Source organism: Shewanella glacialipiscicola, from assembly GCF_023283485.1.
Taxonomy (GTDB): Bacteria; Pseudomonadota; Gammaproteobacteria; order Enterobacterales; family Shewanellaceae; genus Shewanella; species Shewanella glacialipiscicola.
The window spans coordinates 1-230,686 of record NZ_JAKILU010000002.1; the positions used below are offsets into that span (position 1 = coordinate 1).

A 230,686-nucleotide genomic window follows, 5' to 3' on the forward strand; every position below is an offset into this window, starting at 1 on the left:
CAGGTCGCTTAGCTCAGCTGGGAGAGCACCTCCCTTACAAGGAGGGGGTCACTGGTTCGAGCCCAGTAGCGACCACCATAATTCTGCAATACACAAGCTTTACCCCCAGGTCGCTTAGCTCAGCTGGGAGAGCACCTCCCTTACAAGGAGGGGGTCACTGGTTCGAGCCCAGTAGCGACCACCATAATTCTGCAATATACAAGCTTTACCCCCCAGGTCGCTTAGCTCAGCTGGGAGAGCACCTCCCTTACAAGGAGGGGGTCACTGGTTCGAGCCCAGTAGCGACCACCATATTTATTCCCTATTAAACTTTACCCATATTCTTATTCAACTATGCTTGTTCTCAATCAGCTAGTGGTCAATTTTACTATTCGGCATTTAATCATCTTCTAAATACCGAGTTCAATCGATACTCAGCCTGACTTCATTTTGCTTTTAGCATTGTTTGGAGATCAATATTATGGCCAGCGTCAGTCAATCAGCTTCTCTTACCAATATTGCCGCTTATTTAAAGCATACCCACGCCTGTGATGAACAAACCGCCCTAAAAGAAGCACAAGAAGTGATGCATAATCTCGTCAACATGCGCCAAAAGGGCTTTATTACTGGCTGGTATTTTGACGAGCAAGGCCATTTAGCACTTTTACCTAGCGATGCCATCCTTAAACGTATCCTTTAAGTGACATGTCTTATAGCAATCACATTAAATATCTAATCAGTTCAGAGCCTCACAGGTATTTCAATCCGAGGCGCATTGACGTAGAAATGGTTATTCCCTTTTAAGTCAATGCAGCACGGGAGTGAGATGCCTGTGTGGCTCCCGAAGGGTGGCTGATGTTAACTGCATGGCGAAGCACTTTATACTGCGTTTAATGCTTTCGACAGAGCACCACTATCCTTTCAAGCCTTCGCCTTGTCTAAAGCGCGTTGAACTCACGCTAAATGAACAGATATTTAATACGATTGATATAACCGCTGAGTTAACGATAGTCACGATTAGCTTACCCATTGTCAGCAGTATTATTTCCTTACCTTACAGTCACAACTCCCAGCCTCAGCCCGCGCTTAAGTATGATTTAGCAGCATATTTTGATCTATAAATAACAAACTTTGCTTAATTAGTCGCCACTTTAAAGCGCTATAGAGTAATGACAAACATTTCATTTGGGTGGTAATCCACCCAAATGCATTAACATTGTGAGCGAGATCTCACCCACCAAACTAAATGTGTGACGCGCATCAAATCAACTACACTTTTGCAACCAAACACTTACAGTTTTTAGTGTAAGTTGGCGTAGTATTTGCCTTTAGTAAGACAGACCTCAGGGAAATCAAGGCTGTATTCCTACTCAAACTTGGTAACAAACCAACCAAGACTGAGGACCAATCCTAACAATAGAAAAAGGAACTCAAGATGACATTGAATCAACACACTGAATTTACCCGTCCACTTAAAACCCTCGTTAAAATGCTCGCCGTTGCTTCGGTATTCGCCACCAGTTTTAACGTGTTTGCCGCACCGGTTGAAATTAAGTTTTCGCATGTTGTTGCAGAAAATACCCCTAAAGGCCAAATGGCACTTAAATTTAAAGAACTCGTGGAACAACGTTTACCAGGTGAGTACACAGTCAATGTATTCCCTAACTCGCAGTTATTTGGCGATAACAATGAGTTAGCAGCATTACTGTTAAATGACGTGCAATTTGTCGCGCCTTCACTGTCTAAGTTCGAACGTTATACTAAACGTTTACAAGTATTTGACTTACCATTTCTATTCAATGACATGGATGCGGTTAATCGCTTTCAACAAGGTGAAGCGGGTCAAACACTTCTAAACTCCATGACACGCAAAGGTATCGTGGGATTAGGTTATTTACACAATGGTATGAAACAATTCTCTGCCAACACGCCACTTAAAAATCCTTCTGATGCGAAAGGCTTAAAGTTTCGCGTAATGGCATCGGATGTTCTGGCTGCTCAGTTTGCGGCTATCGACGCCATTCCGGTAAAAAAGCCCTTCTCTGAAGTATTTACCCTGTTGCAAACCCGCGCTATCGATGGTCAAGAAAACACTTGGTCAAATACTTATTCACAAAAATTCTATGAAGTACAAAGCCAAATTACTGAAAGTAATCACGGCGTGCTCGATTATATGGTCGTGACCTCTGATACTTTCTGGAAAGGTTTACCTGCTGATAAACGTAAGATCATCAAAGAAGCCTTAGATGAATCTATCGCACTAGGTAACAAGATTGCCGGAGAAAAAGATGATCAAGATAAGCAGTTAATTCTTGATTCTAAACGTTCACAATTAGTGACGCTATCTCAAGCTGATCGCCAAAAGTGGATTGATGTCATGAAGCCAGTTTGGACTAAGTTTGAAGACGAAATCGGTAAAGATGTGATTGAGGCTGCTGTAGCTGCAAATAAATAATAATAAAAATGCCGCTTAAGTTCATTTGAGTTTAAGCGGCTATTTCAGTGAGGGAGTTATGACTGTGATATCACGAATATTTGGTTATTTTGAAGAAGGTGTGCTGAATCTACTGATCACCTTGATGACATTGTTAGTATTTTCGGAAGTAGTCGCACGATTTTTCTTCAATACGGGTTTTCTGTGGATCCAAGAACTCACGTTAACCCTTTGCGGTTGGTTTGTGCTGTTTGGTATGTCCTATGGCGTAAAAGTCGGCGCGCACATTGGGGTGGACGCCTTTGTTAAAAACTTAGCACCTCGCGCCAAAAAGATAACCGCTTTAATTACCGCCTCTGTCTGTATCATTTATTGCGGACTGTTTTTAAAAGGTAGTTGGGATTATTTAAGCCAGATGTACCAAATTGGTGTGCCGATGGAAGATATTAATCTCCCTCAGTTTTTCTTAAAAAATATCGACCCTGAATTTGCTTGGGATGTATTAAAAATTGATGTAGAAGATGGTGCGGTTCCCATTTGGTTATCTCAAAGCATCTTGATTATCGGATTCTTAATGTTGACGTGGCGTTTCGTCGAACTTTTTATAGGTATTTTACGCAACCAAATATCAGGCCTCCAATTTGCAGATGAAGCGAAAGAAAGTATGCATTTAATTGATGAAAGCGTGAAACAAACCAATACCACTATTATCTCTGGCGAAAAGGAGATTAAATAATGGCTATTGCGACCCTATTCACCGCCCTATTCGTGTGTATGTTTCTCGGGATGCCCATCGCTATAGCGTTAGGTTTTTCCAGCATGCTCACCATATTATTTTTTTCTAATGACTCTTTAGCCTCTGTTGCGCTGAAATTGTATGAGTCTTCATCAGAGCATTACACTTTACTCGCTATCCCCTTTTTCATTTTATCATCGGCCTTTTTATCAACCGGTGGCGTCGCGCGGCGGATTATTGATTTTGCGATGGACAGTATCGGACATGTCCGCGGTGGCTTAGCTATGGCCTCTGTCATGGCATGTATGCTGTTTGCTGCGGTTTCTGGCTCATCACCTGCTACTGTTGCGGCTATCGGTTCTATCGTGATTGTGGGCATGGTTAAAGCGGGGTACCCAGAGAAGTTTGCCGCAGGGGTTATCACCACCTCGGGCACACTCGGTATCTTAATCCCGCCGTCAATTGTTATGTTGGTATATGCGGCGGCGACAGAAGTATCGGCGGCGAGAATGTTTATGGCAGGTTTAATCCCAGGCTTAATGATGGGATTGATACTGATGATTGTTATCTACATCGTTGCACGTTTCAAAAACTTACCTTCACGCCCTTTTCCGGGCTTTAAAAAACTGGGGATTTCAAGTATCAAAGCTTTGGGTGGATTAGCACTCATCCTTATTGTATTAGGCTCTATCTATGGCGGCGTTGCTAGCCCAACCGAGGCATCGGCCGTAGCCTGTGTGTATGCTTACTTTATTGCGGTATTTGGTTATCGTGATATCGGCCCCTTAAAAGATGTAGCTTGGCGTAATGAAGGTGAAAATATCGCCAAAGCGACTGCGCGCAATTTAGGTTATATGGTATTAGGGTTAATAAAAACCCCCGTTAACAAAGACATCCGCAACGTTGTACGTGATGGTGCCAAGGTTAGTATCATGCTGTTGTTTATCATCGCTAACGCGATGTTGTTCGCACATGTACTCACAACGGAACGTATCCCACATATCATTGCTGAGTATATTGTTAGCATGGGTTTACCCGCTTGGGGATTCCTGATCATCGTTAACTTACTGCTGCTTGCTGCCGGCAACTTTATGGAACCCTCGGCGATTGTGCTTATTATGGCGCCGATCCTCTTCCCTATCGCAACTCAATTAGGCATAGATCCTATTCACTTAGGTATTATCATGGTGGTTAACATGGAGATAGGTATGCTCACGCCGCCGGTGGGGCTTAACCTCTTTGTGACTGCGGGTATCACCGGGCATAGTATTGGCTGGGTGATTAAGTCAGTACTGCCGTGGTTAGTGGTGATGTTGGCTTTCTTAATCCTTATCACTTACGTGCCACAAATTTCACTTTTCTTACCTGAATGGTTAGATTCAATGCGTGGTTATTAGCCTACCGTTCAAGGTTATGACATTAGCCCTTGATTACCGCTAATTTTTAAGCGAGCCTAACCAGGCTCGCTTTCTTTTTATAGCAAACCGTATCCGATATTAATGCCCGTGTTTTACCAGGATAGACACCATGTTACCCATGACCCCTAAGGCCAAAAAACGCCTATTTTTGACTATAGTCCTGCTGGTAGGCTTATTTTTAACGCTAAAACTGACCTATTGGGTACATTTACATCAGGGTAAAATTGATATTCAAGCTCAATCAGAAAAACAACTGAAGGAGTTAGTCAGTTTTCTTGATGGCTCATTATCGCGCTACGAAAGCATTCCCCACGTGTTATCTACCAATCCTATGCTAGCCAATGTACTGAACGATCCACAGAACTCTAATAAGGTCCAAGAACTCAATTTATATCTGGAAGAAATTCAACATGTCACTGAAGCATCGGATATTTATCTTATCGATGAGCGAGGGGTCGCGATTGCCGCCAGTAACTGGCAACAGAGTTTCTCCTTTATCGGTAAAAACTATTCCTTTAGACCCTATTACAGCGATGCAATTTCAGGCAATTTAGGCCGTTATTATGCCGTGGGTACCAGCTCTGATAAGCGCGGATTTTACTTTTCTTATCCAATTTATCAGCAAGGTGGTAAAGAGATACTCGGCGCGATAATCGTTAAAGTGGATATAAGTGGTATCGAGCAGCAAAGCACGAGTATTGCTATCGCAGGCCAATATCAATTCCTTATCAGCGATCCCGAAGATATTGTGTTTATCTCTAGCGTCGATGAATGGCGTTTAAAATCTCTGACGCCATTGACCGAAATAAAACAGCGCACTCTGGATACATCCAAGCGTTACGCTGCGCGCCCGATTGGCGAGCTATTAATGAAACCACCCTATGAGAGTGGTCGTCAGGCGATGATTTACCAACTGCAAACGGGTAAAGAGCATGAACAATATATGGATAATCACCAAAAAATGTCTAAAGCCGGTTGGCAAGTGCATATATTCGCGCCGATTAATCCGCTGATGACCTCTCTACCTGCACTTATGCTACTCAGTGCCAGTATTTACCTGTTACTGGCACTGAGTATCTTATTTAGCGCCGAACGCCGCCGTAACTTACACCGAATGCAATTGGCGCAGAGCCTATTAGAGCAAAGAGTTGAAGAACGCACTCAAGACCTGCAGCAAGCCAACCATCAACTCAAAGACACTCAAGACGAACTGATCCAAGCGGCAAAACTCACTGTAATAGGCAGTTTAGCCGCCAGCATTAACCATGAACTAAACCAACCTCTCGCTGCTATTCGCAGTTATGCCCAGAATACTCAAACTTTCCTAGCCCGTAATATGCAAGATAAAGCCCTCGATAATATCAAGATAATTATTGAGCTGACCGATAGACTGGCCGATATTGTGGGACAATTTAAAAGCTTTACTCGCAAAAGCCAAGGTACAGATAGCGCCACCGATATTGGCCGTTGCCTTAAACAAGCACTGACCATAGTTCAGCCAGCCATAGACAAGCAAGGCGTTGAATTAGACGTGCAGTTACCCAGCGGTAATGATCAAGTGTGGGGCGATAAAGTCAGACTACAACAAGTATTTGTCAACATTATGAGTAACGCGGTTGTCGCGATGCAACAATCGGTAAAACGCCAATTAATCATTCGTGTAACTGGCAAAGATAAATTCTGCATCAGCATTCAAGACACTGGTCCTGGCGTGCGTGAAAGCCAAATCGAAAAAATATTTGAGCCCTATTTTACCACCAGTGAACGTCACGGCCTTGGCTTGGGTTTATCGATTTCACAACGTATTATCGAATCAATGCAAGGCCAGATTAACGTAGCTAATGCCGAAGATGGCGGCGCCATTTTCCAGATCATTTTACCTATTTATTTGCTCGAGGAACGTTAGTCTCATGAGTGTGCTCAATTCAATCCAAGATTATTCTGTTCTCATCGTTGACGATGAGCCGCACATAGGCACAGTTCTAGTTCAACTGTTTGAACTAGAAGGCATTAAAGCGATTGCGACTACAGAGCCTAAAGGTATCGCTAAGCTTTTGCATAAAGATTGGGCCGGCATGGTGATATCAGATGTCAACATGCCGCACTTAGACGGCATCAATTTAATGCAGCAAATCCGTCTACAAGACCCTGATCTACCCGTAGTACTACTGACTGGCTTTGGCGATATCGCCATGGCGGTCAATGCGTTAAAGCAAGGCGCCTACGACTTTCTTGAAAAACCCTTTAATAATGAACATATTCTCGACGTAGTCAAACGCGCCCTAGATAAACGTAGCTTAACCTTAGAAAACCGTAAGCTCAAAAAGGATCTCGAGAGCCAGAGCGTGCCGGGGCCACGGATTTTAGGCAACAGTGTCGGCATTAACCGCATGCGTCATATTATTACTCAAGTGATAGACACCCCAGCCGACGTGTTAATTGAAGGCGAAACGGGCACAGGTAAAGAGCTCGTCGCCCGCTATTTACACGACCACAGCAGCCGTAACCAAGCTAACTTTGTTGCTATCAACTGTGGGGCTATTCCCGAAAACCTGATTGAAAGTGAACTTTTTGGCGCTGAAGCCGGCGCCTTTACCGGCGTAGACAAGATGCGCATTGGTAAGTTTGAATATGCCAATGGCGGCACGTTATTTTTAGATGAGATTGAAAGTACGCCACTGTCGTTGCAAATAAAACTACTACGAGTGCTTGAGGATCGTAAAGTTGAACGCTTAGGTTCAAATAAAAGCATCAGCCTCGACATACGCGTGATAGCAGCCACAAAAGTAGATTTAAAAAGCCTGTGTGATACGGGTGAATTTCGTCAGGATTTATTGTATCGCTTAAATCTAGTGACTGTGCCTATTCCACCATTAAGAGATCGCCGTGAAGACATTCCTTTGTTATTCCTGCATTTTGCCCGTGTTGCGTCAGCGCGCTATCACAAAGCGCTCATCGCCTTAAATGCCGAACAAAATGCCATACTCACCTCCCACGATTGGCCGGGAAATGTACGTGAGTTACGTAACCTAGCAGAACGCTTTGTGCTATTAGGCGGAGAAGCGGCCTTTGCCGGTACGTTGGGCAATACGCCCAGTTTGCACTCCAGCATGTCCTTACTTCAAAGAGTCGAGTTTTTTGAGCGCGTATTAATTGAAGAAGCGCTCAGTCATAACAAGGGCAGTATTAAGCTGACGATGGAACAACTTGAACTACCGCGTAAAACCCTCTACGACAAAATGCGAAAATACGATTTAGACCGCAAGCAATACATTAATTCAGATGATTAAGCTGAGCCGTATTTATAGTGTTATGTGTAATCTCCATAATAACGTTACAGTACAGGGGGATTAATCAGTTATTCACTGATTCTGATTGAAGAGTTAACAGATAGTATGACAATCAATGCTTTTTACGTGTAAAGGTAGGTTTTAAAAACGCGTATCAACTCGGCTCTGCGATGGCTAAATACACCATCGGAATGAGCCATAAATCTACAATGAACACTTTGTATTCGGAGGCAAAATTGAAAAAACTATTATTAGTCATCAGTGTCTTTTTACTGAGCGGTTGCTTAGGTATGCCCAAATATGTTGAACCCGTAAATAATTTTGAGCTGAATCGATATTTGGGTAAATGGTACGAGATAGCACGATTAGATCATTCATTTGAAAGAGGATTAAGCCAAGTTAGCGCCGAATATAGCCTAAAAGATGATGGTGGCGTGATGGTGATTAACCGTGGTTTTTCAACCGAAAAAAATGCATGGAAAGAAGCCGAAGGTAAAGCCTATTTTGTTAATGGCGATACTGAAGGCTATTTAAAAGTCTCCTTCTTTGGGCCATTTTATGGCTCCTATGTGGTCTTCGAATTAGATCATGAAAACTACCAATATGCTTTTATATCGGGGCCTGACACAGATTATTTGTGGTTACTGGCAAGAACACCGACTGTGCCAGCAGAAGTACTGCAAAAGTTTGTTGATATGTCAAAAGCGCGCGGTTTTAATACTGACGACTTAATTTACGTACAACAAAAATAATGCTAACCCATAACGAGAATTAAGCAGAGAACAGAGACAAAAACGCCGCAATTTATTGCGGCGTTTTTAGATTAGCAGCGCTTAATATCGCAGACTAATCAATCTTATAATTCAATCCCTTTACTGGCAAGGAACTCATCGTAACTGCCTCTGAAATCATTCACGCCTTTGTGAGTCACTTCAAGAATACGGTTCGCCAGTGACGATACAAATGCACGGTCATGACTCACGAAAATCAATGTGCCTTCGTACATTTCCAGCGCGTTGTTCAATGACTCAATCGATTCCATATCCATATGGTTGGTCGGTTCATCGAGTACCAGAATGTTGGCTTTTTGCATGATGAGCTTACCAAATAACATGCGGCCCTTCTCACCACCCGATAACACTTTGACTGACTTTTTAATGTCGTCAGATCCAAACAACATACGGCCTAAAATAGCGCGTACTGATTGGTCATCATCTTCAGGTTTACGCCATTGGCTCATCCACTCGAACAGAGTCATATCGTTTGCGAAATCAGACTCATGGTCCTGCGCATAATAACCAATGTTAGCGTTTTCAGACCATTGAATCGTACCGCTATCCTGTGGAATATCATGGATCAAGGTTCGTAACAGCGTTGTTTTACCCACACCGTTTTCACCCAATACCGCAATGCGCTCACCCACTTCAACAATCAAGTTTAAGTCTTTGAACAGTGGCGTATCGTAGCCTTTAGTTAATTGCTCAACCACTAAGGCATTACGGAATAATTTCTTTTCTTGCTCAAAACGAATGAACGGGTTCACACGGCTAGAGGCTTTAATATCATCTAACTTAATTTTGTCGATTTGACGGGCACGTGATGTAGCCTGTTTCGCCTTAGATGCGTTCGCAGAGAAGCGCGCTACGAAGGTTTGCAGCTCAGAAATCTGGGCTTTTTTCTTGGCATTATCAGACAATAAACGCTCGCGAGCTTGAGTTGCCGCCTGCATATATTCGTCGTAGTTACCAGGATAAACGCGCAGCTCGCCGTAATCTAAGTCAGCCATATGAGTACAGACTGAGTTTAAGAAATATCTATCGTGCGAAATGATTACCATAGTGCTATTACGTTGATTCAGCATGTCCTGTAACCAACGAATAGTGTCGATGTCCAAGTTGTTGGTAGGTTCGTCAAGTAGCAGCACATCAGGATCAGAGAACAACGCCTGCGCTAACAATACTCGTAGTTTCAAACCTGGAGCGATTTCTGACATCAAACCAAAATGGGTTTCGATACTAATACCCACACCCAGCAGCAATTCGCCCGCACGAGATTCGGCGGTATAACCGTCCATCTCAGCAAAGTCCATCTCAAGATTAGCCACGGTAATACCGTCTTCTTCACTCATTTCAGGTAAAGAATAAATACGGTCACGCTCTTGCTTAACCTTCCACAGTTCGCGGTGGCCCATGATCACAGTATCAATTAGGTTGAATTCTTCATAACCAAACTGGTTCTGGCTTAATTTACCCAGACGCTCATTGACATCTAACGAGACGTTACCGCTGCTAGGGTCTAGATCACCACACAGGATCTTCATGAAGGTCGATTTACCACAGCCATTTGCGCCGATAAGACCGTAACGGTTACCTCCGCCAAATTTAACTGAGATGTTTTCAAACAGTGGCTTAGCGCCGAACTGCATGGTGATATTTGCTGTTGTGATCAAAATGAACTTCCAAATCGAGTAATGTTGGCCTAGCCAGCTGGCGCCGCTCTAAATAAGCATAAACCTAATAACGCTATGCCGAAGGGGTAAAAATAAACGTGGCACTATAGCAGTTTGGGCTAAATTATCAACTACCAAGGCAGTATTAGCCTTTAACGCCAATACTGCCATTGCCGCTTAACATCGATGTTAAGCAACTAAACACACTTAATCAATTAGCTTAATTTTCAATAAGTTAGATCGACTTACCTAGGGTAACACTCAGGCTGGCATCGATTGGCATCGATTGGCATCGATTGGCATCGAGAATATCTCCAACGCCAAGACTGAACTTTAATAGCCCGATTATAACTTCTGCCGTCTTAAACGATTAGCGTTAGTCACGACGGTTAACGAAGACAACGCCATAGCCGCCCCCGCAATCACGGGGCTTAACAGCATACCAGTTAACGGATAAAGCACACCTGCGGCAATGGGAATGCCTAAACTGTTATACACAAAGGCGCCAAATAGGTTCTGTTTGATATTGGTAATAGTTGCCCGAGACAGCGCCAATATGTGAGCAATCACGATTAACTGTGGTGATAATAAGGTCATATCCGCACTTTCAATCGCCACCTCAGTGCCCGATCCCATCGCGATGCCCACATCGGCGCTCATTAAAGCTGGCGCGTCGTTAATGCCATCACCTACCATAGCAACCACATGCCCTTGCTTTTGCAAATCCTTCACATGCTGTTGTTTTTGCTCGGGTAGTACGCTGGCGATCACTTCACTGATACCGACTTGGTTTGCTACGGCTTGTGCTGTTTGTGGGTTATCACCGGTCAATAACACCACGCGAATACCACTTTGCAGCATAGCTGCAATCGCCGCTTTAGCATCGGGTTTAATCGGATCGGCCAGTGCGATAGTGGCCACTAACGTACCTGCCCTTGCAACGTAAATGGGGGTTTTGCCTTGGTTAGCAAAACTCAAGGTTGCTTGCGGGTCTAACGCACTGCCATCAGGATTAACAATGTCCAATTCCGTCATCAAGGCAAGATTACCAATAGCAAAGTGAACACTATCAACTTCGCCGGTAATGCCTTTACCTTGATGGTTAATAAAACTTTGGGTATCCGGTAATTGCGATAGCGATTCCTTGGCATAATTGACAATAGCACTGGCCAATGGGTGCTCTGAATGTTGTTCAAGACTAGCAATCGCACCGAGTAATTGCGTTTTTTCCGCATTATCTAGTGTTTGAACTAAGGTAAAATCCGTCACTTGCGGTTTGCCTAACGTCACGGTGCCTGTTTTATCAAGCACAACGCAATCGACCTTACTTGCTGTTTGCAGCGCCTCACCATTTTTGACTAATACACCCATTTGAGCTGCGCGGCCAACGGCCACCATAATCGACATGGGTGTTGCCAGTCCAAGCGCACAAGGACAAGCAATAATCAGCACACTAGTCAACACCACTAGCGCATGACTCAAGGCGGGCGCTGGACCAACAAAATACCAAATCGCGGCAGCAACAACAGCGATGATAACGACTGTTGGCACAAATACGGCTGAAATTTTATCAGCCAACCGACCTATGGGTAACTTAGAGGTTTGCGCCTGTTGTACCAGCGCAATAATTTTGGCAAGCCTAGTATCCTGCTGGCCAGCTGTTACTCGATAAACCAAGCTACCGTTGCCATTTACTGTACCTGCACTTAAGCTATCTCCGCGATTTTTAAGCACGGGAATAGGCTCGCCCGTCAACATGGCTTCATCTAATAGGGATTGCCCAGTTTCAACAACGCCATCGAGCGCCACTCTATCCCCAGGACGTAAGCGCAACTTATCGCCAAGTTTAAGCTGACTTATTTCAACCTGTTCATCGCCTTTGTCGCTGATACGGATAGCCGTAGTCGATTGTAATCCGAGTAATCTCTGTACTGCCTCGCTCGTTTTGCCGCGCGCTTTGAGCTCAAATCCGTGGCCTAAGTTAATTAATCCTAAAATCATCACGCTGGCTTCAAAATACACATGGCGAGTCTCCATCGGAAAAGCACTGGGCATAATCACCACCAGCATAGAATACGCCCATGCCGTAGTGGTACCGAGCACGATTAGGGTGTCCATATTAGTCGTTTTGGCTTTGAGTGCCCGCCACATACCTTGATAAAAATGCCCACCCGTCGTCACCAGTAAAGCCAACGTTACCAGTCCCATTATGCCCCAGCCAAGTTGCATACTCGGGCTATTGATCATCATTTCACCGCCCAGTAACCCCCATAACATCATAGGCATACCAACCGCGAGCGCCGCTATCGCTTGGCGCATTCGCAACCGATACTCAGCGGCATCTGCGATGCGTTTTTCTTCGGCGGCGGCCTTAGCATCAACCACCACCTGTGCGGGAAATCCCGCATTAGCCATCACAGCTAACGCGGTATCAACATTCATGTTGCCGTCTACCGTCACTTGTTTATCCGCGAGGTTAACGCGCGCCTCGACGCCCTCTTGAGCGACAAGTGCTTTTTCAATTTTAGCAACGCAGCCTGCACAATTCATATTGGCAACATAGAGCCTGATCTGAGCCATAAAATATTCCTTAGTTGAACTTTTACGCGATAGGCTTAAGATAAAGTCTCCCATTAATGGAGAGTCAAGCATCAATTGATTGAATGTGACAACAGTAACCATTTACCCTCAAAAAGATAAGTAAAACGCGGCGTTAACCCATACTAGCGCTTATCGTCGTGGTCATAGTCGTTGTTGTAGTCAAAGCCGAGGTGAAAATGAAGATAGGTAAAGTGGCAAAACAAACGGGCTTAAGCGTTAAGAGTATCCGTTATTATCATGATATTGGCTTAGTCTGCGCCGAGCGAAATCAGGCGGGTTATCGGGTTTATCGCCATTCAGATATTGAGGCTCTTAAGTTTGTGCACCAGTGCCGCGACTTAGGTTTTAGTTTAGAGGATTGCAAATCATTGCTGGGTCTTAAGGGTAACGAAAGTCGTAATGCAGAGGATGTAAAACAGCTTACCCGCACTCACCTTGCCTATGTCGAGCAGCAAATTAGTAAGTTGCAGCAACTTAGGGCGCAATTACAACATATGGTGACCCAATGCCAAGGTGGCGAACAACCCCACTGCGCCATTATTGATAGCCTAAGTCATACGCCCCAAAAGGAAAAGAGCCTACAAGATACAACCTCTTCGTGTTGCCATAAAAGCCCCGCAGAATAACAACGGCCAGTATCAACCACTGCAATTCTGGGTTATTGATGACTGGCACTGCTTGGCTTTAACGCCGCGGCATTATCAAGCAACAAGCTAGGCAATGTACCCGCAGGCGTAAAATGAAACACTTGTCCATAAAATGCCAGTTCAGTGTCTAAACTCGCCGCTTTATGTTCGGGTATCCAGCCATCATGCGTCTGGTCTTCATAACTGATATAGGCTGTCGGCACCCCTTTGGCTTTTAAGGCGGTATAAATCTGTTGCGATTGCTGTGACGGCACAATTTGCCCTCTTAAACCTTGAATAATAAGCAAAGGTTCGTTTAATCCCTCAAGATGATAAAACGGCGATCGCTCTCGATAACGCGCTTTATTCTCAGCATAGGGACCAATGAGTTGATCTAAATAGCCCGTCTCAAACTTATGTGTGTTATTGGCAAGCTGCTCAAAATCACTGATACCCGCGTAACTCACGCCCGCTTGAAAAACATCGTAAAAAGCTAAAGATGACATGACCGTTAGTCCCCCAGCACTAATGCCGCGAATCGCTAACTTTTGCGCATCGACCCAACCTTTAGTAACCACATATTGAGCCGCATTGACGACATCTTCCACGTCGGCTTGGCCCCATTGCCCATAGAGACTTTGACGATAGGCACGGCCAAAACCACTACTCCCACGAAAATTAACGTCAAGTACCGCAAAACCACGGCTGGTCCAAAACTGGATATCACTACGATAAGCCAGACTCGCGCGCGCAGTCGGGCCGCCGTGCAACATCACAATTAATGGCGGTCGAGTGTCATGGGGGGCGATATAATTGGGGTTAACGGGCTCATAAAAATAACCGTAGGCTTGTTGATGCTTACCGGTTTCAAAGGTGATAGTTTTTGCCCGTGAAATATAATGAGGATCAAGCTTGGCTAAGTTAGGGCTATAAACCAACTCAGTGCCGCGGCCTATCACTTTATAAATCCCCTTTTCTGGAGTGGCCTTAGCGCCAATAAAATAAACGCCACCTTCTCCCCTTATCACTTGGGTTATTTCACCAAAGTCAACGGCCAAAGATTCAATCAAACCAGAATCCAAATACAAGCGAATTAACGCCGCCTGACTCCCTAACATATAGCTGGCAATAATTGTGTTTTCGGATTCAAAGGCATAGTTATGATTACCTAAATACCAATCAGCCACAGCAAACTCAGCACTTTTACTCAGTACAGGGGATAGGGTGTTTTTCGGCGTAACACGATAGATGTTCCACCAATCACTCATATCCGAGACGACATAGAGTTGCCCATCAGGACTGAACAGTGGTTGAGATACAGAAGAATCTGTCGGCGTATTTATCTTACGAATATTATTTAACTGACCTTTACGATCGAGATCACCAAGCCAGAGAACGCTGTTATCCCATGGCATGTAGGGATGTTCCCATGTGATCCATGCAAGCTTCGAGTTATCGGGCGAAATAGCAGGCGCTGAGATAAAATCATGCCCCGAGACAAGGGTGTCACCTTCTTCGGCAAAATTGAGGTTAATCGTCACTAAACTGGCTTTAGGTTCGCCCGCTTGGCGATGATCTTCGCGCACACAGATAATCCGCGACCCCTTAGGATAAGCAACACAGTCGGCATGGCGGGTGCCATTTGGGGTTAACGGTAATGACGGTTGATTAGGCGCAAAGCGATAAAATAATTGATCGTCCGCTTTAGTGACAAATAAACTCTGGCCAATGCCTAAAAAGGCAGCTCCGCCATATTCGTGCACTGTGGATTTAACGTTAAAATTCGGTGGTACCACCTCAATAATATCACCCTGCTGATCAAGCTTCTTAATGCCAACTTGCCCCTGCTTTTCGCCATTAGACTCGGCAAAATACAGCGTGCCTGCCACGCTTTGTAATTCAATCACGCTATCGGACTGTTGAAATACATTCGCCGCCAATAAAGGAGAAACCCAGCTACCATAGGGGGCAGTAATCCGCGTACCATTATCACTCGGGCGTGGCACCTGCTCGTTCGAAGGCTCGCATGCACTCAAACATAACAAGCCAGCCAAGAGGTATAAATATTGATATAACCCCATTGTTTCTCTCCAATGTTTGCTTACTGCGCAAACTGAAACAAAAATATGAATGTGCAACACAGATTATTTTTTAAATGGATTTTTACATTTTTTTAAAAACCAATGCACGACTTGTGCTTGCTGCGTCTGAGTCAAACCAAAATAAATGCATATCCAAGGTGAGAGCAGGAAAAACCAAGGAATAACCGCAACAGAACGACCGCTGAAAAGCAGAAAAAAGAACCCACAATAGATCACTATCAGCCCTAAAACACCGACAATCAGCATCATGCGTTGCGTTATCTTCTCAAGCCAGAGGGCTTTATGCTGCCAAGACATGCGGATGTTAAGCTCCATTACATACAATAAACCGGTTTATTGTATGGTGTGAAAAGTGGATGGCGATTGTTTAAGGTTAACCAGTAAATGTCAACTCTAACAACAGGGAACAACCCGCTGTGATAGCCGCGATTATCTTTGCTTTACACATAAAAAACCGAGCTTAAGCTCGGTTTTCTTCATCTCGATGACACATATATCATCAATATACTTACAGGCGGATGCCGCCATCAATTTCAAATATACGACCATTCACATAATCGTTTTCAATAATAAAACGCACGGTTGAAGCGATTTCTTCAGCATGGCCAAGACGGCCAACGGGGATTAACGTTTCTAAACGCTCTAACGCTTCGGGTTTCATCGCAGCGGTCATTTCGGTTGCAATCACGCCTGGCGCAACTGCGGCACTACGAATATTGTGACGTGCCAGCTCTTTTGCCCAGCCAACCGACATAGCCGCAACGCCCGCTTTAGAGGCAGCATAGTTTGATTGCCCCATGTTACCCGCTTTAGCTAGACTAGAGATGTTAACAATCACCCCTGCTTGGCCAGATTCAATCATGGCAGCGGCGGCTTCACGACCACACAAGAAACTGCCCGTCAAATTAACATTGATAACCGATTGGAACTGCTCCAGTGACATACGGTCAGTGACTTTGCCGTCTTTGGCTTTGACTAACATACCATCACGTAAAATTCCGGCATTATTGACCAGTACGTTAACTTGACCAAAATCTTCTAAAATATAGGCGAACCCTGCAACCACATCTTCTTCATCAGTAATATCTAAGGCATAACCTTGGACTTCGGTGTCTGAACCTAGCTCAGCACAAGCTCGCTCGAGTTTTTCTTGATCCACATCGATAAGTGCTATTTTAGCGCCTGCCTGTGCAAAGTTTTGTGCCATTGCTAGGCCTAAACCACCCGCGCCGCCAGTAATGACGACAACCTTATCTTTTAAATCCATCTGGTTATCCCTTGTTCTAATGTTTATTTTTTAAGTGGTGCAAATTGTTCAAAAATACTGGAAAAATCTCGACGACCATTGCCTTGTCTTGCATGATTAACATACAAGCTACGGGCTAAAGCGCCCATTGGCGTACTGGAATTGCTCAGTAATGCCGCTTCTTGCGATAGACCAAGATCTTTAACCATCAAATCTACCATAAAGCCGCCCTCATAGCCCTTAGAAGAAGGTACGGTTTCCATCACGCCTGGGCAGGGATTGTACTTATCTAACGTCCAATTACCACCACTACTGACCTTCATTATGTCTGATAACACTTTAGGATCTAGACCATGATCAACGCCCATTTGCAACGCTTCAGACGTGCCAACCATCAACACGGATAACAGCATGTTATTGCAAATTTTAGCGACTTGCCCCGCACCCGCACCGCCGGCATGGAATATGTTCATTCCCATGGCTTTTAATACGGGCTGTGCGCGCTCAAACGCCGCATCGGAGCCGCCACAAATAAAGGTTAAACTGCCAGCAGCGGCACCTGCTGTGCCGCCAGAAACTGGCGCATCCATAAATTCGATACCACTTTTTGCCGCCTCTGCCGCGACTAATTGCGCACTTTGCGCATCGATGGTCGAGCAATCGATCAGTAAAGTATCGCCAGCAACCACGTCGAGCAAACCTTTGTCTGAACCATTACCTAAATATAAGTTTTTCACATGCTTACCCGCAGGCAACATAGTAATCACTACGCTTGCGCCCGCTGCTGCACCGCAAGCGGTACTCGATACAAAAGCCCCTTGATCAGCAAGACTTTTCATCGCTTCGGGGACTAAATCGAATACGCGAACTGTCATGCCCGCTTTTAATAAATTGGCAGCCATTGGGCTACCCATATTGCCAAGACCGATAAATGCGACTGTACTCATGCTGACACTCCTGTGTGCTGTTCTTTTTATATGGTGATAATGTTGTCACTACCACAGAGTAAAACGCGCATGACTGAGTTTAATTTGTATAAACCCAGCCATTAAACCAATTCAACACTTAGCTTAATTGATTAAAGGGATGCGCCTCGCCCCACGGGGACGTTAATATTTGCTCAATAATGGCCGTAGGCACTGAGTTAACATCCTTAAAGCGCCACTGGGGTTGCTTGTCTTTATCGATCAACAATGCCCGCACGCCTTCACAGAAATCACCGTGAGCACACACATTGACGCTGGCGGTTAATTCCCATTTAAAACATTGGGCTAGACTTAACTTAGTACCAAGTTGTGCTTGGCTATAAACCAAATGCCAACTAATAGGACTGCCCGCAAGGAAAGTATCTCTCGCCTTTAGTAACCAAGCATCATTAGACACCAGAGTCGACATACGCGTGGCGATATCCGTTAAGCTGCCCGCCATGAGTCTATCGATAATGTCTTGGCTGCCAGCCAGTATGCTATCGCCCTTAGGAATATCAACTTGGTTAGACAACTCATTGATCATGCTGTCTAAACGTTGATGATTGAGCGCTGGTATATCGCTCCAATCTAAGGTGGCCATAGCATCAAACATCAGTTCTTTGTCATCACGATTCAAATAATGATCCGCAAGGCCAACATAACAGGCATCAGCTGCTTTCATTTGATAGGCGGTGAGCCCTAAAAATAGCCCCATTTTACCTGGCATGCGGTTAAGAAAATAACTGCCGCCGACATCGGGGTAAAGCCCAATGGAGACTTCAGGCATAGCAATGCGCGATGTTTCAGTGACGACTCTGTGGCTGCCACCCGCCATCAAACCGAGCCCGCCGCCCATGACAATGCCGTCGCCCCACACCAACACAGGCTTGCCAAAGGTATGCAGTAGATAATCGAGACGATATTCCTCTTCGAAGAAAACCTTTGCCTCCTCAGTCACTTGCCCCTTCGCGGCAATGGATGCATGGTATAAAGCACGCACATCACCCCCAGCACAAAATGCCTTATCACCGCTGCCATCTAACACGATACAAGCGATAAGCGAATCTTTCTTCCAAAGATTAAGCTGCGCCGTCATAGCGCGCACCATGTCTAAATCTAAAGCGTTGAGGGACTTTTCCACATTGAGCGTAACCACCCCAACCAACTTGCCAGAAGCGGTGGCTAAGGTTTGGAACACCACGTTTTGCATGGTCGTGGCCTGATGTGCGGCACTTTTTAATGCGTTATCTACTACATTAGTCATTAGCGGTTCTTCCAATCAGCTTTACGTTTACCCAAAAACGCGTTTACGCCTTCGGCCTGATCTTCGGTATCAAACAACCCGACAAATAATTCACGTTCAAGCGGCAGCGCTTGGTTGCGCACCATATTACGACCGGCTTGAATGAGTGTCTTACACGCTGCTACGCTGCTTGGGCTTTGATTAGCCACTTTAGCGGCTAACGCTATCGCAGTATTAAGTGCCTCGCCCGTTTCAACCACTTCTTCGACTAAACGTAAACCCAATGCTTTGGTCGCATCAATACGCTCACCGCATAAAATCATCCGCTTAGCCCAACCTTCACCGACTAATGCGGTCAAATTTTGGGTCCCGCCCGCACAGGGTAATAAGCCGACAGTTGCCTCAGGCAATGCCATTACAGCTTGGGTCTCAGCGATACGAATATCGCAAGCTAATGCCACTTCTAAGCCACCACCCATGGCGTAACCATTAATGGCCGCAATCGACACACCGCGAAATTGGCTTAAGGTTTCAAAGGCTTCACCAAAATGCTTAGCCATCGCCGCGGCATTGTCTTTATTACCGTCGCTAAATAGCTTTAAGTCCGCACCAGCAGAAAAGAACTTTTGTCCCTGGCCGGTTAACACTAAGGCATAAATGTCTTTATTGGCATTGAGCGCCAGCACTTTGGCTTTAAGCGCCTGTAAACTCTCGGCGGTCCAAGTGTTTGCCGGTGGATTATTCATCGTCAGTATGGCCGTATGACCTTCGATGCGTTCAACTAAATATTCCATTTCTATAGACTCCTTTTATGTTATCGCCTACCGGTAATCCACGCATCTTGCGAGCTGATTTACAGGATTTGTCCTGCATTTTCATCGAGTAAACGACGAGCGATAATCAAGCGCATAATTTCGTTGGTGCCTTCTAAAATCTGGTGTACACGCACATCACGGAAATGACGTTCTAGCGGGTACTCCCTTATATAACCATATCCGCCGTGAATTTGCAGCGCTGCATCGCAAACCTGAAAACCCACATCGGTGGCAAAACGTTTCGCCATGGCGCAATAAGCCGTGGCTTCTGGATCGCCACTATCTAATTTAAAAGCGGCAAGACGTACAATTTGGCGCGCAGCAACTAATTCAGTGGCCATATCGGCGAGCTTAAATTGTAAGGCTTGAAAAGCCGCCAACGGCTTACCAAATTGCTGGCGCTCATTCATATATTGGGTGGCACGCTCAAGTGCTGCTTGCGCCGTGCCCACTGAACAGGTCGCGATATTGATGCGACCACCATCTAAGCCTTTCATTGCAAAGGTAAAACCTTGGCCTTCTTCGCCAAGTAAGTTTTCCACCGGTACGCGCACGTTTTCAAAGGTAATTTGACGCGTGGGCTGGGCATTCCAACCCATTTTATCTTCCGCTTTACCATAAATAACGCCAGCGGCGTCGGCTGGAATAGCAATGGCAGAGATTCCCTTTGGCCCCGCTTGTCCTGTGCGGCACATCACCACGAGTAACTCTGTGGCGCCTGCTCCAGAGATAAACACTTTAGAGCCCGAAATCACATATTCATCACCGTCACGCACAGCTTTAGTTTGTAATGAGGCGGCGTCCGATCCCGCCCCCGGCTCAGTTAAGCAATAGGACGCTAACATTTGCCCTGTAGTTAACGGCTCAGACCATGTCTGACGCAGGGTTTCAGTCCCCCAAGTCGTCACCATCCAAGTGGCCATATTGTGAATGGTTAACATGGCAGTCGTCGCCGTGCAGCCTTTGGCGAGCTCTTCAAAAATAATCGACGCATCGAGGCGCGATAATCCCATACCGCCTTCAGATTCAGGCGAATAGAGCGAGCAAAAACCGAGTTCGCCGGCTTTTTGGATCACATCTTTCGGAAAATGATGTTCTTCATCCCATTTGGCTGCAAACGGGGTTAACTCTTCTGCGGCAAACTGGCGCGCAAGTTCAGCAAATTGACGTTGGTCATCGTTGAAATTAAAATCCATTTGGTTCTCCTATGACTCTGTGGCCACTTATTTTATTTAATAGACTGGCGCCTTAAGGGCGCCGTCTAGTCAGTAAGATAGTTAAATAAACAACCGCTAATGTAATGTTTCTACATCTATTTTTAACGTAAGTTAATACTCATATTGGGTGCGGTAGCGATGGCAATATCAGACTCAAACCAACGAGAGGTAATGGTCTTAGTCTCAGTATAAAAACGCACCGCTTGCTTACCATAAGCATGTTGATCGCCATAGAAACTGCCCTTCCAACCGGTAAATGAGAAGAAGGGTAATGGCACTGGAATCGGCACGTTAATCCCCACTTGGCCTACTTCCACTTCATGCTGATATTTACGCGCCGCTGCGCCGCTAGCAGTAAAAATAGAGGTGCCGTTACCGTAGGGGCTAGCATTAACCAGCTCAATGGCTTCATCTAAAGAGTCCGATTCCATACAACATAATACTGGGCCGAAGATTTCTTCTTTGTAGATGCTCATGTCGGTCGTGACTTTAATGAACATGGTTGGGCCAACCCAGTTCCCCTCTTCATAGCCTTTAACCGTAAAATGACTGCCGTCAAGCACGCACTCTGCCCCTTCTTCTTTACCTTGAGCAATCAGCTTAAGCACACGCGCTTTGGCAGCTGGGCTAATAACAGGACCATAGCCAGCTTCTTTGTCGTCCCATAAACCTGGGCGAACCTTAGCTAACGCATCTTTAAGTTCTGGGATCCACTCTTTAGCCACACCCACAAATATCGCTACCGATAGCGCCATACAACGCTGACCCGCCGCGCCCACAGAAGCACCAACTAAATTGTTGATCACTTGCTGTTTGTTGGCATCAGGCATAATAACGCAGTGGTTTTTTGCGCCAGCAAACGCCTGTACACGTTTTAAGTTATCGGTACCGGTTTTATAAATATATTGCCCAACAGCGACTGAACCGACGAAAGAAATGGCTTTAATGGCTGGGTCGGCAAGTAGAATATCAACCGCCGTTTTGTCGCCATGCACTAACTGTAATACGCCCTTAGGCGCACCTGCTTCAACAAACAGCTCAACTAAACGCTGCGGCGTCATTGGATCTTGCTCTGACGGTTTTAAAATAAAGGTATTACCGCAGGCAATCGCTAATGGGAACATCCATAACGGGATCATTGCAGGGAAGTTAAACGGTGTAATACCCGCACACACGCCCAGCGGTTGAGTGTAGCTGTAGGTATCAATTGAGCGCGCGACGTTTTCAACGGTTTCGCCCATCAATAATGACGCTACGTTACAAGCGTGCTCTACCACTTCAATACCGCGCCACACATCGCCCTTAGCATCTTCAAAGGTTTTACCGGTTTCCTTTGCAAGAATGGTCGCCAGCTCATCGTGGTGTTCTTTTAATAAATGCTGATAACGCAACATGACTCGCGCACGCTCAGACACAGGCACTTCTTTCCAGGTTTTAAATGCCGCTTTAGCACTAGCAATAGCCGCATGGACTTCTGCAGTCGTGGCCGCATTGATTACTGCGATAGGCTGATTATTCGCCGGATTAGTCACAGTAATCTGTGATGTACCCGTACCATGGGTAAACTCACCGTCAATGTAATGCTTTACTTGTATGGTCATGTTGCAATCCTTTCTTTGTAGAGTGATGAGCTGGCGGTGCGATATTATGATTATCCTCAAGGGAAGTGATTGCCCTTGCCAGCCGTCTTGTTGATTTATCTAAAACTAAACCGATAACTTATATTTCGATGGCCATCGCAGTTGCTTCGCCGCCGCCAATACATAACGAAGCCACACCACGCTTAAGGCCGCGGGCTTTTAATGCATAGATTAAGGTCACCAGCAAACGTGAGCCCGAGCAACCAATCGGATGACCTAAAGCGCAGGCGCCGCCATTAACGTTAACTTTTGCGTTATCTAAACCTAATTCAGATACGGCAAGCATAGTCACCATGGCGAAGGCTTCGTTAATTTCGAATAAATCGACGTCATCCTTTGACCAGCCGACATTAGCCAGTAATGTTGTCATTGCGCCAACGGGCGCAGTGGTAAAGAGTGCAGGCTCTTGAGCGTGGGTGGTATGGCCTTTAATGGTGGCTAACACAGTTAAACCTAAACGCTCAGCTTCGCCGCGCGAGGTCAACATAAGCGCCGCCGCGCCGTCGGAAATTGAACTAGAGTTTGCTGCGGTAATAGTGCCATCTTTAGTAAAAGCTGGGCGTAACGTAGGGATTTTTTCAAGACGGGCATTACCGGGCTGCTCGTCGGTATCAATTGTCACATCACCACGACGATCACTGATGGTGACTGGCGAAATTTCGGTTTTAAAGGCTCCAGAGTTAATAGCGGCATTAGCTTTCTCTAACGAACTGAGGGCAAAAGCGTCCATCTGCTCACGGGTAATGCCAAATTCATCGGCGGTTTTCTGGGCAAAGGTGCCCATAGCACCACCGGTGTAGGCATCTTCTAACCCATCTAAAAACATATGGTCAAGCACTTTACCATGGCCCATACGCATGCCGCCGCGGGCTTTATCCAGCAAATACGGCGCTTGGCTCATGCTCTCCATGCCACCAGCAATCACCACTTTTGCGCTGCCTGCTTTAATCAAATCATGAGCTAACATCACCGTTTTCATGCCTGAACCACAGACTTTATTCACTGTTGTTGCGCCAACAGACAAAGGCAAACCTGCGCCTAAAGTCGCTTGACGCGCGGGTGCTTGGCCCAAACCTGCGGGTAATACGCAGCCCATCAAGACCTCATCAACATGTTCACCCGCCAATTGCGTATCTGCTAACAAGCCTTTAATAGCAGTCGCGGCTAATATGGGGGATGCAACGGATGATAAACTACCTTGAAACCCACCCATTGGGGTGCGTTTTGCGGCAACGATAACGATATCTTGATTTAACTGTTCAGTACTCATTGAAACTCCAACCGATAATGCCAAGCACATCAAAACATGCCCATAGCGAATAAAAAAATCACAATAAAACCACTCTGACGTTTACGCTAACGTAAAGCAAGTATTCCTTGGTCTAATGTGCAGATTTTATCAGGTGAAAATGTCAGTAAGAATTTACAGTAAAGTGGGATTAAGAATAAGAAAGGACAAGTATCGATAAAGTAATAATAATGGCGACTTAGCTAAAAAAGTATTCGCAGTAATGGCTAATCCGTTTGAACTAAAACAGGGTGAAAACTCAACATAAATGGCAAAAAACTATCAAATCCACCCGCCTTTATGCAACAGAGCTAACCTTACTTAGCCGTATGACTTCCAGTAGAGACATCTAGGCTCACATTGTTACTTATCGCCCTCCAAGCACATAATGTGTGCGAACTATCAAGAAAAAGACTAATGCGTTTTACCACCCAACAAGCTCGAGTGGACAGACCAATTAAAGCTTTGATAGAACGATTTGGTAGTTATCGATAAAATCACTATGTTCAACCACATTATTAACATTTTTATCGACCCATTCACATATATCCACAGAGCACAAAGTGGGATACCTTAACTCAGTACTGACATTTAAGAATATAAAATTCAAACGACTGTTCCTATTAGTTAATAATGCCAAATGCTCTACTCGTATACTCACCATCCAGATAACCCTAATTAAAAATAGGAAGGAAAGACATGCTAAATAAGATGACGCTCAAGACACAGTTTATCGGGGTCATCGCGATCCCCTGCATTGCCCTTATCTTAATCAGCTTAACTGCCATCCAAGGCTTGTCTGGTATGCAAGACCAAACTAAAAAACTCGCTGAAAACACTAGTGCACCATTACGCTCAATGGCAGAAGTCGCTTCCCGTATTCCTCGTATGCGAGTGGGCATTGATATCATTATCTTGCAACAAATACCGACAATGAAAGATGAAAAAGGCGTATTAACGCGAGTCCAAGAAACCCGTGCTGAGGATATTCCAGAAATGGAGGCGGCATTAAAATCAGCACGTGACGCACAAGTGAACCCGATCACCTATGCCGAAGTGCAAAAGTTGATCGACATCTTTGAGAAAGTCAAAAGCAACGAACTCATCCCCATGCTTTTGGCAATGGAACAAGGTGACGTCGTAAAATCGCAAGAAATTTATCGCAACCAATTCGCCGCTAGCTATAACGTTATGAGAAAAAACACCAATGCCATTCTTGATTCATTACTTGAGCAGGGTAATACAAGCTTTGTTGACAGCCAGCAAAACTATCAAGATACACGTATGGAAATGTTTACCGTATTAACAATCGCTTTAATCATTTCCATTTTTCTAGGCTTTATTATGCTGCGCCGCTTACGACTTCGCGTGGCAGTTTTACAACAACATATTTCTTCTGCCAGTGACAAACTGGATTTACACAATATGCTCGAGTTAAAAGGACACGACGAACTCAGCGATATTGCTCTACATTTTAATCAGTTTGTTCTTAAGATACGCAGCGCTATTGAAGCCGTGGCAGACAACTCACGCCAACTCGCCCATACTGCTAATGATGTTGCCAGCAAAGCTAAAGCAACCCATAGAAATTGTATTAATGAGCGCGATCGCACCACCCAAATAGCAACAGCTATTCATGAGATGGGTACCACGGTAGAAAACATTGCTGGCAACGCAACTCAAGCTGCCAATGCCGCTAAAGAAGCCGATAATCAAGCGAATAACGGCGCTGCTGTAGTAGCAAAAGCTCGTCAAGGTGTTAGCTCGTTATCAACTGAAATTCAACAAATTAGCACTGATATTACTTCACTTGCGACGCAAACAAATTCCATCGGCAGTATCTTAGATACCATACGCAGTATTTCCGAACAGACTAACTTGTTAGCACTCAATGCAGCAATTGAAGCCGCACGCGCGGGTGAGACTGGTCGAGGTTTTGCCGTTGTGGCTGATGAGGTTAGAAACCTTGCAAGCCGCTCAGCAGCATCAACCAATGAAATTCAAGTTATGATTAATAAGCTACAAGAACAATCATCCAAAACCGTGATCGCAATTAAACGGGGTCATGAACAAAGCAACCTTGTGGTAAAGCAGGCGGATGATGCAAATGATTCGTTAGCGCTCATTACCTCGCATATTGGCCAAATCAGCGATATGAACATTCAGGTGGCCACTGCGACCGAAGAGCAATCTATGGTTGTAACGGAAATAAGTCGTAATGTGGAGGATATAAATCAGTTAACAAGCGAAACATCAGAAATTGCCGATGAGCTAACGGCATCTAGTGCAAACTTACAAAAGCTATCAGTTCACTTAGATAAATTGGTAACACAATTTAAGTTATAAGATTAACCAATAGCAATAAACCACAACAAGCTGAGTGCATTAGCCACGAGGGAGGACTAAAGCACTCAGCGCAATAGCCTGACAAACTTAATCTGATGCATGATTATTTAACGCGATTCCCACGGGGTCATCGCCGTCATATCATTTAAGTCATAAGGGGTTAACTGGTAGACGTAATAGTTAAGCCAATTACTCACCAGTAAACTGCCGTGGCTATGCCAACGAGCAATCGCCTCAGCTTCAGGATTGTCATTGCGATAATAGTTTTGTGGTACATCGGGATTTAAGTTTTGGGCTAAGTCTCGATGATACTCATCATTTAACGTCGATTTTTGATACTCAGGATGACCCATCACAAACAAGTTGCGGTTATTACGGCTTAATACTAAATAAGCCCCCGCCTCATCGGACTCGGCTAATACTTGCAGCTGCGGATGTTGTTTAATGTCTTCAAGATTCATTTCAGCAAAACGGGAATGGGGCGCAAAAAACTCGTCATCAAAACCGCGTAACAAAGGAAAATGCTGACAAGTACGACGATGTACAAATACGCCAGAACGCTTTTGTGGCAAAATTTGTCGATTTAAACCATAGAGATGATACAAACCCGCATGGGCTGCCCAGCATAAAAATAGCACTGAGGTGACATGCTCTTGCGACCAGTCAATAATTTCACGTATATGATCCCAGTAGACCACGTCTTCAAAATCAATTTGCCCCAGCGGCGCGCCCGTAATGATCAACCCGTCATAGTTTTTGTGGCGCACGTCTTCAAAATCACGATAAAAGGTATTCATATGATCAATAGAAGTATGTTTGGACTCTTTATCATGAATACGCAGTAAATCAACATCGACTTGCAGTGGCGTATTTCCCAGTAAACGCAATAACTGGGTTTCGGTCTCGATTTTGTTCGGCATCAAGTTCAACATCAGCACCTTCATCGGTCTGATATCTTGATTCGCCGCCCGAGTTTCGGACATCACAAAAATATTTTCGGACTCTAATACCTCTGCCGCGGGCAGATGGTCTGGAATTCTAACCGGCATACAGCGCCTCTTCTGTTCGTAAATATCAACGGATTCGGCGCGTATGTCAGCTCACCTTTAGTGAGCTAATTAATCACCGACTTTTTCCAGCAGTATGGTCATAGGTTCAGTGGCGTTGAGGTCAATAGGATAAGCGTGAGTGTTAATAAACAATAACTTATCACCGAGCATTATCCGTGCACCTATAGCATAACTGTGACCAGGTTGAAATTGATCACTGCCCATCGCAAAACTAAATGGCGCGGGAATCGCAGCCCCTTGTTGCACACGTTCAGCCATCACTATGGCTGGCACATCCATTTTTGAAACATCAAGCAGTTGCACTATGACCTTGGCATCAGCAGGCAGTGCAATGCGTTCGCGATATAAGGCCTGCCCCTTAATCTCAACGATAGCATTGGGCGTTGCACAACCAGATAACACCCCCATGACGGCCATTAATACTAAGGCTGTTAATCTCAGCGCGCTTAAACGCAATCCTGTGTTCATTTTATTTCTCCTAATCATACATAAAGACTTCTAGATGTCCATACGCCCAAGCTATAAATCTTGTCTTGGCGCGTATATCTTTCTATCATAAGCCACCATTTCGTTGTCGAAAAAACTATGACTCAAGCAACTGCAATCATTGTGGGAGCTAGCTCACAATTAAGTCGTGAACTTGCAAAGCAATTGGCAGATCAACAGGTTGAATTAGCCTTATTCGCCCAAGATCCAGAATCACTGCACGATTTTGCCCTATCCTTGCCAACAAAAGTACAAGTATTTGCACTTCAAATTGAACAGCCTCAAGCGATTATTAATCAACTTGAATCCGTCTGGCAAAATCTTGGCGGCGCGCACTTAGTCTTAGTCAATACTGGCCTCAATAGCTACGATCCTGAGCTACCTTGGTTACCAGAGCAAGATATTATCGATGTCAATGTGCGAGGCTTTGCCGCTATCTGTAATACGGCATTTAGACTATTTCGCGAACAAGGTTATGGACAACTGGCGGCAATAAACTCGATAGCGGGTCTACGTGGTGGGCCAAGCGTGGCTTATCATGCCTCAAAAGCCTTTGGGCAGAATTATCTTGAGGGTCTAAGCATGCATGCACAGCGCCTCAAGTTACCGATTACCATTACCGATATTCAACTCGGTTTACTCGATAAAGCCGCTATGCAGCAAAGTGCAATGTGGCTTGCGCCATTACCACAGGTCGCAGCGCAAATTATCAAGGCGATGAAACAAGGTAAACGCCGCGTTTATGTGACTAAACGCTGGCGCCTCGTTGCTTGGCTTACCGTGTTATTACCCGAGTTTATCTACAACACGCGCCACTGGAAGGCTAAAAAACCAAAATAGTAAGCCGACATAGTAACGGATCAAAATATCGTGTTAAAAGTGCAAAACGAAAAAGGAGCCCAAGGCTCCTTTTTTACGCTTATCTACTCAATAGATTAGAAAGTGTAACCTACGCTTACCATATACACCCAAGGGTCGATATCGGTTTCAATCTTCACTGGAGCTTCTGCTAAATTAAACTTCACGTCAGTACTAATTTGCATATACCACACTGATGCGTTAACTAACCAGTTTTTACTTAATTGATAATCTAAGCCAACCTGCCCAGCAACCCCCCAAGAATTACTCAAGCTAAGATCCGTTAAGGCGCCGTTTAAGTCATTGGTGAATTCACTATCATAAAAGTTAGTGTAATTAACACCAACGCCAATGTAAGGGCGTAGAGCAGATTGAGCATCACCAAAATAGTACTGAGCCACTAATGTAGGAGGCAGTTGCTTAGTGTCAGCAATTTTACCTACGCCTTTTAAAGAAACATCATGGCTAAAAGGCGTTGCCGCTAATAACTCTATGCCTAGGTTATCAGTCAGCATATAGCCGAAGTTGAGCCCTAATTGAGTATTGTTGTTAATAATAAATTCACCGTTTCCAGCGACATCTTGGCTCGACTCATTCGGTGCCACCACAGCAACCCCCGCACGAACAATAATATCGCCCGCTTGGTGAGCCGATACCGAAGCTGAAAAACCAATAGCGAGAAGAGAGGCAGCGACTACAGCAGATACAGTATTTTTACGCATCATCATACTCCATGTATATAACATAAATGATTGTTTGTGATTACATCCATAACGATTTGAGCTCACACTGCCAGAGAAATGACGTGGTTTTATTGATCCAAATCAAATGCGCGCACCAATACCTACTTAGGAGTATTCTCAGCGGGATACCGATCACAAAACCTAAACATTTATCGACAATACTCCTTTAATTATCGTGAGTTAGCGCATATATGCACAAATACAAATGTACATCTTTAGTTGTAGTTCGCTTAAGTGCCGTTAACATTTCAGCTACGTGCGTTCGCAGAATATTGCGCCAATTGGCAGTGGGGTTTAGCGGATAGTTAACGAGTAGAGCGGTGAGAGAGCCAGGTTAGATAACGACAGCGTAGGTTACGCTATTGGTAGGTTATGCTATCGAAAGTTAACTCATTAGTTTGAGTAAAGGATATTGACGTAACCAGCCCTTTGCAGACACTCTTTGCTCAAATATCAGTAAGCTACGTCGAGGGTTTGCACGCAAGGTAAGATTAAACAGTGCATAAAGACCAAAAGGTGCCACCAATTCATAAGATGTTGCACACTGGCTGTGTAAGGACTGCTCAGCAGTAACCTGAGTATTTTTGTCGTACTCGCCAACATCAGAGACACAAATACCAATAGCGGTTTCGAACTCAGGCCAATAGGTCATAGCATCGGCACAGGAAGTATAAGCAGGGTCTTGATTTTTTAAGTGCATACGTGCTTGATTTTTCACCGACCAAGGTAAATCGGGCGCCAATTGTTTAAGGTAAGCTTCAATCGCAGCATCTCGCTCAGGGCGAATATCTAAGGGGCAAAAATAAATCAGATCAATATCGTTAAGCGGGCTCAACTCAAATCCGTGCAAACGATCCCATACCAAATTACGCACAAATCCAGCCGCAATACACCACTGTGGTATGGAATATTGTTTAGCGCACCGTTGAACAATATCAAGCGCCCTCACCCGCTCGTTGTCTTGGCTTATCCACTCCAGTAATCGTGAACGTAACTCAAGCTCTGTTTTTGTTAAAGATGCCAAGTTCACATCAGAATGACTCTGCTCCACCTTAACTGCCCTGCCATAAGTACTCAAATACGTTAAATAGCATCTGCTTGGCGCTCTGGCGCGGCATCGGCAAAGGCATCAAGCTGATTACATTCAGCCCATACGCGCATAATATTGGGGTAAGGCGTTACGTCCACATTAAAACGCTGGGCGTTATATACCTGCGGCACTAAACACAAGTCGGCTAATGTCACGGTATTGCCAAAGCTGTAACGGCCGCTATGTCTGGCTAATAGGACTTCTAAGGCCGCAAAGCCACTCGTTACCCAGTGCTGATACCAAGTATTTTTAGCCGCCTCATCAATACTTAGTGTTTGGGTTAGATATTGTAATACTCGCAGGTTATTTAACGGATGAATTTCACAGGCTATGGTTAGTGCCATTGCGCGCACATGAGCACGCTCAAGCGCTGAAGCGGGCAATAATGGCGCTTGAGGATAGATTTCATCAAGATATTCAATAATGGCTAAAGATTGCGACAATGCCTCAGTATCTAGCTCATCGTCCACCACTAATGTTGGCACTAATTCTAGGGGATTAAGGTCAATATATGGCGCTTGGTGTTGCTCACCGCCATCACGTACCAGATGTACTGAGAACTGCTCGGCTGAAATGCCCTTAAGATTGAGCGCAATGCGAACACGATATGCAGCACTTGAGCGCCAATAACCATACAGTTTCATATTTTTATCTCCTTATCCATTGAACTTGCCAGCCAAACCATTTTATCAATAAACCTTGATATTTAAAGCTGGTTTGGCGATACATTAACGGGGCCATTTAGCCCCGTTAATGTTAATCGATACTGGCAATAATCAATGCCGCGTTAAGCTTTATATTCAACCACTTTTTGATCGATGCAACCAAAAATCGTGACATCGTTATCATCCAGCATTTCGATACGCACAGTGTCACCAAAACGCATGAATGGCGTCGTAGCTTTACCGTCAGCAATCACTTCTAACATGCGTTTTTCCGCTAAACAGCTCGAACCCGCGCTACGGTCATAATTAGAAATGGTGCCAGAACCAATAATTGCGCCAGCGCTCAATGGGCGAGTTTTGGCAACATGTGCAACGAGTTGACTGAAATTAAACGTCATATCAACGCCCGCATTAGGACGGCCAAATAACTCACCGTTTAAGTAGGTGATTAACGGTAAATGCACTTTAGAATCTTCCCAGCGTGCGCCTAATTCATCGGGCGTTATCGCCACAGGTGAAAAACTGCTCGATGGCTTAGATTGGAAGAAACCAAAACCTTTCGCTAGCTCTCCCGGGATTAAATTACGCAGTGAGACATCATTCACGAGCATCAACAACTTAATATGTTGAGCCGCATCATCACTAGTCACGCCCATAGGGACATCATCGGTAATTACCGCGATTTCAGACTCGAAATCGATACCCCAGTCTTCATTGGCCATTTCAATATCGGCTTTAGGGGCGATAAAACTATCGGAGCCCCCTTGGTACACTAAAGGATCTGTCCAGAAGGTTTCTGGCATTTCAGCGCCGCGAGCTTTACGCACTAACTCAACGTGGTTTACATAGGCGCTACCATCAGCCCATTGATAAGCACGAGGTAATGGCGATAAACACTTAGCTTCATCAAAAGCTTGGGCATTATCAAACATACCTTCATTCAGCGCATCGTATAGTTCTTGTAATTGTGGCTTGAGTAAATCCCAACCATCGAGTAATTGCTGCATGGTGTGGGCAATGGCAGGCACGGCAACCGTTTTAGTCAGGTCACGACTCACTAACATTAACTGACCATCTCGGCGACCATTGTTATAACTTGCAAGTTTCATATTGGCTCCAGTACTTTTTTAGCTAGGCGTACAATTTTGGACTATGGGAAAACGCACTGCGCCACCCAACTTAAATTCGACGATTATCATTGACTCATGCTGAACGTTTTGGGCTAACAAAATGTCCGTAATTGTTTACGCTAACGTATTTGCTGCGCGTAGAAATACCCGATACCAGCGAAGATTCCTATAGCGTGAACAAAATCACATCCAAATCAATTATTTTACATTTTGTAAACTAATGATTACGCTTATAAACGCCTTACCATTTTTCAATAGCTAGCCAACTGATATGCCTAAAAAGTCAGCTGTTTAGTGGAACGATACGCTTACATTCAGCGATTAAATCACATCACTAACGACGTTTAGCTATCTGGTATTCACGCAGTTTATTGGCAATTGCGGTATGCGACACACCGAGCTTTTTAGCCAACTGGCGAGTACTTGGATACGCAGGATACAAACGACGTAACAAGTTACCCTCAAACTGCTTCATTGCATCATCGAGATTACCTTCAAACTCATCATCGAAATAACCAAACCCTTCGGCATAAGAGGGAAGTTTTAGCTGCTCTACCGTCAATTCTGCCGAACCATCCCACATAGATACCGCTCTGAATACGGCATTTTTTAACTGGCGCACATTACCCGGCCAAGCATAAGTGAGTAAATGTTCACGGCACTGGGCTGAAATCCGCCTAACTGGACTCGATAATTGCTGGCTGTAATGTTCGAGGAACATTTCAGTCAATGGAATGATATCAATTTTACGCTCACGTAATGAGGGGATGTGGTAACTCAGCACATGGATGCGATAGTACAAATCTTCCCTAAACTCACCGGTTTGGCATAGCTCAGCGAGATTTTTTTGGGTCGAGCAGATAATACGCACATCTGCACGCACTTCGTCATCGCCACCTATGCGTCTGAAGCTGCCGTCTTGCAGTAAACGTAATAACTTAACTTGGGCAGCCTTTGACATTTCGGCCACTTCATCGAGGAATATCGTCCCCCCTTTGGCCTCTTCAAAAAAGCCGCGTTTGATCACTTTACCTTGGCTGACATAACCAAATAATTCTTCTTCGGCGGCGCTGTCAGGTAAAGCCGCACAGTTAATAGCGATAAAGGGTTTTTCACGGCGCATGCTGGCATCGTGGCTGGCTCTGGCCATGAGCTCTTTGCCAGTACCGGTTTCACCGGTGATCAATAAAGGCGCATCAAGCTGAGCCATCCGCTGCGCTTGCTTAAGCACCTCTTTCATTTTGTCACTGCTAGCTAATACATTCTCAAAGCCAGTCGTTTGATTCTGCAACGCATTGAACTGTTTACCGACTCGTGCGGGAGATTTGAGCGACACCACTGCCCCCACTAAAATGCTTTTTTCATCCTCATCGGGCAGATAAATGGGTAGCATTTCAGCCAAATATTCATTGGGACCAATTTGTACTCGTGCCGCTTGCGGTAACACTTGGCCTTCACTCAACCAACGACTGAAATTAAAGCCTTGTACCCAATGGTTGAGCGATTCTTCGAGCACCTCATGCTCGCCCATACCGATATTGAGCAAGGCAGACTCGTTAACAATACGAATACGGCCTTTGGCATCAATGGAGAACACGGAATCGGGTAAGGTTTTTAACAAGGTCTTGAGCGCGTAATGCTCTTGCTCTGAGGGCATAAACGAAACCGTGCGCACATCATGCACACTTTCCACCTTACGAATTTGCGGCATTAACGCACTTAAGGTTTCAAAGCCAATTTCGGCAAATTGTAGGTATAAAAAACCCTGATTACTGGCATCAATGGCAATTAAATTAATACCATACTGTTCTAACACAACTAATATATCTTTCGCTAAACCCACGCGATCTTGACAGCTGACTTCCAAGCGCATAATGACTGATATTCCCATTTTTTGATTCGAATTTTGGGGAGAAACCGTGCAGAGCTATTTTTTACGCTCGCCAATAGAACGCATATCGGCTTAGAAAACCAGCTTTACGCAAACGTAAGCGGCAAATTAATAGCAGGGCGTGTATACGTTAAAAGGTTAAATCAAAAGTGGCAAGTCTAGTTTACAGTACGAGCGGAGTTGGAATAACTAAATCAGCGACAAAAAACACTTAACGAGCTGATTTAGTTATTTAAAAAAATTAATCAAATAACTGGTCCGTCTTGGCGGCCATGATGAAATCGTTCTTATGTAACCCTTTTATTGAGTGTGACCACCAAGTTACCGTCACTTTGCCCCACTCAGTAAAAATACCTGGATGATGAAATTCGGCTTCAGCCAAATCTGCCAGCTTATTGGTAAACACCATCGCCAGTTTAAAGTTTTTAAACTTATAGACTCGTTCAAGTTGCATTACGCCATCACGCACTTGTACGCCCCAATCTGGGATCATACGCACCAGCTCTGCCAACTCTTCATCGGTCACTTTAGGTGCATCGGCTTGGCACGCTTCACATTTCATATTCGATAACGCTGTCATACATACTCCTATTGGCAACATCAATAAGGTCAATCCGTTGCACTTTATGCATTACTGATTGAGTGACTCAATCATAAAAAATGAACTCAGTTCACTATATCGGCACTAAGTCACTATCTGGCTAACTCACAGGCTGACTCACTATCTCGCTCACTTTAACTTTTGGTAGATACTTAGGGGTAAACAAACCCAATTGGCGCGCCTTAGTCACATAACTCATGATATCCATTTTGGCGATTTCATCTAGCATATCAATATGTTCAATAACATAATAAATCGGCTGCATGATATCGATACGGTAAGGAGTTCGTAGCACGTCGAGTAAATCAAACGGTTGACGTTCTGCTACTGCACTTTCCATTGCATATAAGGTTTCACCGGGTGAACTTAAAATACCCCCACCATAAATACACAAAGGGCCGTCTTTAGGTTGTAGTAAACCAAATTCAACCGTAAACCAATACAAGCGAGCCAAAAATACCCGATCCTCTTTACTGGCATGCAAACCTAACTGGCCATACATATGCGAGAAATTGGCAAATGAAGGATTGGTCAATAAAGGGCAATGACCAAAAATTTCGTGAAAAATATCGGGCTCTTGTAGATAGTCAAACTCTTCCTTACGGCGAATAAACGTTGCCACAGGAAACTCTTTATTAGCGAGTAATTCAAAAAAACGGCCAAAGGAAATCAGTGCAGGCACCGCTGCGGTTTTCCACCCCGTCGTTACTTGCAGTACTGCATCAATTTCAGCAAGTTGCGGAATACGATCCTTAGGCATAGCTAACGCATCAAGTCCTTGCAGGTATTCCTTGCAAGCTCGTCCTGGGAGATTCACCGCTTGACGGGCGTACAATTGGCTCCATATGTCATGCTCTGCTTGTGGGTATTGAATAAACCCTGTCTCATCGGCTGTGTGAGCGATGTACGCTGTTCCTTTAGTCATAGTCTTCACTTCAGGCTAACTGTTATGACTCCATAGTGATCTAAGCCTTGAATTTTGTTAACTCCCTCACACTTTATTCTTGACCCGCCATTGTGATAAAAACGTAAAGCAAGTATTACAAAATAATTAAAAGTGCACTAAAAACACATATCTCCAATGATGTATTAGATTCACTATGCTAACGTTGCTACAACCCTGCATAAATTTACCGTTAAAATACCGAAATACTCTGATATTTCAGTGTTTGTAAATAGCTTTTCTGTGCAGGTCATTTACAATATTGGCTATTAATCGTATCTCTTTGACCTAAAAGGTTCGCAATGACACAACATCAAATCCGTAAAGCTGTTATTCCTGTCGCAGGCCTTGGCACTCGTATGCTTCCAGCGACTAAAGCCATTCCAAAAGAAATGTTACCTGTTGTTGATAAGCCATTGATCCAGTATGTAGTAAGCGAAGCCATTGCCGCTGGAATTAAAGAAATTGTACTGGTGACTCATGCCAGTAAAAACTCTATCGAAAACCATTTCGATACCAGTTTTGAATTAGAAGCCCAACTTGAACGCCGCGTTAAGCGTCAGTTACTCGAAGCGGTACAATCTATTTGCCCTAAAGATGTCACCATCATCAGCGTACGCCAGTCGCAAGCTAAAGGTTTAGGTCATGCAATTTTATGTGCTAAATCTGTCGTTGGTGACGCGCCATTTGCCGTATTACTACCTGATGTGATTATCGATGAGTCGAGCTGCAATTTACGCACTGATAACTTAGCGGCCATGGTTGCCCTGTTCGATCAAACCCAAGTGGGTCAAATCATGGTTGAAGGCGTGCCACATAATGTTGTCAACCAATATGGTATTGCCGATGTGAATGGCCATGATTTACAACCAGGTGAGTCCGAGCCATTAGCCGAGCTCGTTGAAAAACCAGCTGTAGATGAAGCACCGTCAAATTTGGCCGTTGTAGGCCGTTATGTGTTACCCGCCAGCATTTGGCCACTACTGGCAAAAACACCAGCCGGCGCCGGTGATGAAATTCAATTAACCGATGCTATTGCCATGTTGATGAAGCAAGAAACCGTGAATGCTTATTATATGGAAGGTAAGAGTCACGATTGCGGTAATAAGCAAGGCTACATGCGTGCCAACGTAGAATATGCTCTGCGCCATAGCGAAATTGGTGAAGACTTTGCACAATATTTAAAAACCGTTGTAAAGGGAATGAAGTAATGACGATTTTAGTGACTGGTGGGGCGGGTTATATTGGTACCCACACTGTGGTAGAACTTCTTCATGCGGGTAATGACGTGATTGTATTGGATAACTTGTCTAATTCAAGCATAGAAGCCTTACACAGAGTCGAGCGGATCACAGGCAAAGCAGTCACGTTCTACCAAGGCGATATTCTCAATAAGGCTTTATTACAAAAAGTATTTAGCGACCATGCAATTGATTCGGTTATCCACTTTGCCGGATTAAAAGCTGTGGGTGAATCAGTTGCTAAACCACTCAAGTATTATGAGAATAACGTCACTGGTACCCTTATTCTCTGCCAAGTGATGGCAGAGAATAAAGTGAAAAATCTCGTTTTCAGTTCATCGGCTACCGTGTATGGCGATCCTGCAAGTTTACCTATCACCGAAGACTTCCCAACGGGGGCAACCAATCCCTATGGTCAGTCTAAGTTAATGGTTGAGCATATTCTTGCGGATGTACACAATGCCGATCCGAGCTGGAATATCGCTCGTTTACGCTATTTTAATCCCGTTGGTGCCCATGCCAGTGGTTTAATCGGCGAAGACCCTAACGATATCCCGAATAATTTAATGCCGTTTATTGCCCAAGTTGCCGTAGGTAAACGTACCGCTTTAAGTGTGTTTGGTAATGATTATCCGACTCACGACGGTACGGGTGTGCGTGACTATATCCATGTAGTCGATTTAGCCAATGGTCATTTAAAAGCACTCGCCAAACTAGCGACAAAACCCGGTTTAGTAACATATAACCTAGGCACGGGCAAAGGTTATAGCGTGTTAGATATGGTCAAAGCTTTTGAAAAAGTCTGTAATCGCACTATTGCTTACCAGATTGCGCCACGTCGTCCCGGTGATATTGCCGCTTGTTACGCCGACCCAACCCATGCAAGGGAAGATTTAGGCTGGCAAGCCACGCATACCTTAGAGGATATGGCCAAGAGTAGTTGGCATTGGCAGTCGACTAACCCCACAGGTTATAGCGACTAATTCTATTAATGGCTTGTTGAAATATCTCACCAAGCCATTTTCTTTATCTCTTAGCCTACGAATACCGCTTGAAATGACCTACATTTTCACGGAGCAACATGACTCAAAGTATTAATCACAGTCGTCGCAGCCTCTTTAGTCGTCGTAAAAGTAACGCGATAAGGCCACCTTGGGTACGTGAGGATATCGAATTTACCGATATGTGTACTCGCTGCTCGGCTTGTATTACGGCCTGTGAAACCAAGATTATTATTAAAGGCGATGCTGGCTTTCCAGAAGTGTCCTTCACTAACAATGAATGTACTTTTTGTACTCTGTGCGCCAAAAGCTGTCCTGAGAACATTTTTGATTTAACCCAACCCGCTTGGCATTATAAAGCCTATGTGCAAGAGACTTGTTTAACAAACCATGGGATCTGGTGCCAAAGTTGTAAGGATGCCTGCGAGCCCCGAGCCATCAACTTTGTATTCAGCATTGGCCAAGCCCCTAGCCCTCATATTGATGTTGATTTATGTAACGGTTGCGGTGCCTGTGTCGCGCCTTGCCCTAGCCAAGCCATACATATAAAACTACCCACTGAATAAACCAATAATCCTACGGATGAGTAAACGGTTACTGGGCTAGTTATCTATTATCGGCTACTATCGCGCGCCGATTGAACAGAGTTAATTTATGATGACCTTTATTAAAAAACTGTTTTCCCCAACTCAAAAAAGTACCTCGTTGAGTTTTATTTCCCGTGGCACAAAACTCACCGGTAATATCGAATTAACCGGGGATATACTTATTGGTGGCGATATACAAGGTCAACTTCTATCCCAAGCCAATGTCAGCATAGAGCAAGGCGGTACGATTCATGGCGAAGTAAAGTGTCAAGAATGTATTGTTGATGGATATTTTAAAGGTAGACTCATTTGTGAGCGTTTAGTGATCCAACGTAATGGCGTTGTCAATGGTGAAGTCGCTAGTACTTCAATGCAAATACTTGAAGGCGGCCAATTCATCGGTATGCGGATTAAAGAAGATGCGCCCACTATTTATTCCCATGCAATAGGCCATACTCCTGCGATAGACTCACGTAACCTGCCGCTGACACAAAACGATGTGATTGAATCTCGCTAAATCTTTATGGGTACATCATTAATATATGCTCGCGATGCAAAGTGAGCATTTTTTAACGTTCATTGTGACCGCAAGCATGACTCACACTCCCAAGATTTGACCCTATTACTTCCCCTCTCCCAATTAAAGCCGTTAACAAATTGTTATCTTGCTAAGAAAGATCACAGTTTATCTGCAAAAGTCGTGTTAATTTACTACCAAATTATCATCTTATTTGACACCAGTTCATTCAATGTAAGCTAAAAGTCATCAAGGCAAATTTGTATGCCTAAAAGCGACCTATGAGTAACAAACTTAACGCAGATAAAAAGACAGACGCCCTGTAGCCGCCCGCGACCAGTAATGACAATATGTAAACCTATACAAGGCAAAATACAAAATGAGTAATTTGTTATTAAAACAAATCTGTGAGCTCGATGTTTTTACCTTGCTTGTTTTTAAAAGTATTTTCGATACTGGGCATGCAAATAGCGCAGCTAAAGCACTGAATGTTTCTGCGCCAAAAATTAGCCGCTGTCTCAATGCATTACGTTTTACCTTTAACGATGAACTGTTCTACCGTCGTCAACAGGGACTCAAACCAACCCCATTAGCAGAAAGCCTATATGTTGCTATTTGCCAGTTTACTGAATCAGTTTATCACCTCGAACAATCTGCAACACAAATACAAAATGCGGCAACTCACAGTGACTTACCCTTACACATCGCTGCCAGTAATGGACTACTAAGCTTTTTAGCGCTGCAATTAAGTTCACCCGAAATAGCCCAAAAGTTAGGGAACATATATCTACATAAGTGGCAAGAAAATAGCGCTGAGTTGATCCATGCAGGTGTACTAGATTTTGGTATTACCTTAGACAATGCTGAAAACAAAGAATTAAGCTACACCAAACTTGGCTCAGTTAATGGCGTTTATATTGTAGCGGATAAACAACATCCTCTCTGGCAGATTGAGACCAATATTACCTTAGAGCATATTTGTCGCTATCCATTTTTATTTCAAGAACTCAAAGGTTTCAACAGTAAAATTGACCCCTTAGAGTTATTTTGTCAGCGCCAAGGAATTTTACTACCTGCAGTAGATAAAGTAATCGATAGGGAGGAATGGTATGCACATTTATTAACGATGAAGAGCATCGCTTTTTGCTCCACCATTGATATGCACACAGTAAAACATATGCCTGGACTGCATCTTGAGCGTCTTAGTGACACAGAGCTTAATAGACTCCACGATACTATGATGGCACCACATTATTACCTCATTCAAAAGAAAGCCGTTCATCGGCGATATAGCCAAAGTCAATGTGATCTCGTCGTGTGCTCCTTACTTGCCACGCTAGATACGACGCATCCAGTTGAGAAATAAGCTTAAACCTTACCGTAAGGCAATGCTATTTGGTCGATTTCGTACTCAAAACCTTAACACTATGACTTCACTATAATTTAGATAAAAGCTGTTTAAACCTCGTTTATTTAACTTAACCGAAAATGAATTTCCACTCAGCGCTTAAGTTCAAACATAACAATTGTGACGTTGGTCATGAAAATTGAGCCCAATTTAAATATGTAAAATAGCAAAATTCAAATTTTGCTATTGCCATCTGCGACGGTTAAATCATCGTTCACATAATAGATACAAACTTATAAATACCCCTTTATAAGTAGGTGGATCCTCCTATATTGATGGCACTGCACACGCAGTCTTTATAGATAGAAAAAGGACGCGATGATGAAAAACTATAATAAATCTCTACTAGCACTGGCTTTGGTCAGTTGCTTAAGTCTTACCGCCTGCGGGGACGGAAGTGATGGTGAAAATGGCACACCAGGAACACCGGGTACGCCCGGCACACCTGGAGCTCCTGGAATACCAGGAACCCCTGCGGGATCCTTTGCAACAACAGCGCAATCCATCACAGATCTTTCATTCACTTTAAGCCCCGCCGACATTAAAGTAACCAGCAGTGAAGGTTTTAGTATTAAATTTATGCTTACCGGTAAAAATGCAAATAAAGATGTCCCCTTCACCGGACTAAACAAGATTGCTATTTATTCATTAACGGCTAATGAAAATACTTCAGGAACTGGCGCACCTATTCAATGGCAAAATAATGTCACTGCAAATGCGGCAGGTAGTTCATTTACTTGTACTTTAGATGGCCTTGACGCGACTAAAAATGCTTGTACGTTAACCGAAGATATTGCAACACCAGGCACTTATACTGCAACTTGGACACATGAAGGCGCTGCACCCATTATCAATCCAAATGATAATCCCAATGCAGTACACAGAATATTTTTACGGGCTTATAACATCGCAGATAGCACTGGTGTCGTCCTATCTGACAAGATTTTATCAGTGCCCGTTGATTTTATTCCAGCCACTGACGAACTGGCGACATCAGGTAAAGATACCGTGAGTGATGCAGCCTGTGAAAAATGTCACGGTGAAGCGAATGGTCATATCGCCAATATTTCTGCGCACCATAACTACCAAGGTGTTAAAAACTGTGTCACCTGCCATAACCCAGATCAACTACCAAACGATGCTGATTTAGCTGCAGGTTTAATATTTGACTTTGCGCCCATGATTCACAGGATCCACTCAGGTGCAGAAAACGCAGCAAACTTTGATGTTAGTAATAAAACAGCGAAAGAATGGAGCGAGATTGGCTTTCCATCTGCGCTGAAAGAATGTACCTCTTGCCACACGACAGACCAACCAAGCTATAACACCATTTATGCTCAAGCTTGTGTAGGCTGTCATATGACAGTCAACTTTGCGACTGGTGAAAACCACTCAGAATTTGCCCTAGCCCAAGCCGATGATACTCAATGTAACTCTTGCCACGGCAGCGGAAACCTGTCACCTGCTGTGGTTCACAGCGTGGGTAAACGTGCAGAGTATGCATCTTTATTTAAAATTGATTTTACCAGCGCCACAACAGTGCCTTCTGCAACGCTGGGCATGAAAACACTTACCATAAAAGCCAACGTCAGTTTAAATGGTGCGCCAATTGCTGATGGCACATCACTAACAACTTACGATGTAACCAGTAATCCTACGGCTATGTTCGTCACTAACGGCCTGCTGATTGGTAATGTAACTGCTGATGGCACTGTGTACTCATGGGGATTTACTCAACCTACAATCAGCATAAAACTAAATAACGGTACGCTTGCTGGCGGCGTGCTAACTATTGTAAAAGATATTCCTGATGCACAAGCGACGGGCACTATCTATCTAGGTTCAGAAGCTAATTTCTGTGCTAAAGCAGGTAAAGTGGTTAGTTGTAATACTGCGGGGATAGAGTTTGGTCCAACGAGCCCTATCGGTAATGATGCAGCAGTTAAATTCTATAGCCTTGATAGTAGCGCAGTCACTAAAGCACGCATGACAGATCCCACTCGCATCACTGTCGAAGAAGCCAAATGTAATGCTTGCCATGGCACTTTAGATTACGCCAAAGGTCCAAAACACGGTACTTATACCTTTGACCAATGTATGCACTGCCATAATGACACCACGGGTGGTTCTTATCATCCAGCTACAGGTTACAAAGGTGAGGACGGTGTTTTAGTTAGCGATCCTAACGTTACGTTTAAAAATAGAGACTTATTCACTGTGTCTCACCGTTTCCACAGCGGTAATTTTGGTGAAGTAGAAGGGATTTTCCGCGATGCGACAGGTGGCTTGGTTGGTTATCCCGCGCCAGAAACAGATTGTGCGATTTGTCATAAAGACAATGCTAAACTGTTTGCATCTGACGGTGGTTTAGCCTCAGAGAAGCGTTCAATAAAAGTAGGTAACTACTACATTAGCCCAGTAGCTGAATCATGTCGTAGCTGCCACGCTCATTCTGATGCAGCGGCTGTCGCTCACTTTAGAAGTAACGGTGCTGTGGTTGAGGCAGATGCAATGACAGATCCTAACCTACCAGTAGAATCTTGCGCGACCTGTCATGCTGAAGGTAAAACTTATGGCGTAGATAAGGTACACGCAGAGGTAGCACACTAGTACCTTAGGGCTGCCCTGCACAGCCCCAATTTCATCTCTGCAACTCATTGGGGACCCTTGGTCCCCTTTTTTATTGTCGATAAATTTCAGATGAATATTCAAATCAGTGCGGTAAAAGCTTAGTCTGCTAAGCGATGGTATTGCGCAATACGTTGCCTAAGCAACGTGATAAAGTCCTTCGGTTCTCTATCTAAACTGTCTTGGGGAATATACAAGTGATAGCCCAAGCGCGTATCTAACATCACGCAGCGATGACCAAACATCGCCAACACGCCGCGATAACGATCACCTTCTATCACTAATGGACCAAACTCTGCGCCAAGGTAAGTTTCCAAGGTTGCTAAGTCTGCATCTTGCGAGGCAGCAGTCACTAGCAAAGGCCGTTGCTCGGTTAATAAGCCCGTCGCTAGACGCAGGGAAATATTATCGAGAATAGGATTTAAGTGCTTCAGTTTAATGCCTAAATAGGATAACTCTATCGTATCTAAGCCATTGGTCACCCGCGGAATATCGACCCGCTGAATATTATCCCAACCGATGGATACTTTGCCACGACGATGAAAATAGGTCAGCCCTTTATCATCTAATGCTAAGGTTGTTTCTGGCTCATAAACTTTGGCTAAACCAAGAATTAATGCAATAGCGCCAAAACTAAAAAAAACTAATCCCACAGCAAACAAGGCTGGCATTGAGATAAATAGCCAAAACCCCAGCACAAGGCCGACTCCCCCCAACCAAGTTAAGGTTAAACCATTTCGTTTTGATAAAGGCCGTACTGACACCACTTCGGACTCAATTGTCATTATTATTCCTGTTAACACTTAATATATTCATAGCCAAGTTCGCAAACTATCACCTTTAACTTAACGTTTTTAACCATAACCACAAACGGCCAATGTATTCGTGAATCGCTCGCTGAGATGCCACTAAATTATCAGCGGTTAACCGCCAGCCAAAATCAGCCCGCCCAATAAAATCCGTTGGCGCGGCATCAGCATATAAACCTTTAGCAGCGAAAATAGTCATTGCCCTTGGCATATGCGTCGCCGAGGTGACTAAACGAAAAGAGACTTGGCCTAACGTCGATTGCAAATATTGCGCTTCTTCTAGGGTATCTCGCGCCAGTGGAAATTGGATGATTCGATGTTTATCCACACCCAACTCAATCGCAGCATTCGCCATCATTTCAGCATGGGAAACATGGGTAAGTTCGCCGCCCCAACCGCTAACAATCAATTGACATTCTTGACCTAAGTTAAGTTGCCGTATCCCTTCCGTAAGCCTTGCAAGCGCCACAGTCGATAAAGATTGCACCGCTGTCGCGCCTTTAATATCAGAATGTGCCGAGCCTAATACCATCACAACACAAGGACCTGTAATGGCGGTAGAATTGATAGGGTAAACAGATTCTAATGGCCGCACTAAGGTATTGACACTTAGTTGACTGCTTAAAAAAACCAACAGCAAGAAGGCGCACGTAACTAAGTATTTCGCCATACTCCGGCGGCGCCATACTAAAAAAGAAAGCAGTAAAAGCAATAGGATAAAGGGAATAGGCATCATCCCCTGTGAAACAACTTTCTTAACCCAAAACATGATGTTCATGCCAAGCAACCCAAAAGAGCGCAATCATAGCATCAAAATACGGCGAAACGCATCGCAGATAATATTAGCCCAGCGTTTCGCTGGGCTAATATTTACAAAACGCATAGGCCATTAAGCGTTGATTTCAAAGCCTAATAAGCTCACTCAATCAGTACAGATATCCAAGCGAAGATTACTTTTCCCACAACCAAGCTGCACCACGTACACCCGATGAACAACCGTAAAGATTTTGCACCACAGGTGTATGGCACTCACGCCCCAAGACATAATGGGCCAGTAATGCCGGTAATCTTGGGTAAATTGCCGCAACATTCGACATACCGCCACCCAGCACTATCGCATCGGGATCAAGCAGGTTGATCACATGGGCGAGTGAGCGGGCAAGCCTATCGATATAACGATCAAACGCAGCGAGTGCAATAGCATCGTCCCCATCGACTAATAACATAATATCGACACCTGATTTTGCAGCAGCGCGCAATGTACCTGATGCTGCCAACGCCGCATTGTAATCACGCACAAAGCCAGTACCTGAGATAAAAGTCTCGATACAATCAGGGTTACCACAAAAACAACGAGTGGTATTAAATTCTTTCTTCGTCATCCAAGGCAGAGGATTATGGCCCCATTCACCGCCGATACCATTACCACCGCCGTGCACTTTGCCGTTAATTGCCACGCCAGCGCCGCAACCAGTACCGATAATCACGCCAAATACCACAGATTTACCTGCAGCAGCACCATCCATCGCCTCTGATACCGCAAAACAGTTTGCATCATTGGCAACCCGCACTTCGCGTTGCAACATTTCACCTAAATGCACGTTGAGTGGATGGCCATTAATCCACGTTGAGTTAGCATTTTTGACTAAACCTGAATAGGGCGATATCACACCAGGAATGCCCACGCCAACAGTGCCTTTTTCGCCAAGAGTCGCTTCCGCTTCCTTAACTAAATCAACCACGGCAGCAAGTGTGCCTCGATAGTCGCGCGGCGTAGTCACACGTTTGCGAAATAGCTCATTGCCTTCATCACTCAGTGCGACTAATTCTATTTTTGTTCCACCTAAATCGACGCCTATTCGCATCATGAATTACCACTCCAATGTTTAGTACGCCATTTAGATCAATAAGCATCGATGCTAGGTTGTTGTTTTACCCAACCTGGGGCTGTGGCAATAAAATAAGGGTTTAAAATGTCAGATTTTTGGTTATAAGTTAATGGTTCACCTGAGTCATAACAGACGACTGTGCCACCAGCACTTTCGAGCACAGCTTGCGCCGCTGCGGTATCCCACTCGCTGGTAGGGCCAAGCCTTGGATATAAATCTGCACTGCCCTCAGCCAACATACAAAACTTAAGCGAGCTACCTATGCTTAAGATGTCATGCTCGCCAAACTGTTGTAAATATTGCGCCATATCTGGGCTTAAGTGAGAGCGACTACCAACAATAATCGGTATTTCTCGTGGTGTTTTTGCGCCTAATAAGGGACTTTCTTGGCCTGCTTGTTGACGCCATGCACCTAAATGCTTAGCGCCGTAATAATACGTATCGAGCACAGGCGCATATACTACACCCGCGACAGCAACCCCTTGATGAATAAGCGCAATATTGACGGTGAACTCGCCATTGCGCTTAATAAATTCTTTAGTGCCATCTAAAGGGTCAATCAACCAATAGGTGTGCCATTGACGGCGCACGTCCCACGCAATATCCGCCGCTTCCTCAGACATAATAGGAATACCAACAAACTGCTGCGCCAATGCCGCCACTATCACATGATGCGCGGCTAAATCGGCGGCGGTCACAGGGCTATCGTCTGCCTTATGGCTCACTGAAAAATCATCTTGCCCGTAAACAGTCATAATGGCATCACCGGCCGCTTTAGCGATTGCCACCACTTGCAGCAGATCTTGTTTCGTCAATGTCTGCGCTGTTGTCGTGTTATCTGTCACTCGGATTTCCTTAATGCATTAAATATCTTGGTATTATGCCATTGTCATCGAAACAGAATTAAGAACAAATTCATCATACATCAAGTAAAATAGACTAAGACTTACGTTTTAAACCACTGCGCGCAAAGCCACTGATAAGCAAAGTAGTTACGATACTCAGGCAAGTCATCGGTGCACAGAAGAGCCTTGAGCCTAACTGCATTCGTATTCACCACCTATGTTTTCATGTAGCGAGTCTACATCAATGCTATAAATCTCATCGTTATCAAGATAACTGCCGCAGCATCTGATTCAGTTGCTGATGCCAATCTTGCCACTCAATGTTATCAGGCATTGAGGGCATAGCATTAGTTACTAAAGTGGACTGTAATTTATCACTATTTAACACGCTATAACTCGGCCTTTTTGCCACATTCACGCCACGCGTAAATGCTTGCTTAGCATAGTCTGCGCTAGAAATAGGCTGGATAACCACTGGCTGATTTAACAGATTGAGCGCTAAGGCTTGTTGCTGAATTTCAACGGCAAACTCATGCCAACTGCATTGGCCCTTTGCACTGTAATGAAATAGTCCCGAGCACTGCGCAACCACTAATTGCCACATCACCCGCGCGAGGGCATCACTCCATGTTGGGCAACCAATTTGATCGTCAATCACCTGTAAACTAGGTTGAGTTTGCATTAATTTCAGCATGGTTTTGACAAAATTATGCCCACCTTGACCGTAGAGCCATGAGGTACGCACAACCGTGGCACGCTCCCCCAAAACAGCGAATACCTTTTGTTCGCCGAGTAACTTACTCTTACCGTATTCAGATAACGGCGTTAGTTCATCAAATTCAACGAAGGGAGATGGTAAATAATGTAGTTTGGCTGCGGGTTCAATAACGCCTTCACTCACATTCTCAACACTATGGCCAATATCGTAAGCAGCATTGCCACCAAACACATAATCACTCGACACATGCAGTAAGCGCGCGCCCGATAATACACATTGCTGCGCCAGTAACTCGGGGCCGAGCTCATTCACGCGATGGGCTTTAACGATATCGTTTTCAGCCGCATCAACCGCGTTATAGGCAGCACAGTTGATCACCCAATTAGGTCGATATTGAACAAATACCGCGGCAATATTAACGGCATTGGTGATATCTAATTGGCTGTGGCTTAACGCATAAAGCTTAAATGGCACACCGGTGTTTGAGACTAGATGACCCATTTCGGCAGCAACTCGCAGTAACGCTTGCGCCAGCTGACTATTAGCGCCTGTAATTAATACAACCTCAGGGAAGTTAGCTTCTATGATGGTCGATGTTCCACATTGGGCTGGTGTCGTTTTAGTTATTTGCGCCATCGCCAATATCATCATCGTCATTAAATAAGGCGATTAAGTCGCTAACGGTTTCATGACCACGCGCGGCTAAAAATGCCAATAATGCCGAGGGACTACGATTGAGTAACCGTGATGGCGGATAAGCCACTTCATCGATAATCGCTTGCGCGCGCGTAAAACCGCCCAAACTAAAGGCCACATGGGAATCAGAACCCATGACTAAAATCGTACCAAACTCCTTAGCAGCCTGAGCAATGGCAGTGCAATTAGCTTCACTGCCTTTACGGGAGACTTCAAAGGAAGAATTATTGATTTCAAGCGCAACACCATATTCGGCCGCAGCGCGGGCAACGGCTTCAATATCAATCGGATAAGCTGGGTTCCCTGGGTGGGTAATGATATCAACATTGCCACTTTTAATGGCATTAATCATAGCTTTGGTGTGAGTAGCCTTATCTGACGGTGGATAAACTGGCTCATGAAATCCCGCGAGCACAATATCCAGCTGCTTTAAATAATCACCAAAGAAATCAATCTCGCCATCGATATTTTTAATATTGGCTTCAATACCCCGCAAAATGCCGACACCATCGACCATACGCGGCAATACTCGTAAATTAACAAAATGCCAAAAATGCGGCGCATCGGCCATATCGGGTCCATGGTCAGTATTGGCAAATAGGCGAATACCCTTCTGCTTTGCCACAGCGATATAGTCATGAATCGTGCTATAAGCGTGACTTGAAGCCACGGTATGAGTATGAGTGTCGACTTGGTACTGCATAGTTCACCTCAGTCAAATGATGCAATCAATTAAGAAATAGCCATTAATTAGCTAAAAAGCGATAACAGTTCATCGGCACTACCTTGCCATGTGCCCTTACCTTTACCTTCAAGAATACTGTCTGCCAAACTTTGCTTATGCTGTTGCATTTCTTGAATTTTCTCTTCTACTGTGCCTTCGGCAATCAACTTATACACAAACACAGACTTATCTTGGCCAATACGATGGGCCCTGTCTGTCGCCTGTTTCTCTACAGCTGGATTCCACCAAGGATCATAATGGATAACTGTATCTGCTGCCGTGAGGTTTAACCCAGTACCACCGGCTTTTAAGCTAATTAAAAACACAGGTGTATCACCCTCTTGAAACTTATCAATTTGCGCTTGGCGTAAGCGGGTTTGTCCGGTGAGCTTACTGTAATTAAGCCCTAAGTCTACCAGCTCGGCTTCAATCAAGGACAACATGCTAGTGAACTGACTAAAGATCAAAATCTTACGCCCTTCTTGTACCATCTCGGGTAAGTTCTGCTTAAGCCAATCTAACTTCGCATTACTCTTTACTTTCTGCGCTTGCTCTAACTTCACTAAACGCGGATCGCAGCAAGCTTGGCGCAATTTAAGTAAGGCGTCGAGAAATTCGATATGACTGCTACCAACGCCTTGAGTAGCAAATAAATCCCGTAGTTTTTTCTCCATCGCCAATCGAATACTCTCATAGAGATTCCGCTGATCTTTCTCTAACGCTAAGGTCTGGAATATTTCAGTTTTAGGCGGTAATTCACCGAGCACTTCATCTTTAGTCCGGCGCAGCACAAAAGGCGCAATACGTTGACTCAACATTTGCGCTTGTTCCATATCACCGTAACGCTCAATTTTATGCCTGAAAGACTTGTTAAAAAAGGCATTCGTGCCAAGTAATCCTGGCAAGCTAAAATCCAGTAACGATTTAAGTTCTCCGAGGTGATTTTCAAGCGGAGTGCCCGACAAGCACAATCTAAACGGCGCTTTAAGATCTTTAATCACTTGAGTCACTTTCGCCTGCGCATTTTTTATCTGCTGCGCTTCATCAAGTACAATATGCTCGAACACATACCCTTGATAATATTCACTATCCCGCACAATTAGCGGATAGGTCGTCACCACAATATCAAACTCACCTAAGCGTTCGAGTAAAGGCTTACGCAAGGCGCCATGAATGACGACAAGCTTTAACGAAGGCGCAAATTTTACCGCTTCTTTCGCCCAGTTACCCACTAAGCTAGTAGGACAAATAATCAGACTCGGCGCACTACTCGCCTCCGCAGGAGCTAATTCCCGCTGCTTGAGTAAAAAGGCCAAGGTTTGAATGGTTTTACCCAGTCCCATATCATCGGCTAGAATACCGCCAAGCTGATATTCCTTTAAAAAACAAAGCCAATTTAACCCTTGTTGTTGATACTGACGTAGCTCAGCATTGAGGCTACCTGGCACGGTGACGTCCACCACGCCGTTAAAACTGTCGAGCTTAGCCGCTAAACTGCGTACTCGCTCGCCATTGAGTAAACGAATGTCACTGTCGGCAAAATCATTTAATAAATGGGCGCGATATTTAGGCAAAGACACGCTATTGCCTTTGTTGCCATCAAATAGCTCTAAGATAATGCTAATCAGCGGCTTAATTGCACTCGCTTTAACTTTTAACCAATCGCCATTAGGGCTTGGCAATAATAATTCAGTATCGTCAGCAGGCTCACCATACTGCTTAAGCCAAGTGGCAATTAACGGCAGCATTGGCACTATTTGGCCATCAATATCAGCATTAAGTGATAGGGAAAACCAACCCGCCTCAGTATCTTCCAGCTCAATCGCCAGCGGAGTATCAATGACATTTAAATTAAAATTGGCGGCAAAATGCACTTGGTAGCCCAAGGTTTCTAATTTCGGGATTTCCTGTTGAATAAACTGCAACCAAGCGTCTATCGTTTCAGGCAGTGAACCTAACCCCCAAATGCTGACATAGCTGCCGCTATTAGGCATAAAAGAAGGAGCTAGCTCGACAAAATCCAATGTCATCAAACGATTAATGACATCCCTTTCTGCCGCTAACTGGCGCGTAACTTGATAGGTTTTGCCTTGCTGAGTGACTAAAGATAACGGCTCGATTGGATATTGACCGCCAAGCACCACGTCTTGATAAACAAACTCCAGCAGCACCAATGGCTGCGCCATGGCAAACTCGGGTAAATCTTGCGAGGTGACTGTCAACCTAACTTGCAGTGGCTCCGTTAGTTCAACAAAATCGATAGCCAGTGGTGTGGGTACCGTTTTGGGTGAAAAATGTTTAATTAGCCTATGACTCACCAACTCAATTTGTGAACTTGGCACTGGTGGCATCTGGCTGAGTAATAACATTTTTTCAACACTGATTTCGGTCTCTAATGCTCCCACCGTAAAATAATCTAAATCAATATAACTTGGCGGCTCAATAGGAATCAGCTCCCAATTATCTTTATTGGGTAGCGAGAGCTGCATTTGTTTATGTTCAACATCTTTATCAAGCCAAATAAATTCAGGTTTTATCGGCGCACCACGGGTGAGCGGTAAGCGGCTATCTTCCCAAAAACATCGCTCAGACAGCAGCATTTTATCCAGCGCCATAGCGCCTAACTGGGCTTTTAGGTACAAACGCGAGGCGCCGTGGCGGCGGGTAGACATAATAAGGTTGATGATCAGTACGTCTTCGGCGCCAATCCAAGCCGGCATATAGTATTGCACGTCCGATAACGCGATTTTTGAGCCCTTGTTATAGCCGCCTTTCTTTGCCAACTTGCCTTTTCTTAACTCAAGATAAACCCCATTATCGTCTTTAGATAATACGTACAGCACGCGGTCATCATAAAGTAAATCGACGTTAGATAATGTAAGGTCATCACTTTCATCCAGTAGATGTAACCACTGGGCGATACGTTGATCTTCGACCGTTTTATCACTGAGCAAACTATAAAGGACTGCGGCAAGATGCTTACAATGCCCCGTAGCCGGACATGAACAGAAGCCATTCATAATGAGCTTATGGTTGACACTCACCAGACGAATATCTTGCCGATAAGGCTGGGACTCAGCCCCTATTACACGACCTTCAATATGACGAAAATCAGCATTTGCTTTGGCGCTTAATACCCGCCTTTTCATCACGTAATCACGGGCGCGCATTAAGGTTGGCGACGTGAATAATGACTCAATACTGTCTCGAGTCAGTTGAATAGGATCTTGGGGAGACAAGCGATTCATCTAAAAACCTTGAAACTAAAAATATCAAATACAGGCAATAACAGCCATTGCCCTGCGACATTTATCAATGAGTTGTATGGGATTGTATTGAAAGCCTTAACCGAAAGCCAGAATGATAGCCACGATAAACCACCCAACCATGGCGACAAGATCCGTTATAAACAGACTTGAAGCCATGGCATAGACATTAACTATCGTAAAGTCGTTGAAGAATTGAGTTTTTAGCTTTAGTGATTACGCTTTAGCTTTTATATCCACGACTTTAGCCGTAGCACTTTTTGTATCCACAATATAGCGTTCAACTAATGTTTCTAAAATATCCAAAGGTACGGCACCATTTTTAAGTACCACATCATGGAAATCCTTAAGATCGAATTGAGTACCTAAGGCTAACTTGGCTTTTTCGCGCAGTTCAAGGATCTTCATCATTCCGACTTTATAAGCGGTCGCTTGACCTGGCATCACAATGTAACGCTCAATTTCTGCGGTAACATCACGATCGGACATACCAGTGTTTTTCTTCATATAGTCAATCGCCTGCTCCCGAGTCCAACGGCTATGGTGAATGCCTGTATCAACCACTAGGCGCACAGCACGGAACAACTCAGCCTGCAGACGACCAATATTATCAAAGGAGTTCTGTTGAAAACCGAGCTCCCACGCCAAACGTTCGCTATATAAAGCCCAGCCTTCAATATATGCCGTAAAAGGCGCCATCTTACGAATAAGTGGCATACCCTCTAACTCCATAGCGACTACAATTTGAAAATGATGCCCAGGGATCCCCTCATGGTAAGCTAAAGTGCGCATACCGTATTTAGGCGTGGCTTTGATGTCATATAAGTTGGCGTAGAAACGCCCAGGACGACTGCCATCAATCGCAGGCTGCTGATAATAGGCTCCTGGAGCCGTTTTCTCTTTAAATTCAGGAATACGCACTACTTCCATACCCGCTTGTGGTCGAATACGAAAGGCATCACCTAATCCTGCATTCACTTCATCAAGAATATGTTGATAATCAACAAGGATTTGCGCTCTGCCCGCATCGCTATCCTCGTAATAAAATTTAGGATCGGCGGCTAAGGTTTCAATTGCGACTGAGAAACCTTGGCTCACATCGTAACCTTCTTCGGCTAAAATAGTCATAATTTCAGTCTGAATACGGTCCACCTCAGCCAGCCCTTTAGTATGGATTTCATCAGCCGTGTAATTGGTGGTCGTAAAGAACTTTAGCAATTGCTCATAGGCAAGGTCGCCATTAGGCAGTGCCCAATAACCATCATCCGTCCCCGCTTTGGCTTGTAACTGGGTAAAGTAATCAATAAATAATTGATACGCAGGATGCACGTAAGCAGTAATGTCCGCTTCCGCTGCTGCCAATAAACGCACTTGTTCATCGGCACTGATATCCGTACCAGCCAATTTGGTTTTGAATGAACTGTATAGAATATTGTCTTGAATCGGCGTCACGACAAAATCATTCATCTCGGTCAGTACCCGCTCAATCACGAACTTAGGTGGAATAATCCCTTTAGCTTCACGGATTTTTAAGCCTTCAAGGGTCTGTGCAAACTTAAGTTTCACCTTTTGTAAACGCGACAGATAGTTTTCTGCATCGCCCACAGAATGGACTTGGTGCTGAGCCTGCATAAAGCTTGGATAACCGTTCTGCACACCAAACAACTGATTCAGCGGATAGTTATGGTAACGATACGGCTCTGAGACCAATGCGAAATCGGCAAGATATAAGGCAATATCCTTGGAGATACGTGGATTTTCATCTAAATCCGCATCGGAATAGCTCAATAAGGTTTCACGTAGATCTCGCACTTGCGCGAAAGTCTTATCCATCGCCTCTGGACTATCATCATCCAACTCGGCGTTATGGCCTGTAATCCCTACCGATTCTAAGAAACCCAATGAGGTTAAGGTCTCAGGGCTTTCGAAAGCCATCTTGACCACACTTCTGTCTAAAAATGCCCGAAAGAAAAACGGCTTTTTCGCAAACCATTCATGGGCGGCCAGCGCCGCTAATAACAGCACTAAGACTAAGCTGCCAAATCCAATCCATTTTAGTACTATCTTCAACGTTACTCTCCATTCGTTATCATATTGAATCTAAAAAGCTGCATGCAGGACTCAATATTCAGCATATTGTTATATGTGGCAAGAATATCACCCACACAAAAAAGCAACAATTTAATAACGTAACGAATCATGACTAAAATGAATAAGCTTATCTAATGTAAACGAACCAGCCTATAAGCGGCGTATTAAGCACTAGATGTAAACTTCAGATAAATCGAGGTCGATACACCAAAATAATTTCAGACCCTGAAATGTTGAAATAGTGAGATTAATCTATTGAATAATAAGAACTATAGTATTAAAAAACATCAACTCCACTCTAAACGTCCATCATATATTGAGAAGATATTTGAAAATAAAACTATACAAACTCCTAGAGTGTGTTAATCTTCAATCCGGCCTGTGATTCAGACCTATTTATAAGCAATATTATGTATTTGAAAACCTTCGCTACGCCTGTAATATTTTTTTTGCTGTCATGAAGCTTTCCACTCATAACTTATCATCAATGTAAATAATTCTATTTCTGGCTAACATACCGCATAATTGCGAATTATTTGTTTGAAAAATTTTGGAGACATTCATGTCTAAAACTACTGGTGTAGTTAAATGGTTTAACGAAGATAAAGGTTTTGGTTTTATTTCTCCTGACAATGGTGGCGCTGACGCATTCGTTCATTTCCGCGCAATCGTTTCAGAAGGCTTTAAAACTCTTGCTGAAGGTCAAAAGGTTTCTTTTGATATCGAACAAGGCCAAAAAGGTCCTCAAGCTGCGAACGTAGTTATTCTGTAATTAGACTTTGTCTAATTTAAGTTAACGAGTTCCAGACAAAAATGCCGACTTATGTCGGCATTTTTATATCTGTTATTTGGCTTATTTTCATCTGCTATTAAAAATATTCTATTGATTAGCTTTACCCATTACATGTGAACGCCAGCTTCCTCTAACCGCCCCAAATTCCCCTACTATCTGTAAAATACTGTTTGAGCTATTCTACTTCGGCTGCATTACTGCGCATTGTCTTTAACTCTAGCTTTAATGTACCCACAACATACTGTTATCAGTATCTGAGTAAGAGCATCAGCACGCTCACAACCATTTCATTACGTGTCAAAAAGTAATCTTTTTATCGATTACACAACTTACAAACATCATCAATGTGCTCTCACCTATAAATCAGTGACAATTAGCTGTGGCTAAAACATCATTCAAAGCAAGGCTCAAATCCCATTAGGGAAGCGGATTACATATCGTCCACTGCCAAGGATTTATTTGAAAAGTAATATGCTTATTGCGCTCGGCAACGTCTGTCAAAATACTGCCATGTCAAAATATAACTCGTGATTCAAAATAGAGTGGAGCCTTAACTTAATGACTATCAAGGACTAATTACAATTGCAAGTATTACGGCACAATACTTGCTTACAATAGCCTAAAGGTATACCCCACTGACACTAACGGGAGTGATGATAATGGATTTTGGTCTAGCGACTGAGCTATATCCTGATGAATATCGCTATCAAATAGCGAATTATAGTTCCAATAATAACCCATTGGACTTAATACAAGTGATCCAACAACTGCACGCCAGTTTAGATCCAAGGACAGTTTTTGCCTGCTATGGCAATGTACTAGGACAACACTTGCCGATCCAAGGTGTGCGCTTAACCTATGGTCAATACAAATTAAGCTGCGGCAAACGTTATGGTATTACTGTTAAGCGCCAGCTCATTCTTGCAGGCCAGACGCTGCATATTCAGTATCAATTACTGACACCGCTCACACCGTCACAAACCTCAGATTTGCAAGAAATTGAACCGCTGTTATTGCAACCATTGTTAAATGCCATGCAATATCAGGAGATGTCGACGCAAGCCATGTTTGATTCGTTAACTGGTTTAGGTAATCGCCACTACTACAGTAAAAGTTTGACGAAAGCGATTGCAAGAGCTCATAGAAAACAAGGCTCTGCTGCAATCATAGTGCTAGATCTGGATAACTTTAAGCAACTTAATGATAAATTCGGCCATAAGTGTGGCGACTATATTCTAAAGGAGTTTGGCGATATTATTCAGGCGACAATTCGTAATACAGACCAAGCATTCCGTATTGGCGGAGACGAGTTTGTCATTATTGTGCAAGGGGATATTCATGCAACTAGCTTACTGTGTGAACGGATTATTGTGGCAATCAATCAACATCCTAGCTTCAATCAATTTGAGGTCAGTTGTAGCTTAGGTGCAGCAGAATCACACGATACCATTGAGGCAGAACAGCTTTATGAACTCGCTGATAAAGCACTGTATCAAGCCAAAGCAGCAGGACGCAATTGCTATAAACTTAGTCTAAATCAACTCGTTTAAGACGCGCAGGGATGCCAAATGAGATGCGAAAACTTACTCGCAGCGCGTAACAGTAAAGCTTTATATCAAACTGACGCGCTGTTATTCACCTTTTAACTCGCTGTACACCACCAGTAACAATTCTGCTTAAACCTATATTTCCCTATCTACCAGCAAGCCAAGTCCATTTGACTCTACACTAAAATTCTTTTCGACCCATAGCCCAATCGCCATCACAAGCTCCTCACCATAAAATACGAAGCCTATCTTTTCACGCACCCAAGGCGGAACGGCAAACTCTTGCCACAGTTTCTTTAATTCACGGCCTTTATCACGTGAATGGGGATGGCAACGAAACTGCCCCGCAAGTTGATAGCGCACGCTGACCACTTCATCTGGTAGAGGTAACCGAGCTCTAGGCCCTTGCTTTGTGATACTGAGCCTAATGCTATCACCACAATTCCCTCCCTTTGGTGTCACAACTAACTCTGCGCGCTCCATTTGCAATAGCAGCGCGAGAAGATCGTCAGCAAGCGTCCAATTCAATTGCGCATTGTGGTACATGTGTCTCTGGAACTTGAATAAATACACTTGATTGGCAAAACGGCGGATTTCACACTCGCCCACACGCAGATGTACTTTAGCATCATCCTTTGCAGTAAGAAGCTGAACGATAATCTGATTAAGTTGCACCTTTGAGGGCAAAGCAAAACCTTGGGATTGGATAAAACCGCGTAAAAGTAACGCTTGCCAGTCCACTGATTGCTCGGCAAAGCCATCAAGTTTAAATACGGTTTCTTGATGGTAAGGAGCCAGAGTTAACCACATAGGTAAACGTTCACTCACCTGCAAATCCAGCGTAGCCTGTTGCTCGGCGCACAATGCCGCAGTGCGGCTTGCGGTCGTCGCAATACTCGGCCAGCGCGCTTTTAAGCGCGGAATAATCTCTAAACGTAAAAAATTACGATCGAACTTATCATCTTGATTACTTTCATCTTCGATATGCACTAAACCTTGCTGCTTGGCGTAGGCTTCAATGTGCTTGCGACTGATATCTAACAAAGGTCGCAACTGCTTGCCCAGCGCTAACGCTTGCACTTGTCCCATGGCCGCTAAACCTTTAGGGCCCTGCCCACGTTTGAGCGCTAATAAGATAGTTTCGAGCTGATCGTCTTCGTGATGGGCAGTCAACAACACATCATTTTCAGTTAAATGCCGCTCAATGGCTTGATAACGCACTTTACGCGCCTCGGCTTCAAGACTTAATCTTGGCCCACGATTAACCATTACCCGTTCAACCGTCACAGGTAAGCCGTAATGCAGCCCACGCGCAATACAATGCTGCGCCCAAGCCTCTGCGTTATCGCTTAGGCCGTGGTGCACATACACGAGCTGATAATTAAACTCAGGATGTTGCTGTGCAAACTGACTTAAACCATAGGCTAAAACTTCAGAATCTACCCCGCCACTGTAAGCCAGTACTAACTTGCAGTTAGGCGCTAAAGATTGCGCTGTCAAAAAGGCGCTTATGTGCGCGCCAAGATCAACCGCTAATAATGGATCATCAAACTGAGTCGACATAGGTTAACTTCATCTGTAGTACTTAAGGCATCTGCCCGCATTAGAATAATATTCTTACCTTGTTTGGCCCAAGGAGCGATTCAAGCGACAGCATCAAGTCATCGGTCGGATTCACTCGCCAAGCATCGGCGAGCCTAAATTGACCTTTGGCTTGGGCTTGAGTGTAGTTTATCACCACAGGCACGGCGCCGTTACGCCACGGGCTTAAGGCTTGCTCGAAGGTATCTAATGCTGATGGTGTTAACTCACTGCCATCCATATCGATTTCTAGCGCCTTAGCAAAGTGGCTGCGCGCCTCACTGATATCAATAATATTACGCGCCGTCATACGATTACCGCCGGCGAAATCATCAAAACTCACCTCTCCTTCACAAATCAGGATACGGTCTTTTTCTAGCAGATGATTAAACTTCTCGAACGCTTCGGTAAATAACATAATTTCAAGGCGCGCGCTTTTATCATCAAGCGTCAACAGCCCCATTTTAGAACCACGCTTGGTCAGCATAACTCGCGTTGCCACCACTAACCCTGCCGCTTTAGCCGTTTTACCCCGCTCGGTAGGATGCACGTCTTTCAAACGGCCAGAGGTGTAATGCTTAAGTTCTTTTAAATATTGATTGATCGGATGACCCGTCAAATACAAACCTAAGGTTTCACGTTCACCTTCAAGCCAAATTTTATCAGGCCAAGGTGTACATTCAACAAATTGTTGCTTACTGTCTTCTGGTTCGCTATTGAGTAAACCAAACATATCGTGCTGACCAATTGCCTCGGCTTTCGCATGCTGATCGGCGGCGCGAATCGCTTCGGGCAAGGTTGCCATCATAGAGGCGCGGTGCGGCCCAAGGGAGTCTAAGGCTCCGGCGCAGATCAGCTTTTCAATCACACGTTTGTTAAGTTTTTTCAAATCGATGCGGGCACAAAAATCGAATAAATCGACAAAGGGGCCGTCTTTACGCGCCTCTAAAATCGATTCAACGGGACCTTCACCCACACCTTTAATGGCACCAATGCCATAAACAATACGCAGATCATCATCGACGGTGAATTTAAATAAGCCTTTGTTCACATCTGGCGGAATTAACGGTAAACCCATACGTTCACATTCATCGACCAAGGTGACAATTTTATCGGTATTGTCCATATCGGCCGACATTACCGCCGCCATAAACTGCGAGGGATAATGAGTTTTAAGCCATAAGGTCTGATAAGAAACCAGCGCATAAGCAGCGGAGTGAGATTTGTTAAAACCGTAACCAGCAAACTTTTCAACTAAGTCGAAGATTTTCATCGACAAGTCGCCGTCGACGCCGTTATTGATCGCACCTTCTTTGAAGGTGCCACGCTGCTTAGCCATTTCTTCGGGCTTTTTCTTACCCATAGCGCGGCGAAGCATATCAGCACCGCCAAGGGTATAACCCGACAGCACCTGCGCTATCTGCATCACCTGCTCTTGATACAGAATAATGCCGTAGGTCGGTGATAACAGCTCTTTAAGTGACTCGTGTTGGTACTCAGCATCGGGGTAAGAGACTTTCTCGCGGCCATGTTTACGTTCGATAAAGTTATCAACCATGCCCGATTGCAAAGGCCCTGGACGAAATAGTGCTACGAGCGCAATCATGTCTTCGAAACAGTCAGGCTGTAAACGCTTAATCAAATCCTTCATACCGCGAGATTCGAGCTGAAATACTGCAGTGGTTTCATATTTCTGTAACAGACGAAAACACGCCTGATCGGTTAATGAAATCGCTTCGATACGCACCGGTGGCCGACCGTTCTTCACTTCGACTTTATTCACCATCTCCAGTGCCCAGTCGATAATCGTCAGGGTTCTTAATCCCAAGAAGTCGAACTTAACCAAGCCAGCAGTTTCAACGTCGTTTTTATCGAATTGAGTGACGGGGTTTTTGCCTTCTGCATCGCAATAAAGCGGCGCAAAATCGGTAATTTTAGTCGGGGCAATCACCACGCCACCGGCGTGTTTACCCGCGTTACGCGTTACGCCCTCAAGCTTACGACACATATCGATAAGATCTTTTACATCTTCATCGCCATCATAAGATTCTTGCAGCGCCGGTTCGACCTCAAAGGCTTTGGCCAGTGTCATCCCAGGTTCAGGGGGAATTAATTTTGAAATCCGGTCAACAAAACCATAAGGGTGCCCGAGCACACGGCCCACGTCGCGGATAACCGCTTTTGCCGCCATAGTACCAAAAGTGATGATTTGCGATACCGCTTCACGGCCGTATAACTCGGCCACGTGGTCAATCACTTCATCGCGTCTATCCATGCAAAAATCGACGTCAAAATCGGGCATTGATACCCGCTCTGGGTTGAGAAATCGCTCGAACAGCAAATCAAATTCAAGAGGATCTAAGTCAGTGATTTTAAGCGCATAAGCCACGAGTGAGCCAGCGCCCGAGCCACGGCCAGGCCCAACAGGGATGCCGTTATCTTTACCCCATTGGATGAACTCCATTACGATCAAGAAATAACCGGGGAACCCCATCTGGTTAATCACTTTGAGTTCAATGTCGAGACGCTCATCGTACTCACCCCGTTTTTCGGCGCGTATCTGCGGATCTGGGAATAAAAACTCAAGCCGATCTTCAAGGCCCCTTCTCGAACAGTCGACCAGAAAGTCTTCGATTGACATATCGCCCGTTGGAAAATTAGGCAAAAAATACTCGTATAAACGGATCGTTACGTTGCAACGCTTAGCGATTTCGACACTGTTCGCCAGCGCCACAGGAATGTCGGCAAATAGCGCGCACATTTCCTCTTCACTACGTAAGTACTGCTGTTCACTGTATTTTTTAGGACGACGTGGATCGGCAAGGGTAAAACCATCGTGGATTGCTACGCGGATTTCATGGGCGTCAAAATCTTCAGATTTAAGGAACACTACCTGATTGGTCGCTACCACAGGGATGCCTTTCTCCTGCGCTAAGATCACAGCCATGTGCAGATAGCGCTCTTCATCGGGGCGACCGGTACGGATAAGTTCAAGGAAATAGCGATCAGCAAAATGAGTCTGATAAAACGCGCATAAAGATTCGACTTGCGTGCTATTCCCCTTGAGGAGCGCCTTACCCAGATCGCCCTCTTTGGCGCCTGATAACAGCAAAATGCCTTCGTTATAAGTAAGTAACCACTCTTGGTCGATCACCACACGCCCAGCCACTTGGCCACGCAAATAGGCCTGACTGATAATTTGGGTCAGATTCTGATAACCGACATTGTTCATCGCAATAATGGTCAAGGCGCATAATTCGCCTTCGAATCCGGGCACTTGCATCCAAAAATCGGCGCCGATAATCGGTTTGATTCCCGCACCATGGCAACCACTGTAAAACTTAACCAAACCACAAAAGTTGTTTTGGTCGGTCAAGGCGACAGCAGCCATTCCCTGCGCTTCTACCTGCGCCAAAATAGGCTTGACCTTGGCCACGCCATCGGTCATGGAGTAATCACTGTGGACACGCAGATGTACAAAACGAGGATCGGACATAATTAGGATTATCTTTGAATAGCAGGTTAACGATAACTAAAAAGCAGACTAACAAAGTCACGCAGCCAGAGCCAGTGACTTTGTTTGATAACAGAGCCTATCGCGTTAAAAGCACACGTTAGCGATCTAATATTGCCTTAACGGGTTTAAAACTTTTACGATATTGCTCAAACACGCCATGTTCAGCAATAGCCTCAAAATGCGCCTTGGTCGGGTACCCTTTATGCTTAGCAAAACCATATTGTGGGTAAGCGGCGTCAAGCACGTCCATCTCGCGATCCCGCGTCACTTTGGCGATGATTGAAGCCGCGCTAATACTAGCAATTAAGCCATCACCTTTAATAATGCTGTGACTAATGAGTCCTGCGCCATTATGGGCCAAAAATACAGGGCTGCGATTACCATCAACAAGCACAAGCTCAGGCGCAATATTGAGCCCTGCGACTGCGCGCTGCATCGCCAGCATGGTGGCGTGTAGAATATTAAGTTCATCGATTTCAGCAGGACTGGCGCGCCCCACGTGATAACACAGCGCTTTAGTACAAATCTCATCAAATAAGACCTCGCGGCGCTTCTCAGTGAGTTTTTTCGAATCATTAAGTCCAATAATGGGCTTGCAAGGATCTAAAATCACCGCGGCAGTGACGACATCACCAACTAAAGGGCCACGGCCGACTTCATCCACACCGGCAATTAATCCGGTTGAAAAGGCGAATAAATCGGCTTCAGTTAAACTTTTAAAGGTTGCCACTAATTAAGCTCCTGAGATTTAGCCGCGAGCTTTACCTCAACCAATGCCATCACAGCCTCTGCGGCTTTTAAGCTTGCATCACGGCGTAACACTTGATGCAGGGCATCAAACTCGGCTTTAAGCGGCGCAAAATCGCGATTTAACTCAAGGGTGACCGCTGCGGCAATGTTCTCTGGGGTGCAATCTTCTTGAATGAGCTCAGGGACGAGATCTTTTCCTGCCAGCAAATTCGGTAACGAGAAACGATCCACCTGCATCATACGTTTAGCAATCGCATAAGTTATCGGGCTTACGCGATAAGCCACCACCATAGGACGTTTGACCAGCATAGCCTCTAAAGTCGCAGTGCCAGAGGCCAATAAAATTCCATCGGCGGCGGCCATGACTTCACGCGATTGACCTTCAATCATGTGGATTTCGAGATCCGGTGCAAAATCCTTCAGCGCTTGTTCAAATTGCTCACGACGTTTTTGATTCACCAGCGGCGTCACAAAACGTATATCAGGAAAATTTTGTTTTATGAGTAACGCTGCTTTTACAAAAGGTTCTGCCAATTGCTTTAACTCACCGCCGCGGGAACCGGGTAGTATCGCTAAATATTCAGCATCGGCATCGAGCCCAAGCAATGCACGGGCTGCGGCTTTATCGCTTTGCAATGGAATATCATCAGCTAAGGTGTGACCGACAAAGGTACATGGCACCTGATGTTGATCGTAAAAAGCTTTTTCGAAGGGCAATAGCGACAACACCATATTAGTGGCCTTGGCGATTTTGAAGATCCGTTTTGGGCGCCATGCCCACACTGATGGGCTCACATAATGAACCGTCTTAATGCCGCGCGCTTTCAGCTTAAGCTCTAAACCAATATTAAAATCTGGCGCATCTATACCAATAAAACAATCGGGCTTAAGCGCCGTGATGTGTTTAATTAGGGAGGCACGTACTTTTAATAAACGAGGTAAGCGGGCTAACACTTCAACAATTCCCATTACCGCGAGTTCTTCCATCGCGAACAGGGATTCGAAGCCAAGAGCTTCCATACGCGGGCCACCAATGCCAACAAAACGCGCATCGGGGTGTATCTTTTGCAGCGCCGCCATTAAACCAGCGCCTAAAATATCGCCCGAGAGTTCTCCGGCAACCATGGCAAACACTAATGGAGTTTTATTGCTCATAAACCAATCATGTCTCATGAATGAATGACATTGGATGACGGGGCAAACAACCGCTAAAACGCATCATTCCAAGCCATACTGATGTAAATTAATGATTAAGCTATTGATGGTTGAATGTACAAGGACATTGCTATCAACCAAGTCTACCCACCCAATAGGCTTAAGCCAATAATACAAAAGGGCATAAAAATGCCCTTTTTTTGTCATGTCATCATGTTAGCGAATAATGCCGCGACTCGATGACTTTACAAATTCAAGGAACAAGTTAACTTGCTCGTCTTTCTGTGCATCTTCCGCTAGTGCTTCAATTGCTTCTTCAACCGTTAAGCTGCTGCGGTATAAGGTTTTATAAGCGCGACGCACCGCCAGTTGGCTCTCTTTAGAAAAACCACGACGCTTCATACCTTCACTGTTTAAACCGCGTGGAATTGTCGGTTGACCCGCGGCCATCACAAAGGGAGGCACATCTTGCAGCACTAAAGAACAACCTGCAGTAAACGCATGAGCACCAATATGCACAAACTGGTGAACCCCAGTCATGCCACCTAAAATCGCCCAGTCACCCACATGTACGTGGCCTGCGATAGAAGCATTATTCGCCATGATCACATTGTCGCCGACCACACAGTCATGGGCGATATGCACATAGTTCATAAACAGATTATTCGACCCGATACGAGTCTCACTGTTATCTTGTACTGTACCGCGGTGAATAGTCACATGCTCACGGATAACGTTATTGTCACCCATGATCAGTCGTGTAGGTTCGCCAGCGTACTTTTTGTCTTGGCACTCTTCGCCTACTGAGGCGAATTGGAAAATACGATTACCTTTGCCGATAATCGTTGGACCTTTAATAACCACATGCGAACTCAACCAACAGTCATCACCAATTTCAACGCCTGCACCGATATAGGTCCAAGGGCCGATCGTGACATTGTTGCCAATTTTTGCATCGGGATGCACAAACGCTAATGTATCTATCACTGACTAATCTCTCTGCGGGCGCACATAATTTCAGCGGAACAAACTAATTCACCATCCACTTTGGCTTCACCGTAGAAAACGCCAATCCCGCGACGTTCTTTGATCATTTTCACTTCAAAATGAATTTGATCGCCAGGTTCAACCACGCGTCTAAAACGTGCATTGTCGATACCCGCAAAATAGTACAACACACCCGGAGGGGGTACATCATCACTCATGGTTTTAAACGCAAGTAAACCCGTTGCTTGCGCCATCGCTTCTAAAATAAGCACACCGGGCATTACCGGCTGTACGGGGAAGTGTCCCTGAAAAAACGGCTCATTTATTGAAACATTTTTGATTGCTTGCAGACTTACACCTGGGGTGTAATCCAGCACACGATCAATCAATAGAAATGGATATCTATGGGGCAGATACTGAAGAATTTCTTTAATATCCATAGTGTTCATTTGATTAGACACGAACCGAGTTCCTCAAATTGCTTTGGAGCAATTAATCTGGTGTTTTTAAATTTTTTTCCAACGTTTTAACACGCTGGAACAGTTCATCTAACTGACGGAAACGAACTGTATTTTTACGCCAAAGCTTATTGTCCATTGCTACAGTGGCAGAAGAGTATAAACCGGGTTCACGCATAGTACTGGTAATATTGGTACCACCAGAAACGTGCACGCCATCGGCAATGCTCAAATGACCGGCTATGGCACTACTGCCACCAATAATACAATATTTACCTATGGTGACACTGCCTGCAACCGTAGTACTACCTGCGATTGCGGTATTTTCGCCAATAATAACGTTATGGGCAATTTGCACTAGGTTATCAATGATCACACCATTGTGAATCTCTGTATGACCTAAAGCACCACGATCTACCGCTGAATTAGCACCTATTTCAACCCGATCGCCGATACGAACGCCGCCTGTCTGCGGAATTTTAACCCATTGACCACGTTCATTGGCATAACCAAAACCATCTGAGCCTAATACAGCCCCAGAATGGATAATACAATCTTGTCCTAGCTGCACATCATGGTAGACAGTGACATTAGCCCATAAACGTGTTTTAGAACCGATAATCACGTCTTGACCGACTACGCAGCCCGCGCCAATTTGCACATTTTCACCAAGAATCACATTAGCACCAATCACAGCATTCGCACCAATAGCAACGCCTTCACCGACATGGGCTGACGAGTCAATTTGTGCTGATGCATGAATACCCTCCGCCGCGTTAGGTGTGGTATCTAAATATTGGGCTACACGGGCAAAAGCCACATAGGGATCTTTTACAATTAACGCAGTACCTTGGAAATCCTGCGCATCTTTAGCTGACAATAACACCACTCCCGCTTGAGTCATCTCAAGCTGAGAGCGATATTTACTGTTGGCTAAAAAAGAGATTTGATCCGGCTTGGCATGTTCCAAAGTCGCTACGCTATTAAAAAACAACGTTTCGTCACCTTGAATATCACCATCAAGTAGCAGACTTAGCTCTTTTAAAGTCACACTTTTCATCTATTACTTGCCTTTGCTTAAGGCTTCAACCACTTTGCTACTGATGTCAGCGTTAGACTTGACATAAATAACAGCACCACGTTGCAATACCAAATCATATTGGTCTTTTTCAGCGATAATGTTGATGGCTTTCTGAACCTTTTCTAACAGTTTATTTTGCTCTTCACCCTGGCGATGACGTAAATCTTCGTCCAATGCTTTGCCTTTTAACTGATACTCTGATTTTAGCGATTCCATTTTACGAACCAGTTCCGTTTTTTGCGCATCATTCATCAATGCACCGTCACGTTGCTGCTTCTCCATGAGAGAACGCATTTCTTCTTGCATTTTCTGCACACTAGCCATGCGATCGCCAAACTCTTTCTTCAGAGATTGAGAGATCTGTTCACGTTGTGGAAGCTGTTCAAACACAGCGCCCATATCCACTACAGCAATTTTCTCAGCATGTGCCACTAATGGCGCGCCTAGCAAAATTAACGTCATCAGCGCGCGATTTACCATCTTTTTCAAAATAAACTCCTTGTTACCTTGTTATTATCAGCAAAACCTGCCGAGTGTATGCTTTTTAAAAAGTTTTGCCAATATTGAAAGAGAAGATCTCTGTCTGATCGCCTTCATATTCTTTAAGCGGCCAGGCTAAGCTAAATACCATAGGTCCCATGGGCGACAGCCACTGCACACTTAAGCCCCACGATGCACGCAGACGCTCAGGATCACTGTAGTCCTGCAACTTAGCAAACTCCTCAGCCGGCAGGGTTTGATACTGTTCGAAATCAAACTCGGTATCCCAAACGTTACCCGCATCTAAGAAGACACTCGTTCGCACAGAATTCGAGTAAGCTTCATCCAAGAATGGGGTCGGTACTATTAACTCCATGCTCGCAGTTGCAATCGCGTTACCACCAATAGAACGGCCAGAATTCACGCTAATACTATTAGGATCGCCCGGTAAGCTACAACCATCGCCTGATGGATCCGGTGCACATGGCTCACTACCTCGATAGAGATAGAATGAACGCGGTCCCACAGAGTTAGACTTAAAACCACGCAGTGAGCTACTACCACCTGAGTAATAGTTTTCCCAGAAAGGCAGTATTTGATCGTTATCATTATACTGGCCATAACCATTTGCATAACCTAAACGACCACGGGCTAAGAGTACAAAGCTATGACTACGGTTAACTGGGAAATAGTAGTTAGTATCAAAGTCTGTCTTAAAGTATTGTAAATCCGATCCTGGCACTGTCATCTTGCCATTCAAACGCTGTGATGAGCCGTCTGTTGGGAAAGTGCCCCGGTTTAACGTGCTACGAGACCAGCCTAAACTCAGTTCAAAGTTATCGAAACTTAAATCAGAATCCGGATCATCCGCGCGATAAATATTATAAAAACGCAGTGCTTGCTCATAGGCTGAGATTTCAGAAATCGTGTTATGACGATACCCTATGCCACCGTTGATACGGTTATATTCGTTAATCGGGAAACCTGAGTTTAATGCCACACCGTAAGAACTATTTTTATAGCGCTCTAAGTTAGCTTCATTGGCATCAAACTCACTCCAATAAACGCTCCCGCCTAAACTGACGCCATCTTTTGTCCAGTAAGGATCGGTATAAGACAAGTTAACGTTTTTAGAGTACTTGTTAGTACTCATGCTAATGCCCGCTTGATTACCCGTACCTAAGAAGTTGCTCTGCTGTACACCAAACTGCAAACTCAGCCCTGACTCAGTACCATAACCCACGCCGGCGTTAAAGGAACCCGATGGTTGTTCTTTCACTTTAACGGCGATATCAACTAAATCGTCCGTACCTGGTACTTGAATGGTTTCGGTATCAACGGTTTCGAAAAAGCCTAAACGGTTTAATCGTGCTTTAGATTGCTCAACTTGTGCTGAGTTTAACCAAGCCCCTTCCATTTGACGCAATTCGCGGCGCATCACTTCATCTTTAGTAACCGTATTACCAGTAAAGTTAATCGCGCGAACATAAACACGCTTACCAGGCTTAATATTGATGTTTAAAGTGACTTCTTTAGTCTTATCATCAATTTCAGGGTAAGTTTTAACTTCAGGATAAGCATAACCAAAACGGCCTAAATATTTACTGTACATTTCTTCGGTGAATGTGACATCCCCACCGTTATACATATCGCCGGTTTTGATCGGCAGAATTGATTGCATCAACTCTTCACGGCCCATCAAATCACCAGTCAGGTTGACGGCTTTAACTTTATATTTATCACCTTCATTCACATTAATGGTGATATAGAGACCTTTACGATCGGGTGTCATCGCTACTTGAGTCGAGGTGACTTCAAAGCGAATATAACCTTTATTCTGGTAATGGGTTTTGATGGTTTCAAGATCAGCCTGCAGCTTTTGCTTCTGATAACGACGCTCACCAAACAGATCCCACCAAGCCACATAATCTTTAAGCTCTAACATGCCTATCAGCTCGGCATCGGTGAACTCTTTATTACCCACAATGTTAATTTGGCGAATTTCAGCCGCTAAACCTTCGGTAAACTTAAATTTAAGCTCAACCCGATTACGGGGTAAATTAATGACTTGCGCTTCCACTTTAGCGCCGTATTTACCCACGCCGTAGTAGAAATCCTGCAGACCCTTTTCGATACCGGTCAGCATAGTGCGATCGAGCGACTCACCGACTTTAACGCCAGAACCGTCCAGACTTTCCTGTAACTGTTCGTCTTTAATGTCTTTGTTGCCTTCAAACGTCACTGCGCTAATAGTGGGACGTTCAGTGACTTTCACCACTAACACGCCACCATCTCGGCTCACAGTCACATTTTCAAAGTTAGTCGATGCATACAAGCTTTTAATCGCTTGTTGAACCCTTAACTGGTCAACAGTGTCACCTACTTTTACTGGTAAGCTTAATAGGGCAGCACCGAGTGCAACTCGCTGCAAACCTTCAACTTGGATGTCGGTCACTTCAAACGGTTGGAAAGTATCAGCCAACACAGTCCCTGAAAACGACGCACCGACGAATAACATCGAGGCAAAAAGTTTATTCAATCTCATAGAGCACTTCTAATTATTAGTCTGTCCTTGCTCAGAGTCGGGCAAAATCATTGAAAAGCGCAATGCTCATCAACATCAGCAATATTGCTGCCCCAAATCTGAATCCTATTTCCTGCACCTTTTCAGGTACAGGTTTACCAGTTATTACTTCAATAAAGTAATACAGCAAGTGTCCCCCATCGAGCACAGGTAAAGGCAGCAAATTAATGATACCTAAATTGACGCTGATGAGCGCGAGGAACCCGAGAAAATAGACCAAGCCATAGTTTGCACTACTGCCCGCACCCTGTGCGATTGAAATAGGTCCACTCAGGTTTTTCACCGACACATCGCCGGTAAATAATTTGCCAATCATCTTAAAGCTCACAGCAACAAGTTGCCATGTTTTATCCGCTGCGATGCCGAAAGAATCAATTGGTCCATATTCAAGTTGTAAACGCATATTTTCTGGCCATTGTGCTTGTATTGGGCTAACCCCAAGCACACCAATTTCTTGACCATCTACACCTTTACTGCTTAACGGTGTCACTGTCAGGTTAAATTGTTCACCATTACGGAGCACAGTTAAACTCACAGGCACATTGGCAGAATGTTGAATAATGTCAACAAAAGCCTGCCAATCGGTATAATTTTCATCATTTATCGCCACTAAGGTATCGCCCACTTTTAGCTCGCTATTTGCAGCAGCGCTGTCAGGGCTAATTGCCGCAACAGTAGGGACGATTTCGGGACGATATATGCCTAAACCTAAAGCCGTGATTGGGGATTGTTTTTCAGGATCAAAATGCCAATTACGTGTATCTAATTGGTAGGTTTTATCGCTGGAATCAAGCCCCTGCAAGCCGTTCAAAGGCGTCAGAGATACACTCAAGCTTTCATCACCAATATGCCCGACTAAGGCTAAATTGACTTCTTCCCAGTTGCGCACAGCCTGACCTGAAATCGCCGTAATTCGCATCGGCTCAGTCACTTGAATTTGCGCAGCAGCAGTCCCTGGTGTGGTCGATGTAATAACAGGCTTTAGTGATGGCACACCAATTAAATACATGAAATATAAAGCAACAATAGCAAATATAAAATTAGCTATTGGGCCAGCCGCTACAATAGCAATGCGTTGCCATACTGTTTTACGATTAAATGCTTGGTGTTTTAATTCCTCGGGAACCTCTTCAACACGCTCATCAAGCATTTTAACGTAGCCACCCAGCGGGATCATGGCTAACACATATTCGGTACCGTCTTTGCCAACTCGACGCCAAATTGCCTTACCAAAGCCAATGGAGAAACGTTCAACTTTAACGCCGCAACGACGTGCTACGTAGAAATGGCCATACTCGTGGGCAGTGATTAGCAAACCTAATGCAACGATGAAAGAACCCAAGTTCCATAAAAAATCTAACATCCCACTCCCTACATCATTGATTAAATCACTCAGCTATAGCTAAGTTATGCTTATTAAGGTCTCACGCGCATAAATGCGAGTTTGAGCGTCTAGCGCTAAAATATCATCTATGGTCGCCATTGGCCGTTTAGGCACTGTCATCAAACAGGCTTCATTCACTTTGGCAATTTGAGTAAAACCTATTTGTCCCAGTAGAAATGCTTCAACTGCTATTTCGTTGGCCGCATTTAACACGGTTGTTGCCTCTTGGCCTTGGGCGCAAGCCTCCATGGCCAATGCTAAACAGGGAAAACGATTATAGTCAGGTTCACAAAAGCTTAACTGTCCGACTTTGAAAAAATCTAAAGGTTCAACACCAGAGTGAATTCTTTGCGGATAAGCCATGCAATGGGCAATAGGTGTACGCATATCGGGGTTGCCCATCTGCGCAATGACTGAGCCATCACGGTATTGCACCATAGAATGGATAACGCTTTGCGGATGGATAACCACTTTAAGCTGTTCAGCCCCTGTGTTAAACAACCAGCGCGCTTCAATAAACTCTAAACCCTTATTCATCATAGTGGCCGAATCGACAGATATTTTAGGTCCCATAGACCAATTAGGATGTTTACACGCTTGAGCTGGCGTCATCGCCTCCAGCATTGCAAGTTCTGAACGTAAAAACGGACCACCTGAGCCCGTTAATAAAATATGTGAAATACCTGCTGCAGTTAAGTCACAGCGGCCTAAATTGGCCTGCACTTCTTGGGGTAAACATTGAAAAATCGCATTATGTTCACTGTCCACAGGCAAGAGTACGGCGCCAGAACGCTTAGTTGCCTCGATGAATAGCTCACCGGACATCACCAAGGCTTCTTTGTTGGCCAATAATACCCGCTTGCCCGCCTTAACCGCTTCAAGGGTTGGCACTAAACCTGCTGCGCCTACAATAGCCGCCATCACAGTATCCACTTCAGCAGCAGTCACTAAGCCAAGTAAATCATTAATGCCTGTGGTGACCTGGATATTAAGCATCGCAGGTAAAACGGTGCGCAACTGCTTTGCAGCCGCCTCATCCATCATATGTGCCACTTTCGGCCGATGTGCCACGCACAAAGCGAGCATCTTATCCACGCTAGTATTGGCAACTAATCCATAGACACGATACGCCAATGGATTAACCGAAATCACGCTTAGGGTACTGGCACCAATAGAACCAGTAGCCCCCAATATCACCATACTTTGCATAGCGTTACATCCAAAATGCAATATAGACCAAGGTAAACACCGGTAAGGCTGCTGTCAGGCTGTCGATGCGGTCGAGTACGCCGCCGTGACCGGGTAAAATAGTGCCAGAATCTTTAATGCCACCTGCACGTTTAAACATACTCTCAGATAAATCACCCAGTGCAGATACTAAGGCAACAAATAAAGTTACTGCGACTACTAAGCCTAACTCTTGCTCTGGTGAATAATGCATCACCCCCGCAACCACTAGCATAGTCGTCACTAGACCACCGAGTAATCCCTCAAGGGTCTTTGCGGGGCTCACTGCAGGCATTAGCTTAGTCTTGCCCATAGCTTTACCAACAAAATAAGCCCCCGTATCTGCGGCCCATACAATCAACATCACTAGCAATACTAAAACGGGGCCGTAATAGGGTGAAGCTTGCGAACTAATCGATTTGAGTGCTATCAGGGCGACAAAACAAGGTATTAACGTTAACTGGCCAAACATCGACTTAAACATCGGGTTGTTTTGCCAAAACGCCGCGCTTTTAGGGTAAGTAAACACCAAGAATAACGAGACTGCCCACCACAATGCACCAATGTAGAGTATCGCCAGATAGATAGGATGTAACTGATTGCTCAACCAAACCGCATCAATAGGAACAATGAGATTGATAGCGATCAACAGAATACCAATCGTACAGGTGAAGCTCCACTGAGTGACGTCACACTGATTATCGATAATTCTTCCCCATTCTTTTGCAGCAATGAGAAATACGGCAACTAATGCCCAAGCAAAATAATTGGCAGGGAGGATAAATATCGCCCCTAAAACTAATGGTATTAACCAAATTGCTGTTATTATTCGTTGTTTTAGCAAAAAAAATCCCTCATGCGATTTTACAATGCGCGCATTTCATCAATCTGACTTCCAGTCAAACCAAAGCGACGCTGACGACTTGCAAAAATGGCAATCGCCTCATGAAAAGCCTGTTCATCAAAATCAGGCCAAAGGGTGTCGGTAAACACCAATTCAGCATAAGCAGCTTGCCACAGCACAAAATTGCTAATGCGGCAGTCACCACCCGTGCGGATCATTAAATCAACTTCACTCTGATTTTGCATGCATAAATGTGCACTTAGGGCTTCTTCGGTGAACTGACTGCTGTTCATTTCACCAATTTCGACCTTTTTTGCTAACTTTTGTGCGGCTTGAAGTATGTCCCAACGGCCACCATAGTTAGCCGCAACATTCAAAACTAAGCCAGTATTAGCTGATGTTCTCTCTTGAGCGGTAGCAATTTGCTTCTGTAAACGAGCAGAAAATCGGCTGATATCACCAATAATATTGAGCTTAACTTGGTTATTATGCAGCAACTTAATTTCGCGCTGCAGCACGGTAAAAAATAACTCCATCAGCAAGCTGACTTCTTTATCGGGTCTACGCCAATTCTCGCTAGAAAATGCAAATAAGGTTAGCGATTCAATGCCTAATTGGCTTGCAGTACTCACGGCTCGTCTTACAGCCTTTACCCCCGCCTTGTGCCCCATGACGCGTGGTTTACCTTGGAGTTGTGCCCAACGCCCATTGCCATCCATGATAATGGCAACGTGTTTAGGTAACGACTGGCTCACGATTTCGGGTAGTTGTCCAGGCAAGGTTGTTTGAGCGCATAAATCGCTCTCATTTAACCTAGGGTAAGGATCAAGTTCCACTGTGGATGACATTTAATACAGCCCTTTAAAATAGACAAACGCCGTGTAGTATACCCCTACACGGCGCATCAACTCTAGCTTATCGAATTTGAGATTAGACTTCCATCAACTCAATTTCTTTGGCCGCTAAAATATCATCAATCTTTTTAATATGAGCATCGGTGAACTTTTGTACTTCTTCTTCACTACGGCGAACATCATCTTCAGTACAAGCTTTAGCTTTCTCAAGTTTTTTCACTTCAGAGATAGCATCACGACGCACGTTACGAATGGCAACACGACCGTTTTCAGCTTCGTTACGTACCACTTTAATGAAATCTTTACGACGCTCTTCAGTCAACGAGGGCAATGGAATACGTAAAGTGGCCCCTGCAGACATAGGGTTCAAGCCTAAATCTGAGCTCATAATCGCTTTTTCAACGGCTTGGATAGCGCTACGGTCAAACACTGTTACTGATAGCGTACGAGAATCTTCAATACCTACGTTTGCCACTTGATTTAGCGGTGTCATAGTACCGTAGTAAGACACTTGAATTGAATCAAGTAGGCTTGGATGGGCACGACCTGTACGCACTTTTGCCATTTGATTCTTAGTCGCGTCTACACATTTACCCATGCGCTCTTGCGCATCTTTCTTAATGTTCTCAATCACGTTAAATGTCCTTCTTGGTCATTAAATAACTTTTTTCGCTCTGATCAACGTACCTTCTTCTTCACCCATGATAACGCGGCGTAGTGCACCAGGTTTATTCATGTTGAAGACTAATATAGGCATGTCATGATCACGCGCCATCGTAAAGGCCGCTAAGTCCATTACTTTTAATTCTTTTTCCAGAATTTCTGCATAAGTGACTTCGTCATACTTAATTGCATCTGGGTTTTTCATTGGGTCTTCAGAGTATACACCATCTACTTTTGTGCCTTTCAGCACAACTTCAGCTTCAATTTCAATGCCGCGTAAACAGGCCGCTGAATCAGTGGTGCAAAATGGATTACCCGTTCCGGCAGCAAAAATAACCACTCTGCCAGATTTTAGCAAGCTTATCGCTTCAGCCCAATTGTAATCGTCACACACACCCTTTAATGGGATAGCTGACATCAGACGAGCATTAACATAGGCACGGTGTAAGGCGTCACGCATGGCTAAGCCGTTCATCACCGTTGCCAGCATACCCATGTGATCGCCCACCACACGGTTCATACCCGCTTTTGCCAGGCCTTCACCGCGAAACAGATTACCACCACCAATAACCACGCCCACCTGAATACCCAGTTCAACCAGCTCTTTCACTTCCTGAGCCATGCGATCTAACACTTTAGGGTCGATGCCGAAGCCTTCGTCGCCCATCAGCGCTTCGCCACTTAATTTGAGAAGAATGCGTCTAAATGCGGGTTTTGGATTGGTGCTCATAATTTTTATCCTGGTATAACAAGACCGCAGCTATTGCCGCGGTCTTGGGGTATTTAGCGTAGGCTATTAAGCCTTTTTAGAAGCAGCGATTTGAGCAGCAACTTCAGCTGCGAAATCTTCTTCTTTTTTCTCAATACCTTCACCGACTTCTAAACGAACGAAGTTAGTGATTGTAGCGCCTTTCTCTTTCAAGAATTCGCCAACAGTTTTCTTTGGTTCCATGATGTAAGCTTGGCCAGTAAGAGAAATCTCACCAGTAAACTTCTTCATACGACCAGCAACCATCTTTTCAGCGATCTCAGCAGATTTGCCTTCGTTCATTGAAATTTCGATTTGCAGAGCTCGTTCTCTTGCAACTAAATCTGCAGGAACGTCTTCTGGATTAACGAATTCAGGCTTAGAAGCCGCAACGTGCATTGCGATATGCTTTAAGATTTCTTCGTCAGCATTACCAGCAACAACAACACCAATACGCTCACCGTGGCGGTAAGAAGAAAGGTTTGCACCATCGATATATTCAACACGACGAATGTTGATGTTTTCACCGATTTTAGTCACTAATGCAACACGAGCATCTTCAAACTGTGCTTTTAGGTCTTCGATAGTCACTTTAGACGCTGCAGCAACATCTAATACTGCATTAGCAAAACCTAAGAAGTTTGAATCTTTAGCTACGAAATCTGTTTGGCAGTTCACTTCTAACAGTGCAGCGAAACCTTCGCCATTCTTGATTAGAATTGTACCGTCAGCAGCGATATTACCCGCCTTTTTAGCAGCCTTGGCAGCACCAGATTTACGCATGTTGTCAATTGCTAACTCCATGTCGCCGTCAGTTTCTGTCAGTGCGTTTTTACAATCCATCATGCCTGCGCCAGTACGCTCGCGCAGTTCTTTAACTTGGGCAGCAGTAATTGCCATTGTTAAATCCTCTATAAAAAAATCGACTAATTTGCAGATATAAAACAGGGGCACAATGGCCCCTGTTAACCAATCAAAAATCTTGGTTAATAAGGGTGATGATAATCATCGCGCCTTATTATTATTCGGCTTCTACGAAACCGTCTTGCTCAGCTTGAACAGCCAAATCTTGACCACGGCCAGCTTTCGCAGCAGCAGCAACAGAAGAAGTGTACAGACGGATAGCACGCATAGCGTCGTCGTTACCAGGAACGATGTAATTAACACCATCTGGCGCAGAGTTAGTATCAACAACTGCAACAACAGGGATACCCAGGTTGTTAGCTTCTTTAATCGCGATATGCTCATGGTCAGCACCGATGACGAATAATACGTCTGGCAGGCCGCCCATGTTCTTAATACCACCTAAAGATTTTTCTAGCTTTTCAAGCTCACGAGTACGCATCAGCGCTTCTTTCTTGGTCAGCTTGTCGAAAGTACCGTCTACTGACTGTACTTCCAGCTCTTTCAGACGTTTGATTGACTGACGAACTGTTTTCCAGTTAGTCAGCATACCGCCTAACCAACGGTGATCAACATAAAACTGATCACAAGACAAAGCAGATTCTTTGATCGCTTCGCCAGCAGCACGTTTAGTACCAACGAATAATACCTTACCTTTCTTTGAAGCTACGTTGCTGATGAAAGCAAGGGCTTCATTGAACATTGGCACTGTATGCTCAAGGTTGATGATGTGAACACCGTTGCGAGCACCGAAAATGAATGGCTTCATTTTTGGGTTCCAGTAACGGGTTTGGTGACCAAAGTGGACACCGGCCTGAAGCATATCGCGCATTGAAACTGTAGTCATTTCTATTACCTTAAAATTTAGGGGGTTAGACCTCCACGCACCCCATGTCTTCGACCCCTTATATAACCACTTAGGGCACCCCGAAGAATGTGTCGATACGTGTGTGATTTAGTATTTAGACAAATTGCCATGTATAATGGCCGCAATATTTAGTCTTGCTACCATCCAAACTGAGCATAAAGCTGGCGAGGACAATCCATCAAGACTTAAACATAACGGCGCGCTTTATACCATAAATAGCTCTAAAGCACAAATTTTTGCGTTAGATTGCGACGCCACCGAACATTTAAGACAGAAGAGAAAACGCAATGAGTATCGTCATTAAGACAGCTGAAGAAATTGAGAAAATGCGGGCTGCGGGTAAACTGGCTGCCGACGTATTGGAAATGATCGCCCCTTATGTAAAACCTGGCGTAACCACCAACGAACTCAATGATATTTGCGCTCAATATACGCAAGAACAAGGCGCCATTTCTGCGCCACTTAATTACCATGGATTTCCTAAATCTATCTGCACTTCGATCAATAATGTTATTTGCCACGGTATTCCCAACGATAATCCGCCATTGAAAGAAGGCGATATTCTTAATATCGATATCACTGTCATTAAAGACGGTTACCACGGCGACACCTCAAAAATGTTTCTTATTGGTGAAGTCAGTCCAAAAGATAAGCGTTTATGTCGTATTGCCCAAGAAAGTCTGTACTTAGCAATTCGTAAGGTTCGTCCGGGCCTAAAACTGGGCGAAATTGGCAATACTATCGAAAAATTCATCAAAGCCAGTAAAACAGGCCTTGAGAAATACTCTATCGTGCAAGATTATTGTGGCCACGGTATTGGATCGGGGTTTCATGAAGAACCGCAGGTCATGCATTATCGCAATGGTGATAACACGATTTTACGTCCTGGCATGTGTTTCACCATTGAACCAATGATCAATGCGGGTCGGCACACCACCATACTCGATCGTGAGGATAAGTGGACGGTAACAACCTCTGATGGTAAAAACTCTGCCCAGTGGGAACACACTTTACTGGTAACAGACAAAGGCGTTGAAGTGCTCACACTGCGTAATGAAGAAGATTTTCCACGAATTATCAACCATTAATATATGGCAATAACAAGGGACTAAATGAACACAGCGCTACTGGCTAAACAAGCACTTATCGAACAAAACCAAGCCTTGCTCGCCCGTTTTCAAGCAAAGGCTCCAATTGTTGAACTGGTCTTGCAGCGCTGTCAGTTTGTCGACTCCCTTGTGAAGCACGTTTGGGCCCAACTTGGGCTCAATAGATTTGATATCGCGCTTATTGCTGTTGGAGGATATGGCCGCGGCGAATTACACCCTCATTCAGATATCGATTTACTCTTCCTTTACGATAACAGCTTATGTGCAGATGCTGAAAATGCCCTCAGTCAATTCATCGCCTTTTTATGGGATGCTAATCTTGAGATTGGCCACAGTGTTCGCACCTTAGAAGACACGCTTAGTTTAGGACGAATTGATGTCACCATCGCCACTAACTTACTCGAAGCCCGCTTTTTAACTGGTACTGAATCCCTGTTTGATAGGCTTTATGATGCCATTCGTCAAGGTGACTTTTGGACATCGAGTGATTTTTTTATCGCTAAACGTGATGAGCAAAATGCCCGCCATGCCAGAGCGAGTGCCTTCGACCTTGAGCCCAATATCAAAAGTTGCCCTGGTGGCCTGCGGGATATCCAAACGATAGCTTGGGTCGCTATGCGCCATTTTGGTGCCGCGCGTTTAGAAGAGTTAGTGCAATACGACTTTTTAGAACCTGCTGAATTAGAAGAGCTGCTCGAATGCCAGTCTTTTTTATGGACCCTGCGTTTTGCCCTGCACATGACAGCAGGACGCGATGAAAATCGCCTACTGTTTGATGTACAACGCCAAGTAGCCGAGCTCATGGGTTACCAAGATGCGACTCAGCTTGCCGTCGAACAAATGATGAAACGCTACTATCGCACGGTTCGCCGAGTGATGGAGCTGAACGAAATGCTGTTACAGCTATTTAAGCGCGCCACATTAGGCCAAACAAAAGCACTCGAAATCCAATCAATAGACAAACACTACCAACGCCGCGGCACCTTTATTGAAGCCTTAAGCGATGATGTATTCGATAGCAGTGAAGAAATAATTAGACTGTTTTTATTGGTGGCTAAAAACTCCAATATCAAAAGTATTTATGCGCCAACGCTACGTTCGCTACGCCGTGCTAGACGCGCCCAAACACAGGCATTACAGGAAAACCCACTTTGCCGCCAAGCCTTTATGGAAATTTTGCGTCATCCTCGCGGCATTGTAGCCTTATCCTTAATGCATAAACACGGCGTGTTATCGGCCTATTTACCCGCATGGCGCAATATCGAAGGTCAAATGCAGTTTGACCTATTTCATGCCTATACCGTCGATGAACATACTCACAGATTACTGCTCAATATTGAACGGTTTTCTCAAGCGGAACAAAAAGAGGAGTTTCCCTTAGGTTCTGTGCTTATTAATCAATTACCGAAAAAAGGATTACTGGTTTTAGGCGCTATTTTCCACGATATCGCCAAAGGCCGCGGGGGGGATCATAGTAAGCTGGGCAGCGTTGATGCCCTCGCCTTTTGTAAACTCCATGGCTTGAACGATCACGATGGCCGCTTAGTCGCTTGGTTAGTTGAAAACCATCTGGTGATGTCAATTACCGCCCAGCGCCGTGATATTTCTGATCCCGATGTGGTTGCCGACTTTGCTAGCAAAGTGCGCGATGCCGTACATCTAAGTTATTTATACTGCTTAACCGTAGCCGATATCTGCGCCACCAACGAAAAGACCTGGAATAGCTGGAAAGGCTCGCTACTACGGGATTTATATTTTTCTACCCAAAGAGTACTCGCTCGCGGTAAAGAAAAGCCAGTCGATATTCGGGCGCGCGTGCGCGAATCCCAAGCCAAGGTTAAAAAAGAATTACTGCGCCGTGGGCTTAAAGAAAAAGATCTGGATATTTTATGGCACCGTTTCAAAGCCGACTATTTTTTACGCTACCAGCCAAATCAACTGGCTTGGCACGCTGAAGCGATTCTAAAACACAAACAACTCGACGAGCCTTTAGTACTCGTTTCGAAACATGCCACACGCGGCGGTACAGAATTATTTGTTTATTGCCAAGATAGACCTAAATTATTCGCGACTGTGATGGCGGTACTCGACAATAAAAATATTACTGTCCATGATGCCAATATCATGACCTCTAAAGATAATTATGCGCTCGATACCTTTGTGATCTTAGAGCAAAATGGCGAGCCAGTTAGCCAGTTATCGCGTATTCAAAGTGTTCGAAAAGCCCTCGAAAAAGCGCTGGCGAGTGATAGTCCAAAACTGCCACGTTTTAGAAAACTATCACGTAAGATGAAACCGTTTCACGTTCCGACGCAAGTAAGTTTTCTTAAAAGCAGCCGTCAGGGCACCAGTATGATGGAGCTTATAGCTTTAGATAGCCCAGGATTACTGGCTAAAGTCGGTGATATCTTTTACCGTTGCAATACAATATTGCTCGCGGCCAAGATCACCACCATTGGTGAACGTGCCGAAGATTTTTTTATGCTGCAGACCAATGAAGGTTTACAGCTCAATGAACATCAAGAAAACACTCTCAGGGAAGCGTTGATCAATGCCCTGAATGTAAAAAATATCGAATCCGTTAATTAACGAAACCAGTGGGAGAAATAAATGGAGGCTTTACGCCAACGTATTGAAGCAGCGTTTGAAGCGCGCGCCGATATCACACCAAGCACAGTCGATGCCAGCATTCGCAGCGATGTGCAAAATGTTATCAATATGCTCGACAGAGGAGAAGTACGTGTTGCCGAAAAAATCGACGGCCAATGGCATGTACATCAATGGCTAAAGAAAGCCGTGTTACTGTCGTTCCGTATTTTTGACAACGTGGTCATTGATGGCGCTGAAACCAAATACTTCGATAAAGTGCCATTAAAATTTGCCGAATATGACGAAGCACGCTTCAAAGCCGAAGCCATTCGTGTAGTCCCTTCTGCTACCGTGCGTAAAGGCTCGTTTATCGGTAAAAATACCGTGCTGATGCCATCTTATGTGAACTTAGGCGCCTATGTTGATGAAGGCACTATGGTTGATACATGGGCGACTGTCGGTTCGTGCGCACAAATTGGTAAGAACGTACATTTATCCGGTGGTGTTGGCATTGGTGGTGTATTAGAGCCATTACAAGCTGGCCCAACGATTATCGAAGATAACTGCTTTATCGGCGCACGCTCTGAGATTGTTGAAGGCGTTGTGGTTGAAGAAGGATCAGTGATTTCAATGGGCGTGTATATTGGCCAAAGTACGCGTATTTATGATCGCGAAACGGGTGAAGTCCATTACGGCCGCGTCCCCGCGGGCTCTGTCGTTGTGTCGGGCAACCTGCCGTCGGCCTGTGGTAAGTATAGCCTTTATGCTGCCATTATTGTTAAAAAAGTGGATGCAAAAACACGCAGTAAAGTAGGTATTAACGAGTTACTACGTATCGTTGACTAATGATTGAACTGCTCGCGCTTAACTTATTATAAATTTAAGTGTAAATGCCAAGATTTTGTCTTGGCATTTTTTATTTACCGCTTTAAAACACAACGGTCTTATTACCGTATACAACCACTTGTTCATTCAATACTAATTGCAGTGCTTTACTCAAGACGCTTTTTTCCACATCGCGCCCTGCTCGCGCCATTTCTAAGGCGCTGTAGCTGTGATCGACGGGGATGACATCTTGTTTAATAATGGGGCCTTCATCGAGGCAGTTATTGACAAAATGCGCTGTCGCGCCAATGATTTTCACCCCACGTTCCCAAGCTTGGCGATAAGGCGCTGCGCCGATAAAGGCGGGTAAGAAGGAATGGTGAATATTGATAATTCGATTGGGATATTGCGCCACAAAATCAGGGGTTAACACCCGCATGTATTTAGCCAACACCAGATAATCGGGTTCGTATTGAGAGACCGCAGCTAACAAGGCTTGCTCATGTTGAATTCTATCTAAGCCTTCATGACTGACCAGATGGAAGGGAATATTAAATTTTTCGGTTAATTCGCGTAATGCATCATGGTTACCCACCACAGCGGCAATCTCGACACTCAGGCCGCCGTAATAGGCTTTCATTAACAAATCACCCAAACAGTGAGCTTCTTTTGTCACCAATACTACAATGCGTTTTTTGCCCGCGCTGACTAAGTTCATATGATTTTTCGTAGGCAGCACTTGTCGTAAATCCTGCAATAACTGTTCGCTGTTAAAAATGCCTTCTAATTCAGTACGCATAAAAAAGCGCCCCTGAGCATTATCGACAAACTCGCTATTTTTGATGATATTAAGCTTATGGTTAAAACAAACACTGGTGATTTTGGCAATTAAGCCTTGGGCATCGGCACAATCTGTCAGTAAGATTTTACGGGCTATGGTTGGCGGAGTATGAGTGCGAGTTTCAGTCATTTGTTGCAAAGTTAGATCTCCTATATTGTCCCTAGTTTGAGTTTGCCATAGCAACCCATGCTGAACAGCATAAAAATTCTATAATGCGGAAATAAAAATGATATTTCAGAAGCTTGAATCAATAAAATGTAAAATTTAAATGATTAATTCTGTGAAAGTATAATTCTTGCGGCGTGTATCACTCTCCTAACGACGCGTATCTAAATAACGCTGTAATACTTTACGCAGTGTTTCAGCCTTAGTGCCATACACCACCTGCACACCTTTACCCATGACAATCACGCCCTTAGCACCCAACTGGCTTAAACGCACTTTATTGACTAGCTCAGGCTTGTGTACGCTCAAACGCAAACGAGTCAAACAGGCATTCAGCTCTACAATATTGTCTCGTCCGCCGAGCGCCGCGATAATCGCCCGTAAACTTTCTTTAGGTCCATTATGATGAGGATGCTCAAGTCGGCCGGGAGTTTTCAAGTTAAAAGCTAAAATACTTATTCTAAACAATAGGTAATATATAATTGCAGTTAAGGGGCCAAGAAAAATAAACCAGCTAGTATTACGGGATAGTGGGAATAACAGCGTAAAGTCTACCAGACCTTGGGAGAATACGATGCTGTGGTGAATATCCAGCATAATACAGACAAAATAAGCCAGCCCAGTGAGCAAGGCGTGCATGATAAATAAAATTGGCGCCACAAACATAAAAGCAAATTCGATAGGCTCGGTCACCCCAGTTAACCAACTTGCCGCCCCCGCTGATAGCATAATACCGGCGACGCGATTACGTTCCGATTTATCAGCGCAGCGCCACATCGCCAATGCCGCAGCCGGTAAACCCCACATTTTAATCAGATAACCACCGGCTAAATTTCCCGCCTGCGGATCGCCCGCTAAATAGCGCGCCACCTCACCACGAACGACTTCATGCCCTAATAACTGATATTGGCCCACTTCTAAGTAAAAAGGTGCATTCCAAATATGGTGTAATCCAAGGGGGATAAGTAAACGCTCCAGCGCGCCATAGATGCCAAAAGCAATGGCCGGTTTTTGATAAACCGCCCAGTCAGATACGCGTTCAATCAAAAATGCGAGTGGCGGCCACACGTGAGCGAGTACATAACCAAGCCCCATCGCTAAGGGAATAATCAGCAAAGATGCGCTGCGACGCCCCTCAAAAAAAGAGAAAATCGCTGGTAAGCGAATGTATTGGCTCCAGCGCACCGCAAAGCAAGTAATACCGCCGAGTAACATGCCGCCTGCAATCCCAGTATCTAAGGTATCCATTCCCAATAAAGGTTGGGTTGGTAGCCGATATAAATCAGCCAGTGCGGCTAACGTCGCCGTCATCACGCCATAACCAAACACCGCCGTAAAGGCGGCAATACCTTGATCGCGGCAAAAACCAATAGCAACAGCCACGGCAAATAACATCGGCATGATGGCGAAAATGAGTTTGCCCACCGCTAACATCAATACTGTCAGCTCTTCGGGCATAAAGGGAATAGGGCTAACCGTTAAGCCAAGCATAACCCCTGCGGCGGGTAAAATGGCAATAGGAATGAGCAGCGCTTGACTTAGGCGCTGGGCAAATTTAAACCATTGCTGAGTGACGAATCTTCCTAAGCGGCGAGCTCGGATTTGACGACTTGATTCCAGCGCTCTAGCCATTTTATTGCTTCAACCTCAGGTTCCATGGTGTCACAGGCATCAATTTCAAATAACTCCACTAACGGTTTAGCGCCAAGTTCAGTCAAAAGCGCATCAACAGATTTACCCGCGCCGCAAAAAGTCTCATAACCTGAATCGCCCAGTGCTATCACGCTATATTTAAGCGCCGGTAAATAGGGCGAGTGAGTTTTAAGATTATGATACCAAGGTTGAATATCCTCGGGTAAATCTCCTTGGCCGGTCGTTGACGTAATCACGATTAACAATTCATCCTGCGGAGGAATGAAGTTTACGACCGCATCGGGTTGCCATAATGTCACATCATAACCGAGGATTTGCAGCTCTTTCTCTAGGGTTTCTGCAGTAAATTGTGCGCTTCCGTACACAGTGCCAAACACCAGATTCACCTTTTTCATGATACACTCCACATTCTATTGCAAACCTTAATAGGCTGACCTTACGTTATTGTTGAGTCTATGGGCAAGCTACTAAGGCGTAATTTTTTTATAAATCAAGTCATTGAGCATGAGGAAATATCTGATGCGACAGTCTGCCCGACAAAAACACCTCAAACAACACTACAAAACGATCCAAACTCGACGTAAAAATTACTTTCACTCCGTCCAGCAAAACCTCACTTCGCCACTCGCGCCTACCTCTGGATTCTCAACCTTAGCCGTAATGATGCAAAAACTGCGTCCACAAACAGCACAAACACCACAACACCTCGACCTACTCGCGTCAGACTCGTTTTGATAGGCAGCTATTATTGATTCAAGCGTTCTGATTCGATTGCTTTAGTGTCAATAACACAGCCAAGCGAAGACTATTTATGTCATCCACTTCACTTGGCTGACTGTCTATTATGTCGAGACGGTCTCAGCTAAGGTTACCAGTTAAGCATATCCGGCAGTCGTCTCATCGGCGGCGATTAACAACTCAGCCTGTTGACTCAAGGTCATCTCGTCCCAACCTAACTCGGCAAACACGGTTTCCCACTGAGCTTCAAGCTCAGTTTCTATACTGAGCCGAGTTTGAGTGACTGGATGCGTAAAGCTGAGTTTTTTCGCGATAAGCCATAGGCGATTGATACCAAAGTGCTCACGGAAAAACGCATTTTGCTTACCATCACCATGGGTGGTATCACCGACTATGGGGTGACGTAAATGCGCCATATGTCTTCTTAGCTGATGCTTACGCCCCGTTTTAGGGCTCAAGCGTACCAGTGCGAATCGACTGGTAAGATAACGGCCTGACGAATAAGGGATCTCAGTGTTAAGAAGTGGCTCATAAGCCGTCACTGCTTCCTGCGCTGCTTTGTTAGGATCGGCATTCTTATCACCCAGCTCATCCAACTCAACCTTAAGCGCATAATCTAAAATACCGCTCTCATGCATATTACCGCGCACTAAGGCCAGATATTGCTTTTCAACCGTATGGGCAGCAAATTGCTCACACAGTGTATTGGCCACTTCACTACTCTTGGCAAACAAGAGCACACCAGATGTCGGCCTGTCGAGACGATGAACAGGGAACACATGACAGCCGACTAAGTCGCGGGTAAGTTGCATGGCAAAAAATCGTTCACGCCGCGCTAAATAACTGCGATGAACCAATAAACCTGCGGGTTTATGAATTGCCACTAAGTGCTCATCTTCATAGAGAATTTCAATCTTAGGCGCTTGCTCTTCTGAATCATCCGCTTGAGATGTATTCAGTGCATTTTCAGGCGTTTCAAGCCACATATCATCTTGATTCATTTAACAACATATCCAATTCATTCAATACGCCAATCAGGTTTTGCCGCAAAGGCATATTCTGCCAAACATGTTCAGCCATAGGGGCTATCGCAATTTGCGTCGGCAAAGGAGCCGCGGTGTCAATTAAGTTTCGCATTCTAGGCAACAGCACAAACTGCAGCCACTGTTCAAGGGGCATAAGATCGCAAGCAAAAGGTGCCGTGCTTGCCATCGCATCAGCTGAAGGCGCTAGCTCAGACCACAACTCGGCCTCTTTTAGTGCTTGGGCAATCTGATCCAATTTAACTTGGGTTTGGCCGTATAACATAGCGTTCAGATCCATTCTTACATTAGCCACTGTGATTCAGGAACTTGCCACAATCCACAGGCCGAATAAGTCGATTAAAGAGTGGCAATCATACCATCCAGACTCGCTTCCCCCTATAATGGCGCCAATTTATTGAGCCTCTTTGATTGATATGGCAGCCAAATGACTGAAATAACCACTTTAAGCCAATTTTTAACCACCGCGAAAACCCAGTTCCAAGTGTATGATCTTGGCCGTAGGGTGCAGCATATTGATATGCTCGCGTTTCACCAAATAGAGTCTCTAGCTACCCCTTATCCCTATCCCATTCAAGGGCATGCGCAATTCGCGATTGTCTTTTGGGATACAAGCCAGCAACACTTTATTTGGTTTCTAAAACTGGCGTTAGATGAACAAGGATTATTGTCGCCGGCACCGCGTTCACAATTTATCGAAATGATATTAGCCGCATTAGGGCAAGATCCCACTCAGCCACTCAGTGATGAGCAACAAGAGCGACTCGCGAATAATCCGTTTAACTTCAAGCCGAGTCAGGAAAAACTCGCCGTATTTAATGCCCTTGTTCGTAAACAGCTCGGCCAGCGCGCATCGTCGCAATACGAATTTGCGCTGCAATACCTATCAGGCCAAGTTGCGCCAACGCAATGGCAACATATTGGGATGCAAGGTATCGCCGATGTGTGCGCGAGAGTAAATGAATTAGATCATGAACAGCACTTGGTATCGAGTTTTGATGCGAGTGCAATCGAAGTACAAATCGCACTATGCCAATGCCTTGAACATTTAAAAGTCAGCGACACGCTTGCCAATAAAATTCTCACCAAACTGCAAGACGCAGCCCCAGAGCATCAAGCCTATTTTCTTCGGGCTCTGGCCTCTAGCACCAAACACAGTCAACAGGCCTTCGAACATCTTCATCGCCAATCTTATTTAGATGCTAACGCTTTAATAAGCATTGCCGGGCGTAGCTGGTCGATATTAAAACACGATTCAAGTCGCAGAGTTTACTTAGAAGCTCTTGCCCTGCAGCCCCAAGCCTTCTTTAATCAGGTCTTTGCTGATATTGTGGCTATTCCTAGTTTACGCAATCAATTACTAGGCGAATTAAGAAATCCCAATCGTAGTGTTCAACTATCACAAGCCATAGGTGGTTTGTTTAAGGCAACTAGCAAATGATGTCAGATCTTCTGTTAATTATTGGTCTCGTCGTAATTGCCGCATTCTTCTGGCAATTACGCCAAATGGCAGAATTAAGCCGTGTTTTTGCTGAAAAAGAATGTTGGCGCCAAAAGGTACAGTTATTAGCGATAGCAATGGAAACTGCGCGTCCGAGCGTTGGCGGTACGACGGGTATTTGTTGGAAAGCGAAATATTTATTTGAATTCAGCACGGATGGCATTAACCAATACCGTGGTCATATTTGGATGCAAGGCAAGAAAATTCAAAAAATAGAATGGCCTATATTCCCTGAGCCTGAATGGCATGAAGCGCCCACGTCGCAGGGTAAATTTGGCGGTTGCGGTACACAAAGTGGCTGTAGTTCTGGCAAGTGTCATTAAGTTTTATCGACTATGATCCCCAAATAAACTGCCTACCATAATAGCGAGCAATCAGTCATTATCTGGTGCTAAAATAACTCGCTGTAAAAAATTCAAAAAGAAAGGGCGCAGCCATAAAAGCCACGCCCTTCTATTTCTCTGTTAAGCTGTCCCGCTATTTTTGTGCTCCCTGCACCATCCATGCGTCAATCTGCGTCCTGCTTCATCCCTGCTCAATCCTTGAGATCCTTGTACTCATGTACTTCCCTATCTCTTGGTCATCCAATCACAAGCTTGCTCTTTCCTAAGCGGTTCCATCATCCATGAAGCGGGTATTGTATTGCATCCATTCGATTGCACTCCATGTGCCATTACCATCCGGTGCAATGTGTCTATCAATCCTTGATAGACTACCTTCCTTGATTATTGATGCTCTTTCATCCTGAAAGGCCAACATCCCTATCATTCCTTAAGTCACATTCCTTTGTCACTGCTCAATCATCCTTTACGCCAACATCCTGTTGCTCGTCATTCCTTGTACGGGATTGATTTTACGCTAATCACGAAAGTACTCATTAAGGATTACTTAAAGATATTAAAGGAAATATTGAAATTAACAGTGAGGAAGTGAGTTAACCATTTGATAAAAATGAATATAACAATTTAAAAATGTTATTGCCAATCTAAAGACTTACAAATGACTTACGTAATTGTGAGAGATATCTCACAAAGATAATGGCAATTGAATCCATGACACTCATAGCACTCACTTTATTCTTCTGAGGATATCCCATAGACACTCAGCCAACGTTTATCCATAAAAATTAAATGCTTGCGACAAATATTTAACGAGCACCGAGAGGGAGGAATATAAAACAACATGAAATAAAGTGAGTATGAAATGCATTGCAGCAAAAACTCATACTGCAGATTAAAGTTTACATTTGTGCGAGGGGTTATAACAGTGCGAAACTACATGAATTATAATAATTCGCCAAAGAAAAGGGCGCAACAAAAGTGCGCCCCATTTATTCTCTGTAAGCCTTCCTGCCCTATTGTGCTCCCTGCACCATCCATGCGTCTGCTTGCGTCCAGCATCATCCCTGTCATCCTTTTTTGTCCCTGTGTATCTAACTTGCGCGAGATAACACTCAATCCTTTGACCTGTAAATCCGTTTACAGAGCCGGTCACTTCCTATGACGTTTCCCTATTACATCCTGCAAAATTGGCCTTCCATAGATGAGTACAAGCTGTTCACCCTTATACCCTATCCTTGGACTCGACACATCCTGTATCGAGCTCATGCTTAATCCCTAAGCGTGTCCCTTTTCATCCTGATAATCATCATCCTGACAATATGACTTTCTATCCCTAATAATCCTTGAAAAGCAATCTAGCTTTTCATTAGCCTATCCTAGGCAGATGATAGTTATCCTACTATCATCGATTTCAACCATGAAATCTGAATAATTTTTTGCGTCTTGCGTCCCTTTAGCCTATTTCGCTGTCCTTGCTATCCATTCGTCTTGCTATGTGTGTATTTTACGTTAACTCCCAGATATTTGTCCGCCCCAAAGAACACACGACTAAATCGCAATGTATGAAAAGGAGAGTTGCGAGCATTTAACTAATTGATTTTATTTTACATTAACATCAAGAGCATAAAAAACAATCAGCAACAAAGCATGATGTCCTACAGTCTTTGTAAGCGATCTCTCACACGGGCATGGGCATCTTACTTAACATCGTTTTTTCTACTTAAAAATACGACGAGTCATTTGAGCAAACATTACCCAATCTGCCATCAAGCTATAAAATGGATATTGAAATGTTGCAGGGCGGTTTTTCTCAAATACCCAGTGTCCCACCCAGGCAAAACCATAGCCCACGAATGGAATAAACCAACATAACCACCACGCTTGTGTGAATATCGCAATGGTTAGCAGTGATAAGACTAAACCACTACCCGCAAAGTGTAATTGTCGACAAATGGGGGTTTGGTGCTGAGATAAATAAAAGGGGTAGAAATCGGCGAAGCTACGATATGAATGAACTGAACGGCTCGAATTACGCATATTGTTGGCCTACATAAAATAATAACTGCCCATCGATACAGCCAATACTCAATTCACCCAAAGATACAAAATCATGCTGAGTAAAGAGTTGTAGATGGCTCTCATGAGCGACAAACACCCCAATACCTTCTACATCTGGTTGCTCATCACACCAACTCACTACCGCTTGAACTAAGCGATGCCCGAGTCCTTTGTGCTGCTCATTAGGTACCAGTGCAATAAACTGCAAAATACCACACCGATCATTCGGTAATAACTCAATAATACTCGACTCTTTTTTTATTAAAGCTTGGGTCGATTTCCACCCTGCACCTAACAACATCTTTAAACGCCAATGCCAATAACGTCCTTCTCCTAACGGTATTTTCTGGGTAATGACACAGGCTAAACCAATGAGTCTTTCGCCGTCAAACAAGCCAATGAGTGCTTGTTTTTGTTGCCATAAGGTATTGAGTTCTTCACGGATCGCCGCGCGCAACTTTTGCTCATAAGCCGCTTTATCTGAGGTAAACAGTGAGTCAATAAAAAAGGGGTCATCGTGATAAGCGTTATAAAGAATAGAAGCAGCAATACGTAAATCTTCCGCAGTCAAATAGACTGCTCGATAGGTTTCCAAGGTCTGATTATCCATTCTGAGTTTTCCTTGAATGAGCTCACACTTTTTATGAGTAACCATTAATTTATCAAGGAAACGACAAAGTGCAAATTTTAATCATAGATTGCATTTTTCAATCAGACGCTTACTCTAAACACAGGCACTATAACTGAAAAGGAAATAATGATGGACACTACTCAAGTCGACTTAAGCCACTTATTCGAACAACTCGGTTTAGACAGTAGCGATGAAGCTATAGCGCAGTTTATTGAAACCCACGAGATTGATGATCACATTCATCTAAATCAAGCCCCCTTTTGGACCTCCGCCCAAAAGAGTTTTCTAACTGAAGCCCTAGAAGCAGATGCTCAATGGACGCCACTCATTGAAAAGTTAGACACTCAGCTTCGTAAATCATAAGGTCACTCGATTATAGTTGACGCTAAGCTGCGTCCCAAAAACCACTAAGACATTATTCCAAAAAATCATTGGCATGTATTAATCCTTAGTGGTTTTCCTTAATGATTAGGGTACTGAGCGCAATAACACAGCATTGAAATCTCTTTAATTAGTCTCTTCCTGTTGCTCACCTTATTAAAGGTAGCCCCCGCCAACATTGACCGCACAACCACTAGGACCTAAGCTTGCGCGCTAAGTAAAAAACACTAGCAATAATTGAATGACTCGATTGATAACTCATCGGATAACATCTTATATAATGAAGATTGAATCGGGTTTGCGCCTTATCAAAACCGAGTTAAGCGCGACATAAATGCCCGAAATAATGACATGATTTTTTAGGTCATTATTTAAGAAGTGATATTAAAGTTGATTAAAAATATTCAACAATTTAAGGAGTTTTGCTAATGATGAGTCCTATTGACCAAGTATTAGCGGCAGCACGTTCGCTCGAAGCCAGCGGAAAAAATCCCAGCCTAGCTTTAATTAAAACCCGTTTAGGTAGCCGCTTACCTTTGCCGATATTGATACAAGGCTTACAACAATTTAAATTAATGCCTAAGGCGGAGCGAGAACGTTTAACCGAGTTGCAAGCAACGCCCCGGACAGAAGAAGCACCTATAACTCACGACGCCATAACTCTTGTTACACTTTCTGAGCGCCTATTGACGCAACAAACATATTTTGACCGCTATGCCGAACAGCAAACAGCAGAAATAGTGCAACTAAAAAATGAGTTACTCAAACTTCAACAACGCATCAACCTACTAGAATCCCAAGGGAAAACAGCTTAATGTTTGTCACTGAACTGCGCTTCGAATGTTTCGCCGACACGACTATTTCTGCAGCCGAAAAAGCCATTAATCAACTTCTCGAAGCCTATCGAGCCAACGGTCAAATCTTAGGACGAGAATTTGCGGTCGCCTTTAATGACGGTGAATTTAGAGTGCGTTTGTTAATGCCAGAAAAGGGCAGTTTAGCGCACAAATACCACAGCCCTTGGGTCAAAAAAGCGTTAACAGAATTAACTGAAGCCAAGCTACTGGCCCCGCGGGAAAAGTTTATCGGTCAGGACATCAACTCTGAGGTCAGCAATACCCAAACCCCAAGCTGGCAGTTGCTCTACACCAGTTTTGTGCATATGTGCTCGCCACTGCGCAGTGGCGATAATCTATTGCCCATTCCCTTGTACCAAATTCCCGCCACCTTTAATGGCGATCATAAACGCATTATTCGTTGGCAGAGTGAATGGCAAGCCTGTGACGAGCTACAAATGGCGGCGGCTACAAAAGCTGAATTTGCCGCATTAGAGGAATTATCGAGTCCAGAGAGTGATTTATTTCGTCGGGGTTGGGATTTACGCGGTCGTATCGAATATCTCACGAAAATCCCGACCTATTACTATTTATATCGCGTTGGTGGCCAAGATCTTGCCTCTGAAATAACACGGGCTTGCCCACGTTGTCACAGTCAAGATTGGAAACTTGATGAACCACTGTTAGATATGTTTCACTTTCGCTGCGAGCCTTGTCGCATAGTGTCAAATCTGTCTTGGGATCATCAATAGCATCATAGTATCTCGCAGTAGAACTCAATCTAAGATAAGCCGCACTTAGTTTGAGCTCACTCTGATAAGTGAGCGTCGCTCACGCCAGCTAGCGTTTACCCATCAAGTTTTGCCACATAAGTTTGAAGCGAGCGAAAATACCGGGATGCTCTAATGCCGGCATAGGTAATTCTTCATGCTTTACTGGCGGTGCTATCCGTGGCGATAACGCCTCGATAAATTCAGCTAAACTTGCCGATAATTGCTGCAAAGGTAACTCACCAGGTAGCTCTATCCACACACTGCCGTCATTGTTATCGATAGTGAGCATTTTATCGCCATCATCTAACAGGCCAATAAACCAAGTGGGTGGCTGCTTGAGCTTTTTTTTCATCATCAGATGGCCAATCAGGTTTTGCTGCAGACAATAAAAATCGTTTTCATTCCATACTTGCAGCAACTCACCCGTACCCCATTTTGAGTCAAATAAGAGTGGTGCAGAGAAATATTGACCATAAAAGTGATTGATTTCTGGCCATAAAGTTAATTCTAGCGCATGCTCAACATTGGCGAAACTCCCTTCGACCTCGCGTTTAACCGGCTGCCAAAAAACCGCCTGTTCTAGTTCGGGTTGAAATTCGCCCTGAATACACACAGAAGGTTCACCCTGCGGGTAATAACGCGGTAGTTCACTTAAGCTCGTTAAGTAAGCTTTATGATAGTTTTGCAAAAATTTATCGAGTGCAGGCAGACAAGACACTTAAGCACAATCCAATTTCAGGTATAATGTATGCCTATTTTGACATGGAAACAGTATTGATGACACAGAATCACGATCCCTATAGTGATGCGCAAGCGCTTGTTGGCCTGACGTTAGGTAAAGCCACAGACTATCAAGCTGAATATGACGCGTCGCTGCTACAAGGGGTTCCACGCTCACTAAACCGTAACGCTATAGCACTCACAGAGAGGCTACCATTTCATGGTGCCGATATCTGGACGGGTTATGAACTATCTTGGTTAAATGCCAAAGGTAAGCCTATGGTGGCCATAGTAGAAGTGTATTTGAGCTATGAAAGCCTGAACCTGATTGAGTCAAAATCGTTTAAACTGTATCTCAATAGCTTTAATCAAACCAAGTTTGATAACATAGATTCACTGCAAAAAAACTTAATACAGGACCTAAGCCAATGCGCCCAAGGCGATGTTAATATTAAGATTATCGAGCCAAAAAACTTCGCTACTCAGCGCATCATCGAGTTACCAGGCACTTGTATTGACGATCTCGATATTGCAGTTAGTGATTATACTTTTAATCCTGATTATTTAGAAAACAGTACCGATGAAAAACAAATTGTTGCAGAAACGCTCAATTCCAATTTGCTAAAATCGAACTGCTTAATTACTTCGCAACCCGATTGGGGCAGCGTGATGATCCGCTATCAAGGGCCTAAAATCGATCGCGAGAAGCTACTGCGCTATTTGATTTCTTTTCGCCAGCATAACGAGTTTCACGAGCAGTGTGTCGAGCGGATTTTTGTCGATCTCAAACGTTTTTGTCATTGCGCCAAACTCACTGTTTATGCGCGCTACACTCGCCGTGGTGGTTTAGACATAAACCCGTATCGTAGCGATTTTGAGCAACCAGGTGAAAATCACCGGCTTGCAAGACAGTAAATCAAGATAATATCAAAGGTTTACAGTAAGACGGCTCGCTAAATAAAAGCCTAAAAAGCCCTGAATTATCAGGGCTTTTTATTGCGTCAACATATTAACAAACCGTTACAACCCCAAATTTGCGACGCGATTCAACAACCAAATAGCGCTTCAACATAGGTTTATTTATCGAGAAAGATCATTCGTACTTATAGGCACTATCTTAAAGGCGATTTGTTGACTGGAATAGAAATTTAATTTACTGAGGTGGACGTTGGCTCTGTAGTTTTGCACTCAAGCAATAATTGCTGAAAATGTGCCCCTAAGTCTTGCTTGGCAAATTGTTCACTCGCAAGCGCCATTTGCTTAAGACTTTGTAATGCTTGATCTAACCCCTGCTGCTCAATCAAGCTCTTTGCGTAAACAGCTGCATCGGCGCCTTTTTGCAGAAGACTTGCGAGCTTTTCAAAACTCACGTCCTGCTCCATCACTTTCTGTAAATCACCTAACAGTTCAGCTACCTTAGCCGATTCCACTAGCGAGCCTTCAACATTAACTAATTTTCCAAGCGGATCCTGCACAAGCTTTTGCGTCACGCAGGCTGAAACTGTGCCTGCCGCAGCGCTTTGTGCCACAACATCTAATCCATTAGCACGAATTTGTTCAACCACTTGCTGCAATTGTGGATCTTTAGCTAACCAAGCCTGCTCTAATTGTTGTTTTTCGTCGCTACCAAAATAGCCACAGCCAGACAGCAAAACCAGCATAGTAGCCGATAACACGCAGTTAACCCGTTTCATGGTGAGCCTCATTTATTCCATTCCAATGCAAAATATTATGGGCGTGACTATACCCAGCAATGTTTAACCGAAGATGAATAAAACAGGCTAAAAAATAGATAAAGACAGAAAGAATCATGGCTAAACGGGCTAGTACAACTTAGCGGTTTACGCAGTTTTTATGCGAATAAAGCTCATGATTTACGCGCTGACGATTAAGCTCTCAATACTGCTTAGTTGCGCCGTTAACTTCACCGCAATAGCAACATTACTAGCATGGGCTAAGCTCACTGCAAAACGGTATTCGTCGGTCAAACGCCCAAAATATGTCTGCCAATATAGGACGTCAGTATCGGGGCTTTTTAGTGAGATATTAGGATAAACGCTGAGCATAGGCGCTATCCCACAGGACTGTCTCACTTCGGCATTTTGACATGAAAGCTGAAGTGATGCGGCAGCTAATTGCTTAAATGGCTTAAGCTCAAAGGCAAAAGATTTAAGCGACTGCGCTAGACCTAGACCAGTGGCCTTAATATAGGATTCCTTTAATGCCCATAAATCGAAAAAGCGCTGCCGCTGGCTCGCTTCATCAGCTAACGCTAGCAATGCTGTGGTTTCTTGAGATGAAAAATAGTGATTTAAAATGGGATAAATATCCGTCTTTGGCCGCGATCTTTCAATATCAACGCCGAATAAAGCTGACTCAAGGCCATGAAACTGAGCTACACCAATCAACAGCCAATCGCCGCTATGGCTTAAATTAAACTCAAGCCCCGTTTGTTGGCGTAATTGCGCCGTTAAGCTTGGCTTTCCCTTAGCACTATATTCAAAACACCATTCTTTGGGTGATAAATCCGCATAGCAAGATAATACGGCTCGCAGCGCTGCTCTCACCTGCAATCCCTTCCCTTGCGCTTTTGGGGCGCGATAACGCGCCACCTTAGTGCGCTCATCATCACTTAACCAAGACTGGGCCAGCACGGTATGCAGCGATGACATCTCGCTAAACGGAATAAAAAATAGATCTACATTTACACTGCGTTCGCCCTTGCCCAATGTTTGAGCATCAGATACGGCAGGGTTAGGCTTTTCAGTATTTTGCGGCTGGTGCTCGGTCATATTTTGGCTTTGGGGAGCACACACTGCAGCGTTATGATCTGGATTCATTCTTCATCTTATATAGTGTTAACGACGTTTTAGAGTCACTTTAAATCGTATGATATTTTAATTGCATAATAAATCGTCGCACGATAGCGAAATTATCAGATTAAGGGTTAGAAAATCTAGCGATAACATCAAATTCGTCACCAATAAGACCTAAGCAGCTTAAGCCAGTAGGGGCTATTTTACCCTGTAAACTCAAAAAAACGGTTTTCATCTACATTACAAATATTACGTTAAATTTATCAAAGGATTAAAAGCTAAAAACCACAAACCAACATCTAACTGACCGCACAAAAAACAGGCTCAGCTCACAAAAGCCTACAATTCGCAGTCCCACATGATTGTATCGAACCCAAACCTCAGGTAACCTGCTTTCCCATTAAATGACACTGATGATAAGTGCTGAGCTGACAACAAGCGCCACCCTTTTCATAAAGACTGACTGTGGTAACTTCGTAAAAATCGCTTACCAGTCCCAATAGATTATGTCGGATGATAATTATTATTAATGGCAACTCACGACGCTCAATCTAAAACGCCGTCTTACGCTCCAAAGAGTACAACTCAAGCGGCGAAAAAAGGCAGTACACCTCGGCATCGCAACGCCACCACTACGCCAGAAATGCGGCTTTTTATTCAGCAATCGGATTTAAGCGTGAGCCAGCTGGCAAAGATTTTAAATATCACCGAAGCTACCGTCCGTAAGTGGCGTAAACGCGAATCCATCAGCAACAGTTCAAACACTCCTCACCATCTCAATACCACACTCACGCCGATGGAAGAATATGTGGTGGTAGGACTGCGTTACCAGTTAAGGCTGACCTTAGATAGATTACTCAGCGTCACTCAAACTTATATTAACCCCAATGTGTCGCGCTCTGGTCTTGCCCGTTGCTTAAAGCGTTATGGCATATCGCGACTCGATGAATTTGAAGCCCCACAAGTACCCGAACGCTATTTTAATCAATTGCCTGTGACTCAAGGCAGCGATATCCAAACCTATACGGTCAATCCAGAAACCTTGGCCAAGGCGCTGGCACTGCCCAGTACCGACGGCGATACTGTGGTACAAGTGGTGTCACTCACCATACCGCCGCACCTTACTGAGCAAACCCCAAGCTCTGTGCTATTAGGCATAGACACGGCAAGTGATTGGATTTATCTCGATATTTATCAAGACAGTAATACCCAAGCGACCAATAGATATATCGCCTATGTCCTTAGACATGGGCCGTTTCATTTACGAAAGTTGCTCGTTCGCAACTATCACACCTTCTTAGCCCGTTTTCCCGGTGCCCATGGCACGCCAAAGACAAGCGCGGCTGGATCCCAAAACAAGGTCACCGTATCCAGGTCGACCCGTGGAGACTCTTTATGAGCCATACCCCTTCTGTACCTAATTCTGCAACTGAGTCAAAAAAAGATAAACGGCTCAACAAACGTTTGAAAGATATGCCCGTTGCCATCGTCGGCATGGCTAGTATCTTTGCCAACTCGCGCTATTTAAATAAATTTTGGGATTTGATCAGCGAAAAAATCGATGCCATTACTGACATCCCTGACACCCATTGGCGCGCCGAAGATTATTACGATGCCGATAAAAGTAAAGCCGACAAAAGCTACTGTAAACGCGGTGGTTTTTTGCCTGAAGTCGACTTTAATCCAATGGAGTTCGGTCTGCCGCCCAATATTCTTGAACTGACAGATACCTCGCAGCTGCTGTCGCTAATTGTTGCTAAAGAAGTGCTTGCCGATGCCAATCTGCCCACCGATTATGATCGCGATCGTATCGGTATCACGCTAGGCGTAGGCGGTGGTCAAAAAATCAGTCAGAGCTTAAACTCGCGCCTGCAATATCCAGTATTGAAAAAAGTATTCAAAAGCAGCGGCCTGAGCGATGAAGACAGCGAAATGCTGATCAAAAAATTCCAAGATCAATATATTCACTGGGAAGAAAACTCTTTCCCAGGGTCCTTAGGTAACGTGATTGCGGGCCGTATTGCCAACCGTTTTGATTTTGGCGGCATGAACTGTGTGGTTGATGCTGCCTGCGCGGGCTCGCTTGCCGCTATGCGTATGGCGTTAACAGAGCTGACCGAAGGTCGCAGCGACATGATGATTACTGGTGGCGTCTGTACCGACAACTCGCCATCCATGTACATGAGCTTCTCAAAAACACCTGCCTTCACCACCAATGAAACCATTCAACCCTTTGATATCGATTCAAAAGGCATGATGATCGGCGAAGGTATCGGTATGGTCGCGCTTAAGCGCCTTGAAGATGCCGAGCGCGATGGCGACCGTATTTATGCGGTTATCAAAGGCGTTGGCGCATCATCGGACGGTAAGTTTAAGAGTATTTATGCGCCGCGCCCCGAAGGCCAAGCTAAAGCATTGGAGCGTGCTTACGACGACGCGGGTTTTGCACCTCACAGCATAGGCTTAATTGAAGCCCACGGCACAGGCACCGCCGCAGGTGATGTGGCTGAATTTAATGGTTTAAAATCGGTCTTTGCCCAAGGCAACGACACCAATCAACATATCGCGTTAGGTTCAGTAAAATCCCAAGTCGGGCACACAAAATCAACGGCGGGTACTGCGGGAGTTATCAAAGCGGCGCTAGCACTGCACCACAAGGTATTGCCTGCGACCATTAACGTCAGTAAGCCCAATCCAAAGCTGAATATCGAAAGCTCGCCATTCTATTTAAATACCGAAACGCGCCCATGGTTTCAGCGCGCCGATGCAACGCCGCGCCGCGCTGGCGTGAGCTCCTTTGGCTTTGGCGGTACTAACTTTCATTTAGTGTTAGAAGAATACAAACCTGAGCACAGCTCAGGCGATAAATACCGTCAGCGCAGTGTGCCGCAAACGCTATTGTTTGCCGCCGCCAATAAAACCGCACTGCTTAGCGAGTTAAAGGCGGCGTTGAGCCAAAGTAACAACGCAGGCAAAAGTGATAACACCCACCTGCGCCATATCGCTCTGCAGTATCCGCTGCGCGTATTGGCAAACAATGATGCCCGTTTAGGTTTTGTGGCTAAGGATATCGCTCAGCTACAAGCTCAATTGAATCAATCGATTGCGCATTTAGAAAGCGGGCACCTAGAAACCAGTGCAAGCGAGGCGTGGCAGTTACCTTCTGGTATCAACTACCGCTCTCATGCCTTAGTGGCTCAGAATGAATCAAAGAAAGTGGCCGCCCTTTTTGCCGGTCAAGGTTCACAGTACCTGAACATGGGCCGCGAACTCGCCTGCCATTTCCCCGAAATGCGCCAACAAGTGATGGCCAGCGATAAGGTATTTGCTCACCACGACCAAACGCCGTTATCGAGCATCCTGTACCCCATTCCAGCATTCGATACTGATGCTATTAAAGCCCAAGAAGCAGCGCTGACCAATACCCTGTTCGCCCAAAGCGCCATAGGCGCGCTTTCAATGGCGCAATATTCGCTATTAACTCAAGCGGGGTTCGCCCCCGATATGGTGGCAGGTCACAGCTTTGGTGAACTGTCAGCGCTGTGCGCGGCAGGCGTGATTTCGAGTGTTGATTATGTCGAACTGGCCTTCGCCCGTGGGCACGCCATGGCGCAAAAACCGAGCGATACCGCGAGTAAAGCAGCAGACACTGGAACCATGTACGCCATTATTCTTAAGCAAAAGAATGATATCGATGCACTCAATAGCTGTTTAGCCCAGTTTGATGGCGTTAAAATTGCCAACTACAACGCGCCAACACAATTAGTCATCGCAGGTGGCACAGAACAAACTCAGCTGGCCGCGAAAGCCATTAGCGAACTGGGCTTTAAAGCCATTGCCCTGCCTGTCTCTGGCGCGTTCCATACCCCATTGGTTGGACACGCACAAAAGCCATTTGCCAAAGCGATTGATAAAGCTAAATTCAGCGCACCTTCAATCGCACTTTATGCCAACGGCACGGGTCAATTACACCCAACCGATGGCAAAGCGATTAAAGCAGAATTTAAGCAACACATGCTGCAATCGGTTCGTTTTAGCGAGCAACTACAAGCCATGTATGACGCTGGCGCCCGTGTGTTTGTTGAGTTTGGCCCTAAGAACATATTGCAAAAGTTAGTTGAAAATACCTTAGGTGAACACTTAAATGAGCTTTGCCTTGTCAGCATGAACCCGAATCCTAAGGGCGACAGTGACAGTCAATTACGCTTAGCCGCAGTTCAATTAGCCGTAGCCGGTGTGGCGTTAACTGAGATTGACCCCTATCAAGCCGTCACATCACAAGAGATTGGCGAACGTGAAGCACCATCAGCAATGAACATTAAACTCACTGCCACTAACCATATTAGTGCTGCGACCAAAGCGAAGATGGCTAAATCCCTCGCCACAGGCAGCGTGACTAGCCAAGTGCAATATGTGGATCGCATCGTTGAAACAATTCTCGAAAAAGAAGTCGAAAAAATTGTTGAGAAAGAAGTCGTCGTTGAAAAAATCGTAGAGAAGGTTGTTGAAGTGGAAGCTATTAAAGTGGAAAAAATATCTCAGGGCATCGCGCAAGGCTTAAACAATAACGCACAACAAGCGTCTGCACCGTTAAGCTTAAGCACATCAAGCGTCAGCGGCGATGCGTTAACGGCATTTTTCAGCGCACAATCGCAAGCGGCGCAGTTACATCAACAGTTTTTAGCTATCCCGCAGCAATATGGCGATACTTTCACGACACTGATGACAGCACAAGCCCAAATGGCGAGCCAAGGCATTGCCATTCCAGAAAGCCTGCAACGCTCGATGGAAATGTTCCACCAGCATCAAGCGCAAACTCTGCAAAGCCATAGCGATTTTATGCAGCTACAAAGCAGTAGCAGCCAAGCGGCCTTGGCGATGTTAAACAATGCGCCGATTAACTTTACCCCTGCGGTTGCTCAGCCACGTCCTGTCGCACCAGCTCAAACGGTTCCAACGCCTGTTGCTGCAACGACAGTGGCACACAATGGAGCACCAGTAGCTACTCAGGCTGTACTGACGAGACCAGCGGTTAGCACACCTGTTGCGCCTGTTGCGCAAACAGCTCCTGTTGCTTATGCTCCTGCTGCGCCTGCGGTGACAGTACAAGTTGCACCAGTTTTAGTTGCACCTGCGGCGCCAGCAACGAGCAGTTTAAGTGCAGCCTTAGTACAACAAACTATGATGGCTGTGGTGGCCGATAAAACAGGCTACCCCACTGAAATGCTGGAACTTGGCATGGATATGGAAGCCGATCTTGGTATCGATTCCATAAAGCGCGTTGAAATCTTAGGCACAGTGCAAGACGAACTGCCGAGCTTACCTGAACTCAGCCCAGAAGATCTGGCCGAATGTCGTACCTTAGGTGAAATAGTTGACTACATGAACAGCAAGCTAGTTGCAGTTGGCTCGGTTTCAGCTACAACAGTAGCGCAAGTCACTGTTATCGCGACAACAGATAACGGTTTAAGCGCTGCCTTAGTGCAACAAACCATGATGGCTGTAGTCGCTGACAAGACGGGCTACCCCACTGAAATGCTCGAACTCAGCATGGATATGGAAGCCGATCTTGGTATCGATTCCATCAAGCGCGTTGAAATCTTAGGCACAGTGCAAGACGAACTGCCGAGCTTACCTGAGCTGAATCCTGAAGATCTCGCCGAATGTCGCACCTTAGGTGAAATCGTTGACTACATGAACAGCAAACTAGTTGCAGCTGGCTCGGTTTCATCTACAACAGCAGCGCAAGTCACTGTTACCGCGACAACAAATAACGGCTTAAGTGCTGCACTTGTCCAACAAACCATGATGGCTGTGGTGGCTGACAAGACAGGCTATCCCACTGAAATGCTCGAACTCTCTATGGATATGGAAGCCGATCTTGGTATCGACTCCATCAAGCGCGTTGAAATTTTAGGCACAGTGCAAGATGAGCTACCGAGCTTACCTGAGCTGAATCCTGAAGATCTGGCTGAGTGTCGCACCTTAGGCGAAATCGTTGGCTATATGAATAGCAAATTACCCGCAACGGTCTCTGTTGTAGTTTCTCCAACAGCACCAACGACTCCTGCTGCAAACGGCTTAAGCGCTGCCTTAGTGCAACAAACCATGATGGCTGTGGTTGCCGACAAGACAGGCTACCCCACTGAAATGTTAGAACTCTCCATGGATATGGAAGCCGATCTTGGTATCGATTCCATTAAGCGCGTGGAGATTTTAGGCACAGTTCAAGATGAGCTACCGGGCTTACCTGAGCTGAATCCTGAAGATCTGGCTGAATGTCGTACCTTGGGTGAAATCGTTGGCTATATGCAAAGTAAGCTAGGCCAGAATACTACGGCAAATGTGGTAAACGTCGCTGTCGCGGCTGAGCCAGTTATCGATTTGCCACCCCATGACTTACCACCCCATAGCGAGGTGGTGCTAAAAAAGTTGCCAGCGGCGGCTGAGCTAACGCAAAAAGCAGCGCAACTATCAGCACAACAAACTCTGACACGCGTTTTTGCTAAAGATGCCTGCATTATCATTAGCGATGATGGTCACAATGCTGGCGTACTTGCCGAGAAATTGCATGCTCAAGGTCTAACGGTTGCGGTTGTGCGCTCGCCAGAAAGCCTTGTAGCCAGTGCATCACCGCTCAATAGCCACATTGCCAGCTTCACATTAGCGGCGATTGACGATGCCAGCATCAGCGCAGTGATTAATGAGATCAAACGCTTAGGTACGGTTGCAGGCTTTATTCATCTGCAACCACAACATAAAACTTCAGCCAATGCGAAAGGTTTAGTGTTGTCCAGTGCCGCCAAAGCATCGGTCGAGCAAGCATTCTTGTTCGCCAAACACTCACAACCGCTTTTAACAGCAGCAACTGCCAATAGTGGCAGCAGCTTTATCAGCGTCAGTCGTATCGACGGTGGTTTTGGTTATCTTAACCATAATCTGATAGCTAACAGCGAGTTAAACCAAGCTGCATTAGCAGGTCTAACTAAAACCTTGAGCCACGAGTGGCCAAGCGTGCATTGCCGTGCCTTAGATATCGCGCCAGCACTTGATGCCAAGCAACTGGCCAATGCGGTGATCGCTGAGCTATTTGCAACCGATAAGCTATTAGAAGTTGGCATCTGTGAGGATCTGACACGCGTAACCTTAGTTGCAGGTAAGGCTGATACCCGCCACGGCGCAGCTAACTTGACGAGTGCAGATAAAATTCTAGTTACTGGCGGCGCAAAAGGTGTGACTTTTGAATGTGCCTTAAGTCTCGCAAAACGCTGTAAGGCGCACTTTATCCTTGCCGGCAGAAGCAGCCAACAAGCTATTCCCACTTGGGCACAGGGTAAAAATAACAGTGAACTTAAAGCCGCTGCTATTGCCCACATCCAAAGCCTAGGCGAGAAACCTACGCCAAAACAAGTGGATGCTTTAGTCTGGCCAGTTCAAAGCAGCCTGGAGATTGCATCTGCATTGCAAGCCTTTACTGCCGTAGGCGCCAGCGCAGAGTACTTAAGCCTCGATGTTAATAATCCAGACGCGATCGCCAGCACTATCGTGCCTATCACTGAGTTATCACCTATAACTGGCATCATCCATGGTGCGGGCATACTCGCCGATAAACACATCCAAGACAAAACCTTAGATGAGTTAGCACGGGTTTATGGCACTAAAGTCACTGGTATTAGCAATCTACTTACAGCACTGGATTTAGATAAAGTAAAACTGATCGCCCTGTTCTCTTCGGCGGCGGGATTTTACGGTAATAGCGGCCAGAGCGATTACGCTATGTCCAACGACATACTCAACAAAGCCGCACTACAACTGGCACAGCAACTACCAAACGCTAAAGTGATGAGCTTCGATTGGGGGCCGTGGGACGGCGGTATGGTGAATCCAGCGCTGAAAAAGATGTTTATCGATCGCGGTGTTTATGTGATCCCGCTAAAGGCGGGTGCTGAGTTATTTGCCAGCCAATTACTGAGCAACACAGGCGCACAATTACTGGTCGGTACGGACATGCAAGGCAGCGCGCCCCATGACGACACGCCTAACGAAGTGCAAGAAACTGAAGGTAGCAATCTAAAAAAGCCTGAAGCGGATCTGACCACTGACTCGTCGGGTCCGCATGCTTTGACCGACATGCTAAAACTAGGCACGGTAAAACTACAGCGCACACTGGACCCTAAGGCAATGATCTTTATTGAAGATCACTGCATTAATGGTAATCCCGTATTACCCACTGTGTGCGCGATTCAGTGGATGCGTGAAGCCGCCTTTGATGTGCTCAAGCAGCCGGTCAAAGTGCAAAGCTACAAGCTGTTGAAGGGCATTATTTTCGACACTGCCGTGTTACAAAATGGAGCGTTAGAAAGTGCAGCCCCCACCACGTTAGAACTTGAGCTTGCACCGATTGCGTTAACGGATAAAGCCGCGAAAGATACCGATGAGTGCTTGAATAGACAATTCAGTGCCTTAATCAGCTTTGAAGGTCGTCCGCAATATCAGGCCATCCTAGTCGTTGATGATACAGCGATTGATGATTTAGCCACTGACAGCAAAGCAAAAGCTTTCGACGCACAAAGTTTGATGGGACTTTCTGCCATTGCAACCGCGAGCAGCCTTTACAGCGACGGTACGCTTTTCCACGGCCCAAGACTGCAAGGTATTGAGTCTGTGGTGAAGTTTGACGATGCGAGCTTAGTCGCCAAGGTGAGTCTACCCCATGTAGCGTTAGCAGACTGCGGGAGTTTTGTGCCTAATCTCACGTCTAAAGGCTCGCAAGCCTTTGCAGAAGATTTGCTGCTGCAGGCGATGCTGGTATGGGCGAGACTCAAATATGGCGCGGCGAGTTTGCCATCAAGCATTGGTGAGTTTATCTCCCATGCGCCGTTTGCCTTTGGCGATAAAGGGTATCTAGTGCTCGAAGTAGTGAAACACTCTGGCCGCGCCCTTGAAGCCCATATCGCGCTATATCATCAAGATGGCCGCTTAAGCTGTGAGATGAACAACGCCAAAGTCACCGTCAGCAAAAGCCTTAACAATGCATTTTTAGCCAATAAAGTTGTAGTGGCAAAAAACGTAGAGGCAAAGGTCGGGTGAACTTAGCCAACACACACAGCAACCAAGCTGATATGACGATAAAAAAGCTTGCCAAGCCACTGCGTATTGCAGTGTTGCTTGGCGATACGGCCAATCTTGCAGCTCACTCCGTATCCAAATCCCCCGCCGCCAAATTAAGTAGCACTAAGCTAGCGCAAACTGGCGCTAAGCTAGAACAGCTTGAGCGGTTAGAAATTTGTGCGGCCGATATCGCCCAGTCGACATTACATGAACCAACATCAGTCACCGCATTATTAAGTCACACGATTAGCGCTATTGAACAAGGCAAGCTAATTGAACTTAAATTCGATGATGGCAATCAGCCGCAGTCTTTATATTTGCTCGATGGTTTACGCGCCGCCAAACTGCGCCTACACGCACATGCGTTTATAGCTGGCTTTGCCGCTGGCAGTGGGATAACAAGCGTTGCCGATGAGGCGTTAACGATAGCAAAACGTAGCCCAGCGCAAACTGTTCAACATCAAATCATCATTGACTCGCTGAACGAGGCCTTTATTGCACTACGCCAAGGCGTGATGGCCTTAGCGGCACGAACACAAGCGCCGCTAAAAGGTAAAGACGATACACATCATCAAGCTGGCTATTGGTTTAGCGGCCAACACCAAGCGCGGGTTTTATGTCTGAATTTAATAACAAAAAGTTTAATGACCAAAACTCTCAATCAAGCAGATATTTGCCAAAGTGTTGTACTGACCCAAGGCACACAACTATTAGCACCCAAGGCACTTGTCGATACAAGTAGGCTTTTTGTGCCGATAAGTGGTGACAATATTGATAATCTCATCGCGCAAGTATTGCAGATAGATAACACACTAAAAAATGGCACGGACTATCATGCTGAACAGCTCAAACCTTGGTTTGAACGCTATGATGCCAACGCGCCACTGGCGTTAGTCTTGATGGCGGCATCGATTGATGACCTAAAACTTGAAGCCAAAGCCATGCTTGGCGCGCTTGAAAATGATGCTGTTCATCATGGTCAACCCTTTAAGACACCAGCGGGTAGTTGTTTTAGCGCTAGGCCGCTAGGGGATGCGGGACTGACCTTTGTTTATCCTGGCGTTGGCACCGTTTACGCCAATATGTTCAATAACTTGCATGAATATTTCCCCGCGCTGTATCACCAGCTAGAACGAGAAGGCGATTTAAGCGCCATGCTGCAATCACCGCAGATTTATGCGGCAGATGTAAAAACTGCGGCTGGCATGAGCCTAAGTCAACAAGCGATTAGCGGCGTGGGCGCCAGTTACCTATTCACCAAGTTGTTAACCCAAGCCTTTAATATTAAACCAAAAATGGCGCTCGGTTACTCCATGGGCGAAGCGGCAATGTGGGCAAGCCTTGATGTGTGGCAAACGCCCCACGGAATGATTACCGCCACTGAAAATAGCGATATTTTCAACCATGCGATTTCTGGTGAGCTAACCGCTGTCCGCCGAGCATGGCAGCTTGCAGATAATGAAGCCATAGTGTGGAACAGCTTTGTAGTGCGCGCTGATAGCAACGAAATCAAGGCATTATTGCCAGAGTTTCCTCGCGCCTACTTAGCCATCACTCAAGGTGATACTATTGTCATTGCTGGCTGCGAGGCAAGCTGTAAAGCCCTACTTGCCAAATTAGGTAAGCGCGGGATTGCCGCCAATCGCGTCACGGCAATGCATACCGCGCCTGCCATGTTAGTCCATGGACAAGTACAAGATTTCTATACTCAAGCACTAAACGCCGATGCCGAGTATTCGCCGATCCGCTTTATTAGCGCAGCGCAAACTGCGCCAGTAATCGTGGATAGCCACAGCATTGGCCGCGCGATTGCCGATACCTTTTGCTCGCCACTCGACTTTAGTGCACTCATTCAAAATGCCACTGAGCAAGGCGCAAGGCTATTTGTTGAAGTGGGCGCCGATAGGCAAACCAGTACACTCATCGATAAAATTAGCCACGCACACGCAAGCCAAAGCACTGCGAACGCGGCGACAGCCGCCATTGCTTGCAATGCCAAGGGTGCTGATGCGATTACCAGCTTACTCAAGTGTTTAGCTCAGCTGATAAGCCACAGAGTACCGCTTTCACTGGCGCCGCTCATGCAGCCATTAAGTGCTAATGCAGCCCCTTTATCATCAGCAGTATCACCAGAAGGAGAACCCCTGTGAGTTCTCAGCATTCCTCGACTATTGATAAAACTACCGAGCCTATGATTGCATCAAAAAGTGCGTCAAAAATTGCGATTGTCGGTCTCGCGACTCAATATCCTGACGCAGATAATCCCCAAACCTTCTGGCAAAATCTGCTGGATAAAAAAGACTCACGCACCCAAATCAGTCGCGAAAAGCTCAATGCTAATCCCGCCGATTATCAAGGTGTGCAGGGTCAGTCAGACCGTTTTTACTGTGATAAAGGCGGCTACATCCAACACTTTGAGTTTGATGCCAAGGGTTATCAACTGCCTGAGTCTGCCTTTGACGGTTTAGATGAAAGCTTTTTATGGGCACTCGATTGCAGTCGTAAAGCCCTTCAAGACGCAGGAATTGCCCCAAGCGATGCCGTACTGGCGCGCACAGGTATCGTGATGGGAACCTTGTCGTTCCCCACCGCCCGCTCCAATGAATTATTTTTGCCGCTGTATCATCAAACCGTTGAAAAGGCGCTGCAAAACAAACTGAACCAAAGCGCTTTTCAACTGGCTGACTTTAACCAAGCTCATGCGGGTAAAGAGTTCAACGTCGAGCCAGCATTAAACGTCGCCAATGGCGCCGTTGCCCACACAGCCTCAAAGCTGGTCAGCGATGCACTCGGTTTAGGTGGCACTCAGTTAAGTCTGGACGCCGCCTGCGCTAGCTCAGTTTATGCGCTCAAACTCGCCTGCGATTACCTGACCACAGGCAAGGCCGATATGATGCTTGCTGGCGCAGTGTCGGGCGCGGACCCTTTCTTTATCAACATGGGATTCTCAATTTTCCATGCCTATCCAGATCACGGCATCTCGGCGCCCTTTGATAGTAACAGCAAGGGTTTATTCGCCGGCGAAGGCGCTGGGGTTTTAGTGTTAAAACGTTTAGACGATGCGCAGCGCGATGGTGATAACATCTATGCCGTCGTTAGCGGCATTGGTTTGTCGAACGATGGTAAAGGCCAGTTTGTATTAAGCCCCAACAGCAAAGGCCAAGTGCAAGCCTTCGAGCGCGCCTATAGTGCGGCAAATACTCAGCCTGCCAATATCGAAGTGATTGAATGCCATGCCACAGGCACACCGCTTGGCGATAAGGTCGAACTTGCCTCGATGGAGCGTTTTTTTGAGGACAAACTCGCGGGCTCTGCTGTGCCGCTTATCGGTTCGGCAAAATCCAACTTAGGCCATTTACTCACCGCCGCGGGCATGCCGGGGATCATGAAGATGATTTTTGCCATGCGCTCGGGTCGACTGCCGCCAAGTATTAACTTATCAGCGCCGATATCCTCACCTAAGGGCTTATTTAGCGCTAAAAATTTACCGACAGAATTGCATGTTTGGCCAGATAAAGCCGGCAATGACCGCCGCCACGCCGGTGTTTCCGTGTTTGGTTTTGGCGGCTGTAACGCGCATTTGTTGCTGGAATCCTATGCTGCCAATACAAACAAAAAGAATGAACAACCTGCAGCCACTGTAAGTTACCAGCACACGCCATTAAATATCATTGGTTTAGCATCGCACTTCGGCCCTTTATCCTCCATTAATGCACTGGGTAACACCATAAGCGCAAAGCAACATGCCTTTATCCCGCTGCCCGCTAAACGCTGGAAAGGCTTAGATAAACATCCTGAGATCTTAGCTAACTTTGGCTTACCTGCTGTACCACAGGGCGCGTATATCGACCAGTTCGATTTTGACTTCCTGCGCTTTAAAGTGCCGCCCAATGAAGACGATCGCTTGATCTCCCAGCAATTGCTGTTGATCAAAGTGGCCGATGAAGCGATTCGTGATGCCAACTTAAAACCCGGCGGCAAGGTTGCCGTATTAGTGGCAATGGAAACCGAGCTTGAATTACACCAATTCCGTGGCCGCGTTAATCTGCACACCCAACTGGCAGACAGCCTTAAAAAACAAGGGATAACACTCACACAAGCTGAGTATGTTGCCCTTGAAAAAATCGCTATGGATAGCGTGCTCGATGCAGCCAAACTGAACCAATACACCAGTTTTATTGGCAACATCATGGCGTCACGCATCGCATCCCTTTGGGACTTTAACGGCCCCGCCTTTACTATTTCGGCAGCCGAACTTTCAGTCGCCCGTTGTATCGATGTGGCCGAAAACCTCTTGTCCCAAGAGTCCTTAGATGCCGTGGTGATTGCCGCCGTCGATTTAAGTGGCAGCCTTGAGCAAGTGATCCTCAAAAACGCCGTATCGCCAGTGGCATTTACTGCAACTGATACTGGTTGGAAAGTCGGTGAGGGTGCTGGCGCGTTAGTGCTCACTACAACACAATCAAGTGCAGCCCAATCAAGCACTGCCGCTGACAATACCCAAAGTAATAGCAACAGTTATGGTCACATCAGCGGTCAAGTGTTTGGCGCTATGTGTGATATGCAAGGTAACAACACAGCGCGCATTTGCAATGACTTGTTAACCCAAACTAAGGTGAATAGCAGCCAAATTAGTTTGATTGAAACCAGTGTTGCAGTTGAGCAACTTGCCGATTCAGAGGCGCTCAATACGCAGCTGCCGAGTGTAAATCAGCGCAGCCAAGCCGCCGATACTGTGGGACATTGCTTTGCCGCGGCGGGTATGGCGAGTATGTTGAGCGCGCTGTTACAGCTTAAAAACCATGTTCCCCAGCATCAACCAATGCAGCACGCACTCGTTGCCACGTTTAGCCAAGGTAAATGCTCGCAGTTATTGCTCAGCCAAAGTGCCACGCAAGCGCACAGTTTGCAGCAAAGGCTTGAACAAGACTTAACGCTTTCTGAGCAAAAACACTTAATTAAACAAGTGACACTCGGTGGCCGCGATATCTATCAGCATATCCTAGATACGCCGTTGGCGGACATAGATGCAATACAGCAAAAAGCCCAAGCCATCACTGCATTGCCAACGCGCAGCCAGCGCAAGCATTTGGTCCAAATAGCTAACCAAGGCACTCAGGGCTTTGCCACACGCAGCCAAACTACTGAACAACAAAAAGAGACATTAAGCAGCATGCCAATTAATGCCCTAAGCACGCCCAATAACAACGCCGCTCAAGCAGAGCTAAAAGACGCTGCATTTTTAAGAAACCAGCAACTTGCCAGTGAAGCACATTTAGCCTTTTTACACAGCCGAGCTGAAGGCTTAAAACTGGCCGATGTTTTGATGAAAGCCCAGATTGCCAGCGAGTTAGCCACCCATGGCCAAACTACGACAGTGCAACAGCAAGCCATCGTTCCTGCGTATGCATCGGCTCATACACCAGAGCTAGCCGCTGTTGTTAACTCAGAAGCAAACCCAGCTGCGTCTAATCCAAACCATGCACTCTATCCCAATCATGCAAAAGTGCCGCAGTACACACCGCCAACACCGATAAGCAAGCCTTGTATTTGGGATTATGCGGATTTAGTTGAATACGCCGAAGGTGATATCGCTAAAGTATTTGGCCAAGATTACGCCATTATCGACAGCTACGCCCGCCGCGTACGCCTGCCAACCACCGACTATTTACTGGTATCTCGGGTGACAAAATTAAACGCCCAGATGAACCAATATCAGCCTTGCACTATGACCACCGAATACGACATTCCTGTCGATGCACCGTATTTAATTGATGGCCAAATCCCGTGGGCTGTGGCGGTTGAATCAGGCCAATGTGACTTGATGTTAATCAGCTATTTAGGTATCGATTTTGAGAATAAGGGCGAGCGCGTTTACCGCCTACTCGATTGCACCCTGACCTTCCTTGGCGACTTACCGCGCGGCGGCGACACCCTGCGCTACGATATTTCTATCAATCACTTTGCCCGCAATGGCGATACCCTACTGTTTTTCTTCTCCTACGAATGTTTCGTGGGTGATAAATTAATTCTTAAGATGGATGGTGGCTGTGCGGGCTTCTTTACTGACAAAGAGCTAGCCGACGGCAAAGGCGTTATTCACACTGAAGCTGAAATCAAAGCTCGCAACCTTGCATTGAACAATCCGAATAAGCCGCGCTTTAATCCGCTGCTTAACTGCGCGCAAAACCAATTTGATTACAACCAAATCCATAAATTGCTCAGTGCCGATATCGGCGGCTGTTTTGGCGGCGCGCACGCAGCGCATCAAGCGCAATATGGTTTGCAGCCATCCTTAAGTTTTGCATCCGAAAAATTCCTGATGATTGAACAAGTCAGCAATCTTGAGGTGCATGGCGGCGCGTGGGGCTTAGGTGCAGTACAAGGTCATAAGCAGCTCGAAGCTGATCATTGGTATTTCCCGTGTCATTTTAAGGGTGACCAAGTGATGGCGGGGTCATTAATGGCCGAAGGCTGTGGGCAATTACTGCAATTTTTTATGCTGCATATTGGGATGCACGCCAGTACAGAAGAAGGGGGCGTCAAAAACGGTCGTTTCCAGCCGCTCGAAAACGCGTCGCAAAAAGTGCGCTGTCGTGGTCAAGTGTTGCCGCAATCTGGCCTACTCACCTATCGTATGGAAGTTACTGAAATAGGCATGAGCCCGCGCCCTTACGCTAAGGCGAATATCGATATTCTGCTTAATGGCAAAGTGGTGGTGGATTTCCAAAACCTTGGGGTGATGATCAAAGATGAAGCCGAATGCACCCGCTACCCTGCGGATAATACCGTCAGCACAGTTAACAATGCATCGCTTGCTTGGACAACGCCAGCATCATTAGCCGCGCCGCTGATGCAGCAGCGACCTGATTTAACCGCGCCAAGTAATAAAGGCGTAGTACCACTTAAGCATGTGCCAGCACCGATTGCGCCAGCAGGTTCTAAGTACGCCAACCGCGTGCCAGATAGCCTGCCATTTACGCCGTACCACATGTTCGAATTTGCCACGGGCGATATCGAAAACTGCTTCGGCCCCGATTTCAACATCTATCGCGGCTTTATTCCACCGCGCACGCCTTGCGGCGATTTACAGCTCACTACCCGCGTAATTGCGATTGACGGTAAACGTGGCGAGCTGAAAAAGCCATCATCTTGTGTTGCCGAATACGAAGTACCCGCAAATGCTTGGTATTACGATAAAAACAGCCATCCAAGCGTGATGCCCTATTCTGTGCTGATGGAAATATCACTGCAGCCAAATGGCTTTATCTCAGGCTATATGGGCACCACCTTGGGTTTTCCCGGTCAAGAGCTGTTTTTCCGTAACTTGGACGGTAGCGGTAAGCTGCTGCGCCATGTGGATTTACGCGGCAAAACCATAGTGAACGACTCACGTCTATTATCGACTGTGATTGCTGGCAGCAACATTATCCAGAATTTCAGCTTCGAGTTAAGCTGCGATGACGAGCCTTTCTACCAAGGTAAAGCGGTATTTGGTTACTTCAAGGGCGATGCGCTGAAAAACCAACTCGGCATAGACAACGGCAAGCTCACACAGCCTTGGCATGTGCAAAATGGCATAGCCGCCGATAGCCAAATCAATCTGTTAGATAAACAGCATCGCAGTTTTAACGCGCCAGAAGGTCAGCCGCATTACCGTTTAGCCGGCGGTCAGCTTAACTTTATCGACAAAGCCGAAATCGTGAAAGCGGGTGGTAAAGCGGGCCTTGGCTATTTATACGCCGAGCGCACGATTGACCCGAGTGATTGGTTCTTCCAATTCCACTTCCATCAAGATCCGGTAATGCCAGGCTCATTAGGGGTTGAAGCGATTATCGAGCTGATGCAAACCTATGCGATTGACCAAGACCTTGGTGCGGGCTTTAAGAGCCCTAAATTTGGCCAAATTTTATCAGATATCAAATGGAAGTATCGCGGCCAAATTAATCCATTAAACAAACAGATGTCGCTGGATATACATATTACCAGCGTGACAGACGATAATGGCAAACGCATCATTATGGGCGATGCCAACTTGAGTAAAGATGGCCTGCGAATTTATGAAGTTAAAGATATCGCCATCTGTATTGAAGAAGCTTAATGCGTTAAATTCTATTTATTGAATCACTTAAAATAATCCTGCCGCTGCGTTGGCTTTACACCCGAACTTTTACCCAGGTAAAACAACGTAGCGGCAATAAAAACGAGACCCAAGATGACTAGCCATACTCTAGATCAATTCAATAACAATAATGAAAAACTCAGCCCTTGGCCGTGGCAAGTCAACGATGCAGTGCTGAGCTTTGATATCGACTCATTAGGTAAAAAACTCAAAGATTTAACCCAAGCCTGCTACTTAGTTAATCACAGCGAAAAAGGCTTAGGCATTGCGCAAACGGCCGAAGTGACCACCAGTGACAGCCAAGCGCCATTTGGCTCACACCCTGTTAGTGCCTTTGCCCCTGCCCTTGGCACCCAAAGTTTAGGTGACAGTAATTTTCGCCGCGTTCACGGCGTTAAATACGCTTACTACGCCGGTGCTATGGCTAACGGGATTGCTTCGGAAGAACTGGTTATTGCGCTGGGTCAAACGGGCATTTTATGCTCCTTTGGCGCCGCCGGGTTAATTCCATCGCGCGTTGAAGCAGCCATTACCCGCATTCAAGCAGCGCTGCCCAATGGCCCTTACGCATTTAACTTAATTCACAGCCCAAGCGAGCCGGCATTAGAGCGCGGTAGTGTTGAGCTGTTTTTAAAACATAAAGTACGCACGGTCGAAGCCTCAGCATTTTTAGGCTTAACGCCGCAGATCGTCTATTACCGCGCAGCGGGCTTGAGCCGTGATGCGCACGGCGAGATTGTTATTGGTAATAAAGTCATCGCAAAAATAAGCCGCACTGAAGTCGCAACTAAGTTTATGGAGCCGGCGCCTGCCAAAATTCTGCAGCAATTAGTGAGTGACGGTCTTATCAGCCAAGATCAAATGGCGATGGCATTACTTGTGCCTATGGCAGACGACATCACCGCCGAAGCCGACTCAGGCGGTCATACCGACAATCGTCCATTGGTCACGCTATTGCCGACCATTTTGGCGCTTAAAGATGAAATACAAGCTAAGTATCAATATAAAACGCCCATCCGTGTGGGTGCTGGTGGCGGCGTTGGTACACCCGATGCGGCATTAGCCACCTTCAACATGGGCGCGGCGTTTATCGTCACAGGTTCAATCAACCAAGCTTGCATTGAAGCGGGCGCGAGCGAACACACGCGTAAGTTACTCGCCACTACCGAAATGGCCGATGTCACTATGGCGCCAGCGGCGGATATGTTCGAAATGGGCGTGAAATTACAAGTGGTTAAGCGCGGGACCTTATTCCCGATGCGCGCCAATAAATTATACGAAATCTACACCCGTTACGATTCAATAGAAGCCATCCCTGCGGACGAGCGTAAAAAGCTTGAAGAGCAAGTGTTCCGCGCATCACTCGATGATATTTGGACAGGCACTGTCGCCCACTTTAATGAGCGCGATCCTAAGCAAATTGAACGTGCGCTGGATAATCCAAAACGCAAAATGGCGCTGATTTTCCGTTGGTATTTAGGTTTATCGAGCCGCTGGTCAAATGTTGGTGAAATCGGCCGCGAGATGGATTACCAAATTTGGGCAGGCCCGGCGCTCGGTGCATTTAACGCGTGGGCTAAAGGCAGTTATTTAGATGACTATAAAGCCCGTAACGCGGTGGATTTAGCCAAACATTTAATGGTGGGCGCGGCGTATCAAGCGCGCATAAACCTATTGCAGTCCCAAGGGGTAAGTATTCCTGTGACGCTACAGCGCTGGAAACCACTGAATCGTTTTTAAGCGCTAGCAGTAAGCGTCTTTAAAGCCGATGCTTATCAGTGTCGGCTTTTTTAATGGGCTGTCTTTTAAAATAAATTGTGCATGATGCACTTTTTGGACATTTTACGACTGAAACTCTTACCGAAGATTAGGTAAAAATTGCCTACTACATCACTACCAGCGCCAATCTGCAGCAACACGTGAATATTAATAACAACTAAAAATCAAAAACTTAATAGATATTTATAAAGTTGGCACTAAGATAGCAATATAACTATTACCATTAACCAGTAGCCATTAACCTTCAGATGATACCAAAGATCAGATGCAGGATTAATACAAGGGCAAGGAGGTTTATATGTTAGGTTGGACATTGATATTTCTAATTGTTGCACTGATTGCAGGTGTATTTGGATTTACCGGTATTGCGGGCGCCGCAGCGGGGATCGCAAAAATTATTTTCTTTTTGTTTATTGTATTACTGGTGATTTCATTGCTGATCAACGCCTTTAAAGGTAAAGGGCCGCGACTTTAATTTTAATTTTTAGAAAGGAGATAGATATGAAACCATTTACCCTGATGAGCACCGCAGCACTAACCTTATTCCTCGCTTTAGGTTTATCAGCCTGTAGTGATAACAATGCCGAAAGTGCTGGTGAGAAAATTGATGACGCGATTACCGATACAGGTAATGCCATCGAAGATGCCTGTGAAGATATTAAAGAAGGCGTTAATGCTAAAGATAAAAAGTGCTAATAGCCGTTAAGTTTAGGGTGGCAATGGATAAATCCATTGCCACCCTTTTTGATCTACTTGAACTGCAATAATTTACCTACATAACGGATACCAATAACCTTGGAGGAGACCTATGCTAGCCAACATTCACATTAAGTATTTCTACTTTGCGGGTGCTGTGATATTGGCCAGCTTAGCGATTATAGGTAGCTCCCCCTTATTGACGTTTATATGTGCTTGGATAAGTTTGTCATTATTTTTAGTCGGATCAGCATACTGGTTTAATCTGGCGAACATTTTTAGAAAGCGTCAAGATGGCACAATTCCTTGGTATATTCGCTGGGGTTTTATTCCCTTTTTACTGGGTAGTCATTTCTATAACTACTGGGCCAGAAAATATGATTCTGTGCCATCAATACAAAAAATTGACGAGCAACTTTACCTCGGTAGCAGGTTAGTCCCTGCCGATCTTGCCAACATAAAAGCCAATGGGATCACAGCAATTCTTGATGTTACTGCTGAATTTGATGCGCTGGACTGGTCACAATTTGAAGATCATATCGAGTATTTAAATATTCCCATCCTCGACCATAGTGTGCCAACGAGTGCCCAGATCAATCAAGCGGTTAACTGGTTACATCGCCAAGTTAGAGCTCAAAAAAACGTGCTTATTCATTGTGCTATGGGCCGTGGCCGCTCAGTATTAGTTCTGGCAGCCTATCTGGTTTGCCAAGATAAACACCAAAGTTTCCCAAAGGTTTTGCAACGCATAAAACAAGCTCGAAAAACGGCGGGATTAAATAAATGGCAATTAAGAGCCGTTGAAAAAATGTACCACCAAAAACAAATTAACATTCATAAAGTGGTATGGATTATCGCTAACCCTGTCTCGGGTGGCGGAAAATGGCAAGAATATAACGAACAAATTCAAAGTGAGCTTAAGGCATATTTTGATGTTCATTTAGCGTTAACAACAGAGGATGTTTCAGCCAACACCCTCACCAAACAAGCCCGTGGTGCTGGCGCTGATATTATTATCGCCTGCGGAGGTGATGGCACTGTCACTGAGGTTGCCTCAGAAATTGTCGATACCGATATCGCATTGGGCATAATACCTTTAGGTACGACTAACGCCTTAAGTCACGCTCTATTTGGCTTAAGCAGTAAACTGATCCCAGTATCTCAAGCCTTGGATAACATTATCCAAGGCCATTACCAAGCCATAGATACCGCCCGCTGCAATGGACAGTTAGTGTTATTACTTGTGGGTATCGGCTTTGAGCAACAAATGATTGAATCAGCGAGCCGTGAGCGTAAAAATGCCCTAGGGCAACTCGCCTATCTCGATGGGTTATGGCGCGCGGTCAATGCCAATAATGCGCTGACTATCCAGCTGAGTTTAGATGATGCAGAGCCGCTAAATATCACCACCCATAGCCTTGTTGTTGCTAATGCGGCGCCCTTCACTAGCGTACTCGCGCAGGGGGATGGCGAGCCAAATATGACAGATGGCTTGCTTGATATTACCTGGTTAAATTCGGCGGATGACCCTAGTGATAAACTCTTGAGCCTGGCAGAGCTGATGATGGCCGGATGGATAAAAGAAGACCGTTCTGAGACACATAAAAAAGCAGCCATAACCGAGCAGTCTCTGCAAACTCGCAGCAGTAAAGTTAACCACGCCCATGCAAAAAAAGTGCGTATTAGCTGTCAACCAAAGTGTAAGTACGTAATTGATGGCGAACTATTTGAGCCAGACGACATATATATTGAAGTCCAGCCCACATCGCTTAAGGTTTTTATTCCCTATCAAGAACCGGCTATAGAAACTGAATCGTTTTTATAATGAATGTTTAAATCAATTAACTGACATAAAGCCAAGATCACCACTGGCGTAAAACATAAGTATTCAATATCTAATAATCTCGGCGTAATGGTGCTAAGCCACTCAATGTTAGGCTCTAAACACATCTCTATTAGCACTCAAAAACTGGGGTTATAACGATGTAATCGTAAGCGTAGATGGCGCCGCGACCTGCTCAAAAATGATGTCGCAGGCAGCCAAATGCCCACTACTGTTTAAACCATGAAATATGACCACATTTAGCACAACTGACATGTGCTGCGCTCCGATTTGCCCAATCAAACTTAAAAAACGTAGCCAATGCCGTATTTAACTGAGCCCGGCCTAACCAAAATAAATCATGATGACACACCAGACAGCGAAATGGCCGGCCCAAAACGTCAACCGTTTGAGGCTCCTTTTTCTTAAAAAACATTATTTATTCCTCAATTAATACCCGATTACAACCCACATAGCGTCTTTGTAAATTTTATTAGACCAGTAAAACTCACATTCTTAACAGCCTAAATTTACCAGCTTGTTATCCGTTTTGGGATATCAGATGCGCCGCGAGAAAAATATGGCTCAACTTTTTAAGCTAACTATTTAAGGCGGTAATGTTTAAGTAATAACTGTAATTTTTCGATTTGCACTACATAAAATCATCAAAATATTGCAGTTTAATGTGAGTGATGATAGCTATTCTACCGTGGGCTCATCTGACTCAACTTGCTGCTCATATTTGCTGAGTTTGTTATAAAGAGTTTTAACACTGATACCAAGTTGTTCTGCTGTATCGGTTTTATTACCTTGCGTTGTTTCCAGTGCTTGATAAATAGCAATCCTTTCTAAGTCATCTAAACGCATTCCTTGGGGGATCACCACGTGTTCGACTTCAAGGCTATTTGTCTCGCTTGCGGTGGTTAATTGCAAATGACTGGGGAGAATCTCTTGATCCGCCAAAATATACGCCCGCTCAATGGCATGCTTTAACTCACGCACATTGCCACACCAAGGGTGAGCACTAATAAGTTGAATACTCGCGTCAGTGAAATATTTACTTTGTTTTTCCGCCACATTACGGTAAGCCAGAAAATGCCGTGCCAGCCCGATGATATCATCGCCACGCTCCCGTAGGGGAGGCACTCGAATAGGGAACTGAGCTAAGCGAAAGTATAAATCTTCTCGAAACAACCCTTCTTCTATCGCCGCAATAGGATCGCGGTTTGTAGCTGCTACAATACGCACATTGGCTAATTGCACTTTGGCGCCGCCCACAGGACGATATTCACTGTTTTCAAGCACTCGCAGCAACTTGACTTGATGCTCAATGGGCATTTCAGTGACCTCATCAAGAAATAGCGTTCCTCCTTCTGCTTGCTCAAACACTCCCTTGTGATCACGGTTAGCACCGGTAAAAGCCCCTTTTACATGGCCAAACAACTCACTGTCCACTAATTCGGGACTCAGAGCTCCGCAGTTAATAGCAATAAAAGGCTCATTCACCCGTGGGCTGGCAAGATGGATGGTATTGGCAACCAGTTCTTTACCTACACCACTTTCTCCGATAATCAGCACATTACTGTCAGTCACTGAAACTCGGCGAATAGTACGATAAAGTTTATGCATAGCGCTCGAAGAGCCAACCAGTACACCGTATTGGTCCAATTCACTCGAAAAAGGTCGTGGGCGGTGAGCGGAGGTCGACACTAAATACTGCCCAAATTCAGCTAAGGTATCGCTAATTAATCCCATATCGTAGGGCTGTCGAAAATGGTAACCCGCGCACTGGGACATTAATTTATCAAGATGCGGATTAGGTTGCCCATCAGACAGAAAGATAAACTCGATATGCGTCATCGCGGCACTTTCTATTAAGCTCAAATAATCTTCATGGCTCAGGCGGGGTAACTCTATAATTGCTACATCAATACGATTCGACTCAAGTTGTGCTAGCCAAGATATATCATCAACACTGCGTAATTTATTAAACTCTTTTGCTCCATCTAGTTGGATTAAGGTTTGCTCACTGCCAATGTCATGCAGATGATAAAAAAGTGTGGGTCGAGTCATGCGAGTTTCACTCCCTGTGTATAGATAGCAACTGTATGTTAACCGTGAACTTTTAACAATAAGAGCGGTAATAGTTTCCTAGTCAAAAGCGTTAATTTAGTGTGGATAAAAAATATCAGTCTAAAAATCAGCCTCTTAAAATAACACTAAAAAAGAGAACAAAAAATGCATGGTAGCTGAACAACACTGAATTATTTACTAGCATGTTAGCTACACGCATTAAGGAGGCACATTATGAAGTCTAATGTTGTGCAACATCAGACCGATATCAACGCAGACATCATGTTAATTGATGAGATTGTGGCATCTAGCCAGCATAGCTTGAGGTTTTACACTCACGCTATAACCGTGATTGACGACTACAATCTGAAACGTATTTTTTCAATGCAGATAAATATCTACCAGAGAATATTGGCACTACTGGCTCCACCACAACGGCGCATTATGCTCTCAAATACAGCACACCTAGCCTTGCCAGAGTACGGGGGACATACACAGCATACGACTTACGTACAGGCACAAATCTTACTGCAACAAGATTGTTGGCATAAGGGCGTCGCCCACTTAATTGAACTTGAACAATGCAGGTTAGTACAACTAAAACATGCCGTTAAACAAGTCTATCAACCTCATATTGCCCAAAAGCTTGCCGATAGTGCCGCTTGGCTACAAAGCAGTTGTGATGAAATGATCTCTTTTTGCCGACGTTAACATTCGAGTTCGCCTTAGACCATACCGCACACAAAGTGCGGTTTTTTTATTGCTTAAGGTTTATATTTCACTGACGCTCACGCTCACACAGCTGAAAAACTGCGATGCAACAATTACATTAAGTCGGTAAAAAAGACCGAAAAGAATAGAAACAAAATAAACTTAATATCCGTAAAAAATAAAAAAACAACATTAAAATCAGTAAATTATAATAACTGGCACGATTCGAGCATTATCTTTATTCAAGAAAACAACGGAGGATATTCTTATGAAAACCACAACTGTAGCAGCATCAATAATCGCGACCTTACTTGTCGGTTCAATCAGCTTAAATGTCGTCGCTCAAGACTGGAAAGATGGGGCTAAAGATGCATGGATCGATGGTAAAGCCGAAACCACTTTATTACTTAACACCAACCTGAATTCCTTTGACATCAATACCGATGTGAAAGACGGTAAGGTAACACTAACAGGTAAAGTAGAAAGTAGCGTAGATAAAGCACTTGCAACTGAGTTGATTAAAAGCTTAGATGGCGTGAAAGATGTTGATAACCAACTCACAGTGATGAATGAGAAAGAAGGTACGAGTGAAGTTGTCGCCACTTTAACCGATTCTAAAGTTGCTACCGTCATCAAAACTCGCTTACTATTTTCAACCGATGTTTCTGGCACCCAGATCGATGTTGATGTAGCCAAAGGCGTTGTTACTTTAAAAGGTGAAGTTGCGAGCGATGCTGAACGTCAGTTAGCACTTAAAATCGCTGAAAATACCGACGATGTGAAAAAGGTCGTTGATAAGATTAAAGTGGTTAAAAAAGCCTCTTAGATCTCGCCAATACTCTCAATTTTAACTGTACGTTAATGTAGATTCTTTTTTAGAGTACCCCATAAAAAAGAGTCATAAAAAACCAGCTTAGGCTGGTTTTTTTATGCTTACCCCACACATACTCTTAGTTAACCTACTCACCTTAAAGAATTTTATCTCACAAATACAAAAGCATACGTTCAAACGTCACGCGACTAATAATCATAACATCTAATCGTAGCTGGGCGGTATAATCAAAGATAGCCAAGCACTGAGTTAGTATATGCCGGTTTCACTCACATTCACCGCCAAGGTTTTCACAATTTCAGGGCTGGCTGACATAGGTTGATTTGGCGCCCGATCCCGGTAGGTGACTAACAGTTTATAGGGTGCTTCGAAAGGATAGATAGGTTCAATACTCTCAATTTCAATTCTATCGCCAAGCATCACACTGTTTAAATGTTTCAGGCTTTTGTATTCGTAATCAAGATTAAAAAATCCAAGATACCAAAATGCTCCCGAGCCTTGGGTTGTAACTATAAATGGGGCAACAAAAGGCATAATCTGCACTGTAGGATCGTCTTGAATTGGAGCGCTACTCTGGGTATCTGGCTCAAGGGCCGGATCAAAATTAAGCGGTGTGATACGCAAATAATCGAGTAACACTCGACCTTTTACCTCACCATCTTGATAATCTCCTATAGCAAAATCTATCTGATTAATCTTAATAAAATGGGTCAATTCAACAGGCTTAGCACTTTCAGGCAAAATAACGTTAAAAGAATTAACTGTCTGTAGGTTAAAGAGTTTTGACATCACTTCCGATGCATTGGCAACCGATTCACTCTCAACAAATGTTGCCGATTCAACGTCTCCCGCTTGCGGTTTTATGGGTTGCTCCGCCATAGCCTCATTAGCAACGTTGTCATCGAACATCACCTGCTCTTCTTCAATCTCACCATAAAGATCATCACTGGTCAGATTAAAACGGTAAATACCCGCAGCGAGTATGATCAATATCACTAAGGTTGCAGTTATGGTTAATTTTGAAAACATACTTATTTTATCTCCCCCAATCACGCACTTGGTGCGCTATGTTTTAGACACTGATAAACATCAAATCAATGCTGGTGCAGTATTACAGATACTGGACTAAAACGGTGCGGGGAAAAATCAAAAAAGTAAAAAATATTTTATATTTTGGTTAGACTGAGTTCACTTATGTACTTGGAATGACCAAGAAATTAAAACATGAGTAAAAGTACTGGGAGGCGTACTGATATTGGTCTTTTCAATAAAGAGCCAACTCAGGCTATAATCCCTCAAATTGGCGATATATCTTGCCTGACTAATTTGCTCTTATTCACTTAGCCTTAATAATGGATTTCTCTGCCGATGACAACTGCTTCTACCAGTCCTTTTGCCGTATTAAACCAATCCACTGCAAGCTCATTTAATGAGCAGAAAAATCTTATTAAAAGAGTATTCAAGGGTAAGCCAGTACAATGTCCTAGCTGCAAACAAATACTAAAAGTGATATTGCCTGAGCAGGCAAAAATAGAACAAATGGCAGGCATCTATTGTGCTAAAGGTTGCACTGATATTGAACTTGATATGGAAGCCGTCGCAGGACTCTAACTATCCTAGTCATTCGGCTTCATTTAAATTTTTTATCAAACACTTAACCATTGCCATTCGAGTAAAGGTTCAGCACTGAGTTGCAAGCCACGGTATAGCTTGACGTGAAATACACTATTAGTTGGAATGATCCCCACGCCCTTGGGTGTGCCAGTCATAACAATGTCACCTTCATCTAAACTCATAAACGTTTGTAGCTCGGACATTATGCTCTGGGGCTTATAAATCATTAAATCGATACTCCCCTCTTGAACCTGTTTATCGTTGATGCTTAAACTAAAATACAGCGCAGCCTCGACATCATCAATCGCTACAAATGGGCTAAATAATGCGGCACCGTCGAAGGCCTTTGCCCGTTCCCACGGTAAGCCTTTTGCTTTTAATTGAGTTTGTAAATCACGTTTGGTGAGATCTAAACCAACAGCAATGCTACTAAAACGTCCCTGTTGAAACATAAAACACAGCTCAGTTTCATAATGCAGAGTTTCGCCTTGATGCTTAGCAAGCAGTACGGTCGAAATTGCCGAGTTGGGCTTTAGAAATACCACCATGTCGTCAGTTATTTCATTGCCTAACTCATGAATATGGTCGACATAGTTACGTCCAATACAGATAATTTTTGTGGGTACTACGGCATTTTCACCTAACACGACTGATTTCATCTTTTATCTTCTCGTTGTCTAATCAAGCATATTCCATTAAAAATTCATCGAGTTGTTCGTTGGCAATTTCAATTTCATCACCTTCAAACTGGGCAATATGGAACATACCCTCACCTTCATTAGTCACAGGGATATTACTGATCCCAATAATAATGCCATCGGTAGGCGCACGAATCGCCACACTGTCACCACCGTGAGGGCTAACGATATGGGCAATGATATATCCCTTAGTGACCCGTTGGCCGAGCTTAAGCTTCATATTCACTAAACCGTCGGACTCACTACGTACCCAATAACTGCGGATAGCGCTAACACTTGAGCCCTTGTTGCTCACCCGCCCCTTTTGCATGCCTAAACTGCGCATCACGTTAAGCACACCTTTTAGGCCAGACTTTATTGATAACTCACTAAAACGCAGCGCTTCGCCTGCCTCGTATAAAATACAAGGGATGCCTTGTTGATTCGCATAGCCGCGCATAGATACACCGCGCGCCTTTGAGTGCATGATCAACGGCGCACCAAAGGCATTTGCCATCGCGAGCATGGTTTCGTTATTTGTATCGCAGCGAATTTGCGGCAAGTTATCCCGATGGATGGCGCCGGTATGTAAATCAATTACATGGGTTGCATGGACTAATAGTTGAGTCGCAAATAAATTCGCTAAACGGCTGGCTAGCGCCCCTTTGCTGGAACCAGGAAAGCAACGATTAAGATCGCGCCGATCGGGTAAATAACGAGATTGTTGAATAAAACCAAACACATTAACTATTGGCACCACAATTAACGTGCCCGTTAAATTTTTAGGGTTGACTCTGGCTAATAGTCGGCGGCAAATTTCGATACCATTAAGCTCATCCCCATGAATAGCGGCGCACACCAGTAACGTAGGGCCAGGTTTAGTCCCGTGAAACACTTCTACATGGATATCAAGTTGCGTATCGGTATATAACTTTGCAGCGGGTAGTTTGATCCCTAACTGGGTTCCTGCGGTGACTCGGTTTCCTGCTAACTCAAAAGCTTCTCGTCTTTTTACCATGGCGACTCCCTTGTACTATCAAATGTTATCCCGCTGCACACATTGGCACGCCCCATCAGGGGGCGAACTGTATTTTAAGACATAACATTATGAATTTGATTATTTTCTATACTTTGTAGAGTGTGTGATAATAAATAAACTGATTTAAGTACCGTAAAATAAACGTTTTATTGCGGCTCAAATTGATTCAACCAGGTTTTTAATATCTGCAATAGAATAGGTCTATCCTCAGTAGAAACGCCCGTTAACAGTGTACTTTGACATTGAATGTGATGCGGCAATGCCTTATCGATAAGCGCCTTACCTTCAGCAGTTAACGAGACATGTACGGCGCGGCGATCTTCCTTACTGTGCGCCCGTTCAATCAGCCCCTTATTTTCGAGTCTGTCTAAACGGCTCGTCATAGCACCAGAACTTAGCATCATGCTCTGATAAAGCTGTGAAGGCGAGAGTGTAAACCACTCACCCGAACGCCTTAAAGTGGCAAGCACATCGAACTCGCCTTGTCCCAAACCAAATTCAGCATGGCATTGCAGTAACATCGCCTCAATATATTTCGTTAGCCGGGCAATACGACCCAGCGCCGCCATAGGAATCAAATCCTCTACCACTCCTTGTTGTTGCCATTGATTAACAATTCGGTCAAGGCCATCTTGTTGATTGATTGTCGTGGTGGAGTCAATTTCTGCTGGACTGGTGTTAGCCATCTTAATGTTTGATGTCATCGGTTTTGCTGCCATAAGTTTATCTCTACATAAAGATTCTTTACATATTAGACATTTTCCCGCAAAATTAAAATATCTTTATATAGAGATACATTTAAAAGAGATTCTTTTGCGTTGTTTATCCCTTAAACCCATCGAGGATAACAACCTAAGCAGCGCAACACTCGCATTCTAATACAGTGCACACCTATAGACTTTTCGTAAACTAATATCCGTTTTTGTTGGAGAAAACCATGTCGTCACCCCAGACAGAGAAAGCGAATTTATTGCTTCTCGGATTCGCGTTCATTCTTATCGGTCTAAATTTACGCCCCATTCTCGCCTCCGTCGGGCCTTTGCTGCCCAGCATACAAGAGGATATCAGCTTAAGTTTTACCTTAGCCTCTATGCTAACATTGCTGCCCGTACTCGCCATGGGACTGGGCTGTTTTGCAGGCTTTAGTATCGCTAAACGGTTAGGATTCAATACCGTGATGACGGGATCATTACTCCTGTTGATCCTTGCCACTGCGATGCGATTCTGGGCGATAGATGCCAATTGGCTAATATGCTCGGCATTACTGGCTGGGGTCGGCATCGCCCTTATTCAGACCATAATGCCCGCCATGATCAAACTCAATTTCGGTGAACGAGTGCCCTTAATGATGGGGCTTTATATTACGGCCATTATGGGCGGCGCCGCTGTAGCCGCCAGCAGTGCGCCTTTTATCGGGATGAACTTAGGTTGGCGTGCGGGATTAGGTCATTGGACTTGGCTAGGCATTCTGGCACTCGCACTATGGCTTATTGTTAAGCACAAAGCCGCATTACCGAGTCAAACTGAAAAACAAGCTGTGCAGCTTAGCTTTTGGCGTTTTCGTCGCAGCTGGTTATTAGCGATTTTTTTTGCTTTAGGCACAAGCTGTTATGTCTGTGTGCTGGCATGGTTAGCCCCCTACGCAGTCGAGCTAGGTTATAGCCAAACTCAATCAGGATTAGTGTTAGGTTTTTTAACCAGCATGGAAGTGATCGCGGGCTTAGTGTTTCCTTGGCTAGCGAGTAAGTCAACGGACAGACGCGCCATCATAGCCCTACTGTGCTTACTGCAACTCATCGGCTTTATGGGCCTTGCACTCGCCCCTCAAGTGTCACTATTTTTATGGGCGGGACTCGCTGGATTAGGCATAGGCGGGATTTTTCCACTCGGATTAATTGTGACTATGGATCATCAACATAATCCGATGTTAGCGGGTAAGTTAACAGCCTTCGTGCAGGGTGTGGGATATACCATAGCGGCTATCTCGCCTTGGATTGCTGGATTGATCCGCGATCATTTCAATAGCTTTAATAGTGCTTGGTTATTACTTGGTGGCTTAAGTGTGATTGCATGGATATTATCTTGGCAATTTAATCCGCAGGGTTATGTACGCCAATACCAAGCCACGCGCTGCGTATCTTAAGCCTCACATTTAAAATAAAAAAACCGCCATATCGATTAACGAGCATGGCGGTTTTTTATTGTGTGCGGCTCGATAAATCGAGCCCACACTAGGTACAACTTAAACAACTTAAGATTTTTTAACAAAACACGTCAGAATAACAATCCGAGTACCGTTAACACGGCCTTCAATATGCTCTGGATTATTTGTCAATGCAATGTTACGCACCGCAGTGCCTCGCTTAGCCACAAAACTGGTGCCTTTAACGTTTAAATCTTTGATAATCACCACAGTATCGCCGGCGTTGATCACGGCGCCATTACTGTCTAAGGTTGGTGTTGTATCATCACCCGTTGCGGCCACTTCAGCATCGCCCCACGCTTTTACATCATCTTCAAGATACAACATATCCAGTAAATCTTGCGCCCAACCTTCACCATTTAAGCGCTTAAGCATACGATATGACATCACTTGAACTGCTGGTACAGGACTCCACATGCTGTCGTTCAAACAACGCCAGTGGTTCATGTCCATAGTATCCGCTGCCGCAATTTGGCTACTGCAAGTTTCACAAATCATGATCTCATTCTCATAGCCATCTGAAGCCGGCAGATCATAAATAGAGAGTTCAAGCTCGCTACCACACAGTTCACACTTGCCGCCACAGCGGGTTAACAATTCGTTTTCAGTCATTTTTCTATCATTCATGCCAAGTAAAACATGGATTATGCCATAAATAGACTTTAGGCGGCAGATGACACGGCGAGATAACCTTATTTTTTATAAGTTTTCCACACAGATCCCATTACGTTACTTTTATTTATACTCAAAACTCATAGGTTAAACTCAAACGAATGTCGCCACGTAGTAAAAATAACCGTCGGGTTCGCATTATCTTACTTGCAACTCATATGTTAATAATAGATTTAAAAAACTCAGTAAAGCATAGGGTTAACTAAGTTGAAGTGAGAATTTATTGAAGAATTGACAGTGGTAAAATACTTATTTAATAAAAACAGATCATTTTTAAGGTATTATTTTCGCTCAGCACAAACTTATTGAGTTCAGAACAATCTGTTTCACTTGCATTAAAAAGGTTCACCAATAATGGCCACTCTCACAACTATAATCCCCTTTGCCACTGGTGCAACGTTCAGTGCCACGAGCCTGCAATTTTTAAATCAACTGGCGCAAAACAACTCGCGCGACTGGTTTAAAGCCCACCAAGCAGAATACGAAGAGACTGTGCGAACGCCTGCGCTACAGTTTATCGAGCAAATGCAGCCGAGTATTCTCGCCCTCTCACCTAGACTGACTGCGGTGCCGAAAAAAGTCGGTGGAAGTCTGATGCGCCCACAGCGAGACAGTCGTTTCAGTAAAGATAAAACGCCCTATAAAACCAATGTCGGTATTCAATTTCGGCATTTTCAGGCCAAAGACGTGCATGCGCCAGGGCTATATGTGCACATTGCCGAAGAAGGCTGTTTTATTGCTGCGGGGATTTGGCACCCAGAATCGAAAGCCTTAAATGCCATTCGAACCTGTATCGATGAGAATCCCAATGGCTATAAAAAGGCGCTACAAACCTTGCAGAGTCATGGGTTTAACATGGATGGTGACAGTTTGATTAGACCGCCAAAGGGATTTGATAAAAATCACCCTATGCTGGCAGAACTAAAACGCAAAGATTTTATCGCCATAAAAAATATCGTTTTTGAAGACCTCTGCCGCCCAGATGCAGCCTGCTTTTGTGCCGAGCAATTTGCGCACTGTACTCAATTGATGGCCTATTTATGTTTTGCGCTGGACTTAGACTTCTAAAAACAGATTTATCAAAGCAAAATGGCCTAGGTTTTTACCTAGGCCATTCAAACAACGTCTTTTACCGTTAAAAGGCCTTTGCACTTAAAGTGTGTAAATAACCCTGCAATACTGCAAACCCATTATCTAACAGCTCATATTCGCCCGCCTTACCTAGCACTCTAATGCCCTGTAATTGCAGCACTAAAAATGCGGCAACCTGATGTGGTTGTACATGGATTAATAGCTCGCCCCGCGCTTGGCAGTCCTGTAACACTTGGGTGAATGAAGTCTGTAATCGGCAAAATAATCGCTGACATTCCTGTAGCACACCCTCGTCATCGAGGCTCTTTTCTAGCACGGCATTTTGCATAAAGCAGCCGTACTTTTGTTCTCGCTGCAGGGCAATAAAACGGGCTAAATAAGCTTCTATTTCGGCCAAACCCGCTTTTTCATGCAGCAAAGTATCTAAGGCACCAAAGGAATAGTTATCGAGGTAGAAGCTAAGGCACTCGCGATACAGATTCTGCTTATCACCAAAACTGTTATAGAGGCTAAATCGATTGATGCCTAAATGGCCGACGAGATCGGAAATCGAAGTTTCGGCAAAGCCCTGTTGCCAAAAAAGCTCCATCGCTAGTATGAGTTTTTCCTGACGATCAAAATTACAACTTCGTGCCATAAGCCTAAGACCTAATCTGTTGAGCATGCGCTAACAATCAGCTTTACCACTTAATTATCTTTACCACACTCCACTTTACTGAAGAAAGTTGAGAGGTAAAACATTCTTGACTGATCGTTTAGATATGGCGTAAATTCTATCCTAACCGATCGTTCCGTTAAAGCCTTATATGTTCAAATAGAGCATAAAGCATGGATAAAAACTACAGGACTTTAGATGAAACTCTACGAATTAGCTCAGTCTCCCAGCGCGCGCCGCGTCAGTATTTTTCTTGCTGAAAAAGGCATAGAAGTGCCAAGAGTGAATGTCGATATCCGCGGTGGGGAAAATTTAAGTGTCGAATTTAAAGCCAAAAGTTTAAATGGCCGTATTCCGCTGCTCGAACTCGATGATGGCAGCTACCTGTGCGAATCTGTTGCTATTTGTCGCTATTTAGAAGAAACCCATCCAAGTGTTAACTCACTGTTTGGTAATACACCACTTGAACGCGCTAAAGTAGAAATGTGGCAACGTATCATAGAGTTGCAAGGCTTAACCGCTGGGTTTCAAGCCTTTCGTAATTTAAGCGGTGTCTATAAAGACCGAGAGACCTGTGTCGAGGCTTGGGGCGAAGAATCACGCATAAGGGTCATTGACTTCCTGCCGACCTTAGACCAACAATTGAGCAAGTCAGCCTTTGTTGCTGGAGATGAATTCAGCATTGCCGACATTTCTGCTTACGTTTTTATCAGCTTTATTAAGAATTTAGACATTGAAGTCACCGATAGCTTACCGCATCTTAAGGCTTGGTTTATCACGGTGGCGCAGCGTCCTGCCATAGTATCGCTAACCCCTAAAAAATAGCGACACTAATACCGTATTCATCGGCAGATATGTGAGTAGCTATAAGCGTTATAATCTAAAGGAATAATCATGATCGATTTATACACCGCCGCGACCCCTAACGGTTTTAAAATTTCCATCGCACTGGAAGAAATGGGGCTTGAGTATCGCGTTCATAAATTAGATTTCAGTAGTAATGAGCAAAAACAGCCTGAGTTTATTGCCATTAATCCTAATGGCCGAATTCCCGCCATTATCGACCGCGACAACGAAGATTTTGTGGTATTCGAATCGGGTGCAATTCTGCTGTATCTCGCCGAAAAGACGGGTAAACTCCTGCCTGCCGAACCGAAAAAACGCTCACAGGTGATTCAATGGTTAATGTTTCAAATGAGCGGCGTCGGCCCCATGATGGGACAGGCAAACGTATTCTTTCGATATTTTCCTGAAAAAATCCCCGCAGCCATTAACCGCTATCAAAAAGAAGGTCGACGTTTATTCGAGGTTATGAATACTCAACTAGCTACAAATCAATACCTTGCTGGTGACGAATACACGATTGCCGACATCGCAACTTGGCCTTGGGTACGTATCCACGAGTGGAGCGGTATCAATATGGACGGGCTGACACATTTGCAACGTTGGTTAGATGAGTTAGCGCTCAGACCTGCTTGCCAAAAAGGCATAATCACGCCGCCACCGGTAGAGATGAGTGATGAAGAACGGGCTAAGCAAATCCAGAAGATGGTAACGAAATAATCATCTGCAAAGCGATAATTGAACGAGTCGCCTGCAAGTAACCGTTAAATACTGAATACATTATGAGCCTCACGGACTCAACCATAAAAGCCCCGCAGACTTAGGCTCATTCGGGGCTTTTTTACTGCCTGTTATCGGGCAAAACTGCTACACTCTGCGCCACTTATTTTTCACCTCTGTTGCCACTATATGCCTTTGATATGGCTTGGCTACAGAGAGCATTATTCAGGCTAAATTTATGGGTAATCCAAGCAGCTTTTCATCCAACAAGGCATCCAGCTCAAACACATCGTCAGTGTTAAATGTTCAGGCGAACACCCCTGCGCAAAAACGTGCACTCAGTTACGCCAGTACAATAAAGCAATTATTCGATGAAATTCAAAGTAGTAAAATGCCCGCCGATCGCATTCTGGCCAACTATTTTAGAGAACATAAAAAACACGGCTCAAAGGATCGTAAAATCATCCGTGAATCCTTGTTTAGTCTGTTCCGCTGGTGGGGATGGTTTCAGCGATTAGGTGATCAGCAAGAATCTGCCGTTTATTTTGCCAGCCTAAGCGCCAGTGCCCTATTAGAAGCACATGCTTGGCAAGATATCGCCAGTGCTTGGCATGAGTTATCGCAATCGACTATCGATTATCAACAAGCTCAAGCGCTTGCTGTTGAGAGTCTTGACGATAAACTGGCACTGATACAGTATTTATTCCCCGCGACTGAGTTTAAACCACAGGATTTGTTACCCGACTGGTTCTGGCAAGTGTGCCCTGTTGATGCGGCGCAGCAAACGCAATTAATTGCCGCTATGTCTAGTCGCCCACCGATTTGGGGACGCGCGCAAGGGATCACTAGCCAAGAAGCGGCGACACAACTACAAGCGCTCGGCATAGACGCAAGTTATGGTCATTGCTTTAGCGATACCATCAATCTTGGCAGCAAGAGCATGAATCTTAATGAAATAGCCCTGTATAAAGACGGTAACATTGAGATCCAAGATTTGGCCTCACAGGTCATAGGACAAATTTGCGCACCAGAACTCGATGCCCATTGGTGGGATGCCTGTAGCGGTGCTGGCGGAAAAACCCTGCAATTGCGCTCTTTGATGCTAGCTAAAGCTACTGATAAGCAAACGCCATCTACGGGCAGCATCATATCATCCGATATTCGCTCCAATGCCCTAGAAGAACTCACCAAACGAGCTCAAAGAGCCCATTTTAACGGCATTAGCGTGGCCCGTTGGAAAAGTGATGCCTTGCCCGTACCTACGGCTCATTTCGACGGTGTATTAGTCGATGCACCGTGCAGTTGCACAGGCACTTGGCGACGTAATCCCGATATGCGTTGGTTAGATGGTGTTGAGTCTGTGGCCGATAAAGCTGCGTTACAGCTCGATATTTTAAGCCGCAGTAGCCGCGCAGTTAAGGCCGGCGGCATACTCGTTTACGCCACTTGCTCCTTGTCGCCCATCGAAAATCAAGATGTGGTGACGGCGTTTTTACAGCAACATCCAGAGTTCACGCTCACGCTGATACGCCACCCTTTTAGCGGTGAACAAACAGAAATGCTGACCGTGTGGCCCTTTGAGGCCAACAGTGATGGCATGTTCGTCGTACGTATGCAGCGCAGCAAGTCACACTAACTCATTATTTTGTATCAAAACTTGGCGCACTTAGTTCTGGGCGCCAACTTCAACTGCCTAATATGATTTACGATGATAATAAAATTTATCCCTTTATTATCATAAAGATAAACCACGCATCCCGAGTTAAAATCTCAAATAGCTCCATTTCAGTGACAAGATATCGCTCTTGGGCAAAACTTTTCACCATCAATGATGAAATATTTCGCTTTAGCTTCATCTCACCTTTGGGTAAAAAGATCGGGTGCTGCGAATGGCACAGATATTTTTGGAATTTTGACCATGTCACACTCTTATGAATTTGACGACGATGATGCGCCATGGGGCGATAACGTCAAAGGTAAACAAAAGAACAAACGTGTAAAACAACGCCGTAGAGATACAAAGCGTAGTTATTCGGACGATACAGAGGTGAATGTTTATCAGAATAAAACCAAATAACGTGTTTTTAACGAGTTTGCCTACACAAATTTGTACTTTATGAAAGTTGACCAAATCTGAGCAAGTTGCAGCCATTGCAACTTGCTAATTTATTTTAAAAACTCCTCCCCCCTGCTTTATAGTTCATCAAAATCATCCATCGAATAGTGTCAGATAAATCATCAGTTCTAAGCCAAAAATCAAGCAGAAGCAGCTTTGTAGCAATATAAGACCCATCCTAAACTCAGATAACGTTCTCAACTCGAGCAAGATATCATTGTTGACTTAATACCAATCACATTAAATATCTAATCAGTTCAGAGCCTCACAGGTATTTCAATCCGAGGCGCATTGACGCAGAAATGGTTATTCCCTTTTAAGTCAATGCAACACGGGAGTGGGATGCTTGTGAGGCTCCCCAAGGGCGGCTGATTTAACTGCATGGCAAAGCGCTTTATACTGCGTTTAAGGCTTTTGGCAGAGCACCACTATGCCTTCAAGCCTTCGCCTTATCTAAAGCGATTTGAACTCCCGCTGAATGAACAGATATTTAATACGATTGGTATAACACAGCTCATAATATCAACTAATAAAAAAGTCGGCAAAGGTTGCCCTTAGCCGACTTTTACTAGCAATAAATCATCACTTAAAAGCGGTATTTACCACCAATATAAGCACCATCTTCAAAGGTAAAATCGCGAGCGTGATCGTATTCAAAAGCTATTTTGCGATAACCGACATACAGCGCCATATTTGGCGTTACACGATATTGTACTTTTGAATCCAGCTCGTAGTGGCCATCAACGTCACCAAAGGACAAAACAGAAGGTGCATAATAAGCCGCAGCATGTAAAGAAATCTTTGGTCCCATAGCTAGCACATAGCGACCGCCAACCGATAACGCACTACCATTGGGCGCATAATCAGCCCAAAGTTGGCTTAACTGTGCGCCCACTTCAAAGTGATGCACACCCGAATCGTGGGTCATATGCATTGCACCTTGAGCAATATGGCCGCTCTCATCTCCGTAGATATAACTTAAAACCGCATTCGTATCTTTGTTTAGTTGCAGTTCTAATTCTGTATAAACAACATCATTGTTCAACCCAAGATTAAATTCTGAAGCATTCACTTGCAGCGCCGCTGCACTCAATAATAAGACACTTGCTACTTTGAACTTAGCCATAAAAACACCTCGATAATGACTGTGGGATAATAAGCGCGGATCATACCGAATAAATAGATAAAAACAGCCTTTTTACGATTAAACACTGAAAAATAGAAATAACTCATGAATAAAACACAAATGCGAAACAATTCCACCACACAAAAGAGACTAAGACTTTTCAGCTACCAAACATTCCTTCACAGGAATGCGATCGCCAACCAAAGACTGCATCACCTCACTCGCATCAATATCCTCTGTTAGGGCTAAGAAATACCACCCCACGGTATTACCCGTACCGCGAATACTTAAATAATTACGCCAAAATTGAAAACCTGCTTTTAATAAATTTGCTTTACTTGCAGCGTTTTCGGCGCGAATAGTCGCATATAAGATAGCAATACCCAGCGTCTGTGCCACTTCGATACGCTTTTGGGTGAGCCCTTGCGCAATTCCCCGCCGCCTATGGTGGCGTGATACCACCAAATAACCTAATTCACCGACCATACCCTCGCCCGCTTTAATCGCCGCACACCCAACAATCTCTCCCACAACCGTTTTTGCTAAGATAACAGCGCGAGATTTATAAAAATCATTATGGTTAAGGGGATGGGCATTATCATCGCGGTTATCGATTAACTGTGCAGCTAAAGCTAACTCAGCGGGCACATTACTGATCACAAAATTAATTTTGCTCATAAGCTGACTCAAATCAAACCGTGGTAGACCCGAATGAGTCACTCACTCGGTATCCGTTTATCGTGCTGGTACCACTGATAAATCTCGTAATTTTAGAGATACAGTAACGTCGCCATCCCTAAGAAAGTAAAAAAACCAATTACATCGGTCACAGTCGTTAATATCACCGATCCTGACAGCGCCGCATCTTGATTAAACTTCTGTAGCACCATAGGCACCACAACGCCCGCTATCGCAGCAACGGCCATATTAATAAGAATCGCACTGCCTATCACAATGCCGATAGTCACTTCATTGAACCACCAGCCTGCAACTAATCCAATAACGACCGCCCACAACAGCCCATTAACGATACCAATGCCCAATTCGTTCTTCATCAATGAAAAGAGGTTACCCGCTGATATCTGTCCCATGGCCATACCGCGGATCATCAGCGTCAACGACTGACTGCCTGCGATGCCGCCCATAGATGCCACTATCGGCATCAATACTGCTAGAGCAACAACTTGAGATAATACATTTTCAAATAAACCTATGGTCGCGGAGGCGAGAAAAGCCGTCAGCAAGTTTATTCCCAGCCATACCGCACGGCGCTGAGCGCCTTTCATAATAGGGGCAAACAAGTCGTCGGATTCGTCCATACCTGCCGTTGCCATCAATTGCGCCTCATAGTGCTCGCGCACTAATGCTGTTGCCGTACGCAGAGTCACGCGGCCAATCAGTTCGCCTGATTCATCGATAATAGGCAATTCAATTTCGCGGCTATGCTCTATCGCTTCAGCAGCTTCAAGTAAGCTCGTGTCGGCAGATAAAGCGCGACTGTCACCAGCTAATAACGAAATCAATAACTTATCGGGATTATGTTTAAAAATATCATAACGACGCACGGTACCTTGATACCTGTCTTTATCATCGACGATAAACAAATTATCGTTACAATCGAGTTCTATACGGCGAAAAAAACGCTGTGCTTGAGCCACACTGGCTTTATCACTGAGCACCAACATCTGGTGATCGGTATAACGACCGATTTCATTTTCAGAATATTTATCATATAACTCAAATCGTTGGCGCTGACGCTCACCCATCTGCGCCAAAGCACGATCTGTAAAACTCTCAGGAAGATAGTCACTCCATTCAATCAAGTCCTCTGGACTGAGCTGCGCGAATAGCAAATCCACTTCTTCACTAGGCATCCGCTTTAGGATCCCCATGCGAGGATCTGCACGCATTAAGCTCAATACCGTTACGCGATCGGCAAACTCAATTTGTTGCCATCGATCATAACGTTCATCTAATGGCAAGGATTCAAGGGCGAGAGCAATAGTTCCTGGCTCTGAATCATTTAAGATATCATTGAAAACTTCAGCTTGGTCTTCACCTTCTGCTTCAGTGAGTTGCTGAACAACTTGCCCCACATCGGTTGGCATATTAGTTTCATATTCGGCCTCATGTTCTGTCACACAGATGCCCTTATATTTAGCTACAAAATTATCGTAACTATATTGATAGTGAAGTAAATTAGCAAACGCACAAATAAATTGTGCGCGATTATTTTGTGTATATTTATGTTTAAGTTTATGCTAGTTATTGGGATTTAATGGAGGTGAACATGACGAAAAATATATACAGCCAATTAGCAATAGATATCCAAGGCAACACAGTCAGCTTAGACCAGTATCAGGACAAAGTGCTTTTGATCGTTAACACGGCAAGTGAGTGTGGATTTACACCGCAATACAAAGGATTAGAAACGCTATACCAACAATACAAAGATAAAGGTTTTGTTATTTTGGGCTTTCCTTGTAATCAATTCGGTGCTCAAGAAAAAGCCGATGAACAGGGTATTCAAGCGTTCTGCGAGCTCAACTTTGGCGTGACGTTTCCACTATTTTCCAAGATAGAGGTCAATGGAGAGCATACCCATCCCCTTTATCAATATCTTAAAAAAGCCGCCCCCGGTGTATTAGGTACTGAAGGCATAAAATGGAATTTCACTAAATTCTTAATTAATCGTCAGGGGGAAGCAATCGAACGCTTTGCCTCAACCACAAAACCAGAAGCGCTCGAAAGTAAAATCGTCGCACTATTAAAATAATTGATTAGTTATCCATCTGAAATTATTAAACTTATTAATTTTTAAATTTATTTTCATTTTTTATGGAACTTAACCGTACACGCGCCCTCAAATATATTGAACAGTGAATGTCTTTTTCATGTTCATCATCTCCCTGGAGCTTCTAGCGCGGCTCCCTTGACCTAGAAATAGGTCACTAGGCAACCATTTGGTTGCCTTTTTTTATCTCTACGTTTAATTGTAAAATAAATGTACTTCATCGTTATGGAATATAAATTTTGTAAAAAGATGATATTTTTTCTGTTCTAAAGGAACTTAATCAAAAACCATGACTCTGAGTATATGTAAGGATTAACGGATAAGATTAAATGCACATTGAACTATGGAATTGTTTATCGTTTCATTATTTCAAATGACACAGTTTCTGTTTTATCGCATTTTATCTAATGAGTTAATCGTTCATCATCATCTCCCTTTTGGGACACAATAGAAAACACGCTAGCGCACTGAATTCTATTTGTATCCCGCACTGATTCTCTTGTGGCAACCATTGGTTGCCATTTTTTTACTCAAAATTCTGTAACTATCAACTCTGAAAATAGGTTAAAAAAACCTTACGAAAACCTATCCTGCTGATTTATAAATTAAAAACATAAAAATCTATATATAGCGTTAAAGGTTTAAAAACACGCTTTTAAACATTTTTATCTTTTTTCGCTGATATTGGTGAACTTAATTAAAAACCATGACTCTCAGTATAAGTAAGGGTTAACAGATAATATTTAAATGCACATTGAGCCATAGGATTGTTTATCGTTTCATGATTTAAACTGACACAGTTTCTGTTTTATCGCATTTTGTCTAATTTGTTGATCATTCATCATCATCTCCCTTTTGGGACGCAATAGAAAACACGCTAGCGCACTGAATTCTATTTGTATTCCGTACTGATTTACTTATGGCAACCATTGGTTGCCATTTTTTTACTTATTTTTTCTCAGTTCATTTTTACTCAGTTTTTATATTTAATGCTTTGTCGAGTTGCACTTGAATCGACGGGTGATATGTCGCGCGGGCTTTAGCATAAATGTCATCTAATTCTTTATGGTATCCAGCAATTTGCAGTTCTGCATAAAGAGGCCGCACAAATTTACCTCGCCCGATGTGAGTCAAAAAAGCACCTAAGGTCGGTAATACTGGATCATAGTGATTACGAATCGCTAACCTAAACCAATCACAGGCTATTTCGGCATTACTTGATTGAGTGAAATGAAAAGTATCGTCCAGATCCATCAATTGTATTTGGCTGATGACTTCAGGTAATTGGCTCAGAAAATATTGCCAATGATGTACGCGCCACCCCTTAACCATTAAGCGATTCGCAACAGTGCCTTGCAAAAACAGCGAAAGCGCATCATCCACTTTGTCTAAACTCGATGAAGTCGGCGCACAATAATCCTTGGGTAAACCTGCACCATAAACCCAAGTTAGTAATTCAGCTTCAGTGATTTTATCTGGGTGTAATTGCACTAAGGTTTGCTGTGCATATTCAACAAACATCTCCGTCGTAATCGCCTGAAAAGCAAAATGCTTCACGTAGTTGAATAAGAATTTATCGAACTCTACTCGTCCGAGTCTGCGCTCTAAATCATGGACGAACATCGATGCTTTATCGTAAGTAAAACGATTGAAAGCTAAGTTAGGATCGTCCAGTTGCACATTGGCAGGCAAGGTTTGCTTATCCTTAGGCAAAGATGCCATTTCCTCTTTTAAACGACCAAACTCAAGTACCCACTCAAGTTCAGCCTGCTCTTTGCCATAAACGGCCTCGACGATACGATTAGTAAAATAGGTGGTAAAACCCTCATTTAACCAAAGATCACGCCAAGTCGCATTGCTTACTAAATTTCCCGTCCACGAATGCGCTAGCTCATGGGCGACGGTGGACACTAAACTCTTATCACCCGCGATAAGTGTTGGCGTTAAAAATGCTAAACGGGGATTTTCCATACCACCAAACGGAAAACTCGGTGGTAAAATAATCATGTCATAGCGACCCCACGCGTAAGGGCCAAGTAATGATTCGGCGACCTCAAGCATATGTTCAGTATCTTCAAACTCCGCAACTGCAGCGCTGAGCATGTTTGGTTCGGTATATACGCCGCACCTTGGGCCTACGGCTTTGAAGGCGATATCACCCACCGCCAACGCCATTAAATGAGTAGGAATTGGCAGTTCCATCTCAAAATAAAACTCACCATCCAGTGGCGTTTGAGGGGAGTTCATCGCGCTCATGACAGCCCGCATTCCTTTAGGCACTTGCACCTTAGCATCGAAAGTAATACGTGCCTTAGGCGTATCTTGCAAAGGGATCCAACTGCGGGCATTTATGGGTTGAGACTGGCTAAAAAGATAAGGTAAACGTTTCCCTGCAGTTTGTTCGGGCATTAACCACTGTAACCCTTGGGCTGCGGAAGAGGTTTGATAGTGAATACACACTTTTTCGCAATCTGGCTTTCGCAAATTGATACACAGTTTTTGCCCTAAAATAGGGTTCACTTCACTAAACATATAATCAAGCGGTTCACCATTAACGGCTGTGACAGAAAGTACAGTCAAATCTCGGCTATCAAGCCACAATTCAGTCACATTATGTTCAAGGTATTTTAAAGACAACGTCGCATAACCAGAAAGACACTGCACGTCAAAATCGACCATTAAGTCCAAAGATACATGGGTGACTTGCACTTGCTTCGTGTTGGCAAAAGAATGGTAATCTCGGGTTAAATCTAAGTTGGGGCTATTGGTTAATCTGCCTTTAGCTCGGTTGTTTAGCTTTAACTGACTGTTTGTTGATTGGACCACTGTCGCCTCGATAACTAAGTTCTGAATTGCAGCGCCAACTTGTTATGACGCAGCCTTTAATGATTGATGATTGGATCCCATTATCAACGGCAAATTTACTCAGAAGCAAATAACAAACACGCTTTCTATGCCGTTATCGACATGTTGAGGCGACTTTTTTGTAACCATTCGTATGCTAATGCGATTGCTAAGCTGTGTTCTATTTTTAACCCATGGGATCTGCATTCGCAACCGTCACGGTCACAGTTAACGCCATAAATATGCGCAACTGGGCTAAGCATGTATTCGAGCATATTTTAAAAAATAAATTTATTTAAAATATTTCGCAGTTTCGCTGAACTAATTTAATCATCTTGAGTCTGATATTGTGAACCGAATTTTTGCAATGATTGTTTGTGTTCATCATCATTCTCCTTTAGATGGTTTCTAGCGCGACCATCCCAAGATTCCGATTTGGAATTTACAGCAACCTATTTAGGTTGCTTTTTTTATGCCTTTATCTCAGCGTATTGCTGTTTAATGATTGAAGCTTATTCGCGGTAAAAAAACTAAAATGCCAGCACGCTTAACTTAGATAAAATATTTTACTTATCATTAAAACAAAAAAGGATCTCCGAGGAGATCCTTAATTATCAAGCGCTTTAGTTTACAAACTGATACCGACTTGTTCTAAATCTTTAGCAACTACGCTCTTAGGTACGGTCACATAACCATCTTTCTCAACCACTTGCTGACCTTGCTTCGACAAAACATAACGTAGAAATTCTTTTTCCATTGGCGCTAAGTCTTTGTTTGGTTGCTTGTTCACATACACATATAAGTAACGTGATAGTGGATAAGTACCATTAGCTGCATTTTCAGCTGTTGCTTCAATAAACTCGTTACCTTTTTTGGCAATCGCAACCGCTTTAACACCGGCCGTTTTGTAACCGATTCCAGAGTAACCAATGGCATTCAAAGATTGAGATACTGATTGCACCACAGAGGCTGAACCTGGCTGTTCATTCACGTTCGCTTTAAAGTCCCCCTTACACAGGGCGTGCTCTTTAAAATAACCGTAAGTTCCAGAGACCGAGTTGCGACCGTAAAGCTGAACGTCTTTCGCAGACCAGTTACCGTCTAAGCCTAAATCACCCCAACGTTGGATATCGCTGCTACCACACTTATGCGTAGATGAAAAAATACCATCAACTTGCTCAAGATTTAAGCCTTTGATTGGATTGTCTTTGTGTACGAAAACAGCTAAAGCATCGATAGCAACACGAATAGCAGTAGGTTTATAGCCATAATGTTTTTCAAACGCTTCTATTTCATTAGGCTTCATCTTACGGCTCATTGGGCCAAATTGTGAGGTGCCTTCAGTTAATGCCGGTGGCGCCGTGGAAGAACCTGCCGCCTGAATTTGAATATTCACGTTAGGATAAATATGCTTAAACTCTTCAGCCCACAGTGTCATCATGTTGGCTAAGGTATCTGAGCCTACCGATGATAAATTGCCTGACACACCACTGGCTTTTTCATACGTTGGTAAAGATGCATCTACCGATGCTATCGCAGTGGCAGAGAATACACCCGCGGCTGTAAGGGTCATTGCGCCGACAAGTTTTTTCAGTTTCATTATGTGCTCCAGTAATAAGCTAACTAATTTGTAACTTAAGTTTCTTCAGACGCAGCCAGTATCAATCGCTACAATGACAATTCTATGTCCGTGATGTGACACTTAGATGACAATGTAATCTTTTTCGCTTTTTCCTGTCATTTGTTGAACATAATGTCTAAAAAAAAACAGACTCTAATGGTCTGTTCCTATTGTTAATATTGATAATATAAAACTAGATTTTTATTTTTTACGTTCGATAAGATGCTGCGGGATCACAAAACTAAAAATACTACCCTTACCTACTTCGCTCTGGATATTAAGCTCACTATGGTGGTGACTCAGTGCATGTTTAACTATCGCCAATCCTAAACCACTGCCGCCCGTTTGCCTTGAACGCGCACTGTCTACCCGATAAAACCGCTCAGTTAATCGTCCTGTGTGCTGCGCAGCAATACCTTCACCGGTATCGGTGACACTAAAGAGCCCTCCAGTTGCAACACTGCGCCACTGCACGGTGATTTTACCGCCGGGTTCTGTGTAACGAATTGCATTAGAAATCAAATTAGAACAAGCGCTTCTCAGTTGTAATTCATTCCCATGGGGATTAAGACCCGGCTCACAATAGAAATTGAGCTCGTATCTGTCTTGTGCTAATGCTTTTGCTTCCTCCTTAAGTACCTCGATTAACTGATTCATATTAACCGTATTCTCAAGGTTAATATCCGCTGCATCTTCAATCCGCGATAGTACTAAAAGCTGTTCAACCATTGATTGCATACGCTTTGTTTGCTGCTGCATTAATATCAACGGCTTAATATTCAGTGAATCGGCCTCTTCCATGCTCTGCATCATTTCGAGGTAACCCTGCAGCACAGTCAGCGGCGTTTTCAGCTCATGTGACACATTGGCGACAAACTCTTTACGCATGCCTTCAAGCTGACGTATACGGGTAATATCCCGCGCAATGAGCAGTAATTGCCTATCACCATAAGCCATAATACGAATTTCGAGTAACCGCCTTTCAGACACAGGCGAGGGCAACTCCAGTGGCTCTTGGTATTGTGCAGTTTTAATATAAGCGGAAAAGTCAGGATGACGGATCAAGTTATCAATACGCTGACCATTATCCTGTGGCCAAACAAAGCCGAGAATAAGTTGCGCTAACTTATTGCACCATAAAATATTATGCTCTGAGTCGAGCACTACAGCGGCATCTGGCAGGGCTTCTGCACCTTGGCGAAATCGCGCCAGTAATGTCGCGAGTTGACCAACTCGTCGACGATTTTTCCCCTGAAGGCGATAAATGCCGTTAAACACCCCTTCCCAACTCCCATTGCCCTGCGGCGGTGTGAGTTTTCTATCTTGCCATAACCAAAAGTTAAGCCGAGATAGCTGCCGATAATGCCAGATAATTAATCCTAGCATGCCAATAATAAGTATCCAGAGGGGCTTACCTATCAATAAACCTATAAACGCACAAAGCAGTAAAAACACAGCTAAGCGCGTAAACAACCGGTACCCAGAATAAGCATTAGACATAAATAAACCCAAACATCTTATCTAAATAAGAGGAGCACAAGATAGCTTAAAAGCTAACTTGCACCTATCACTTATTTGGTACTAGATGCGCGTAGAAAAACGATAACCAGCACCACGAACGGTCTGGATCAAGCGGTCATGTCCGTATTCTTCAACAGCTTTGCGCAGCCGTCTAATATGCACATCCACGGTTCTGTCTTCAACATACACGTTAGTGCCCCATACATTATCGAGTAATTGTTCGCGGCTGTAGACACGTTCAGGGTGGGTCATAAAAAAGTGTAATAAACGAAATTCTGTTGGGCCCATATCTAACACAGCCTCCCCCACACTCACCCTGTGGCTCACAGGATCAAGCATCAATCCTTGCACATCAATGGTGTCTTCTAAACGAGTCGGTGCACTGCGCCGCAATACCGCTTTAATACGGGCAACCAGTTCTTTAGGGGAAAAAGGTTTAGTAATGTAGTCATCAGCACCAACTTCAAGGCCTTTGACTTTATCTTCCTCTTCACCACGAGCGGTCAGCATAATGATCGGGATTTGGCGCGTAAACTCATCTTGCTTTAAACGTTTCGCCAGTTGAATACCACTGCCACCGGGGAACATCCAATCTAATAAAATCAAATCAGGGTAAGGCTCCTTTAGTAGTGCAATAGCCGAATCAAAATCTTCTGCGGCAGAGGTGGTAAACCCATGCTGCTCCATTACAAAAGTCAGCATCTCACGGATCGCTAACTCGTCTTCAACTATCAATATCCTTGCAGTCATAAGTGATTTTCTGTCAGTGAATGTCAACACAGCTATTATTCGTCATTTTTATTACAGATTTATGAATAAGTGCACGATTAAAGTCGTTTAGTCGTAATAATTGTCACAATAAGTTTATATAACGGTTTGTTTATAGCAATAAAAAAGGAGGCTGCATGCCTCCTAAATTGAGTTTTAATGCTGGATTTAGAATTTGTGCTCTAAGCCAACACCGATATATTTATCATCATCGTTAGACGCCTCTAACGAGCGGTTCGTGTAGAAAGCGAATAGTTTAGTTGGCTTACCTAAGCTGTAATCGGCACCTACCGACCATGAGTCACCAAGGTCTTCCATATCTTGGAACTGAGCTTTTAAAGTAACCACATCGATATCATAGGCTGCGCTTAATAGATAACCGTTAGCACTTTCTGCTGTGACTTCAACTGGCATCGATGTTACTGAATCATATTTATAGGTTTGTTCTTGTTGCTGGTACATACCCCCCAGTTTAATACCGGCTAACTTAGCTTGTAAGCTGGCACGAACAATCTCATATCCAGAAACATCTGAGTCATAGGCAAGAGATGCATAAACGGGTGTTTTCTTCAGTTTCGCATCACCATACATGGCCGCCACACTAAAACCATCTTGAGCAAATTGACCTTTTACATCATTGCCTTCAGCAACATAGGTAACGCCGAAGACAAAATCACCAAAGGAAGGCGTAAGGTAAGTCGCCGTTTGAGCAGCGCGAACTTCCCCCTTGAACAGCTTACCTAAGTCACCTGAAAGGTCGTTAAACTGATCGACATCACCTTGAGAAATTTTCAACAAGGTATCATTACGACCCACTGAGAAGGAACCAAAGGCGCCTTTCAAACCAACAAATTGGTTACGTGCAGTGAAGTTATCGCTTGATGCTGCCCCCGTATCAACTTGATATTCCACTGTGTAGAAAGCTTCTAGCGAGCTAGACAGCGCAAAATCACCCTTCACACCAAAACGAGAAGCATTACTTTGAATCGTTGTTGTAGCATCACCTTTCTCATCATTTGATTGAGCAGTGACATTCAACTTACCATAAACAGTAAGTGGCTCAGCGGCATAAGCTGAAGCCAGAGTTGCAGAGGCTAGCGCAGAAGCAAGTAGAGTTTTACTAAAAACGTTCATCATTTAATCCTTTGGACGTTATGTTCGTCTTGGTTATTGGTTTGGAACGACCGAAAGTGTGCAATGAATGTGTTTCAGTTTTATTTCAATTGTGACGGTTTAGTTTGCAAGATAAAAAAGCTGACGCGAAACTTGGCAGAGAATCCAGTAAAAATGCAGGCTGCAGCTGAAGCCCCCTTTATATTACAGTTTGATGAATTCTGATCTGCCGCTAAAAGTTAGCTGTCGAACACAGGTTTACCCCGTCCAAACTATGCCGTAAACTGCCTCTTTAATTTTCAATGAGCGCCTCTTATGTGGTTTAAAAATCTTACTCTTTATCGTTTCAATAAACCTTTTGCCGTCGAAACCGAAGCGCTAGAAACCGCGTTGGCCGATTTCACTTTTTCGCCATGTTCAAGCCAAGATGTCAGTAAATTTGGTTTTTCTAACGCGTTAGGTAAAAAAGGCAGTTCTTTAGTGCATAGCGCTGGCAATCGTCATCTAATTTGTGTGACGAAAGAAGAGAAAATTCTTCCTGGCCAAGTCATCAAAGAAGCCTTAGAAGAAAAAGTTGCGCTCATTGAAGATGAAGAAAATCGCAAACTGGCGAAAAAAGAAAAAGATGCGATGAAAGATGAAATCATCACTAGCCTACTGCCACGTGCTTTCTCGCGCCGTAGCCAAACCCACGCCTTGATTTTGCCAGAATTAGAAATGATCCTCGTTGACAGCTCAAGTGCCACTAAGGCTGAAGAGTTATTAGCGTTATTGCGTAAAGCACTGGGAAGTTTACCTGTGATCCCATTGAGCTTTAAAGCGCCAGTTGAAGCCAATTTAACTGAATGGCTAAAGTTAGGTAGCGCGCCGTTACCCTTTGAAATGCAAGATGAAGCTGAACTTAAATCCGAAGCTGATGAAGGTGGAATTGTACGTTTTAAGCAGCAAGATTTAAAAGAAGACGAAGTATTAGCTCACCTAGCAACAGGCAAGCAAGTACATAAGTTAGCGCTGCATTTTGGTCAATCGATTGCACTATTATTGCAATCGGATGCCAGCGTGAAGCGCCTTAAATTCTCTGAAGAATTTAGAGCTGGGAACGATGAAGTCGGCACTGACGATCCTATGGCCCGTTTAGATGCTGATTTTGCCTTAATGGGCAGCGAGTTAGTCGCCTTGATGCATGCACTCGTGGCCGCCCTTGGTGGACTCGAAGACGCACAAGTTTAAGCAAAACTCGTTAAGCAGACGAGATCTGCAACTCGCTTATTAGACTGAACCGTACAAGATAAGAAAAGGCGCCCCCATCAAAATAATGGTTGCGCCTTTTTTATGACGATTTTACTTTAGGTGGCTTTAAGACAAAGGCATTTAGATGCTAAATATGAAGTCCTAACCACATTAAGCTTTAGTCGCTAACTCGCCTTTATTATCAAATGGCCAATCAATGCCTAACCAAGCCTTAAAGAAGGCTTTTTGCTGCTTTGTGGCTTTAGCTTCCCCTTTTAGCACCAGTGCACCGCTTTGCTGGTTGCTCAGAGTGAGCTTAACTTGTTTGATTTTATCGTTACTAAACAATGTCACTTCAATGCTATCGCCAGCCTTAAAATCGTTGATGCGCTTATCAAAACCTGATGCCGTCACCTTAAGGCCATTGATGGCTAATACTTCATCACCTGCAACGATACCCGCTTGCCATGCAGGGCCATTACGTAGCACTTGATCTAGTACTAAAGATCCATGAATGCTGCTTAACGTCATGCCCGCAAAGGCTTCAGCTTTTGAATCTTTGCCATAGGACATCACTAACCCTGCCTGCGATAACAGCGCCGGGAAATCTAAACTCATTGGGCTATTTACGTGTGCCTGCCACCAAGGCGCATAATCTTTGCCGGATAAATCCTTGAGGATATGCTGCACATCGCTAACACCATAGCCCTTTGGCACACTGTGTTCTTGATATAAACGGCGATGCACATCGCGGTATGAATACTTAAGTGTTGTATCTTGTAGCAGCGAGAAATCTAACGCTAAAGAAGTTAAGTAACCCTCAGAATAGATATTCACACTGTGGTTAATGGCATAATCGCCGCCCGTGCGACTCCACTCTCCAGCACTTGCCTCGGCTACAGATTGGGTTTCGCGCCCTGGATTGAGTTGGTTTTTTTCAACACGTGTAGCTAAGTCTTCGAGGAACTCTTTAGGCGTCATCACCCCTGCACGTAGCAGTAGCTGGCCTTGGAAATAGCTAGTGGAGCCCTCAGCCATCCACAATAATTCGGTCATATTTTCATGCTGATAATCGTAAGGCACGAGCCCCGCAGGACGATACGCTTTCACGTTCCAAGTATGAATAAACTCATGGGATGCTGTACCGATAAAGCGCAGGTAATCTTTGCGCTCACGGAAACTAAAACGCGGTAATTGGATAACAGTAGAGTTTATATGTTCTGTCGCGCCACTGGCGCCACTCGTTGCATGCATCATATACATGTAACGATCAAAAGGATAATCATCCCAAATCACCTTGGCTTGACCGCTTAAGGCGGTTAAATCCTTAACGATTTTTTCGACGTCATAATTCCCCTCCCCCCAAAACACCAATTCATAGTTTTTACCATTAGCACTAAATTGTTTATGGGTACTCACACCAGTTTCAATCGGGGAGTCGATCAACACACCATAATTAGGGGCAATAAAGGAATGAGCGGCCTTACCCGATGACATCCCAGAGTAACTTTGCCAAGTTTCAGGCACATTTAATTGAACGGAAATGGGCTCCGCGCGAAATTGCGGGCTATACATAAATACGCCACTGGCATCTAAAAAAGCGTGGCTCGCATCTATATGGCGCACTCTTTGGCCTAATTCATTGGCATGCAATTGATAACTAATGGTCACGCGGGTTGGCTGCTTGAGCGCAACTTGCCACTCTCCACTTGTCGTGCGTTTCCAAGGCAGTTCATCGCCTTGGCTGTCTTTAGCGCTAAATAAACGCACACCATCGGCCAAAGGCAATACTTGATATTTGCCCGTGCGCCACACTGGCAGGTTAACCGTAAAATCGGTGGTATTCACTTCAGGAAAAGTCACACTGACTTGGGCAATATGATGCTCGGGTTTAACGAGCTCGATTTGATATTTCACATCGGCCAAGACTTGACCTGAAAATAACGCACTTAATATCAATATAGATAATCTGCTAGCTTCCACTCTTGCTTCCTTCTGTTATTATGCTTCTTATAATTTTCCCAAGTATAACAAGTCGATGTAGCATCCTCATTAGGCGCTAACAAAAGCTAACAAAATAAGCTCCTTGACTTGAGGAATGAGGAACCACGGCTCAAATGCAAAAACTCACGGTTATTTTATTGACTTTATTACTGTCGCTTTCATTTAGCGTACAAAGCAGAGATTTTGAAGCTGATGAAGTTGAGTTAAGGGAAACACCACAGCAAATGTATGACGTGCTGAGCCAATCGATTTCCTTTCCCATTATTTTTCAAAACCGTGAGCAATTTGAACGTGTAGCCAAAGAACAAGGCTATAGTACAGCCGATTTTGAGCATATATTGTATTTACTGGCTCGATTAAATATGGAGCATAACGTCAAAACCAACGGCGGTATAAAAGACGCCAAAAACATCATTGAATTGCTAACAAAAGCAGCACAATCGCCCTATGAACAAGCTGCCGTGGCAATGTTATATGGTCGCTACCTTGGCCGTGCGGAACAAAAATATCAAGAAGCAATCGGTCAATACAACCAAGCTCTGACCCGTATTAACGATAGTTATGACGTTAATACACTAATTTTAAAACACAATATTTACGAACACTTAGGTGCATTACATTTATTAATCCGCCAAGAAGTGCCCGCCTTGATGCATTTTCATACTTACCGCGACATTGCTTACAAGCTCAGAAACGATTACTTAATCGCTGCGGCTGAAGCAAGGCTTGGGTTTTATTACCATTTTAATCAGCAACTGACTAAATCATTACAGCATTATAGTGAGGCGGTTCGTATTTCAAACAGCGCTAACTATCCGTTGATGAAAACCCATCTTCAACTGCAGCTATCAAAGGTATATCGCGATTTAGAGCAGTGGGATGAAGCTCTTAAAAATGCCCACGAAGCCGCAGCAGGCTTTAAAAAAATGGGTAATGATACTTATCTTTCAAGCTGTATGACCGTCATCGCTATAGTCTATGGTAAGCAAGGTGATTGGAATAAAGCGATCGATTATTACCTTAATGCTCAGCAATTAGATGCCAAACGCGGTAACTATATCGCTCAAGGGCTCAACTTCCATAATCTAGGGCAAGCTTATTCAAATATTAATGACAATGTTAACGCCCTTAAATATTTACTGATGGCTAACCAAATATTCAAAGAAAAACAAAGTTATCACTATCTGGTTTATAACGAACTGCTCATTGGCGAAATCGCGCAAAGCAATCAAGATTGGCCACTGATGATGAACCATGCGAAGGCCGCATTAGCCTTAGCCGTCGATATAAAACTCATCGATGAACAAAAGTCTGCATTGACGCTTATCGCCTTCGCAGCTCAAAAGCTGGGTGAGTTAACGCAAACTATCGACGCCCAAAACCGTATTATTGAGTTAGGTAAAACAGTCGATGAAGCAGATAAAGACACTCCCGCACCGGCCTCAGCCCTTGCGGAGCAGCAACTCAAACTTGAGCTCAACATGCTGCAAGGAAAGCTGACGCTGGCAGAAAAAGAAAGCAGTAACATCAAGATGTTACTGCTAATAAGTAGTATTGTCATTGGTATTTTATTGGTCGTCATTGGCTTTACACTACATCATAGACGCAAGATTACGGCTAAAAACACAGCGTTAACTCAATTAACTTTGCAAGACCCTTTTACGCATCATTTAGGCTATACGGCGTTATTGGCCCATTTGAGCCATCATCAAGAACCCACTGCAGCATTAGGATTAATTGCTTTTCCCACACTGCTCACGACCGATTTAGACTATGGTCAATACTTTAGTAATACCGTGACCGTACAATTTACCAAACTATTAGCTGAAGCATTAGATACTCCGGTTTATGTGATTCGCCAAGGCGTATTTGCCATTAGGTTCAAGCAAGCGATAGAGCCCATGCAAGTGATTGAGCAAATACGGCATACACTTGATCAACAGCAAATAAAGCAACCTTTGCGCCTAGGTTTTGCACATTTACCCTTTTTGGCCAAATCAGAAATCAAAATGGCGGCTAAGCTAAAATTTGAAGCGGTACAAATGGCTCTCGCATGTGCTTGCAGTTTAGAAGGAGATAATGACTATTATGTCGCCTTCAGAGCGCTCGATTTTGTACCTTTGAGCTTATTTGCTAATCCGCTATTTTTACACCTTGAAAAAGGTATCGAACGGGGCTTAATAAGATTAGAAACCAACGGGACTAAAGAGGATATTCGCTGGCCTTGCTGGGAAAACAACCAAAACCGACAATTACTGGAAAATATTTGATCAATATCAGTAATTAATCACAGAGTCATCGTTAAATCGCATTTGCACTCTACGCCTCGTGTTATAATATTAGTAGCATATGAGTTAACCGCTAATCTCAAGACAAAGGATCGTCATGTTTTTTAGCCTTATAGAGTTAGGACAATACTCAGGATGAAGGATTCAGGCGCTACGGTTTCACAACTTGCTTTGCTGCAACAGAAACTTCATTCGGCAAAACTTGCCCTTGATGAAGTGAATGAAGATAGACATGCAAAGTTACAAATACTACTGCAATTTATTGGTCACTTAAGTCTCGCCTGCAAAGGGCAAAATCTTGAGCTGGATAATAAACTTGCCAAACTTCGTCATAACTTAAATACGTTTGAACGAGTCGATGAGGCGTTACCTGAATTAGTGGATGTCGAACGTCTGTTAAAAGGCCAATACTATCATGCCATGATACAACTCGAAGAGAGTCGGTCATGTTTGGCTCGTGTTATCCGTCAGCTTCAACGCGTTAATTCGGCCCCCGAACAGCTCAAAAAAGAAATTAAATACTTCAAGCAAGATCTAGATAAGCCTTTTCATACACTGTGGGAATATATTCCTAAAGTTAAACAGATTATTGGTTTCTACGAAACGATATTACAACAACAATTTGGTGAGTCTGAACAACTTGATGTGCAGCCAAAACACCGGCAGCTAGCCCATGAGCTAGCACAAATGATTTCAGAAATAGAGTTTCGCAAAGATCAGCGTGAACAAGTATTAGTGATTAAAGAAATACTTGCCTCTGAAATTGAAATTGATACTTTACTCGATGCATACCACACCATTTTAGCTTTGTTACTCGATAACATTGCCCGTGAAAAGTCAGCATCACAAGAGTTTTTATTTGCACTCAATGATGCGTTAGCGGCAGTACGTGAAGTGGTCAGTGATTCCTATAATCGCAATCAACGTAGCTTCCAACTCAAAACACAACTTAATCGGGAGATTAACACCTACGTCGATAACGTCGGTGAATTCATTATTGAGTCTAACGATATCGTTGCACTGAAAGCCCAGCTGACAACTCAGTTGGTTTCTATCCGTTCAACATTGTCCCGTAAAGAAGCCTTAGAACAAAGAGATCAAGCACTGTTACTTAAATCAATGGAGACCATGCGTAAAGAGCTCAATGAATTAAGTTATGAGGCAAACACCTATAAAGAGCGTTTATTCGAACAACAGAAACTTAATTTGCTCGATAGCTTAACTCAATTGCCTAACCGTGCTGCCTTAGAAGAACGCATGGACATGGAATATCGTAACTATCAGCGCCATAAAACACCGTTATGGGTAGCGATTGCTGATATAGACCATTTTAAAGCCATTAATGACAGCTTTGGTCATAGCACAGGTGATAAAACCCTGCAGGTCATTGCGATGGCATTAAAAAACTCACTACGTAACACTGAGTTTGTGGCTCGTTATGGCGGTGAAGAGTTTGTACTCCTCTTGCCTGATGTCGCTCCAGCTGATATTGCTCAACTTTTAAACAGAGTGCGTGAAAAAGTAAAAAATATACCATTTAAATTTAAGAATCAGAGAATTACGGTTACAGTGTCTATAGGTGCTGCACAAGTGATAGGAAGCGAGCTTATACATGAGACCTTCGAACGTGCCGATGCAGCGCTCTATAAAGCAAAACACGAAAGCAGAGACAGGGTTGTGATTGACGTATAATTAAGCCTCACTATACGTTTTCCCTTATCACTCCTGTCAACACGAAGGAGTGGTAAATGATAGTAAAAGTCAGCCCTAAAGGCAGTATGGATCAGCTTTCACAACTGGAAGTAGATCGACTCAAAAAAAGTGCCCAAAGCCCGTTATACCAGCTATATCGCAGCTGCTCATTAGCGGTACTTGCCGCAGGTTTAAAAACAGATAACTCTAAAGCCCTGTTTGAGCAATATCACGATTTCGACATCCATGTATTACAACGAGAACGCGGTGTTAAATTAGAGCTAGTTAATCCCCCCGAACAAGCCTTTGTTGATGGCCAAATTATCACCGGCATTCAAGAGCATCTTTTCTCTGTCTTACGCGACATCCTTTATATTAGCGATAGATATAGCGCACTAGAGCACATCAACCTAACCAATGCTCACCACATTACTAATGTAGTTTTCGATATTCTGCGAAACGCACGTGCCATTGCCCCCATGAAAGATCCCAATGTGGTCGTCTGTTGGGGCGGACACAGTATTAATGCCATCGAATATCAATACACCCGTGAAGTAGGTTATCAGCTTGGTTTAAGGGAACTCGACATTTGTACCGGCTGCGGCCCCGGTGCGATGGAGGGCCCAATGAAAGGTGCGGCAATTGGCCATGCTAAGCAACGGATTAAAAATGCGCGTTATATTGGTTTGACTGAACCAAGTATCATTGCCGCTGAGCCCCCCAATCAAATCGTCAATGAACTGGTGATTTTACCCGATATCGAAAAACGCCTTGAAGCCTTTGTACGCTTAGGCCACGGTATTATTATTTTCCCCGGTGGCGCTGGCACGGCTGAAGAATTACTCTATATATTGGGTATTTTACTAAATGAAGATAATCAAGACACTCCGTATCCACTGATACTCACCGGCCCCTTAGAAAGTGCCGATTACTTCATTAAAATTGATGAGTTTATCGGCTCAATCTTAGGCTCTGAGGCGCAGAAGAAGTACCAAATCATTATAGACAATCCCACTGAAGTGGCGCGGTTGATGAAAAAAGGTATGGAGCAAGTCAAAGCTTATCGCCGCTCAACCGGCGATGCTTATCAATATCAGTGGGCATTAAAAATTGAGGCAGAATTTCAATTGCCTTTCATCCCAAGTCATCAAGTGATGGCAAATTTAGACTTACACTTTCAAACCGATAAAGCAAAACTTGCAGCCAATCTTCGAAAAGCGTTTTCGGGTATAGTGGCGGGTAACGTTAAATCGGACACCATCAAACAGATTGAGCACGATGGCCCTTTCCAATTGAAAGGCGATCCGAAACTCATGGACATGATGGATAAACTCTTGAGTGCATTTGTACAACAACAAAGAATGAAACTTCCCGGCAGTGCCTATGTTCCTTGTTACCAGATAGTCAAATAAGCCGTAAAATACACCATTGAATAAACAATAAAATAAAGTCGCGAGTGAAATAAGCACATCACCATGAACAAGTTTTTAATCATCGATGCTCTCAACTTGGTTCGCCGCATCTATGCGGCGATCCCAGATGACACTGATATGCAAAGTTTGACGGAACGCGTAAGTCTGGCGTGCTCTAAACTGCTGCGAGTCCATCGCCCAACGCATGTGGCTATGGTGTGGGACGGTGATGAAATCTCCTGGCGCAAACAACTTTACCCCGATTATAAGAAAGGCCGAAAACCTATGCCTGAACCGTTGGCAATGGGTTTAGCGGCGCTGCAAGCGCACTTAAGTGCGTTAAATATAGGCTCAATTTATGCCGCTGCTGAAGCCGATGATGTGATTGCAACACTGGCAATAAAAATGGCTAAAGCCCAAGGTGAAGCGATTATTGTGTCCACCGATAAAGGTTTTAGCCAACTCAACCATCGCCATATCACTCAGTGGGATCATTTTAATCAGCAATACCTTGATATTGCCGCGCTTGAGCGCAAGTTTGGTGTCGAACGTAGTCAGTTTCTAGATTTAATGGCGCTCGCAGGTGATAGTGGTAATAAAATTCCTGGGATTGCCGGTATTGGCCCTAAATCTGCAGCCGAATTATTGAAAACCTTCAGAACTCTACCCACGTTGTTTTCATCATTATCAAACTTAGGCGCTAAGCAGGCGAAAAAACTCGCCGAAGGAAAAGAGATGGCTAGACTGAGCTATAAGTTAGCGCAACTACAAACGGACTTACCGCTTAGTATTAATTTAAAAGATTTTCGTGTTATTCATTCCCCGCCTGAAAACCCCAACAATTAGGACTAGACTTCTGTTAACTCAGTTACAACAACGCATCTACCTAAGAACAGTAACAACGTATTTTATGGACTAGCTTAAATCACTCATCGAATGAGATAAGGAAATAACGATAAAATGAAATCAAAAATATCGGTCATTATCGGTAGTATTTTTGCCGCTTATGTTGCCTTTGTTGCTGTAGTTGTACTGGTTTATGAACCGACACCCGATGATATGAATTGGGAAGACAGACAGGTTTACAACAGCCAAAAAATGAGCGATTTAACTCTAGGACAAGATATTATCTCAGTAAAAAAATTGCTGGGTAAAGCCGAATTTTCCGAGGCAAAAGCATTAAAAGAAACTAAGTTACAGATAATGTTTTATCGCACCCATCATGACAAATCAGATGGAGTGACGACAAAAGAAGAATGCACCCCACTCATTTTTGAAAATGATAAATTAATCGCTTGGGGCCAAGATACCTATAAGCAATATTTTGATGTGGGCACAGACACGACGCTCAGCTCACCCCACAACATCTTAACTAACGAATAAACACAGCGAATAAAAACATAAAAACGCCACCGAATAGGTGGCGTTTTTGTATTCACAATCGAGAAGTCACTTAGTGGTGATGTAGTAACTCACTTATAAACTCGATAAATGTCAGCGGGCAGCTTATTCATCATCGGTTTTGTACTCGACGTAAGCTTCACCTTTACTGAGCCATGCGGGTGCAGGTGTCCCCTTCAGATAATGGTCAAAATACTGCATCATACGAATGCTGTAATCGAGTTTATTAGGGTATTTTTTCAAATGATGTGGCTCGTCCTCGTATTGTAAGAACACCACATCTTTACCCGCGCGGCGCATGGCTAAGTACATTTCAACACCTTGTTCCCAAGGCACAGCATCGTCTTTATCACCAAACATAATCATTAAAGGCGTTTGAATACGGTCAGCGTAAAATACCGGTGAGTTTTCAATGTATTTCTGCAGTGCAGCAAACAAACTGGCACCAATACGACTCTGGCCTGTTTCGTACTGGAACTGACGCGCCACTCCCGTACCATGGCGAATACCGCTATAGGCGCTGGTCATATTAGCCACAGGAGCACCGGCTACTGCTGCCTTAAACATCTTAGTTTGGGTAATGGCAAACGCTGTTTGGTAACCACTCCAAGAATGACCTTGCAAGCCAATGGCATCGGGATCGGCAACGCCCATATCAATGAGCTTTTGCACGCCAGATGTCAGCGCTTGTACTGAACTTGCCCCAGGGTAGCCAATCTCAAAACGGATATCAGGCAGGAATACCGCATAACCATTATTGATATACCAAGCAAAATTAGGTCGGTGGTTGATGTTCATTTGCGGAAACGCATGCAGTCTATCGGTCATAAAGCGATAGTAATAAACCAATACAGGAACGCGCTTATCCGCTTGATAATTAGTCGGCTTAATCAGCACACCATCTAACGGCTTACCATCGCCATTGGTCCAGTGAACTAACTCAGCTTGGCTCCAATTAAACGCTTGGCGCTGCTTATCTAAATCAGTCTGCTTAACTGCATTTTGCGGCGCGCTATAACTGGCCGTATATAAATCGGGGAATAAATCAAAACGTTCCTTAGAAAACACTATCGTATCTGCATCGTGACTGCGGCCTAATACAGTCAGCTTATATTCGCCTTGCATCAGTGTCTTAATGCCCGCCTCGCCCAATCTTGCTTGGTAAAACCCATCAGCTTTGGTTTTATCACTATAACCATGAAGTAAAATGGTTGCGTTGTAGGCAAGCTCTGTCGGCTCGTCGGGCTTATCGACTAAGCCCTCAAGCCGATATTGGATTTTATGAGCGCGACCTTTGCCCTCAGTTAAGGTAAAACCGGCTTTAGATTCGGTATTAAATTGCCAAACGTCATATTTGTCATAAACCAATATCCCGGTGTCATCCTTAAGCCAAGGACCAAACCCGTATCCCGGCGCGCTAGAAGGATAATCGTGATCTTCATCGGCAAAACTGACCTTTAAAGATCTGGTTAAGTTGGAACGTTGCGCCTGTTCAATATCATAAAGATACACATTACCCTGCTGATAATAGACCACATACTTACCATTACCCGATAAGCTTGGCTCAGCATCACTTGGCTGCTGGGTCAAAAATGGCACCTTGAGGCCAGTATTAATATCAACCAGATAATAGTCTTGATAAAACCCCGCCCAGGTTGCCATCTTGCGATAGGGCAAATCGGAACTGGCCAACATAAAACGCTTGTGCTGTGAAATCGTCACATCCGGCACGGTTTTATCACCAAGTTGCACTAGGTTATTGGAGCCTAAATGCAATACCGCAAGATAGCTGCGCTTTTGCTCGTCTTCATATTGCTTGATTTCATGGGGTTTAATACGTGGGTCATCACCATGCCACACCTTAAGTCCACGCTGCGCGGTAACAATATCAGCATCGAATAAATCTTTTTCTTCGGTGATTTTCTGCAAACTCAGCTGCTGACTCACCTCTGGCACACGGCCGAAGAACAGCCGCTCACTGTCCAATGAAAAGCTTAAATGAGTATAACGATTGAGCTTCCATTCGGGCGACTCTGGAGTTTTATTGATTTTGCCCGATGATAAATCGACTAAGGATAACTGATAGCGGCGACCATGGGGCAACTCACTATCTTTACCTTGAGTAAACGCCAGCCAACGGCCATTTTTAGCCAATGCCAAAGCCCCAACCTGTTGGCTAGGTGAGTCAAAGACAACTGTTTTTTTATTGGTATTTAAATCGACTAACTGCAACTGATGTTGCTTATTGGCAATATCATTTACCGCTAATGCCAGCCTGCGGTTACCTTTATCAAATACATAACCGGTAACCTGCTCAATATCGATTTGCTGAGTTTGATTTTCTAAGCTGAGCAAAGTAAAACGACGACCTTGGTCAAACTTATCCACCTTTGGCTTCGCCGGTTTTGCTATGCTTGCAGTGCCGACCTCGACTAATGTTTCTATGGCTTTGGATTCTGCCTCTTTTTTGGACTCGTCATCGGCTTCAAACCAAATAGCCAGATGTTTACCTTCGTCACTAAAGGTAAACTCTTGCACGCGCTCAAAGCGAGTTTGTGTGCCCGTCTGGGTATCAAGTAATACCATGGCAGATTTAAGCTTTTTCTTCGCTTTAGCATCACTCGTTTCAAGCGTGAGTAAACTCGGTTTGACCGCCACAGCAACATAACGACCATCATGACTCACTTGCGGATCTGAGCCACCAGCAACTTGATAGGCTAGTTGCGACAAGATATTTTTTACAATGACATGGCTATTGCCACGATCAGGCGATGACTCAACCGCGATAACCTGTCCTTTATCTGAAATAACCGGTTTACCGAGGGATTCAAAATGCATAATGTCAGTTAAGGTAAGCGGCTTAGTACTATTTTCCGCTAGTACTGGCGGCAATATCCCGATAGACAATAGCATCGCAGATGTAATAGATATTAACTTCAATGTCTTCCTCTTTTATATATTTGTTAGACTAAAGTAGACTTTTTAACCATTGGGTTTCCATCATGGTGAGAAGCTCATCTTTTTACAAGTTATACCATATAAAAAATCGTGATATTACTCACTATTCCCTGTGAAGTTTGATCAAAGGTGGGTAAAATAATGCGCAGAAAAAATACCCATTTCATAGTCCTGTCATCCAGTTAACCTGGGGCAGACAATTGCAGTAACCACGAACCGTGGAAGGACTTCTCCATGTCAAAAAGAACGATAACCGTAATTCCAGGTGATGGAATTGGCCCAAGTATCATTGATTCAGCCTTACAAATTCTTGATAAAGTAGGCTGTGATTTTGAATATGAATTTGCTGATGCCGGCCTTACAGCACTTGAAAAACAAGGTGAGTTACTGCCGCAGCGCACGCTGGATCTGATTGAAAAAAACCGCATAACACTAAAAGGTCCGCTAACAACGCCTGTGGGTGAAGGTTTTACTTCAATCAACGTCACTTTGCGTAAAAAATTCGGTCTCTATGCTAACGTGCGCCCAGTGTTATCTTTCAAAGGCACCAAGGCTCGTTACGAAAATATCGATATCATCACAGTCCGTGAAAACACCGAAGGCATGTATTCAGGTTTCGGTCAAAAAGTGTCTGAAGATGGATTAACGGCTGAAGCGACCAGTGTTATTACGCGTCAAGGTGCTGAGCAAATCGCCACTTTCGCTTATGAGCTGGCTCGTAAAGAAAACCGTAAAAAAGTCACTATCGTTCATAAAGCTAACATCATGAAGTCAACCTCAGGTTTGTTTCTGAAAGTGGCCCGTGAAGTGAGCCTACGTTACCCTGACATCAAAACAGAAGAAATGATTGTCGATGCAACGTGTATGAAGTTAGTCATGAATCCAGAAAACTTCGATGTGATCGTCACAACTAACCTGTTTGGTGACATTTTATCGGATCTGTGTGCAGGTTTAGTCGGCGGTTTAGGCATGGCACCCGGTGCAAACATTGGCCGTGACGCAGCAATTTTTGAAGCCGTTCACGGTAGTGCACCTGATATTGCTGGCAAAAATTTGGCAAACCCAACCTCAGTCATTTTAGCGTCTATCCAAATGTTGGAATACTTAGGCATGGCTGACAAAGCAGAGCAAATCCGTAAAGCCGTATCGGCAGTGATTGCAGAAGGTGACCGTACAACTCACGATTTAGGTGGTACACACGGCACGACTGATTTCACTCAAGCGGTACTTGAGCGTCTGTAATAATGTCTAGTGCGTTACAGACTAATCTATAACGCGCCTGTTCAATCTTAAGCTTCGGTTTAAAACTCAGATGAACAGATACTAAAAAGCCCCAAAGTTTCCTTTGGGGCTTTTTGTTATGTCACTTTTTAAACCTGCGTCAATTTAGTGCAAGATAATCGCAGGGGTTAATTCCACGCAGTATTTGGACGCAGCCATAAATGCACAGTCACTTCATCTCGGTCATGGTAAAGATGCTTACACTGTACTTTAAAATCGGTAACACCATTTTCTTTTAAAATAGTCTGCATAGTTTCAAGAATCGCAATGACTTCTTTATAACGACTCTTCATCGGTAATTTAAGGTTAAATATGGCTTCCTTAAACCAGCCATTAATCGCCCATGCTTCAATCAACTCGGCTACGCGCGCGGGCTTTTCAACCATGTCGCACACTAACCAATAGATATTTTTGCGCTGTGGCTCAAAACGAAAACCGTCCTCACGGAAATGTTTCACCTGCCCCGTTTGCATTAACTTCTCATCCATAGGGCCATTATCTACCGCAGAGACAAACATACCGCGACGCACAAGTTGATAAGTCCAACCGCCAGGACACGCGCCTAAATCGACTGAGTTCATACCACTGCGAATTCGCTCTTCTTGCTCTTCTTTGGGCACAAACTGACCAAAGGCCTCATCAAGCTTTAAGCTAGAACGGCTCGGTGCATCTGCCGCCATTCTTAGGCGTGGAATACCCATAAAATGGGGAGAGCTATTATTACTATAAGAATATCCCACATAAGCACGACCCGGCCCCACAAAACACACATGGATAATTGGACGTTTTGGATTTTCTTGGGCGAGCAAACTGCCTGCCTTTTTCAAATGTTGGCGTAACGGTACGGTGAACTTACGACAAAAGGCCGATAACTCTTTGGCCTCGTTAGTGTCTGGCGTTTCAACGCGTAATTCACCCGCTTTACTGACATCGCTTAAGGCGGCAACGATTGGCGTCACTCTGTCATTTTCTGGCAAATCGACTAATAAATCGCTGGCGGCAAACATTTGGCGAGCAAAAATTAATGAAGCGAGTGGTAATTGCTTAACTAACGCCTCAGCTGCATCGTCTTCAAAGCCTTGGAATACCACATAAGCGTCATTATTGTTCGCTTTAACAAAGCCGCCCACATTAAGCTCTGCGGCGCGTTGCTGAATTTCTGCCGCGCATTCTTTTTCAAAGCCAGCACGGCAAAATAAAAATAGGTTTTTCATGGGGGATCCCTGAGAAATCCAAGCCAAAGTTCTGGCTGACTATCAATTTGGGCGCCAGTATAGCAATTTAACTAAAAAAATGCCCTATTTGCCGTCAATGCAAACAGGGCGTAGGTATCTTACCGATTAAAACGTTTAAGCTAATTTTCAAGCTTTAAAACGGGATTTATTATTTTGTATTAAGATTCATGACCATCCACCACTTTATGACGCCATACCGCCGCAGCAAATAACAACCAACCGAGTAGAAAACACCCGCCACCAATTGGAGTAATGGGCCCAAGCCATTTAGTGCCGATAAGTGCCAATCCATATAACGAACCAGAAAATAGCATAATACCCACAATAAATAGGTATGCCGCCCAGTCCAACAAACGTGACGTCAACCATTGGCCCGAAAACGCGACCATAACCAAGGCAAAAGTATGATAGAAATGATATTGCACACCTAAGTTAAACACTTCAATTAAGTCTGGTGGTGCTACAGCCTTAAGGCCATGGGCACCAAAAGCGCCTAAAGCAACCGCTAAAAATCCGCTCATGGCGGCAAGTAATAATAAACCTTTACGCATTTAACACTCCTGCTGAAATAGACTTAATTCATTCAATATTTATGCAAGCAACATTCTGCTCACCAATGAAATCACTCGATAAATCAATGGCACGTGCAAGATTAGCGGCTTCTGTAGTACCTGACGACTTTCTTGGGACAAAACTATGATCACCATCAGTTAACCAAGCGAGTTTAATCTCGGGTTTCAACGGCCAGTTCGGTATTTGCTCTTTGCCACCAAACTTATCCCGCTCGCCCTGCACGACTAATACAGGAACTTGGCATTCATTCAACGGCTCCAACCTAGGATCGCCGCCTTTAAGCGGTACAAAGGGATAACCTAAACAAATCACTCTATCGATATGCGCGGCTAATACAGGATCACACGCTAATAGCGCCGCCATGCGTCCGCCCATAGATTTCCCCATCAGTATCACACGCTCAACTGCTGGCAATGATTGAGCAATATCGAGCATCTGTGTCAAACAAGTGAGTAATTTAGGTGTACGGTCCGGTGGACGTCTTTTACCGTCAACAGCATTCGTCTGCATATAGGGAAAATTAAAGCGCATGACTTGAAAACCCTTAGCTACAAGCCCCGCCGACATCGCCTGCATAAAATCTGAGTCCATGTTAGCCCCTGCGCCATGGGCAAATAAAATCAAGCTACTTGCAGGCAGCCCGTCTACGATATAACTGGGCTTATCCGGGCAACAACTCACTACGTGACTCCTCGGCAAACATATCTAACATCCATTCACGAAACGCCACTACTTTACCCAGCTCAGCATGGTTTTGATGGCAAACTAAGTAGTATGCATCCTTACTCACCAATACTTCTTCAAATGGACACACAAGTCGCCCCGCTTTAATATCGGGACGTGCCAGTACGCTATAGCCTAATGCCACACCTTGACCATGGGCTGCGGCCTGTAATACCAAAGATGAATGACTGAATATCGGCCCCTGGTTCACATTAATATCAGTAATCCCACACTGCCGAAACCATGCCTGCCAATCGTGACGGTTCATGTCATGTAAGAGTGTGTGATATTTCAAATCGCTCGGTTGTGATAGTGGCTTTGTACCATTGAGTAACATGGGTGAACACACTGGAATAAGCACTTCGTTTCTGAGCTTATCAGCGCGCAGACCAGGCCAACTGCCTAAACCATAATAGATGGCGACATCGACGTCGTCCGTTAAAGAACTCGACTCACTATCGACCGCTTTAATGCGTACATCAATATCAGGATTTTTTTCACTGAACTTGGCTAAACGAGGCACTAACCACTGGATAGCGAAACTCGGTGACATACTCACAGTGAGCGAGCCTACAGCACTGCGGGCTAATAGTCGGTCAGTGGCATCGGCGAGTTGAATAAAGACATCTTTGATGTCAAGAAAGTAACTCTGCCCTTCTTCGGTTAATAATAAAGAACGGTTTTTTCGGCGAAATAATTTTAATCCGAGGAAATCTTCTAATGCCTTAATTTGATGACTTACCGCAGCTTGGGTAACGAACAATTCTTCCGCCGCTCGGGTAAAACTCAAGTGCCGCGCCGCGGCTTCAAATGCTTTAACCGCGTTCAGCGGTGGTAATCGTCTTGACATCGTGATCTCTATCTCATTTTTTAATTAGTTTTTCTAATCCTTATTGTTACATTTAATTGTTTGTAAAGGCCAGCTATTTTGGTTAAATTTTGTGCCAGAGAAACACACGTTAGACAATCTCGAATCGGTGATGGGAATGTCTGACAAGGTCATTTTGTCAGCCCGGAGGCGACTATGTTCAATGTAAAATCGGCGTTTGCGTTAGTCTTTATCTCAGCACTCAGTTTTAATGCCAATGCTAATGTGCTCGTTGATGAAATCGTCATCGATACTAGCGACTTACAAACAAGTATTACTGCAGACTTAAGTGCCGCGATGGATAAAATGCATCAAGAACTACTGCAAGAAGCCACCCTGTTGATTGCTGAAGATGATGCGATTCCCACCCCGCAAGTTGTTAAAGCCGACTAGTTGATAACAAATTTCAGGTTATTTTATAAAAGTGACCCAAAGAAAAACCGCATTAATATGCGGTTTTTTATTTTTTGTGTTTAATCGGACTAAAAGCCTACTGCTACGGTTCATTCTCCGCACAATAAGCTCATCTACACAGTTTTATGGGCGATATACTTTCACGTTGCTGTAACCTTGCTCAATTAAATACAGCGCCTGCAATTTACTCATCACCCCGCGCTCACAATACAATAAATAAGTCTTTTGCTTATCGAGATCGGCAAACTGAGTCGCTAATTTGAAGAAAGGAATTTGTTTGATCTCTACCCCTTCAATTTGCAACGGCTTACGCTCTTCTTCTTCGGGAGCGCGAATATCAATAACCACTTCATTAGCATCAATACTGGCAACCGTTTCAGTCTCAGTTATCTGAGTATCCATTTGTTCAGCTATTTCCCTGATATCGATAGTGACAGATTGAGCGATGATTTGATCAATCAAGTCCTCTGAGAATTTTTTCTCTTCCGCTTCGACTTTAGCGAGTACCGCCTTCACCGTAGGCTTTTGCGAAATAACGCCGCAGTATTCAGGCATCGATTTAGCAAAGTCTTCAGTACCAATTCGGCGACTCTCATTAATAATATCTTGCTTATCCATGGCTATCAGCGGACGTAAAATTAACAGCTCTGTACAACGGTCAATCACGTTAAGGTTGGTTAACGTCTGGCTAGACACTTGGCCTAAGCTCTCACCGGTCACCAGTGCTTGAATGCCCATACGTTCAGCAATACGCGCCGCAGTGCGCATCATCATACGCTTAAGCACAACACCCATTTGACCGTTATCAATACGCTCTAAAATCTGTTCTACAACAGGTTCAAAAGGGATTGAAATGAATTTAACTTTATGCGATTCACCGTAGGTTTTCCATAAATGGTAGGCAACTTGCTTAACACCAATTTCATGCTGAGCGCCGCCCAAATTAAAGAAGCAGTAATGGGTACGAGCGCCTTTTTTGATAAATTGATAGCTAGAGACCCCTGAATCAAAACCACCCGAAATCAATGACAATACATCTTCCTGTGTCGCCATTGGGAAACCGCCTAAGCCTTCAATACGCTTAGTGACCATGTACAGATTATCGCGGTCAATTTCGAGGTTAACGGTAATATCTGGATTTTTTAAACGCACGCCAACAGCATCAGTAAACTGATTTAAGCCGCCACCAACATAACGCTCAACCTCAATCGACTTAAAATCATGATCGCCAGAACGTTTCACTCGCACGCAAAAAGTTTTGCCCGCAAGTTGGTCGCGATAAACTGGTAAAACTTGCTGATAAATATCATCCACAGATTCAAAGCTGTATTCATCAACTTGCACAACGTGTGCAATACCCGGAATACATGCCAGACGCTCACCAAAGGCTTGGGCTAACTCAGGTTTGTCCTTAGGTACCATTACCATAATGCGATCCCATTGACGTTGGACCTTAGCGTCTTCATCAACTTTTTTCAGCACATTACGAATATTGGTTTCGAGCATTTTGGTGAAGCGCATACGAACCGGTTTGCTCTTCATCATGATTTCTGGATACAGCTTTACAATAAACTTCATGGGATTTCCGCGGGCAATTTTTAAACAGTAAAATTGGCTAAAATAATAATCGGAGGATTATATACCCAAACGACCTAAAAATGCGAGTTTCAGCATGCTTACATCGTCGCAATTTAAGACATTTTCGAGCCTAAAACTGAGCCGGATTTAAGTCGATTTAAGCACTGAAAACTCTCCAAAATTAACATTCTATTGCAATAGGATAAACTGAATTCCACTTTATTTTGGCCCTAAAAATCGTCGCCAAAAGATAAAAACACCTATTTTGCGCATAAAAAAAGCCGCGATATTATCGCGGCTTTAGCACAAACGTAAATAGGTATATTAGCGGTTACTTTCCTATTTGGATTTCTTCCGATTCTTTCGCCTTACCTTGCTCAATGGCAATTTCAACCCTACGGTTACGGGCACGATCATCCGGTGAATCGTTTGGCACTATCGGGTTGTTCGAGGCCATACCTACGACTTTCATTCGTTTCGAATCAAAACCTTTAACCTGCAATAACTCATGGGCTACGGCGACCGCACGTTTACTGGATAAATCCCAGTTAGAGCTATAGAGCTCATCGCTAATTTGCATATCATCAGTGTAACCTGAGACAGTAATAATCCCTGGCACATCTTTTAAAAGCTCACCCACAGATCGTACTACGGGTTTAAAGCGAGGTTGCAAAAAACCTGATCCCGAGGCAAACGAGCCCTTTTCACGGATACGGATAATAATCTGCTGACCTAAAGACTCAATTTCAATCGAACCATCGATAATTTCTTTATTGAGCTCTAGTGCCATTCTTTTAACTTGCTCGTTGATCTTGTCCTGCGCAGCGGTTGCTTCAGCTTCAACCGCCTTGGCAATATCTTGCGTCGTAGCACTTGCCTCACCACCGCGCTGAGAACCATCTTGTTGTTGTGAGCCACCAGAACTATCGTCTTCACCCGCTTTATAATCCAGCACAGGCTCAGTCATTTCGTTGGTTTGCTGATTGATAATCTCAATCGGCGTGGGATCAGGACGGCCGGGTCTAAACTCTAATGCAATAACCGAAGTTCCTTTCGGTATGTCTTTCAGTTCAACTTTATTTTGTACGCCAAAAGCATATTTCATCGAGCCCGCGATCTGCTTAAACTTCATCACGTCCATTTCAGAGAATGACAATAACAAGACGAAGAAACACATCAACAACGACATCAAGTCGGCAAATGTTGCCAACCAGGCCGGTGCTCCTGGCGGTGGACAGTTGCACTTAGCCATGGGCTACTCTCCGTCCGTTGTATCGATTTTACGATTTTTTTCAGCTAAATAATTTTTTAAGAAACCTTCAATTACGCGGGGGTTTTGTCCATCTTGGATAGCAAGTACGGCATCCATAATCAAATTACGATTAAGCATCTCTTCCCCCATTCGCAGCGATAATTTATCTGCAACCGGAATAGCGACCATATTTGCCATCATGGAACCGTATAATGTGGTTAACAGCGCAACCGCCATAGAGGGGCCAATCGATTTCGGATCCGACATATTAGACAGCATGGCAACAAGACCTACGAGCGTACCTATCATCCCCATTGCTGGGCCAACATCACCAATAGCTCTAAATATGGCAACCCCAGTGCGATGACGCTCTTCGGTCAGGGAAATATCTTTCTCTAATGCTGCACGGACGACTTCGCCATCGTGACCATCAACAAGCATATCGACGGCTTTTTGCATAAAACTATTGGTAATTTGTGCTTCTTCTAAGGCTAAAAAGCCACCTTTACGTGCCGCATCGGCCATGGTGACGGCTTGCTCAATTAAATCTTCAGGTTTATCAATCTTAAATATGAAGGCTTTCGCTGCGATTTTTACTGCACCCAAAAATTGCTTAAGATTAAACTTCATCATAACGACGAAGAAAGACCCACCAAACACAATAAGGATCGAGGGCACATCAACGAAAATCATTAAACCGCCACTGGTCACCATAGCGCCGAGAATAAAAACAAAGGCACCCACTATTCCAATTATTGTTGCTAAATCCACGACGGCTCCTCAATTTTTGTCATAAACAACATCATACTTACTCCGAGTAAGCAATGGCACTCAGATAACCAACTGAGTTAAAGAATCCGACTAAGCCCACGTGCGAGCCTTGTGTATCGAGTTCAAAATTACGATACAAATGATGATACTATTGTCAGTTATCGGACATACACTAAGCAAGTTTAGCGACTATTTATATTTTCTGGAAAAAATTCAGTTACAAAGCGTGCTATTGAGCAAATATTTATGGTCTGAATTTGACCCTCGTGTCGCCCTGATATACCTTGTGTCCGCTAAATTAAAGGAAATATACACGTGGCTAAAAAACCCGAAAATCTCAGTTTCGAAGAATCCCTTGGTGAGCTAGAGCGCATCGTCGCCGATTTAGAGCAAGGCGATATCTCACTCGATGATGCATTAAAACAATTTGAACGTGGCATTAGTCTGGTTCGAAACAGTCAAGCTAAACTCGAACAAGCTCAACAAAAAGTGGCCATCTTATTGAAGCCAGATGAAAATGCGCCGCTGTCTTCCTATGCCGTCGAGGGCGAATAAGCATGTTAACCTGTGCTATTCAAGAATATCAACAACGCGTTGATCATCAATTAAAACAGCGCCTTAGTATGCTTGAAGATATTGCGCCACAATTAAAAGCCGCCATGGCCTATGGGGCTTTATTGGGCGGAAAACGCATTCGTCCATTTCTGGTTTACAGTATCGGTCGCATGTTTAGTGTCGAGCTCGAGAAATTAGATGCGTGCGCGGCTGCGATTGAATGTATCCATGCTTATTCACTTATTCATGACGATTTACCCGCCATGGATAATGATGAGCTGCGCCGTGGTCAGCCCACAGTGCATATCGCTTTTGATGAAGCGACCGCTATTTTAGCAGGAGATGCGCTGCAAACCTTAGCATTTGAAATTATTACTGAAGCCGTGCCTGGCATCAGTAATGAACAACATATTGCTATGGTCAGAGTATTAGCTAAAGCTTCCGGTTATCGCGGTATGTGCGGTGGTCAAGCAATAGACTTAGCCTCGACCAATAAAAATATTGATATTAACGAGCTCACTAAGCTACACAATATGAAAACCGGTGCACTTATTAGCTGCGCCGTTGAGTTAGCTTTAATTGCCGCTAACGCACCTAAAGCTCACTATACTGCTATGATGGATTTTGCCCACGCCATCGGGCTCGCCTTCCAAGTACAAGACGATATTCTCGACATCATAGCCACTACCGAAGAGCTAGGTAAACCGCAAGGCTCTGATACAGAATCAAATAAGAGTACTTTTCCACAACTACTTGGACTACAAGGTGCACAAGACACCGCAAAAAAACTGGTCCAAGAGGCACTATCAGTGCTGGCTAAATTGCCCTACAATAGTCAGTTAATTGCAGATTTCGCCCGCTATATCATTGAGCGAAGAATATAATAAGAGTCGAAGTATCTCGCTATGAGTTTGGACATTTCTCAGTTTCCCGTGTTGGCACAGGCCAACACCCCTAATGAACTCCGCCAACTTCCTCAGGCACTTTTACCACAAGTAGCCGATGAATTACGTGAGTTCCTTCTTAAGTCTGTTGGCATGTCCAGCGGACATTTTGCCTCTGGCCTTGGCACGGTAGAGCTTACCGTTGCATTGCACTATGTCTACAATACTCCTTTTGACCGTTTGATTTGGGATGTTGGCCATCAAGCCTATCCGCATAAAATCCTCACGGGTCGTCGCGATAAGATGCAGACCATTCGGCAAAAAGATGGTCTACATCCTTTCCCATGGCGCGAAGAAAGTGAGTACGACACTTTCAGTGTTGGCCATTCAGGTACCTCAATCAGCGCAGCACTGGCGATGGCCATTATCGCTGAAAAAGAGCAAGCAGGTCGTAAGGTCGTTGCCGTAATCGGTGATGGAGCGATGACCGGTGGTATGGTGTTTGAGGCCATGAACCACGCAGGCGACTTACATAATGACATGCTTGTTGTTTTGAATGACAACGAAATGTCGATTTCTGAAAATGTCGGTGCGCTTAATAATCATTTAGCACAACTGATGTCAGGCCGGTTCTACACCACTTTGCGCGAAGGCGGCAAGAAAGTGTTGAAAGGCATGCCCGTCATCAAAGAAATGGCTAAGCGTACTGAAGAACACCTTAAAGGTATGGTGGTTCCAGGCACTTTATTTGAAGAGTTAGGTTTCAATTATATTGGCCCAATTGATGGCCACGATGTTGATGCTCTGGTCGAGACCATGCGCAATATGCGTAATCTTAAAGGTCCACAGGTGTTACACATCATGACTAAGAAAGGTCGTGGTTATGAACCGGCAGAAAAAGACCCAATCGGTTGGCATGCAGTGCCTAAGTTTGATCCTACACAGTTTAAAAAACCGGCCACAAAACCCGGTTTACCGACCTTTTCGCAAGTGTTTGGTAAATGGTTATGCGACATCGCCGAGCAAGATGAAAAAGTATTAGCGATTACCCCAGCCATGCGCGAAGGTTCGGGCATGGTGGAGTTTTCCCAACGCTTCCCGAAACAATATTTTGATGCCGCGATAGCCGAACAACACGCCGTAACCCTAGCGGCGGGTTTTGCCTGCGAAGGTTACAAACCGGTAGTGGCAATTTACTCCACATTTTTGCAACGCGCCTACGATCAGCTGATTCACGATGTAGCACTGCAACAATTACCGGTATTATTTGCCATTGATCGCGGCGGTATTGTCGGTGCGGATGGGCCAACCCATCAAGGCGCATTTGATTTAAGCTTTATGCGCTGCATACCAAACATGGTCATTATGGCGCCTTCGGACGAAAATGAATGTCGCCAAATGCTCTATACCGGTTATTGCTATAACGCTGGCCCAAGTGCAGTGCGCTACCCTAGAGGCTGTGCAACAGGTGAAACTCAGGTCGAAGCCATGACAGCCTTACCGATAGGTAAAGGCATAGTGAAACGTGTTGGTCAACGCGTTGCCATTCTCAACTTTGGTACGACTTTAGCTTCAACATTAACTGCAGCTGAAAGCTTAAATGCAACTGTGGTCGACATGCGCTTTGTAAAACCACTTGATGTTGAACTGGTTAAAGAAATGGCTCAAAGCCATGACGTACTGGTGACTGTGGAAGAAAACGCAATTATGGGCGGTGCTGGTTCTGGCGTCCTTGAATTACTACAGAAGTTAAGAATACCTAAGTCTGTACTGCAAATCGGTTTACCTGATGAGTTTATTAAGCACGGCTCACCAGAGGAGGTCACCCACGACTTACAACTGGATGCAGAAGGCATATTGGCGCAAATTAATACCTATTTAGCACAATAAGCTATTGAGCTTTAGAGGCGCTATTTTGTAGGTAGTTATTTTTTAAGATAGCATTTTGTAAGGTGCTAGTTTGTAAAACATTAGCTACTCTCATAATATTTCGACCATAAAAAAGGACTGCTATTGCAGTCCTTTTTTTGTTGCTGTCTTTATAACAGCTGCCGAGCCAATAAAGCTTAAGCTTGGATATCTATCGTTGCGCTTTCTTGGTTAGGGCCACCCTGTGACACCATCACCATCGCTGGGCGCAGTAAGCGACTGTTCAGCTCATAACCCTTTTGCATCACCAACATCACAGTGTTAGCAGGGAATTCAGCGCTTGGCTGCATGCCAATCGCTTGATGTTGATCTGGGTTAAATGACTCACCTTGTGGGTCAATTTGCTTAACACCAAATTTAGCCACCGCGGTAAGCAAGCTTTTTTGAGTTAACTCAACGCCTTGATAAATCGCTTTCGTCGCGTCATCTTCTGGGTTTGTACCCATTAAAGCGCGTTCCATATTATCAAGTACTGGCAAAAGTTCACCCGCGAACTTTTCCAAGGCAAACTTATTCGCTTTTTCCACATCCATTGCAGCACGACGACGAATATTATCGACCTCGGCGGCGGCGCGGATCACTGAATCCTTCTGTTCTTCAACTTTCGCCAAAGCTTCAGCGAGTAACTGTTCTAGCTCTTCAATGCGGAAATTTGCCTGGGTAAGCTCATCGATAAGACTTGCCTCTGTGGTAGATACTTCAGACTCTACACCCTCTTGGATCAGATCCTGTTCTACTTTAATCGATTCGTTGCTCATTTTCACTCCAGCTAAAAATGCTTTGTTTCTGAAATACTCTGGGCATATTATGGGGATCAATTTTGATGTTTCAAGGCCTAAGGGCAGATCTAGCATAAATATGACCACAAAGTTTCACACTATCGGCCTAATCGGCAAACCTCATCATCAAGGGACTAACCAAACCTTAAAACGTCTGCACTATTGGCTGACAATGCAAGGCTTTGAAGTATTAGTTGAAGAGCGTGTTGCAGCCGAATTAGGACCCAGCATAGAGGCCTTCGATTTACTCGAAATTGGTGCGCGCTGCGACTTAGCCATCGTCGTCGGTGGAGACGGTAATATGCTCGGTGCTGCAAGGGTATTAGCCCGTTTCGACTTAGGCGTCATTGGCGTCAACCGCGGTAATTTGGGCTTTTTAACTGATTTACCTCCCGACACCTTCGAAGAAGCTCTTGCCAAAGTACTCGACGGTGAGTTCGATACCGAGCATAGGTTCTTACTTGAAGCTGAGGTGTATCGCAACGGAGAGCTTAAAGCGAGTAATACTGCAGTGAATGAAGCAGTACTCCATCCGGGTAAAATTGCTCACATGATTGAATTTGAAGTCTATATTGACGATCAATTCATGTACAGCCAACGTGCTGATGGCATGATAGTGTCAACGCCAACAGGCTCAACAGCCTATGCACTTTCTGCAGGAGGCGCGATTCTTACGCCTAATCTACAAGCTCTGATCTTGGTGCCTATGTTTCCACACACATTATCTTGTCGTCCGATTGTGGTTGATGCTTGCAGCACCATTAAGATGGTAGTTTCACCTGAGAATGGTGAAAACCTAGAGGTCAGTTGCGATGGCCACGTCCATTTAGCCGTATTACCCGGTGATGAAATCATAGTGCGGCGTAGTTCTGAACGTTTACGACTTATTCACCCTAAAGGTCATAATTACTTTCATGTATTACGCACTAAATTAGGTTGGGGCAGCAAATTATTTTAAGTCAGTATCATGTTATCGATACCCTTCTAAAAGAGACATACCGTCTCTTTTTTTATTAATATAAATCCTTCCCTCTACCGCATTCAAATATTCAATTCTCATTAGCAACAATATGACTCTATCGCCCTAGGTTTGATTTAGTGCTAAACATATTCTTGATAGGATTTAGTGACTCGTTAAAAAGCTAAAAAAACTTAATTAACGGTAATTTAATTTCAAATTGATATAAAACCAATTAAGTGACACTCATCACAATAAAATAGCACTCACTGAATAGGAGATCTGAGTCACATAATAAAAACAACCAACAAAACCAATAAATAACATTAAAAACAAATCATTACCAATAACTGCATTAGGGTTTTATATTTAAATATCTTTAAAAAAGCGACACGCATCACATGTTTAATGTGTAATTAAAACACCAAAAACTACTCATTAATGAAATAAGCTGATCGGTTTATTGCATTTTTAACTTAAGACGGGTGTTGCAAGTCAGTTTTTATAACGAAAATCATTGTAATTAAAAATAGATATAACCAAAGTTAACATGCGCCACCTCATCTAAGTGATTAGGCTCACATATAGCAACATCTATTGAGTGAAGTACCCCGCAGCACGGTAAATTAGCATTTCATATAGCGGTGAAAATGATCTAGATCATATTAGTAAAACTCACAATAACGTTTAGTACACAACACAGAATGTCGAGACCATAAGAACTTGCAATATTAATTGCTGTTTTATAGGTCAGGGAAATCGACATCAAAGCTGATGAAAATTCTAATATTAATAATAAGACAGACCACTTGATGAAGAGGCAAGCATGACAATACTTCAACTCCTCGCCAGCTTGACGCCGGTAATCAGCGTAATGCTATTTTTAGTGTTACTCAGAATGCCCGCATCAAAGGCGATGCCCATTTCAATGCTAGTCACTGCGCTCGCCGCCGTGTTTATCTGGCAAATGGATACCACATTACTGGCGGCATCGGTCCTTGAAGGGCTGCTATCTGCTATTACTCCACTCACCATTATTTTTGGCGCAGTGTTCTTACTTAACACCCTGAAATATTCAGGGGCAATGGATACTATCCGCGCAGGCTTTACTAACATCAGTGCCGATGCCCGTGTACAAGTCATCATCATTTGTTGGTTATTTGGTGCCTTTATTGAAGGCAGTGCCGGCTTTGGTACTCCAGCCGCTATTGGTGCGCCGCTGTTAGTATTATTAGGTGTTCCCCCTATTGCCGCAGCTGTGGTCGCGCTAATTGCCGATTCGGCGAGCGTGTCCTTTGGCGCGATTGGTCTACCCGTACTCTTTGGTATGGAACAAGGTTTAATGCAAGGCGGCGTAAGTATGGCCTCTGCGCAAATTGCTGAGCATGGCGGCACCTACGCTGACTTCGCGCAGTTTATTGCTATGCACATGATCACTATAGACTTAATCACAGGCTCGTTAATCCCATTGGTGATGGTCACTATGTTAACCGGCTTTTTTGGTCGCAATAAATCCTTTAAAGAAGGCTTAGCGATTTGGAAGTTTGCGATTTTTGCAGGCCTTGCTTTTACCGTCCCCGCTTGGATTATCAACTATATTGCTGGCCCAGAATTCCCCTCGGTTATCGGTTCTTTAGTCGGTATGGCAATGGTGATCCCTGTGGCACGTAAAGGTTATTTACTGCCTAAAACCCCTTGGAATGATTTTGCCGAGAATGATGCCCAAGAAGGTGTAAAAATTGAAACAACCGTCCGTTTTTCACAAATAGCCGCTTGGACGCCTTATATCATTATGGCGGCGCTGCTGGTGTTATCACGCACAGTTGCACCGTTAAAAGCATGGTTATCGGGCTTTAACATCAGTTGGACAGGTCTAATGGGCACTGAACTTAAGGCCAGCTTTGCCACTTTATACGCACCCGGCATTTTCTTCATTGTCGTGTGTATCTTAGGTTTCTTCCTGTTCAGAATGAAAAGCCCTGCGATAAAACAAACGATTGGTGTGTCATGTAAATCCATGTTACCCACCATTATTTCACTCGGCGCGTCAGTGCCTATGGTAAAAATCTTCTTAAACTCTGGTGTCAATGGAGCAGGCTTAGCCTCAATGCCAGTTGCATTAGCCGACATGCTGGCGCACTCAATGGGTTCTGTGTGGGCTTGGATGTCGCCTATTGTTGGTATTTTCGGCGCCTTTCTATCGGGTTCTGCGACCTTCTCCAATATGATGTTCTCAGGCCTGCAATACAGTGTGGCCGATAATATCGGCATGAATCACGCATTAGTGCTAGCCCTACAGGGCATAGGTGCCAACGCAGGCAACATGATGTGTGTAATGAACGTAGTTGCGGCCGCAACGGTCGTAGGTATGGCAGGACGAGAGTCTGAGATTATTCGTAAGACAATGCCCGTTGCCATTGGTTATGCATTATTGGCAGGTACGATAGCCACACTATGGGGTGGCTTCTAAGCCCACTGAAATCCAAGGCCGCTTCGGCGGCTTTGGTCATTTATTGCGTTAAGAGAGTAGCCTTATGTCCATTAATTATAACGCTGTATATCAAGACCTCATTAAACAGCTCGGTGAGTCTGCCGTATCCAATGATCCTGTGCGCCGTTTTGCTTGGTCTACCGATGCGAGTTATTTTCGCATTGTGCCTGAAATCGTAGTACATGCAGATAACCTTACACAAGTAAAACATACCCTTGCCGTTGCCCGCGCCTACAAGGTACCAGTTACCTTTCGCGCAGCAGGCACCAGTTTATCGGGCCAAGCCATTGGTGAAGGCATTTTGCTGATGTTAGGCCACGACGGCTTTAGAACCATTGAAGTGAGCGCCGACAGTCAAAAAATCACCCTAGGCGCAGCGGTGATTGGCGCAGATGCCAACGCTGTATTGCGGCCACTGGACAAAAAAATTGGCCCTGACCCTGCCACATTAGCCTCGGCAATGGTGGGCGGTATCGTGTCAAACAACGCCTCTGGTATGTGCTGCGGCACAGCGCAAAACAGTTATCAAACTATCGCCTCGGCTAAGTTACTGTTTGCCGATGGTACTGAATTAAATACTGGTTGCGATAAATCCAAAGCGGCATTTGCTAAATCCCACGGCGAATTATTAGATTCATTGACCGCATTAGCCAAACTCACTCGCAGTAATGACGTCCTTACGCAGCGCATTCGTAAAAAATACTCCATCAAAAACACCACAGGTTACAGCATCAACTCTTTGGTTGATTTCGAAGAGCCATTTGAGCTCATCAACCACTTGATTGTGGGCGCCGAAGGCACCTTAGCCTTTGTTGAAGAAGTCACTTACCACACAGTCGATGAAGCCAAGTTTAAAGCCTCCGCCATGGCAGTATTCTTTAATATGGTCGATGCCGCCAGCGCTATTCCACCAATTATTGGTCACAGTGTTGCCGCCGCCGAATTACTTGACTGGGCATCCATCCAAGCCGTTACCGGTAAAAAAAGCATGCCAGATTGGCTCAGCACATTGCCAGAAGGCGCAGCCATTTTGCTGATTGAATCCCGCGCCAATGATGCACAAACATTAGAAAGTTATACCCAAGATGTGATTGCTAAACTCGCACATCTTAAAACTGAACGCCCTATTACCTTCAGTAGCGATGCCAGTGTTTACAGCAAATACTGGGCAATGCGCTCAGGTTTGTTCCCCATTATTGGCGGCGAGCGCCCTAAGGGCAGCTCAGTTATTATTGAAGACGTCGCCTTTAACGTTGAGCATTTAGCCGAAGCGGCGGCAGATTTAACCCAACTGTTCCATAAACACGGCTATCCTGAAGGCGTCATTTATGGCCATGCCTTAGCGGGTAACTTCCACTTTATCATCACGCCGACTTTTGCCTCACAAACCGATATCGACCGTTTCCAAGGCTTTATGCAAGATGTCGCTGAAATGGTGATCCATAAATACGACGGTTCGATGAAAGCCGAACACGGCACCGGCCGCGCGGTAGCGCCCTTTGTTGAAATGGAATGGGGCGCCGATGCCTACACCTTGATGAAACGCATCAAGCATATTTTTGACCCACAAGGCTTGCTCAACCCCGGCGTTATCTTGAACGATGACAGCACAGTGCATGTAAAAAACATTAAGCCCTGCCCTGTGGTTGATGATTTTATCGATAAGTGTATTGAATGTGGATTTTGTGAAAAAACCTGTCCAACATCGGCACTTAACTTCTCACCACGCCAACGTATTGCCACCTTGCGTGAAATCGAGCGCTTAGAGCAGTCCGGTGATAAAGCCGCAGCAGCCGAAATGCGCGCCGCCGCTAAATACGATGTAGTTGATACCTGCGCCGCGTGTCAGCTTTGTACCATTGCCTGTCCAGTGGATAACAGCATGGGCCAATTGGTACGTAAACTGCGCACGCCGTACATCAGCACCACTGAACAAAAAGTATTAGATTTCCAAGCCAAACACTTTGGCGCAGTTAACCAGGTTATCAGTTCAGGTTTTGACATGCTCGGCGTGATCCACAAGATCACCGGCGATGGCATCACCCATGCATTAATGAAAACCGGCCGTTTGATTTCTAAAGAAGTGCCGTATTGGAACCCAGATTTCCCGAAAGGCGGCAAGCTGCCAACACCATCACCGGCAAAAGTAGGCCAAGAAACGGTGGTCTACTTCCCTGCCTGTGGCGGCAGAACTTTTGGCCCAACGCCAAAAGACCCTGATAACCGCACTTTGCCAGAAGTAGTCGTTACGCTGCTGGAACGCGCGGGTTATAACGTGATTACCCCTGAGAAAACCCGCGATTTATGTTGCGGCCAGATGTGGGAATCTAAGGGCGATTTTAAAAACGCCGATGCCAAACGCCAAGAGCTTATCGATGCGGTGAGCAAGATGACCCATGGTGGCAAGCTGCCCGTAGTGGTCGATGCCTTGTCTTGCACCTACCGCACTTTGTCGGGTAATCCCAAAGTACAAATTATCGACTTAGTTGAATTTATGCACGACAACTTACTGACTAAGCTCAACATTAGCAAAAAAGTTAATGTGGCTCTGCACTTAGGTTGTAGCGCACGCAAGATGAAACTTGAGCCTAAGATGCAAGCAATCGCCGATGCTTGTTCAGCGCAAGTGCTAAAACCTGCGGGAATTGACTGCTGCGGTTACGCGGGTGAAAAAGGTTTGTATAAGCCTGAAATCAACGCCAGCGCACTGCGTAATATCAAAAAACTGATCCCGGTCGAGATTAAAGAAGGCTATTACGCCAACCGTATGTGTGAAGTCGGCCTCACTCAGCACAGTGGTATTTCCTATCGCCACTTAGCTTATCTGCTCGAAGAGTGCAGCCGCTAATGTAGGGTAACAACCGCTTAAACGAGGCAATGTTTTGCCTCGTTTAAGCATATCAGCGCGTTATTCTCATTTATTGACAATTAGATTTTTTAATAAATAAAATCTAGAGAATAATTACTTTTTAGTAAACATAATCAATAGATTAAAATATTCTCATTTATGAGAATATCAACAAGATCATTTACTAAATTAGTGCTACTTATTCTGTTAAGAACAGCCTATATTGGATTAACCACCTTATAATCTGTATGGACTTTAGGTCATGCAGCAAGGCAATGTCGTTCACTAATAAGAAAGAGAAAACACCATGAAAATCGCCCTTTTCATCCCGTGTCTAGTCAATCAAATGATGCCTGAGGTTGCCATTGCCACCTTAGAGCTATTAGAAAAACTCGGACACCAAGTGATTCTACCTGCGGGTCAAACCTGTTGTGGTCAGCCAATGACCAACTCAGGTTGCTTTGATGCCGCCCGCAGTACCACCCTTAAATTACTTAACGCTTTTAAGGGCGTAGAATGCGACGCCATTGTTTGCCCTGCCGCCTCTTGTTTAGTGGCTGCCAAAGAAAACTTCCACGAGTTTGATAGCAGCCCAGAAGCACAAGCTGTGATCAACAAACTCTATGAGCTTACTGAGTTTTTACACGATATCGCGCCAATCCCCGCCTTTACCAAGCCCTTCGCGCACAAAATCAGCCTGCAACTGAGTTGCCATGGCATACGCATGTTGAACCTCGCCACCCCAAGTGAGCAAATGGGGCCAAGATTCAACAAAGTCGAAGCCGTATTAGCAAATATTGGCGGCATAGACATAGTCTATCCCGACCGCCGTGACGAATGCTGTGGCTTTGGTGGCACCTTCGCCGTGGACGAAGGCGCAGTGTCAGCCAAAATGGGTAAGGACAAAGCCCAAGCCCACGCCGCAACGGGTGCCGAATATGTGGTGGGTTTTGATCCATCATGTTTATTACACCTCGATGGCATGATCCGCAAACAGCAGTTGCCGATTGAAACTCGCCACATAGCCCAAGTGCTGAACGCTACACTCTAGGAGACTCATCATGGCTTACAATCATAATCACGAAGCGAGTCAGGGCTCACAAAACCATGCCCATAAAGCCGATATTTTTTGCCGCGACGAAACCCGTGTCGACTGGCATTCAAAAGCCCTGTGGATGCTCAGAGAAAAACGTGACCGCGCCGCAGGTAGCATTCCAGAATGGGAACAACTGCGTCAGTTAGGCTCAGAAATAAAACTCCACACGTTAACCCATCTTGCCCAATATCTTGAAACCTTTGAACAAAACTGTATCGCTAACAGCATACAAGTCCATTGGGCTAAAGATGGCGCCGAGCATAATCGCATCGTTCACGAGATTTTAGCCCGCCATAAAGTGAAAAAGCTGGTCAAGTCTAAGTCTATGTTGACCGAGGAATGCCATCTCAATCCGTACTTAGAGCAACGCGGTATTGAGGTCATAGATACCGACTTAGGTGAGCGGATTATTCAGCTCGCCAAAATGCCACCATCACACATAGTCGTGCCCGCTATTCACATGAAAAAGGAAGAAGTCGGCGAGCTTTTCCACGAATTATTAGGCACTAAAGCGGGCGAGTCCGACCCCTTATATTTAACCCGCGCCGCCCGCGCGCATTTGCGTGAAAAGTTCCTTACCGCCGATGCAGCCATGACAGGCGTGAACATGGCGATTGCCGATAAAGGCGCCGTTGTGGTCTGCACTAACGAAGGCAACGCCGACATGGGCGCTAACCTGCCTAAGTTGCAGCTGCATTCAATGGGTATCGACAAAGTGGTGCCAGATGTCGATAGCGCAGCTGTTTTGCTACGCACACTGGCGCGCAACGCCACAGGCCAACCCGTCACCACTTATAGCGCCTTTTATCGTGGCCCACAGCCTGAAGGCGAGATGCACATTATTATCGTCGACAATGGCCGCACTGAGATGCTCAAGGATAAAATCCTTGCAGAATCATTGAAGTGTATCCGTTGTGGTGGTTGTCTCAATACCTGCCCTGTGTATCGTCGCTCTGGCGGTTACAGCTACAACTACACCATTCCGGGCCCAATTGGCATCGCCGTAGGCGCTAAGATTGATGACACAAACTCGATTGCTTGGGCCTGTACCTTGTGCGGTAGCTGTACTTATATCTGCCCAACTAAGGTGCCGCTCGATAAAATTATTTTCCACCACAGACGCCTTAAGGCCGAAGCCGGAAAACTCCCCTATGGCAAAAACAGTTACATGCCATTAGTGGGTAAATTTATGGCAAGCGAAACCATGCTGAACTGCTCTATGAGTGTGGCAAGAACCGCGCTGCGCATTCTGCCGGGTAGTCTGTTAAAACCCTTTAGCGGTGCATGGGGAAAATACCGTGAACTGCCCGTTGCCCCAAACTCCAGCTTCGAAGCTTGGTTTAAGAAACACAGGAGCCTATAAGATGTCTAGTAAACTTGAAATTCTCAATGCGCTCAAACTGTCGGCCTTAACAAATCATCCAATGCCAAGCATAGATGTGGCGCCAAGGGGTGACAATCTCATCGGCCAGTTCGAGACCAACCTCAACACTGTCGCGGGTACGCTACATAAAGAAGGTGGCTTAATCGCCCTGCAAGCCAAAGTCGATGAACTTATCGCTCAAGGGTTACAGGTGATCTCTTTAGTTGATGGCGTAACAGCAAACCGCGAAGTGCCACCCACAGCCCATGAGCTAAAAGATATAGATTATGCGGTGATCCCAGGTGACATTGGCGTTGCCGAAAACGGCGCCATTTGGGTAAATAATAAAAATTTAGGCCACAGAGTCACGCCGTTTATCTGTGAAAACCTGATTTTAGCTTTGCCAGCCAATAAAATTGTGCCGAATATGCATCAAGCAGCAAAAGAAATTACCTTAGATGTCGGTGAGTTCGGGGTGTTTATCGCGGGTCCATCAAAAACCGCCGATATCGAACAAGCCCTCGTCGTTGGTGCCCACGGCGCCTGCAGCTTGAACGTGTATTTGCTCTAATGCCTCGCCTGAAAGCCATGATGTAAAGTAACCAAGAAAACACAAAGGTTACGAGATAATCGAAACACAAAAGCCGCCTTCATTGGCGGCTTTCTTATTGAGACTGTAGCGTATCGATAATTTGTTTCGGTTAGGTTACTCACACAGGCTTGCCATGGCATTCACTCGACGACTCGCAGCCAGTCCATCCGTGGATGCTCGATCGTCCCGTTAATCACCTTGGATCGCCTTTTTGACACTAGTATAGCCCGTCGGTTTGAAGGAGATGCACAACACGCTTTTGGACAAATCCTTGTTAAATTGTTAGCTCTAATTTGAGAGTTTCGGATAAAAACTTCTATGGAATAACGCCCTGTTAAGGCGGGAGCAACGGATTAGCACTAAACACAAACACAATAACCGTAAACACCAAGGCTCAATGGGACTGGAAACGCCACGCGTTGACAATCCCATTGAGCCGTTTGTCATGTTCGTAGCTAACGTCTTGCCTCTAATTTTTTAACCAATGTATGCGCAACACGATAAACATCTGATAAGTAATGAACTTCACAAATTTTTACATATTCACGACCATCGTAATCACGACAAACCCTTGGTGCCAATTCAACCTCAAAAGAATTAGCTAAAGTCATTGCAGTATCAACTAAGATCTGTGGATGCTCGTAAGCATTAACCGTCCCGAAATCTTCACCAACTGTAGCTGTCATAATTTCATATGACATTTCCTCACCCAAAATACGCAACACAACTTGGCCTTGGTATACTACAACATACTTTTCTACTGCTTCTAAGCAGCTTTTATCTGATTTTCTAATGTCAAAAATTGCTTGCTTCATCTGTAAAAAACCGAAAGTAAAAAATCTGGCCATCCATTTTAGATCAACAACATAATGCACTTTTAGTTTGTCTACAACTTGTACGAGCTAAAATGGCTTAAATTACAGTCACCAAAAGTTGAAGGGCTAAAGCTGAGGCATAAAAATGAGTTAACTCATTAAAAAATTGGTATTTAAGACATGTTAATCCACCCAATAAAACAAATGGGCAGTGATTAGTTTGGTTAAGCAGGATTACAGTTAGTTACTGTGAAAGTGCTGACAGCTTGCCGCAAAGTGCCGTCGTCGCTTTTCTAAATATTCGCAGTAATCAGTAAGTTCTTGCAGCGTACCCACTGGGCCATGAAATAGCTTACCAAACTCAGTAGTGAGCTTGAGCCAATTGCCATGGGGGATACTTATTATTAAATCAAAAGACGGCGAGTCACTGGGCAATAATGACAATGAATGCTGCAAAATTCAGTTAACTTGCTTTAGGCAATTTCAATTTAAAGTGGCAGCGTAAAGAAGCTTACGCTGCCACTCAAGTTTGATGTTTTAAGACGTTACTCGAGCAGTATTGCTTGATTCAAGCTTTATCTATTTGTGCGCCAGACTAAGCACGCAGTAATAGATCCACTCACAAACACCACCAAGTTCTAGCTCGATAAACTACATAAAGGCTTTGGTGAAGGCTTCCTTCGACTGGCGAATATAGTTACGGGCACTTTGGGCGTGTTGTTCCCATACAGAGCGATCGCTTGGGTCGGTGAACGGGTTTTGCTCAGTGGCAATCGAGCGTTCAAACTTATCATAGAAAGTTAGCATGGCCGAGGTGATCTGGTTAAAACGCTCCTTGTATTCTTGAAATTCATCAATCTTCTCAGTGGTTTTAATCATGTATTGCACTAACTCAGCATTGCTATTTGACGCCAATAACGCTTCGGCTTTCGCGCTGATATTGGCACTCGCCTCGGCAATCACCTGCGCGCGAGTTTGCTCGTCTTTACTCATGACTTTGCTGTAATTTTCAGGCGTACGAGCAATGCTGGCATGTTGTAAATAACTGCGTAAGTGTTTATCAAGATCGCGGCGAAACGCATCTAAACTCTTCTGCATGTTAACTAAGTCATTATCTAGCGCGGTGACTAATTGCAGCTCTTTTTCAATTTCAGACATAAAACGTTCGGCTTGCTGATAAATTTTCAGACCATTTTCTTCAGCAAATTTTCGATCGCTGCGACTCAAATCGCCATTGTCATAGTTAGAACGATCAAACGTCGCTGCTACAAATGACTTAAAAGGTTCAGCAAAAGCGGAATAAGCACCGGCACTGACCACGTTTAAGGTGGCCGTGGCTAAGTCACCAAAGGGTTTAACCATAGAACCTAAACGCGCCTGCTGGATAGGTGATGCCACCCGTTTAGTGTCGGTCAATACCGACCTAAAGGTGCTATATCCCATAGGGTTAGACATCTTATTGCGCTCAGATGTCGCGAGCACAAAGGTGATACTGGAATAAATCGCATTCGAGTATTCAAGGTATTGTCTTTGGCTTTCAAGCTGGGCGGCGTAGTTTTTACCTAAGGTGCGGAACGACTCCGACTGCACGTCGTAGTTTTTGTCTTGTTTGAGTTTATCTAAAATCCCACCGATAATTTTCTGCTCATTTTTTTGCAGCGCCATATCGAGGCGAATTTTGTCTAAGCTCAAATCGTCCAGACTGATGGGGCCATTAATGGCCTCAATGTCGAGGCGAATATACTGACGGCTGGGGTCGTCAATAGAGACGCGGTGCGCCAAATACTCATTTGCACCCGGTGTGATATCAATTAAGGCAACATGCTGCCACTGGGCATCAAGTTTTAATACGGGTGAAGTTAATACATTGATTCGATACTGGGTTTGAGTATTTTGGGTTTTTACCCAAAACTCCAATAGCCCCGCTTCGGAAATAGGATACTTACTGACGATACTGCTATTGCCTTCGGCGCACAGCAGCGCACTTTCACCACTGTGTGGTTCAGCGCCTTCAAATTGACAACCCATGATCCACGACCAAGGTTGAGATAAACGATTGCCTTCAAAGTCGCTGGCAAACACTAACTCATTCTCTTTGGCGCTGGCATTCACAGTGGTTAACACGCCAAGCAACAGCATTGAAATGACTGCAGTGGTGCGCATAATAGCCTCATAAGACATAAATTACTAAAATTAACGAGCGAGTCATTCGGCTCAATACCCAGTTATATCAACAGTCAAGCTAACCCAAGGTTATCTGCGAACCCAGCTCCTTTACTAAGGCTATTGCCTCGAAAAGCCAGCACGCTTGAATGAGTTATTTTTGATAGCTGATTAAACCAGCGAAATGTACCAGAGGCCAACATCCCACGCTAGCGCTAAGTCGTGTTTGGCGTAAAAGATAAATATTTAGCCGTTAGCGCCAAGTATTAATGCAGCCGCGCTTCAACTCGTTTCATGGCGTAAAACATCCATATCGTCAAAATAGTGCTACAAGTTGCGAGCGACATCCACACCCCGACCACGCCAAATGCCCAAGCAAAACAGTAGATGATAACAGCAATCAAAATAAGCTTAGCGCCCGTGAGCATAGAGGCTTGTTTTGAACAATTAATCGCTTGAAAGAAACTCGCACCGACTAAAATCAAGCCTTCCATTGGTAAGCCCCAGAAATACCAGTGCATGCCTTCAATCGCCACCGGCGTTAGGTTAGGGTTATCGCCAGCAAACAAATACACTAACCACTCAGGACGAGAATAAATCAGTGCTAAGCCTAAAGCAGCGGTGAGCAGCGTCATACCAAAGGCAATATTGCGCGCTTGTTTAACCCTGTCAAAACGCCCTGCCCCAGCGTTAAAGCTATAAATAGGTTGAGTGCCAAGGGCTATACCCTCAAAAATCAAATAGAAAAACGCCTCGGTATAACTCACCACGCCATAAGCTGCTACGTGTAAGGGGCCGCCAACCCATAAAAAAGCCATGTTGTGCAGGGTTAAGACTATCGATAGATAAAGGTTCATCAACAAGCTCGGTAAACCCACGCGGGCAATGTTGATGCAATTGTCGAATTTGAGTTTCATCTGCTCAAGATTGATTTTAAGCCGAGTGCGAGGGCCGAAAAAATGCTGCAAACATAACAGCCCAGTCACTGCCTGCGACAGCATAGTCGCAATCGCGGCGCCTGCTAAACCAAAGGGAAAAACCACAATAAACAGCCAATCTAACAGAGTGTTTAATACCCCGCCCAAAATCAGCACCCAAGTCACCATGGAGGGGCGGCCGTCATTACGCAGTAGTGTGGTAAAGGTCATTGAAATAATCGGGAAATGACACAGGGCGAAATACCAGAATAGGTATTGGTTAGCATTTTCGAGTATTTCACCTTGCGCCCCGAGGACAATTAAAATATCCCGCGAGAATATCCCCCCCACAAGGGCAAAAAAGCCTCCCGCCAATAAACATAAACTAAAGGCATTACCAATGAGTTTACGGGCTTTAGCGATATTACCTTGACCAAGATTGATTGATACTAATGCCGCGCTGCCCATGCCTATCATAGCGCCAATGGCATACAGGATAGCGCCGACAGGATAAGCTAACATCATCCCCGCAAGGCCCGTTTCACCTAGATAGTGCCCAACGAAAATACCATCAATCGTCACATACACGCCTGTCACCAACATAGAGGCAATGGTGGGTATGGTATAGCGCCAAAAAAGCTTAGTAATCGGCTCCTCAAGCAAACTCATATCCGCTGGAGCATGATTAGATGTTGTTGCTGTCATTCGTATTTCTCACAAAATAAAAGGCAAGGGCCACAGAAAAATGATCGGGCGAACAAAAATGCGGCAGAGGATTGTACCTAAATCCACTCGGAACACAAAGCCCGTTAAGTCGAAAAATGAGCCGTAAAGACTAATTATCACAATGGGTTAAGTGAAAATAGCGCCGTTGCAGCCAAGCTCACAAGCCAAACACAGTTTAATAACAGATACGGGATAACTCATCATTTTTTGCTACTTTTTTGGTGTTTAAAGCTAAATTAGGTAAAGTATCAACCCAAGCATACCCATTCTTGCATTTTTGCGAGATAAAACGATTAATACGTTAACTTTAATCAGTTGATTAATAATGGGTTAATACAAAATAACACCTATAAAAACAATAAGGGAAGGACATGAGCCAAAATAGTCCAAATGCAGACAATGATCTGCAAGAAGTTAAACAACTCGGTATGTGGGCCTCGATTACCAGCCTAGGGTATATTTTTTGGCTGGTCGGCGGTATGGAACTCGTTGAACGTATCGCCTACTACGGCGTTAAGGCCAGCGCAGGGCTTTATGCAAAAGCACCCGAATCTGCAGGCGGCTTAGGGATTAGCCTAAGTGACTACGGCATCATTATTTCTCTTTGGGCCATAATGCAAACTTTTGTCCCAGTGTTTACCGGTGGTATGTCTGATCGCGTCGGCTACAAAGAAACCATTTTTGGCTCCACCATTATTAAAATATTGGGCTATTTAGTCATGGCATTTTTCCCTAGTTTTTGGGGTTTTCTTGTCGGAGCCTTGCTACTTGCCATCGGCACCGGAATATTTAAGCCGGGTATTCAAGGCACACTAGTGCTGTCTACCCAACGAAATAACACTTCAATGGCGTGGGGAATTTTTTACCAAGTCGTTAATATTGGCGGTTTTCTCGGGCCATTAGTCGCCGTGCATATGCGCCAACTGTCTTGGGACAATGTGTTCTTTGCCTGCGCCGCGATTATCTCACTCAACTTTTTATTTTTACTAACCTACACTGAGCCTGGCAAAGCTGAAAGGTTAGCGCGCAATAAACAAATTCAATCGGGTGAAGTCAAGCAAGAAGCCCTATGGCGCGATGCTTGGCATGAACTTAAAAAGCCAATAGTGATTTACTATATGTTGGTATTTGCAGGCTTTTGGTTTTTATTCAACGCATTATTTGATGTACTGCCAATTCATATTTCTGAATGGGTTGATACCAGCGTAATCGTTACTACCCTCTTTGGCAGTGAAGGCACCAGTAACGGTATTCTGCAATTTTGGCTTGGGCTAAATAACGATGGTACTAAGGTGATGCCCGAAGGCATGCTTAATCTTAATGCCGGCCTTATCATGACAAGTTGCTTTATTGTTGCGGCGCTCACAGCCAAATATCGTATTACTACTGCCATGCTTATTGGCTGTTTACTGAGTATTTTGGCGTTTGTGTTTATTGGCGCTTTCCATACAGCTTGGTTTATTGTGCTCGCGATTGCGATGTTCTCTCTTGGCGAGATGATGATCAGCCCCAAGAAAAATGAGTTCATGGGTAATATTGCGCCTAAAGGTAAAAAAGCCATGTATTTAGGATTTGTGATGTTACCCCAAGGCATAGGTTGGGGCTTAGAAGGCTACTTTGGCCCTAAGTTATATGAGATTTATGCATCGAAGGAGCTGTTTTCGCGGGATTTATTATTAGAGCGCGGTATGAATGCCATTGATGTAAGCGCTATTCCTCAAGGTGAAGCTTTTACTACGCTGGTGAGTTTCACGGGGGAAAGCGCCGAACAACTCACCCAATTTTTGTATCATAGCCATAATATCGGCATGGCGTGGTATATCATTGCCGCCATAGGGACTATCTCAGCAGTCGGGATTTACCTTTATGGTAAGTGGTTACTCACACTGCAAAAAGCCCAGCGAGCAGCCTAATAAATTTACCGTTGAAAAGCGCTAATATCAGACTAAAAGTGCGTATTTTTATACTCACTTTTAGTCTTGATTCACTATAAACTTTAGCGTTATAAATTTAGCATTTCAGGGGTAAATTGTTCAGGTGAGATCAATAAGCCTAAACTGTCGATTTGGGCGTTTAAACGATTCAAATCCTGGGTCAACGCAGGCAAGGTCAATGTGTTATCATCAAGTAAATATACTTGCCTTAAACTAGTATAATAAAACAGCAACGTAATCAACGCATTGACATCATTTTGCGCCGCAGCAGCTTTAATCTTTACCAACTTACGATAAATACGATTATGTAACTGCTTTAATCGCCAAACGTAATAAATCTCGCGAAAAAAAGGCCGCTCCTTAAAGTGATGCAACACAGCGCCACACAAGCCCACACTTAAGATCACCCCCAAAAGATTTAAATGAAAGTTACCCGTCGGCTCGCCCGGTACGGGGGTCGCTCCAAAAATGGCAATCAATGCAGACCCAAATGCCAATGAAAGCCCCACCAAACTGAGCACTAAAATCACAATCAATAAATTCATGTTCTTACGATATCGGGTTTTATCTATTTCTTGCAGCTTCATTACATTACGCTCGAATAGCCCGCCCTGAGTAGGCGTGTTAATAATTAATCGCAAATCATACCCGAATCGTCTTTATTCGGCCTTAATTGATTGAAACGAATCGTATACACATATGTTTAAACTGGCTTACTTGAACGTTTATTGAGTAACTAGTTAAATAAGCATTAGTTAAGGCAAGCCATAAGTTGCTGTTCTATCTCGTCCCAATCAACGTCGTTCACGGTAATGATTTCTAATCTAGAATCTAGCGTATCATCCAGTTCAACCACACTTAGCTCATGGTCAATCCAATTAAACCCTGCAATACCATCTGACGTGATCATCACCGCTTTTAATCTGAGCAGCGCGTGCCCCATATTAGATGACTGGGACTGCCGTTGAATAAAAGCAATCAGCTTTTCAAAATCAAACTCTAATGTCGGCTCAAATACCCAACCACAGCTAAAGCAACCCTCGCCGCGATTCTGCTTGCGTACCATGCCGCGCTTATCAAAAGCTAAACTAGTCTCCATTGCCCCATCAGCAAACAAACCCAATTCACTTAAATGTGAGCCACCAGTTCGCAGCAAGCTAGGCGTGGTTATCGCAAGATTACCCAGCTTAGGTTTCACGCCAGTAGGCCCACTCGCGTTGAGCGAAACACGCCGCGGCTGGTTAAGATAATCGAGCAAAGCGTGAGGTAAAGGCTGCTGGTTTGTATGGCTAACCACGGGAATATCGGCGCGTTCGATATGGCTTAAATAAGTCTGTAACTCATAGAGTAACTTGGTGTTTTCAGCATCATACAAATCGGATTTCGTGGCGATAATCACATCAGCTACTTGCAGTTGTTGAATAAAATTAGCGTGTTCGCGATAGCGAGGATCATGAATTTTGCGCGCATCCACTAAACATAGGGTGCTGCGTAGTGAAATCACATTCTGATAATGAGCAGCACTCAATACTTTAATAATTTCATTGGGATGGCCAAGCCCCGTAGGCTCAATCAGTAAACGGTCTGGTTTCGCTTTGGCAATCAATTGATTGATAGCGACTTGCGTCGGTACGCCTGCAGCACAACACATACAGCCACCGGCCACCTCACGAATTTGTATGCCATTATCGGAGGAGTTCAGTAACCCCGCATCAATGCCAACCTCACCAAACTCATTCACCAGCACAGCCCAAATCTCATCCGCGGGTTTAGTCGCCAGCAATTGTTTAATCAAAGAGGTTTTACCTACGCCTAAAAAACCTGTGATGATATTGGTGGGAATCGCTTTGATAATCATAAGGAAACTCGCTCGAATAGAAAGCTTGGCGCTCGAGTGTAGAAGTATTGGCTTTGAAGCTCAACAAAAAGCGCATCGATTAGGATGCGCTTTTTAGTGACAACATATGATTCAGCACACTTAACACTCGGCTTAAAGGCGCTATCGATTTATTGATAGCCAAGCTTATTTAATGTTAATAGTGCTTATTTGGCTTTATTAGACCGACCGCCAAAACCAGACTTATTGCTCACTAAATTCGACTTAGGTTTAGTGGCGTTAAAAGGTTTGCCTGAGCCAGAAGCTGGCTTAGCGCGGCTAGAATATTTATCGTCGCCCGCTTTGCTATCCTGCGCTTTACCTTTAGCGTACTTCCCCTGACGAGACTGACCAATGGTGCGATCCTGCGGTGCTTTATGGCTCCACTTTCCAATTGGTTTAATTGGCGCGGCGGGCACGTCACGATAACGGGCAGGCAAAGGCGTGCCTTCTTCATAACCGGGTTGTACCGATACGGGCAGCTTTTGCTCTATCAAGGCTTCAATTTCAGCAAGCATCTCATCGTCAGCAGGCGCTACAAATGAAATGGCGCGCCCCGTTAATCCCGCGCGGCCAGTACGGCCAATACGGTGGATATAATCTTCGGCAAGGAACGGCAGTTCAAGGTTAATAACCATAGGTAACGCTTGAATATCTAACCCACGAGCGGCCACATCGGTTGCCACCAGCACGCGTAATTTACCGGTTTTAAATTCTTCCAATACCCGATTACGTGAGCCTTGGGTTTTATCACCGTGGAATACACCAGCTGCTATGCCATCAAGCTTTAATTCTTGTAATAAATGCTCGGCGCTTTCTTTAGTGCTGGCAAATACCAGCACTTGGCGCCAATTGTTACGACCAACCAGTTCAGACAATAACTCGGCTTTGCGACGTTTATCAACACGATACACTTCTTGTACTACGGTGGATGCTGTCGTAGTGTCAGCCACATTGACCCATTGAGGTTCGTTTAGCATTTTCTCAGCCAGTAATTTGACCGCATCGCTATAAGTGGCTGAAAACAACATGGTTTGATGCTGCGCTGCAATTAAACGTTTCACTTTTTCAATATCGCGCACAAAACCCATGTCTAACATGCGGTCGGCTTCATCGATCACTAAGGTCGTGACACTTGATAAATCTAACTGGAATTGGCCGATAATGTCGAATAAACGACCTGGGGTTGCCACCAGAATATCAACGCCCTGCTCTACCCCTTTACGCTGGGGGTTCATATTGGCGCCGCCATAAACCGCGAGGGTTTTCAGTGGCAGAAACTGGCTGTATTTTTGGATATTTTCACAGACTTGAATCGCAAGCTCGCGAGTTGGCGTCATCACCAAAGCACGTAAAATGGGTTTGTTATTGCTGTCATTGGCTAAAGATTCAGCCGCCAGCTTTTCAAGTACAGGCAGAGCAAAGGAAGCTGTTTTACCAGTACCCGTTTGGGCACAGGCCATAATGTCTTTACCTTCAAAGGCAAGCGGGATCACTTTCTCTTGCACTTGAGTGAGTTGCTGATAGCCGCACTCAGTTATCGCATTCAAAATAGGGGAAGATAAACCGAGTGTTTCAAATTTCATAGGGACTCTTTAGCTAAGTAGTAAAACTTTGATGCGAGGTAACAATGCCCCAACGCGGGGCCGCGGAGTCTAGCAAAATCCGCGGCGTTTTTATAGGCAATTATCGTCTTAGGCTTAATATCGCATCCGACATCGGCAATCAAAGATCCGAAATAACAGAGCGGCTCTGCAGATATTGTTGAGTAAATTCGCTCGCGGGTATCGGCCTAGAGAACAAATAACCTTGGCCATAGTCGCAACCCGCCGCTAATAGCACTTGGCGCTGTGCTTCGGTTTCAACACCCTCGGCTATCACCTTAATTCCCAACTTGTGGGCCATGACAATAATCGCTTCACACAGTATTTGATCGTTTTCATCAGTATCAATATTACGGGTAAAGGATTGATCAATCTTAAGATAATCAATATCAAACTTTTTCAAATACGCTAGCGATGAATAACCCGTACCAAAATCGTCCAATGACACTTGCACACCCGCATCGCGATAGGCCAGTAGCTTTTCGGTGACTCCCATACTGGCATCCAATAACAGACCTTCGGTGATTTCAACGCACACGCCTGCTCCCGTAATATTGAGCTCTTGTAATAATTTCAGCCAATCATTGAGCTGCGTGCCCTCATCGCGAAATTGAATCGGCGATTTGTTCACACTAATTTGAATATCGACGCCTAAATCATGGCGCCAAGCGGCGCTTTGGCGCGCCGCTTGTTCAAACACCCATTTACCTATTTCAATAATTAATCCCGTATCTTCCGCTACTGGAATAAATTCAGATGGCGGCACCGCACCACGCTCGCGATGGTGCCAGCGGATCAAGGCTTCAGCCTTAGTCACTTCACCGCTTGCGAGTGCAACGATGGGTTGATAATGCAGTTCAAATTCTTTATTGGCGACGGCTTGACGTAAATCTTGAATCAAGCGCATGCGGTATTTGGCATATTCCTGCATTGATGGGGTGAAATAATTGAAACGATTACGTCCTTGCTCCTTCGCCGCATACATAGCTTGATCGGCATGCTTGAGCAGCCCTTCAATACTGTTGGAATCATCTGGGTATAAAGTAATACCAATACTGACACTAATAAATGCAGTTTCTTCCCCTAACACATAGGGCTCAGCAATGCGGCGTAGAATATTTTCCGCAATGCGCTCAATACCATAATGATCATTCATCGCACTTAGTACTATCGTAAATTCGTCGCCACCAAGACGTGCCACCACATCGGTGTCGCGGACACAGGATTTCAACCGATTAGCGGTTTCTATCAATAGCAAATCACCCATGGCATGGCCTAGCGTGTCATTCACTTCTTTAAAGAAATCTAAGTCTAAAAATAGCAAAGCAAAATGGTTACGATTGCGGTCTGAATGCTTAATTTCGCTACTTAAATATTCCAACAACATACGTCGATTCGGTAAGCCTGTCAGTGTGTCGTAGTTGGCCTGCTTCCAAATTAAATGTTCATTTTGCTTCTTATCGGTAATATCAGAGAACAAGGCGACACGTCGGTAAGGCTTACCTTCTTTATCATTAATCGTATTAATGGTGAGCCAAATAACATATTCCTCGCCACTCTTACGTCGCTGCAACACCTCGCCTTGCCACTGGCCGCTGTCACGGATTTCATGATTCATTTGAGTATAAAAATCACGGCTATTAAGGTCGCAATACAGTAACCGAATATGCTGGCCCAGTACTTCGGCGGCACAATGACCTGTCATCTCGCTAAAAGCGGCGTTTACGGTAATGATCAGACCTTTTTCATCAAGAACACTCATGGCTTCGGAGCTATTGTCATATACCAGTGCCGATAGCTTTAAGGATTCTTCAAGCAACTTTGCATCTGTCACATCAGAATAAGTGCCACACATCCGCAAAGCGTTGTTATGCGAGTCACGGCTCACCACTTTGCCCGTATCTAAAATCCAACGTACATTACGGTTAAGGGTATTAAGCCGATATTCCATCCTGTGTTGCGCTGTTTCACCGCGAATATGTGCTTCGATAGAATGTAAAACCTTAGGCCTATCTTCGGCGACGATGGCATCTATCCATTGACGGCTGTTGGCGTTGAGTATGTCAGTGTCGCAGCCCAAAATATCGGCGCTACGGGTATTACGTTGAATACGATCGTTACGAATATCCCAATCCCATACCCCAAGCTCACTGCTGCTTAACACCAACTCCAGTTGCTCGCGGCTCGCAAGCACTTCTTGATCGGCTAAGGTTTGCGCCGTGATATCTAAAAAGCCTGCAATCACTAACAATACTTGATGGTCGGCTCGCTTACAGGAAACGGTCATATGGGTATAAACACATGAACCGTCTTTGCTGATAAAACGTTTCCCCATCTCGTAGCTGTCAATTTGCCCGTTGAGCATCAACTCAAATTTAAGTAAATCAGCTTCTAAATCATCGTGATGAGTAATGGCAGACCAAGTCATCCGCAGTAATTCATCTTCAGAGTATTTAAACATTTGACATAAACGGGGGTTCACTTTTATCCATTGCTGGTCGACACCCGTTATCGCAATACCAATATTGCCGATGTTGAATTGACTGCGAAAAAGAAAATCATCTTGCAGGCGAATTTGCTCATCACGTTCTAATTCATAACGCCGCGATAATAATCGGCTCAACAACCAAGTGGTGATGGGGAATAGGGTCAATACAGGTAAAGTGATTTTACTAAGTATGGCTAAAGCGGTTTCACTGGGTAAAAAGAAGAAAAACCACAACAACATCACGATATGAACGGTGTAGGCAAAGAGAAAAACTTCAAAACCTGAAATATTAGCTAATTTAGACTTACTGTATTGGCGCCATAGTATTCCAATGACGCCGGATGACACTATGGTAGCAATACCGAGCCACATCGCAGTGCCACCAATACTGATGCGATACAGTACTGTTATCACCATGGCAACAAAGGTCGGAACACCGCCAAAAAAAAGGCCTGAGATACACAAAATAACCGAGCGTGTATCAAACACAAAGCCAGGTTGATATACCCAAGGTGTACTCATCACTGTGATGCCAATGCCGCCAATAAGCAGCCCTATCACAATGCGCCACAGTAAATAATGCTGTCGCTGGTGTTTTTTAGGGATCGCGTCATACAAAAATACCAATGCCAGCATTAAAGCTGCATTTTGTACCAACGGAAAGATAATATCTTTATCCATAACCTAGAGAGCGACTCCAAAAAATAAATGGGCTAATACTATTTTAATATTTTACTGGTTTAATATTTCACTGGATAGTGTAGCAGAATCACTTATAAATCATGCGTTAATTCTATTATTTACCTCACAATTTACTGCAGCGTTAATCATATTTAATCTCACTATACCCCCACGGCTCGAACTTGTTTTAATAAGAAACCTTGAATGACTAAAGCGGCGCAGCCATCAATCAAGATGATCATTAACCTATAGCGTTAAATGGCATAAGAAAGCCATTTTCATCTCCATAAGGGCAAAGTCTGCACTCTCACTTAATAGCGCCTCATCTCATCACGAACGCAGATTGATGCAACACTTTGTATCAATGGTGTTTTTATCTTGAATAATAGCTTACTCCTCTGTCACCATCTAAAAACAAACAAAATAAAAACATACCAGCAACATTGGAATTCTGTCGATATTGCTGATGTACGAACAAGTTGATGCTAGCAGCCCACATTGTAAAAAATGACCAAAATAAATGAATAAGGATATGAGATGAACAAGTTTACCGGATTACTACTCACAGCTAGTTTAAGTCTAGGACTGCTAGGTTGTGATGGCAGCATTGACGACAATATCGACCCAGTCCCCCCCAAACCGTCACCGACGCCACCAGCATTATCTGCTGATGTGTGTTATTTGATGAAAACAACGAAGGGCGATATCACCCTCGCGATTGACTTAACGAATATGCCAATTACTGGCAAAAATTTTAAACAATATGTTGATAAGTCTTTCTATAACGGCACGCTATTCCATAGAACAGTCAACAACTTTATGATCCAAGGCGGCGGTTTTACGACTGGCCTTAAAAGTAAACCCACCAGTGCTTCAATTAAAAATGAAGCCGCTGTGGGCATTAGCAATAAACGCGGCACTATCGCAATGGCAAGGAGTGAAGCGCCAGATACTGCAGCGTCGCAGTTCTATATCAACGTGTTAGATAATCCCCAATTGGATGCATCCGCTGATAAGTTTGGTTATGCCGTATTTGGCAAAGTAGTGGATGGCATGGATGTCGCCGATCAGATAAGCATAGTAAAAACAACCACGATTGACGGTTTCAGAGATACACCGGTGCAAGAAATTTTGATTAACTCAGTGACTGAAACAAGCTGCCCTGCGGCCTAAAAGCGATACGATAAAATCAAAAAAGCACTGAGAATTCAGTGCTTTTTTATTTTAGTATTTTTATCTTTAAAAATTTATCTCAGAATAAATCTGAAATTTACTCATCGCCTTGGATTTTGCCAACCAACAGCATAGGCGCTGCATCAATCTTATCGGCGTCCATCATAGTCGCGATACGCTCAACGGCCGAGAGCAATTGACTCTGTTCCCACTGTTCAAGATTTTGATAACGTTTAATAAAATGCTCTTGCAATGGTTTGGGGGAGTCTTGTAACAATGCCCGTCCCGCATCACTCAAATACAAATGCACCTTACGTTTATCGGTTTCGCTACGTTTACGGATCACTAAACCCCGCCCCTCAAGACGATCAATAATGGTCGTTACCGTCGCAGGGCTCAGCGTAATTTCTTCCGCCACTGTTTTCGCTAATGGCGCATCCAATTGGGCAATTTTTTGCATCACCATCAATTGCGGCCCAGTTAAACCTGAATGTTTATTCAGTTGGCGAGAATGAATGTCGATAGCGCGTATGACGCGGCGCAGCGAAATGAGCAGTTGTTCGTACTTTTCCATAATGTCCCATCCAAGTAGTCCAGTGCACCTTACCAGAAAGTGCAGCTGAACTCACCCACAGGAAGGACTTTTGTAGCAAAAGTCCCTTCAGTTACAACATGAATTGACGCGATACCGACAGCACTAATCGCTCGTCACTGGTATCTAAGTTCATACTGGTATCTTCAGCGGCAAGGCTGAAATTAAAGCCGCTCCAATCAGTCATATAAGCAATGCGATAATGATTAAAGGATTTACCGCCGTCCCATGACCATTTATCTTCATCAAGTGAAGTTGAGCGATCAACACTAAAGCGAATATCATGCCCCTCTGCAACACTAATAGTGTGGCCGAGCAACATCGTATAATGCCCGCCGCCTAAACCAAAGTAATCCCACGTGTAGGTTAACTTAGCTTCAGAGTGACCCAAGGAAGTATCGTAGCCCAGCTTGCTATATAGCTCTGGGTAGTTGTATTCGTCAGAGAACGAATCGCCATGGTAAGTATAATAGGCCAGCCCCACATCAAGGTTTAGTTGTTCATTAAGTTGATAAAATTTACCCGCATAAGCATCTAGCTCTAACCAAGTGTCATCATCACCACCAAAATCGACGTTAGAGGTAAAACTCCCCACATACCATCCCGAATCAAAACCGTAATCCAAACTTCCTTGCAGCGCTGGACCGTTGTCCGTTTGGCTGACGCCGTTAAAAGTGTAATCCGAAGTTGCCTTAATGGTGGCCGATAGCTCGGCATTGGCCGCTGTCGATATCAGTAATAATCCAGCGGCAATAGAGTAAAGACATGTTGATTTCATTATAGATTCCCCCATTAATTGGCTAACTCAATTTTAGTAAAGTCGATTTTGTTCTCTTTGGGCGAGCGCTCAATCCCACTCACAGTTTGTAATTGTTTCATCACAATGTAGCCAAAACAGCTAAAGATCAGTCCAAGCGAAACAGCCCCCACCCACTGGATCTCAAGAAAATCTAATTTAAAGAGTAAAGTTAAGCTGCACAGTAGTACTAAATTAAAGCTCATATATTTCAGCTTACCAAAACGTTCAATCGTTAGATTTAGGTTATCGGTATAAAGGCGAATAAGTGAGTCTAATGAATTAATTACAAAGGTCACGCCAACGATCACCATCGCCAGATTATAGAAACCGGAGGTATCTAAGCCATTGGCGCTGTAGTAATAAAGTACCGTAAACCAAATCGCAATAGGGATAGAGGGAAACACCATCATGGCCAACAACACTTGGTAGGTTTTCATCCCGCCGACAAAGCGCGAGGTAAATTGACCGATCATAATGCTCCAAGCAAACCACCAAAATAGATAAAACTCATGGTAGTCGTTGATGGGTAATACAAATTGTTGGATGTTGCCGAAGTAATCTCCTAGCAAGGCAAAGGTGGTAAAAAACTCACCGACACTCGAATCCGCCGATAAAAATGCACTGGCCCACAACATAGTTATCAAACCTAAAAACAACCAAGTACTCGTTAAACTCAAAATACGTACATAACGTATGCTGGTACTGGAATATATCGCGGCAGCAATCACTATAAATACGATTAAGTAAAAGCTGCTAACAATCGTTTTACCATCCCCTAACTCAGGTAAGTACCAAGGTAAATTGCTCAATAATAAATAGGCCGTAAAAGCACAAGTACCAATAATCACAATATTATTAATGAGTTTTATCAAAGGTATCTCAAAATACTTAACCCTGGGTTCGATCACGCAAAAATAGAAACAGGTTAAAAAGTAAAAACCCCAAATCAAAAAGGCCCAAAAGCCAAACTCAAGCGCCAATGGATTGGTAAAGCCGTATTCAGGGCTCGCCGCCACATTAGCATAACCGGCAAACTCGGTCAGCGGGAACATGATTAAGCCGACATCAAGGCCTGAGGTAAATAGAATCGCGATAAAGGTGAATGTACGCACAGGCGTCACGCCGATACAGCGGATATTACCCCAACGATAAATCACAAACGCGATGGCCGTAAAAGTGAACAGTATTCCTGCAGATAATAACCAGGTCATAGGGTGCACTCCGGCCCAGTCGATACTGGGTATAAATAGGCATGAGGATATGAATCCATAAAATGTAACTCCATGTTTTTATTTAACAATAAAAACTGAACCATTTTTAAAGGCAGTAATTTGCCCTCAAGCCTTAAATATCGCTACTTAAAAAACGCTCTGCGATAGTTAAACCCTGATAGATGTTCAGTCGTGAAAGTGATCATATGCAGAGCAACTGCGGGTTGACCGCCCCTTTCGATAACGTGACTCATTAAAGCCACTTTTAAATGCAAGACTCTAGTCCGCCATTAAGACGGACTAGCGTTAAAATGAACCTATGCTTAATTTGTAGTAACGCTTCTTTGGGTGGTTTGCCAAGCATCAGCAACAATAACGGCACAGTCCACGGGCGCTAACATCTCGACGTCTAAAATCATATCCGCAGCACGCTCGGCTAACATGATGGTCGGCGCGTTCAAATTACCATTAGGAATGGTCGGAAAAATCGAAGAGTCCACCACACGTAACCCCTGTAAACCATGTACGCGGGTTTGCGGGTCAACCACAGCCATCGCATCTGTGCCCATCTTGCACGAGCAAGAAGGATGGTATGCACTTTCAACCGATTGGCGCACAAAGGCATCGATTTGTGCATCGGTTTGTATTTGCGTTCCGGGCTGAATTTCTTCCCCTCGATACTCATCAAATGGTACTTGATTAATGATCTCGCGGGTTAAGCGCACGCAGGCTCTAAAGCCTTCAATATCATCAGGGTGTTGTAAATAATTGAATTGAATTTTTGGCGCAACCTTAGGGTCAGCCGACACTAACGTAACAGCACCACGGCTTTTAGGTTTGTTATGGCCTACATGTACCTGAAAGCCATGGCCCGCAAAGGCTTCTTTGCCATCGTAGCGCATAGCTGCAGGTAAAAAGTGATATTGCAAATCTGGCCACTCAAGGCCTGCTTTTGAACGAATAAAACCACAGGACTCAAAGTGATTGGTCGCGCCTAATCCAGATTTGTCTAATATCCAGCGAGCCCCAATTAAGCCTTTACTAAGTGGATCTAACTTGCCATTAAGAGAGATAGGTTTAAGGCATTTGAATTGAAAATAAAACTCTAAATGATCCTGTAAATTCTGACCGACACCGGGTAATGCATGCTGTAACTCAACCCCTGCATCAGCCAATATTTTGGGATCGCCAATACCCGATAATTGCAGTAAATGCGGCGAACCTATGGAACCTGCCGCTAAAATCACTTCTTTATTACAGCGTATGTCTTCAATGCTACCTTTGTGTTCTATGCGAACGCCAACGGCCGTTTGTCCTTCCAATAACACCTTATGCACTAAAGCGTGAGTCACAACCGTGAGGTTACGTCTGGCCATTGCTGGACGTAAATAAGCATTAGCTGTTGACCAGCGCACGCCTTTTTTGACTGTCATATGCATAGGGCCAAAACCCTCTTGCTGCGCCGCATTATAATCGGTAGTCGACAAATACCCCGCCGCAATGCCCGCATCGATAAAGGCTTGATATAACGGATTTTGCATCTGATTACCGTTATTAACCCCTAATGGTCCAGACTCGCCGCGGTACTCATCACCACCAAAGGCCCATGTTTCTGCCTTTTTAAAGTAGGGTAAGCAATGACTGTAATCCCAATCTGTAGCCCCTTGTGCCTGCCACTCATCAAAATCTCGAGCATGACCGCGGACATACACCATACCGTTAATTGATGATGAACCGCCAAGTACCTTGCCACGCGGACAATGCATCTTGCGGTTATCTAAATGCGGCTCAGGCTGCGTTTCAAACTGCCAAGCATATTTAGGGCTATTCATTGGGATTGATAACGCCGTCGGCATTTGAATAAAAATACTCTTATCGCTGCCACCAGTTTCTAATAACAACACTTCGTTTTTAGGATCCTTTGACAAGCGATTAGCCAGTACACAACCAGCAGAACCGGCGCCGACTATGATGTAGTTATAATATCTTTGTGGTATTGATGCAGCCAAAATAGACTCCTTAAAATGGGCTTTCTAAGGGCTGTAGACCCACATAAACGGCTTTAACTTGTGTGTAATGCTTGAGTGTCTCGCTACCGTTTTCTCGGCCAATACCCGACAACTTATATCCCCCAACCGGCATTTCTGCAGGTGAAGCACCGTAAGCATTAATCCAGCAAATTCCGGCTTGTAGCTGATGGATAACTCGGTGAGCACGGCTGATATCTTGGGTAAATACTCCAGCAGCTAAGCCCATGGCAGTATTATTTGCCCGAGCAATCACTTCGGTTTCATCTTTAAAGGTGAGCACCGACATCACAGGGCCAAATATTTCTTCTTGGCAGATGCGCATGTCATCGGTGCAATTAGTGAAGATGGTCGGGGCAACAAAGTAGCCGTTAGGCGCATTATCCGGCGTTAACGCCGTGCCACCGGTAAGTAATGTTGCGCCGTCGTCGATACCTTGCTGAATATAATCGAGTACTTTTTGTTGGTGATCTTTAGAAATCAACGCGCCAAAGTTAGTCTCAGGTGACATAGGATCGCCCACCACAATATTGGCTTGGGTACGCGCGAGCAGTTTTTCAATAAAACTAGGATAAACCGACTCATGGACAAAAACCCGCGTCCCGTTTGTACAGACTTCACCTTGGGTATAGAAGTTACCGAGCATGGCACCTGAAACGGCATTATCGATATCCGCATCATCAAACACGATAAGCGGCGATTTACCGCCAAGTTCCATCGTCACGCCTTTAAGCGAACTTGCCGCCGCTGCCATGACTTTTTTGCCCGTTCCGACCTCCCCCGTAAAAGACACTTTGGCAATATCAGGATGACCAGTTAACCAAGCGCCAACCTTGCCATCACCCATCACAACGTTAAATACGCCATCGGGCAAACCCGCTTCGCTAAAGAGTTGCGCTAATTTCAAGGCGCCAAGCGGCGTTTCTTCTGAAGGTTTAAAAATCATCACATTACCGCTAGCCAATGCAGGTGCGGCTTTCCAACAAGCGATTTGTAATGGGTAATTCCACGCACCAATTCCAGCACAAATACCTAAAGGCTCACGGCGGGTGTAATAAAAATCCCCACCGACTTGCTGCTGCGAACCTTCTAACCCCGGTGCAATATGAGCAAAAAACTCAATGGCGTCAGCACCTGTGACCACATCAACCACTGAGGCTTCTTGCCAAGGTTTACCTGTGTCACGCACTTCTATTGTTGCAAGTTCATCGTTACGAGCACGTAACAGCGCGACCGCATTTAACAGAATACGGCTGCGTTCGGTGGCGCTCATAGCTGACCAAATCGTAAAACCTTTTTTGGCGCTGTCGATGGCAGCTAACTGAATCTTCTCATCAGCTACTTGCACTTGGTACGCCACTTGCCCCGTGGCAGGATTGACGACATCAAAAGTCTCGCCGCTATCGTTAGCGAGCAGTTGACCTGCAATAAAGTTGTACTGTATTTCTACTGACATGTATTGACTCCATACTGCTTTATCACATTGTGGATAAAGGTTTTGCATAATTTTTCGGCCTGAACAAAATCCAGTTCAGGGGTTTCACTTAAGGCACTGCGTAACCAAAATCCATCGATCATCGCCGCCGTTTGCTGCGCCGCCATCAGGGCAAATGTCTTAGGCAACACTTGTTGAAAGGAAAAATATAAGTTGCTGTATAAGCGGCGACTATTAATATTCTGCAAACGGGCTAACTGGGGGTCGTGGACGGCCTGAGCCCAAAAGCTCAGCCAAGTGTGAGTGACATTTCGCGAGCGCTGCAACTCGGTGAAATTCGCTTCAACTATCATCATTAAACGCTCTATTGGCGCCAGCACTTGTCCTTGGATTCGATTGAGTAACGCCTGTTTTAACTGTTCGAGTAAATGACGTAGCGTTGCTTGGATTAAGCCCTGTTTACCACTGAAGTAATGACTGATTATCCCAGAGGACATTCCCGCCAACTGACTAATACTATTAATAGTGGTGTGCTGTAACCCATGCTGGGCAACAGACACTAAAGTCGCGTCAATAAGCTGCTGTCTACGTATCGACTTTACTGGGCTTTTAGGCATAAATACTCAAAAAATGGTCATACTCGCAATGTTATAAACGACGTTAATTGAACGTTCAATTAACAACTATAATAATGATTAGTGATGTAACTATCAACATAAAGCATCGCACTAGACAACCTCATTACTTAATGATTGCAAGAATAAATCGGCTAGAGTTTACAGATAAAATCCAATTTATCAATAAGTTAAGTTTAATTAAACAATAATGAATTACGAATCAATTAAAATTAGATATCTAACCAATTTATCGGTTTTCATACTGTGAAAATCAAATAAACTGCGCTTAGCTAGCTTAAATTTAACAATTAAGCGGCAAAATAGAGAATAAAAAACACTCGTGGAAAACACTTAAAAGGAGGGATTAAGGCTTGCTAGAGTCGAGCAGAAAAATCATCGCGTATATCAAGACTTATACTCGTTATAAAAGCCCATAATTTCGTTACCAAGTTCCAACTTTAGTGGGAAATTACCCCCAAAGAAGTAGTGAACTCGATCAGGCTCACACTTTTATCACTTCTTAATTGGTAGCTTGGTTACCAGAACAGAAAGCAACTTTATATAACAACTAACTAGGTGGATTTATGGCTGCTAAATTTTTTATTCCGTCCGTTAACGTATTGGGTCAAGGCGCAGTGGACGAGGCTATCAGTGATATCAAAACCTTAGGTTTTAAACATGCATTAATTGTGACAGACAAGCCTTTAGTCAAGATTGGCTTAGTCGGTGAAGTCGTCGAAAAGCTGGTTAAAAGTGGTATTACTTCAACCGTATTTGATGGTGTACAACCTAACCCAACCGTGACGAACGTTGAGGCGGGTTTAGCGCTGTTAAAAGCCAACAAGTGTGACTTTGTGATTTCCCTTGGCGGTGGCTCACCCCACGATTGCGCTAAAGGTATTGCCCTTGTTGCCACTAATGGCGGCAGCATTAAAGATTATGAAGGGTTAGATCAATCGACTAAACCACAATTGCCTTTAGTGGCAATCAATACAACGGCTGGTACCGCCAGTGAAATGACACGTTTTTGTATTATTACTGACGAAGCCCGTCATATCAAAATGGCGATTGTCGATAAACACACCACACCTTTGCTCTCAGTTAACGATCCTGAGCTTATGCTGAAAAAACCTGCCGGTCTGACCGCTGCAACAGGTATGGATGCACTCACCCACGCAGTTGAAGCCTATGTGTCTACAGCAGCTAACCCGATCACTGACGCTTGCGCAATCAAGGCGATAGAATTAATTCAGGCTAACTTAATAAACGCGGTCGACAATGGCCAAGACATCAATGCCCGCGAACAAATGGCTTATGCGCAATTTTTAGCGGGTATGGCATTTAACAATGCCAGCTTAGGTTACGTACATGCTATGGCGCATCAGTTAGGTGGTTTCTACGATCTGCCCCATGGCGTCTGTAATGCCCTGCTATTACCCCATGTACAGCAATACAACGCGCAGGTCGTCCCTGCACGCTTAAAGGATATTGCCAAAGCGATGGGTGTGGATGTATCAAGCTTATCAGATGAGCAAGGCGCTGCTGCGGCAATCACTGCAATTAAAAAACTGTCGGTAGCGGTGAAGATCCCTGAGAACCTGACTTTATTAGGTGTAAAAGCTGAAGATATTCCGACACTTGCTGATAATGCTTTAAAGGATGCTTGCGGCTTCACTAACCCTAAACAAGCAACCCATGCGGAAATCTGTCAAATCTTCACTAACGCGCTGTAATTTACACAACTCGTCATTTATATAAACGCGACGTCATCTCCAGTGAATTCGTTTAAGCCTTCAATAACATAAGTATTATTGAAGGCTTTTTATATTGCTAACCAAGATAAAAGCACACTCTGCGCCAACAAAAATACCAACAAAATTTAGCGATCCCACTCCTTATTGCTGACAAAACAGTCACAAACAAGCAAGTTAAGGGATAAATGCTCTGAACCTCAAATATTGTTCGCAAAAATGATATAAAAAACGTGATCTCTGTGGGTTACATATGATTTTAGATCCGATAAACTAAATCCAGTTCGCTTTTTCCCTGCAAAAGATGAAGCCAGCTGAGAGGCCCGTTCTAACGAATGGGCCTCTTTCCATTTAGCCTTTTGATCTCGCCTCTATTCAAAGCCCGCGCACCTTACTCAACACTCTTATTGTGTTCACGCGTTAATCCCCACGACCAATCGATTGTTGCTTTATTAATCAGTAATTCAGTAAAAACGAAACTTCATCTCAAACTGAGATCTAGCACATAGTTATTAACATAAAACTCATGCTAAATAGCTCTATCACAAATGAAGTAAATGATTAATTTTTATGTAATAACAATACTGAACCATCAAAAAACATCAAAGGTAAATAGAGTTAATTAATGATTGACCGAATTCCAAAACGATGCCTATGATGACAACAATATCCCCCGAAAAGGTAGGTACGCTATGACTGCAATCACCCACGTATATAACTACACTGTTAGATGTCCGCATTATAAAGATGCTGAAAATCCCGTAACTTGGTTAAATCATATTGAGATGAACCAATCCAGTGAGATCGCATTAAATCGTATAACTAAATGGCACGAGATCTCTGGTGATAAATCTTTCGAAACCCATAATTTTGTCGTTCGCAAAGCTGAAAATGAAGATGCCTATTTTTCAATGAAAAGCGACAGACTCAAAAATGATCGCCATGCACTAGCCACCTTTAAAATATTTTTAGACAATTGCTGTGACGATGCCGCTCCAGAAGAAATCATGCAGCACCTCATTGAAGACTACCAACAGCGTTTAGCTAAAATCGAATAATCTTTGCAGTATTATTTAGCGACCTGAGACGCCAGTGCCGATAACGCCACTGGCGTTTTTATTTGCCACTGTGAGCAACTCGGCTCGGCATCAAGATGTCAAACTCGCCCTCATCAATATCAAATCGCACAAATCAAACTCCTACGTCAAGCGAGTTAATCAGTCTAATTATGTGATTAACGTAAAGATCTGTTAGGATCTGTTATATTATTGCGAGTTGTTATATTGACCATGAATAGGGTTACAAACTGAAATTAAGGATTAACACCACAATGAACAAAGCGACGCTCATTATTATTCCTTTATTACTGGCTACCTCTGCCTGTGCGGATTTAAAGGATGCGGGTCGTGCCATCGGCACCACCACTAAAGAAGTCACCACAGAGATAGGCCACGCGACTCGAGATACCACCAAAGCCATAGGCCATGCCTCGCGAGATGCGGTGAAGTCGGTAAAAGAAGATTTAACTACAGACTAGGCCACAACCACTGTGCATTGTGGTTTCAAATAATCACTCAGCACAGTGGCGCAAGGTCACAGTGCTTGATAACGGTGATGGCACCTGCCACGCTAAAGCTAACTTAAGCCGCATTCGCCCTAATACCATGTGGCACTGGTAATCCTTGGGCATTCACATGTACAAACACCATCTTATCAATACTGACCACCGGCGCTTGAGTCATTTTATTACGCACATAACAACTCACTGCAATGGAACTATGGCCGAGACTAACCAGTGCTAACCCAAACTCAATCACATCACCTTGATGTGCTGGGGTCATAAAGTTAATCTCTGAAATCAATTTAGTCACATGGCTGGTACTCTTCATCTGACAGGCGGCAAAAATGGCGGCTTCCTCATCTATCCAACTAAGCAGTTGGCCGCCAAAGAGTGTATTTGCTGGATTCAAATGTTCAGGTTTAACTAAACGACGACTGTAATACTTCATGGCTAAGGCCTCATTGTGAATGCGACTAATCCGCTATAACTTCCCACATTATTTAGAGCATTTTTCAGGCCAGAACCAATAGCCATTAAATAACAATGCGATAGCAATAAGCTACTGTAAAATAATCTGATTACTCCACCAAACCGCACCATATTAATCAGCGCGATGGTAAATGAATAAGCAAAAAAATAGCGACTCATAGAGTCGCCAAGCTAAGGCAAGCAAAAACTTACTGGGTAGGAAGTTAAGTCACAAGAATTGACTTAAAAATCCGTGCTGAACATGTAGGTGAACGGCACGAAGATAACGGCTGCAAAGCAGCTAACACAGGTTTACAGGTAACACTCTTTCACTAACCCGAGATTAAAGTAACAAAGCCGGTAACTCATCACAGCCCGTCTTGCACTTTATGTCGAGCCTCATACCACGCCTCACCACAAGCATCTGGGTAAGGCGTATCAAAGATGAAACACAATCACTATGTTTCATCCTCAATGCTCTCACAACTTAGAATTGATCTTCTTCGGTAGAACCTGTCAGTGCGGTCACTGATGAATGGCCACCTTGGATAACCGTAGTCACTTGGTCAAAATAACCTGTGCCCACTTCTTGTTGATGCGCGACGAAGGTGTAACCTTTTTTCGCTGCAGCAAACTCAACCTCTTGAACCTTCTCAACATAATGTTTCATGCCTTCACCACGCGCATAATCGTAAGCGAGGTCAAACATGTTGTACCACATGTTGTGGATACCGGCTAAAGTGATGAACTGGTACTTGTAGCCCATGTCTGATAGTGCTTGCTGGAAGCGCGCGATAGTGGCGTCGTCCAGATTTTTCTTCCAGTTGAACGAAGGTGAACAGTTATACGCCAGCAGTTGATCTGGGTATTGAGCATGAATCGCTTCAGCAAAAACACGCGCCTCTTCTAAATCCGGTTTAGCGGTTTCACACCAAATCAAATCCGCATAAGGTGCATAAGCAAGGCCGCGAGAAATCGCTTGGTCAAGACCCGCTTTAACACGGTAGAAACCTTCGTTAGTGCGCTCACCAGTCACAAAATCACGGTCGTATGGGTCACAATCTGAAGTTAATAAATCGGCCGCGTTGGCATCGGTACGAGCAATAACCAGTGTATCGACACCGCTCACGTCTGCCGCTAAACGTGCAGCAACCAGCTTTTGCACCGCTTCTTGGGTTGGCACTAATACTTTCCCGCCCATGTGACCGCATTTTTTGACTGAAGCTAACTGATCTTCAAAGTGAACACCGGCAGCGCCTGCATCGATCATCGACTTCATCAATTCAAACGCGTTTAATACACCGCCAAAACCGGCTTCTGCGTCAGCAATGATTGGCAGGAAGTAATCAACAAATTTTTCATCTTCTGGATTAACGCCATTGCCCCACTGGATTTGGTCAGCACGACGGAAAGAGTTATTGATACGAGAAACCACAGCAGGTACTGAGTTCGCTGGGTATAAAGATTGATCTGGGTACATAGTGCCAGCTAAGTTGGCATCAGCAGCCACTTGCCAACCAGAAAGGTAAATCGCTTCGATACCCGCTTTCGCTTGTTGTACCGCTTGGCCACCAGTTAATGCGCCCAATGAATTCACGTAACCTTTTTTAGCGCCGCCATTCACCAGTTCCCATAATTTTGCCGCACCGCGTTTAGCAATAGTATTTTCAGGCACAATTGACCCACGAAGCGCGACCACTTCTTCAGCAGTATAAGGACGACGCACGTGTTTCCAACGTGGGTTTTCTGCCCAATCTCGCTTAATTGCATCAACTTGTTCTTGACGTGAAGTCTGAGTCGTTGCCTGATTTTTTGCATGAGTCATAGTGTCGCTCCTTGGTCTTTGATGTTGTCGCAAGCATGAAACTGCCCCAGTTTTATGCTTGCTAAATTATAGGGTTGGCGAAAATACCAACCACTGTTCAATCCTTTTGTGAAACAGTTAATGCAAAATCATTGCTTTTAAGCGGTCAGCATTTCATAACCGGGTAAGGTCAAAAAATCGACTAGTTCATCGGAGGTGGTAATATCTTCAAGCAACACCGCCGCTTGAGTAAATTTACCGTGGGTAAACCTGTCGTTTCCGAGCTCCTTTTTCACATTGACAAGCTCTTCCACCAACATATCTTTAAACAGCTGTTTAGTGACTAACTTGCCGTTTGACAATGACTTACCATGCTGGATCCACTGCCAAATTGAAGCTCTAGAAATTTCTGCAGTAGCCGCATCTTCCATCAAGCCATAAATAGGTACACAGCCATTACCACTGATCCATGCTTCTAAATATTGCAGCGCGATACGAATATTGAGACGCATACCTTGTTCAGTACGCTCACCGTCACAGGTTTTAAGTAACTCGCTGGCGAGGATTGGTGCATCCACATCACGGGTGATATGCAATTGATTACAATGATCTTGACCTATGTACTCGTTGAAAATCCCCATTGCTGTATCAGCAAGACCTGGGTGTGCAACCCAAGTTCCATCGTGACCATTACGGGCTTCTAGCTCTTTATCCTTACGAACCCGTTGTAATACCGCTTCATTTTCAACAGGATCTTTCGTCGGAATAAAGGCCGCCATACCGCCCATCGCTAAGGCACCGCGCTTGTGACAAGTCTTAATCAATAATCGTGAATAAGCGCTTAAGAAAGGCGTATCCATAGTCACCGCTTGGCGATCTGGCAGCACTCGGTCGCTGTGACGTTTTAATGTTTTGATATAACTAAAAATATAATCCCAGCGGCCACAATTTAACGCGACGATGTTAGAGCGCAGTTCATAAAGAATTTCGTCCATTTCAAATACCGCAGGTAGCGTCTCAATCAGGCAAGTACACTTAATGGTCCCAGGTTGCAGACAAAACCTATCCTCAACAAAAGCAAACACCTTTGCCCACCAACGCGCCTCTATATGACTTTCAAGTTTAGGAATATAAAAGTAGGGACCACTACCCTTCGCCAAAAGTTGACGATAGTTGTGATAGAAATACAGCGCGAAATCGAATAGTGAACCAGGAATAGCATCACCATTAAACTGCACATGTTTCTCTTTAAGGTGCAGCCCACGAACGCGGCAGATAAGCACTGCTGGATTTGGGCCTAGTTTGTAATGCTTACCGGTTTCTGGTGCTGTGTACTCAATATCGCCACGAACCGCATCACGTAAATTGATTTGGCCTTCGACGACTTTATCCCAGCTCGGTGCTAAAGAGTCTTCGAAATCAGCCATAAACACTTTGGCATTGGCATTTAGCGCGTTGATCACCATTTTGCGCTCAACGGGGCCGGTAATTTCTACGCGGCGGTCAAGCAAGTCGGCGGGAATACCACGAATTTGCCATGCACCATCACGGATAGCGCGAGTTTCTGCTAAGAAGTCTGGCAATGCACCTTTATCAATACGGGCTTGTTTCTCTTTACGCTTAGCCAGTAGCGTTGGTACTTCACCGGCAAACTCTCGGCAAAGGGACTCAAGTAAGGCAACAGCTCCTTCTGTAAAAATAACGTCTTGCCCAGGGATTTCGCGCCCCACAATATTAAGTACGGAGTGTGTTGCAGCTTTATCCTGTGTTGGATTCAATTGCTGCTCACTCAAAGTATGTTCCGTCATCTTAATGCCCTCCCAAGAGGCTGAACTATTACAAGCTTAACTACCGGTTTACCGGTGCTATATAAAGCGGTCGTGTTTATCACTGCTGTTTATAAACCCACCAAAAAACCATCAAATGTTTGTTTCAAACTAAAACTTACCGATAAACGTTTGTATTTGCAACAGTCAAACTCGTCCTTAAATACGAATAAACTTAATCACAACCGTAATAAAATTGGTCTTACCAAGCAACTAACAACTAAACAAGATATTGATAATAAAAAGATAAAACACACAAAGCATACCGAGCACTTTAATTTGTATGAAACTTGTCAGACAACTTTACCACTACCATTACAAAGTAATAACTTACGTAATTAAATAACTTAATGTAATATTTTTAATCCACCCATTTAACTCTCTTAGACCTAAGTAGATAATATTGAGTGTTTTGAACTCCCCTATGGGTTAGTCGAGTAAGTTCATATAGATCATGCAGATAGCAAAGGTCATACCACTGCCGTATTTAAACGACCGTTCACATTTGACGTTTACGTAAACGAGATGTGTCGCGTTTTTAATATGAATGCTGCTTAGGGTTGCGTTTCTCGATCAACAAGGTGGGATGTGGTGGTTAACTCTAAAAATAAATTACTTTTTTATAAAAAAATTGAAACATATTTAAAATAATAACGTGATAGCAGGAAATTCCGCATTTTTACACAAAATCATTACTCACAATGATTCTTGTCAGTTTTACTAAAAACTTCATTTCAAGATATTTGGCGATAGATAATCCGTTCAAACGATAAATAATGAAACATATGTTGCAATTCAAATGCAAATCATTATTATTCGCAACTAATTTAATTAGGGGAACCAAGATGAAACCATTTCATTTGTCGCTAACTGCACTCGCTTGCCTTTCTGTTTTATCTTATACGGCATATGCCGAATCGAACTTAGTTTCAGCAAATACTGAAGCTAATATTGAACGTATTACGGTTTACGGCAAACAAAACTCTGTCGTTAAAAACTCAGGGCTTGCTACTAAATCCGACATGTCATTGATGGAAACCCCTGCAGCGGTTGTGATTGTTGATCAGGAACTGATCCAAGCCCAAGGCGCGACTCATCTTCAGGACTTGATCCGCAATATCAGCGGCGTCACTCAAGCAGGAAACAACTATGGTATTGGCGACAACTTAGTGATCCGTGGTTTAGGCGCCAATTACACCTATGACGGTATGTATGGTGGTGCAGGCTTAGGCAATACATTTAATCCAACACGATCTTTAACAAACGTTGAATCCGTTGAGGTATTAAAAGGCCCAGCAACTGGACTCTATGGTATGGGTAGCGCAGGTGGAGTGATTAACCTTATCGAAAAAAAGCCACAATTTGAGTCAAAACATAAATTTTCAGCTGAAGTGGGACAATGGGATACCTACTCCCTTGCACTGGATAGCACCGGTGGACTGAGCGACGATGTTGCCTACCGTTTAGTTGCAAAATCAGCCCGCAGTGATGGCTATCGCGATATCGGCACAGACAGAGACGAAATCTATGGCGCATTAAAATGGGTATTAAGTGATACCCAAGATTTAATGCTTTCAGGTGCTTACATTAAAGATGCTGTGGCTGTGGACTCTATCGGTCATCCAATCCGCATTTATAATGCAGATTCTGTTGGCGGCAAAAATGCAGAGGATGTGACTTGGCAAGATTTGATCAACGATCCTAACGGTAAAGGTATTCAGCTGACCGATGCGCAGCGTCAACAGCTTGCGGCCTCTTTATCAAATGGCGACGGTTTAACGCCCTATTCTTTTGGTGATGCGGGATTAATTTCACCAATGGCTAAGGATAATGAGGGCAAAGAGCTACGATTTAAACTGACCCATAATATTTACTTTAACGATAATTTATTCCTTAATCAGCAATTGCAATATCGCGACTATACCTCGGGATTCGCTCGCCAAACTGGCGCTTATAATTATGTCTATTGGAATAATAAAGGTGCCATCAATGCCGATCCCCGCGCACCTTTGGTTGAAAATGACGTGTTATATCCCTTTGCTGCCAGACGTCAGGAATATCGTAAACTTGATGCCGATGAGACTTCATGGCAGTACTTTGCCGATCTGCGTTATGACTTTCAGCTCGGCAGCATAGATAATGAATTATTGATCAATGCCAATTATGAAGATCGTAATATTCGTTTCAAACAATATTCTATTTATGATGCCGATCAAGTGCTTAAAGACAAATCAGGCAACATCACTTATCAGGGTAGTTTACCGTATATCTATGATATTCGTCGGCCTAATTGGGGCACAGGCCGTTTTGAAGATTACGATCCACTCAAAACTGCTGACTATGATAAAAAAGTGAGTGCATGGGGCGTAGGCATACAGCATGTGGGATATCTTCCCTACGGCTTTACTACGCGAATTGGCGTAGCTTTTAATGAAATTAAACAAGCCTATGAGCATTTTGGTCTTGATCCCCGTTATAGCATCAGTCAATCCCAAGCAACACCAGAAGCCGATACAACTGACAACGGTATGACCTATAACCTTGGCTTAACCTATATGCCAATTGAAGATTTATCGTTTTTTATCAACCACTCCAAAGGGCGTACCGCCTACAGTGTGCTAGATGCAGTAAAAGGTAGTGATGCAGATCGTGATGATTCTGAATCCATCAGCAACGACTTAGGTATGCGCCTTAAGGCATTTGAAGATCAACTATTGGGATCACTGGTACTGTTTAAAAGTTCACGTACTAATGTGCCTTACGGTAACCCGGATTATACCAATGGGGTGCTAACACCTAATATCCCAATCTATTTCTATGATGGTAGCGAAGAGACTCAAGGGATTGAACTGGATCTCAATGCCCATTTAAATGACCAGTGGCGCGTTAATCTTAACGGCATGTATCAAGATGCAAGAGATAAACAAAACCCGAATGACAAAGCAAACTACGATAGCCGTCAAAAGGGTGTTCCCTATGTCACCGCTAGTGCTTGGGTAACCTATGGCGCCGACTGGTTTACTTTACCAAGCCCGATTGAGCTGAGCCTAGGAGCTAAATTTGTTGATGATAGAAGCACACATTCAAGCTCTTTCGGTATCCCAGATGGCTATGTACCTAACTACACCGTCCTTGATTCTGCACTGAGTTACAGCACTAATACTTGGAAGGTGCAACTCAATATTAATAACTTGTTCAATAAAGACTACTACAGCAAAGCCATGTTCCTCGGTGGTATGCCAGGTGAAGAACGTAACGTAAAACTACAGTACAGCTATAGTTTCTAGCACCAAATAGAAGATAAATGTTGATGTACTAGCCCAATAAAAAGAGAGCATTAACGCTCTCTTTTTATATCGAATAATTAAACAACATCTTCGAATTAACTGACGTTTTCCTTATCGCCACGCATTAATGATTCTAACTCCGCCTTACCTCTATTAGATAAATCAACTAAAGCGGCTAAGTCATGCTGATGAGCGACGCTCTCTATAAACAGTTTTTTATCATGGTCAGCAAAAATCTTCACTCGCTGGCTGGCTTGAACTTGAGATAGCCCTAAACCTTGCAGCACCTTTTCACTCGCACCGAGTGCTGAACCCAGCGTTTCACGAAATATGTCCGTTACTCCCAAACTCATCAAACGATAAGCATGATTACGATCCCTTGCCCGTGCAATAATATTAACGTGTGGGAAATGCATTTTTACCTGCTGAGCTATTTCGATAGAATCCTCAACACTGTCAACAGCAAGTAGTAACAGACGCGAACGCGCAATCCCCGCAGACATTAACATATCTAAACGTCTGGCATCGCCAAAATAAACTTCACCACCGTATTTACGGATTACGTCCACATGGCTGGCATCTTTATCCAAAGCCACAAAAGGGACCCCTGATGATGCCAAAATACGGCCGGTAATTTGGCCCACACGACCAAAGCCCGCAATCACCACTTCAGACTCAGTAACATTAATGGTATCGGGCAAACGAGTATCCACCACCTTAGCTTTAGTGGCGCGAAATAAGGTAAAGAGCAGCGGAGTAATCGCCATAGATAAACCAATGGCAAGCACTAGAATTTGAGCAATTTTATCACCGAGAATCCCTGATATCTGTGCTTGCGATAACAATACAAAAGCAAACTCGCCACCTTCAGCAAGAATAAGCCCAAGTGCAATACTCGGCCGCCACTTATGATGCCTAATGCGGCCTAGCAACATTAATACAATGGTTTTAATCAGCAACATGCTAATTAAAATGCCTAAGATGACTAATGGATCAGTTAAGAATAACTTCAAATCCATACTCATACCGACTGCCATAAAAAATAACCCGAGCAATAACCCTTTAAAAGGCTCAATATCAGTTTCGAGTTGATGTCGATAACTGGAGTTCGCAAGCATAATACCCGCAAGAAAAGCTCCCATACCCGCAGAGAGCCCTAACCACTCCATTAACTCAGCGCTCCCCATAACCAATAACAAGGCAAAAGCAGTCAGCACTTCACGTACTCCGCTGCTTGCAACGAGCCTAAGCATTCTAGGCAATAAATATTTGCCCACGAGTACAAAACCAATTAATGCGAGACTAGTCCAATACCAAGGAACTGTGTGATGCTCAATCTGAGCAGAGTTTGGCGCTAAATACGCTGTCAGCAGTAGCATGGGGATCACAGCAAGATCTTGCAGTAATAGAACACCAAAAGCATCACGCCCAAGTGGCGTAGTGAGTAACCTATGCTCATTCATCAGCTGCACTGCAAAAGCCGTTGATGATAAAGATAATGCCGCGCCCACGACTAAAGCAGCCTCTACCGGCAAACCAAAGCCCCAAGCTAAGCCGCCAATTGCGGCCCATGACAATAATAACTGACCGCTACCTAAGCCAAAAATAGCACTGCGTAGTTCCCATAATTTACTTGGGTTCAACTCAAGCCCTAGCACAAACAGCATCAGCACTACACCCAACTCGGCAAAGTGTAATACCGCCGCGGGATCGGAAACCAATGCCATGCCACCTGGGCCTAAAATAATCCCTGCGGCAAGGTAAGAAAGAATAGGACCTGCGCCCAAACGTTTCCCTAAAGGAACAAAGATGACTGCTGCTAATAAAAACAGCAACACTGAGGTGAGCAAACTAGAGTGTTCCATGAAGGCTCCAACAAAAAAAGAAAACGTATAATCTCATCAAATACCCCCGCTACCGCGGTGTAATGTTCAGCTATGGTACTCCATTTATTTATGAATAAGGTCAAGGTAATACAGTAAAATTATAATTTTTTTGGTATTAACAATGCTAAGGGATGAGAGAACACGCAAAGGAAGTTTAAGGCGTAATAGCTAATAAGCCCTAGTTCAGGTTATTTATTATCGCCAGCAGCCTATAGCACTAGCGTAACCAACGCGATGTTATGAATTTAGGAATAACAGTAGATATGTAATTGGCCGTTAAATGGCCAGGAGTTTTAGGATATTGACGTTGATGCAGCATAACGCCGTAAATCTGTTGCCTGCTGATCGCACTTGAGCACCTCGGAATAGCGCACAACCGTGTTGCGTCCACAGGACTTAGCGGCATAGAGCGCCATATCAGCCCGATGGAATAATGGATCGAGACTCAAATCATCAGCCATTAAACCACTCACGCCAAAACTCGCAGTAATAACAAATTTATGACCAGAGTGCTGCGTTTCTATTGCTTCGATGCGTGCGCGACATTGCTCCGCCACTTCCATGCCTTTTTCTTCATTTGCGTAAGGCAACAGAATGGCAAACTCTTCACCACCAATGCGGGCAAATACATCTCCATTACGAATATGGGATTTTAAAAAATCGGCGACCTTCTTTAACACCCAATCGCCTGTACCATGGCCATAGGAGTCATTGATACGTTTAAATAAATCCAAATCAAATAAAATGACACAGAAATCCCCACCGCGGGCAGTGGCTTGCACAAAAAGGTCTTCCCCCAATTCCTGCCCAGCACCGCGATTCAAAATCCCCGTTAATGCATCCATTCTCGCCATACGCATAAACTTGCGTTTCTGCATCTGGCCTACCGCTAATAAAATTCCGAGGAAAAATAGCCCGCCTACTAAAATAGTGACAAACATCAGCATATTGGTATATTCGCGCTCCTTGACCATTTGCTGGGCAATATAGAGTTCACGCTCTTTGTTGAGTAAATTGATTTCACGCGACTGCTGATTGGCGTTAAATTGGGCAGCTTGATAAGCGAGTGTCTTCATCTTGGACTCATCAAAAATCAACTGATTATAATGTTGCTCTTTTTTTGAGTATTCATAGGCTTGCTCAAATTGTTTATTTTGAGCATTTAGCTTGGCGAGCATGCGAGATGCACCGTGCTTCAGCATAGTATTACTAGAGTCATCCGAAAGTTTCATAATATATTGAGCATGTAACTCTGCTTTCGCAAAGTCTTGCAACATCAAATAGGTTTCACTTAGCAACTCATGCGCACTATTTATCTCAAGCTGAAAGTTAAATGACTCATAACCTTTTAGAGAATCTAATAAATAAGATACAGCTGAATGTGGCTCATTCAATCTCAGCTTGGATTCCCCCATGCCTTTTAATGCAATATATGCAATTAGTGGATAACCATTGGACTCACAAAAACTACGAGTGGATTTAAATTCTTCAAATGCTTGAGAATAAGACTTTATCTCTAGCTGGTGGACGGATAAATATAATTTAGATACACAAATATCTTTAACATCATTAGGGGAAGCGAGAGCAAAGGCTTTAGCTGCATATGTTGCAACTTCTTCAATAATCCCCATTGCCGAATATAAACTAGCCAAGCGTAAATATGATGCACGTTTAAGATTAATATCATCTATTCGGTCGATTAACCCAAGACTCTTTCCCATCGCATTGAAAGCATCATTGAAATCACGTAAAGCAATATGGGCTGTCGCCTCATAGCTATATGCAGAAAATAGCATATCAGAATCTTTCAGTAAGGCTTCTGAGCGACTCAACATATCGATTGCAGCTTGATACTGCCCTGCATAAATAGAAGCTGCGCCTTTAAAGACCAAAAACCGTCCCTGTTGCGAGCGTGACATCGTATCAAATTCAGATTCAATCGTTTTAAGTAGATTTATTGCCGCGGGTAAATCGGAATGTTGTAATTTTTCAATCTTAGTTAGCGTTTCATCATAATTTGTAGGTGCAGCAATCGAGGGCATACAGAGTATGCTCAAGATTGCCGAAATGCACACGCCAAAAAACTTCAATTAATCACCATTACCATGTGAAATAACAAGGTAAGATTGATAATTCTCATCTCCACTTAACGTTTTTAGTGTCTCCATATTTCCGCTCATCACAGCATTAATCTCTTCATCAGTTAAGCCATGGGCACGCATCACAACCTCTGGATTCTGTTTATAGTCTTCCATCAACTGTGCATCTTGGCCTAGCTGGGTAAAAAAATCCGATAATGTAAACATATATTATCCTTACTATTAATCATGACTCTATATCACACTACAATTTAGCCCAAACTTTCGGGGTCGATCCCTAACTTAGCCAAAATAGCATAATTGTATTTCAGCTTTTTTGCTGGTGGAATAAGCAAAGTACTGATGGGGGTTAAATTGGCATAGGGTAAATCGGCTAAAGGTAACCGCTCAATACGGGGTAATTGTATGGGTAAATTTGCAGCCTCATAGATAATGACTTCATGATCCCTCGGATACCATTGATTAAGTTGCTCAACTAAAATCTGCAATCGCGCGCTTGTGGTATGAAACTCGGTCAGAGTATGTTCACCCGCTATGGCTATCTGCCATAGCAATAAATGGGTTGTTGGGTCTGGAGTATGATTAAAGAACATAAATTGGCTGGCCTCAAAGCTTTGGTGTCCTGAATTACCGGGATCAATCCCTAAGTCGGCCCACAAACACGCCTCGGCTGATATTCCTGGCTCCATCTTTGCAGAAAATCCTTCCGCCCTTGCCCGTGCTATTGCTAAGTGAGAAACGCAAGCAAATACCCCAGGATGCCCATATAGCGCACAGACAGTTTTTTTACCCGCTCTCACAGCGTCAAGTATTACACAGACCATTTGCTCGTAGGTTTCTCTGCGATTTTTAACTTCACCATCTTGCGCATAATACTGCTGCAAATTAATGACATTTGGGTTAATTTGCTGGATCCATCGCTGTGAAAAACCATCAGGTAGAAGTGATAACACAATATCCGCGTGTTCAATATAACTGCGGCTCATCACACTTATCTGTCCTGCCAGCTGTAAACCTGTGCCAACGCAAACTAAAGAACCCAAAGTTACTATTCCTCATCCGGTACCTAAACTCGCCCACATGCAACAACTAGTTCAAAAAAGGCAATAAATTACAACTTAAAAACATAACGTTAACTTTAATCTGATTTAAAGCGCATTACTACGCTTATCAGCCTGCGTAAGCCACTTTTTTGACAATACAGTCAATTATTTAGCTTTGACAAAAAAGCCATAAATAAAATTTATGGCTTAACTACAGGTAAAAACAATCATAATCATGGGTTAAGAGTCATTCTTAGTCATCTGCCTCAAAGACGACAGAGAATAAATATCCCACAAAAAGAGAACTAAAGCCGACATAACGGGTCGAAAACTCACACAATTCTATCTATGATGGCAGCAAAGCCCAATTGCCCTTGTCATGAGGGGGAATGCTTGGGTATTATGGCCGCCAGATTTTCAGAAGTAGCGCATACAATGATCAATAAAAAGCAAAGTCTTACCCTGCTGAGCGCTGTAGCGCTCTCTGTTTCGCTCAGTGCCTGTAGCGTGTTTGATTGGTTGATTTATAAGCCTGACATTCCACAAGGTAACTACATGGAACCGCAACAAGTTGAAAAGTTGCGCATTGATATGACCAAGGAACAGGCCGAATACATCCTTGGGCGCCCTGTATTACGGGATAGTTTTGCTAACGATACTTGGTATTACGTGTATCACTATAAAAGCGGCCGTGATGCGAGTATTGTACACAAAGAGCTTATTTTGTACTTTACGGGTGACAAACTTACTGCAGTGAAAGGCGATTATGAGCTGAGCAAAGAATTTAATACGCCACTAGAGCAAAGTAGCTTACCCACTGGTAACAAAACCGAGTTAGTACCGCTTATCCCTGTACAGCGCCCTGATGAAAAACCATTAGTGAAAGAAAATGAAGCTGAAGCACAAGTTAAAAAACCAATAAAGTAGTATCCAAGGTTTTGCCAACAGCTAAATTGAACATGTCGTATAAAAGCACCTAACAGTACATGCTATTAAGCTAAGTTGGGTGTCTTGCAGCTACCATTTTTTATAGTAAAGAACTCTGCCATGGCAGGGGTCTTTACTATTAGCTAGCGCAATAAATCAAAGCACTAACGTTAACCACATTAATACACTGCGTTGCTTTCTACGCCATAACGCCAATATTTATGCTCGTCCACCCGTCACTTTATTTGCCCGGCCTTCATCCTTCGCTTTATCTGCCCGACGACGACGTACATCTTTAGGATCGGCAATCAGAGGACGATAAATCTCAACTCTTTGCCCCGGTAAAATCACTTGATCATGTTTAACCACATTACTAAACACACCTAGCTTGACGGTATCCAAATCAATCTCAGGGAAAAAGCTCACAATATTACTTAAACGCACCACCTCTATTGCTGAGGTACCGGGAGTGACATGCACAGGAATCACTTTTTGCTGTGTGGGCAATGCATAAACAACATCGACCACAAACTTATCTGTTTCATTTGTCATTATAAATCACCTTAGCTCGACTCGTAAAAGCCGTTACCATTGACATCATAAGATCATTAAACACTCTGCCAAAAGCCATATCTGCTAACGAATTTGAAAACTCAAAACTCAACTCAAACTCTACTTTACAGGCATCTTCAGTCAGCTCGGTAAAACGCCACTGCCCCAATAAATGCTTAAAGGGTCCATTTTCTAACGTTAAATCGATACGCTTACCGGGAATGACCTGATTACGGGTTGTAAATGTCTTACGGATCCCTGCTTTGCTCACATCCACAGATGCCAGCATAGTCTGACCATCAAACTCAAGAACCTTCCCCCCTACGCACCCGGGTAAAAAGTCTTTATATGATTCAACATCGTTAACTAAGTTATACATTTGCATCGCACTAAAACGGACTAACACACTTCGAGAAATTTGCGGCATAGGACCTAGTACTCTTTACGAACGTATTCACGCAACCTCAACAAACTCAAAATGCACTAAAAAAATCATATGCATAAAGAATATTTTAAGGAAACAATCGAAATTTTTTCAGATTTTATCACGATACACAAAAAACGCACCCCTTGCACGGCGCCGCGCGGTTAACTCAATAACGATATCGCGTTTAAAAAAGCAGCAATAACACCACAGGGGCTTGAAATTGACTAAATAAACCCTTATATCAATATCAAATTGATTCACCGTGCGTATAATGGCGACACTATGGTAAAGAAAAAATCAAGCAAAGCAGCGCCTGCGGCTATCGCACGTAATAAGCGCGCAACCTTCGAATACCGTTTCGAAGAAAAAATGGAAGCTGGACTATCTCTTATGGGATGGGAAGTTAAATCTATTCGTATGGGTAAGGTAAACCTGTCCGACTGCTACGTATTTTTGAAAAATGGTGAAGCCTTCATGCATGGCTGTACCATTATTCCATTGAATACAGCATCGACACATGTAATCTGCGACCCTTTACGTCTGAAGAAACTACTACTCAACCGTAAAGAGCTCGATAAACTAGCAGGCTTAGTTGAACGTCAAGGCTACTCCATCATTCCTATCTCAATGTACTGGCGTAAAGGTGCATGGGTGAAAGTGGAAATTGGCCTTGGTAAAGGTAAAAAAGATCACGATAAGCGCGAAGATACTAAAGCGCGTGAATGGGAAGTAGAAAAAGCCCGCGTGATGAAAAAAGAGAAAACGCACGGATAATGAACAAACGATTGAACTTGAAGTAAATGATGCTAGGTGATCATTAGGCTACGGGTTACAATCAACGTCTTGGGGGCGATTCTGGATTCGACAGGATTCACGAAACCCTGGGAGCATGCCGAGGGGCGGTTGGCCTCGTAAAAAGCCGCACCGTTATAGTTGCAAACGACTCTAACTACTCTCTAGCAGCTTAGGCTAGCTAGCCATCTGACACAGGTCTCTCAAATGGGCAGTGTATACAGATGGTCATATTACATTTGATAGCGAGGGAACTCTGTCCGGGGGTGAACCGCGAAATAGTACCGGACTCACCCAATGAAATCCTGTCTTTCGGAGTTTATTCGGGTTAACTAAAAGAAAGACTAAGCATGTAGCGCCTTGGATGTAGGTGTTCTGGACGCGGGTTCAAGTCCCGCCGCCTCCACCAAATGAAGTAACTAAGACGTCTCCGGACGTCTTTTTTATTACCTCAACAAAGCAAAATCAATAACTTACAGTGCATCAACGTCTTATGACGTCCTATAATTTCTTTGATTTTTGGGTGTAGCGCGTCGCGCGGTTTGAGATTTGCGCTCACCTAGTTTGAGATTTAATTCTCAGAATTAAAGCGGCGCTGGTTCGGATGATTTGAGAATTTGTATAGCCGACAAACGGATTAGTCAAAAGTTAAGAAACGTATTAGCGCAGATTGGCTGTAATTTACTTGACGGTAATTTACATGATCGCATTGTGCCTAGCCGTAATGCGGTCAGCAGCACGCCGATATTTTATGCGCTAAGGGTCTAAGCGCATAATTCAATTTTTTTGCAAAAAGAAATAACCTATCAGCAGATAATATTAGCGACAGAATGTTGCAAAATACATAACACTCTATTCAACTATTTTCAGATATAACGGCTTTCAGACTACCCTACTCGTCTGAAAGATTATCCTATATTAGGCTGAGCAAAAACTCGTTCGCCTAATGAGTTCAATATCTTACATTCACCTTCAAGTACAGCGATAATTGATTTTCCCTTACGGAAACTTGCAGGTATCATCACGCGCCCTGACTCACTGAATAATAATCCATCGAGTACAGCATTATGCATAATGAGCCCTACTGGCGCGTCATAATATAAAATAGTCACAGTAGCTTGATTTGCTTGCATTACTTTTAACTCACATTAGCAGCATCAGCTGCGTTATATTTACCTAGCAAGAGCGTTGCTGTCCCTGTGGTCAATATATCCCCAAAGACACAATCAAAAAACAAGAATATTACCCCGTCTTTTAACGCACATTTTTCATACAACATGGCATCGTGCTGCATATTTTGGTTATTTAAACACTTTAACAAAAAGATACCAATACATTTCACAGATGATAACTGTGGGTTGCAATGAATGATGGATGTAAAATGGATTTAAAGAGTTGTATGGATGTAAAGCCAATATTTTAGGCTTAGATTATTCATCATTTATTTCACTTTAAATCCCGCTCTAAAACAGCCTCAATGTTTTCCATTAAAAAATGAGGCCAGAAAAATCATGCATAACTCACCCGTATCACGTATTAGGTATGCAGTAATACAGGTTCAATATGACCGCCATAACGGCCCCCCTATGGGAACATTAAAAAGCTAAATTTTTAACATAATGCACTACAACTGAGTCATAACAGGCTCTGCCATGTTATTTAGAATAAAACATCATTAATTTTTTTTAGGTTATTTAGCTGAATAGAATAGATAATTTATATGCTCCCATAAAATCGATTCAAACTTGCATCAACAGTATCACAGACATATGACATTAAACATTTACCGCTATGCCGCATCAATCGTTACCCAAATATGATTTTTAAATAATGCTAACCTCATGCTGAAATGCGTGCCACGTCGCTTTCTGCGTAACAAATCCCGGAGGAACGGCTGCACATATGCCGAGAAAACTGCTAATATCGGCGCAATTTTTTGAGCTAACGAGATCAAGATGGGCAGAGCATATCAAAACAAGAAAGAATCCATGGCGAAAACAGCAGGTCAAAAAACCCGCATTTACTCACGCTACGGTAAAGAGATATACGTCGTTGCTAAACAAGGCGGCGTTGAACCCGATGGAAACTTATCACTACGCCGTTTGATTGAGCGCGCAAAGAAAGATCAAGTCCCAGCGCACGTTATTGAGCGCGCAATTGAAAAAGCCAAAGGTAGCGGCGGTGAGGATTACGATACTGCCCGTTACGAAGGTTTTGGTCCTGGTAACTGCATGGTTATCGTTGACTGCTTAACGGATAACGTCAAACGTACTTTCACCGAAGTGCGCCAAGCTTTTGTTAAAAACGATGCCAAACTTGGTAGTCCAGGTACAGTCGGTCACATGTTTGACCATCAAGCTGTATTTGTATTTGCTGGCGACGATGAAGATGCCATTTTAGAGTTACTTATGATGGCCGATGTTGATGTAAGCGATGTTGAGCTTGAAGATGGCTTAATCACAGTATATGCACCGCACACTGAGTACTTTAAAGTTAAAACGGCACTCACTGATGCTATGCCAGACATAAACTTTGAATTCGACAACATCACCTTCGTACCGCAAGACATGGTAAAAGTTGAGGGTGAAGATGTGGCCATGTTTGAAAAATTTGTGGCTGCATTAGAAGATTGTGATGATGTACAAAACGTTTATCACAATGCTGAAATCGACGAGTAATATCACCTAAGGTGGTACCTATTTAAACGTAGGTTTTGATCAATGCCGTTCACTTAAGGTGGACGGCATTTTTATTGATGCGATAGCGAGGGCTATAGCGCAATGATTTACATAATGTGCGCATTAACTGACGGAAAAAATAATGTTTGAATTTATTCATTACTGAAAACCTCAGTCATCCAAAAACAAAAAGGGCCTGTTAGGCCCTTTTTGTGCTCATTTAGGTAATGAGTGACAGCTAAAGTTTAACGTAGATCCATTTCTTGAATGATTTCGTGGGCAATAGCAGGTGTAGTACAACTCGGCTTTTCGTGTAAATCGGCTTTTAGCAGCCCTTTACGGTGCTTAAGTGCTGCATCAAGTTTTTTCGCTGCTGCAGCAATTGCAGGATACATCACTTCATCGCTACCCGAAGCTGCAACACGGGCACCTTCATAATTGGTACGAATTTCAACCTGATACTCGCCATGTTCCTTCGAGATAATAATATCAAGTGCGACCAAAGAGGGAAAATGAGTGGCGATTTTGGCAAATTTATCGTTAACATCTTCTCTAACAGAATCAGTAACATCAACGTGGTGACCAGAAATATTTATTTTCATAGGTTGTCCCTTTTAGTGTTATCACTTTTATTTTGCTTCACTATTAGAGCTTGGGGCATGCAGGATAAAACACAAGGGTTATTCATAAATATTTAGCCCAACACCGACATTAGCATCTCCTAAATGTGATTAGCATCAAAAAAACTGGCAATTACCGCAGAGATAACAACACAATTAAACGTTTAATTTTTAAGCGTTTAATTATATTTAAGCGCATCAGTACAAAATTTATATGACATAAAATAAGTGCGCTTAATATTTACCTTACCCGCTTTGTAGCCAAAGCTGTTGAGCAAAATTATACATTTCGCTTTAATATTTCCTTCCAAGACTTGCCTTATTTTATTCGTTTTTGAGCGAATCAGCCCAATATCACATCAGAATCTAAATGATATCGTTTATCATTTGAATTAACTGCGTTATACTTCTTGCGGTTTGTTATCTCCTGTTTAAAGCAATACATTCGATCTTAAGCTGAGTTTTATACCCTTAAGCAAAAAGCTCAAACAGAATGAACAACAACGGGTTGCAGTAGCAGCTCAATATTGGCTCGAAATGAGAAGTAGTAATTATGTCTAACACACCTGCGTTTGAAACCTCAACGCAACCATCTGCAGTGCAAATGCGCTCTTTCTCACTGATTTCACGGGGGATTATGCAAATGGCGCAATGGTTTAAGCAAGAGCAATCACTGTTTGCCTTTAACGTATTTGCCCGTGTTAGTGCTGCCTTATTGACGGGTTATATTGCGGCAGCGACCTTGGCTTGCCTATTAACTGTCGTGTTACCTATGCCGAGATTAGAAAGTACGTTAACAGCCAATATGTTGTCATTTCTCTTTTATGCGGTTGCCATTATTTATGCCTTTTGTGTGCGTAAGACTTGGCATGCATGGCGAGATTTAAGTCTCGTCAGTTTATTCTTTTTGGGCTTGCTTAAAATATGTGGACAATAAGATGAAAGACACATTTTTCAGAACCTTATCGTGGCTACATACTTGGGCTGGTTTGCTGGTATGTTGGGTGTTATTACTCATCTTTTTTGCGGGTAGCTTGAGCTATTTTCGTCATGAAATAAGCTTATGGAATGAGCCTGAATTACATCAAGGTGTTTATCAGGACTATCAAGCTAACAGTCTAGAAAACCAATTGGATAAAGACCAACGGTATATAGAAGCACATGCGCCTACGGCCGCACAGCGTTGGATGATCGATTTTCCAACTGAACGAAAACCCTTTCACAGTGCTAGCTGGCAGCTCCCGCCAGAAAAAGGCCAACGCCGTGGTAAAACTGAAGAACATGTGGCTTTAGCCGATGGCAGCGGCATGATCTCAGAGGTGCGTGAGAGTCGCGGCGGCAATTTCTTTTATCGTCTGCACTTTGACTTACACTATATGTCGGCTATCACTGCACGTTATATCGTCGGCGTTTGCACTATGTTTATGCTGATAGCACTTATTAGTGGCATAGTGATCCATAAGCGGATCTTTAAAGATTTATTCAGTTTTAGGCGCGATAAAGGTGCACGTTCTTGGTTAGATACCCATAATGTGAGCTCAGTTATCGCTCTGCCCTACCATCTTATGATCACTTATACGGGTCTTATTACCCTGATGCTGATGTATATTCCATGGACAGTTAATACTGCCTATTCAGGTGACAACCAAGCCTTTTTAAAAGAGCTGAACCCCGCAAGACAAACTGAGAAAGCGGCAGGGATTAGTGCGCCACAAGTGCAACTGAGCCAATTACTACCGCAAGTAAAAGCCGCATGGGGCGACGCGCCAATTAAGCAAGTCACAGTGTCATACCCTAAAGATCAACATAGCCAAGTGACCTTTTACCAAAATACCGGTAAAGACGTAACCGACAACGCCAATGTTTTAATATTTAACGGTGTTAATGGTGAGCTCAAGTATGTAAGCCCGCACGATGCCTCGGGAGCGTCAGCGACCTACGATACAATGATGTCATTGCACACCGCACGTTTTGCTGAACCGCTATTAAGGATTTTATTCTTTTTCTGCGGCTTATTAGGCTGCGCTATGATTGCAACGGGTACCTTAATGTGGGCCATTCGCTTACGGCAAAAACAGCAAAAATCACTGGATAACGGTGACAAGCCGAGCTTGGGATTACGTTTAGTTGAAGGATTAAACTTTATGTTTATCTTGGGATTACCTTTAGGTACCGTAGCCTTCTTTTATGCTAATCGGCTATTATCCACACACTTTTCTGGCCGCTCTGAATGGGAAATTCACAGTTTTTTTATCGCGTTAGCGGCAATGGGAGTGTGGGCTTTTTGGGGGCGTTCACGTCGTCAGTGGCAAATCGCATTAATACTCACAGGGAGCTTGTATTGTGCACTGCCCGTACTCAATGCTTTTACCTCACCAAACCATCTCATCGACAATATTCAATCTCACCAATGGCCTTTAGTCGGGTTTGACCTGCTCGTAGTTATACTTGGCTGCGCTATGTTATTTGCTAGTAAAAGATTAACCTTGATAGCAACATCCTCCGTTAATGGCTCAGCAAGACCCGCATTGAATGCAAAGACGAATAAAGCCCGCCGCAGCGAGTCAAAAACATCCCTAGCCAACGAACTGACCTCGCAACCTTCATTAGAGGAAGTCAAATCATGATGCCAGAATTTATCCCTGTACTTGGGATCTTAGGCTTAAGTTATCTTTCCCTCGCCCTATTCGCCTTAGCTAAGTTTGGTCATTTTAAAGATGTGTTTAACCGCCCACCCGCACAATGGCAAAGCCATTTACTCACCTCGTTTGCCTGGTTATTACTGGCGTTTAGCCTCAGTGCTTGTGCAAGTGATCAAGGCTGGGCCTATGGCAGCATTTTGTTTATGGGGATCATTTCCCTCGCGGCAATGCTAGTTATTCTGACCTTAAGCTTTAGTCCACGCCATTTGCCCATAGGTATAGTCACAAGCAGTGTGCTAACGGGGAGTTTATTATTCGCATCTGGGATATAACGCAACTCTGTCCATCTTAGACTTGGCAGATCATAGCTATGTGATCACCGCTAGGCTATAGTGCCCTGATGTCTTTCAGATAGGAGAAAATCATGGGCTTTAAGTTAATGGTCAATTGGCAAACTTCGCCTGCAGAAGAAGGTGAGTTTTGCCGAGACCACAGCATTACTTTTGGCAGCGGCCAGACAATTCAGGCCTCTTCAGCGCCAGATTACAAAGGTAATGAGCATAATGTTAATCCAGAAGAAAGTTTACTAGCTGCGCTATCCTCATGTCATATGCTGACCTTTCTGACTATTGCTCACCTTAAACGCTTAAATGTGACGTCCTATGTTGATAATGCAACAGCCGAGCTTGGAAAAAACGAAGCCGGAAAACTCGCCATTATTAAAATGGTACTTAACCCTAAGGTCGTTTTTGCGGATGGGATTGACGTTAACCATGAAACGTTAGAAAAAATCCACGAAAAAGCCCATGCTAACTGCTTTATTGCTAATACGTTAACGACGGATATTCAAATTAAGTTTTAGCGTTAAACATTATCTTTACGGCCTGCTTGAGGTATTCATAAGCAGGCTTTTTTATTGCCTGACACCAACCTTTCGCAAGATTCGCTACGCCATCTAATGCTACAAAAATATCGCTACAGCAGGGTAATTTTTAAGCCTGATTCAAATAAAGGCACATAAGAGATGAGCATATGAGCTGCTTGTAAGCGTGGCAGTATAACAACGGGGATGAGTAAGATAATGAATGGACATAAAAATGGGTGTTGTCTCGGGAACGAAGAGACAACACCCTAACTTTGTACGCGGCTATATTAACTGCGATATCTTAAATTTCAGTTAAATCTCGGTTTAATTCTAAATATAAATATCGATTACTGCGCTTTAATATCCTGCGCCATCCCTTTTGCGGGCAGCGGTTGCGCTTTTAAAGCAGGAATAGGCTGCTTGACCAATTCATCTTTTAAATAGCTTATCGCAGTTTCAAGCTGAGCATCTTTGCCACTAAAGGTAGCAAACGGTAAGTTATCAACTTCAATATCTGGCGTTACGCCATGCCCTTCAAGCACCCAGCGGCCATCCATTCCATACTGCGGATACTCGGCCACCCGCGCCATTCCGTTATCGGTCAAAGTATTACGCCCAGATAACCACACACCCGCTCCAGCTGTTTGTTTACCAATTAACGGCGCAATACCGAGCGCTTTAATCCCCGCGGAAAAGGTCTCGCCGTCGGAGTAGGTCAGCTCATCGGTTAATACTACTAAATGGCCGCGGAAGGTTTGCTGCATATTGGTATAAGCGGTGCCGTGGGTGGGTTGCCAGAAAGACCATGCGCGGCGTAATAATTTCTCGATAATCCAACTGTCGATATTGCCACCACGGTTACGGCGCACGTCGATAATTAAGCCATCTTTATCATAATTGGTATAAAACTCACGGGCGAAACTTTCAATATCACCGCCGCCCATGGCATATAAGTGCAAATAACCCATCTTGCCCTTACTCGCAGCCTCAACCACTGCGGCATTATGGCTCACCCAATCTTGGTAACGTAACTGGCTATCCACCGTAGCACTGACTGGCATGACGATAGTTTTATGTGTTTGATTACCGCGTTTTAGCAGTAGCAATACTTGCTTGTCCTGTTGATTACGTAAAAGCCGCGTAACATCAGCCACATTCGCTACTGGCGTGCCATTAATGGCTAACAACATATCACCTTCTTTGGCATTAACTTCGATACGATTTAACGGTGAAGCATTGGCGGGTAATTCAGGATCGTTACTGTAAATATGCGCAATGTTAACGCCATCCGCAGTTTGCTGTAGACGCGCGCCTAAACTCGCCGTTTTAGCGGCATCGGGATCTTGTGGTAAATCCCCTCCACGCACCTGCGAGTGCAAAGAATCTAACTCGCCCATCATTTGCATAAAGATATCATTCAGCTCATTGCGGTCGGTCAGGCGGTCGAGTAAAGGTTGATACTTAGTTTTGGTCGCTTGCCAATCAAGGCCGCGCATCTTTTTATCAAAGAAGGATTCCTTATGCATTAACCAAGCATCTTCAAACATTTGTTGCCACTCAAGCGGGGGAGAAATCGCTAATTGCCACTGCTGCGTTTGCACTTTATCATTATCCGTATCATCCAACTTATCGCCGCCATCGACAATCAGCAGTGCCTTGTCATCACTATGTTTACGCAGCATCAGCTTTTTACCGTCAGCAGATACCGCATAATGACCCACATCTTCAGCAAACACTTCGGCCTTAGGGCTTAAAGGATCAAACTTAATGGTCATTAAACTCGGCTCAGTATCATCACCCATCGCTTGATCAAGCACATAAAGACGGTCATCCACAGCACGAAGCTCACTGTAATTACCTGAATCAATAGGCACTTGCCATAAGCGCTGTGAAATACCCGCCCAATCGATAGTTAGTGGATTAGCTTTATCCTTAATATCCGTTTTTTCAGCTTGCTTAGCGCTGAGTTCATTAGGTTTGCTAAAGGGAAACTTGGCATTTTTGACTAAGGCAATAGCAAATATTTGGCTGCGTTTATCAAACACGGGCCCCATGTTTCTATCACCCCAAGGGGAGCTTGGTGTTGCACTAAATTGGCGGTTTGACAGGAAATAGAGCCACTGCCCGTCACGACTAAAGGTGGGCGAATAGGACTCATACTTATCGCTAGTCAGTGTCTCGGCCTTATTCTCATCCACTGAATAAAGAACAATTTGCGGTCTTTGCTTACCGATTTCTGACTTAGTTAATGCAATAAAACGGCTATCACCAGACCAGCGGATATCGGCATAAGGCCCAAGTCCCTCACCGTTAGTGATGATTTTTTGGTTAGTGTTTTTCTTTAAATCCAGTAGCCAAACGTTGCCATCATTATCGTCGTGGGCGATAAACCGACCGTCTTGCGACAAGTTAAGGCTCATTCTTAAAGTATGGCCATCTTTCGTCAACTGTTTAGCACCACTGCTGCCATCGGCGGGAAATTGCCAAATTTCTTGCTGACCCGTCATGTCGCTAATGGCATAAACAGATTTGCCATCTTGGCTCAAAATAGCTTCTCTAACACGATAAGTCCCTGGCAGCGCAACTTGTACTAAGCGCGAGCCATCAACACCCGCAATGGCGATATGGCTGCGAGCAGTAATCACTACTTTATCGCCAGTAAGGGCTAAATCGGTAGAGGACGCGTAATCCATAGGGTCTTTCACCCAATGTTCACGGCGCTGGGCAAAATCAGAGAGGAGCTCGATATTAAGTAACGAGTCTTTAGCTGAAGCAATGTCAAATACATGGATATCTGCACCCTGCTGAAATACCATTTTACCTTTATCCATTCGCGCGCCGCGGACTTGCCAATCTTTAAACTGGGTCAACTGCTTTGCGTCTGAGCCATCGAGTGCCATCGACCACAGGTTATCGTTACCATCGCTGTCGCTGATAAAATAGAGTCTGTCCTGCCATAGCATGGGTTGACGTACAGAGCCGTCGTGTTGACCGCTAAGTAGCTGTGCTTCGGTTTTACTGCCGAGTTTAAAACGCCATAATTCGCCTTTTGCGCCACCACGGTACACTTTGGCATTATCGCCCGTCACTTGCAGGCCAAAACGGGTGAAATACACGTAATCGTTGTTGTCATCAATCACACCTTCGACCGCATCGGCTAAAGGTAAATCAGTGGTCGTCAGGGTTTTAGGATCAACACTGCGCAGCATCCAATTATTGGCAGGGCCAAAGCCACTGTCGGTAGAATATAAAATGTCGCCTTTGGCCGTAAAGCCTTGAACCCGCACACGGCTATTCTCAAAACTCACCCGTTTAGCTACGCCGCCCGTAACAGGGATCACATACACTTCGCTCGCGCCTTCATAATTGGCTACATAAGCCACCCACTTACCATCGGCAGAAATACTGGCACCGAGCTCTTCTGCGGGTAAACTGGTTAAGCGAGTCGCGGCCTTTTGGCCTAGGGTCTGAGTCCATAAATCGCCTTCTGCAGTAAAGACTAAGGTTTGATCGTGCAGAGCTGGCGCACGGTAATATCCTTGATTGCTAACGGTATCAGCCGCGATGGCAGGTACTGCGGTTAACGTGCCTAGGGCAAGCATGCAGCTGGTAACGGAATGGCGAAGTTTCATGTATGACCTCTATCTTATTGTTATTTTTAATGTGCTTATTTTTTATGACGGACTATTTTATGACGGACCATTTATAGGTGATAGGCCAAGAGTGTTTACACCTAAACTCGACCTATTTTATAATCAAACTAGCAGAATTGAGCCCAAAGTTCAGTAACCTTAAGTAAGATAAGTTTTAGCAAATGTGTCATCTATTTTACCAATACAGATCAAATAGATAAAAATTGAGAATATAAAATAAACCCGTTTGTTTAGCTTTCACTGCCCTAGGGCAATAAAAAAGGGAGCGAGGCTCCCTTAAAATATAATCCCCATATCTATTATGGATTGATATTTAACCTAATATTTTAAATAAATGGTTTTTTAATGCTGCAAAATCAGCCGGTAACTCTGCCGATAATATCGGTTTATTCGCAACGGCGGCCAATTCTGCAGGCAAAGGTAAATTCAGGCTAAGCTCACGATCGACCACATCTTTAAACTTTGCGGGATGTGCCGTCCCTAAAAATATGCCCACTTCGTCAGGCAATAGAGTTAACGACAAGGCTTTAGCTGCAATTGCGGCATGGGGCTCAGATACATAACCTTGCGCGTATAACTCAGCTAACGCCTGCGAAGTTTGCTCCTCCGACAAGCGAATACCGACTAAGTCACTCAATGGCCAGCCTAGTTTTTCACAAATCGCTTCAACTCGTGGCCAGTTACTTGGCTCACTGACATCCATCGCATTAGACATCGTCGCTTGGGTTTGATTTGGCTGCCATTGACCATTAGCTAAATAGCGCGGCACGGTATCGTTAGCATTGGTCGCGGCGATAAAACGTTTAACTGGTAATCCCATCGCTTTAGCAAATAAACCCGCGGTGAGATTACCAAAATTACCACTGGGCACTGCAATCACCGGTTCGGCATCGTGGCGCAGCTTAGACTGAGCAACTGCTTCAAAGTAATAACAAATTTGTGCAAGCAATCGACTAATGTTGATAGAGTTAGCGGAGTTCAAGCTTAAACCATCACGAACATCGGCATCATCGAAGGCCCGTTTCACTAAATCTTGGCAGGCATCAAAATCGGACGAAACAGCGACTGTGTGAATATTTTTGCCCAAAGTCGTGAACATCTTTTCCTGTAGCTCGCTGATCTTACCCTTAGGATAAAGCACGACGACATTAACCTTATCAAGCCCATAAAAGGCATCCGCAACCGCTGCGCCAGTGTCACCCGATGTTGCAGTTAGAATGGTTAAGCGTGTGTCACCCACAAAGGTATTGACGCACTGCGCCATAAAAC

Annotated in this window: 182 protein-coding genes, 3 tRNA genes, 1 other RNA gene and 1 pseudogene (1 of these 187 cut by a window edge); 80 read left to right on the forward strand and 107 right to left on the reverse strand. The window is 44.2% G+C overall.

Annotation, left to right across the window (positions count from 1 at the left end):
• The first annotated feature begins 2 nt into the window (after positions 1 to 2).
• The 10 genes from L2717_RS01545 to L2717_RS01590 all read left to right on the forward strand — a co-directional run bounded on the left by L2717_RS01545 (position 3) and on the right by L2717_RS01590 (position 8,609).
• Positions 3 to 78 (forward strand) — tRNA-Val (locus L2717_RS01545).
• Positions 79 to 108: 30 nt separating this feature from the next.
• A tRNA-Val gene (locus L2717_RS01550) sits at positions 109 to 184 on the forward strand.
• 31 nt (positions 185 to 215) lie between these two features.
• Positions 216 to 291: transfer RNA gene (locus tag L2717_RS01555), tRNA-Val, on the forward strand.
• A gap of 169 nt (positions 292 to 460) precedes the next feature.
• Positions 461 to 679 (forward strand): hypothetical protein, encoded by a 219-nt coding sequence (locus tag L2717_RS01560; protein WP_220774823.1) that lies wholly within the window; start codon positions 461 to 463, stop codon positions 677 to 679.
• A 735-nt stretch (positions 680 to 1,414) separates the two neighbouring features.
• Positions 1,415 to 2,434, forward strand: a complete 1,020-nt coding sequence (locus tag L2717_RS01565) for a TRAP transporter substrate-binding protein (protein WP_220774824.1) — start codon at positions 1,415 to 1,417, stop codon at positions 2,432 to 2,434.
• Between the two features lie 58 nt (positions 2,435 to 2,492).
• A complete protein-coding gene (locus tag L2717_RS01570) occupies positions 2,493 to 3,149 on the forward strand; it encodes a TRAP transporter small permease (RefSeq protein WP_248937962.1) in 657 nt (218 codons plus the stop codon).
• Positions 3,149 to 4,546 (forward strand): TRAP transporter large permease, encoded by a 1,398-nt coding sequence (locus tag L2717_RS01575; protein ID WP_220774212.1) that lies wholly within the window; start codon positions 3,149 to 3,151, stop codon positions 4,544 to 4,546. Before L2717_RS01570 ends, L2717_RS01575 begins: the two co-directional genes overlap by 1 nt.
• Before the next feature lie 130 nt (positions 4,547 to 4,676).
• A complete protein-coding gene (locus L2717_RS01580) occupies positions 4,677 to 6,473 on the forward strand; it encodes a sensor histidine kinase (RefSeq protein WP_220774213.1) in 1,797 nt (598 codons plus the stop codon).
• 4 nt (positions 6,474 to 6,477) lie between these two features.
• Positions 6,478 to 7,857 (forward strand): sigma-54-dependent transcriptional regulator, encoded by a 1,380-nt coding sequence (locus L2717_RS01585; protein WP_220774214.1) that lies wholly within the window; start codon positions 6,478 to 6,480, stop codon positions 7,855 to 7,857.
• 236 nt (positions 7,858 to 8,093) lie between these two features.
• Complete coding sequence (locus L2717_RS01590) at positions 8,094 to 8,609, forward strand: lipocalin family protein (RefSeq protein WP_220774215.1); 516 nt, start codon at positions 8,094 to 8,096, stop codon at positions 8,607 to 8,609.
• Positions 8,610 to 8,713: 104 nt separating this feature from the next.
• On the opposite strand, the gene L2717_RS01595 is transcribed toward L2717_RS01590, so the two are convergent.
• Together L2717_RS01595 and L2717_RS01600 are read right to left on the reverse strand one after the other, a co-directional pair.
• Positions 8,714 to 10,306 (reverse strand): ABC-F family ATPase, encoded by a 1,593-nt coding sequence (locus tag L2717_RS01595; protein ID WP_220774216.1) that lies wholly within the window; start codon positions 10,304 to 10,306, stop codon positions 8,714 to 8,716.
• Positions 10,307 to 10,651: 345 nt separating this feature from the next.
• Positions 10,652 to 12,886 (reverse strand): heavy metal translocating P-type ATPase, encoded by a 2,235-nt coding sequence (locus tag L2717_RS01600; protein ID WP_220774217.1) that lies wholly within the window; start codon positions 12,884 to 12,886, stop codon positions 10,652 to 10,654.
• Between the two features lie 197 nt (positions 12,887 to 13,083).
• Here L2717_RS01600 and L2717_RS01605 point away from each other — a divergent pair, with 197 nt between their 5' ends.
• Positions 13,084 to 13,533 carry a MerR family DNA-binding protein gene (locus L2717_RS01605; RefSeq protein WP_220774218.1) on the forward strand — a complete coding sequence of 150 codons (450 nt, stop codon included), beginning with the start codon at positions 13,084 to 13,086 and terminating at the stop codon, positions 13,531 to 13,533.
• A gap of 32 nt (positions 13,534 to 13,565) precedes the next feature.
• Here the strand turns inward: L2717_RS01605 and L2717_RS01610 are convergent, their stop codons facing one another.
• From L2717_RS01610 to L2717_RS01650, 9 genes are all read right to left on the reverse strand, one after another.
• Positions 13,566 to 15,614 carry a S9 family peptidase gene (locus L2717_RS01610; RefSeq protein ID WP_220774219.1) on the reverse strand — a complete coding sequence of 683 codons (2,049 nt, stop codon included), beginning with the start codon at positions 15,612 to 15,614 and terminating at the stop codon, positions 13,566 to 13,568.
• Positions 15,615 to 15,677: 63 nt separating this feature from the next.
• Positions 15,678 to 15,932, reverse strand: a complete 255-nt coding sequence (locus L2717_RS01615; RefSeq protein WP_220774220.1) for a hypothetical protein — start codon at positions 15,930 to 15,932, stop codon at positions 15,678 to 15,680.
• 211 nt (positions 15,933 to 16,143) lie between these two features.
• A complete protein-coding gene (locus tag L2717_RS01620) occupies positions 16,144 to 16,902 on the reverse strand; it encodes an SDR family oxidoreductase (protein ID WP_220774221.1) in 759 nt (252 codons plus the stop codon).
• A 23-nt stretch (positions 16,903 to 16,925) separates the two neighbouring features.
• A complete protein-coding gene (mmsB, locus tag L2717_RS01625) occupies positions 16,926 to 17,828 on the reverse strand; it encodes a 3-hydroxyisobutyrate dehydrogenase (protein WP_248937963.1) in 903 nt (300 codons plus the stop codon).
• A gap of 118 nt (positions 17,829 to 17,946) precedes the next feature.
• Complete coding sequence (locus L2717_RS01630; RefSeq protein WP_220774975.1) at positions 17,947 to 19,113, reverse strand: enoyl-CoA hydratase/isomerase family protein; 1,167 nt, start codon at positions 19,111 to 19,113, stop codon at positions 17,947 to 17,949.
• Complete coding sequence (locus tag L2717_RS01635; protein WP_220774974.1) at positions 19,113 to 19,886, reverse strand: enoyl-CoA hydratase; 774 nt, start codon at positions 19,884 to 19,886, stop codon at positions 19,113 to 19,115. Before L2717_RS01635 ends, L2717_RS01630 begins: the two co-directional genes overlap by 1 nt.
• 59 nt (positions 19,887 to 19,945) lie before the next feature.
• Positions 19,946 to 21,103, reverse strand: coding sequence for an acyl-CoA dehydrogenase family protein (locus L2717_RS01640; protein WP_220774973.1), 1,158 nt, complete (start codon positions 21,101 to 21,103; stop codon positions 19,946 to 19,948).
• Between the two features lie 122 nt (positions 21,104 to 21,225).
• On the reverse strand, positions 21,226 to 22,725 hold the full coding sequence (locus L2717_RS01645; RefSeq protein WP_220774178.1) for a CoA-acylating methylmalonate-semialdehyde dehydrogenase: 1,500 nt from the start codon (positions 22,723 to 22,725) through the stop codon (positions 21,226 to 21,228).
• Between the two features lie 118 nt (positions 22,726 to 22,843).
• On the reverse strand, positions 22,844 to 24,034 hold the full coding sequence (locus L2717_RS01650) for a thiolase family protein (RefSeq protein WP_220774177.1): 1,191 nt from the start codon (positions 24,032 to 24,034) through the stop codon (positions 22,844 to 22,846).
• A 717-nt stretch (positions 24,035 to 24,751) separates the two neighbouring features.
• Between L2717_RS01650 and L2717_RS01655 the strand changes: the two genes are divergently transcribed.
• Complete coding sequence (locus tag L2717_RS01655) at positions 24,752 to 26,398, forward strand: methyl-accepting chemotaxis protein (protein ID WP_248937964.1); 1,647 nt, start codon at positions 24,752 to 24,754, stop codon at positions 26,396 to 26,398.
• A 107-nt stretch (positions 26,399 to 26,505) separates the two neighbouring features.
• Here the strand turns inward: L2717_RS01655 and metA are convergent, their stop codons facing one another.
• Together metA and L2717_RS01665 are read right to left on the reverse strand one after the other, a co-directional pair.
• Entirely contained in the window at positions 26,506 to 27,447 is a 942-nt protein-coding gene (metA, locus tag L2717_RS01660) for a homoserine O-acetyltransferase MetA (protein ID WP_220732606.1), read from the reverse strand.
• Between the two features lie 69 nt (positions 27,448 to 27,516).
• Positions 27,517 to 27,936 (reverse strand): YbaY family lipoprotein, encoded by a 420-nt coding sequence (locus L2717_RS01665; protein WP_220774175.1) that lies wholly within the window; start codon positions 27,934 to 27,936, stop codon positions 27,517 to 27,519.
• A 117-nt stretch (positions 27,937 to 28,053) separates the two neighbouring features.
• Here L2717_RS01665 and L2717_RS01670 point away from each other — a divergent pair, with 117 nt between their 5' ends.
• Positions 28,054 to 28,794, forward strand: coding sequence for an SDR family NAD(P)-dependent oxidoreductase (locus tag L2717_RS01670; RefSeq protein WP_220774174.1), 741 nt, complete (start codon positions 28,054 to 28,056; stop codon positions 28,792 to 28,794).
• A gap of 95 nt (positions 28,795 to 28,889) precedes the next feature.
• Here L2717_RS01670 and ompW read toward each other — a convergent pair whose 3' ends face one another.
• From ompW to phhA, 7 genes are all read right to left on the reverse strand, one after another.
• Positions 28,890 to 29,537 carry an outer membrane protein OmpW gene (gene ompW / locus L2717_RS01675; protein WP_220732617.1) on the reverse strand — a complete coding sequence of 216 codons (648 nt, stop codon included), beginning with the start codon at positions 29,535 to 29,537 and terminating at the stop codon, positions 28,890 to 28,892.
• 403 nt (positions 29,538 to 29,940) lie between these two features.
• Positions 29,941 to 30,606, reverse strand: coding sequence for a nucleotidyltransferase family protein (locus L2717_RS01680; RefSeq protein ID WP_220774173.1), 666 nt, complete (start codon positions 30,604 to 30,606; stop codon positions 29,941 to 29,943).
• A gap of 32 nt (positions 30,607 to 30,638) precedes the next feature.
• Positions 30,639 to 31,289: a maleylacetoacetate isomerase gene (maiA, locus tag L2717_RS01685; protein WP_220774172.1), complete on the reverse strand. Its 651-nt coding sequence runs from the start codon at positions 31,287 to 31,289 to the stop codon at positions 30,639 to 30,641.
• Positions 31,290 to 31,432: 143 nt separating this feature from the next.
• On the reverse strand, positions 31,433 to 32,419 hold the full coding sequence (locus L2717_RS01690; protein WP_220774171.1) for a fumarylacetoacetate hydrolase family protein: 987 nt from the start codon (positions 32,417 to 32,419) through the stop codon (positions 31,433 to 31,435).
• A 355-nt stretch (positions 32,420 to 32,774) separates the two neighbouring features.
• The gene (gene tyrR, locus L2717_RS01695; protein ID WP_107882244.1) at positions 32,775 to 34,313 is read right to left on the reverse strand and encodes a transcriptional regulator TyrR; all 1,539 of its coding nucleotides are present in this window, start codon (positions 34,311 to 34,313) and stop codon (positions 32,775 to 32,777) included.
• A gap of 259 nt (positions 34,314 to 34,572) precedes the next feature.
• The gene (locus tag L2717_RS01700; RefSeq protein WP_076496760.1) at positions 34,573 to 34,911 is read right to left on the reverse strand and encodes a 4a-hydroxytetrahydrobiopterin dehydratase; all 339 of its coding nucleotides are present in this window, start codon (positions 34,909 to 34,911) and stop codon (positions 34,573 to 34,575) included.
• 121 nt (positions 34,912 to 35,032) lie between these two features.
• Entirely contained in the window at positions 35,033 to 35,857 is an 825-nt protein-coding gene (gene phhA / locus L2717_RS01705; protein WP_220774170.1) for a phenylalanine 4-monooxygenase, read from the reverse strand.
• A gap of 320 nt (positions 35,858 to 36,177) precedes the next feature.
• On the opposite strand from phhA, the gene galU reads away from it, so the two are divergent.
• The 6 genes from galU (at position 36,178) to L2717_RS01735 (ending at position 43,239) form a co-directional block, all read left to right on the forward strand.
• Positions 36,178 to 37,086 (forward strand): UTP--glucose-1-phosphate uridylyltransferase GalU, encoded by a 909-nt coding sequence (gene galU / locus L2717_RS01710; protein ID WP_220773901.1) that lies wholly within the window; start codon positions 36,178 to 36,180, stop codon positions 37,084 to 37,086.
• The gene (gene galE / locus L2717_RS01715) at positions 37,086 to 38,099 is read left to right on the forward strand and encodes a UDP-glucose 4-epimerase GalE (RefSeq protein ID WP_220773900.1); all 1,014 of its coding nucleotides are present in this window, start codon (positions 37,086 to 37,088) and stop codon (positions 38,097 to 38,099) included. Before galU ends, galE begins: the two co-directional genes overlap by 1 nt.
• Before the next feature lie 98 nt (positions 38,100 to 38,197).
• Positions 38,198 to 38,683, forward strand: a complete 486-nt coding sequence (gene napF, locus L2717_RS01720; protein WP_107882238.1) for a ferredoxin-type protein NapF — start codon at positions 38,198 to 38,200, stop codon at positions 38,681 to 38,683.
• 88 nt (positions 38,684 to 38,771) lie between these two features.
• Complete coding sequence (locus L2717_RS01725) at positions 38,772 to 39,221, forward strand: bactofilin family protein (protein ID WP_220773899.1); 450 nt, start codon at positions 38,772 to 38,774, stop codon at positions 39,219 to 39,221.
• Positions 39,222 to 39,600: 379 nt separating this feature from the next.
• On the forward strand, positions 39,601 to 40,587 hold the full coding sequence (locus tag L2717_RS01730; protein ID WP_220773898.1) for a LysR family transcriptional regulator: 987 nt from the start codon (positions 39,601 to 39,603) through the stop codon (positions 40,585 to 40,587).
• A gap of 360 nt (positions 40,588 to 40,947) precedes the next feature.
• Positions 40,948 to 43,239 carry an OmcA/MtrC family decaheme c-type cytochrome gene (locus L2717_RS01735; protein ID WP_220773897.1) on the forward strand — a complete coding sequence of 764 codons (2,292 nt, stop codon included), beginning with the start codon at positions 40,948 to 40,950 and terminating at the stop codon, positions 43,237 to 43,239.
• Positions 43,240 to 43,358: 119 nt separating this feature from the next.
• Here the strand turns inward: L2717_RS01735 and L2717_RS01740 are convergent, their stop codons facing one another.
• From L2717_RS01740 to L2717_RS01775, 8 genes are all read right to left on the reverse strand, one after another.
• On the reverse strand, positions 43,359 to 44,042 hold the full coding sequence (locus L2717_RS01740; protein ID WP_220773896.1) for a DUF2982 domain-containing protein: 684 nt from the start codon (positions 44,040 to 44,042) through the stop codon (positions 43,359 to 43,361).
• A gap of 55 nt (positions 44,043 to 44,097) precedes the next feature.
• The gene (locus L2717_RS01745; protein ID WP_220773903.1) at positions 44,098 to 44,799 is read right to left on the reverse strand and encodes a YdcF family protein; all 702 of its coding nucleotides are present in this window, start codon (positions 44,797 to 44,799) and stop codon (positions 44,098 to 44,100) included.
• A gap of 217 nt (positions 44,800 to 45,016) precedes the next feature.
• Entirely contained in the window at positions 45,017 to 45,934 is a 918-nt protein-coding gene (gene mak, locus L2717_RS01750) for a fructokinase (protein ID WP_220773895.1), read from the reverse strand.
• Between the two features lie 35 nt (positions 45,935 to 45,969).
• Complete coding sequence (gene cysQ, locus L2717_RS01755; protein ID WP_220773894.1) at positions 45,970 to 46,800, reverse strand: 3'(2'),5'-bisphosphate nucleotidase CysQ; 831 nt, start codon at positions 46,798 to 46,800, stop codon at positions 45,970 to 45,972.
• Between the two features lie 265 nt (positions 46,801 to 47,065).
• Complete coding sequence (locus L2717_RS01760; protein ID WP_428847839.1) at positions 47,066 to 48,154, reverse strand: SDR family oxidoreductase; 1,089 nt, start codon at positions 48,152 to 48,154, stop codon at positions 47,066 to 47,068.
• Positions 48,138 to 48,917 (reverse strand): phosphatase, encoded by a 780-nt coding sequence (locus L2717_RS01765; protein ID WP_220773893.1) that lies wholly within the window; start codon positions 48,915 to 48,917, stop codon positions 48,138 to 48,140. The genes L2717_RS01760 and L2717_RS01765 overlap by 17 nt, the downstream gene beginning before the upstream one ends.
• A 47-nt stretch (positions 48,918 to 48,964) precedes the next feature.
• Positions 48,965 to 52,186, reverse strand: coding sequence for a DEAD/DEAH box helicase (locus L2717_RS01770; RefSeq protein WP_220773892.1), 3,222 nt, complete (start codon positions 52,184 to 52,186; stop codon positions 48,965 to 48,967).
• A 234-nt stretch (positions 52,187 to 52,420) separates the two neighbouring features.
• Complete coding sequence (locus tag L2717_RS01775) at positions 52,421 to 54,274, reverse strand: DUF885 domain-containing protein (RefSeq protein WP_220773891.1); 1,854 nt, start codon at positions 54,272 to 54,274, stop codon at positions 52,421 to 52,423.
• 583 nt (positions 54,275 to 54,857) lie between these two features.
• Between L2717_RS01775 and cspE the strand changes: the two genes are divergently transcribed.
• Entirely contained in the window at positions 54,858 to 55,067 is a 210-nt protein-coding gene (gene cspE, locus L2717_RS01780; RefSeq protein WP_006080998.1) for a transcription antiterminator/RNA stability regulator CspE, read from the forward strand.
• 680 nt (positions 55,068 to 55,747) lie between these two features.
• Positions 55,748 to 56,638: a diguanylate cyclase DgcS gene (dgcS, locus tag L2717_RS01785; protein WP_220773484.1), complete on the forward strand. Its 891-nt coding sequence runs from the start codon at positions 55,748 to 55,750 to the stop codon at positions 56,636 to 56,638.
• 132 nt (positions 56,639 to 56,770) lie between these two features.
• Here the strand turns inward: dgcS and tilS are convergent, their stop codons facing one another.
• From tilS to rpsB, 17 genes are all read right to left on the reverse strand, one after another.
• Positions 56,771 to 58,198 carry a tRNA lysidine(34) synthetase TilS gene (gene tilS, locus L2717_RS01790; protein WP_220773474.1) on the reverse strand — a complete coding sequence of 476 codons (1,428 nt, stop codon included), beginning with the start codon at positions 58,196 to 58,198 and terminating at the stop codon, positions 56,771 to 56,773.
• A 40-nt stretch (positions 58,199 to 58,238) separates the two neighbouring features.
• Positions 58,239 to 61,712, reverse strand: coding sequence for a DNA polymerase III subunit alpha (gene dnaE / locus L2717_RS01795; protein WP_220773473.1), 3,474 nt, complete (start codon positions 61,710 to 61,712; stop codon positions 58,239 to 58,241).
• Between the two features lie 118 nt (positions 61,713 to 61,830).
• Positions 61,831 to 62,463 (reverse strand): ribonuclease HII, encoded by a 633-nt coding sequence (gene rnhB, locus L2717_RS01800; RefSeq protein WP_220773472.1) that lies wholly within the window; start codon positions 62,461 to 62,463, stop codon positions 61,831 to 61,833.
• On the reverse strand, positions 62,463 to 63,638 hold the full coding sequence (lpxB, locus tag L2717_RS01805) for a lipid-A-disaccharide synthase (RefSeq protein WP_220773471.1): 1,176 nt from the start codon (positions 63,636 to 63,638) through the stop codon (positions 62,463 to 62,465). The genes rnhB and lpxB overlap by 1 nt, the downstream gene beginning before the upstream one ends.
• 216 nt (positions 63,639 to 63,854) lie before the next feature.
• Entirely contained in the window at positions 63,855 to 64,625 is a 771-nt protein-coding gene (lpxA, locus tag L2717_RS01810; protein ID WP_220773470.1) for an acyl-ACP--UDP-N-acetylglucosamine O-acyltransferase, read from the reverse strand.
• Positions 64,622 to 65,086 carry a 3-hydroxyacyl-ACP dehydratase FabZ gene (fabZ, locus tag L2717_RS01815; RefSeq protein ID WP_220773469.1) on the reverse strand — a complete coding sequence of 155 codons (465 nt, stop codon included), beginning with the start codon at positions 65,084 to 65,086 and terminating at the stop codon, positions 64,622 to 64,624. Before fabZ ends, lpxA begins: the two co-directional genes overlap by 4 nt.
• A gap of 31 nt (positions 65,087 to 65,117) precedes the next feature.
• On the reverse strand, positions 65,118 to 66,143 hold the full coding sequence (gene lpxD, locus L2717_RS01820; protein ID WP_220773468.1) for a UDP-3-O-(3-hydroxymyristoyl)glucosamine N-acyltransferase: 1,026 nt from the start codon (positions 66,141 to 66,143) through the stop codon (positions 65,118 to 65,120).
• A gap of 3 nt (positions 66,144 to 66,146) precedes the next feature.
• The gene (locus L2717_RS01825; RefSeq protein WP_076496782.1) at positions 66,147 to 66,644 is read right to left on the reverse strand and encodes an OmpH/Skp family outer membrane protein; all 498 of its coding nucleotides are present in this window, start codon (positions 66,642 to 66,644) and stop codon (positions 66,147 to 66,149) included.
• 64 nt (positions 66,645 to 66,708) lie between these two features.
• Positions 66,709 to 69,189 (reverse strand): outer membrane protein assembly factor BamA, encoded by a 2,481-nt coding sequence (gene bamA / locus L2717_RS01830; RefSeq protein WP_220773467.1) that lies wholly within the window; start codon positions 69,187 to 69,189, stop codon positions 66,709 to 66,711.
• A 31-nt stretch (positions 69,190 to 69,220) separates the two neighbouring features.
• The gene (gene rseP / locus L2717_RS01835) at positions 69,221 to 70,591 is read right to left on the reverse strand and encodes a sigma E protease regulator RseP (RefSeq protein WP_248937965.1); all 1,371 of its coding nucleotides are present in this window, start codon (positions 70,589 to 70,591) and stop codon (positions 69,221 to 69,223) included.
• Positions 70,592 to 70,630: 39 nt separating this feature from the next.
• The gene (gene ispC / locus L2717_RS01840) at positions 70,631 to 71,821 is read right to left on the reverse strand and encodes a 1-deoxy-D-xylulose-5-phosphate reductoisomerase (protein ID WP_220772663.1); all 1,191 of its coding nucleotides are present in this window, start codon (positions 71,819 to 71,821) and stop codon (positions 70,631 to 70,633) included.
• Between the two features lie 4 nt (positions 71,822 to 71,825).
• The gene (locus tag L2717_RS01845; RefSeq protein WP_220772664.1) at positions 71,826 to 72,683 is read right to left on the reverse strand and encodes a phosphatidate cytidylyltransferase; all 858 of its coding nucleotides are present in this window, start codon (positions 72,681 to 72,683) and stop codon (positions 71,826 to 71,828) included.
• 20 nt (positions 72,684 to 72,703) lie between these two features.
• Positions 72,704 to 73,531 (reverse strand): undecaprenyl pyrophosphate synthase, encoded by an 828-nt coding sequence (gene uppS / locus L2717_RS01850; RefSeq protein ID WP_220772665.1) that lies wholly within the window; start codon positions 73,529 to 73,531, stop codon positions 72,704 to 72,706.
• Positions 73,532 to 73,613: 82 nt separating this feature from the next.
• Entirely contained in the window at positions 73,614 to 74,171 is a 558-nt protein-coding gene (frr, locus tag L2717_RS01855) for a ribosome recycling factor (protein WP_220772666.1), read from the reverse strand.
• Positions 74,172 to 74,192: 21 nt separating this feature from the next.
• Positions 74,193 to 74,930 (reverse strand): UMP kinase, encoded by a 738-nt coding sequence (gene pyrH / locus L2717_RS01860; protein WP_220772667.1) that lies wholly within the window; start codon positions 74,928 to 74,930, stop codon positions 74,193 to 74,195.
• Positions 74,931 to 74,996: 66 nt separating this feature from the next.
• Positions 74,997 to 75,848 carry a translation elongation factor Ts gene (tsf, locus tag L2717_RS01865; protein ID WP_220772668.1) on the reverse strand — a complete coding sequence of 284 codons (852 nt, stop codon included), beginning with the start codon at positions 75,846 to 75,848 and terminating at the stop codon, positions 74,997 to 74,999.
• A gap of 121 nt (positions 75,849 to 75,969) precedes the next feature.
• A complete protein-coding gene (gene rpsB, locus L2717_RS01870) occupies positions 75,970 to 76,698 on the reverse strand; it encodes a 30S ribosomal protein S2 (RefSeq protein ID WP_076496791.1) in 729 nt (242 codons plus the stop codon).
• A 308-nt stretch (positions 76,699 to 77,006) separates the two neighbouring features.
• Here rpsB and map point away from each other — a divergent pair, with 308 nt between their 5' ends.
• Genes map through dapD form a run of 3 tightly spaced genes read left to right on the forward strand, consistent with a single transcriptional unit; the run spans position 77,007 to position 81,263 of the window.
• Positions 77,007 to 77,807: a type I methionyl aminopeptidase gene (gene map, locus L2717_RS01875; RefSeq protein ID WP_115405363.1), complete on the forward strand. Its 801-nt coding sequence runs from the start codon at positions 77,007 to 77,009 to the stop codon at positions 77,805 to 77,807.
• 24 nt (positions 77,808 to 77,831) lie between these two features.
• Positions 77,832 to 80,417, forward strand: coding sequence for a bifunctional uridylyltransferase/uridylyl-removing protein GlnD (glnD, locus tag L2717_RS01880; protein ID WP_220772670.1), 2,586 nt, complete (start codon positions 77,832 to 77,834; stop codon positions 80,415 to 80,417).
• Positions 80,418 to 80,438: 21 nt separating this feature from the next.
• Positions 80,439 to 81,263, forward strand: a complete 825-nt coding sequence (gene dapD / locus L2717_RS01885) for a 2,3,4,5-tetrahydropyridine-2,6-dicarboxylate N-succinyltransferase (RefSeq protein WP_220772671.1) — start codon at positions 80,439 to 80,441, stop codon at positions 81,261 to 81,263.
• An 82-nt stretch (positions 81,264 to 81,345) separates the two neighbouring features.
• Here the strand turns inward: dapD and purU are convergent, their stop codons facing one another.
• The 3 genes from purU to L2717_RS01900 form a co-directional block, all read right to left on the reverse strand.
• Positions 81,346 to 82,212: a formyltetrahydrofolate deformylase gene (purU, locus tag L2717_RS01890; protein WP_220772690.1), complete on the reverse strand. Its 867-nt coding sequence runs from the start codon at positions 82,210 to 82,212 to the stop codon at positions 81,346 to 81,348.
• A 186-nt stretch (positions 82,213 to 82,398) separates the two neighbouring features.
• On the reverse strand, positions 82,399 to 83,880 hold the full coding sequence (locus tag L2717_RS01895) for a PTS transporter subunit EIIC (protein WP_220772672.1): 1,482 nt from the start codon (positions 83,878 to 83,880) through the stop codon (positions 82,399 to 82,401).
• On the reverse strand, positions 83,832 to 84,296 hold the full coding sequence (locus L2717_RS01900; RefSeq protein WP_220772673.1) for a flavodoxin: 465 nt from the start codon (positions 84,294 to 84,296) through the stop codon (positions 83,832 to 83,834). Before L2717_RS01900 ends, L2717_RS01895 begins: the two co-directional genes overlap by 49 nt.
• A 124-nt stretch (positions 84,297 to 84,420) precedes the next feature.
• Here L2717_RS01900 and L2717_RS01905 point away from each other — a divergent pair, with 124 nt between their 5' ends.
• Positions 84,421 to 84,636 carry a hypothetical protein gene (locus tag L2717_RS01905; RefSeq protein ID WP_220772674.1) on the forward strand — a complete coding sequence of 72 codons (216 nt, stop codon included), beginning with the start codon at positions 84,421 to 84,423 and terminating at the stop codon, positions 84,634 to 84,636.
• A gap of 140 nt (positions 84,637 to 84,776) precedes the next feature.
• On the opposite strand, the gene truC is transcribed toward L2717_RS01905, so the two are convergent.
• Entirely contained in the window at positions 84,777 to 85,640 is an 864-nt protein-coding gene (gene truC / locus L2717_RS01910; RefSeq protein WP_220772675.1) for a tRNA pseudouridine(65) synthase TruC, read from the reverse strand.
• On the reverse strand, positions 85,627 to 85,947 hold the full coding sequence (locus tag L2717_RS01915) for a YqcC family protein (RefSeq protein ID WP_220772691.1): 321 nt from the start codon (positions 85,945 to 85,947) through the stop codon (positions 85,627 to 85,629). Before L2717_RS01915 ends, truC begins: the two co-directional genes overlap by 14 nt.
• 162 nt (positions 85,948 to 86,109) lie before the next feature.
• Between L2717_RS01915 and L2717_RS01920 the strand changes: the two genes are divergently transcribed.
• Positions 86,110 to 87,123: a DUF3549 family protein gene (locus L2717_RS01920; RefSeq protein WP_220772676.1), complete on the forward strand. Its 1,014-nt coding sequence runs from the start codon at positions 86,110 to 86,112 to the stop codon at positions 87,121 to 87,123.
• Positions 87,120 to 87,506: a DUF3301 domain-containing protein gene (locus L2717_RS01925; protein WP_220772677.1), complete on the forward strand. Its 387-nt coding sequence runs from the start codon at positions 87,120 to 87,122 to the stop codon at positions 87,504 to 87,506. The genes L2717_RS01920 and L2717_RS01925 overlap by 4 nt, the downstream gene beginning before the upstream one ends.
• Positions 87,507 to 89,240: 1,734 nt before the next feature.
• Here the strand turns inward: L2717_RS01925 and L2717_RS01930 are convergent.
• Positions 89,241 to 89,561 carry an Mpo1-like protein gene (locus tag L2717_RS01930; protein ID WP_220772678.1) on the reverse strand — a complete coding sequence of 107 codons (321 nt, stop codon included), beginning with the start codon at positions 89,559 to 89,561 and terminating at the stop codon, positions 89,241 to 89,243.
• Complete coding sequence (locus tag L2717_RS01935; RefSeq protein WP_220772679.1) at positions 89,554 to 90,192, reverse strand: GNAT family N-acetyltransferase; 639 nt, start codon at positions 90,190 to 90,192, stop codon at positions 89,554 to 89,556. The genes L2717_RS01930 and L2717_RS01935 overlap by 8 nt, the downstream gene beginning before the upstream one ends.
• A gap of 150 nt (positions 90,193 to 90,342) precedes the next feature.
• Here L2717_RS01935 and L2717_RS01940 point away from each other — a divergent pair, with 150 nt between their 5' ends.
• The 3 genes from L2717_RS01940 (at position 90,343) to L2717_RS01950 (ending at position 92,182) form a co-directional block, all read left to right on the forward strand.
• Entirely contained in the window at positions 90,343 to 90,576 is a 234-nt protein-coding gene (locus tag L2717_RS01940) for a DUF2789 domain-containing protein (RefSeq protein WP_220772692.1), read from the forward strand.
• Between the two features lie 449 nt (positions 90,577 to 91,025).
• On the forward strand, positions 91,026 to 91,409 hold the full coding sequence (locus L2717_RS01945; RefSeq protein ID WP_220772693.1) for a hypothetical protein: 384 nt from the start codon (positions 91,026 to 91,028) through the stop codon (positions 91,407 to 91,409).
• Positions 91,409 to 92,182 (forward strand): Zn-ribbon-containing protein, encoded by a 774-nt coding sequence (locus L2717_RS01950; protein ID WP_220772680.1) that lies wholly within the window; start codon positions 91,409 to 91,411, stop codon positions 92,180 to 92,182. The genes L2717_RS01945 and L2717_RS01950 overlap by 1 nt, the downstream gene beginning before the upstream one ends.
• Before the next feature lie 88 nt (positions 92,183 to 92,270).
• On the opposite strand, the gene syd is transcribed toward L2717_RS01950, so the two are convergent.
• The gene (syd, locus tag L2717_RS01955; protein WP_220772681.1) at positions 92,271 to 92,921 is read right to left on the reverse strand and encodes a SecY-interacting protein; all 651 of its coding nucleotides are present in this window, start codon (positions 92,919 to 92,921) and stop codon (positions 92,271 to 92,273) included.
• 59 nt (positions 92,922 to 92,980) lie between these two features.
• Here syd and queF point away from each other — a divergent pair, with 59 nt between their 5' ends.
• Positions 92,981 to 93,838 carry an NADPH-dependent 7-cyano-7-deazaguanine reductase QueF gene (queF, locus tag L2717_RS01960; protein WP_220772682.1) on the forward strand — a complete coding sequence of 286 codons (858 nt, stop codon included), beginning with the start codon at positions 92,981 to 92,983 and terminating at the stop codon, positions 93,836 to 93,838.
• 233 nt (positions 93,839 to 94,071) lie between these two features.
• Here the strand turns inward: queF and L2717_RS01965 are convergent, their stop codons facing one another.
• Both L2717_RS01965 and L2717_RS01970 read right to left on the reverse strand, forming a co-directional pair.
• Positions 94,072 to 94,617, reverse strand: coding sequence for a hypothetical protein (locus tag L2717_RS01965; protein WP_220772683.1), 546 nt, complete (start codon positions 94,615 to 94,617; stop codon positions 94,072 to 94,074).
• 180 nt (positions 94,618 to 94,797) lie between these two features.
• A complete protein-coding gene (locus tag L2717_RS01970; RefSeq protein ID WP_220772684.1) occupies positions 94,798 to 95,763 on the reverse strand; it encodes a 4'-phosphopantetheinyl transferase family protein in 966 nt (321 codons plus the stop codon).
• 505 nt (positions 95,764 to 96,268) lie between these two features.
• Between L2717_RS01970 and L2717_RS01975 the strand changes: the two genes are divergently transcribed.
• From L2717_RS01975 to L2717_RS02010, 8 genes are all read left to right on the forward strand, one after another.
• The gene (locus tag L2717_RS01975) at positions 96,269 to 97,138 is read left to right on the forward strand and encodes a helix-turn-helix domain-containing protein (protein WP_220772685.1); all 870 of its coding nucleotides are present in this window, start codon (positions 96,269 to 96,271) and stop codon (positions 97,136 to 97,138) included.
• Positions 97,135 to 104,829 (forward strand): type I polyketide synthase, encoded by a 7,695-nt coding sequence (locus L2717_RS01980; RefSeq protein ID WP_220772686.1) that lies wholly within the window; start codon positions 97,135 to 97,137, stop codon positions 104,827 to 104,829. The genes L2717_RS01975 and L2717_RS01980 overlap by 4 nt, the downstream gene beginning before the upstream one ends.
• A gap of 32 nt (positions 104,830 to 104,861) precedes the next feature.
• Positions 104,862 to 107,000 (forward strand): PfaB family protein, encoded by a 2,139-nt coding sequence (locus L2717_RS01985; RefSeq protein WP_220772687.1) that lies wholly within the window; start codon positions 104,862 to 104,864, stop codon positions 106,998 to 107,000.
• Positions 106,997 to 112,951: a hotdog fold thioesterase gene (locus L2717_RS01990; protein WP_220772688.1), complete on the forward strand. Its 5,955-nt coding sequence runs from the start codon at positions 106,997 to 106,999 to the stop codon at positions 112,949 to 112,951. Before L2717_RS01985 ends, L2717_RS01990 begins: the two co-directional genes overlap by 4 nt.
• 114 nt (positions 112,952 to 113,065) lie before the next feature.
• Positions 113,066 to 114,712 carry an eicosapentaenoate synthase subunit PfaD gene (gene pfaD, locus L2717_RS01995; protein ID WP_220772689.1) on the forward strand — a complete coding sequence of 549 codons (1,647 nt, stop codon included), beginning with the start codon at positions 113,066 to 113,068 and terminating at the stop codon, positions 114,710 to 114,712.
• A 337-nt stretch (positions 114,713 to 115,049) separates the two neighbouring features.
• Entirely contained in the window at positions 115,050 to 115,226 is a 177-nt protein-coding gene (locus tag L2717_RS02000) for a DUF1328 domain-containing protein (protein WP_076496813.1), read from the forward strand.
• 26 nt (positions 115,227 to 115,252) lie between these two features.
• The gene (locus L2717_RS02005) at positions 115,253 to 115,447 is read left to right on the forward strand and encodes a hypothetical protein (RefSeq protein WP_076496814.1); all 195 of its coding nucleotides are present in this window, start codon (positions 115,253 to 115,255) and stop codon (positions 115,445 to 115,447) included.
• Between the two features lie 112 nt (positions 115,448 to 115,559).
• Positions 115,560 to 117,272 (forward strand): diacylglycerol kinase family protein, encoded by a 1,713-nt coding sequence (locus tag L2717_RS02010; RefSeq protein WP_220774375.1) that lies wholly within the window; start codon positions 115,560 to 115,562, stop codon positions 117,270 to 117,272.
• A 696-nt stretch (positions 117,273 to 117,968) separates the two neighbouring features.
• On the opposite strand, the gene L2717_RS02015 is transcribed toward L2717_RS02010, so the two are convergent.
• A complete protein-coding gene (locus L2717_RS02015; RefSeq protein WP_220774374.1) occupies positions 117,969 to 119,342 on the reverse strand; it encodes a sigma-54 interaction domain-containing protein in 1,374 nt (457 codons plus the stop codon).
• 234 nt (positions 119,343 to 119,576) lie between these two features.
• On the opposite strand from L2717_RS02015, the gene L2717_RS02020 reads away from it, so the two are divergent.
• Positions 119,577 to 120,053: a glutamyl-tRNA reductase gene (locus tag L2717_RS02020; RefSeq protein WP_220774373.1), complete on the forward strand. Its 477-nt coding sequence runs from the start codon at positions 119,577 to 119,579 to the stop codon at positions 120,051 to 120,053.
• 268 nt (positions 120,054 to 120,321) lie between these two features.
• Positions 120,322 to 120,879 carry a BON domain-containing protein gene (locus L2717_RS02025; RefSeq protein WP_220774372.1) on the forward strand — a complete coding sequence of 186 codons (558 nt, stop codon included), beginning with the start codon at positions 120,322 to 120,324 and terminating at the stop codon, positions 120,877 to 120,879.
• Positions 120,880 to 121,134: 255 nt separating this feature from the next.
• Here L2717_RS02025 and L2717_RS02030 read toward each other — a convergent pair whose 3' ends face one another.
• Positions 121,135 to 121,920, reverse strand: a complete 786-nt coding sequence (locus L2717_RS02030; RefSeq protein ID WP_220774377.1) for a hypothetical protein — start codon at positions 121,918 to 121,920, stop codon at positions 121,135 to 121,137.
• 333 nt (positions 121,921 to 122,253) lie between these two features.
• Here L2717_RS02030 and L2717_RS02035 point away from each other — a divergent pair, with 333 nt between their 5' ends.
• Complete coding sequence (locus L2717_RS02035) at positions 122,254 to 122,496, forward strand: hypothetical protein (RefSeq protein WP_220774371.1); 243 nt, start codon at positions 122,254 to 122,256, stop codon at positions 122,494 to 122,496.
• A gap of 35 nt (positions 122,497 to 122,531) precedes the next feature.
• On the opposite strand, the gene L2717_RS02040 is transcribed toward L2717_RS02035, so the two are convergent.
• From L2717_RS02040 to L2717_RS02050, 3 genes are all read right to left on the reverse strand, one after another.
• The gene (locus tag L2717_RS02040; protein ID WP_220774370.1) at positions 122,532 to 123,158 is read right to left on the reverse strand and encodes a fumarylacetoacetate hydrolase family protein; all 627 of its coding nucleotides are present in this window, start codon (positions 123,156 to 123,158) and stop codon (positions 122,532 to 122,534) included.
• Between the two features lie 22 nt (positions 123,159 to 123,180).
• Entirely contained in the window at positions 123,181 to 124,194 is a 1,014-nt protein-coding gene (locus tag L2717_RS02045) for a succinylglutamate desuccinylase/aspartoacylase family protein (protein WP_220774369.1), read from the reverse strand.
• Between the two features lie 167 nt (positions 124,195 to 124,361).
• Entirely contained in the window at positions 124,362 to 124,919 is a 558-nt protein-coding gene (locus L2717_RS02050; protein ID WP_220774376.1) for a MarR family winged helix-turn-helix transcriptional regulator, read from the reverse strand.
• Between the two features lie 233 nt (positions 124,920 to 125,152).
• Between L2717_RS02050 and L2717_RS02055 the strand changes: the two genes are divergently transcribed.
• Entirely contained in the window at positions 125,153 to 126,358 is a 1,206-nt protein-coding gene (locus L2717_RS02055) for an MFS transporter (protein ID WP_220774368.1), read from the forward strand.
• 108 nt (positions 126,359 to 126,466) lie between these two features.
• On the opposite strand, the gene L2717_RS02060 is transcribed toward L2717_RS02055, so the two are convergent.
• Positions 126,467 to 127,030, reverse strand: a complete 564-nt coding sequence (locus tag L2717_RS02060; protein WP_220774367.1) for a PhnA domain-containing protein — start codon at positions 127,028 to 127,030, stop codon at positions 126,467 to 126,469.
• A 414-nt stretch (positions 127,031 to 127,444) separates the two neighbouring features.
• On the opposite strand from L2717_RS02060, the gene L2717_RS02065 reads away from it, so the two are divergent.
• Positions 127,445 to 128,158 (forward strand): DUF2461 domain-containing protein, encoded by a 714-nt coding sequence (locus L2717_RS02065; RefSeq protein WP_220774642.1) that lies wholly within the window; start codon positions 127,445 to 127,447, stop codon positions 128,156 to 128,158.
• Between the two features lie 67 nt (positions 128,159 to 128,225).
• Here L2717_RS02065 and L2717_RS02070 read toward each other — a convergent pair whose 3' ends face one another.
• On the reverse strand, positions 128,226 to 128,819 hold the full coding sequence (locus L2717_RS02070; RefSeq protein WP_220774643.1) for a TetR/AcrR family transcriptional regulator: 594 nt from the start codon (positions 128,817 to 128,819) through the stop codon (positions 128,226 to 128,228).
• Between the two features lie 216 nt (positions 128,820 to 129,035).
• On the opposite strand from L2717_RS02070, the gene L2717_RS02075 reads away from it, so the two are divergent.
• From L2717_RS02075 to L2717_RS02090, 4 genes are all read left to right on the forward strand, one after another.
• Entirely contained in the window at positions 129,036 to 129,662 is a 627-nt protein-coding gene (locus L2717_RS02075) for a glutathione S-transferase (RefSeq protein WP_220774644.1), read from the forward strand.
• A gap of 69 nt (positions 129,663 to 129,731) precedes the next feature.
• Entirely contained in the window at positions 129,732 to 130,400 is a 669-nt protein-coding gene (locus tag L2717_RS02080) for a glutathione S-transferase family protein (RefSeq protein WP_220774645.1), read from the forward strand.
• A gap of 238 nt (positions 130,401 to 130,638) precedes the next feature.
• Positions 130,639 to 132,036, forward strand: coding sequence for an RsmB/NOP family class I SAM-dependent RNA methyltransferase (locus L2717_RS02085; protein ID WP_220774646.1), 1,398 nt, complete (start codon positions 130,639 to 130,641; stop codon positions 132,034 to 132,036).
• 282 nt (positions 132,037 to 132,318) lie between these two features.
• Positions 132,319 to 132,477 (forward strand): small highly charged protein, encoded by a 159-nt coding sequence (locus L2717_RS02090; RefSeq protein ID WP_220774647.1) that lies wholly within the window; start codon positions 132,319 to 132,321, stop codon positions 132,475 to 132,477.
• 625 nt (positions 132,478 to 133,102) lie between these two features.
• Here the strand turns inward: L2717_RS02090 and L2717_RS02095 are convergent.
• From L2717_RS02095 to L2717_RS02105, 3 genes are all read right to left on the reverse strand, one after another.
• The gene (locus L2717_RS02095) at positions 133,103 to 133,642 is read right to left on the reverse strand and encodes a YfaZ family outer membrane protein (RefSeq protein ID WP_220774648.1); all 540 of its coding nucleotides are present in this window, start codon (positions 133,640 to 133,642) and stop codon (positions 133,103 to 133,105) included.
• 150 nt (positions 133,643 to 133,792) lie between these two features.
• Positions 133,793 to 134,320, reverse strand: coding sequence for a GNAT family N-acetyltransferase (locus tag L2717_RS02100; RefSeq protein ID WP_220774649.1), 528 nt, complete (start codon positions 134,318 to 134,320; stop codon positions 133,793 to 133,795).
• A gap of 92 nt (positions 134,321 to 134,412) precedes the next feature.
• Positions 134,413 to 135,783, reverse strand: coding sequence for a magnesium transporter (locus L2717_RS02105; protein WP_220774650.1), 1,371 nt, complete (start codon positions 135,781 to 135,783; stop codon positions 134,413 to 134,415).
• Between the two features lie 149 nt (positions 135,784 to 135,932).
• On the opposite strand from L2717_RS02105, the gene L2717_RS02110 reads away from it, so the two are divergent.
• Positions 135,933 to 136,418, forward strand: a complete 486-nt coding sequence (locus L2717_RS02110; protein ID WP_220774651.1) for a glutathione peroxidase — start codon at positions 135,933 to 135,935, stop codon at positions 136,416 to 136,418.
• Positions 136,419 to 137,405: 987 nt separating this feature from the next.
• Here the strand turns inward: L2717_RS02110 and L2717_RS02115 are convergent.
• The 5 genes from L2717_RS02115 to L2717_RS02135 form a co-directional block, all read right to left on the reverse strand.
• Entirely contained in the window at positions 137,406 to 139,145 is a 1,740-nt protein-coding gene (locus tag L2717_RS02115) for a M1 family metallopeptidase (RefSeq protein WP_246611818.1), read from the reverse strand.
• 763 nt (positions 139,146 to 139,908) lie between these two features.
• The gene (locus L2717_RS02120; protein ID WP_220774581.1) at positions 139,909 to 140,880 is read right to left on the reverse strand and encodes a PstS family phosphate ABC transporter substrate-binding protein; all 972 of its coding nucleotides are present in this window, start codon (positions 140,878 to 140,880) and stop codon (positions 139,909 to 139,911) included.
• Positions 140,881 to 141,102: 222 nt separating this feature from the next.
• Positions 141,103 to 142,401, reverse strand: a complete 1,299-nt coding sequence (phoR, locus tag L2717_RS02125) for a phosphate regulon sensor histidine kinase PhoR (protein WP_220774580.1) — start codon at positions 142,399 to 142,401, stop codon at positions 141,103 to 141,105.
• 81 nt (positions 142,402 to 142,482) lie between these two features.
• Positions 142,483 to 143,172, reverse strand: coding sequence for a phosphate regulon transcriptional regulator PhoB (gene phoB, locus L2717_RS02130; RefSeq protein WP_220774579.1), 690 nt, complete (start codon positions 143,170 to 143,172; stop codon positions 142,483 to 142,485).
• Between the two features lie 186 nt (positions 143,173 to 143,358).
• Positions 143,359 to 144,327, reverse strand: coding sequence for a porin (locus L2717_RS02135; RefSeq protein WP_220774578.1), 969 nt, complete (start codon positions 144,325 to 144,327; stop codon positions 143,359 to 143,361).
• A 291-nt stretch (positions 144,328 to 144,618) separates the two neighbouring features.
• Between L2717_RS02135 and rdgC the strand changes: the two genes are divergently transcribed.
• Positions 144,619 to 145,533, forward strand: coding sequence for a recombination-associated protein RdgC (gene rdgC, locus L2717_RS02140; protein ID WP_220774577.1), 915 nt, complete (start codon positions 144,619 to 144,621; stop codon positions 145,531 to 145,533).
• Positions 145,534 to 145,704: 171 nt separating this feature from the next.
• Here rdgC and L2717_RS02145 read toward each other — a convergent pair whose 3' ends face one another.
• Positions 145,705 to 147,516: a M61 family metallopeptidase gene (locus L2717_RS02145; protein WP_220774576.1), complete on the reverse strand. Its 1,812-nt coding sequence runs from the start codon at positions 147,514 to 147,516 to the stop codon at positions 145,705 to 145,707.
• A 134-nt stretch (positions 147,517 to 147,650) separates the two neighbouring features.
• On the opposite strand from L2717_RS02145, the gene L2717_RS02150 reads away from it, so the two are divergent.
• From L2717_RS02150 to L2717_RS02170, 5 genes are all read left to right on the forward strand, one after another.
• On the forward strand, positions 147,651 to 149,807 hold the full coding sequence (locus L2717_RS02150) for a tetratricopeptide repeat protein (protein WP_248937966.1): 2,157 nt from the start codon (positions 147,651 to 147,653) through the stop codon (positions 149,805 to 149,807).
• Positions 149,808 to 149,960: 153 nt separating this feature from the next.
• Positions 149,961 to 151,517, forward strand: coding sequence for a GGDEF domain-containing protein (locus L2717_RS02155; protein ID WP_220774308.1), 1,557 nt, complete (start codon positions 149,961 to 149,963; stop codon positions 151,515 to 151,517).
• Between the two features lie 56 nt (positions 151,518 to 151,573).
• Positions 151,574 to 152,929 carry a nucleotide 5'-monophosphate nucleosidase PpnN gene (gene ppnN, locus L2717_RS02160; protein ID WP_220774307.1) on the forward strand — a complete coding sequence of 452 codons (1,356 nt, stop codon included), beginning with the start codon at positions 151,574 to 151,576 and terminating at the stop codon, positions 152,927 to 152,929.
• Positions 152,930 to 152,992: 63 nt separating this feature from the next.
• Positions 152,993 to 153,775 carry a flap endonuclease Xni gene (gene xni, locus L2717_RS02165; RefSeq protein WP_220774306.1) on the forward strand — a complete coding sequence of 261 codons (783 nt, stop codon included), beginning with the start codon at positions 152,993 to 152,995 and terminating at the stop codon, positions 153,773 to 153,775.
• Between the two features lie 114 nt (positions 153,776 to 153,889).
• Positions 153,890 to 154,312 carry a DUF3192 domain-containing protein gene (locus tag L2717_RS02170; protein WP_248937967.1) on the forward strand — a complete coding sequence of 141 codons (423 nt, stop codon included), beginning with the start codon at positions 153,890 to 153,892 and terminating at the stop codon, positions 154,310 to 154,312.
• Between the two features lie 123 nt (positions 154,313 to 154,435).
• Here the strand turns inward: L2717_RS02170 and L2717_RS02175 are convergent, their stop codons facing one another.
• On the reverse strand, positions 154,436 to 157,270 hold the full coding sequence (locus tag L2717_RS02175; RefSeq protein WP_220774305.1) for a S9 family peptidase: 2,835 nt from the start codon (positions 157,268 to 157,270) through the stop codon (positions 154,436 to 154,438).
• Between the two features lie 252 nt (positions 157,271 to 157,522).
• Between L2717_RS02175 and L2717_RS02180 the strand changes: the two genes are divergently transcribed.
• A complete protein-coding gene (locus tag L2717_RS02180; protein WP_220774304.1) occupies positions 157,523 to 158,530 on the forward strand; it encodes an isocitrate dehydrogenase in 1,008 nt (335 codons plus the stop codon).
• Between the two features lie 167 nt (positions 158,531 to 158,697).
• Here L2717_RS02180 and rlmM read toward each other — a convergent pair whose 3' ends face one another.
• The 4 genes from rlmM to L2717_RS02200 form a co-directional block, all read right to left on the reverse strand.
• The gene (gene rlmM / locus L2717_RS02185; protein WP_220774303.1) at positions 158,698 to 159,783 is read right to left on the reverse strand and encodes a 23S rRNA (cytidine(2498)-2'-O)-methyltransferase RlmM; all 1,086 of its coding nucleotides are present in this window, start codon (positions 159,781 to 159,783) and stop codon (positions 158,698 to 158,700) included.
• Positions 159,784 to 159,962: 179 nt separating this feature from the next.
• Positions 159,963 to 160,355 carry a DUF423 domain-containing protein gene (locus L2717_RS02190; RefSeq protein WP_076496856.1) on the reverse strand — a complete coding sequence of 131 codons (393 nt, stop codon included), beginning with the start codon at positions 160,353 to 160,355 and terminating at the stop codon, positions 159,963 to 159,965.
• Positions 160,356 to 160,383: 28 nt separating this feature from the next.
• Positions 160,384 to 161,058 (reverse strand): alpha/beta family hydrolase, encoded by a 675-nt coding sequence (locus L2717_RS02195; RefSeq protein WP_220774302.1) that lies wholly within the window; start codon positions 161,056 to 161,058, stop codon positions 160,384 to 160,386.
• Positions 161,039 to 161,950 (reverse strand): transcriptional regulator GcvA, encoded by a 912-nt coding sequence (locus L2717_RS02200; RefSeq protein ID WP_248937968.1) that lies wholly within the window; start codon positions 161,948 to 161,950, stop codon positions 161,039 to 161,041. The genes L2717_RS02195 and L2717_RS02200 overlap by 20 nt, the downstream gene beginning before the upstream one ends.
• Before the next feature lie 174 nt (positions 161,951 to 162,124).
• On the opposite strand from L2717_RS02200, the gene L2717_RS02205 reads away from it, so the two are divergent.
• Positions 162,125 to 162,361, forward strand: a complete 237-nt coding sequence (locus tag L2717_RS02205) for a hypothetical protein (protein ID WP_220773475.1) — start codon at positions 162,125 to 162,127, stop codon at positions 162,359 to 162,361.
• A gap of 144 nt (positions 162,362 to 162,505) precedes the next feature.
• Here L2717_RS02205 and thiI read toward each other — a convergent pair whose 3' ends face one another.
• The 3 genes from thiI to pomA form a co-directional block, all read right to left on the reverse strand.
• Entirely contained in the window at positions 162,506 to 163,960 is a 1,455-nt protein-coding gene (thiI, locus tag L2717_RS02210; RefSeq protein WP_220773476.1) for a tRNA uracil 4-sulfurtransferase ThiI, read from the reverse strand.
• Positions 163,961 to 164,291: 331 nt separating this feature from the next.
• Positions 164,292 to 165,212 carry a flagellar motor protein MotB gene (locus tag L2717_RS02215; protein ID WP_220773477.1) on the reverse strand — a complete coding sequence of 307 codons (921 nt, stop codon included), beginning with the start codon at positions 165,210 to 165,212 and terminating at the stop codon, positions 164,292 to 164,294.
• A 3-nt stretch (positions 165,213 to 165,215) separates the two neighbouring features.
• Complete coding sequence (gene pomA, locus L2717_RS02220) at positions 165,216 to 165,983, reverse strand: flagellar motor protein PomA (RefSeq protein ID WP_220773478.1); 768 nt, start codon at positions 165,981 to 165,983, stop codon at positions 165,216 to 165,218.
• Between the two features lie 315 nt (positions 165,984 to 166,298).
• Here pomA and xseB point away from each other — a divergent pair, with 315 nt between their 5' ends.
• From xseB to dxs, 3 genes are read left to right on the forward strand one after another with little or no spacing between them, the layout of a single operon-like run.
• Entirely contained in the window at positions 166,299 to 166,538 is a 240-nt protein-coding gene (gene xseB, locus L2717_RS02225; protein WP_220773479.1) for an exodeoxyribonuclease VII small subunit, read from the forward strand.
• A gap of 2 nt (positions 166,539 to 166,540) precedes the next feature.
• Entirely contained in the window at positions 166,541 to 167,422 is an 882-nt protein-coding gene (gene ispA, locus L2717_RS02230; RefSeq protein ID WP_220773480.1) for a (2E,6E)-farnesyl diphosphate synthase, read from the forward strand.
• A 21-nt stretch (positions 167,423 to 167,443) separates the two neighbouring features.
• Positions 167,444 to 169,312 (forward strand): 1-deoxy-D-xylulose-5-phosphate synthase, encoded by a 1,869-nt coding sequence (dxs, locus tag L2717_RS02235; protein WP_220773481.1) that lies wholly within the window; start codon positions 167,444 to 167,446, stop codon positions 169,310 to 169,312.
• Between the two features lie 176 nt (positions 169,313 to 169,488).
• Here dxs and grpE read toward each other — a convergent pair whose 3' ends face one another.
• The gene (grpE, locus tag L2717_RS02240; RefSeq protein WP_220773482.1) at positions 169,489 to 170,109 is read right to left on the reverse strand and encodes a nucleotide exchange factor GrpE; all 621 of its coding nucleotides are present in this window, start codon (positions 170,107 to 170,109) and stop codon (positions 169,489 to 169,491) included.
• A gap of 100 nt (positions 170,110 to 170,209) precedes the next feature.
• On the opposite strand from grpE, the gene nadK reads away from it, so the two are divergent.
• From nadK to L2717_RS02270, 6 genes are all read left to right on the forward strand, one after another.
• Positions 170,210 to 171,088, forward strand: coding sequence for an NAD(+) kinase (gene nadK / locus L2717_RS02245; protein WP_220773483.1), 879 nt, complete (start codon positions 170,210 to 170,212; stop codon positions 171,086 to 171,088).
• An 826-nt stretch (positions 171,089 to 171,914) separates the two neighbouring features.
• Positions 171,915 to 173,558: an L-lactate permease gene (locus tag L2717_RS02250; RefSeq protein WP_220773700.1), complete on the forward strand. Its 1,644-nt coding sequence runs from the start codon at positions 171,915 to 171,917 to the stop codon at positions 173,556 to 173,558.
• 64 nt (positions 173,559 to 173,622) lie between these two features.
• Positions 173,623 to 176,427: an FAD-binding and (Fe-S)-binding domain-containing protein gene (locus L2717_RS02255; protein ID WP_220773699.1), complete on the forward strand. Its 2,805-nt coding sequence runs from the start codon at positions 173,623 to 173,625 to the stop codon at positions 176,425 to 176,427.
• A 307-nt stretch (positions 176,428 to 176,734) separates the two neighbouring features.
• Positions 176,735 to 177,478, forward strand: a complete 744-nt coding sequence (locus L2717_RS02260; RefSeq protein ID WP_220773698.1) for a (Fe-S)-binding protein — start codon at positions 176,735 to 176,737, stop codon at positions 177,476 to 177,478.
• A 10-nt stretch (positions 177,479 to 177,488) separates the two neighbouring features.
• A complete protein-coding gene (locus tag L2717_RS02265; protein ID WP_220773697.1) occupies positions 177,489 to 178,886 on the forward strand; it encodes a lactate utilization protein B in 1,398 nt (465 codons plus the stop codon).
• 1 nt (position 178,887) lies between these two features.
• Positions 178,888 to 179,457, forward strand: coding sequence for a LutC/YkgG family protein (locus L2717_RS02270; protein ID WP_220773696.1), 570 nt, complete (start codon positions 178,888 to 178,890; stop codon positions 179,455 to 179,457).
• Positions 179,458 to 179,933: 476 nt separating this feature from the next.
• Here L2717_RS02270 and L2717_RS02275 read toward each other — a convergent pair whose 3' ends face one another.
• From L2717_RS02275 to L2717_RS02290, 4 genes and pseudogenes are all read right to left on the reverse strand, one after another.
• The gene (locus L2717_RS02275; protein WP_220773695.1) at positions 179,934 to 180,293 is read right to left on the reverse strand and encodes a hypothetical protein; all 360 of its coding nucleotides are present in this window, start codon (positions 180,291 to 180,293) and stop codon (positions 179,934 to 179,936) included.
• 240 nt (positions 180,294 to 180,533) lie between these two features.
• Positions 180,534 to 180,695, reverse strand: a pseudogene (locus L2717_RS02280) (transposase); the annotation flags it as partial.
• A 249-nt stretch (positions 180,696 to 180,944) separates the two neighbouring features.
• Complete coding sequence (gene bdpA / locus L2717_RS02285; RefSeq protein ID WP_220773694.1) at positions 180,945 to 182,456, reverse strand: BAR domain-like protein A BdpA; 1,512 nt, start codon at positions 182,454 to 182,456, stop codon at positions 180,945 to 180,947.
• 266 nt (positions 182,457 to 182,722) lie between these two features.
• Positions 182,723 to 184,078, reverse strand: a complete 1,356-nt coding sequence (locus tag L2717_RS02290) for an MATE family efflux transporter (protein WP_220773693.1) — start codon at positions 184,076 to 184,078, stop codon at positions 182,723 to 182,725.
• Positions 184,079 to 184,470: 392 nt separating this feature from the next.
• Here L2717_RS02290 and L2717_RS02295 point away from each other — a divergent pair, with 392 nt between their 5' ends.
• Positions 184,471 to 186,012 carry an MFS transporter gene (locus L2717_RS02295; protein ID WP_220773692.1) on the forward strand — a complete coding sequence of 514 codons (1,542 nt, stop codon included), beginning with the start codon at positions 184,471 to 184,473 and terminating at the stop codon, positions 186,010 to 186,012.
• 89 nt (positions 186,013 to 186,101) lie between these two features.
• Here the strand turns inward: L2717_RS02295 and L2717_RS02300 are convergent, their stop codons facing one another.
• The 4 genes from L2717_RS02300 to L2717_RS02315 form a co-directional block, all read right to left on the reverse strand.
• Positions 186,102 to 186,620 (reverse strand): DUF3087 domain-containing protein, encoded by a 519-nt coding sequence (locus L2717_RS02300; protein ID WP_220773701.1) that lies wholly within the window; start codon positions 186,618 to 186,620, stop codon positions 186,102 to 186,104.
• A gap of 164 nt (positions 186,621 to 186,784) precedes the next feature.
• On the reverse strand, positions 186,785 to 187,891 hold the full coding sequence (locus tag L2717_RS02305; RefSeq protein ID WP_220773691.1) for a CobW family GTP-binding protein: 1,107 nt from the start codon (positions 187,889 to 187,891) through the stop codon (positions 186,785 to 186,787).
• Positions 187,892 to 188,076: 185 nt separating this feature from the next.
• Positions 188,077 to 189,495, reverse strand: a complete 1,419-nt coding sequence (locus L2717_RS02310; RefSeq protein ID WP_220773690.1) for a DEAD/DEAH box helicase — start codon at positions 189,493 to 189,495, stop codon at positions 188,077 to 188,079.
• 139 nt (positions 189,496 to 189,634) lie between these two features.
• Positions 189,635 to 192,682 carry an EAL domain-containing protein gene (locus L2717_RS02315; protein ID WP_220773689.1) on the reverse strand — a complete coding sequence of 1,016 codons (3,048 nt, stop codon included), beginning with the start codon at positions 192,680 to 192,682 and terminating at the stop codon, positions 189,635 to 189,637.
• 537 nt (positions 192,683 to 193,219) lie between these two features.
• On the opposite strand from L2717_RS02315, the gene L2717_RS02320 reads away from it, so the two are divergent.
• Positions 193,220 to 193,855, forward strand: a complete 636-nt coding sequence (locus tag L2717_RS02320; RefSeq protein WP_220774097.1) for a peptidylprolyl isomerase — start codon at positions 193,220 to 193,222, stop codon at positions 193,853 to 193,855.
• 97 nt (positions 193,856 to 193,952) lie between these two features.
• Here the strand turns inward: L2717_RS02320 and L2717_RS02325 are convergent, their stop codons facing one another.
• The 6 genes from L2717_RS02325 to betI all read right to left on the reverse strand — a co-directional run bounded on the left by L2717_RS02325 (position 193,953) and on the right by betI (position 200,536).
• Positions 193,953 to 194,429 carry a MarR family winged helix-turn-helix transcriptional regulator gene (locus tag L2717_RS02325; RefSeq protein WP_248937969.1) on the reverse strand — a complete coding sequence of 159 codons (477 nt, stop codon included), beginning with the start codon at positions 194,427 to 194,429 and terminating at the stop codon, positions 193,953 to 193,955.
• A 91-nt stretch (positions 194,430 to 194,520) separates the two neighbouring features.
• Complete coding sequence (locus tag L2717_RS02330) at positions 194,521 to 195,225, reverse strand: TorF family putative porin (protein WP_220774095.1); 705 nt, start codon at positions 195,223 to 195,225, stop codon at positions 194,521 to 194,523.
• A 14-nt stretch (positions 195,226 to 195,239) separates the two neighbouring features.
• A complete protein-coding gene (locus tag L2717_RS02335; protein ID WP_220774094.1) occupies positions 195,240 to 196,457 on the reverse strand; it encodes a BCCT family transporter in 1,218 nt (405 codons plus the stop codon).
• 323 nt (positions 196,458 to 196,780) lie between these two features.
• Entirely contained in the window at positions 196,781 to 198,466 is a 1,686-nt protein-coding gene (gene betA, locus L2717_RS02340; RefSeq protein ID WP_220774093.1) for a choline dehydrogenase, read from the reverse strand.
• A gap of 10 nt (positions 198,467 to 198,476) precedes the next feature.
• Entirely contained in the window at positions 198,477 to 199,940 is a 1,464-nt protein-coding gene (gene betB, locus L2717_RS02345) for a betaine-aldehyde dehydrogenase (RefSeq protein ID WP_220774092.1), read from the reverse strand.
• Entirely contained in the window at positions 199,931 to 200,536 is a 606-nt protein-coding gene (betI, locus tag L2717_RS02350; protein ID WP_220774091.1) for a transcriptional regulator BetI, read from the reverse strand. Before betI ends, betB begins: the two co-directional genes overlap by 10 nt.
• A 584-nt stretch (positions 200,537 to 201,120) precedes the next feature.
• Between betI and yiaY the strand changes: the two genes are divergently transcribed.
• From yiaY to L2717_RS02365, 3 genes are all read left to right on the forward strand, one after another.
• Positions 201,121 to 202,269, forward strand: coding sequence for an L-threonine dehydrogenase (yiaY, locus tag L2717_RS02355; RefSeq protein WP_220774090.1), 1,149 nt, complete (start codon positions 201,121 to 201,123; stop codon positions 202,267 to 202,269).
• A gap of 710 nt (positions 202,270 to 202,979) precedes the next feature.
• Complete coding sequence (locus L2717_RS02360) at positions 202,980 to 203,345, forward strand: cytoplasmic protein (protein ID WP_220774089.1); 366 nt, start codon at positions 202,980 to 202,982, stop codon at positions 203,343 to 203,345.
• A 272-nt stretch (positions 203,346 to 203,617) separates the two neighbouring features.
• The gene (locus L2717_RS02365) at positions 203,618 to 203,824 is read left to right on the forward strand and encodes a hypothetical protein (protein WP_076496890.1); all 207 of its coding nucleotides are present in this window, start codon (positions 203,618 to 203,620) and stop codon (positions 203,822 to 203,824) included.
• 103 nt (positions 203,825 to 203,927) lie between these two features.
• Here the strand turns inward: L2717_RS02365 and L2717_RS02370 are convergent, their stop codons facing one another.
• The 3 genes from L2717_RS02370 to aceB form a co-directional block, all read right to left on the reverse strand.
• Positions 203,928 to 204,296, reverse strand: a complete 369-nt coding sequence (locus L2717_RS02370) for an acyl-CoA thioesterase (protein WP_220774088.1) — start codon at positions 204,294 to 204,296, stop codon at positions 203,928 to 203,930.
• A 507-nt stretch (positions 204,297 to 204,803) separates the two neighbouring features.
• Positions 204,804 to 206,141, reverse strand: a complete 1,338-nt coding sequence (gene aceA / locus L2717_RS02375; protein ID WP_076496892.1) for an isocitrate lyase — start codon at positions 206,139 to 206,141, stop codon at positions 204,804 to 204,806.
• Positions 206,142 to 206,278: 137 nt separating this feature from the next.
• The gene (aceB, locus tag L2717_RS02380; protein WP_220774087.1) at positions 206,279 to 207,928 is read right to left on the reverse strand and encodes a malate synthase A; all 1,650 of its coding nucleotides are present in this window, start codon (positions 207,926 to 207,928) and stop codon (positions 206,279 to 206,281) included.
• Between the two features lie 863 nt (positions 207,929 to 208,791).
• Here aceB and L2717_RS02385 point away from each other — a divergent pair.
• A complete protein-coding gene (locus L2717_RS02385) occupies positions 208,792 to 211,233 on the forward strand; it encodes a TonB-dependent receptor (protein WP_220774934.1) in 2,442 nt (813 codons plus the stop codon).
• 95 nt (positions 211,234 to 211,328) lie between these two features.
• On the opposite strand, the gene L2717_RS02390 is transcribed toward L2717_RS02385, so the two are convergent.
• The 4 genes from L2717_RS02390 to L2717_RS02405 form a co-directional block, all read right to left on the reverse strand.
• Positions 211,329 to 213,098 carry a monovalent cation:proton antiporter-2 (CPA2) family protein gene (locus L2717_RS02390; protein WP_220774933.1) on the reverse strand — a complete coding sequence of 590 codons (1,770 nt, stop codon included), beginning with the start codon at positions 213,096 to 213,098 and terminating at the stop codon, positions 211,329 to 211,331.
• A gap of 314 nt (positions 213,099 to 213,412) precedes the next feature.
• A complete protein-coding gene (locus L2717_RS02395; protein ID WP_220773702.1) occupies positions 213,413 to 215,161 on the reverse strand; it encodes a tetratricopeptide repeat-containing diguanylate cyclase in 1,749 nt (582 codons plus the stop codon).
• Between the two features lie 48 nt (positions 215,162 to 215,209).
• Positions 215,210 to 215,425 carry a hypothetical protein gene (locus L2717_RS02400; protein WP_220773703.1) on the reverse strand — a complete coding sequence of 72 codons (216 nt, stop codon included), beginning with the start codon at positions 215,423 to 215,425 and terminating at the stop codon, positions 215,210 to 215,212.
• A 44-nt stretch (positions 215,426 to 215,469) separates the two neighbouring features.
• Positions 215,470 to 216,261, reverse strand: coding sequence for an SAM-dependent methyltransferase (locus L2717_RS02405; protein WP_220773704.1), 792 nt, complete (start codon positions 216,259 to 216,261; stop codon positions 215,470 to 215,472).
• Between the two features lie 435 nt (positions 216,262 to 216,696).
• On the opposite strand from L2717_RS02405, the gene L2717_RS02410 reads away from it, so the two are divergent.
• Entirely contained in the window at positions 216,697 to 217,188 is a 492-nt protein-coding gene (locus L2717_RS02410) for an outer membrane protein assembly factor BamE (RefSeq protein WP_246611764.1), read from the forward strand.
• A gap of 219 nt (positions 217,189 to 217,407) precedes the next feature.
• On the opposite strand, the gene L2717_RS02415 is transcribed toward L2717_RS02410, so the two are convergent.
• On the reverse strand, positions 217,408 to 217,740 hold the full coding sequence (locus L2717_RS02415; RefSeq protein ID WP_220773706.1) for an RnfH family protein: 333 nt from the start codon (positions 217,738 to 217,740) through the stop codon (positions 217,408 to 217,410).
• A complete protein-coding gene (locus L2717_RS02420) occupies positions 217,730 to 218,167 on the reverse strand; it encodes an SRPBCC family protein (protein ID WP_220773707.1) in 438 nt (145 codons plus the stop codon). The genes L2717_RS02415 and L2717_RS02420 overlap by 11 nt, the downstream gene beginning before the upstream one ends.
• A gap of 282 nt (positions 218,168 to 218,449) precedes the next feature.
• On the opposite strand from L2717_RS02420, the gene smpB reads away from it, so the two are divergent.
• Together smpB and ssrA are read left to right on the forward strand one after the other, a co-directional pair.
• Positions 218,450 to 218,941, forward strand: coding sequence for an SsrA-binding protein SmpB (smpB, locus tag L2717_RS02425; RefSeq protein WP_220773708.1), 492 nt, complete (start codon positions 218,450 to 218,452; stop codon positions 218,939 to 218,941).
• A 71-nt stretch (positions 218,942 to 219,012) separates the two neighbouring features.
• Positions 219,013 to 219,368: a transfer-messenger RNA gene (ssrA, locus tag L2717_RS02430) on the forward strand.
• Between the two features lie 499 nt (positions 219,369 to 219,867).
• Here the strand turns inward: ssrA and L2717_RS02435 are convergent.
• Complete coding sequence (locus L2717_RS02435; protein WP_220773709.1) at positions 219,868 to 220,092, reverse strand: TIGR02922 family protein; 225 nt, start codon at positions 220,090 to 220,092, stop codon at positions 219,868 to 219,870.
• A gap of 822 nt (positions 220,093 to 220,914) precedes the next feature.
• Here L2717_RS02435 and L2717_RS02440 point away from each other — a divergent pair.
• Complete coding sequence (locus L2717_RS02440) at positions 220,915 to 221,637, forward strand: YebC/PmpR family DNA-binding transcriptional regulator (RefSeq protein ID WP_220773710.1); 723 nt, start codon at positions 220,915 to 220,917, stop codon at positions 221,635 to 221,637.
• Positions 221,638 to 221,882: 245 nt separating this feature from the next.
• On the opposite strand, the gene hpf is transcribed toward L2717_RS02440, so the two are convergent.
• Positions 221,883 to 222,239 carry a ribosome hibernation-promoting factor, HPF/YfiA family gene (gene hpf / locus L2717_RS02445; protein WP_220773711.1) on the reverse strand — a complete coding sequence of 119 codons (357 nt, stop codon included), beginning with the start codon at positions 222,237 to 222,239 and terminating at the stop codon, positions 221,883 to 221,885.
• Between the two features lie 571 nt (positions 222,240 to 222,810).
• Here hpf and L2717_RS02450 point away from each other — a divergent pair.
• From L2717_RS02450 to L2717_RS02465, 4 genes are all read left to right on the forward strand, one after another.
• Positions 222,811 to 223,194, forward strand: a complete 384-nt coding sequence (locus L2717_RS02450; RefSeq protein ID WP_220773712.1) for a DUF3649 domain-containing protein — start codon at positions 222,811 to 222,813, stop codon at positions 223,192 to 223,194.
• Position 223,195: 1 nt separating this feature from the next.
• Positions 223,196 to 224,884, forward strand: a complete 1,689-nt coding sequence (locus L2717_RS02455; RefSeq protein WP_220773713.1) for a PepSY-associated TM helix domain-containing protein — start codon at positions 223,196 to 223,198, stop codon at positions 224,882 to 224,884.
• On the forward strand, positions 224,881 to 225,231 hold the full coding sequence (locus L2717_RS02460) for a DUF3325 domain-containing protein (RefSeq protein ID WP_220773714.1): 351 nt from the start codon (positions 224,881 to 224,883) through the stop codon (positions 225,229 to 225,231). Before L2717_RS02455 ends, L2717_RS02460 begins: the two co-directional genes overlap by 4 nt.
• A gap of 92 nt (positions 225,232 to 225,323) precedes the next feature.
• Positions 225,324 to 225,761 carry an OsmC family protein gene (locus tag L2717_RS02465; protein ID WP_220773715.1) on the forward strand — a complete coding sequence of 146 codons (438 nt, stop codon included), beginning with the start codon at positions 225,324 to 225,326 and terminating at the stop codon, positions 225,759 to 225,761.
• Positions 225,762 to 226,111: 350 nt separating this feature from the next.
• Here the strand turns inward: L2717_RS02465 and L2717_RS02470 are convergent, their stop codons facing one another.
• Together L2717_RS02470 and thrC are read right to left on the reverse strand one after the other, a co-directional pair.
• The gene (locus L2717_RS02470) at positions 226,112 to 229,396 is read right to left on the reverse strand and encodes a S41 family peptidase (protein WP_220773716.1); all 3,285 of its coding nucleotides are present in this window, start codon (positions 229,394 to 229,396) and stop codon (positions 226,112 to 226,114) included.
• A 334-nt stretch (positions 229,397 to 229,730) separates the two neighbouring features.
• Positions 229,731 to 230,686: the 3' portion of a threonine synthase gene (gene thrC / locus L2717_RS02475; protein ID WP_220773717.1), read on the reverse strand. The gene runs 328 nt beyond the window's last position; 956 of the gene's 1,284 nt are visible here — the last part of the coding sequence; its start codon lies beyond the right edge, outside the window; it ends in the stop codon at positions 229,731 to 229,733.

Excerpts from the sequence above, each read along its gene's own strand:
- L2717_RS01615 (WP_220774220.1), bottom strand. The coding sequence starts at position 15,932 with ATGTCTTGGCAGCATAAAGCCCTCTGGCTTGAGAAGATAACGCAACGC.
- xni (WP_220774306.1), top strand. The coding sequence starts at position 152,993 with ATGAACAAGTTTTTAATCATCGATGCTCTCAACTTGGTTCGCCGCATC.
- L2717_RS01580 (WP_220774213.1), top strand. The coding sequence starts at position 4,677 with ATGTTACCCATGACCCCTAAGGCCAAAAAACGCCTATTTTTGACTATA.
- grpE (WP_220773482.1), bottom strand. The coding sequence starts at position 170,109 with ATGAGCAACGAATCGATTAAAGTAGAACAGGATCTGATCCAAGAGGGT.
- L2717_RS02395 (WP_220773702.1), bottom strand. The coding sequence starts at position 215,161 with ATGCCCTCGATTGCTGCACCTACAAATTATGATGAAACGCTAACTAAG.
- L2717_RS02320 (WP_220774097.1), top strand. The coding sequence starts at position 193,220 with ATGAACAAGTTTACCGGATTACTACTCACAGCTAGTTTAAGTCTAGGA.
- lpxD (WP_220773468.1), bottom strand. The coding sequence starts at position 66,143 with ATGAAAAGTGTGACTTTAAAAGAGCTAAGTCTGCTACTTGATGGTGAT.
- L2717_RS01670 (WP_220774174.1), top strand. The coding sequence starts at position 28,054 with ATGACTCAAGCAACTGCAATCATTGTGGGAGCTAGCTCACAATTAAGT.
- L2717_RS02435 (WP_220773709.1), bottom strand. The coding sequence starts at position 220,092 with ATGCAAGCAAATCAAGCTACTGTGACTATTTTATATTATGACGCGCCA.
- ppnN (WP_220774307.1), top strand. The coding sequence starts at position 151,574 with ATGATAGTAAAAGTCAGCCCTAAAGGCAGTATGGATCAGCTTTCACAA.
- L2717_RS01980 (WP_220772686.1), top strand. The coding sequence starts at position 97,135 with ATGAGCCATACCCCTTCTGTACCTAATTCTGCAACTGAGTCAAAAAAA.
- L2717_RS01620 (WP_220774221.1), bottom strand. The coding sequence starts at position 16,902 with ATGGATTTAAAAGATAAGGTTGTCGTCATTACTGGCGGCGCGGGTGGT.
- L2717_RS01725 (WP_220773899.1), top strand. The coding sequence starts at position 38,772 with ATGATGACCTTTATTAAAAAACTGTTTTCCCCAACTCAAAAAAGTACC.
- rlmM (WP_220774303.1), bottom strand. The coding sequence starts at position 159,783 with ATGAAAAACCTATTTTTATTTTGCCGTGCTGGCTTTGAAAAAGAATGC.
- L2717_RS01950 (WP_220772680.1), top strand. The coding sequence starts at position 91,409 with ATGTTTGTCACTGAACTGCGCTTCGAATGTTTCGCCGACACGACTATT.
- L2717_RS02035 (WP_220774371.1), top strand. The coding sequence starts at position 122,254 with ATGACAACTGCTTCTACCAGTCCTTTTGCCGTATTAAACCAATCCACT.
- tyrR (WP_107882244.1), bottom strand. The coding sequence starts at position 34,313 with ATGCGCTTGGAAGTCAGCTGTCAAGATCGCGTGGGTTTAGCGAAAGAT.
- L2717_RS02000 (WP_076496813.1), top strand. The coding sequence starts at position 115,050 with ATGTTAGGTTGGACATTGATATTTCTAATTGTTGCACTGATTGCAGGT.
- L2717_RS01760 (WP_428847839.1), bottom strand. The coding sequence starts at position 48,154 with ATGGCGCAAATAACTAAAACGACACCAGCCCAATGTGGAACATCGACC.
- L2717_RS01655 (WP_248937964.1), top strand. The coding sequence starts at position 24,752 with ATGCTAAATAAGATGACGCTCAAGACACAGTTTATCGGGGTCATCGCG.
- truC (WP_220772675.1), bottom strand. The coding sequence starts at position 85,640 with ATGAATCAAGATGATATGTGGCTTGAAACGCCTGAAAATGCACTGAAT.
- L2717_RS02025 (WP_220774372.1), top strand. The coding sequence starts at position 120,322 with ATGAAAACCACAACTGTAGCAGCATCAATAATCGCGACCTTACTTGTC.
- rseP (WP_248937965.1), bottom strand. The coding sequence starts at position 70,591 with ATGTTAGATTTTTTATGGAACTTGGGTTCTTTCATCGTTGCATTAGGT.
- dgcS (WP_220773484.1), top strand. The coding sequence starts at position 55,748 with ATGGATTTTGGTCTAGCGACTGAGCTATATCCTGATGAATATCGCTAT.
- L2717_RS01745 (WP_220773903.1), bottom strand. The coding sequence starts at position 44,799 with ATGCCTATTCCCTTTATCCTATTGCTTTTACTGCTTTCTTTTTTAGTA.
- L2717_RS01920 (WP_220772676.1), top strand. The coding sequence starts at position 86,110 with ATGACTGAAATAACCACTTTAAGCCAATTTTTAACCACCGCGAAAACC.
- ispA (WP_220773480.1), top strand. The coding sequence starts at position 166,541 with ATGTTAACCTGTGCTATTCAAGAATATCAACAACGCGTTGATCATCAA.
- L2717_RS02400 (WP_220773703.1), bottom strand. The coding sequence starts at position 215,425 with ATGTTTACATTATCGGATTTTTTTACCCAGCTAGGCCAAGATGCACAG.
- L2717_RS02255 (WP_220773699.1), top strand. The coding sequence starts at position 173,623 with ATGTCCATTAATTATAACGCTGTATATCAAGACCTCATTAAACAGCTC.
- L2717_RS02455 (WP_220773713.1), top strand. The coding sequence starts at position 223,196 with ATGAAAGACACATTTTTCAGAACCTTATCGTGGCTACATACTTGGGCT.
- L2717_RS02290 (WP_220773693.1), bottom strand. The coding sequence starts at position 184,078 with ATGACAGCAACAACATCTAATCATGCTCCAGCGGATATGAGTTTGCTT.
- L2717_RS02325 (WP_248937969.1), bottom strand. The coding sequence starts at position 194,429 with ATGGAAAAGTACGAACAACTGCTCATTTCGCTGCGCCGCGTCATACGC.
- L2717_RS01900 (WP_220772673.1), bottom strand. The coding sequence starts at position 84,296 with ATGAAAAAGGTGAATCTGGTGTTTGGCACTGTGTACGGAAGCGCACAA.
- L2717_RS01770 (WP_220773892.1), bottom strand. The coding sequence starts at position 52,186 with ATGAATCGCTTGTCTCCCCAAGATCCTATTCAACTGACTCGAGACAGT.
- L2717_RS01740 (WP_220773896.1), bottom strand. The coding sequence starts at position 44,042 with ATGACAATTGAGTCCGAAGTGGTGTCAGTACGGCCTTTATCAAAACGA.
- L2717_RS02450 (WP_220773712.1), top strand. The coding sequence starts at position 222,811 with ATGTCTAACACACCTGCGTTTGAAACCTCAACGCAACCATCTGCAGTG.
- L2717_RS01930 (WP_220772678.1), bottom strand. The coding sequence starts at position 89,561 with ATGCGTAATTCGAGCCGTTCAGTTCATTCATATCGTAGCTTCGCCGAT.
- glnD (WP_220772670.1), top strand. The coding sequence starts at position 77,832 with ATGAACACAGCGCTACTGGCTAAACAAGCACTTATCGAACAAAACCAA.
- L2717_RS02295 (WP_220773692.1), top strand. The coding sequence starts at position 184,471 with ATGAGCCAAAATAGTCCAAATGCAGACAATGATCTGCAAGAAGTTAAA.
- L2717_RS01945 (WP_220772693.1), top strand. The coding sequence starts at position 91,026 with ATGAGTCCTATTGACCAAGTATTAGCGGCAGCACGTTCGCTCGAAGCC.
- L2717_RS02090 (WP_220774647.1), top strand. The coding sequence starts at position 132,319 with ATGTCACACTCTTATGAATTTGACGACGATGATGCGCCATGGGGCGAT.
- L2717_RS01970 (WP_220772684.1), bottom strand. The coding sequence starts at position 95,763 with ATGAATCCAGATCATAACGCTGCAGTGTGTGCTCCCCAAAGCCAAAAT.
- L2717_RS02150 (WP_248937966.1), top strand. The coding sequence starts at position 147,651 with ATGCAAAAACTCACGGTTATTTTATTGACTTTATTACTGTCGCTTTCA.
- L2717_RS02470 (WP_220773716.1), bottom strand. The coding sequence starts at position 229,396 with ATGAAACTTCGCCATTCCGTTACCAGCTGCATGCTTGCCCTAGGCACG.
- L2717_RS02265 (WP_220773697.1), top strand. The coding sequence starts at position 177,489 with ATGGCTTACAATCATAATCACGAAGCGAGTCAGGGCTCACAAAACCAT.
- L2717_RS01825 (WP_076496782.1), bottom strand. The coding sequence starts at position 66,644 with ATGGTAAATCGCGCGCTGATGACGTTAATTTTGCTAGGCGCGCCATTA.
- aceB (WP_220774087.1), bottom strand. The coding sequence starts at position 207,928 with ATGACGGAACATACTTTGAGTGAGCAGCAATTGAATCCAACACAGGAT.
- L2717_RS01690 (WP_220774171.1), bottom strand. The coding sequence starts at position 32,419 with ATGAAACTTGCAAGTTATAACAATGGTCGCCGAGATGGTCAGTTAATG.
- L2717_RS02275 (WP_220773695.1), bottom strand. The coding sequence starts at position 180,293 with ATGAAGCAAGCAATTTTTGACATTAGAAAATCAGATAAAAGCTGCTTA.
- cspE (WP_006080998.1), top strand. The coding sequence starts at position 54,858 with ATGTCTAAAACTACTGGTGTAGTTAAATGGTTTAACGAAGATAAAGGT.
- phoB (WP_220774579.1), bottom strand. The coding sequence starts at position 143,172 with ATGACTGCAAGGATATTGATAGTTGAAGACGAGTTAGCGATCCGTGAG.
- L2717_RS01940 (WP_220772692.1), top strand. The coding sequence starts at position 90,343 with ATGGACACTACTCAAGTCGACTTAAGCCACTTATTCGAACAACTCGGT.
- L2717_RS01935 (WP_220772679.1), bottom strand. The coding sequence starts at position 90,192 with ATGGATAATCAGACCTTGGAAACCTATCGAGCAGTCTATTTGACTGCG.
- L2717_RS02110 (WP_220774651.1), top strand. The coding sequence starts at position 135,933 with ATGACGAAAAATATATACAGCCAATTAGCAATAGATATCCAAGGCAAC.
- L2717_RS02010 (WP_220774375.1), top strand. The coding sequence starts at position 115,560 with ATGCTAGCCAACATTCACATTAAGTATTTCTACTTTGCGGGTGCTGTG.
- nadK (WP_220773483.1), top strand. The coding sequence starts at position 170,210 with ATGACCACAAAGTTTCACACTATCGGCCTAATCGGCAAACCTCATCAT.
- L2717_RS02305 (WP_220773691.1), bottom strand. The coding sequence starts at position 187,891 with ATGATTATCAAAGCGATTCCCACCAATATCATCACAGGTTTTTTAGGC.
- L2717_RS01610 (WP_220774219.1), bottom strand. The coding sequence starts at position 15,614 with ATGGGGTTATATCAATATTTATACCTCTTGGCTGGCTTGTTATGTTTG.
- L2717_RS02070 (WP_220774643.1), bottom strand. The coding sequence starts at position 128,819 with ATGGCACGAAGTTGTAATTTTGATCGTCAGGAAAAACTCATACTAGCG.
- hpf (WP_220773711.1), bottom strand. The coding sequence starts at position 222,239 with ATGAAAATAAATATTTCTGGTCACCACGTTGATGTTACTGATTCTGTT.
- L2717_RS01735 (WP_220773897.1), top strand. The coding sequence starts at position 40,948 with ATGATGAAAAACTATAATAAATCTCTACTAGCACTGGCTTTGGTCAGT.
- L2717_RS02260 (WP_220773698.1), top strand. The coding sequence starts at position 176,735 with ATGAAAATCGCCCTTTTCATCCCGTGTCTAGTCAATCAAATGATGCCT.
- L2717_RS02370 (WP_220774088.1), bottom strand. The coding sequence starts at position 204,296 with ATGAAGTATTACAGTCGTCGTTTAGTTAAACCTGAACATTTGAATCCA.
- L2717_RS02020 (WP_220774373.1), top strand. The coding sequence starts at position 119,577 with ATGAAGTCTAATGTTGTGCAACATCAGACCGATATCAACGCAGACATC.
- L2717_RS02250 (WP_220773700.1), top strand. The coding sequence starts at position 171,915 with ATGACAATACTTCAACTCCTCGCCAGCTTGACGCCGGTAATCAGCGTA.
- L2717_RS01560 (WP_220774823.1), top strand. The coding sequence starts at position 461 with ATGGCCAGCGTCAGTCAATCAGCTTCTCTTACCAATATTGCCGCTTAT.
- rpsB (WP_076496791.1), bottom strand. The coding sequence starts at position 76,698 with ATGACTACAGTTTCAATGCGCGATATGCTTCAGGCCGGTGTCCACTTT.
- L2717_RS02120 (WP_220774581.1), bottom strand. The coding sequence starts at position 140,880 with ATGAAACTGAAAAAACTTGTCGGCGCAATGACCCTTACAGCCGCGGGT.
- L2717_RS01645 (WP_220774178.1), bottom strand. The coding sequence starts at position 22,725 with ATGACCATACAAGTAAAGCATTACATTGACGGTGAGTTTACCCATGGT.
- L2717_RS01635 (WP_220774974.1), bottom strand. The coding sequence starts at position 19,886 with ATGGAATATTTAGTTGAACGCATCGAAGGTCATACGGCCATACTGACG.
- queF (WP_220772682.1), top strand. The coding sequence starts at position 92,981 with ATGACACAGAATCACGATCCCTATAGTGATGCGCAAGCGCTTGTTGGC.
- L2717_RS02005 (WP_076496814.1), top strand. The coding sequence starts at position 115,253 with ATGAAACCATTTACCCTGATGAGCACCGCAGCACTAACCTTATTCCTC.
- bdpA (WP_220773694.1), bottom strand. The coding sequence starts at position 182,456 with ATGCGCACCACTGCAGTCATTTCAATGCTGTTGCTTGGCGTGTTAACC.
- L2717_RS02075 (WP_220774644.1), top strand. The coding sequence starts at position 129,036 with ATGAAACTCTACGAATTAGCTCAGTCTCCCAGCGCGCGCCGCGTCAGT.
- L2717_RS02045 (WP_220774369.1), bottom strand. The coding sequence starts at position 124,194 with ATGGTAAAAAGACGAGAAGCTTTTGAGTTAGCAGGAAACCGAGTCACC.
- lpxB (WP_220773471.1), bottom strand. The coding sequence starts at position 63,638 with ATGAGCAATAAAACTCCATTAGTGTTTGCCATGGTTGCCGGAGAACTC.
- map (WP_115405363.1), top strand. The coding sequence starts at position 77,007 with ATGAGTATCGTCATTAAGACAGCTGAAGAAATTGAGAAAATGCGGGCT.
- L2717_RS01765 (WP_220773893.1), bottom strand. The coding sequence starts at position 48,917 with ATGCAGTACCAAGTCGACACTCATACTCATACCGTGGCTTCAAGTCAC.
- L2717_RS02135 (WP_220774578.1), bottom strand. The coding sequence starts at position 144,327 with ATGATGAACGTTTTTAGTAAAACTCTACTTGCTTCTGCGCTAGCCTCT.
- maiA (WP_220774172.1), bottom strand. The coding sequence starts at position 31,289 with ATGAAACTGTATGGTTATTGGCGCTCAAGTGCTGCATATCGTGTTCGC.
- phhA (WP_220774170.1), bottom strand. The coding sequence starts at position 35,857 with ATGACTAAAGGAACAGCGTACATCGCTCACACAGCCGATGAGACAGGG.
- L2717_RS01975 (WP_220772685.1), top strand. The coding sequence starts at position 96,269 with ATGGCAACTCACGACGCTCAATCTAAAACGCCGTCTTACGCTCCAAAG.
- L2717_RS01665 (WP_220774175.1), bottom strand. The coding sequence starts at position 27,936 with ATGAACACAGGATTGCGTTTAAGCGCGCTGAGATTAACAGCCTTAGTA.
- L2717_RS01925 (WP_220772677.1), top strand. The coding sequence starts at position 87,120 with ATGATGTCAGATCTTCTGTTAATTATTGGTCTCGTCGTAATTGCCGCA.
- ompW (WP_220732617.1), bottom strand. The coding sequence starts at position 29,537 with ATGATGCGTAAAAATACTGTATCTGCTGTAGTCGCTGCCTCTCTTCTC.
- L2717_RS02270 (WP_220773696.1), top strand. The coding sequence starts at position 178,888 with ATGTCTAGTAAACTTGAAATTCTCAATGCGCTCAAACTGTCGGCCTTA.
- mak (WP_220773895.1), bottom strand. The coding sequence starts at position 45,934 with ATGATGCGAATAGGCGTCGATTTAGGTGGAACAAAAATAGAATTAGTC.
- L2717_RS02190 (WP_076496856.1), bottom strand. The coding sequence starts at position 160,355 with ATGCGTAAAGGTTTATTATTACTTGCCGCCATGAGCGGATTTTTAGCG.
- L2717_RS02415 (WP_220773706.1), bottom strand. The coding sequence starts at position 217,740 with ATGACAAATGAAACAGATAAGTTTGTGGTCGATGTTGTTTATGCATTG.
- aceA (WP_076496892.1), bottom strand. The coding sequence starts at position 206,141 with ATGACTCATGCAAAAAATCAGGCAACGACTCAGACTTCACGTCAAGAA.
- L2717_RS02055 (WP_220774368.1), top strand. The coding sequence starts at position 125,153 with ATGTCGTCACCCCAGACAGAGAAAGCGAATTTATTGCTTCTCGGATTC.
- pfaD (WP_220772689.1), top strand. The coding sequence starts at position 113,066 with ATGACTAGCCATACTCTAGATCAATTCAATAACAATAATGAAAAACTC.
- L2717_RS01965 (WP_220772683.1), bottom strand. The coding sequence starts at position 94,617 with ATGAAACGGGTTAACTGCGTGTTATCGGCTACTATGCTGGTTTTGCTG.
- L2717_RS02050 (WP_220774376.1), bottom strand. The coding sequence starts at position 124,919 with ATGACATCAAACATTAAGATGGCTAACACCAGTCCAGCAGAAATTGAC.
- L2717_RS01570 (WP_248937962.1), top strand. The coding sequence starts at position 2,493 with ATGACTGTGATATCACGAATATTTGGTTATTTTGAAGAAGGTGTGCTG.
- L2717_RS02365 (WP_076496890.1), top strand. The coding sequence starts at position 203,618 with ATGAACAAAGCGACGCTCATTATTATTCCTTTATTACTGGCTACCTCT.
- smpB (WP_220773708.1), top strand. The coding sequence starts at position 218,450 with ATGGTAAAGAAAAAATCAAGCAAAGCAGCGCCTGCGGCTATCGCACGT.
- L2717_RS02060 (WP_220774367.1), bottom strand. The coding sequence starts at position 127,030 with ATGACTGAAAACGAATTGTTAACCCGCTGTGGCGGCAAGTGTGAACTG.
- uppS (WP_220772665.1), bottom strand. The coding sequence starts at position 73,531 with ATGTCATCCACAGTGGAACTTGATCCTTACCCTAGGTTAAATGAGAGC.
- L2717_RS02300 (WP_220773701.1), bottom strand. The coding sequence starts at position 186,620 with ATGAAGCTGCAAGAAATAGATAAAACCCGATATCGTAAGAACATGAAT.
- L2717_RS02200 (WP_248937968.1), bottom strand. The coding sequence starts at position 161,950 with ATGTCAAGACGATTACCACCGCTGAACGCGGTTAAAGCATTTGAAGCC.
- L2717_RS02015 (WP_220774374.1), bottom strand. The coding sequence starts at position 119,342 with ATGACTCGACCCACACTTTTTTATCATCTGCATGACATTGGCAGTGAG.
- L2717_RS02315 (WP_220773689.1), bottom strand. The coding sequence starts at position 192,682 with ATGGATAAAGATATTATCTTTCCGTTGGTACAAAATGCAGCTTTAATG.
- metA (WP_220732606.1), bottom strand. The coding sequence starts at position 27,447 with ATGCCGGTTAGAATTCCAGACCATCTGCCCGCGGCAGAGGTATTAGAG.
- L2717_RS02440 (WP_220773710.1), top strand. The coding sequence starts at position 220,915 with ATGGGCAGAGCATATCAAAACAAGAAAGAATCCATGGCGAAAACAGCA.
- galU (WP_220773901.1), top strand. The coding sequence starts at position 36,178 with ATGACACAACATCAAATCCGTAAAGCTGTTATTCCTGTCGCAGGCCTT.
- L2717_RS01730 (WP_220773898.1), top strand. The coding sequence starts at position 39,601 with ATGAGTAATTTGTTATTAAAACAAATCTGTGAGCTCGATGTTTTTACC.
- L2717_RS01700 (WP_076496760.1), bottom strand. The coding sequence starts at position 34,911 with ATGACAGCGTTATCGAATATGAAATGTGAAGCGTGCCAAGCCGATGCA.
- L2717_RS02420 (WP_220773707.1), bottom strand. The coding sequence starts at position 218,167 with ATGCCGCAAATTTCTCGAAGTGTGTTAGTCCGTTTTAGTGCGATGCAA.
- L2717_RS01565 (WP_220774824.1), top strand. The coding sequence starts at position 1,415 with ATGACATTGAATCAACACACTGAATTTACCCGTCCACTTAAAACCCTC.
- mmsB (WP_248937963.1), bottom strand. The coding sequence starts at position 17,828 with ATGAGTACAGTCGCATTTATCGGTCTTGGCAATATGGGTAGCCCAATG.
- L2717_RS01895 (WP_220772672.1), bottom strand. The coding sequence starts at position 83,880 with ATGGCTAGAGCGCTGGAATCAAGTCGTCAAATCCGAGCTCGCCGCTTA.
- L2717_RS02390 (WP_220774933.1), bottom strand. The coding sequence starts at position 213,098 with ATGGAACACTCTAGTTTGCTCACCTCAGTGTTGCTGTTTTTATTAGCA.
- L2717_RS02465 (WP_220773715.1), top strand. The coding sequence starts at position 225,324 with ATGGGCTTTAAGTTAATGGTCAATTGGCAAACTTCGCCTGCAGAAGAA.
- galE (WP_220773900.1), top strand. The coding sequence starts at position 37,086 with ATGACGATTTTAGTGACTGGTGGGGCGGGTTATATTGGTACCCACACT.
- purU (WP_220772690.1), bottom strand. The coding sequence starts at position 82,212 with ATGACTGAAACTCGCACTCATACTCCGCCAACCATAGCCCGTAAAATC.
- phoR (WP_220774580.1), bottom strand. The coding sequence starts at position 142,401 with ATGTCTAATGCTTATTCTGGGTACCGGTTGTTTACGCGCTTAGCTGTG.
- L2717_RS02330 (WP_220774095.1), bottom strand. The coding sequence starts at position 195,225 with ATGAAATCAACATGTCTTTACTCTATTGCCGCTGGATTATTACTGATA.
- L2717_RS02385 (WP_220774934.1), top strand. The coding sequence starts at position 208,792 with ATGAAACCATTTCATTTGTCGCTAACTGCACTCGCTTGCCTTTCTGTT.
- L2717_RS01905 (WP_220772674.1), top strand. The coding sequence starts at position 84,421 with ATGCGACAGTCTGCCCGACAAAAACACCTCAAACAACACTACAAAACG.
- L2717_RS02170 (WP_248937967.1), top strand. The coding sequence starts at position 153,890 with ATGAAATCAAAAATATCGGTCATTATCGGTAGTATTTTTGCCGCTTAT.
- rdgC (WP_220774577.1), top strand. The coding sequence starts at position 144,619 with ATGTGGTTTAAAAATCTTACTCTTTATCGTTTCAATAAACCTTTTGCC.
- L2717_RS02095 (WP_220774648.1), bottom strand. The coding sequence starts at position 133,642 with ATGGCTAAGTTCAAAGTAGCAAGTGTCTTATTATTGAGTGCAGCGGCG.
- L2717_RS01650 (WP_220774177.1), bottom strand. The coding sequence starts at position 24,034 with ATGAGTACTGAACAGTTAAATCAAGATATCGTTATCGTTGCCGCAAAA.
- L2717_RS01585 (WP_220774214.1), top strand. The coding sequence starts at position 6,478 with ATGAGTGTGCTCAATTCAATCCAAGATTATTCTGTTCTCATCGTTGAC.
- napF (WP_107882238.1), top strand. The coding sequence starts at position 38,198 with ATGACTCAAAGTATTAATCACAGTCGTCGCAGCCTCTTTAGTCGTCGT.
- L2717_RS01915 (WP_220772691.1), bottom strand. The coding sequence starts at position 85,947 with ATGTTATACGGCCAAACCCAAGTTAAATTGGATCAGATTGCCCAAGCA.
- L2717_RS02310 (WP_220773690.1), bottom strand. The coding sequence starts at position 189,495 with ATGAAATTTGAAACACTCGGTTTATCTTCCCCTATTTTGAATGCGATA.
- dapD (WP_220772671.1), top strand. The coding sequence starts at position 80,439 with ATGGAGGCTTTACGCCAACGTATTGAAGCAGCGTTTGAAGCGCGCGCC.
- L2717_RS02205 (WP_220773475.1), top strand. The coding sequence starts at position 162,125 with ATGTTCAATGTAAAATCGGCGTTTGCGTTAGTCTTTATCTCAGCACTC.
- dxs (WP_220773481.1), top strand. The coding sequence starts at position 167,444 with ATGAGTTTGGACATTTCTCAGTTTCCCGTGTTGGCACAGGCCAACACC.
- dnaE (WP_220773473.1), bottom strand. The coding sequence starts at position 61,712 with ATGTCCGATCCTCGTTTTGTACATCTGCGTGTCCACAGTGATTACTCC.
- L2717_RS02040 (WP_220774370.1), bottom strand. The coding sequence starts at position 123,158 with ATGAAATCAGTCGTGTTAGGTGAAAATGCCGTAGTACCCACAAAAATT.
- L2717_RS01575 (WP_220774212.1), top strand. The coding sequence starts at position 3,149 with ATGGCTATTGCGACCCTATTCACCGCCCTATTCGTGTGTATGTTTCTC.
- bamA (WP_220773467.1), bottom strand. The coding sequence starts at position 69,189 with ATGAGATTGAATAAACTTTTTGCCTCGATGTTATTCGTCGGTGCGTCG.
- L2717_RS02410 (WP_246611764.1), top strand. The coding sequence starts at position 216,697 with ATGATCAATAAAAAGCAAAGTCTTACCCTGCTGAGCGCTGTAGCGCTC.
- ispC (WP_220772663.1), bottom strand. The coding sequence starts at position 71,821 with ATGCAAAGTATGGTGATATTGGGGGCTACTGGTTCTATTGGTGCCAGT.
- L2717_RS02100 (WP_220774649.1), bottom strand. The coding sequence starts at position 134,320 with ATGAGCAAAATTAATTTTGTGATCAGTAATGTGCCCGCTGAGTTAGCT.
- L2717_RS02085 (WP_220774646.1), top strand. The coding sequence starts at position 130,639 with ATGGGTAATCCAAGCAGCTTTTCATCCAACAAGGCATCCAGCTCAAAC.
- L2717_RS02215 (WP_220773477.1), bottom strand. The coding sequence starts at position 165,212 with ATGGCTAAGTGCAACTGTCCACCGCCAGGAGCACCGGCCTGGTTGGCA.
- L2717_RS01640 (WP_220774973.1), bottom strand. The coding sequence starts at position 21,103 with ATGGATTTTAATTTCAACGATGACCAACGTCAATTTGCTGAACTTGCG.
- L2717_RS02335 (WP_220774094.1), bottom strand. The coding sequence starts at position 196,457 with ATGACCTGGTTATTATCTGCAGGAATACTGTTCACTTTTACGGCCATC.
- L2717_RS01985 (WP_220772687.1), top strand. The coding sequence starts at position 104,862 with ATGACGATAAAAAAGCTTGCCAAGCCACTGCGTATTGCAGTGTTGCTT.
- L2717_RS01600 (WP_220774217.1), bottom strand. The coding sequence starts at position 12,886 with ATGGCTCAGATCAGGCTCTATGTTGCCAATATGAATTGTGCAGGCTGC.
- L2717_RS02065 (WP_220774642.1), top strand. The coding sequence starts at position 127,445 with ATGGCCACTCTCACAACTATAATCCCCTTTGCCACTGGTGCAACGTTC.
- pyrH (WP_220772667.1), bottom strand. The coding sequence starts at position 74,930 with ATGAGCACCAATCCAAAACCCGCATTTAGACGCATTCTTCTCAAATTA.
- thiI (WP_220773476.1), bottom strand. The coding sequence starts at position 163,960 with ATGAAGTTTATTGTAAAGCTGTATCCAGAAATCATGATGAAGAGCAAA.
- L2717_RS01630 (WP_220774975.1), bottom strand. The coding sequence starts at position 19,113 with ATGACTAATGTAGTAGATAACGCATTAAAAAGTGCCGCACATCAGGCC.
- L2717_RS02360 (WP_220774089.1), top strand. The coding sequence starts at position 202,980 with ATGACTGCAATCACCCACGTATATAACTACACTGTTAGATGTCCGCAT.
- L2717_RS02180 (WP_220774304.1), top strand. The coding sequence starts at position 157,523 with ATGTCAAAAAGAACGATAACCGTAATTCCAGGTGATGGAATTGGCCCA.
- L2717_RS02155 (WP_220774308.1), top strand. The coding sequence starts at position 149,961 with ATGAAGGATTCAGGCGCTACGGTTTCACAACTTGCTTTGCTGCAACAG.
- L2717_RS02460 (WP_220773714.1), top strand. The coding sequence starts at position 224,881 with ATGATGCCAGAATTTATCCCTGTACTTGGGATCTTAGGCTTAAGTTAT.
- L2717_RS02080 (WP_220774645.1), top strand. The coding sequence starts at position 129,732 with ATGATCGATTTATACACCGCCGCGACCCCTAACGGTTTTAAAATTTCC.
- yiaY (WP_220774090.1), top strand. The coding sequence starts at position 201,121 with ATGGCTGCTAAATTTTTTATTCCGTCCGTTAACGTATTGGGTCAAGGC.
- tilS (WP_220773474.1), bottom strand. The coding sequence starts at position 58,198 with ATGTCGACTCAGTTTGATGATCCATTATTAGCGGTTGATCTTGGCGCG.
- betI (WP_220774091.1), bottom strand. The coding sequence starts at position 200,536 with ATGCCTAAAAGCCCAGTAAAGTCGATACGTAGACAGCAGCTTATTGAC.
- tsf (WP_220772668.1), bottom strand. The coding sequence starts at position 75,848 with ATGGCAATTACTGCTGCCCAAGTTAAAGAACTGCGCGAGCGTACTGGC.
- betB (WP_220774092.1), bottom strand. The coding sequence starts at position 199,940 with ATGTCAGTAGAAATACAGTACAACTTTATTGCAGGTCAACTGCTCGCT.
- L2717_RS01605 (WP_220774218.1), top strand. The coding sequence starts at position 13,084 with ATGAAGATAGGTAAAGTGGCAAAACAAACGGGCTTAAGCGTTAAGAGT.